The sequence below is a fragment of the Jejuia sp. G7-7 genome (assembly GCF_055808955.1).
Window position 1 is genome coordinate 346,030 of record NZ_JBVVSZ010000001.1, and the last position, 230,686, is coordinate 576,715.

A 230,686-nucleotide genomic window follows, 5' to 3' on the forward strand; every position below is an offset into this window, starting at 1 on the left:
CAATGTAATGTCAGCCATTTTTTTGTTTTTTAATTAGAACGTCTAAAATAAGAATATTTAAAATGTTAAAACGGGAATATTTAAAATCTTTAAGAAATAATTATGAAGTAATAATTTGGAATAGTTTTGAAATATTTTGTTATTTGAAAAAACTATGATTTTTATAGAAATGATAAGTTTTATCAATTTAAATATAATTTATAAAAATATGTATTTGAATTTTTATCCTATACAATTACTAACTTTAGATCATCTAAATAATCAATAACAAAAAACTATAAATACTATGCACAACTCAAACAGCAACGATATTGACAAATGCCCATTTATGAGTGGGGCTCAAAAACAACCGGCAGGTGGAGGTACAAATAACAGAGATTGGTGGCCAAATGAATTAAAGTTGAATATCTTACGTCAACATGGTAAAGGTTCAAATCCTTTTGATGAAGATTTTGATTATGCTGAAGCATTTAAAAGTATAGACTACCCAACTTTAAAGCAAGAAGTTATTGATTTGATGACTGATTCTCAAGATTGGTGGCCAGCAGATTATGGACATTATGGGCCTTTTATGATACGTATGGCGTGGCATAGTGCAGGTACATATCGTGTGGGAGATGGTAGGGGAGGTGCATCATCAGGGACGCAGCGTTTTGCGCCATTAAATAGTTGGCCAGATAACGGAAATTTAGATAAAGCGCGCCTATTATTGTGGCCTGTTAAAAAGAAATATGGTAAGAAATTATCTTGGGCAGATTTAATGATTTTAGCAGGAAACTGTGCTTTAGAATCTATGGGGTTTAAAACTTTTGGATTTGCTGGTGGACGCGAAGATGTTTGGGAACCAGAACAAGATGTATACTGGGGAAGCGAGACAGGTTGGTTAGATAACGATGAACGCTACGATACAAGCGATGGGGATTTAGAAGGGCATTTAGGTGCTGTACATATGGGATTAATTTATGTAAACCCTGAAGGACCAAATGGTGTTCCCGACCCAATGAAATCAGCACATGATATCAGAATTACCTTCGGAAGAATGGCTATGAATGATGAAGAAACTGTGGCTCTGGTTGCTGGTGGTCATACCTTTGGTAAAGCTCATGGTGCTGCAGATCCTGATAAGTATTTGGGACCTGAACCTCATGGTGCCTCTATTGAAGAAATGAGTACAGGCTGGAAAAACAACTATAATTCTGGTGTTCTAGATGATACAATTACTAGTGGATTAGAAGGTGCATGGACACCAAGCCCTACACGTTGGGATGACGAATATTTTGATGTATTATTGAATTATGATTGGGAATTAACAAAAAGCCCAGCTGGAGCACACCAATGGACGCCTAAAAACTCAGATGCTAAGCAAGCACCAGCTGCAGGTGGAAATGGTACTCAGGCATTAATGATGTCTACTGCGGATATGGCGTTGAAAACTGATCCTAAATATTTAGAGATTTCAAAACGTTTCAATAGAGATCACAAAGCTTTTGAAGATGCTTTTGCAAAGGCTTGGTACAAATTAACACATCGTGATATGGGGCCTGTAGACCGTTACTTAGGTCCAGAAGTACCACAAGAAGAATTAATTTGGCAAGACCCAATTCCTAAAGTAAATTATAAATTAAGTAATGATGATATTACGCTACTAAAAAAGATGGTTTTAGCATCTGGTTTAAGCGTATCTCAATTAGTAACAACTGCTTGGGCATCAGCATCTACTTATAGAGATTCAGATAAACGTGGTGGTGCAAATGGTGCACGTTTACGTTTAGAGCCACAACGCAGTTGGGAAGTAAATAATCCTTCAGAATTAAACAAAGTATTAAACGTTTTAGAAGGTGTTCAAAAGGATTTTAAAGGCGAAATATCTATGGCAGATTTAATTGTTTTAGCAGGTAATGCTGGAGTAGAAGAAGCTGCTAAAAATGCAGGTCATACTATTAAAGTGCCATTTTCTCAAGGTAGAGGAGATGCAACACAAGAGCAGACCGATTTAGAATCTTTCGGATATTTAGAACCACTTGCTGATGGATTTAGAAACTATATTAAAGACGAATTAAAAGTTGCTGCTGAAGATTTGCTAATAGATAAAGCAAATTTGATGAATTTATCTATTCCTGAAACCACAGCTTTAGTTGGAGGGTTAAGAGTATTAGGTGCAAATTATGATGGTTCTAGTCATGGTGTTTTTACTGAAAATGTAGGACACTTAACTAATGATTTCTTTACAAATCTTTTAGATTTTGCATACACATGGAGTGCAACCTCTTCAGATGATAGAATTTTTGAAGGTAGAGATAGAAGAACAGGTGTTGTAAAATTTACAGGAACGCGAGCAGATTTAATTTTTGGTTCTAATACAGAATTAAGAGCCATTGCTGAAGTTTATGGCGCCAATGATGGCGCAACAAAATTTGTAAGCGATTTTGTGTCTGCTTGGGCTAAAGTAATGGACGCAGATAGATTTGATTTAAAATAGTTTGATTAGTTAATAGTTTAAATTGGGATGAATACTTTATGAGTGTTTATCCCAATTTTATTTTTGTCATTCTGCATTTTATGCAGGATCTACTATATAATAATAGTATTATGAATGATATAGCACATTTTTTCGGAGCCATACAATCCGGAGATAAAGACCGAATAGAAACCTTATTAAAATTACATCCTGAATTAGTAAATGGAAAAGATCAAAGGGGTTTTACACCATTGATATTTGCTTCATATTTTGATAAAAAAGATGTTGTAGAAAAACTTTTAGAATATAATGCACCTGTTGATGCTACTGATGGTTCAGGAAACACAGCGCTTATAGGTGTTGCTTTTAAGGGTAATATAGATTTAGCAACACTTTTAATTAAAAAAGGAGCAGCTGTAAATGCAAAAAATAACCTTGGTATTACGCCACTTATTTTTGCAACAATGTACCAACAAACCAAAATGGTAGCGTTACTATTAAAGCATAAAGCAGATAAAACTTTAAAAGATAACGATGGTAAATTGGCTATAGATTATGCTAATGAAAAAGGGTTTGAGGAGATTATAGAATTATTGAAGTAAAACTTTAGTAATTCTATATATAATATTGATATTAAAATACTTATGATTATTTATGTTAGATGAAACAATAGCATATGCCACAGAAAAGCATCTTAAAGTGAACCATAAATATGGCTCTAAGGCTTATGCATATCATTTAAATATGGTTTACGAAGTTGCGCAGCAATTTATATATCTTATTCCTGAAGAAGATAGAGAAAATGTGTATTGTGGCTGTTGGGTACATGATATTATTGAAGATGCCAGAGAAACCTATAATGATGTAAAAGAAAACACAAATGCAACTATTGCAGAACTTGCTTATGCGCTAACAAATGAGAAAGGAAAAAACAGAAGCGAACGAGCAAATGATAAATACTACCGCGAAATGCACGATATACCAAACGCTGTATTTATAAAATTATGTGATAGAATAGCGAATATTAAACACTCAAAAAGTCAAGGCTCAACGATGTTTGAAAAGTATAAAAAAGAAAATGAAAATTTTATTAAGAAATTGTATCAACCCGAGTTGGTTGATATGATTGGGTATATTGATGAGTTGTTGGCTTGATTGTTATTTGTAAAGAAAAAGTAAGCTTAGTTTTTACCTGTTTTTACCACAGTATTTTTTTTGCACAAGTTATTTATTCATCAGTTGTCGATTTATTTCCCAATTCACTTCTGCATCGGATATTTCATAATTGCTAGAGTTGTCCTTTCCTCCAAGCCACAAAGGAATTTTATAAGCTACAACTTCATTAAATTTCAATTCGATATTTTTAGAGTTCCAGTTTTTAAATCCGTTTATGTCCAATGTTTCATCAGCATATTCAATCAAGTCAATATTAAAAAATTCAGAAATTGGTTGCTCGAACATAAAATCTTCTCCAGTTGCGATATCAAATAAATAAGTAAAATCTTTATTTATGTCTTTTGCGTACTGCCTTCCAACCCAGTCAAATCCAAAAACAATAATTTGATTTGTGTATTTAGGGAAGGTCTTACATATTATTTTAGTCCACTTTTTTGAGGTCAAAAAATTGTGAATTCTTAAAATCCCGTTTTCAAATGAAAATCCACCGAATTGTTGGAATAATTCATTAATTTAATTAATCGGCGTAGTCAATCCAACTGATTTTTGGTCAATCAATTTCTTTTGATTTTTGTACTATTTTTGAATGGTTAGAGGTTCATTTTCAATTAGTGCCAACTTATTATATGAGGATAAATATAGGATTTTATTCATGATTTTGTGTTGTTTTGGAATGATAAGAGATGTTTTTATTCCTCTTTTAATGATTTAGATAACAAAACAAGAATCTATTGTGAAAGAGTTTTTACTATATTGAATATTTTTACTTTTACTTACTAAAACGATGCAAAGTAAATGTCATAGCCGTAAGCAAGAAAAATGCACCTACTTGATGCGCAACACCCAACCAAACAGGTACTTGTAGTAAAATAGTAAACACACCTAATAAAAATTGAGCAGTTACAAGAATTAATAAAGCATTAATACCTATAATTTGGTAAGATGTTAGGACTAGTTCTCTACATTTATACCATATTAAAATCACAAAAAACACAACTATATACGCTAAAGTTCTGTGCACAAACTGTACACCGCTTTTACCTTCAATAAAGTTTTTATAAGTTGGATTTTGCTCTATTAAAACGGTTTCGTGCATAAATTTGCCTTCGCTCATCATGGGCCAATGGTTATGAATCCATCCTGCATCTAAACCTGCTACAAAAGCACCATATATAATTTGAAGTATGAGTACGCCTAATCCAAAACGGACTAGATTTCTAAAGCTTTTATCGATGTCTTTTTTATCAGGGAATATTAAATCCAATGCTACCCAAAACGTATATGCAAAAGTTATAAATGCGGTAGTTAAATGCGCTGCGAGACGATAATGACTTACATCTGGTCTGTCTACTAAACCACTTTTTACCATATACCAACCTAAAAAACCTTGAAAGCCACCCAGACAGAGTAGCACAATTGATTTTTTAATAGTAGCTTTTGTAAGCTGTTTTTTAAGAAGAAAATATAAAAATGGGACAAAAAACACAACTCCAATAAAACGACCTAAAACACGATGTAACCATTCCCAGAAATAAATATCTTTGAAATCTTGAAGCGAGAAATGAGTGTTAAGTTTTTGGTATTCTGGGTATTGTTTGTAAAGATTAAATGCTTCTTGCCATTCGGTGTCATTCATAGGAGGTATAGTTCCAGAAATCAACTTATAATTAGAAATTGATAGTCCAGAATGTGTTAAACGCGTAATACCGCCAACAACTACCATGATAAAAATTAATACACAGCCCGTTAATAGCCAGTATATTACTTTATTATTGTCTTTTCTTTTGTTTGACTTCTCCACAATTATTATAATTTTTCTACCGTCTACCGTCTACCGTCTACCGTCTACCGTCTACCGTCTACCGTCTACAATCAGTCCTAACTCTTTCCCTTTTTTCAGCATCAATTCAAATGCAGCTTCATGTTCATTCGGGATATCGCCTTCTAAAATAGCTTCTTTAATCGTCTCTTTTATAATACCAATTTCACGAGATGGTTTTAAATTGAAGGTTTTCATGATCTCCTCTCCAGAAACTGGTGGCTGAAAATTACGTACCTGATCTCTAGCTTCAACTTCAATAATTTTATCTCTAACTATTTTAAAATTGTTATGGTATTTATTGAACTTCTTAGGGTTTTTAGTTGTGATATCTGCTTCACAAAGTGTCATTAAATCGTCTACATAATCGCCAGCATCAAACACTAACCGTCTTACCGCAGAATCGGTAACCATATCTTGAGCCAAAACAATAGGGCGTGAGCTCATAAACACCATTTTCTGAACAAACTTCATTTTATCATTTAAAGGCATTTTTAACCTTTTAAACAAATGGTACACCATTTTTGAACCTTCAAATTCGTGTGCATGAAACGTCCAGCCTACTTTTTGCTAAATCGTTTTGTGGGTGCTTTTCCAATATCATGGAGTAGGGCAGCCCAACGTAACCAGAGGTTATTGGTGTTTTTGCAATATTATCAACAACTTCTAGAGTGTGATAAAAATTGTCTTTATGGCGTTGGCCTTCAACTTCATCAATTCCTTTTAGTGCTGTTAATTCTGGCATAATAAATTCCAGAAGCCCTGTTTTTTCAAGTAATAAAAAGCCAATGGATGGTATTTTACTTTCTAGAATTTTATGCAGTTCTACAACAATACGTTCGTTGGTAATAATTTTAATACGTTCAGCATTTCTAGTTATTGCATTTAAACTTTCTGCTTCAATAGTAAAGTTTAATTGTGTTGCAAATCTGATGGCGCGCATCATTCTTAATGGGTCGTCACTATATGTAATATCTGGATTTAGAGGTGTACGGATAATTTTATCTTCTAAATCTTGAATACCTCCAAAAGGATCTAATAAATCTCCAAAAGAATTTTTATTTAAACTAAGTGCTAAAGCATTAATTGTAAAATCTCTTCGGTTTTGATCATCTTGCAAACTCCCATTTTCTACAATTGGATTTCGGCTATCTTCTGCATAAGATTCCTTTCTTGCACCTACAAATTCAACTTCAATATCATTATACCTCAACATTGCAGTTCCGTAGGTTTTAAACACCTGTACTTTAGGTTTTGTAGGTAAGTTTTTTGCAACTTGCTTTGCCAAATCTATACCGCTACCAATGGCAACAACATCAATATCTTTAGCATTGCCTCGTTTTAAAAGAAAATCGCGTACAAAACCTCCAATTACATAACTATCGACTCCTAGTTGATGTGCAGATTTTGATATTACTTTGAATATATCGTTTTGAAGTGCTTTCTTATGATTCATATTAATCTGCCACGAATTCACGAATATTCTAATTAAAAATATTAGTGAATATGGCTATTTTATTTCTGCAAAACTTCAACAACTCCATTGCTACTTAGCTTAATAATGGATGCGGGTTTTGCGTGATTTTTTTCTTTTGCAAATTTACGACATAGTCCACACCTTTTAAAATGGCTGGAGCTATTTCTTCGAATGATTTTTTAGAAGAATTTTTAAAAATACTACCAGAAGAAATAGCAATAGCGCCATTTAATCTTCTGGAAAGCTGATAGCAGAATTCATCATCAGGAATTCTAATGGCTATTGTGTTATTTGTCCCCATTAAATTAGTGGCTAAGTTTTGAGGATTATCATAGATAATAGTAGTTGGTGTATCTGTAATTTCAATAATGCTTAAAGCTGCAAAAGGCACTTGTTTTACATACTTTTTTAGCATTCTATCATCGGCAATCAAACATGTAGCTTGTTTACTTTTATTGAGTTTAAATAGTTTTTCTACGGCTTCAGGATTAGTGGCGTCGCAACCGATACTCCAAAATGTATCTGTTGGAAAAAGAATTAATTTACCTTCTTTTAAAGTAGATGCTGCGTTTTTAATTTCAAGATGCATAATTAGGCAATGTTTAAAACCTCTTTATAAATTTTAATGGTTTTTTTAGCCATTTCGCTAGTTGTAAATTGTTGCATTAGTTTATCATAACTTTTAGTTATGAATTGTTGTTTTAGTTTTTCGGAATCGTTAAGATAGTGCACGTGTTCTGCTAAGGTTTTATCATCATGCATAGGTGCTAAAAGGCCGTTGGTATTATGCGCTATAACTTCTGGGATACCACCAACGTCTGTACTAATTACTGGTACTTTGTGGTACATGGATTCGTAAATAAATTGTGGAATACCTTCACTTTGTGAGGTCATTAAAGAAATGTCAAACTGAGAAATAAAATTTGATGCATTTGGTGTGTACCCCAAAAAAATCATATGTTGTTTCAAATTTAAAGAAGCAATACGTTCTAATAAAGCATCAGTACGTTCTGTAAAGGTCCCGATTTGAACGAATATAAAATCGCTTCTTTTTCTTCATTTATAATTCGGTTAGCAACATCAACCCAAGTATCTAAATGTTTAGCTCTTATGTGGTTTGCAATATTTCCTATAATAATTTTATTCTTCGGAATATGATACTTTTCTCTGAGTTTAAAAGGTGTTTTAGTGCTCTTGGTTTTTAAATTTGTGCCATGATAAATAGTAACAATTTTTTCTGTATCCTTAATTGCCTTTTCAGTAATTTTCTGAGTTTCTTTAGAAACACATAAAATTTTTTTAATTTTTGGGTAATTGTATTTGTAAAGTGTTTTCTTCCGTTGTTTTATAGGAAATGATGTTTTTTTACTGAATACAAAGGGTGGTAAGTTGTAAATTTTATCTGCGATTATCGCTAATTGAATAGCGCTAGGGTCGTGAATATGGATTAGGTCTATCTTTTCTTTTTTGCATACTCGTCCTAGTTTAAAAACATACCTTAAATCTATTTTTATACCAAGAGGTGCTGTAATATAATTAATATTGGTTTTGATTAGTCTTTGATGAAATGCAGCATCTTTAACACAAAAAATGGTGTTTTTAATCTCTGGATTTGTAAACGCCAATTCGCTACACAGATTCTCTATATGGTTTTCTCCACCACCCCAATTTGTAACAGCCGATAAATGTAAAATATGCATATTTTATTTAAGTTGAAGCCTTATTACTAAACACTCAAAAGTACAAGTTGCATGTTGATTACACAAATGCTTTTATTTAAGTACGATGTGTACTCTAGAGCTATCATACTCTAATTTATTTAAATATATTTGCATGAACGCTTTACATATTAAAGTCTAGAGCTAAATTAAGCAACCAAAATGCGTAACACCTTTGTAATACATCCTGATTTTAGCTCATTAAGACAGCAGATAGAAGATGTTATCTCAAATTTTGAGACTTATAATGAAGTTTTAGGAGCTGCAGAACGTAACGTGATAAAGAATGTATCAATTGCTGGTAAAACCTATACCATAAAATCTTTAGAATACCTAACATTGTAAATCAGGTAGCTTATAAGTTTTTTAGAAAATCTAAAGCGGAACGCTCTTATACCTATGCAAACGAGTTATTGAAATTTGGGATTAAAACTCCTGCACCTGTTGCTTACAATTATCTTGATACGCCATTTTTGTTTAAAAAGAGCTTTTATGTAAGTGAATTTATAGATTGTGATTTAACCTATCGAGAATTAACAACAGATTTTGATATCAAAGATCATGAAGCTATTCTTAGAGCATTTACAAGATTTACTTATAAATTGCATGAAAACGGTGTGCATTTTTTAGATCATTCTCCAGGAAACACCTTAATTAAAAGACTTAACGACGGATATGACTTTTATCTGGTAGATTTAAACCGAATGGAATTTGGTAAAATGAATTTTGAAACACGAATAAAAAATTTTTCAAAATTGACAATTCATAAAGCTATGATAGCGATTATGAGTAACGAATATGCTAAATGTTCTGGAGAAGATGAAGCAAAAGTTTTTGATTTAATGTGGCATTCTACAAAGGAATTTCAAGAGAAATTTTATAGAAAAATTAGAATAAAAAAGCGCATTTTCTTCTGGAAGAAAAAGTACAAAACTAGACCTTCAGAATCGCCGATATAACAGTAGTTTTAATTGAATAAAATAACTAGCTAAAAATTTACCAAGATTCATTAAATGGGAGAACAACTTTATTTTACAATAGTTCATAAATGGAAATATTTGATTGCCATCTTAAAATCAAAGTTCATAAATTCTCCAGTTTCTGATAAAGTTGAAAGCGTTGTTTATATAGCTAGAGAAAAGGATAAAGATTGGATTTTTGGTGCAAAAGTGAGACGATTATCTCGGTTTTCTTCTTTGAATGCAAGCACTCACTATCATAATAAATTAAGGGATTTGCCTGAGGCTGATGGGTATTTTTATATTTATCAAAATTATTTTTGCCGCTGTATTCGCAGTACGCCAAGCATCTTAAAAAAGAAGAATGTTGTAATGTTTACACATCCTAATTGGTCAAAAAATATTCTAAAACGCATGTGGTTTGGTGTTTAAATAAAGCGGATACTATTATTTGTTTAAATTCTGACGTAAAAACATATTTAATAGAATGTGGTGTAAAAGAAGCTTTATTAAAAGTGTTGCATATTGGTACATCTTCAACAACTTTTTATTCGCATGAACGAGGAGCAGGCGATGTTGGGTTTTGTTCAAATTTTGGAGAGAGAAAAATCCTGATTTAATTTTTGATCTTATAAAAAATATGCCAGATAGAGTTTTCCATATTATAGGACGAAACTGGGAAGATTATGCTAGATATGATGAACTGAAAGCATTACCAAATTTTATATATCATAATAATGTGCCTTATGAATCTTATCCTGATTTGTACAATAAATTGGATGTTTTTGTGTCTCCTTCACTCTTAGAAGGCGGCCCAGTTCCTATTCTAGAAGCTATGATGAGTAATTGTGTTCCTGTAGCTTCTAAGACAGGTTTTGCTCCAGATTTAATAAATCATGGAGAAAATGGGTTTTTATTTGATCTTGATGCAACTTTTAAGGATGTTGAGCCTTTGATAGAGAAAGCATTTTTAACAACCACAAATATTAGAGAAACTGTTATGCCATATACTTGGGAAAATTGCTCAAAAACTATAGATGGTTACTTTGTAGATTGACGTTGTAACTCCCATAATTTGGTATACTTCAAAAATGTAATATTAGCGGTTTGAGCACAAATTACAAATCCGTTAATGCCATCTAGAAATCCTAATCTTAAGAAATAGGCTTTAAAAAAGGCCCAAGCGGGATTAAATATGATTTTAATAAATGATGCTGTTTTTCCTTTTTCAAAATAGGCTTTGGCAGCAATAGTCGAGAAATATTCGGTTTTGTTGTTAAATTCAGAATAGCTTTGATACGTCCAATGTAAAATATCGCCTTTTAAATGTCCAGATTTAGCGTTTTTATCATTTAAAACAACATTATCATGTGGATTGATGCCTTTCCATTCGGCTTTTCTTCTATCAAATACTCTCAACTTTTTATTCGGGTACCAGTCGGAATGTTTTATCCATTGTCCGCAAAAATTGTTGAATCGATTACAGAAATACCCATCATATTTCCAATTAGATTTCAGATTCAAAATGGCATTTTGTAATACTTCAGAAAGGGCCTCATCTCCATCTAAAGATACAACGTGATTATAGGTTGCTTGGGTCAATGCAAAGTTTTTTTGTTCTATGTAACCTAAAAATTTTTGTTGAATAAACTTAACATTGTATTTATCACAGATAGTTTTAGTGCTATCGGTAGAAAAGGAATCTACAACAACTATTTCATCAACTACATTAACCAGAGACTTTAAACATTTTTCAATATTTTTTTCTTCATTAAAAGTTATAATAACTCCTGATAGTTTAATCATGCTAAGATTCAATAATTTTGGTAAAAATAGTTATTTTTGAAGCAATGCATAAAATTAAAGTTTCAGTAATTATTAGTACTTACAATAATCCCGCGTGGTTAGAAAAAGTGCTATGGAGTTATAACTGCCAAACCATTAAAAGTTTTGAAGTGGTTATTGCAGATGATGGTTCTGGCGAGGATACTAAGTTGTTAATTGAAAAAATGAAATGTCAAGTTGATTATCCTATTCAGCATATTTGGCATGAGGATAATGGATTTCAAAAAACAATAATTTTAAATAAAGCAACAGTTGCTAGTAAAGGAAACTATTTAGTATATACTGATGGCGATTGTATTGCCCGCAAGGATTTTCTACAAGTACATTTAAAAAATAGAGCTAAGGGGTATTTTTTATCTGGCGGTTATTTTAAACTGCCTATGTCTATTAGTGAACTTATTTCTGAAGAAGATATAAAAACCCAACGTTGTTTTGATATTGATTGGTTGAAATCCAAAGGATTAAAATCATCATTTAAAAACAATAAAATCACTTCAAGAGGTTTAAAAGAAAAACTGCTTAATATATTTACGCCAACAACAGCCACTTGGAATGGGCATAATGCTTCGGGCTATAAAGCTGATATTATTGCAGCAAATGGTTATGATGAACGTATGCAATATGGCGGAGAAGATAGAGAGTTAGGGGAGCGTTTATTTAACTCAGGTATTAAAGCAAAACAAATTAGATATTCTGCAATTTGTTTGCATTTAGATCATAAAAGAGGTTATGTGAAACCTGAGATGATTGAAAAAAACAAAAAAATACGCGAGGTTACTAAAATAGAGAAGGTTACTAGGACCCCTTACGGGATTACAAAATAGATTTTAAGAAGTCTTTTAATTTGGGAATAATCAATTCAGGAGTAAATTCATTATAGTATTTGGAATAGTCTTGCTTAGCCGATTTTAAATCTTTGACTTCATAAAGCTCAGGTTTTACGTCTTTTAGATGAATGGAATCATTTTTATGTCCGTCATCAAACATATTCCAAGCTTCCTTTAAAATCCAAGGAGAGAAAATAGCAAACGTTGGTTTATCAATAGCTTTTGCCATGTTAATAGCACCACCTTCATTCCCAATCAAAGCTGTACAATGTTTTGTAATGGCTATAAATTCTCTTAGACTTTTCCCGAAAATATTAAAATGGATTTGCGATTTGGTGGTTTCATTACAATATGCCATCAATTTTATAACTTCTTCTTTTTGGCTTGGGATATAATTGAAAAGTATGTTCCCTTTAGTTTGAGAAACAGTAGTATCAATTAATTTTGCCATATACTGTAATGGATAGGTTTTAGTTACATCACTTCCTAAAACACTTATCATAAATAATGGTTTGGAGAAATCTATTTTGAAATTTGTGAGTAATTGTTTTGCAGACTCGATTTCTTCTGATGTTAAATATATTTTAGGCTTAATTGGAGAAACATTAGTTTTACAAATCGGTTTTAAAAGATTTAATCTATTTTCAATAGCTAAACCTGCATTTGTTTTTGGGCTTTTACTTTCTTTAAATGTATGCGTATAAATAAATGAACTGTACCATTTATACTTCGAAATTTTGATTTTAGCTCCAGAAAATAATGTTATCAAATTGCTAGAATAATTTGAGTACACATCAATTACTATATTATATTTTTCTTTTCTAATGTGTTTTAAAAATGAATAAAATAATCTTTTGCTCTTTTCAATGTCTGGAGTAAAAAATTTAAACTCATCTATAAAAGGATTATGTTCCACAACAGGATAGGTGTGCGAATTAATCAAATAATGCAGTTTAGCATCAGGATATTCAGCACGTAATGCTTCAAACAGAATACTGCTTGTCAACACATCGCCTATCATTTTTTGTTGTATTACTAAAATCTTCATAAACCAATTCAAATTACAAACAAAAATTCCAAATTCCAATTTAAAAGGATTGGAATTTGGAATTAAATTTTCGGAATTTATAAATTCTGATTTTAAACCGCTACACTATGCTCTCTTAAAGCATCGTTAAGCGATGTCTTTTTATTTGTACTTTCTTTACGTTTACCAATAATTAAAGCACATGGTACGTTATAGCTTCCAGAAGGGAATTCTTTTGCATAACTACCAGGAATAACTACAGAGCGTGCAGGAACCACACCTTTATATTGCACAGGCTCATCTCCAGTTACATCTATAATTTTAGTACTCATAGTTAACACCACTCCTGCACCTAAAACAGCTTCAGTTTCTACTTTTACACCTTCAACCACGATACAACGTGATCCTATAAATGCATTATCTTCTATAATTACAGGAGCAGCTTGCAATGGCTCTAAAACACCACCTATACCAACTCCGCCTGATAAGTGTACGTTTTTACCAATTTGTGCACAACTACCAACTGTAGCCCAAGTATCTACCATTGTACCCTCATCTACATAAGCACCAATATTAACATAACTAGGCATTAATATAGTGCCTGCAGAAATATAAGCACCATGTCTAGCAACAGCATTTGGTACTACACGAATTCCTCTTTCAGCAAAATTACGTTTTAATGGAATTTTGTCATGATACTCAAAAATACCAGCTTCTAAAGTTTCCATTTTTTGAATTGGGAAATAAAGTACAACGGCTTTCTTAACCCATTCATTAACTTGCCATCCGCCTTCAATTGGTTCAGCTACTCGTAATTCCCCTTTATCTAATAGGTTAACTACGTTTCTAATAGCATCAGTTGTTTTACTCTCTTTTAAAAGCTCTCGGTTATCCCAAGCACTTTCTATAATTTGTTGTAAATCTGTCATCAGTAATATTATTTTGGGCAAATATACTACCTATAGCCTAAAATTTGCATGTATTTCATCTTTAAATATGTTGAAAATTTTGGTCGTTTTATGATGATTTTTTAAAATTCTAGACCTCTTTTTTCCTTTGAAAAAATATTTTTTATGGATGAAATGCAATTTTTGTGTTTTTCGTCGGTAAAATAGAGCATTTCCACTATTCATCGACCAATCTTTTCCGATTCTCTAGTAATCGAAAATTCCGTGTTGTACGACTAATTTATTGTAGTTGAGCTTGCTTATGGATATATATTTGAACCGTTGAAACAAATGAAACACCCAAGTCATGAAAACTAATTTTTACATCTTATTTATCTTATTACTGTCTTTTTCAGCAGTAAGCGCTCAGAGTGAAGTTAAGCAAGATAACGTTGAAAAAACAATTACTGTTTCTGAAACATTAGAAAACACAGTAATTATTGATACGGTAAAAATTAAAGAAGTTATTGCTCGTAGTAGTAGTGATATTAGAATTTTCTTAAACAGAGAAAGAAAAGTTGAAAACATCAAATTAGTATTTCCTAAAATCAACAGAAGAAAATTATCTTAAACTAGAATAGTATTCAAATTTAATAATAAGGTTAAACACGAAAGAGACTGTCTGAAAAGACAGTCTCTTTTTATTTAGAAAGAATTACTTTTGCACAAAAGAAATGTATGGCAAGAATTTTAGCAATTGATTACGGAATGAAAAGAACAGGAATAGCTGTAACAGATGAGTTACAAATTATAGCTTCTGGTCTTACTACAGTTGCTACAAATGAATTAATACCTTTTTTAAAAGAATATACCTCAAAGGAAACTATCGAGCTTTTTTTAGTTGGAGAGCCAAAGCAAATGGATAATACTGCTTCTGAAAGTGAAACACTTATAATTCCTTTTTTAAAGCTATTGTCAAAAGCATTTCCAAACATTCCCGTCACTAGAGTTGATGAACGCTTTACCTCAAAAATGGCATTTCAAACTATGATAGATAGCGGATTGAAAAAGAAACAACGTAAAAATAAAGCCTTAGTTGATGAAATTAGTGCTACATTAATTCTTCAAAGCTATTTATACTCAAAATAGATTTTTCAATTAATAGGTTAAATTTATAAAGGAAGAGTCGTATTTTTGCAAAAAACCATATTACCCTAACGATGATATTACCAATAGTAGCTTATGGAGACCCAGTTTTAAAAAAGTGGGAGCAGACATAACAAAAGATTATCCAAAATTAGACGAGCTTCTCGAAAATATGTTCGAGACCATGTATAATGCCATGGGTGTAGGTTTAGCTGCGCCACAAATAGGTTTGCCCATTCGATTATTTTTAGTAGATACTTCTCCTTTTTCTGAAGATGAAGATTTTACAGAAGAAGAAAAAAAGAACTTAAAGACTTTAAACGTGTATTTATTAATGCTGAAATTCTTGATGAAGAGGGAGATGAATGGGCATTTAATGAAGGCTGTTTAAGTATTCCCGATGTACGAGAAGATGTGTTTAGACAACCAAAAATCACTATTAAATATTTTGATGAAAATTTCAAAAAACATACTGAGACTTTTAATGGTTTAATTGCACGCGTAATCCAACATGAATATGATCACATTGAAGGCATTCTTTTTACTGAAAAATTGTCAAGTTTAAAAAAACGATTAATAAAAGGTAAGCTTTCTAATATTTCAAAAGGTAAAATTAGTGTAGATTATAGAATGCGTTTTCCAAACCAAAAAAAGGCGATAATTTTTGGATTGCTTTTTAATTATGTGATATTTGCGCCTCTCAAAAAACAATATTTTATATGGGCTTAGAAAAAGTTTTAGCTATTGCAGGAAAACCTGGACTTTATAAATTAGTAACTCAAACTCGTGGTGGTTTTGTTGCAGAATCTTTAATTGATAATAAAAGATTATCAGTTAGTTTGCAAAATAATGTGAGTGTTTTAAGTGAAATAGCTATTTATACTTTAACGGAAGAAGTGCCGTTATACAGGGTTTTAGGTAAAATTAGAGATAAAGAAAATGGAGTACCTTCTAGTGTTGGTCCTAAAGATGGTAAAGATAAACTAGAAGAATATTTCTTTGATGTATTGCCAGATTATGATGAAGATAGGGTGTATGCAAGTGATATTAAAAAGATTATTCAATGGTACAATTTATTACAAAAACATGATATGTTAAATTTACTTGATGAAGAAGAAACATCAAGTGATGAAGAAGAATAAATATTAAGCCTCCTATTTGGAGGTTTTTTTTATGGTTTTTATTGTAAGTTTTTGTTGTACTTCCCGACATTACTTTAATAAAAACATATACAATGAAGTCCCTTTGGTTTTTTGAAGATGTTAACCTGTTTAGGAAACTTTGTCCGCATAAATTCAAAGCTTATAAATCCAATCACAATTTTGATGCTTACAATAAGCAAGATTATATTTATTTTGAAGAAGATTCGGCAAACAAAGTCTATCTAATAGAAAAAGGAAAAGTAAAACTTGGTTATTATAACGAAGATGGAGAAGAGGTCGTAAAAGCGATTTTAACACGTGGAGAATTATTTGGAGAAACTGCTATTTTAGGAGAGTCTAAACGTGAGGAGTTCGCTCAATCTCTTGAAACTACTACAAGTATTTGTCCTATTGGTGTTGATACTATGCATGATTTAATGCGAGATAATCAAACTTTCAGTTTTAAAATCTATAAATTTTTGGGGTTACGATTAAAAAAGTTAGAACGCAGACTTCAATTATTACTATTTAAAGACACAAAAACGAGGTTACTTGAATTTCTTCATGAACTTTGTACAGATTATGGATACGACTGCGAAAAGACAGGTGATAAAATAATTCATCATCCTTACACTCAAAAAGATATTGCTTCTTTAATAGGTACTTCAAGACCAACATTAAACATTCTTTTAAATGAATTAAAAGAAGAAAATGTAATCCAATTTTCAAGAAAAGAAATAAGAATTTATAAAAAAACCGCTTAATGTTAGCTGGCTAACATTTCATGAATTTAATATCATATAATTTTGAATTATATAACAAATAAAAAATTATAATGATGATTAAAAAAATGTTTTTAGCCCTGGTGGCAATAGGTTTCTTTATTACTTCTTGTAGTAGTGACGATGATGGAGGATCAACTAATTCCAACTTAACATTGAGCTTACAAGGTTTAGAAGATTTAGGAAGTGATTATGTGTATGAGGGTTGGATTATAGTTGATGGTGCTCCAGTTTCAACCGGTACTTTTACAAATGTAAGTTCTGCACAAGCGTTTTCTATAAATTCAGATCAATTAAATAAGGCAACACGATTTGTCTTATCAATTGAGCCTACAAATGATCCTGATCCTGCTCCAGCAGACACAAAAGTTCTAGTTGGAGATTTTTCAGGTAATTCAGCAACTTTAAATTCTACTATTGTTGCTGATTTTTCATCAGCAGCTGGTACTTATATTTTGGCGACACCAACTGATGCTGATGCAACAAATGAGTTTAGTGGTGTTTGGTTTTTAGATAATTCTAGCGGAAGTGCTGTTGCAGGTTTGAATTTGCCTACGCTTTCACCAGGATGGCAATATGAAGGTTGGATAGTTTTTGATGGTACACCGGTATCTACAGGTACTTTTCTAGATCCAGCTATGGCAGATAATAATGCAGCAACTTCACCTTTTAAAGGAACAATGGGGAATGGCCCTGGGTATCCGGGAGAAGATTACGTTATGGGAACTGCAGCAGGGGTTAATTTTCCAACAGATTTAAGAGAAAAAACAGTAGTGGTTTCGGTAGAGCCTTGGCCAGATAATAGTGCAGCACCATTTGCTTTAAAGCCGTTGGCTCACATGATTCCTGCAAATGCAGCAGATCATACAGCTATTAATATGGGGGCTGGTCCAGTAGTTAGTTTATCTGGTACAGTAACAAGATAACTGAAAGATAAAAGTTAGTTTTTAGTTTAAATAAAAAAAGCATGATTTCAAATTTTGAAATCATGCTTTTTCATGAGTATAACTTCTAAAATAACTTTAGTACATTTCTTTAATTTTACTGAGTTTAGATTTCCAGAGTTTTAATTCTTCTCTGTGCTTATTAATATTTGAGTTTACTTCTTTCATTAAAGGGTTGTCATCATCAACATTAGTGAAAAATTGCAAATTGTTTTCTAGCTGATTAATTTGACTTTTAACTTCATCAATTTTTTTACGAATAAAAGAGCGTTCGTTATCTAAACTTCTATTATTGTCTTCATTTGTATTTAAAGTTTCAAGTTTAGTTTCAAACTTAATCATTTCAGCTTCTCCCTTATCAATTTTCAATTTAGAAAATAATTCATCTACAACTTTATTAAACTTACCTTCAATATAACGTTTGTCGTTTGGAACCCTGCCAATTTTTTCCACGTATTGGCATGTTCTTTAATAAGTGCTAAATCTTTATCCTTGTCTTTTGATAATTTAAGTGTTTTTAGTGTCTCTAAAAGCTCTTGCTTTTTATTAAAAGCTTCTAAAAACTCTTTGTTAGCTACATTTCTCTTAGAATGAATTCTATCAAAATAGTGGTTACAGGCTGATTTAAATTTTTTCCAAATTTTATCACTATCTCTTCTTGGGACATGCCCAATTTTTTTCCAATCACTTTGAATTTTTTTCATCAAAGGTGTAGTAACTTCAAAATCTTCACTCTCTTTATTATCTTCCGCGATTTGAACTAATTCTCTCTTTTTTGGAGATTTTGATATTGTTCTTTTTTTAAATCTTTGTAAAAAGCATTTTTACGTCTGTTAAAGTTTCTAACAGCTTCTTTAAATTTTGCCCAAGTGGCTTCATTTACTTTAATAGGTACTTTTCCAGCATTAAAAAAGTTATTACGTAGAGTTTCAATTTCTTTTATTTTCTTTTGCCAAGCGCCATGAGAGTTGCTAGTTTCATTAGTAATGGTTTCAATAGCAGCAATTATTTCTTCTTTTTCTCCAGATTTTTTCATAAACTTTATCAATCTCTTTGTAATAGAGTTGCTTTTTATCGTTTATAATTTTAGTAGCGGCCTTGAATCGCTCCCAAATTGTTTCGCGATGTTCTTTACCAACTGGACCTAGCTCTTCTTTCCATAATTTGTGCAATTCTTGTAATTCTCTAAAAGCTCTCATTGTATCATCATCCTGTGCTAATTCTTCAGCACGTTCAATAATCAATAGCTTTTTTTCAAGATTATGCTTAAAATCTAAATCGCGTAAATCTCTATTTAGGTGTAGAAAATCGTAAAATATTTCTACATGATGATGGTAACTATTCCACGCATTATTGTATTTATCCCTTGGTATTGGACCTGTATTACGCCAACGTTCTTGTAGCTCTTTAAAGTGTTTGTAGGTAGTATTTATATTTTCCTCAACATTAATCAAGCCTTTTAATTCTTCAATAATTTCGAGTTTTTGTTGTAAGTTTTGTTTAAGGTTCTGTTCTATGTTTTTATAATGGTCATTAAGTTTTCCTCTAAAATCTCTGTATGCATTTTTAAAACGTTTTTGAACAGGGGTAGAGTAGTAGAAATCGATTTCATTGCCACCATCGGCTATAAAGTCTGCCTTTTTTTCATCTATAAGCGCATTAAATTTCGTGTTGAATTCATTCTTAATACTATCTACATGACTTTTTATGGCCTGAACTTTTTCCTTTTGAACTAGTTTTTCAAGTTCAATAGCCAAGGCTTCTAGAGACATTTTCTCATACTCTTTAACCTCAATTTTATGACGATCTTTGTTGCCTTCATCTTCTGCGTCTTCTGCATTAGACTCGTCTATTTCATTGATGGCAGCATCTTCGTCTTCAGTAGAATTCTCAGTAACATCGTTGCTTTCTGAAGATTTTTCAGCAACAACTTCTTCTGATGGTTTAGTAGTTTCTGGATTGTTTTCAACTTCAGTGTTTGTGTTACTGTCCGTAGTTTCAATTTCCGAAGTCTCACTTTTTTCTTCTTTTCCGTCTGCTTTTTGCAGGTTATCTAGCTCTGACATTTTAACAAATGTTTAGGGTTCGTAATCTTTATGTCTTAAAGATACTAACAACTATAGGAATTACAAAAAAGGAAAGAGGTTTTAACTACTAATTTTTTATTTAATGATATTCCAAATTGACCATGCTTTTTCTGCTTGAAGTTTCAGCATATTTAAACCATTGATTATAATAGCTCCATTTTGTTTTCCTAGACTTAGAAATTTTGTTTCTTCTGGGTTGTAAATTAAGTCGAAAAGAATGTGTTTGTTTGTTATTGCATTATAGGGAATATCAGGACAATCCTGTATATTTGGATACGTCCCGAGAGGTGTGCAGTTTATAATGATTTGATGTTTTGAAATAATGTCCTCATTAAGGTCAGAATACATATATTTTACATGCTTAGATGCGGTTCTTGAAACATAATGGCACTTTATGTTTTTCTCCCTTAAAGTGTATAATACAGCTTTACTTGCGCCACCCGTCCCTAAAATCAATGCAGTTTTATGATGTTTTTTTAAAAAGGTTCTAATGATTTTTTGAATCCATAACAATCTGTGTTATATCCAACTAGCTTACCTTTTTTTGTAATTTTTATAGTGTTAACCGCACCAATCTCTTTTGCTTTTTTATTCAGTTTATCCAAATATGGTATTACATCTTCTTTATAGGGAATGGTAACGTTTAAGCCTTTTAAGCCTCTTGTGTTTTTTATTATTTCTGGAAATAAAGAAATATTTTCTATATCAAAATTATCATAGTTAACAGAGTTGATGTCTTCTCGCTTAAATTTATTTTTAAAATATTCTCTTGAAAAAGAGTATGAAATGTTTTTTCCTAAAAGTCCTAATTTATACATGTTTTCTTTGGTTTTGGCCATAAATTTCAAGTCCCACAACTATTGCAAAACCTAATAGAATAAACCCAATGGCGTAATATGTTTCAGAATGCAAGCTTGGTATGAATCGTTTATAGTTTTCTATAACTTTTTCCCCTCTCGAGTCTAATAGAAAATCACCATTATCCATTAGTTTATGAATTGTTTTTTTCCATGGCCATACAACTCCGAGAGAACCAATTATGAATCCAATAATTGCTGAGGTAGTAATACTTTTATAATATTTTAAGATATAGCTAAGTACATGAGAAAATGTGACTAATCCTGTAACTGAACCGAGTGTAAAAACACCAAGAACTTTAAGCATTCTAATTCGAACTTCATTTTTGACGAAACTAAAATCTCCTTGAATTAGTTCAGAAAAAGTATCATATAAAGCATTCACAGAATCGACTAAAAGCAATACATAATTTCCAAGTAAAATAAGGATGAATGAGCCTGAAAAACCAGGTAATGTCATCCCTGAAACACTTATGATACCACAAAAAAATACAAAAAGTAAATTATCATTTTCTTTTGCAGGATTCAAAAAACTGATACCTAAACCAACAATAATTCCAAGAATTAAAGTGATATAGGTTTTGCTATTCCAATCTTTAAAATCTTTATTGATATAATAAATTGAGCCAATTATCATTCCGAAGAAAACGCTCCAAACATAAAGTTCGTAGTGTAAAATAAGATAATCTAAAATTTTCGAAACACTAAAATAACTAATAATCATTCCCAGAAAAAGAAGACTGAGAAAACGACCATTTATATAATTAAAAAAGCTTTTAAACCTACCATTAATAAGAAGTTTAAACGCAGTACCATTTACTTTTTTAAGTGAATAGATAAATTCCTCATAAAATCCAGCAACAAAAGCCACCACGCCACCTGATACACCTGGAACTTTATTTGCAGCACCCATACCGAGTCCTTTTAAAACTAGAAAAATTTTGTCCTTAAAGGTTCTAGTACTTTCCATTATTGTTTTTTACTGCCTAATTTTTCAAGAATAAAAATAGTTAAAAACCCTAAAATCATTAAAATAATTGCTGTGACTAATAAATTATCACCCTGATATGAAAATGGGGATATGCTTTCTTCAAGAAATGGTACTTCGACACCATGTGAATCTGTACGATATGAAAGAACTTTTTTCCATGGCCATATTTTGTTTAAAGAACCAATTATAAAGCCTGTTAGTATGGCAAGCGTAAGATTATGATAATTTTTAAAAAGCCACTTCAGTAATTTTGAAAATGATAAAAGTCCAACTAGAGCTCCACATCCAACTATAGCAATTGTTTTTATATTTAAAGTATCTATAGCTTCTAAAATTGGTTTATAAGCGCCGAGTAGTACCAAAATAAATGCACCAGAAATACCAGGAAGAATCATGGCACATATGGCTAATGCACCTGCTAAAAATAAAAACCAACTTGAGTTTGATGAGCTAATTGAAGGAATAGTGGTAATATAATATGCTACTACAGCACCAACAATTAATCCTAAAATTATTTTTAAATCCCATGTTTTAATTTGTTTCCCAATAAAAAGAATACTTGCTAAAACTAGACCAAAAAAGAACGCCCAAATTAATATGGGATGATGCTCTAAAACCCATTTTAACCCCTTAGCTAGAGTTAAAACACTTATGGCGATTCCTGAAAATAAGGCTAGTAAAAAACTACCATTTAATTGTTTCCAAGCACTTATAAAACCATCACTTTTAAAGGTTTTAAAAAGTGAAAAATTTATATTATTTAAAGATGTAATTAACTCTTCGTAAATACCTGATATAAAAGCGATTGTTCCTCCTGAAACTCCAGGTACTACATCTGCTGCACCCATAGCAATTCCTTTAAGAGAAATAAAAAGATAATCAATAGGATTTCTTTTGCATAAATTGATTTTTTTAGAAAATCAAAGGTATACAATTTGAGTTAAATTAAGATGTAGTTTTTAATAGCGTCTTTACTTGATCACTATTTGCAAAATCTGGAAAAAGTTCATCGAGTATAAAGCTATAATCTCGATTGTTTCGAAGTCCGTTTTTTAGATAAAAAAGACCTTTTGCATTTTGATGTAATGTGAAATGAATGCCTGCTAGTCTATATTCAATTTCAGCATTTTCTGGAAAAAAATCTAAAGCTTGATTAAAGTTAAATAATGCTGCTTCTGTTTCACCTAATTTTATGAGTAAATCTCCTCTTGCAATCCAAGTATCCAATTCAAAATTACCTAGTTCTAAAGTTTTTTTATAGCCGCGTTCTGCTTCTTCTATATGATTTAAACGTTGATTTATTTGGGAGTATAATTTCCAATAATGAACATTTTCTGAGTCTATATTAATAGCTTTATTTATGTAATACAGCGCTTTTTGATAGTTATTGCTTTTTCTGTAAAACTTAGTAATAGCAATCCAGCCTTTATCCAATTGCGGGTCTTCTTCAACAGTTTTGTAATAATATTGAACCGCTAAATCTAAATTACCTAATTTTTCATAACAACGTCCAATTCTTAATAAAGCAAACGCAGTAGGGTCATCTAAGCTTAAAGTAAGGTTGTAATTTTCAATAGCTTGAGGATATTCTCCCAATTTTTCTAAAACTTTCCCGCGTTCAAGGTAAGCACCTACAAAAGTATCATCAGAAATGATGGCAAAATCAAAAGCTGCTAGTGCTTTTTTGTATAGTTTTAAAGTAACATATTGTATACCTAATTGATGCCATGCAATCTCACAATACGGGTTTTTATCTAAAAAGATATTTAAATAATCAATAGCTCCTTGATTTTGTTCTAAATAATCAAAACAATAAATAACATTATATAGTGCCGAATAGTCGTCAATGTCTTTTTCAAGACATTTCATGAAGTAGGTTTTGGCATTTTCAAATTCATCTAAAAACAAATATTCCATTCCAATTAAGGAGTAAATGTCTACCAGGTCATTAGTTAAATCTAAAGTTTGTTTTAAAACTTCAATTGCTTGTTTATGATTATCATTTTTGGATAAAATGTTTGCCTTTTGAATAAAAATTTCTTCATTATGAGGCTCAATAAAGTATAACTCATTTAAAAGTTTATCAGCTTTATCTAATTTATTTTCAAATACATGAATTTCAACTTTGAATAATCTTAAATTAGTGGAGGTTGGGTGTTGTGCTAAACCAAGTTTTATAGCTTTTTTTGCTAAAGCTATTTTTCCTTGGTTAAGGTAATGATGAATGATATTCTCAAATTCTTCAGAATCAAAAAACAAAACATGATTTGTTTTTAACATCGATTCAAATTTAGTAAGAGGTAAATTGTTGTTGTCGCTTTGACTAAACTCCATAGGCTCGTTTATGAGTGCTCTTCTACAATAATAAAAGTAATGTTCTCAAGTAATCTTTTGGAAAAGTAAGTTTGAATGTTTTTAACAAAGTAATCAACAACTAATCTTTTGTGTTGTAAAAATGAAGTATTATATATTGTAAATCAGATTGTTGAAAGTGTTATAAGATGTTTAATATAGATAAAATAATATTGCAACCTTTAGTGATTTCTTCATTAGAAATGGTTAATGGAGGAGTAATTCTTACCGCATTAGGTTCAAACAACAACCAAAAAAGGATTAAACCTTGGTCTTTACTTTGAAGAATTAAAGTATTTGCAATTTCTGGTGAAGGCATAATTAGAGCAAGCATTAGTCCTTTCCCTCTTATTTCTTTAATTAATGTATGTTTTAGTAATCTACGGATTAGTAATTCTTTTTCAAGAGCTTTTGCCATAAGGTTGCTTTCAATAACTTCACTTAAAGTAGCAAGTGCTGAAGCTGCAATAAGTGGATGTCCTCCAAATGTTGTAATATGACCTAATTTTGGATTGTCTTGTAATAAATCCATTAATTTACTTGAAGAAGTGAAAGCTCCAATTGGCATACCGCCACCTAAACCTTTGCCTGAAACTAAAATATCTGGGATGCAATCATAATTTTCAAAACCGAAAAGTTTTCCTGTTCTACCAATTCCTGGTTGAATTTCATCTAAAATTAATAAAGCTCCAACTTCGGTACAGCGTTTACGTACTTTTTTAAGTAATTTTTTTGAGGAGTGATAAAACCAGCACCACCTTGTATGGTTTCTAAAATAACACAAGCTGTTTTTTTGTGATAAAAGACAAATCGTTTTCATTATTAAATTCAATGAAGTTGATATTTGGTAATAATGGTCTAAAGGCTTGTTTGCGTTCTTCATAGCCCATAACGCTCATAGCGCCCATAGTATTGCCATGATAGGCGTTTTTTGCTGCAATAATTTCGCTACGTCCGGTTGCACGTTTAGCTAATTTTAATGCACCTTCAATAGCTTCAGTACCAGAATTTGTTAAATATGTTTTTTCTAAAGGCTTTGGTAAATATTTTGCTAAGAGTTTAGTGAGCTCAACTGCTGGTTTTTGAATATACTCACCATAAACCATGACATGTAAATATTTATCAAGTTGGTTTTTTATAGCATTGTTGATTTTGGGATGATTGTGTCCTAATGTAGTTGCAGAAACGCCCGCAACAAAATCCAAATATTGCTTATTGTTAGTATCGTAAATGTAAGAGCCATTAGCATGTGAAATTTCCATTGCTAGTGGAGTAGGGGTTGTTTGAGCTTGGTATTTTAGGAAGTCTGATATCAATTTGTTTTATCTAATTCTGCTGTCCAGAAATAAACCTCGTCATTTGGTTTAATTTTCCCAAGAATAGCTATTATATTACTGCCATCATTTTCTTTTTTGCACTCTAATACGTGCTTTGTCCATTTGTGAGTAAGAGAAATATTGAGAATTTTATAATTAGTTGAATTCCCTCCATGTTCTTTCAATTTAATTTGTACTGTTCCTTTTCCTTTTAGCCATATAGAAAAACGGAAATCACCTTCTTTTTCAAGTAAAACTTTTGCTAATTGCCCATTGTTAGAACCTTTTGTTTTTACTCGAGAAGCTGATAGTGTGTTATCTGGGGCTTTAGCAATATTTGATATAATTTTTGATTCATATTCAATCCAATCGAAAATTTCACTATAGTAATTAGCGTCATAAGTATTTAAAGCTTTCTTTTTATTCGTAGTCTTTGTCTTTTGTTGTTTGTTTTCTTCTAGAACTTTTCTAGTTGATTTTATTCTGCTAGTTAAATCTTTATCAAAAAAATCTTCTTGTGGCACATAATCCTCCAATCCTTTAATTATAGCTAATTCTAGAGGTGGATCATCTTTAAACAAATCTTCGACACTATTGGGTCGCTCTTCTTCTCGCCAGTCGAAACCTTTTAAAATTCGTTCGTTTTTTGGATATTTAGATTCGGGATAAATGTCACCGTCTACTTGATTTATTTTTCGAACTTCCTGAATGGCGTTATCTTCAATAAAAATGGTAATCAATCCAGATTTTGATTTATCAATACCTACCAATTCATTGTCTTCATTTCTAAAGTAATAAATAGACTGTGCGTTTTTAATAATATCTACCTGATTTAGTTGGTTTTTATCATCAAATAGACCAATTAACCGTTTTCCGTTTATTTGGTTAAAGCCATCACCAAGAGTGTCCTTACTGATTAAAAAAGCATGGTTAAATACAATGAGAGAATCCAATTTGTCTTTTTCAGTATCAGATTGTAAATGAATGGTGTCACCAGTCATTTGATTACCTAAATTCCACAAAATAGGCTTTCGGGCGGTTGTAAATGCTCCACTTGAACGGGCATCATTTATATTTATTAATTGTGTTAAACCACTTTCATGGTTCATATGAATAGAATCAGATTTTGCACTAATATCAGATTTATACAATTTCACATTCCTGAAAACTCGAGTAATTCTTTTTCTGGCTTACCTGTTACCATAAGTGTATCACCATGTATATAAATAGAATCTTTTTCTTGAACAGTTATGGCATAAGCGCGTTTAGTAATAAAAATAGAATCTTTAGCTTTAAAAACTTCAGCATAATGCCCTTTGACAACACTATTATTTAAAGTATCAGTTATTTTAATATTGTTTGTTGCAGAAGAGAAATTTCTATTTTGATCAAAATACAAACTATCACCAATTATTTCTTTGCCATCATAGTCAATTTTGGCATTTTTCATGGCGTATCCAATTTTTAATTCAGTATCATAAAAGCCTTTTTCACAATAGGTAACACTTTCTTCTGTAGTTATTGTTGATGGTCCGAATAAATATGCGTGCTTAGATTCATCATAAAAATCAAAGTAATCAGATTCTACTATGGCTTCTGGATTAGTGAGTATTACGTTTTCAACAAATCGATATTTCTTTTCACTCATTAGATAGCGTCCAACTTTGCTAGTTATTGTTCCTGAAGTATCAATTTTTACATTACCTCCACTTTTGTAAAATGCTTGCTGTTTTTCTCTATCAAAATACAATGTATCTGAAGTTATTTCAGAATCAGGGTTTGTTAAAACTACATCTCCACTTGCGAAAGCTAATTGAGTAATACCACTATATTCAACGTATTTTGAGGTCATATTTATAGTATCACCTTGAATCATTTTTACATTTCCGTAGGCTTCAATAATATTTTCAGTTCCATAATAATAGGCTTTATCGCACCACATGTCTGTACCTTCATGAAAAATGTGTACTTGTTCGGCATCATCACGTGTTAAAATTTTTGCTCCAGGGTAAGTTTCTTCATCAAAATTCAAAAAACCAGAATATTTAATTTCAATTTTTTGTTGCGCAAAAAATTGCTTGATGTAAAAGCTGCAATAAACAGAGCTATATAGAGTACGTTGTTTGTTTTCAAATTTGAAAATGTTTGTCGCAAAAATAACGATTAATATGATGTTTAAGTATAAGAACTTATTTTGACTTTAATTTTTAACCCTTTTTTAGGAAATGGAAAAAATGAGATATATCTTAAACCAAAAAAACGCTTCAAAATATTTTGAAGCGTTTTTTAGATTTAACTAATTTATTAAGAATTAAATCTTAGCAGATTTTACTGTTTTAATAATTCTACCTGCAATTTTGTATGGATCTCCATTAGAAGCAGGTCTTCTATCTTCTAACCAACCTTTCCAGCCTTTCTCAACTGCAATAATTGGAATACGAATAGATGCACCTTCTATCTGAAACTCCCCAAGAGAAGTCAGTAATAGCTGCAGTTTCGTGTAATCCTGTTAAACGTTGGTCGTTAAACTCACCGTAAACCTCAATATGTTCTTTAACCACAGGACGGAAAGCTTCACATATTTTCGCATAAACATCTTTATCACCACAAGTTCTTAATGTTGTGTTAGAGAAGTTGGCGTGCATACCAGAACCATTCCAATCCATATCTTTACCTAATGGTTTTGGGTGGTATTCAATGTAGTATCCGTACTTTTCAGTTAAACGGTCTAATAAATATCTAGCAATCCAAATTTCGTCACCAGCTTTTTTAGCGCCTTTTGCAAACAATTGGAATTCCCATTGTCCAGAAGCAACTTCTTGATTAATACCTTCAAAATTTAAGCCAGCATCTATACATAAATCTGCATGCTCTTCAACTAAATCTCTACCGTGTGTATTTTTTCCACCAACAGAACAGTAATACATACCTTGAGGTGCAGGATATCCACCTATAGGGAATCCTAATGGTAATTGAGTTTTAGTATCCATAATAAAATACTCTTGCTCAAAACCAAACCAGAAATCATTATCATCATCATCAATAGTCGCTCTACCATTTGATACATGCGGAGTTCCATCGGCATTTAAAACTTCAGTCATTACTAAATACCCGTTGATTCTATCAGGATCTGGATATATAGCTACAGGTTTTAATAAACAATCTGAAGATCCACCTTCAGCTTGTCTAGTTGATGATCCGTCAAAAGACCACATTCCTAATTCTTCTAATGTGCCTTTAAAGTTTTCATGTTCCTCTACTTTAGTTTTACTTCTCAAATTTTGAGTTGGGAAGTAACCATCTAACCAAAGGTATTCTAATTTGATTTTAGCCATAATTAATGATTTATTGATGTGTTATTTTTAATTTTCCAAACAAATATAAATTTTTATTGAGATACTTTGCGTTATTAGGGGTAGTTTTCATAAATCTCAATGTTATTTTTATTTATACCCTATTTTTTAAGGTATATTTTAAAAAAAGCATAGTTTTTTATGTAAATATTGAAATATTGTTAATGATAAAAATTATGATTTTAGGTCTTTCATTTATTCTTATCTATTATTTTTGTAATTTAATATTCAGATTTTTAAAACTCATTTTTAATGGCAATTTTAAGATTTCACGCACTAAAAAGAATCCATAAATTACAAATCGAATACCTTTATAGAACAAGGGAAGCGTTCCGAATTATTTGGAACTAATGTGTTTAATGAAAATACAATGCGACAGTATCTTACAAGAGATGCCTTTGTAGGTGTGCTAAGTGCGGTAAATGATGGTAATAAAATAAATAGAAATGTTGCCGATCAAGTAGCTTCTTCAATGAAAGACTGGGCTTTATCTAAAGGGGTAACACATTACACGCATTGGTTTCAGCCATTAACCGGTGTTACTGCCGAAAAGCATGATGCTTTTTTGAAACGTTAGAAAACGGTAATGCCATAGAAAAATTTGGCGGAACTCAATTAGTTCAGCAAGAGCCTGATGCTTCAAGTTTCCCTAGTGGAGGTATTAGAAATACGTTTGAAGCTCGAGGTTATACAGCTTGGGACCCAACATCTCCTGCATTTATTTATGAAACAACTTTGTGTATACCTACTATTTTTGTAGCATATACTGGCGAAGCGTTAGATTATAAAACACCTTTATTAAGAGCTTTACACGCTGTTGATAATGCAGCAACTGATGTGTGCAAATATTTTGATAAGAATGTAAAAAAGGTTACCTCTTCAATGGGTTGGGAGCAAGAATATTTTCTTCTTGACAAAAATTTAGTGGCATGTAGGCCAGATATAACATTAACTGGTAGGACTTTATTAGGACATTCTTCCGCAAAAGGACAACAGTTAGATGATCATTATTTTGGGTCAATTCCTAATCGCGCACTAAATTTTATGCGAGATTTAGAAAATCAATGCATGCTTTTAGGGATTCCTGCAAAAACACGCCATAATGAGGTAGCTCCAAATCAATTTGAATTGGCACCAATTTATGAAGAAGCAAATTTAGCTGTAGACCATAATTCACTCCTCATGGATGTTATGGGGCGTGTGGCATCCCGACATAATTTTAAAGTGTTATTACATGAAAAACCGTTTGCAAATATTAATGGTTCTGGAAAGCATAACAATTGGTCTTTATCAACCGATACCGGTGTAAACCTTTTGAAACCAGGAAAAACACCTATGAGTAATTTGCAATTCCTTACCTTTTTCATCAACACAATTAAAGCGGTTTATGAAAATGAAGAATTACTAAGAGCATCAATAGCATCAGCGAGTAACGATCATAGATTGGGTTCAACAGAAGCACCACCAGCAATTATGTCCGTGTTTATAGGAGAGCAATTAACTAAGGTGTTACAAGAGTTAGAAGGTGTTACTAAAGGTAAATTATCTCCCAAAGAAAAAACCGATTTAAAACTCAATGTAGTTGGTAAAATTCCAGATGTGTTATTAGATAATACCGATAGAAATAGAACCTCTCCATTTGCATTTACAGGTAATAAATTTGAATTTAGAGCAGTTGGTTCCACAGCAAATTGTGGAAACCCTATGACAGTTTTAAATACTATTGTAGCCAAACAATTAAAGGAGTTTAAAGCAGAAGTAGATGTTCTTGTAGATGGAAAAAATTTCAAAAAAGATGAAGCTGTTTTTAACGTTTTAAGAGAATATATTAAAGCATCAAAAGATATTTTATTCGAAGGAAATGGCTATGGCGAAGCATGGGAAAAAGAAGCAAAAAAACGAGGTTTAAGCAATAATAAAACTACACCAGAAGCATTAAAAGTGAAACTTCATAAGCGAACCATTGCCTTATTTGAAGAGATGAAAGTAATGAGCAAGATTGAAGTAGAGGCAAGGTATGAAGTCGAGATTGAAGCTTACATCAAATACATACAGATAGAAAGTAGAGTATTGGGCGACATTGCAAGAAACCATATTGTGCCTACTGCTGTTAAATACCAAAATATACTCATAGATAATGTAAAAGGCTTAAAAGAAATTTTTGATAAAGATTACAAGGCTTTGGCGAAAGAGCAAATGAACTTAATAAGAGCAATTTCCGGTCACATTGATGGTATAAACAGTAATGTCACAAAAATGATTGATGAACGTAAAAAAGCCAATAACCTATCCAATATTTCAGAAAAAGCAGAAGCTTATTGCCAAAAAGTAAAACCGTTTTTTGACGAGATTCGTTACCATTGCGATAAACTAGAATTGCTAGTGGATGATGAATTATGGCCATTAACAAAATATAGGGAATTACTATTTATTAGATAGAGAATTAATATCCAAAAGCGATATTGTTTATGAAAATCAAAACGCTAATACTAATAATAATCAACAGTCTTATTGTATTAGTGGTTGCTGTGTTATCTTTTTCTTTCTATCAGCAATTCTCAAAAGTTTTAAATGAACGTATTTTACTTCAATTAAATTCTATTAAAACGCTTAAACAAATTCAGGTTGAAAATTTAATTAAAAATGAATGGCATACGTTTTTAAATTCTGAAGTAGATTATCAAAATATTGATAGTACTACTTTTTTTGTTCCAGTTGATATAAAACATATTGAAGGAATTTATGATTTTACATCTTACCATATTAATAAAGAAACTTCTATAGGGTTTGTTTCTAATTCTGAAAAAGGAAATAAAATTAAGATACTTGATTACAATAAAATCAAAGAAATACTTCTCGAGCGAACAGGTATGGGAGAAAGCGGAGAATCTTATCTTGTTGGAGAAGATTATAGAATGCGTTCTCAGTCGAGATTTTTCCCTGATAAAATTCCTTACAGCATGATAGTTGAAACCGAGGGTGTAATCAACGCATTATCTGGAAAAAATGGAAGAGGGACGTTTGAGGATTATAGAGGTATTGATGTTTATAGTGTTTATAGTATTATTAATATTTCTAACCTCAAATTGGTAATTCTTTCAGAAATAGATGTAAGTGAAGTTACTATTCCTTTAAGAAACTTAAGATTTAGACTTCTGGGGTTAACTTTAGGTATTCTTTTTGTTGCTGTTATACTATCACTTTTTCTTACTAGAATTATCACAAACCCCATTAAAAACATGGGTAAAAGTCTGAAGGTTATGGCTGAAGGGAATTATGCTCAAGATAATCAGTATACTAAGAACTCAAGTGAAATAGCAGAAATGTTTGATGCCTTAGCAAATTTAAAAGCCTCTTTGCAAGGTGCTGTAAAGTTTTCTGAAGATATAGGAAAAATGAATCTGAATTCGAAATATACACCCAAGAGTACTCATGATATGCTTGGTAAAAGTTTAGTAATAATGAGAGATAAATTGGTGGAGTACAGAAATAATGAAGAAAACAATAGGATAATTGCTAAGCGCATGTTAGTAGATGGTCTGGAAAACGAACGGAGAAGGCTTTCTAGAGAATTGCATGATGGCGTTGGTCCATATTTAACATCCTTAAAACATTATATCGAGAATAGAGTTGAAAATGAAAATAAAAAAGCAGAAATGAAACGAATAGTAGATGATACTATTTCTGAAATCAGGTTGATGTCAAACGCATTAATGCCTTCTTCAATAGATGATTTTGGTGTTGGTATTACATTAACAAACTTTGTTGAAACTTTAAAAAAATCAACAGCCGTAACTATTCAATATGAAGATTTAACCAAACACGATCAAACTCAAATAACAAACCATCAAGGGATTAACATTTTTAGAATTTGCCAAGAGTTAATTAATAATTCATTGAAACACGCTAATGCAAAAAACATTAGAATTACACTTTCAGAATTCGATGAATTTATATCACTTTTTTATTTTGACGATGGTATTGGTTTTGATGAGAAAAATGTAAAGTTGGGTTCTGGAATTATTAATATTAAAGAACGTGTTGAAATTTGCAAAGGTAAAATTTTAATGAACTCCTCAACTGGAAATACTACTTTTGAAATTGAACTACCTGTAGAATTATGAATGAAATAAAATTAGTAATAGCTGACGATCATGAGCTTTTCCGAAAAGGATTAGCCGAGTTATTGAGAAAACATGAGGATATAATCATAGTTAAAAGTGTTGCGGATGGAAATGAGTTTATGGAGGTTATTAATAGCGATTTAGAGGTTGATATTGTACTATTGGATATCACTATGCCAAAAATGGATGGTTTTCAGGTTTTAAAAGAAATGAAAACTTTAAACTCTAGTATAAAACCTATTGTGATTTCTATGCACAACGATGGAAACTACATTGCTAAATGTGCTAAAAGCGGCGCTTATGGTTATTTGTTAAAAAATACAGATGAAGATGAATTAACCTTAGCAATACGAACCGTAAACAAAGGAAAGAAATATTTTAGTGCTGAAATTTCTGAAAAAATGATAAACTTTATGTCAACCCAAAGTGTTAGTGAACATATTTTATCAAATAAAGAAACAGAAGTGTTGGGATTAATTTCTGAAGGTTTAACTACAAAAGAAATTGCAGCTAAACTATTTGTAAGTTCTCGAACTATAGAAACCCATCGCGCAAATATTTTAAAAAAACTAGAGGTAAAAAACACCGCTGAACTTATTAAGAAATCAGCAAAACTAAATTTAATATAACTACTTTTTAAGTTTCCTTATCCGTATTTATACGGATGAAAAATGGGTAGATTCTTATACCTCTAAAACCCTAGTTTGGAGTGTAATTTTGTCATGAACCATAAAAACAATAGTCATGAAAAAAGTTGCATTAATTTTAGGATTTATTTTAATTTCTTTTGGAGTAACTGCTCAAGAGAAAAGTAATGTAAAGCGAAGTGATTTACAAGGGCCAGCATACAAAAACTACAAGCCTTGGAAACACAACACACAGCCTATTGCTTTTTATACAAACAATAAGAAAAAGGGACTTACAGGTCCTGCATATAAAAATTATAAACCGTGGAAAGACACCTCTAAAGGAGAAGCCATTTTAGTAAACACAAGCGGTAATGAAAGACAAAAGTTAAGAGGGCCAGCATACAAAAATTATAAGCCTTAGAATGATGATTCAAAAGAAGGTAATGTTGCTATAAATAAAAATAGTAATGAAAACCAAAAGTTAATAGGAGTCAACACGCAAGAATAAAGAGTATATGGATATGGTTCGATAGGCAACATGTACCAGAAGGATTGATATTGAAATAGATTAGGGTCGTGTTGCTTAATCTAACTAAATTAAAAAGCATTTGAAATTGTATTGATTTCAAATGCTTTTTTTAAATAAGTTATTTGAAAATTAGTACTATTACTATTGAATTTCTTAGTTAAAAACCCGTTGATAAAACACATTTCATAATTAATATTAAAGCTCTAAATCTTTAAAATATTCCTTTTCTTTGCATCATAATTCAACATTATGAGTCAAGAAGTTTCAAAACGATACGCGCAACGTGGTGTTTCAGCATCAAAAGAAGATGTTCACAATGCTATAAAAAATATAGATAAAGGATTATTCCCAAAGGCATTCTGTAAAATAGTACCAGATTATTTAACCAATGATGATGATTATTGTTTGATTATGCATGCTGATGGTGCTGGAACAAAATCGTCTTTAGCTTATATGTATTGGAAGGAAACAGGAGATCTTTCAGTTTGGAAAGGCATTGCTCAAGATGCGCTTATCATGAATATTGATGATTTATTGTGTGTTGGTGCAACAGATAATATCATGCTATCTTCAACCATAGGAAGGAACAAAAGTTTAATTCCTGGAGAAGTTTTGTCAGCAATTATTAACGGCACGGAAGAATTACTGGAAGATTTAAAATCGTTTGGTGTTACCATACATTCAACTGGTGGAGAAACTGCCGATGTTGGAGATTTAGTGCGTACCATAATTGTAGACTCTACAGTTACGGCAAGACTAAAACGTAGCGATGTGATTGATAATGCGAATATTAAGGCAGGAGATGTTATTGTTGGTTTAGAATCTTTTGGGCAAGCATCTTATGAAAGCGAATATAACGGCGGTATGGGAAGTAACGGATTGACATCTGCAAGACACGATGTGTTCCATAATTATTTAGCTAAAAAATACCCAGAGAGTTTTGATGCTTCAGTTCCAAGTGATTTAGTGTATTCCGGACAAAAGAAATTAACAGACGAAGTTCCTAATGCGCCAATAGATGCTGGTAAGTTGGTATTATCTCCAACACGTACTTATGCACCAATTATAAAATCTATTTTATCGAAATATCAAAGCGATACTATTCATGGTATGATTCATTGTTCGGGTGGTGCGCAAACTAAAATTCTTCATTTTATTGACAATTTGCATATTGTAAAAGATAATATGTTTCCAGTTCCGCCATTGTTTCAATTAATACAAGAGCAATCTAAAACAGACTGGAAGGAAATGTATCAAGTCTTTAATTGCGGGCATAGAATGGAATTATATGTATCTCCTGAAGTTGCAGATGATATCATTGCTATTTCAAAATCTTTCAATGTAGATGCGAAAATTGTAGGTCGTGTTGAAGCTTCAAATAAAAAGAAGCTTACAATAAAAAGTGAGTTTGGAGAGTTTACGTATTAGAAATATTATTTCAATTTACCTTTTGGAATGATTTTTGTGCAAAGTAAATTTTTCAAAAAACAACCTAACAAGCCATGAAAAAACTTCTTTTACTAGTTGTAGTATTAACAATTCAATTTAGTAATGCACAACCAGATTCTCTCTTTATTAAAGAAAAAGAAAGTCTACGATGGTCCAGTTTGGAAACAAACTCAAAAAGCTTCAGTAGATATTAGTCAGGTTAGTTTTACCAACTGGAATTCTGGAGGAACTAATTCTATTTCGGCGTTATTAGGTTATCAATATAATGCAAATTACAAAGATAAATTCTTCTTTTGGAATAATAGGGCTAGAGTTGGCTACGGTTTAAATAAACAAGATAGTAGAGAGCTTCGTAAAACGGATGATATTTTCGAAATCACTTCGAATTTGGGGTATCAACCTACTGATAATGCAAAATGGTTTTATTCAGCACGATTCAATTTTAGATCGCAATTAACCAACGGTTACAAATATCCAGATACAGATAATCCTATTTCAAGATTACTTGCTCCAGGTTACTTGTTTTTCGGTGGTGGTATGGAGTATGGGAAAAATATAGAAGAACTCTCATTTTATATTTCACCATTAACACTTAAAGCCACATTTGTTTTAGATCAGGATTTAGCAAATGCTGGCTCATTTGGAGTTGAGGCTGCTGTTTTTGATGCTGATGGTAACTTAATACGAGAAGGAAAAAATATACGTCGAGAGGTTGGAATTTTAATGACCAAAAGCTACACCATGGCGTTGGGTGAAAATATTAAAGCAACAAACCTTTTAAGTGTTTATACAGATTACATCAACAACTTTGGCAATGTTGATGTGGATTGGAGAATAAATTTCGATTTTAAAGTGAATAACTTCGTAAGAGCAACATTAGAGTCGCATTTAAAATATGATGATGATGTAAAAACTTTAGAACCAACCGCAGTAGAAGGAGAATTTGACGAAGCTGGCGCAAAAATACAATGGAAACAGTTTTTAGGCATTGGTTTCGCTGTAGATTTCTAAAACCCTCATTTATAGAATTTAGTGTTTTTTAGTTTGAATATTAATGTGCTAATGTATTTTATTTCTTAAATAAATTTGTTAACTTTTTAATGTTGATAATTTTTTAACCAATTTAAAATCAAATTATTAACAAATTTTTGTTGTAAACTTTTTGATTTTAATTATGTCTTAAATCAAATATTTTTTGTTGCTTTATACGCTCTAAGCAACTTAAGATTAAAATGAATACTAAGACACCTACAATGCCAAAATCTTTCACCCAAGACGAAGCTTTTGAAGCTTCACTAAAGTATTTTAATAATGACGATTTAGCAGCTCGCGTATGGATTAATAAATACGCGCTCAAAGATTCTCAAGGTCATATTTTCGAATTATCTCCTAACGATATGCATAAACGTATCGCAAAGGAAATTGCTAGGATAGAAAAAATATACAAACTCTTTAAGCGAAGAACAGGTATTCAACCTCATAAAAGATTTCAAATATATAGTACCTCAAGGAAGTCCAATGGCAGGAATTGGGAATCCTTATCAAATAGCGTCTTTATCTAACTGTTTTGTAATTGGAAATGATGGGGCATCTGATTCTTACGGTGGTATTATGAAAATTGATCAGGAGCAGGTGCAATTGATGAAACGTCGTGGAGGTGTAGGTCACGATTTGTCGCATATTCGTCCTAAAGGGTCTCAGGTTAAAAATTCAGCTTTAACTTCAACAGGTATCGTGCCATTTATGGAGCGGTATTCTAACTCAACTAGAGAGGTGGCGCAAGATGGAAGAAGAGGTGCATTGATGTTATCTATTTCTATCAATCATCCAGATGCTGAGGATTTTATAGATGCTAAATTAGAAGCTGGAAAAATTACAGGCGCAAATGTGTCTGTGCGACTAGACGATAATTTTATGAAATCGGTTAAAGCAGGCTCGGATTATGTTCAAAAATATCCAATATTTAGTGATACGCCTAAACTTACAAAAACTATAGATGCCAATGGCTTATGGAAAAAAATAGTCCACAACGCATGGAAATCTGCAGAACCTGGAATCTTGTTTTGGGATACTATTGCTAAAGAATCTGTGCCTGATTGTTATGCAGATTTGGGTTATAAAACGGTGTCTACAAATCCTTGTGGCGAAATTCCTTTGTGCCCCTATGATTCTTGTCGATTATTGGCGATAAACTTGTTTTCATATGTAGATGAGCCATTCACAAAAAAGGCAAGTTTTAATTTTGAATTATTCAAAGAGCATGTTGCTTATGCACAACGTATCATGGATGATATCATCGATTTAGAATTAGAGAAAATTGATGTCATTCTGAAGAAAATAGATGAAGATCCAGAGGAAGATGAAGTAAAAGCTGTGGAACGTAACTTATGGTTAAACATCAGAAAGAAAGCTCACGAGGGTCGTAGAACAGGTGTTGGTATTACTGCAGAAGGTGATATGCTTGCAGCTTTAGGTTTGCGTTATGGAAGTGAAGAAGGCAATGCTTTTTCTGTAGAATTGCATAAAACTATAGCAATTGAAGCTTATAGAAGTTCTGTGATTTTAGCAAAGGAACGTGGTGCATTTGCAATTTTTGATGCGGATAGAGAAAAAGACAATCCATTTATTTTACGATTGAAGGAAGCCGATAGCAAGTTGTATTACGAAATGTTAGAGTATGGGCGACGAAATATTGCATTGTTAACTATTGCACCAACAGGAACAACAAGCTTAATGACACAAACTACATCGGGAATTGAGCCAGTATTTTTACCAGTCTATAAACGCCGAAGAAAAGTAAACCCTAATGATAAAGATGTTCGTGTAGATTTTGTAGATGAAGTTGGAGATTCTTGGGAAGAATATGTGGTGTTTCATCATAAATTTAAACAATGGATGGAAGTAAATGGGATAGATACATCTAAAAACTTTTCACAAGAAGAATTAGATGGTTTAATTCAACAATCTCCTTATTACGGTGCTACTTCAAATGATGTAGATTGGTTGAGTAAAGTTAGCATGCAAGGTGCCATTCAAAAATGGGTAGATCATTCTATAAGCGTAACTATAAATTTACCAAATGATGTTAACGAAGATTTAGTTGGCGATTTATATATCAAAGTTTGGGAGGTTGGCTGTAAAGGTGTAACGGTGTATCGTGATGGTTCTCGTTCTGGGGTTTTAATTTCTAATGACGAAAAAAAGGAAGAGAAATCTGAAAATACAATACTGACTGTTTTTCCAAAAAACGCCCTCAAACTTTAGAAGCTGATGTAGTACGTTTTCAAAATAGTAAAGAAAAATGGATTGCGTTTATCGGGTTAGTAGATGGTAAACCTTATGAGATTTTCACAGGACTAGCAGATGATGAAGACGGTATCTTGCTACCACGTTGGGTAAATAGTGGCATTATTATTAAAAACAGAACTGAAGATGGTTCATCTCGATACGATTTTCAATATAAAAACACAAGAGGTTACAAAACTACTATTGAAGGCTTATCGCATAAATTTGATCCAGAATTTTGGAACTATGCAAAGTTAATTTCCAGTACTTTAAGACATGGTATGCCAATTGATAAAATTGTGGATTTAGTAAATAGTTTACAATTAGACTCTGCATCTATAAACACATGGAAAAACGGAATTGGAAGAGCTTTAAAACGTTACGTAGAAGATGGTACAGAAGCAAAAGGCCAAAAGTGTACTAATTGTGAATCTGTAAATTTAATCTACCAAGAAGGTTGTTTAACGTGTAGTGATTGTGGGTCATCTAAGTGTGGGTAAAACCAATATAAATCTAAAAATAAAGGAAGCTTTTGGGCTTCCTTTTTTATTTAAAGACTACCTATACTCAAATATCTATAATCTTCTAATTCTGATAGTTTATCAATTAGTTTAGTACACCCGTTTTTTAATAAATAAATGGAATCTGATATATCAACAATATGACGAAACATATGATCGGTAATTACAATAACCTTTCTTTGCTTTTCTTCTGAAATAATTGCTTTTATTTCTTCAATATGAAGTGGTGCTAAATGCGAAAAGGGTTCATCTAGAAAGATAATTTTTTTGTCACTCTTCAAAATAATATAAGTTTCAATTAAACGCCGTTCCCCTCCAGAAAGCCTGTTAAATCGTATGTATTTTGAAATTTGCAACCCCTCAAATCTATTCACGAAATCATCCCAATTCACTTTAAAATGATTGAAAGCAGATTTTAATTTCATCTGGCTAGGAATAAAATTGCTTTGAGGTAAAAGTGCTGCAGCATTTGTTTGGTATAAAGGTTTTAAAATCGGTTTTTTGTCAACTCTAACCAATTGGTATTTAGCTTTTAAATTTCCAAAGGCGATATTAAGTATACAGCTTTTTCCACAGCCATTACTGCCTAAAATCCCTGTAATTTTACCAGATTCAGCTTTTAAATACACACCACTAAGAATTCGTTTTTGTTTAAAATATAATTCAACATTATCGATTTCTAAAATCATATAAATTCTTTGAGAATTAGTAGAAATGGCAAACTCAAAAACACATCAATTAAAAAGAAAATTGCAAATAATTTAAACGTTGAAATGCCTAAATTTTTATAAAAAATCAATTTACGTTTCGCTTGTGTTTCATTTGTAAAATACCATAAAAAAGCGACAAGGAATAATTTTACTGCAAATAATGGTATCAAACTAAAACCTAAAAGCGATAGCATAACATTAACGCCAAAAGACCATGTGAAAAAAGGACGATAAAACAGAAAGATTGATGATAACTGTTGCATAGTATCTTAACTAACGCTTAAAGTTGTAGAATATTTTTTGTTTTCAATTATAAGGGCGACTTGGAACTGCTTAAAATTCATAAATTATCGTATTTTTGGTTTCCAATTGAAAAAAGGCAGATGTTAGATAAGTTACAAATAGTAAAGCAACGTTTTGATGAGGTAAGTGATTTAATTATCCAACCAGATATTATCACAGATCAAAAACGTTATGTGGCGCTAAATAGAGAATACAAAGATTTAAGATTGTTGATGGATAAACGAGAAGTTTATATTGAATTGACAAATAATTTAGCTGAAGCTGAAGAAATTATTGCAGATGGAAGTGATGCTGAAATGGTTGAAATGGCTAAAATGCAGTATGATGAAGCCAAAGAAGGTATTCCTAAATTGGAAGAGGAAATAAAAGTATTATTGATACCAAAAGACCCTGAAGATGCTAAAAATGCTGTTGTAGAATTACGTGCAGGAACTGGAGGTGACGAAGCAAGTATTTTTGCTGGTGATTTATTTAGAATGTACACCAAATACTGCGAAGGTAAAGGTTGGAAAGTAGATACGGTAGATTTTAGTGAAGGTACCAATGGTGGTTTTAAAGAAATTCAGTTTGAAGTTTCTGGCGAAGATGTTTATGGTACTTTAAAGTTTGAAGCAGGTGTGCATCGTGTACAACGTGTACCACAAACCGAAACTCAAGGTCGTGTACATACAAGTGCTGCAACCGTTATGGTGTTTCCAGAAGCTGAAGAGTTTGATGTAGAAATAAACCCTAAAGATGTTAGAATAGATTTTTTCTGTTCTTCTGGTCCTGGTGGGCAATCGGTAAATACAACTTATTCTGCAGTACGTTTAACGCATGAACCTACTGGTTTGGTAGCGCAATGTCAAGATCAAAAATCACAACATAAAAATAAAGAGAAAGCGTTTAAAGTATTGCGCTCACGTTTATACGATTTGGAATTGGCAAAAAAGAATGCCGAGGATGCTGAAAAACGTGGTAGCATGGTGTCATCAGGGGATAGAAGTGCAAAAATTAGAACCTATAATTATCCACAAGGACGTGTTACAGACCATAGAATAGGATTAACACTTTACGATTTATCAAATATTGTAAATGGCGATATTCAAAAAATAATTGATGAATTACAATTGGCTGACAATACAGAAAAGTTGAAGGCTAATGATGATGTGATTTAGGTTTAAGGTTGTCAGATTAAATCTATGAAGAAAAGTATTAGAAACATAGTTATTGGAACTTTAACATTGTTTTTTATATTAAAACTTTTAGGCGTAATTAATTATTTTCACGTGCCAAGTACATCTAACGAACCTAATTTAGGTTTAAATTCTTATTTTGTTGGAACAAATTTAATTCAGCCTAAAGCTATGGAATTTGGCTATTTTAAATTTTCTGATAGTTTAGATGGTTATACCGTAGTTAAACGTTTAATAGCTTTACCTGGAGATAAATTAGAATGTAGAAATGGCGAGTATTATGTGAATCATATCAATGTTGATAAGGATTTAGATTTAAGATTTTCTTATACGGTACATAAAGATTCATTTTATAAATATATAAATCCGAAGTTTGAAAATGATGAAGATTTTGATGTTTTTCCAATTTCTAATGATTCAGTTTTAACGTTTTTAGATAAGGATTTTATTACTGACTTCCCCATCGAATTAAAAAGACGTTTTAATAACGATTCCGATAAATTGGCAAGAAGTATTTTTATTAAGAACAAAAAATGGGACTTAAATAACTTTGGTCCAATAGTGATGCCGAAAGGAAAATATTTTTTTCGGGTGATAACAGAGATAATTCATATGATTCTCGATACAGAGGATTTGTAGATGAAGAAGATATAAAAGGAACTTTATTATTTAAATTTTAAATGACAACAGAAAAACTCATCTCAGAAATCAAAAAAACAATCCTTTTTATGTATTGGATTGGATGTGGATTTAAATAAAATCCCAAAGTATCTTTTAAAAGAGGAAGATCCCATTTTTGCTTTTAATAAAGCAATTATAGATGCGACACATCATTTATGTGTAGCGTACAAACCGAATACTGCTTTTTACGAAGCTTATGGAATAAAAGGTTGGCAATCTCTTGAAAAAACGATTAACTATATTAACCAAAACCATCCTGAAATTTTTACAATTGCCGATGCTAAGCGTGGGGATATCGGGAATACCAGCACGATGTACGCCAAGGCATTTTTTGAGGATTTAGCGTTCGATTCTGTAACCGTTGCACCATATATGGGTAAAGATTCGGTAGAGCCTTTTCTGGCTTTTGAAGATAAACATACGATTCTTTTAGCTTTAACTTCCAATCAAGGTGCGTTTGATTTTCAGACAAAAACTATTGAAGGTAAAGAGGTTTATAAACAAGTTTTGGAAACTTCGAAATCTTGGAAGAACTCCAAGAATTTAATGTATGTAGTAGGGGCGACCAAAGCTGAATTCCTTGCAGATATTAGGCAAATTATTCCAGATAGTTTCTTGTTGGTTCCAGGTGTTGGAGCACAGGGCGGGAACCTTCAAGATGTTTGCAAATATGGTATGACAGATACTATCGGACTTTTAATCAATTCCTCACGAGGTATTATTTATGCATCACAAGATGAAAACTTTGCTGAGGCAGCTGCTGAAAAAGCTAAGGAACTTCAAAATGAAATGACTGTTGAGTTAAGACGGTATTTTAAAAGCTAGGCAGTTTGTATAAAATATTTATAAATACAAAAGGGGCTCATTAAGAGCCCCTTTTACGGTTAATAAGAACTTATTAAAAGTGTTCATGTAAGTGATGATGTTCATCAATTAGTGGTCCACCTTCAATAATTTGTTGAGATGCTTGATGTGCAAATTTCTCAAAGTTTAAGTGGAATGAGTGTGCTAAATGAATAGCCTTACCAACATAAGCACCTTTTTGTAACCAAGTATTCATAGGGTCTAACAGCTCTGAAGGTACACCGGGACAGTATTTTGGCATATGTAATCCGAAAATAAAGTTTTGATCGTAATCTACATCATCTAAATCTCCGTTTAGAATTGCAGTAATCATTGCTCTTGTATATTTTAATTTTATACGAGAACCAACACCATAAGGTCCTGCACTCCATCCTGTATTAATCAACCATACGTTTACTCCAGCTTCTGTCATTTTTTTACTTAACATTTCGCCGTAAACTGTTGGGTGTAATGGCATAAATGGTTCTCCAAAACAAGCAGAGAAAGATGGTACAGGCTCAGTAATTCCAGCTTCTGTTCCAGCAACTTTTGCCGTATATCCAGAAATAAAGTGATATGCAGCTTGACCTGGGGTTAATTTAGATACTGGAGGTAAAACACCAAAAGCATCACAGGTCAAGAAGAAAATATTCTTTAGGATTGTTAGCGTAAAGTGTTTCTTGAATATTATCAATGTGATAAATTGGGTAACTTACACGCGTATTTTGTGTAATGCTACTGTCTTCAAAATCTACTTCGTTATTATCTTTAAAGACTACATTTTCAAGTAAAGCACCTGGTTTAATAGCTCGAAAAATGTCTGGTTCTTTTTCTTCGGTTAGGTCAATCACTTTTGCATAACATCCACCTTCAAAGTTGAAAATGGTGTTATCTTTTGTCCAACCATGCTCATCATCTCCAATCAATTTTCTATCTGGATCTGCAGAAAGTGTAGTTTTTCCAGTACCTGATAGTCCAAAGAAAATAGCAGTATCTCCTTTTTTACCTACGTTAGCAGAACAATGCATTGGTAAAACATCTTTTTCAACTGGTAAAATCATGTTTAAAGCAGAGAAAATTCCTTTTTTCATTTCACCTGTATAAGCTGAACCACCTACTAGTGCTATCTTATCGGTAAAGTTGATAATTGAAAAATTACCTTGACGGATTCCATAAGCTTTAGGGTCTGGACATACATACCCAGGCGCACAAAGAATTAGCCAATCTTCAGTAAAGTTTTCTAATTCTTTTTCACTTGGTCTTAAAAACATATTGTAAACAAACATGTTTGACCATGGGTATTCTGTTACTGTTCTAATATTTGTTTTAAACTCTGGTTCTGCACATACATAACCATCTCTAGCATAAATTTCTTTTCCAGAAAGGTATTCTAGTATTTCATTTTTAAGTTTATTAAAATTGTCTGGCGCAATAGGCTTATTAGTTTTCCCCCACCACACTCTTTTTGCAGTATAATCATCTTTAACTAAAAACCGGTCTTGAGGAGAACGCCCCGTAAATTTTCCTGTGTTAATGGCTAAAGTTCCATTTGCAGTTTCTTTACCCATTCCTTTATCAACCGTAATCTTTTGAAGTTCTTCAGGGATAAATTCCATTGTACAGTTACGTCTTTTAATCCGTACTGTCCTAAATCGTGATTTGTTTTCATTTTGATTTAATTTAAAGGTTCTTACTAATTATTTTAAAAAGGCCATATTATTGGCACTAGTATTAATGATATAATAAAAAACATAAGTAGTAATGGGGCCCCAACTTTTAGGTAATCCATAAATTTGTAGCCTCCAGCAGACATTACCATGGCGTTTGTTGTTGTGCCTACAGGTGTTAAAAACGCTGTTGATGCACTAATAGCTACCACTATCATAAATGGTTCTGGAGATAGGTTTAAAGAGCTTGCTGCAAGTATTGCAATTGGAGCCATTAAAACTGCTGTTGCTGAGTTGTTAATAACTTGGCTAAATGTAGTAGTGAGTAGAAAAACGCCTCCTAAAAGTACTACTGGATGTATTGAACCTAAGTATGTTACTAACGCATTTGCAACTAGTTGTGCTGTTCCTGTTTTTTGTAGCGCAATTCCCATGGGTATCATAGCGGCAATCATCACTACACTTGTCCAACTAATACCTTTGTAAGCTTTAGACATTGGTACACAACCAGTAAGTAACACAATTCCCCCACATATTAAAGCAGCGATAGAACCAGGTACAAGTTTAAATACTAATAATCCAATCATTAAAACCAAAGCACCTAGTGCAATGTATGATTTTGAATTTAGACTATCTATGTTCTTAGCCATTCCTTCTGGACTTCCACAAATTACAAGGTTCTCATGCTGTTCTTTTAAGCTTTCAATATTTTCCCATGAGCCACGAAGTAAGAATGAATCTCCAACTTTTACTTTTATTAACTTTTCTGTTAAAGGTGTGTTGTTTCTTGAAGCAGCTAACAATTGAATACCAAAACGTTGAAAATAATCGCCCAGTTTGTATTTTCTACCTACGAGCATTGAATTTGGATTCACAATAACTTCAGTCATACCAACTTCTTGATTTATTAGGTTGTGTCTTAATTCATCAGTTACAGGTTCTAGAGGTAAAAGCCCTAATCTGAATTTAATCATCAATCTATTGATATCTTCAGTACTACCTTTTACGGTAATAATATCGTGGTAACGTAATTCTGTTTTTCTATCAGGAAATTCAACAAATTGTTGAATGCCTTTTAAAGCGTTTGGATGTCTTCTTTTTAACCTAAGTATTGATATGTTGAATTCTTTCTCAAAATTCCATTCACTTATATGAGTGTTAATTAAAGGAGAAATAGAACGGATACGTAGTCTATAATAATCGCCATCAATTTTATAAGCTTCAATCCACTTATGGAAGGTAGTATCTATATCAACAGGCTTATTATTAGTTTTATTATTTGGTAATAATTTAAAGCCTACATATCTAAAATAAAGTAGAGCAACAATTAATAAAGGTAGCCCTATGAGTCCAAACTCAAAGAATGAGAACCCTTCATAACCAGCTTCTGCAAGGGCATTACTAGCAATAATATTTGGAGGAGTACCTGTTAAAGTTAATAAACCACCAGTATTGGAGCCAAAAGCTACAGGCATTAACATTTTAGAAGGTAATGTACCGATGCTCCATGCAGAAGAAATTGTTAATGGCATTAATGTAGCTACAGTTCCTGTATTACTAACAAAACCAGATAACACACCAGAACCTAATGAAACAATTACTAATAGTTTAGGAACACTTTTACCAGCCCATTCCACAAACTTTTTACCAGCTAAGGCAGTCCAGCCAGTTTGCGATAAACCTTCTCCTATAATAAAAAGAGCGGCAATCATAATTACTGTTGGGTTACTAAAACCACTTAATGTTTCTTTTGCATCAAGAATACCTGTTAAAAACAAACTAATCATTGATAGCAACGCAACGATATCTGGAGTGAATTTTCCCCAAACAAATAATGCTATTGTTATTACTAATATGGTAAGCATTAAATAGATCATAATTTCTAGTTATAAGAGTATTTTATTAGTTTTTCTCTTTAATTACTATGTAAAATTACTCAGCTATACCGTGAATAATTATGACGAATGTCATGCTTTACCAAGTCCTTTGATTTTTATAGGATTGATGTTTTTTTAATAGATGTGATGAGAAAAGAAAATACGAAAACGCTTTCGTACTAAAAGGTTGCTAAATAAAGTTGTAATTTTATATCGAAATTGAAGTGATTCGTAAAATTACATTTGAAAAAACAGATTATTTTTTATAAAATAAATACTTTAATTACGACAAATTTCTTTTGAAAACGAATTTAAAACTTAATACATGAAGTTAGATATACTTGCTATAGGCGCACACCCCGATGATGTAGAATTAGGCTGCGGAGCTACTTTAGCCAAAGAAATTGCAAATGGTAAAAAAGTAGGCATTATAGATTTAACCAAAGGCGAATTAGGTACCAGAGGTACTGCGGAAACACGAGCAACTGAATCTGCAAATGCCGCAAAACTATTAGGTGTTGAAACTAGGGTGAATATGGGCTTTGCTGATGGTTTTTTTATAAATGATAAAGAACATCAGATAGGATTAATAAAAATGATCAGAAAATTCCAACCAGATATGGTGTTGTGTAATGCTATTGACGATAGACATATAGACCATGGAAAGGGGAGTAGTTTAGTTAGTGATGCTTGTTTTTTAAGCGGATTAATTAAAATTGAAACAGAAGAAGATGGTAGTATTCAAAAACCATGGAGACCAAAACATATCTACCATTATATTCAATGGAAAAATTTAGAGCCAGATGTTGTTGTAGATGTGTCTGGTTTTATTGATGTGAAGATGAAAGCTGTTTTAGCTTATGAAACACAATTTTATAATGAAAAAAGTAAAGCTCCAGAAACGCCTATTTCTAGTAAAAACTTTACAGATAGTGTAATATACCGTGCTAGAGATTTAGGCCGCTTAATTGGTGCATCTCATGCCGAAGGTTTTACTGTAGAACGCTATGCTGCAGTTGATAGTTTGTTTGATTTGAAGTAGTTAGAAAAACTAAAAAAATATTAAAAAAAGTCTTTGTTATAAAGAATGAAATCAATTACATTTGCACACGCATTATAAAATGCATTACATGGTGGTTGTAGCTCAGTTGGTTAGAGCATCGGTTTGTGGTACCGAGGGTCGCCGGTTCGAATCCGGTCTTCCACCCAAAAGTAAAAAGCCTTTCAATTTATTGAAAGGCTTTTTTTGTGGCGTTTATTTAGCACTTTAATACTCAATAATTAATTAGAAATTGCCTTATTTATAAGTTACATATTTTTCATGTTTTTATCAAAATATGCTTATTTCATGCAAAATATAATGAGTAACTTAAAATTAGATTTTTTAATTTTAATAAAGTAAATTTATAGATGTACAAAGTTATAACTAACTAAACACCATAGATTTATTATGAAGTTTATTAAATCCCTCTTTTTAACCGTTTTTCTTTTTCATGCAATAAGTGTTGTTTCGCAAGAAAAAAATGTTCAAATTAAAATATTTAAGGAAAAGATTCCTACTTACGATATGGGACCCGATGATGCAAACTCGTATTTAAAAGATTTTAAAATTGAAGGTCTTTTTTATTTTAGAGACAAGAGATCAACATATCCATACTCATTTCAAAATGATTATAAACCAACTAAACAGGATATTGAATATGAAATAGTCCGTTTGGAAAATGAATACATTTATGTAGACATTATACCTCAATTACGAGGAAGAATACAAGGCGCTGTTGATAAACGCAACGGATGGGATTTTTTATACTATAATCATGCTATTAAGCCGGCTGAAATAGCGGTACGTTCTGCATGGTTATCTGGAGGTTTAGAATACAATCATCCAGGCGGTCATGGTTATACCCAGATGAATAAAATTACCTATGATATTAAAGAGCATTCAGATGGAAGTAAAAGGGTTATTATAGCTGAGGTTGAGCCTGTAAGAATGATGAAGTGGGAATATGAAATTATTTTACGTCCCGATGCTTTATTTGTTGAAACCAAAGGAAGATTTATTAGTACGGTTCCTTATACTGTTCCATTTGTATCTTCCAATAATGCAGCTATGCATGCTACAGACGAAATGGAGTTGATTTTCCCCCAAGAAACCTATGCTACAGGACATGGAGTTAGTCATTTAAAAAAATGGTCGAATTATTCAAATGAAGGAACAGATTGGAATTGGGTGAAAAATATTAAGCATGGGCTGTCTGCTTTTGCTGACGGCACAGGTTTGAATATGGATTACTGGGGTGTATATTCTCATGAAAAAGATATTGACGCAGGTACTGTTGTTGTTGCAGATCACCGACTAGCTCCTGGTAAGAAGTATTTTACTTGGGGAAAATCAGAAAGTGGAAAGCAATGGGATACCTTTCTAAGTGATAAAGACGGTGGTTATGTTGAGTTGCAACATCAAGCCTTTAATGAAAAAATGAACCATGGTTATGGTGTATTAGAACCTTTTGAAGTTAAAGAGTTTTCAATTTTTTGGTATCCGATTAAAAACACACCAGGTTTTACTAAAGCTACTAAAGAGATAGCTGTAAATTTTGAAAAAATAGACACTAAAAACTATAGATTAGATTTGTTACCAACCCTTAATTTTCCAAATTCTGTAGTTACCATTCTAAAAAATGGCAAGAAAATAAAACAGTTAAATTTCGATTTTAAAGTGGGAGAGGTTTATAATGAAAAATTGAATTTAGCTTCTACGGATGCAGATACTTTGGAAATAAAGATAGTTGACCATAAAAAGAAACCATTTTTTAAATATATAAATAAGATAAAGTCTGAAGAACCTGTTCATCATACCATTCCAAAAACTGGCAATAAAAACTTAACTATAGATCAACTTTATACCAAGGCAATTTCAAACTATTTTGATGCTTATGGTATTGATGCAGATGAATGTATTGAGGAAATTTTGTCCAGAGATCCAAACGAATCTCGTGCCTTAAGATTGAAAGGTACAATACAAGTTAAAAGGGGTGAATTTGAAAAAGCCACTAAAACACTTGAAAAATCATATGTAAGCGGACATTTCTATGGACGTTCTAGAGCTGATTTTCTTAATGGATACGCTTATTTACAATTAGGAAATTATGAAAAAGCACATTCATACTTTGCTAAAGCCTCTCGGTACAGAGAAGAAATAGATCAGTCCTTATTTTATTTAGCGCAGTTAGAGGTGTTAAATGGGAATTATTATGAGGCTCTTCGTAGGTTAGAAGAAGTACCTGTGTCTTATCTAACCCATCCCAATATTTATAATCTATCTGCATATGTTTCGCGAAAATTAGGTTATTCCAATAAGGCAAAAGCATACCTAGAAAAAGCATTTGAGAGGGATCCACTTAATTTTGTGGCTTACATCGAGAAAATTGAGCTCTATGGTAATACGGCAGAGGATATTGAAAAGATTAATTTCTTGTTTGATAGGAAAGATAAACTCTTTCTGGGGTCACAAAACTATATAGATACTGCTATATTTTATATGGATTTAAAAGATTATGATGAAGCTCTAAAAGTGCTAAAAATTGCAGAAAAGAATTACGCTTCACAAGAGTCTGTCTACCCTATGGTAAATTATTATCTGGGGTATTGTTTAATGAAAATAGGAGAGAAAAAAGAAGCTTTAAACTATTATCGGAAAGCATCAGAAACAAATTCTAATTATGTATTTCCATACCGAATTAAGTCTGCTGAAGTACTGAAGAATGTTATAACAAATAACGCTGATAATGATGTAGCATTAATGTATCTGGGTGATTTATTATATCACTTAAGGCGTCATAAAGAAGCCATTTTGTTATGGGAAAAAGCAAATAAGCTTAACCCAGATAATTTTAGAGTTAACCGAAACTTGGCAATAGGAAGGCATGTAGCAAAAATGGATGACTTAGATACTACTATTTTACTGATGGAGTCTTCGTTTGCTAAATCAAATAAAAGTCTAAGAACCTTTAGTGAATTGGAATATCTATATATTAAAAAGGGTAACACTAAAAAGCTAAAAGCGCATTATGATAATAACTTAGACATATTACACCGTAAAGGAAAATCGGCACTTAATGCAGCAGATTTTTACACGAAATCGGGGCGTTATATTGATGCTCAAAATGTATTAAAGAACACGTATTTTAGTGCGGCAGAGCGATTCTTGGGTACTCCATATCGTCATGTACGCTTTACAGAAGCAGTAGTTGGACAAGGTAAAAAATTACTTAATGAAGGAAAACTTAAGGAAGCTATTGTAGAGTTTAAGCGAGCTTATTTGTATCCAGAATATCTTCATGAAGCAAAAGTTAATCATCCTGTTACTTCACATATTGATTATTTTTTGGGTTTAGCGTATAAAATGGATAAACAGTCCTCAAAATCAAAAGAATATTTTAATAAGGCTGTAAATCAAGAAATGAATCCACTTTCTGGAGCTGTGGTGTTTAAGTCGAAAGCTTTAAGAGAATTAGGACGTAAAAATGAAGCTGATAAATTAATTGCTAATTTGATTGAGAAACTGCAAAATAAAATTGAGAACGAAGCAAAAGCGGAGCGTATAGAAAATCAAAGGGTGGGTAATAATAATGATGGTGTTGATGAATATGTATTGTCTTTAGCATATGATTATCTAAGCCATAAAGCTAAAGCTAAGTCATATATGGCTTTAGCTTTAAATAAAAATTATAATGTAACTTATAACGCTATGTTAGCTTCATCTCATATAAGTGCTAAAAAGCATACACTATAATAAAATTAAATTGTTGAGAATAGTCACTATTAAACATGTACTCAATTATAATTGAGTACATGTTTATATTTTAAAAGTAAATACTTAATAAAGATGTTTAGTCCACCTTAACTCGTTCATCCCTATTAGCCAATTCCCAAGCGGTATAAAAAACTAATCGTGCACGCGTTTCTAAAAATTCATAATTAATCTTATCTGGGGTATCACTTGGTTTATGATAATCGTCATGCACTCCGTTAAAATAGAAAATAACAGGAATATTATGCTTTGCAAAGTTATAATGATCTGAGCGGTAATAAAAACGATTAGGGTCGTCTTCTGCGTTAAATGTATAATCTAAATTGATGTTTACAGTAGCTTTGTTTATAGAATCTGAAACTGCATGTAACTCTTTACTTAATCTATCAGAACCTATTAAATACACATAGTTTGGTTGTCCTTCATGGGTTTTGTCTACACGTCCAATCATGTCAATATTTAAATTGGTTACGGTGTTTTTTAAAGGAAAAATAGGATCTTCATCTGCATAATATTTAGAACCAAACAGTCCAATTTCTTCACCTGTAACATGTAAAAACACTAATGTTCTTTTTGGTGTAAATCCGTCTTTTGCAGCTTTCTTAAATGCTTCAGCAATTTCTAAAATAGCTACAGTACCAGAACCATCATCATCAGCACCGTTATTAACTGCTCCATCTCCTGAAACACCAATGTGGTCCAAATGCGCAGAAATCACAATAACTTCCTCTGGTTTTTCGCTACCTTTTATATAAGCGATAACGTTTTCTGAGTCATTTTCAGCTCTGCCTTTAAAATAGTCTTTTGGTATTTCTTGAAAATAATCATTTTCAGCAATTGGCGATTCAATTTTATTATTTACATAATTTTCTTTAATAAAATTAATGGCTTTTTTTGTCCCGCTTCACCAGTTTTTCTACCTTCAAAATCATCAGAAGCATAGGTGTAAAGCATGTCCTTTAATTCTTCAGAAGTAATGGTTTTAGCATAATCATCAGGGTTTGCCGTTTTTTTAGATTTTTTGTTTTGAGAACTACTACATCCTAATAGTATGTAGGTAAAAGCTAATAGTACTAAATAAATTTTTTTCATGAGATGTGCTTTATTTTAAACTAGTTTAAAAATGCATTATTTTCATCTAAAACAATGCGGTGTTCTTGATTTGCAATTTGCCATGCAGTAGCAAAAATTAATTTTGCACGCTTCTCTAACAATTCATAATCTATTTTATCAGGTGTGTCAGAAGCTTTATGGTAGTCTTCATGTTCTCCATTAAAATAGAAAATCACAGGAATATCATGTTTTGCAAAATTATAGTGATCAGACCTAGAATAGTACTGATTTCTATCGTTTAAAGCATTGTATTTATAGTCTAATTCAATATCTACATATGTGTTCCTAACCTTTTCAGAAACATAATGTAACTCTTTGCTCAATCTGTCTGCACCAATAATGTAAATATAGTTCTTATTTTCAGCATGTCTTTCATCTATGCGTCCAATCATATCAATATTCAAATTAGTAACGGTATTTTCTAAAGGAAAAACAGGGTAGTTAACATAAAACTCTGATCCACGTTTACCAATTTCTTCAGCAGTAAAATGGGTAAACATAATACTGCGTTTAGGACCATGTCCATTTTTAGCGGCAGTTTTAAAAGCTTCGGCAATTTCTAATATAGCAACAGTACCAGAGCCATCATCATCAGCACCATAATGAATTTCTCCATCTTTTGTACCCAAATGATCTAAATGTGCAGAGATAATAACTACTTCTTCTGGGTGTTTAGAACCTTCTATATAAGCTAGTACATTTTCAGATGCTCCAACATCACTTGATAGATGAGATTTAGAAATTTTCTGAAAATAGTCAGTATCAGCTATGGGTGATTTAATATTATGAGAAATATAATAAGATTTTAAAAAATTTGCAGCTAATTTTTGTCCAGGTTCACCAACGCGTCTTCCTTGAAACTCTTCAGAAGCGAACTGATAAAGCATTGTTTTTAACTCATTGGATGTGATGGTTTTAGCATATGTTTTAACCAATGCGCTATCTACTATTTCAATATTGTTTTTTATATTTTCAATTCTTGTGCTATATTTTGGAGTAGCACAAGTTCCAACAAGTGTAAGTAGTGAGAGAATGCAAAAAATTTTCATGCGGTTTTGGTTATAAATCAAAAGCAACTCGCAATTAAAAGTTTTGTAGGGGTAAAAAACTCTATGCTCGTTTAAATTAAAAACGATGTAAAGATATAAAAAAACGTAAAAAAACTACTACTAATCTATAGTAATATCATCTAAATCAAGCTCCTCTAATTCTTCAATGGCTTCTTCTTTAGATTCGGCTTCTTTTTCAACTATTTCCTCGGTGTTTCCAACTTCTGTTTTATTAAAAATAGCTTTGTAAGTTGTAAGCCCTAAGGCTATAATAGTTAGAAAAAATGAAAACTGAATAATTTTTTTAACCTGTCCGGTTTTTTTAGATAAATAAAATGCAATTAATCCAAAAATTAAAGCTGCAATTGCAGGGAAAATAGCGAGGTTAGATACTGGTAAAACCGATAAAATAATAGCTAATATTGATGCAATTAAAGCAAGTACTGTAAATAGTTGTTTCATAATAGAATAGTATTTAGTTTTTTAAACCTGAAGCAGATTTTATTTTAAGTTCTCCATTACCAACAGGAATTTTAAATTTCCCGTAAACCATTATTTTATTAGCATCGGCAGTTAGCCACACCAAATTACCACTTTTGCCTTTTAAAGCATTAGATTCGCTACTGCTTACTGCAATTTTATAACAAGATTTGCTTCCTATAGCAGTACTAATTGTTTCTTTACCTAAATAAGTAATTTGCGCATTTACTTCTTTTCTATCAAATAGTATAGTGATATTTTTTCTGGTGCCCACTTGCATAGATTCAAAATCAAGTAATCTAATGCTATATAAAGTAGAAACAATATCCTTTGTACCTGAGTTTATTTTTACAGTTTTATTTTCAACCCAATTATTTTTCTTGGTTTGTACCGTTTTAACCGTTTTTGTTTTGTGGCTAAACGTATACTTCATGTTTTTAAAATATCCACCTTCGTTAATATCTCGTTTGTATAAGTAAGGTGTTAATGTTTTTGGATTCACATAACTTTCGTACAAGTCTCTTATTTCAAAAAAGTTATCCCATCTACTATATGTTAACGCTTTACACTTTAGGCGTAATAAAGTTGCTTTAGATGTTTTTACAGGGCTTGTTTCTAGTGTAACTTGGGCAATATCTGTAAGTATGCCCGACATGTTGTAAGATGCAGAGTATACTAACTTCTCATTAGTACCAACAGCAGTATTTTGAGCAGTTATTGTAAAACTAGCTAAAAAAAATAGAGCAATAAAAATACGCTTCATATAAGTTGTTTTTAGTGTTAATAACGAAAAGTAAATCATTTATTGTGCCGAAAATACAATCCATAAAAGTTTTATGCTAATTTATTATCAATATTAGTAGTATTGGTTTAACTGATTTATATCATAGTTTATAAAGTTTATAAAGCATATGTTTACTAGGTAATTAATTTTTTATCCTCATGAAAAATATAGTATTGCCTACAGATTTTTCAAAAAATTCTATAAATGCCATTTGTTATGCTGCAGAGTTTTTGAAAGATCAAAAATGTCAGTTTTATATCTTAAATGTTCAGAAAGCATCTTCATTTATTTCAGATGATATGATGACGGTAAATTCATCCACAACCATTTATAAAACATTAATGGCTGCTGCAAAAAAATCTATTATTAATATTATTTCAACCATCAAAGAAGAGTTTGATAATAGTAATCATGAATTTCATTCCATAGTAAATTATGATAATTTTATTCATGCCATTAACCAAGTTTGCGAAAATAATGCGGTAGATTTAATAATCATGGGTACAAAAGGCGCATCTGGCTTAGAAAAAGTACTTTTTGGTAGCAATACCGTTAGGGTCATGCAACGTTGTAACGTTCCGGTATTAGCAATCCCAGATGGGTGCAAGTTTAAAAATATAGAACACCTAGCATTTGCAACCACAAATTCAAAACAATTTAAACAACAAGAGTTAGAAATTTTAAATAAGATACTTACCTTAAATAATGCATCATTACAAATTCTACACCTTGCAGACCAAAACCATTTGGTGTATGATGCCTATGATAATGTAGATTTTCTAAACACCAATTTCGCAAACACAAAGCACGAGTATATTGATGCTCCAAGTGATGATATGTATAATGTGGTGCATAATTACATCGAAAACAATAATATTCACATGTTGGCTATATTAAATAAAAAACACAGCTTTCTAGAGCGGCTATTCAACACACATACCGTAGAACGGTTTGCCTTTAAAATTGATATTCCGTTGTTGGTCATGCAACAAAACACCTAAAAAGTATATGTAGATTTAATAAAATAAACGAAAACCCCTCAGTCATGAAAAATATCTTATACCTAAGCATTTTATCAGTTTTAGTATTTACAAGTTGTAATAATTCAAAAAACAAGGTTTCGTATGCAGTTCAAAGTAATGTTAAAATAACCGATACCATTCACCCTGGAAAAGCACTCATGGAAACTTATTGCAATACCTGTCATAATCCAACAGCAACAGAAGAAAACAGATTAGCACCACCCATGATAGCCATAAAAAAGCACTACATAACAGACACTACCACTAAAGCAGAATTTATAACCGATATGCAAAACTGGATTGCTAATCCTAATCCAGAAGATGTAAAAATGTATGGCGCAGTAAAGCGATTCGGAATTATGCAAAAAATGCCATACACAAAAGAAAGTGTCCAACAAATTGCCGATTATATCTACGATAACCAAATAGAAGCACCCGAGTGGTTTCAAGATCATTACAAGCAAAGCCGCAAGAATAGAAAATAAATTCTCTGCTCAAGATGTAACATTTCAAACTTATATGCGTCATATAAGTATCAATCAATAATCAATCATCATGAGAACAAACAATCAATTATTAGCCATTACACATTTAAGTCAGTTAATTACATTAGTAACTGGTTTTGGGAGTTTAATATTACCGTTGGTGCTATGGCTCACGCAAAAAGAGAAAGTATATCAAATGGATACCCACGGCAAAAACATCATAAACTTCCAGTTAAGTTTGATAGTGTATTGCATTATCTGCGTGCCGTTAATATTATTATTTGGTTTAGGGCTTTTAGGCTTTGTAGTATTAGGTATTATTTCAGTACTATTTCCTATTATAAATGCTATAAAAGCAAGCAATGGCGAAACACCAACATACCCATTTAGCATTAATTTTATAAATTAATAAGTATATGAGTAAAAAAATAGAAAAGTCTCAATTCATGCTTTGGGGACTCGTATTTGGAATGTTTCTAGGTATTATTTTAGGTACTGTAATTGGGTCTATTCAAAACAATGTTGCTACAGGAATAGCTATGGGAATACCCTTTGGGGCATCAGGCGGACTTATATTAGGTATTTTGTTACCATTATTTTTTAATGCTAAAGCTGATGCAAAAACCACAACAGAATAATAGTCATAACATTAAATTATCTCCTCTTAATTTTATTTAGTTAGTATATTTAGCAAGAGATAAACTAAACGCCCACTTTTTAGTGGGCGTTTTCTATGTTATACGGTTTTTTAGTTTAAATACTGCATGTTACTTAACGTTCCAGTCATTGTAACATCAGGTCCAGAATTGGTAGAAGCTGTAATATTAAAACTTACAGAAATTAAACTATACTCATCATCACCAGGATTTGTTCTGCTATCAGTAATAGTTATATTACCACTCTTGCCCAAATAGGTTTTTTGTGTTGCTTGGTCACGAATGGTAGCACTCGTTAAAAAATTATCTGCATCCATGTTACCAACTGTTTTAATGGTACCGTTACTAAAGCCTCCAGTTGCATTCAAAAAGAAACGAATAGTATTGCTGTTAGCATCAGTAATAGAAATTACAAGCGTGTTTGTACCAATGCCTTTTTCAGCATTATAAAATCCAAGTTTAGAACTATAGTTGGTAAACGAGTCGCCGTTTATTGTTGCGGTAAATTGCGCATTATCTGCGGGATTGTCGTTGTTTTCATCTTTGCTACAACCTAGTACTATAAGTGCGATGAAAAGCATACATACTTTTTTAAGATTTTTCATTTTAGATTAAATTTAAGTTAATTACCTAATCATCGCATGAACTATAAAATGTCATCATTGTAGCAAAAGAAAACCACCATTAAGCGTAAGTGTTTTTATTTTAAATATTTGGGCATTACCCCGAAAAGGGGTCAGGCTTTCCGTTATATCTTTTTAAAACGTCATAGTGAGTTCGAGAGGACGTAACTATCTGTCAAAATCTAGGTTAATACAAGTCTATAATTTCCCACTTTTAAAAAGGATGCCACTGCAATCCTTAACGCAATAATCACGTTGCCATTTAAAAGTTTAGTAACTAATACGCTCGCGTATGCCACCACTAGCACGATGGATAATCACATCAGCATTATAGCGTTTAGCAATAGTTTTGGCTTTATTTATAGCCGTACTTTGTTTGCGGTGTTTAGAGGTAATACGTTTGTTTCCCTCACGCCGTACCGCCCAACCATCTTCGTAAGGTACTACATGCTGGTGCCACGTTCTCGATTTTTTATTGGCGCTTTTAAAATAAGCGTCTATAAGGTCTTTTAAAACTTGAATCCAAGCCGTTGGTTTATTTGTTTTTGGCATGAATTACTAATTTAAAACTGAAATAATAGACTCATAAACTACAGGTGTTTTATTCCAAGAATATAACCCAGTATCTATCCATGAATTTGAATTAGCAATATGCTCTGGCATTATGCTAATCGCTTCATCATGCAGGTAAATTTTAACTATATTATTTTCAATAAAGGCAATGTAAATATTTTTGTCAATATATTTTTTTGACAACGTAAAACGCCCTTTTAATTGCACTTTTAGCATTTCATCACCATTAATATGAACAGCTATAAAATCAGCACCTTGCCAATCGTCATTTAAACGCATAGAATTAAAACCATAATCTGCTAGGACTGCTGCTACTTTATGAAAGTTATAGTTTTCTTTTTGCTTTGAGTTTAGGTCTTTATATTTAATAGTACTGTATCGTTTATCAAACTTCATCCATTATTTTTTAGTAAAACTTGGTTGACACTATCATATTTATAATTAACTATATCACCTGATAATATAAGCTGAATTACCTTATCTATTATTGGTAATGGAACAACAAACCATTCTCTCGGTGTTATCCTCCTACCTTTATCATCATTTATATCAATGTTTAAGCATACTTCTGCAAAAAAGCGATGTATTAAGTGTTCAAACTTTTGGGCCTCTAAATTGTATGTTTTATAAGATGCTATTATATCAACATCTGCCAACAAATAGGTAGGTTCTTTTGACGCATTTTTAATACGTTCTGGAACAGGAACAGTAGAGTAACCTATCTTATACAAATTATTTATTGATGTAATTTTTTGATTAGTTGACTTCGATTTTAATATATATATCCAACCTGTATCTAAATCCTCTTCATTAACAGAATTTACATTATCAAATAACTCTTTTGATGTTTCTGTTTCAGTTTTAGTAACTAAATGACCATTGTTTAGTAGTTGTTTTCCAAGAGACCTAAATAACATATTACTAATTGTGCCATTTTCAAAAATGATACGAGTACGTCCATCTTTACGCAATCTATCACCAGATGGTAAAGTAACATTGTCTGTTGCTATATTAGTTTCTTCAAGGTATAGAAGTACACCATCTAACACATAATAATTACCTTTTTTAAATTTTTTCAGCGTTTCTAAACCTTTTTAATGAAATTTTACGCTCTCTTAATTTGCGATGTATTTCTTTAAACATTGCTTCATAAGGCAAAAACTCCTTGTCTTTCATAGCTGTTCGTTGAGCTACAAAATCTGTTTCACCCCTTTCAGTTGAACTTGGAATATTCTTTAACTTAAAAATTGATAAGGTTTCTTCTGTATCTAATATTCCTAAATCATCATCCTTTAAAATATCTGCAACTGACTTTATCTCTTCTTTAGTATTTAATAGATTATGTGTATCGTATGGTTTTAGTATTTCTATTTTATTAGCATCTTGTCGCAATGCCTTTAATCTTAATAACAGCTTAAATTCACTAACATTTGTAGCTTCTGGTTCTCTATCATTCTTTTCAAAAAAAGCATTAATCTCTTGGAACGATTCAATCAACCGTTCATCTTCAGATTTTACATTAGAGTTTTTGGGTTTAGAATCTAAAATTCCAAACTCATCATCATTAAATATATCTTCTAATGTTTTCTTTTTACTCATTTGCTTGGGCTTTACGCTTTTGCTCTTTTAAAAATATGATTGCTTCTGCTAAACGTCTTTCTTGTGGGTCGAAAGATTGAATGCTTGGTTGTTCTCCTGTCTTTGCTATCCAGTTTTTTATTTTAGGCCACTAAAATAATGGCTTCTTCATCGGTCATTGTTATTCTTGTAGCATCAATAGTTTCTTGAATTGCTTTAAATACAGAGGCAGTAACCGATTTTGACAATATTTCAAATGCTTTTTGAAATGGATTTATAGTATCTATTAAATCGATATTAATATCATCAATATTTACAAAACTATCTGCCATACGAATAAAACGTTTATCCCCTTGTTCTTCAATAGTTCCATTTTTAATAACTGAATCTACAACTACGTGTTGACGAACAGCTTCAACTTCTTCATCAGTTAAATCTGGATAGGTTTCTTTTATGATTTTAGGAATCAATACTTTATTAATGACTTCTGGGTCTACATTACCAGGCATTGCTTTAAGCATCTGGTCATCTTGCATAATTTTTGCTTTGAGGTCATTAATATCACTTTCAATAATATCTTTTGCTCTTTGCGAACTTGGAAGTTTAAATCCTCTAATCTTTATCGTGTTATCATCATCTTCTGAATCCTCATCTTCTTCCTCTGGAAATTTAGGTTTAAACTTAAAATTAGGTGCTAATACTTGTTCCATTAATAGGGAAGCAGTAATAGCCTTTAACATATTATTTACAGATAGTTTTACTAAATCATCTTCTGCATCTGGTTGCGCAATCAAATTGGTAAATTGTGCGTGTGTCTTATTGTCACTATCTCTTGTTGCTCTACCTATAATTTGAATTATTTCTGTTAATGAACCTCTATAACCAACAGTTAGTGCGTGTTCACAATAAGGCCAATCAAAACCCTCTTTTGCCATACCTAATGCTATGATAATATCAATATCATCAACACCTGAAATATTACGCAAATACGCTTGTATTTTATCTCTTGCACTTGGAACGTCATATACCAAATCTGCAACTTTAATTATCTTATCAGATTTATCACTCTTTACATATAAAACACCAGTTTCAGGGTCTTGATAATCTAATTCACCTAAACTATCTATTATCCAAGCAACCTCATCATTTTTCCTTTTGTGGATTCACCTGAATTAACACTTGGAATATGAATAATCGTTTTTTTGTTTTCATCTAATATTTCATTAATTGCAGATGTATATCTACCCTGATAAAAATGATAACCGATACCCAAAGATTTTAAATAATCATATCCATTTAATTGCTGGTAATAATCATATTTAACTTTAATAAATTTTTCTTCATCTTCTGGCAATAAAATAGGCACAGAATCACCTCTAAAGAAAGAGCCTGTCATTGCTACTACGTGAGCAGTAGATTTAGACATTACACTACTTAAAACCAAGCCTAATTTATTATCGCCATCTACAGAAACGTGGTGAAATTCATCTATTGCTAATAAGCAGTCGTTTAATTGTTTTTCGTCTATAGCTTCAAATGCAAACCGTAAGGTTGCGTGCGTACAAATTAAAATTTGTTCATCTGTTTCTAAAAACTCTAAAAAGGCTTTTACTTTACTTTGGTCACCACCAGGTGTACAAAGATTATATTTAGGATTAGGAATCCAATCTGCAAAAAAACCAAACTTCTTTAATTCTGTTTTTGCAAACGAACTACCAATGGACCTTTCTGGAACTGCAACGATTACCTTTTTAATACCTTGATTTACTAACTTATCTAAACCAATAAACATTAAGGCACGAGATTTACCAGAAGCTGGTGGTGCTTTAATTAATAAGTATTGAGCTGTACGAGCCCCAAATGCTTTTTGTTGCATTTCTCGCATTCCTAACTCATTAGTGCTTTTGCTTTTTCCTGTTTGTTGGTATTTTACGTGTACTATATCTGGCATATATTAAGCTTTCTTTTTACGTGTTCTTTTAGGTTTTTCTAACAAGGTGTTTTTGTTTATCATCTTTTCATATTCTTTAAAAAGATATTCTAAACGCTCTGTATCGCTTTCAAATGGCTTTAAACGATAGCAACGCTCAATAGCCAAATCTAATTGATGATGTGCTTCTTTTAAGCCTTTAGGCATTTTATCTGGTGCGTACAATTGTGCTAAGGTTTTACCTGAATGCTTTTCTCTTTCTTCTAACACTTCAAAAACGTGTAGATTTATTTGCTCTTTTTGTTTTTGATTGATTTCTGGAAACGGAAAAGTATTATAGCATAATGTATTTGAATATTGCATATCCATTTTCAATCTACCTGCAACTGCTTTTATCCAAACGATATGCATTTTAGATGATAATAATCCAAATAACCAAGGTTCAGCATCATAAATTGCACGTGCTCCATTTGATATTACATAATCAGAATTTAGAAAGTCAACAGGTAAATATTCTCTTTTCTCAGAGCCAGTTTGAGGGATAATTATTGAGTTTGAGTCCTTAAAATTTGTTTCATCAAATTTATAAGGCGTTTTAGCTTTTTTCTGTGTTGCTACTTTTTTACTTTTTAAACGGAATTTTTTTAATTTCTCAAACCTTTCACTTAATAGTGGTATGGAATAAGCTAATTCTTTATCTGTATCATCGACCCAGATACAGTATCTACTGATATTATGCAGTAAATCTTTAGCACCTATGTATCTTTTAATAAACTTTTTAGCAATTGGATAATTTTTAATCAAATTGTTCTTCTCTTCTTCATTAAGTATTAAGTTGCCATCATCACCTGCTTTTAAACCTGAAATCATTTTAGGCAAATTAGAAAATGCCCTATTGGTACTTTTAATAATGATATTAGAGCTATTAGTCAAGTATGGACTAATATTAGTTGCTTTTATTTTATTCTTCTCAGTATATATATATTTCTGTCTATTATTACCTACTTCTCTTAAACAAACAATTATTACACTAACTTGAGCATTATCTTTTGCATTATTAGTCCATTTGAAAGATTGATAAGCAAAGTCTATTTCTACATTTCTATTAAATAAAAGAGTCCAAAGTAAATCAACTTGAATGCCTTGACAAATTGAGTTTGTAGTTACTAAAGCACATTTCGCTTTTTATGTTTTGGATATATCTTGCCCCTATGTAAAACCAACAAGATATATAATCCAATTTTTTAAAGCCATTTATACCTGCAAAAACAAAAGACATATCTTCTTTTTGAGAATCTGTCTGTTTATGATAGCCATCATATGGTGGATTACCTAAAATATATATTTCATCATTTTCGTTTTTAGGACAGGTATCTTCCCAATTTAAGCGTGTTGCATTACCTTGTGTAATATGACCTGCTTCTTTTAATGGTAGTATAGGTTTTGCTCTACCAAAGTCGTGTAGTTCACTTACAAACTCTTTATTCATTTGGTGTTCTGCCAACCATAGAGATAAAATAGCCATTTCGTGAGCAAAATCATCTAACTCTATACCATAGAATTGAGAGAGTTTAATTTCTGTAAACCATATTTCAAACTGTTTACTCTTAAAATTCATTTTTGATTGCGGTGCATCAGAAACTATTTTATGTCCATCTTTTATAAAATGTATTTTCGATTGGCTTCCATCAACAATGCTTTCTTGACCAACTCCATTTATTTCTTTTATGATTTCAATTTCTAATTTTCTTAATTCCTTATAAGCAATAATTAAAAAGTTACCGCTACCACAAGCAGGGTCAAATATTTTAATTTTTGAAATTCTAAATATTAATTGGCGTAGCTTTCTGTCATTCCCTTTAGATTTTTCAAACTCTTCGTATAATTCATTAAGAAACAAGGGTTCAATCACTTTCATAATATTTGGTACAGAGGTATAATGCATCCCTAAACCGCTTCGATACGCAGGATTTACAACTGCCTGTATCATAGAACCAAAAATATCTGGATTGATTTCGCTCCAATCTAAATCGCCACATTCAATAATTATTTTACGTGCTTCTTTAGTAAATCTTGGTGATACAATAGTATCTCTAAATAAACCACCATTTACATATGGAAACTCTCTAAAATGTGATGCTTCTTTACTATTGTCTTCTGTATTAAGGACCTTAAATAGTCTATCTAAAAATGTATGTGTATCACTACCATCTTTTTGAGTATGTTGCTCTAAAGTATCTGTAAACATCCCCTCAATAGGAAATATATCTGTGTCTTCCGCAAAAAAGCAAAAGAGTAAACGAGATAGAAAAATATTTAGGTTATGACCACCATCGTCATATATATTTGGATTCTCGGTAACCAAAATATCATAGAGCTTCGCCATTTTATATGACGCTTTTCTATCTGCATAATTCTCATTTTTTTGAGCGTACTTTTCTTGACCTGCCCAAGGTAAAAAGAAACCAAAGTGTTTATGTATTTCAAGAATAGGTGTGTCTAATGCTAATCCTGTTCTTGTATCTTTTGCTAATAATGTTTTGTAATCTGTTACTATTACAAATCGTGGATTGTGTTTTAGTGAATCTACATCTTTCGTTAATTCATCAATAGTATTTAATAGTGTTCCAGATTCAACCTCTTTAAAAAGCATTTTACTTTTATAAAGCACTTCACCCTCAACTTTAGATAAATTAAAATCCCCCTTTTTTAAACGTGTTATAGATGTCTTCGAAATACCGTATGCTTTCAGTAAATCAAATACAAACTCTTCTTTGTTGAAATTTTCAACTAAAGCTGTTACGTTCTTTTCTATTTGAGATGCGTTCATTAATTTTTTATATTAGTTTTGGTCAAATCATAAAAATATAAATCTTTTTTGTAGGAATTAGTAATATTTACAAGTTAATTTAGAAAACTTATTTAGTTAGATAAACTAAACCTAGATTTTAAGATAGTCTTTAGCAGATTTGCCCGCGTTAGGGATAGAAACGGCATCCTTTTTTAAGTGTGGGACTATAAACTTTATGGATAACTAGAATTTGACAGATTGCCACGTCGCTCACTCCTCGCAATGACACATAAAAAAGATATAGTGGATAGCCCGACCCCTTGTGGGTAACGCCCAAATTATTTAAGCGTTGCACCTTAGCGACTTTGCGAGACAAAAAAAGCAGCAACCTATTTGAGATTACTGCTTATATTATGAGATTTCTGCCTTCGCAGGAATTTAGTTATTCAACATTACTGGCATGACCAACATGGTGACTTGTTCGCCATCGTCTAAACCATCAACAGGTGTTAAAATACCTGCTCTATTGGGCATGCTCATTTCTAACTGTACGTTATCGGCGCTTAGGTTATTTAACATCTCGGTTAAAAAACGCGAGTTGAAACCAATTTGCATATCATCGCCTTGGTAATCGCAGGTTAAACGCTCTTCGGCTTTATTGCTGTAATCGATATCTTCTGCCGAAATGTTTAATTCTGCTCCTGCAATTTTTAAACGGATTTGGTGTGTGGTTTTGTTAGAGAAAATACTAACACGACGCACAGAGTTTAAAAACTGGTTACGGTCTATTACTAATTTATTTGGATTCTCTTTTGGGATAACGGCTTCGTAGTTTGGATATTTACCATCAATTAAACGACAAATTAATACCGAGTTTTCAAAGGTGAATTTGGCGTTGCTATCGTTGTACTCAATAGTCACATCATCTTCACTTGCTGCTAAAATCCCTTTTAAAAGATTTAAAGGTTTTTTAGGCATGATAAATTCTGCGACTTGGTTTGCGGTAACATCGGCACGGGTGTATTTAACCAATTTGTGTGCATCTGTAGCTACAAAGGTTAAACCCTCGGTAGAAAACTGAAAAAATACACCACTCATTACAGGGCGTAAATCATCATTTCCGGCAGCAAAAATGGTTTTGCTAATGGCTGTTGCTAAAACATCACCAGTAATAACGGTTTTGCTTGGATCTTCTAGTGCTACGGCTTTTGGGAATTCTGCGCCATCGGCATAAGCTAAAGCATATTTACCGTGGTTAGAGCTAATTTCTACGGTGTTGTTATCTTCTATAACAAAGGTTAAGGGTTGCTCTGGAAAGGTTTTTAAAGTATCTAATAATAAACGCGCAGGAATAGCAACGCTACCTTCGCTATCGCTCTCTACATCTAGCGTAGAAGCCATAGTGGTTTCTAAATCGCTTGCAGAAACGGTAAGCTTGCTGTTATCTAATTCAAATAAAAAATTATCTAAAATTGGTAAGGTGTTTGAACTATTGATAACACCACCTAAAACCTGTAATTGTTTTAATAAATAAGTACTTGATACTATAAATTTCATGTGCTGGATTATATTTTTTAGAGGTCACATGTAACATTTATTTCAAAATTCTAAAAACGAGAAAATGTCCTTAGTTATAAATGTTTCATCTAATACGCTTGGTTTAAATTGTAATTCTACTACATACAAATATATTCCAAAAGGTGGTTATTTGGAAACAAACTTATTAACAGTTATGAGGTGTATTTCTTCTTTCTGAGGTAGTTAAATACAAAACCAAAAGCTGCAAGTAAAGCTATTGGTAATCCAATGTTTAGGAGTTGCCACATGGTTTTTCTTTGGCAATTTTATCTTGATTTAAAAAGGCGACTTCAATTTCCTTGCTGCGAATGTTTATAAGTCCGTTATCATCTAAAAGATAATTTACTGCATTCAGCAAAAATTCTTTATTGCCGTATAGTTTTCCAGTCCATCTATCGAAACCTAATTCTTGTGGTTTGTTTCTAATAACATCGTTTTTAATCACATCGCCATCGGCAATTATAATTTGTTTTGTAGCGACACTTTTATTGGTTTCTTTTAAAACTTTAAATGGTTTTACACGATTGTTGAATGCTGAAGTAAATTCGCCTTCTAACAGAACAGCCAAGGTTTGTTTGCCTTTATTAAACGTTTTTGGATCAGCAGGTTTTGTAATGAGATTTAAACTGATTTCTCGTGGTGTTCCTTCAAGTTTAGATACAGGCGCACTTTCTAAAAGAATGGTTTTTTTAATTGAATTTTTAAGCGTGTCGATTGGGTTTGCAAAATCAAAACGAACTAAATTTAAATTATTGGTAATTGGGTGCTTGTATTCCGAAATTGCCAAAGGTGAATACGGCCAATTTAAATGCTGGTATTGCGAATCGCTGCCATCCCCAAGTGCCAATGTAATAGGGGCAGAGTAGGGTGTAGCCACCATAACAGGATTGATACGTACTCCATAATTAAAGAAATAATCGGTTAGGTTTAAATCTCTTGCAACGGCATAGTTTGTGCCTGTGGCGTTATATAGACTGTCTTTTTCCATGGCAACGGCATCTATCAACCATAAACTTTTACCGCCTTGCATGGTGTATTGGTCTAATACAAATTTTTCTTTTTCAGAAAAGGCTTCTGTGGGTTTTGCAGAAATAATTAAATCAAACTGACTTAAATCTTTTAAAGTTTTTTGCGCACTATTGGCAACACTATCTAATGTAAACGGTGCGATAAAATAATATTCGCCTAATTTTTTTGCAAAGTCTGCTATGTGTTTGTCTTCCAATTGCCGATTGCCTTTTAAAATGGCAATTTTTTTAGATTTTGGAGTGACTAATTTTTTTATGCCATCAGCAAACGCATATTCTAGGTGTTGTACTGAGTTGCTAACGAGTTCCTGCTGTGTGGCTCCAATTTTATTTTTAACTAATGGAATGATAACTGTTTGTCCGTTATAACTTGCTAAAGCCCATGGAAAAATAACTTCCTGAGTAGATTTGCCATTTTCCTGAACACTTAATTGCATAGGTTTTAAGCCACGTTGCGTTAGCACTTGTATGGTTTGCTGGCGAGAGGCTTCGTTCTCTAAGGGGTTTATAAATTCAAAAAGTATGTTGCTATTTACATTTGAAAATTCTTCAAGTAGTTGTCGTGTTTCTTGTTGTAGTCGTCTAAATTCCGAAGGGAAATCTTCGCCTTTTAAAAACACATCAATTACTACTGGCGATTCTGCAATTGTAGCAATTTGTTTTGCAGAATTACTTAGAGTGTAACGTTGGTCTTTTGTTACATCAATACGCTTAAATGCATAACTCGAAATTATATTTAAAAGTAATAGCCCAACGCAAAAGCCAGAAATTTTTGTGATGTCTTTTTTAGAGATGCTGTCTGTTTTAATACCTAGTTGGGTTAAAAGGATGAAAAACACAATTACACTTAAAAAGTAGATGATATCTCTAGTATCAATCACGCCACGACTCATGCTTTTATAGTGGTAGTTGATGCCGAATTGCTCTATAGTTGTACTTGAAGTAAATTCTGTAACTCCTTCAAAACCAATAAAAAACATAAAGCAAATAAAAACAGAAATTATAAACGCAACTATCTGGTTTTGAGATAAAGTAGAACAGAAAACTCCAATTGCTGTATAGGTACTTGCTAAAAAAATAAGTCCTAAATACGACCCAAATGTACTGCCTAAATCTAAATTTCCAACCGGATTTCCGAGTTGATAAACAGTATAAACATATAATAAAGTAGGGACGAGTGCAATCAAAATTAAAACTATTGCCCCAAAATATTTTCCTAAAACAATATTGAGATGAGAGATGGGTTTTGTTAATAATAATTCTAAAGTACCTTGCTTTTTTTCATCTGAAAAACTGCGCATTGTTACCGCAGAAATCAAAAATAATAATACCCAAGGCGCTAATAAAAAGAACGCAGATACATCTGCAAACCCAAAATCTAGAATATTAAATTCGCCTTTAAATACCCACAGGAATAATCCATTTAAAACTAAAAAAATAGCGACCACCAAATAGCCAATAGGCGACGCGAAAAATGAATTGATTTCTTTTTTAGGATAGGGAACATTTATTTCTTTTTAAAATAAGAATGTCTTGATGTGACAATGTGTTTTCAGTTTTTCCAGACCATATGCCTTCAAAGAAATGTTCAACTTCAAATCCGTTTTTTTCAATTAAATTGAATAAAAACGCTTTTTCAAAAGCGACATTGGCTTCTTTAACTTTCTCGTCCATTAAGGCATAATTGCCTTTATGGTATTTAAAATTCTTAACAGAATTTTGCATGAGTTGTTTTGAAAGGTCATCTAAAACAAAAAACGTTGCTAGGCATTTTTTCCAGATTTAAGGGTTCTGTTTATTTCGCCTAAATAATTATCAACATCTTCAGGCATCATATGTGTAAAAACTGATGTTAAGAATGCAAAATTGAATGTGTTATTTTGATATGGAAATTGAAAATTATCTGCAGTTTCACCAGTAGATGTATTGTATAAATCATTTTTAAGAGAAATATATTTAAACTTAAAATTTGGGAATTTAGAGCTGATATTTTTCGTGCACCAATCTACACCTTGTTTTACAATATCAAAGCCGTTATAGCTGCCTTTTTCAGAGAGGTAATTAGTAAACGGGATGGCCATACGCCCAATACCTGAACCAATATCTAGAATAGCATCATCTGGCTTAATTTCGCCATATAATTTAAAGTATTCAAAAAATTCTTCGCCTACCTCTTTAAAATCTCCCCCGCCAGTATAAATCATTCCCTTTGGCGGTGTGAATTCATTTTTACTAGAAAATAAATCTATTGGGTAGAATATTATTCTTCTTATTAAGTAGCGTTGCTTAACAGGGAGGTAATAATAAATTTTCCGAAGTAAATCTTTCATTAATTGTTGGTGTGTATTTTGTCAAGACTCCATGCCTCAGGTTTCTCATTAAATAATACTTTTGTTTTGCTCCAAACGGTTTTAAACAATTCAGAATGGCGGTAATTTTCTAAATCCGTTTCTGAATTCCAATAACTGTAAGTAAAGAAAATATTAGATTGCGTTTTATCACGATACAATTCTAAAAATTGGCAGCCTTCAAAACCTCTAATAAACGTTTTGTTGTTTTCAAAAATAGTCAAGAATTTATCAATATTACTTGCTTCAAAACTCATTTTTACAATTCGTACCAACATAAAAACTTATTCGTTTAAGTACATATCTTCGGTTTTTGGAATCACAGGAACAGCAACAAAGTCAATACCAATTGTATCCATAACTTTAAGCCCCATTAAGGTTGCGGCACTTCCATGAGTTTCAGAATCGCTTTTGTACATTGCTATTTCTAAAAAATCACCAGAATTAAAAACCACTAAGCCTTTGCCTTCATCATTTCGTCGTTCTTCAGGGATTTCAAAATTTACAATATCGCTATACTTTTTAAGGATTCTTTTAAATTTATAGTGTCGCGCTGTAATTTCAAATTTGCGCCCTTTTTGAATGGTTTCAAAAAACTGACGCTTTACATTGGTTACCACATTTCCGTAATTATCAATATAGATTACACGACCAATAATTTTGGTTTTATCCTCATTTACATAAGGCTTTAAATTCTTAATGGGTTTAATGGTGTTAATGGGTTTTCCAATAACTTCAAGCGTACCACCACGCGCAATATGGCAAGCAACTTTTACAAACACATCCAACACAGGAAAACTTGTCTGTATTTTATCGTGAATATTAATTTCAACAATTTTCTCTGGTGCAATCTCAGAACAAATCATACTCATAATACCATTATTGGCACAAATGAAAAAATGATCGTCTAATTTTATGGCAATATGTTTGTTTTCTGCATTAAGCTCGGCATCAATTCCAATAATATGAATAGTGCCTTTAGGGAAACTGTTGTATGCATTTTGAATGATGTAAGCAGCTTCAGGAATATTAAAGGGCGAAACACTATGTGAGATATCAACAATTCTCACATTAGGCAACTCACTATAAATCGCACCTTTTGTTGCGCCAGTAAAGTGGTCTTTTTCGCCAAAATCAGTTGTGAGAGTTATGATTGCCATGGGCAAAATTGTTGATATGTTTTTAATGTTATCTTATCCAAAATTGCGTATTTTTGGAATTAAGAATACTGTTTCACAAAGCTAATAAATCATTTCATCTGAAGAAACTTTATTCCTAGTAATGTTAAAACTAAATTATATTAAATAAACGCTTTTGAACGAAATTATTATAGAACTTGAAGAAATAACTCCAAAAGAATTTTTCGGAGCTCAAAATGCAAACATAGAACTTCTTAAAAGTACTTTCCAAAATTAAAAATTGTAGCACGCGGTAATAAAATTAAAGCCTTTGGTGATGAAGAGTTGCTAGAGGAATTTGATAGACGTATTTCCATGCTTTTAAAACACTTCGGAAAGTATAATAAACTTGATGAAAATGTTATAGAGCGTGTGTTAACAAGTCAAAGTAGTGACGATTACACTACATCAAAACAAAGTGGAGAAACCATTGTTCATGGTGTTGGTGGAAAACTCATTAAAGCCCAAACTGCAAATCAACGCAGATTGGTAGAGAGCATGCATAAAAACGATATGGTGTTTGCTATTGGTCCTGCTGGAACAGGTAAAACCTATACAGGTGTAGCTTTAGCGGTTCAAGCATTAAAAAATAAAGAGGTAAAGCGCATTATTTTAACACGTCCAGCGGTAGAAGCTGGAGAAAACTTAGGGTTTTTACCAGGTGATTTACAGGAAAAATTAGATCCGTACATGCAACCATTATACGATGCGTTACGTGACATGATTGCACCTGAAAAATTAGCAAGTTATATTGAAAAGGGTACCATACAAATTGCGCCATTGGCATTTATGCGTGGACGAACTTTAGACAATGCGTTTGTGATTTTAGACGAAGCGCAAAACACCACACACGCGCAAATGAAAATGTTTTTAACCCGTATGGGTAAACACGCAAAGTTTCTATTAACAGGCGATCCTGGGCAAATAGATTTACCACGTCGTACCATATCTGGTTTAAAAGAAGCCTTACTAATTTTAAAAAATACAGAAGGTGTAGGCATCATATTTTTAGACGATAAAGATGTGATACGCCATAAACTGGTTAAGAAAGTTATAGAAGCTTATAAAAGTATAGAGAATAGAGAATGATTTTTTAGGAGCTATTTCCCGCTTTCCGCTATATCTTTTTATGTGCTAAAAGTTTTCTATATCTCATTAAAGTATTAGCATAATTGTAAATTTTGAGTTATAATTGAACAATTAGAAAGCACATAAAAAGGATGCCGCATCAATCGGGGCTAAACATCTCCGCCAGCGTCATTGCGTAATACTTAAGTTAAGTGTGTTTTAATATAAGTACGATTTTAAACAATACAAGTAAATTAAATAAATAGATTTCAAACTTTGCGCCTTTGCGCCTTTGCGAGAAACAAAAAAATAAAATAAGTGGCAAAAGCAAACAATACAATAATTGACACCAATTTCAATTTCCCAGGGCAAAAAAGCCTTTATAAAGGAAAAGTTAGAGCCGTGTATAATATCAACGACGAAGAATTAGTGATGGTCGCAACTGATAGGCTATCCGCATTCGATGTTGTAATGCCAAAAGGAATTCCGTACAAAGGACAAATACTAAACCAAATAGCAACCAAAATGATGGCTGCAACTGAAGATTTAGTACCAAATTGGTTAACAGCAACTCCAGACCCTAATGTTGCCGTAGGGCATTTATGCGACCCATTTAAAGTAGAAATGGTAATTCGTGGGTATATGTCTGGTCACGCAGCACGAGAATATAAAGCTGGAAAGCGTATGCTTTGCGGTGTGCCAATGCCAGAAGGTATGAAAGAAAATGATGCATTTCCAGAACCTATAATTACACCAGCAACCAAAGCTGAAATGGGTGACCATGATGAAGATATTTCTCGTGAAGATATTTTAAAACGCGGTATTGTTTCAGAAGAAGATTATATTGTTTTAGAAGATTACACGCGCAAATTATTTCAACGCGGTTCAGAAATTGCAGCATCAAGAGGTTTGATTCTTGTTGATACAAAGTATGAATTTGGAAAAACAAAAGAGGGAAAGATCGTGTTGATTGACGAGATCCACACACCAGATTCCTCACGTTATTTTTATGCCGATGGGTATCAAGAACGACAAGATAGAGGAGAAGCTCAAAAGCAATTAAGTAAAGAATTTGTGCGCCAATGGTTGATTAGTAATAACTTTCAAGGTTTAGAAGGACAAACCGTGCCTTTTATGAGCGATGAATATATTGAAACTGTTTCTGAGCGTTATATTGAACTTTATGAAAACATTACAGGAGAAACCTTTGTTAAGGCAGATGTGAGTAATATACAGGAGCGTATTGAAAGGAATGTTTTAGAGTATTTAAGCTAAATTAGAAATTATAGGTTTGATACCGTTAAACAATATCAATCCAGTATTTTGGGGAATTTAATGTGATTTAAATTTATTTTTCTATCATATAATAATCCAGGATAAGGAATATAACACGTGTCATTAGTGCAATGTTTTTCATAGGATTCTTTTGAAACAGATTCTGTGATAAGCTTAAATTTATCATCATCATATCTATAAAGCCCAACTTTCTTTATAGCGTTTGTTTTACGCTCTAGATTTATATCATCAGGGTATTCATAATTTGTAACACTTCCTTTATGGGAATTAGCGACAATAATACCATCTTTTGAAGGAGAAATAAAAAAGCGATAATTCACATATAAGAGAGAATCGTTCCTAAACTCAGATTCAAAAGGAACTAGAAACATAGTACTATCTCTCTTAAAATGTATGATTTTCATAGTTCTAGTGAATTCTTCAGTACAAAACAACTCAGATTTAGTTAAAACTATACTTTTATTGCTATAAATTGTATCACTACTAATGATTTTATCCAACCATAACTTATCTAATTTAGTTAGTTTTTCGGTTGCAAAAATTCCTCTGTAGCACTTATGTGTGATACAAGATGATATTATCATTGCAACAAAAACAAAAACTATAAATCTATTTATTTTCCTCAATTGAATAATTGGTTCATAAAATAAATTTGAAAAGTAATCAATAAATATGAACTAATAATGATATGTAACATTACGCTCATTAATAGGTTGCTCATTTCTATAATTATTTACAGGCATATTATTTCTTAGTTTTATCACTTCTTCTACTGACAAAACAATAGGTTCTTTAAAAACAATCCAATTTACACCTTCACTACAAGGTGGCGTTGTTAGTGAACCTCCGTAGGAGTAATAATGTTTGTCTTCTAATAGTAAACTAGATAAATCTATTTTTTGGTGAATCTCTTTTACAAAGCCATTTTTAAGAGGTAAAAAGCTTTCAAAAAACTCAAATAATTGACTTTCTTCTCCTTCTTCACCTAGCAACCCAAGAACAGTTATGTTTCCAGATTTACTTACATGAACTAAATGCATTTCGATAGGATAAATAAGTCCGTTAATTTTATGTTCAGATGGTTCGTGAAAATGAATTTGTTTTAAATAGTATGTCTCATTTTTGTAATTAATAGAATCCCCAGCTTCAAAATCAAATTGAATAGAATGCCCGTTGTTTTCAACTTCTTTTAAAAGTGTGGTTGGTGTATACTGTATTTTTAAATCGCCTTTAAGTTTAACTGAATCAGCTCTTCTATGTATAATATTTATAGGGGATTGGTATTTGCCATTGCAATCTGAATTTTTTTCAATTTCTATCCAATGCTCTGGGAAGTTTCTCCAGAATAGCTCCAATGTGCATGAGATAGATGTGATTTGTGTTTTTCTTTATCGTAATGGATACATGATACTAAGACTAGTGTAATTAAAGCTAAAGAGAAAATTTTTTTAAGATTCATGTCTTTTTGAAGTTTTTAATATTGGGCAAAATTAGTTTTAATACTATTCTGAAAAGCTTACAAAAATCATGTTTTAGTTGTTTGTTTATAAGTTTGTGCTCTTATTTATTAGACATGTGCGAGTGGATAACTTTCCAGAGACCATTTGTTTTAGAATAGATAAAAGTCCAAGCAAATTCACCCTTCAAAATACGACCGTCAATAACTTTTGAGGTATAAAATCCAGAAGCTGTTAAAAGGGCTTTATTTTTAGATAGAATTGTAATTTTTTTATTTTTGATTTCTAGTTTTTGAGATTCTAAACCTTTGATGTTTTGTTTAAAAACAACCATTAAGTCTTCAAATGTTTTGAAATAAATTCCATTATCAATAAATCCAGTTTTTAATAAATCATCAATATTACTTTGAATACCATTAACATCAAGTTTTTCTCCAGCATTTATACTTTTATTGAAAGCTTTATAAACTTCAGTTTTATTTTTTGGTTGTGTTGTCGGATAAATTTTGTGAATGTGTAAATCCATAACATGAAAGGATAAATAGTACAGATGAAAATAGTCGGCTAAAATTATGTTTGAAAGTCATGATTAAAAATTTAATCATTAAAATAAGAAAATGTGCAAATCTATTACCTGACAAAAATCAGTTAGATCAAAATAAGAGTTATTTTTTTCGAGATTTACTAGCCTTAGCCAAAGGATTAAAAGCCAAACACAAATCTAACCAATAGGAAAGTTCATCTTCAGTATCAAAACCATCAGGAGTTACAAAAATATAACCTTTCATGGGACGACCCGTAAAATCCATTGGGAGGCATTCTGGTTTTTCAAGTTCCTTTAAATACACATCTTCTCCAATGCGTGCCATTAATAGACTATCACCATATTTTTTATCGATATGAATGCCACACAGCATTTTGTTATCTACTTTAAAACATAAACCACCCATCATTTTTAGTTCAGTAAAAAAGATGTGTTTTTCTTTTAATTGTTGCCTAATTCGGTCTGCTAAATAGTCGTCGTATGCCATAAGTATTTTATTTGTGAGCCTTTAGTTTCAAATATATCGAAAAATGATGTTATATTGGGTTTCCAACTAACACCAGATAAAAATGTCAAATCAAGCTAACGCCAAAGCATATTGGAAAGAAAATATAGGGTATGTTTTGTTACTTCTATTCATATGGTTTCTAGTTTCCTTTGGGGCTGGAATACTTTTTAAAGATGCTCTAAACACCATAAAAATAGGAGGGTTTAAACTAGGTTTCTGGTTTGCACAACAAGGCTCCATGTATGTATTTGTAATACTGATTTTTGTGTATGTGCGCTTGATGAATAAACTAGATAAAAAATATGGTTATGATGTTTAGTTTATTGATGGAGAGTATGGGTGTTCAAAATTGGACATATATTTTAGTTGGTGTAACGTTTACAATTTACATTGGTATTGCTATTTGGTCGAGAGCAGGTTCTACAAAAGAGTTTTACGTTGCAGGAGGAGGTGTTTCTCCTTTGGCAAATGGAATGGCTACTGCAGCAGATTGGATGAGTGCAGCATCGTTTATTTCAATGGCTGGTATTATTTCTTTTGATGGTTATGATGGTGCAGTTTATTTGATGGGATGGACAGGAGGTTACGTGCTTTTAGCTTTATTATTAGCTCCCTATTTAAGGAAATTTGGAAAGTTTACAGTACCCGATTTTATTGGAGATCGGTATTATTCTAATACAGCACGTTTTGTGGGTGTTATTTGTGCGCTTTTAGTATCGTTTACTTATGTAGCCGGACAAATGCGTGGAGTAGGTTTAGTGTTTTCTAGATTTTTAGAAGTTGATATCAACACAGGTGTTATCATTGGGATGCTGATTGTACTTTTTTACGCAGTATTAGGTGGTATGAAGGGCATCACCTATACACAAGTTGCTCAATATTGTGTATTGATTTTTGCCTTTATGGTGCCTGCAATTTTTATTTCGATTCAAATGACGGGAAACCCAATTCCTCAATTAGGTTTTGGCAGTCAATTATCTGATGGGTCTGGAATGTACTTATTAGACAAATTAGATGGATTGAGTACTGATTTAGGTTTTACTGAATATACCGAAGGTTCAAAATCTGCAATAGATATATTTGCAATCACCTTGGCTTTAATGGTAGGAACGGCAGGTTTGCCGCATGTAATAGTTCGGTTTTTTACGGTTAAGAAAGTAAGAGATGCTCGTAAATCTGCAGGTTTAGCATTGTTGCTTATTGTTATTTTGTATACAGCTGCTCCAGCAGTTTCTGTTTTTGCAAGAACTAATATGATTGATACTGTTTCTAACCAATCTTATGCAGATATGCCTGAATGGTTTAAGAAATGGGAAACCACAGGATTGATTGGCTTCTCTGATAAAAACTCTGATGGAAAAATTCAATACGTATCTGGAAGTGCATTTTTAAAAGATGAAGATGGAAAAGTAGATTTTAAACAGCCCAACCCTAAAACAAAAAATGAATTGTATGTTGATAAAGATATCATGGTTTTAGCTAATCCAGAGATTGCACAATTACCAAATTGGGTAATTGCTTTGGTTGCGGCAGGTGCTTTAGCAGCAGCGTTGTCAACTGCGGCGGGGTTATTATTAGTTATTTCATCTTCGGTATCTCACGATTTGATAAAGAAAATGATAAACCCAAAAATTTCTGAAAAAGGCGAATTGGTTGCTGCGCGTTTATCAGCAGTTGTAGCGGTTTGTGTAGCAGGATATTTTGGGATTAATCCGCCAGGGTTTGTTGCTGCTACTGTAGCATTGGCTTTTGGTTTGGCAGCTGCATCATTTTTTCCGGCCATAATACTGGGTATTTTTTATAAGCGCATGAACAAAGAAGGGGCTATAGCTGGTATGGTTATAGGAATTACCGCGATGTTATTGTATATGATAAAATATAAATTGGGTTGGTTTGACGATGTTATTCCTGATAAAAGTGAATGGTGGTTTGGAATTTCTCCTGAAGGTTTTGGTACTGTTGCCATGATTTTAAATTTTATTGTTTCTATAGTGATTATGAAATTTACGCCTGCGCCTCCTGATGATGTTCAAGATATTGTTGAAAATATTAGAATACCAAGTGGGGCTGGAGAGGCAACACATTAATTGAATATACAGACTTTAGGTAAGCACCGCGTTAGGGATTGCAGAGGAAAGCCCACAGCTTTTGTGCGCTAGTGCAAAAGCGAGGACTTGTAACGTAAAGCCCGACCCCTTTTTCGGGGTAACGCCCAAATGATTATTTAATAATATGTCAATAAAAACTACTTAAATTTATTATTTTAGACATTCGTTTCATCAATACATTAAAATGAGTAATTACCACATAAAACACTTAGAAGAATACTACCAAGTTTATAGAAAATCTGTAAGAAATCCAGAAGGTTTTTGGGAAGAAATTGCAGAAGAGCATTTTATGTGGCGCAAAAAATGGGATAAGGTTTTAAGTTGGGATTTTTCTAAACCTGAAGTAAAATGGTTTGAAGGGGCGCAATTAAATATAACGGAGAACTGCATAGATAGGCATTTGGCAACTCGAGGCGATAAAACGGCTATTTTATTTGAACCAAATAATCCGTCTGAGGATGCTGAGCATATTACTTATAATCAATTGCATGACCATGTTAATAGATTTGCGAATGTTTTAAAAGCGCAAGGCATTAAAAAAGGGGATAGGGTTTGTATTTATTTGCCGATGATTCCTGAATTGGCGGTTTCGGTTTTGGCATGTGCAAGAATTGGTGCTATACATTCTGTGGTGTTTGCAGGGTTTTCAGCAACAGCATTATCCACACGAATTAATGATAGCGATTGTAAAATGGTTATTACTAGTGATGGCTCTTACAGAGGAGCGAAAACAATAGATTTAAAAGGTATTGTTGATGAAGCTTTAGAAGATTGTGCAGGCGTAAATACTGTTTTAGTTGCTAAACGAATTGATACAGACATAACTATGAAAGCTGGTAGAGACCAATGGCTACAACCGCTTTTGGATGAAGCTTCAGCAAATTGTGAAGCAGAAATAATGAATGCAGAAGATCCGCTCTTCATTTTATATACATCTGGTTCTACTGGGAAGCCAAAAGGAATGGTGCATAGTACGGCAGGTTATATGGTGTATTCAGCATATACTTTTAAAAATATTTTTCAGTATACAGAAAATGATGTGTATTGGTGTACTGCTGATATTGGTTGGATTACAGGGCATAGTTATATTGTATATGGTCCGTTAGCAAACGGCGCAACAACAGTTATGTTTGAAGGTATACCAAGTTATCCCGATTTTGGACGCTTTTGGGAAATTGTAGAAAAGCATAAAGTGAATCAGTTTTATACAGCACCTACAGCTATTAGAGCATTAGCAAAACAAGGTACAGAACTAGTTGAAAAGTATGATTTGTCATCATTAAAAGTTTTAGGCTCTGTAGGTGAACCTATTAATGAAGAAGCGTGGCATTGGTACAATGATAATATTGGTAAAAAGAATAGCCCAATAGTAGATACATGGTGGCAAACTGAAACAGGTGGTATTATGATTTCTCCAATACCTTATGTTACTCCAACAAAACCAACTTACGCAACCTTACCGTTTATTGGTATTCAACCTGCGTTAATGGATGAAAATGGAAATGAATTAAAGGAAAATCAAGTTGATGGTAGATTGTGTATAAAATTCCCTTGGCCATCAATGGCGAGAACTATTTGGGGAAATCATCAACGGTATAAGGATACGTATTTTTCTGCTTTTGAAAACAAATATTTTACGGGTGATGGTGCGTTGCGTGATGAGGTTGGTTATTACAGAATCACAGGTAGGGTAGATGATGTTATTATTGTTTCTGGTCATAATTTAGGAACTGCACCTATTGAAGATGCTGTAAATGAACACCCAGCAGTTGCAGAAAGTGCTATTGTTGGTTTTCCACATGATGTTAAAGGAAATGCGCTTTACGGTTATGTTATTTTAAAAGATATAGGTGAAGATCGAGATCAAAACAATCTAAGAAAAGAAATCAACCAGATTATCACAGAGCATATTGGTCCTATTGCGAAACTGGATAAAATTCAATTTACAAGTGGCTTACCTAAAACACGTTCTGGAAAAATAATGCGACGTATTTTGCGTAAAATAGCGCACAAAGATACTAGTAACTTAGGGGATACAAGTACGTTGTTGAATCCAGAAGTTGTTCAAGATATTATGGATAATGTGTTATAGAAAATATTGTCTTTTAAACCATTTTAAAGTCTAAAAGAAGCTCGCCTTCAATTGAAGCTTGTAAATGATCGCCTTTAAAAATAGCCCCTGCTCCAGATGCAGGTGTTCCTGTGAAAAATAAATCTCCTGGATTTAATGTCATGAATTTTGAAACATAAGCTATAATTTCATTGAAATTATAAATCATCATACTTGTATTTCCTACTTGTTTTTGTTCTCCATTAATTTTTAAATCGAAATTGATATCATTCATGTCAGAAAAATCAGAAATAGGTTTGAATGCAGATATAGGAGAAGCACCATCAAATCCTTTTGCTAATGCCCAAGGACCTTTGGTTTCTCTACTTGCTGTAAGTACATCTTTTGCTGTATAATCAATACCTACTGCTATTTCAGAAATATAGGAAGACACTTCGCTTTCTGAAATGTTTTTTCCTGTTTTTCCTATTTTAGCAACCAATTCAACTTCATATACAATTTCATTGGTAATGTCTGGATATACAACGTCTTTATTGTTTGTTACAATAGATGTATCTGGTTTTGTAAATATTAATTGAGAACCAGTTTTAAGTGCTGCAATTTCCGATATATTATTAACGTAGTTTTTACCAATTCCTATTACTTTCATGTGTATGTATTAATTTAATTTGTGTTTGGTAAAAATAACAAATAAGAAAGTTTGTGCAATCAAATTTTCAGAATATAAAACTTATGATTTTACTGTCTTTAAGTTTCTTTTCATTATCAAGAACACCGATAATGAAAGGATACCAAATATTGAAAATCCAACGAATAATGGTAAAACAGAATCTAAAACAAAACTCCCTATATAATTTGCGATTGGTACCGCCATTACTGTGCTAATAAATCCGTTAATTGCTGCTCCAATTCCAGCAATATGCCCTAGAGGCTCCATGGCAATAGCTCTTAAATTTCCAAAAAGAAAACCAACCGCAAAAAATTGTAAACCAAAAAAAGTTAGAAGAATGTAAATACTTGGGTTATTTCCTGAACTGAATAAAATTATATAGAATACAGATATAAAAGTGTAGGCAATGGCGGCCAAATATGCAATGCGCCACATACCATATTTTACAACTATCATGCTGTTTAAATAAGTTGCAAGACCAACAGATACAGCTAAACTTGCAAAAATATAAGGAAATAGTTCAACTAAATTATATTGCTCTTGAAAAATTTGTTGAGATGTACTTAAATAGACCATAAAAGAGCCAGTAATAAATCCTGAAACAAGTGTGAAGGCAACCGCTTCTTTATGTTTAAAAAATTCTTTTGTACCATCAATAAATAAATGAGATGAAAATTTGATGCGTTTTTCAGTAGGAAGTGTTTCTTCTTGTCGTTTCCAAAACCAAATCATTATTACGATGCCAATAACTAGGTTGAAATAGAAAATAGCTTGCCAATTAAATACATTAATTATAAGTTGTCCAAGTGTTGGAGCAATAACAGGTACCAAAATAAAAAACATAACTACTATAGACATCACTTTTGCCATATAATTACCACTGTAAGAATCTCTAATCATTGATAAAGCAATGCTCCTAGGAGACGATAAACCAATGCCTTGAAGTACACGGGCAATTATCATTACTTCAAAATTTTTAGTGTTTACACAAATAACGCTTGCAATAATAAAAAGGCCGAATCCAAAATAAACAATAGGCTTCCTTCCAAAACTATCAGATAGTGGACCAAAAATTAGTTGTCCAAAACCTAATCCCAAAAATATCATTGTAATTAATTTTTGGTTATCACTTGTTTTAATAACTCCTATATATTCACCTATTTCTGGGAGGGCGGGTAATAAAGCATCAATGGATAAAGCAACAATAGACATTAATGAAGCCATAAGTGCTACAAACTCAAACTTAAAAGTATTTTTGTTTTCCATTGGGTAAAAGTACCTCAATTTCATATAGTATGATCTTATTTTTTATCTAAAAACAGAATGTTATTATCATGAAATTTTATATTTGTTTATATTTACTTACTTTTAAAAAATAACTAACCAACAGCCTTAATATAGATTTAGGTCAAAAAACTAGGTAATTCTGAAGCATATTTTTTCTCTCAAAATAGTAAGCATACTTCTAATTTTTCTTACCCATTCTTTAAATTGTTTAGGACAGGTTACTGATGGTTATTATCGTTTTTTAGATTCTGCTGATTTTCATATAGACACAAATTCTGATAAGACATTACTTTTTTTAGATAGTATTCCTAAGCCAATTGAAGATAATATAAAAGGAAGAATAGCTGAATATTATTCTATTAAAGCACTTATACATGATGATTATAAAGAGTATTCTAAGTATCATCAATCCACTATTTTGGCATTGAAATATGCCGAAATAGAAAATGAGTATTGTATCGCGGGACAGTCTTGTTTAGATTTATTTTCTAACATATATTATATCAATAAAGATTCATCTGCTTATAAATATCTCGACCAAGCTAAATTTTATTATGATAAATGCACCGATGATCCCAATGGTTTAATTCAAGTTGAGCAAACACTTGCTTATGCTAAATATTTGAATGGAGACACAAAAGAATGTAATGATTTGTTATTGCCAAGATTAAACGCATACAAAAACATTAAAGATGATGCATATTACTATATGTTTGCTAATTATATGATTGCTTGCAATTATACTAGTCTTGATAGTTTAGATGAGGCACATAAATACTATAACAATTTTAAAACATTACATAACAACCCTACTATTGTAAAGTATAATTATTCATCTTTCAAAGCTGGTTTAGATATGTGTTTAGCAGATGTTTATTTTGATAAAAAGCAAATGGACTCCACATTTTATTATTTAGAGGAATCATCTAAAATAACAGAATACATGGGTGAAGATGTATTAAAGGATTATTATAGTTTGTTTGCAGAAACACAAAAGTATGTTGGAAATATAGATGCATCAAAAACTTATATAGATTCTTTAATTTGGTTTGAAAATAAAATGTACAAGAGTACAGTTGATGCTAGTTTTCAAATAAATGACTCACTCTTAAAGGCTGAAATAGATTTAAAAAACGAAAGTGAAGAAAAAAAGGTTAACAGATATATTTGGATTACTTTAATTGGTGTTTTACTATTTTTAAGTACGTTATATTTTATTTATTACAGAAAACAAAAATTAAAGATTAAAGATTATAGTAAAAAAGCAGATCACGTAACGTATCTAAAATCTAATAATAAACAGTTAGTAGGAAAGGTTCATGGATTAGAAGAGTATATCAATAATCTAAAAAAAGAGGTAAAAAAGATTTCTACTACTGAGGGGTAAGTAATCAAAAGCTAAAAATAACAGAACTTTATAAAAACCTTCATATTAATTCTTCAACACTTTTAGAAAAAGGAGAAAATCATTTGGATTTAGTTAACGATTTAAATGTTAGTTTTTTTAAAAAAATAAGTAAACTATATCCACAATTAAATAAATCTGAAATTATTATTTGTTACTATTTGTTAATAGGTTTTAGTAACAAAGAAATTGCATTATTTTTAAATACTACTGTTAGATCTGTTGAAAGTAAAAGGTACAGGATTTCAAAGAAAATTAATTTTAATAAAAATGAAACCACTCTTCTAGGTTATCTTGAGATGGTTTTTAAAGACACACTTAATACTTAGCTTTAAAAAAAGGACTTTATTTTTGTTTGCGTAATGAATGCGTAGTGATTTATTGTTAAAAATACCCAACAGTTTATGATATTTGTGTATTGCTATTACCAATAAATTAATTACAAACAGTTATAATGTTGTTTAATAGGGTTGAGTTAAAATTCTAGGTTAATATACAAGGTTGGTTGGCTATTAATCCATTTTAATTCATATAAACAACATTCGACTGGGATTAATTTATAAGCCATTTAACTCAAAAGAGTATTATGGTTGCAATTTAAAAAGGAGTCCTTTTTTGGTCTCCTTTTTTGTTTTTTATAATATATCTTAGAGAGGAATGTTACCATGCTTTCGTTTAGGCACATCCACCTGTTTGTTTTCCAAAGTAGCAAATGCCTTAATTAATTTTCGTCTTGTGTTTTTAGGAAGGATAATTTCATCTACAAAACCACGTTTGGCTGCTCTATATGGATTGGCAAATTTTTTAGCATATTCAGCTTCTTTTTCGGCTAGTTTTTGTTCAGAATCTTCAGCATCTGCAATTTCTTTTTTAAATATAATTTCACTCGCCCCTTTTGCCCCCATAACAGCAATTTCTGCCCCTGGCCATGCATAGTTAAAATCTGCCCCAATATGTTTAGAGTTCATAACATCGTAAGCACCGCCATAAGCTTTTCTTGTAATAACTGTTACTCTTGGTACAGTAGCCTCACTAAAGGCATACAACAATTTAGCACCATGAACAATGATACCGTTCCATTCTTGATCTGTACCAGGTAAAAAACCAGGTACATCTACTAATACTAAAAGCGGAATATTAAAACAATCACAAAAACGAATAAATCGAGCTGCTTTTCTGGAACTGTTAACCCCTAAAACACCCGCGAATGCCATCGGTTGATTTGCGATGATACCAACACTTTTACCACCTAACCTCGCGAAACCTACAACAATGCTTTCAGCATAATCTTTATGAATTTCGTAAAAAGAATCGTCATCAATAATACCAGAGATTACTTGATGCATATCATACGGTTTATTGGGATTGTCTGGAACAATATCAGATAACACATCCCTTATTTCATCTTTTATTTTGAAATCAAATGGTTTTGGACTTTCAGTATTATTTTGAGGCAAATAGCTTAAAAGTTGTTTTACATCTTCTAAACAGGCAACATCATTAAGTGAAGTTTTGTGAGCTACCCCAGATTTTGAAGCGTGAGTATTAGCGCCACCCAATTCCTCACTTGTTACTTCTTCATTGGTTACCGTTTTAACCACATTTGGCCCTGTAACAAACATGTAACTCGAATTTTCAACCATTAATGTAAAATCTGTCATAGCGGGGGAGTATACAGCTCCACCTGCACAAGGTCCCATAATTGCAGAAATTTGTGGTATAACACCAGATGCTTGTACATTTCTATAAAATATATCGGCATACCCTCCTAGAGAGCGTACGCCTTCTTGAATTCTAGCGCCACCAGAATCATTAAGCCCAATGATTGGTGCTCCAACTTTTACCGCCATGTCCATGATTTTACAGATTTTTTCGGCATGCGTTTCAGAAAGCGAACCACCAAATACGGTAAAATCTTGAGCGTAAGCATAAATTAGTCTACCATCAATTGTACCATATCCAGTAACCACACCGTCTCCATAATAAACTTGGTTTTCCATTCCAAAATCTGTAGTTCTGTGTGTTACTAAAGCTCCAATTTCCTCAAAAGAACCTTCATCCATTAGATACTCAATGCGTTCTCTTGCAGTTAGCTTTTTATTGGCGTGTTGTTTATCAATGCGCTTTTGTCCGCCACCTAATTTGGCAAGCTCTAAACGTTCGTTTAAAATCTCTATTTTATTTTGTTTTGAATCCATAGATTAATGATTTGGTAAACGCAATTGTTCTTGGTCTTTTAAATAATGTTTCACAGCAATTAGAGCAGCTATTTTAGCTTCATTTTCTGTTTCTTTCTTTAATTTTTCTGGCGAATAATAGTTTTTTACAAAATGTGTGTCAAAATTTCCAGATTTAAAAGCATCGTGCTCGCATACATATTTTCCAAAAGGAAGTGTGGTTTCTACACCTTCAATCTTATAGTCGTTAATAGCTTGTTTCATGAGCATTATTGCTTCTTCTCGAGTATCCCCAAATGTTATTAACTTTGAAAGCATAGGGTCGTAATAAATTGGAATATCCATACCTTGTTCATAACCATTATCAACACGAATTCCTTTTCCAAAAGGAAGTTTATAAGTCTCTAAATTTCCAACACTTGGTAAAAAATCATTTAAAGGATCTTCAGCATATACTCTTAATTCTAAAGCATGCCCTTTAATTTTTAAATCTTCTTGTTTTATTTCGAGTTTTTCGCCTCTGGCTACTTGAATTTGTAGTTCCACCAAATCTACACCAGAAATTATTTCAGTTACGGGATGTTCTACCTGTAAACGTGTGTTCATTTCTAAAAAGTAGAAATTATGGTTTTCATCTAATAAAAATTCAACAGTTCCAGCGCCTAGATAATCGCAAGATTTGGCAACTTTTATAGCAGCTTCTCCCATTTTTGCTCTTAATTCTGGAGTTAAAACTGAAGAAGGTGCTTCTTCAACAACTTTTTGATGTCGTCTCTGAATACTACATTCACGTTCAAAAAAATGGAGTATATTTCCGTGGTTATCAGCCATGATTTGAATTTCAATGTGTCGTGGGGAGCTCACATATTTTTCAATAAATACTGAACCATCACCAAATGCAGAGGTTGCTTCACTTATGGCACGATGCATTTGAGACTCTAAATCTTTTTCCTTTTCAACAACCCTCATTCCTTTTCCACCCCCACCTGCTGAAGCTTTTATCAAAATAGGAAAACCAATTTTTTTTGCAATTTTTGTTGCTTTATTAACATCGGTTATGGCTTCGTCAATACCGGGAACCATAGCGATATCATAGGCTTTAACAGTTTCTTTAGCTGCTAGTTTACTCCCCATAACTTTTATGGCTTTAGATTTTGGGCCAATAAAAACAATGTTGTTTTGTTCGCATAACTCAGCAAAACCTGCATTTTCACTTAAAAAACCATACCCTGGATGAATCCCATCCACATTCAAATTTTTTGCTGCTTCAATAATTTTATCAGCCCTTAAATACGATTGATTTGATGGTGCTTCTCCAATTAAAACTGCTTCATCTGCAAACTGAACATGAGGTGCATTTCTATCAATAGTAGAATAGACTGCAACGGTTTTAATACCCATTTTTCGGGCTGTAGTCATTACACGAATGGCAATTTCTCCTCTGTTTGCTACAAGTATTTTCTTCATCGTTATTTGAATTCTATGATTAACTGATTTTTTTCAACTGCATCACCCTTTTTCGCATGGATAGATTTTATAATACCATCAATAGGGGAGGTAATGCTATTTTCCATTTTCATAGCTTCAAGGATTAGTAGTGTATCATCTTCTTTAACTTCTTGACCAACTTCGATATTTATTTCTAAAATAAGACCTGGCATTGGTGCTTTTATAGATTTTATTTCTTTTTTTGAACCTACAGAAAAACCCATTTTATTGATAAGTTGGTCTAATTCATTAGAAATATCAATAGTATAAACTGAATTATTAACAGAAATCTGGTAGTGTTTTTTACGAAAATTTGAAGAAATTATCTCAGCATGAAAGGATTTATTTTTATCTAATAAATGATATTCAGAATCTGATATTTTAAGAAGGTCAACATCTGAGATAGTGCTCAAATCAATATCAAATTCAAAATTGTTATTGACTTTTGCCTTTAAAAAATTCGCCATATTTATTGCTTTCTGTAAATATAAGCAAGATTTAGGTTATAAACTAAGCGTGTTTTTTTGACGTTTAGAATGTGCTGTTTTATATTGTGTTACCTGTTTGTATCCACAATTTTTTGATACACAAAATGATAATAATTTTTATTTGAAGCCACAAAATGGTTATTCTGTCCTATGTTTTTTAATAAGGTTTCAAATGTTTCGAACGTCACGAGTTTTAAAGCTTCAACTTCAGTTTCTTGAGGAATTAATTTTTTTAATGGTACTTTTAGTTCAGCTATAAATGTATTGTGAAATTCATTATCAACAATGCCATTGTCATAACTTTGAAAACATTCAAAAACCCCAATAGGTTTTAAATCATCTTCTTTTAATGTTATGCCTATTTCTTCAAACCCTTCTCTTATAACAGCTTGTTTTGGCGTTTCGCTTGCATCTATATGTCCAGCAACAGACACATCCCAAAGTAACGGACAAATAGTTTTTTTAGCAGACCGTTGTGCTAATAAAATCTCTTTTTCTTTTGTGAATAGCCATAAATGAGCTGTATTATGATAATATCCTTTTTGATGGACTACAGATTTTAGTTCTGTTTTTCCCATTGGTATATTATCTTTTGTAACTACATCAATGTATTCATCCATAACTAACACTTAATTATTATTAACACAAATCTAATAGAATTCTGTTAAAATTCTAAAACTAATACATTCGTTTTTTGATGGTTACTATTAAACCCAGCTAAAACAATTACATTTTAATTTTTTGCATTACCTTTGTACTCCAAATACGTTTGGATAGTAATATGAGTCAGAAAGTTTTACTTAACGCAAAAGAGGTAAACATCATTCTTCATCGATTGGCTTGTCAACTCATTGAAAAACATAACGATTTCTCAAATACGGTTTTAATAGGTCTACAGCCTCGAGGTATCTTTTTAGCTGATAGAATTGCAAAAATTCTTAAAGAAGATTACAAGGTTAAAAATATAAAATTAGGTTATTTGGACATTACATTTTACCGTGATGATTTTAGAAGAAGTGATAAACCTTTAGAAGCTAATTCAACAAAAATTGATTTTATTGTTGAAGATAAAAACATTGTGTTTATTGATGATGTGCTTTACAGCGGAAGAAGTATAAGAGCAGCATTAACAGCAATACAATCTTTTGGAAGACCAAATGAAATAGAATTACTGACTTTGATAGACAGGCGATTTAGCAGACATTTACCAATTCAACCTGATTATAGAGGGCGACAAGTAGATGTTATAAATAGCGAAAAAGTAAAAGTAAATTGGAAGGAACATGATACTGAAGATTCAGTTTACTTAATTGATAAATAAATAAAAAATGAGCGAATTAAGTGTAAATCACTTACTAGGAATAAAATATCTTAACGAGCAAGATATTCAACTTATTTTTGAAACTGCAGATCATTTTAAAGAAGTGATTAACAGACCTATTAAAAAAGTCCCTTCATTAAGAGATATAACCATTGCAAATTTATTTTTCGAAAACTCTACAAGAACAAAGCTCTCTTTTGAATTGGCTGAAAAACGATTATCTGCAGATGTAATTAATTTTTCATCAGCACAATCTTCAGTAAAAAAAGGAGAAACATTAATAGATACTGTAAATAATATTTTATCTATGAAAGTGGATATGGTAGTGATGCGTCATCCAAATCCAGGAGCAGGAGTATTCTTATCAAAACACGTAAAAGCAAGTATTATAAACGCTGGGGATGGTGCACACGAACATCCTACGCAAGCACTTTTAGACTCTTATTCTATAAGAGAACGGCTCGGAGAAGTAAAAGGTAAAAAAGTTGTGATTGTTGGCGATATTTTACACAGTCGTGTGGCACTTTCAAATATTTTTGCTCTACAGCTACAAGGTGCAGAAGTTATGGTTTGTGGACCAAAAACTTTGATTCCAAAATACATTAATAAATTAGGTGTTAAGGTTGAAACTAACCTAAGAAAAGCTTTAAATTGGTGTGATGTAGCAAACATGCTTCGTGTTCAGAATGAACGAATGGATATTAGTTATTTTCCGTCAACTAGAGAATACACACAACAGTTTGGTGTTAATAAAGATTTGTTGGATAGTTTAAATAAAGAGATTACTATAATGCATCCAGGGCCAATAAATAGAGGTGTAGAAATTACAAGTGATGTGGCAGATTCTAAACAAGCCATAATCTTAGACCAAGTGCAAAATGGTGTAGCCATCAGAATGGCTGTGATTTATTTATTAGCTTCGAAAATAAAACAGTAAGTCATGATTATTGATAAAAACGAAAATATTACTATTATAACCCAAGAAACTGTTACAGTTGTTGAATTGGTAAAAAAGCTTGAAGCCTTATATCCTAAATACAAAAACGACAATATAGTTATCATTTTAACTGCTTTGGATAAAATTGATCCTAGCGAAATAAATGAGTTTCTTCAAATTTCCAATATTCATAGAAAAGCAAAACATTCATTTGTTATTGTTTCTGCTAAAGTAGATTTGGATACAATTCCTGATGAATTGGTAGTTGTACCAACCCAACAAGAAGCTTTTGATATCATTGAAATGGAAGAAATGGAACGCGATTTAGGGTTTTAATATAATGAAACTAACTATTTTAGGCTGCTACAGCGCCACTCCAAGAACTTTAGGAAACACTACCTCTCAAGTATTAGAAATCAATAACCACATGTTTTTAATAGATTGTGGGGAAGGAACACAAGTACAATTGCGTAAGCATAAAGTGAAATTCAACCGAATAAAACGCATTTTTATTTCGCATTTACATGGCGATCATTTTTTGGTTTAGTTGGTTTAATTTCAACATTCAGATTATTAACGAGAAAAACTGATTTACATATTTATGGTCCAAAAGGTATTAAGGAATTAGTAACGCTACACATGAAACTTGCCGATTCTTGGACAAACTACAATTTATATTTCCATGAATTGACTTCAAAAGAATCAGAATTAATTTTTGAAGATGATGTAGTTGAGGTATATACAATACCCTTAGAACACCGTGTTTATACCAATGGTTATTTATTTAAGGAAAAGGTAGGTGATAGAAAGTTAGATATTGAAGCTGCTAAAAATGCCAAAATAAATGTAGCGTATTATCGAAAACTAAAACAAGGTTTTGATGTTGAGAATGAAGATGGTCAACTTATAAAAAATGAATCAGTAACATCTGCTGGAAACAAACCCAAGAGTTACGCATTTTGTAGTGATACGGTTTACAAAGAAGATATTTTACCTATTATAAAAAATGTTGATGTGCTATATCATGAATCCACTTTTTTAGAAAAAAATGCCGAATTAGCACCAAAAACTAAACACTCTACTGCAAAAGAAGCGGCAAGTATAGCAAAACAAGCCAATGCAGGTGCTTTAATTTTAGGCCATTACTCGTCTCGCTATCCTAATTTAGAGGATTTTAGAACCGAAGCAAAAACCGTTTTTGATAATGTAGAGTTAGCAGAAGATGGGAAATCTTTCGATTTTAATTAAACTCTTCTAAATTCTTAACCCAGCCAATAGCTTCACTTAGAGACAAACAACGTTTTATACTTTTTTGTGCAAATTGTTTTTCTAAGGATGCATTTACATAAGTTGAGTTGTTATAGGCCACAATGGCACTTGCAATCAATAAATCATATTTTTTTTCAGTTTTAATCCAGTTTTGTGGATCTACAGAATAATCATTTATTCTATTCGCTATAAAAGCTACTTTTGCATCAGAGCCATAAAAATTAAACAATTCATTTGCTAATTTTTCGGCCTTAACCCAGTCAAAATGAACACCTTCACGTAATTCTCCAATAAAAGTTGTCACACAAATAATAATTGCCAAAGGGAAGTTCTAATTTAAAGGGTTTTAATTTCTCAAAATAGGGGGACTTTTCAAATTTCATTTGGTTGGTAATGAATTTAAATTAAACAAAATTGAGAGATGTGTGAAGTTAAGAATTTTATTACGAACACCATGCGCTCTAAAGATTAAATTTATATTAAATTTGTAATATGGAAAAAGATTTAAGCAATTACAGAAGGTCTTATGATAAAGGAGAGTTATTATTAAAGGATGCTCCAGAAAACCCGTTAGAATTGTTTCAAAAGTGGCTTTTTGAGGTAGATAAGTTTTTTCCAGAGGATGAAAATAATGCTATGACAATTTCTACTATCGGATTAGATGGTTATCCAAAAAATAGAGTTGTACTCCTTAAAAAATTCACTTACGAAGGTTTTATTTTCTATACTAATTATAATAGTGAAAAGGGAAGAGCTATAGCAGAAAATCCTCATGTGTGTTTATCTTTTTTTGGCATGGCGCAGAACGACAAATCATTATAAAAGGTAAAGCAGAAAAGATCGCTCCAAATTTAAGTGATGGTTATTTTGAATCACGGCCTAAAGGAAGTCAGCTAGGCGCTTTAGTTTCGAATCAAAGTGAAGTTGTTAGTAATAGAGAAACACTTGAAGAAAAGCTAAAAAACCTAGAGATTGAATACGAAGGAAAAGAAGTTGAACGCCCCGAATATTGGGGAGGTTATATTGTTAAACCTGCAGAAATTGAGTTTTGGCAAGGGAGACCAAACAGACTTCATGATCGTATTCGATACCAATTACAAACCGATTATAATTGGGCAATTCATCGATTATCTCCATAAACTAACGATGAAATGTATTTTTTATAACAATTAAATTGTATTTCATCGATTAAAAACACAATTATTCGACGAAATACATGTATTTCGTCTATTTTAACATTTCATTAACGACTTAGGCAGAGTTAGGGAATTAGATTTACAGAACCAAATCTAAATTTACTTAACCATGAAGTTACTAACCAAGTTGTCGTTACTGGCATGTTTAGCCCTTTTTTCTTTTTCTTGCTCTACAGATTCTATGGATGATACAGCTGATGCTCTTGCAGCAGAAAGCCTTATTGTTCCTGCAACAAAAACAATTGAAGTTGAAATTCTTGAGTTGATTAACAATCATAGATTATCAGAAGGTTTAAATCCTTTAAATAGTATGACTGTAATTAAATCTACTGCATACAGCCACACAGATTATATGGCCGATAATCAAGCAGTATCTCACGAAAACTTTTTTGCAAGAAGCAATTACTTAAAAGCAAATGCAGGAGCCAAAAGAGTTTCTGAAAATGTAGCTTACGGATTTACTTCGGCAGCATCAGTTGTAAGAGCATGGATGAAAAGTGAAGGTCACAAAAAAAATATTGAAGGGGATTTTACAGATTTTGAAATCTCAGCAGAACAAGATGTAGATGGTAGATGGTACTATACTAACATTTTTATAAAAAAATAACTGTTTATGAACAGTAAAAACATAACCAATTAATTTACTGATTAATAGCCACAATTGAATGAATTTTTAATTTTTGAGTTAGTTAATTAATACGGTTATTTATATTGATAACTTAATTGTTATTGAATTTAGCTTTAGGTATAAATCCTTCCAGAAATGGGAGGATTTTTTTTGTTAATTTTTAGAATAAACTAAAATATTTTCGTCTCCGAGTTTTGATCCAAACCTCCCAGCATCAAAATCCAAATGAATCGCACCACATTCACAATTCCAATAGTCACTATGAGAAGCTGACATTTCACTCCCGCATTCAACACATTTATACGTTATATTCTCGCTTCTGCTCCAACCAATTCCATTGCCTGAAGCTTTCGAACCACGACCTAGAAATTTCATTCCAGTAATTTCTATATTAAACTTAGGCTGAATTATTTTACTCATATTAGTTTTTTTAAAATATATTAAAACTAGAATCTTTACATTATAAAAATTGATAGTTTGATAGATGTCATTCTGGGGGCAGTCGAAGATATTCGAATATTGATTCTAATGTATTTCGAGTGCGCTTAAAGCAACATTTTTTATTTTTGTTATGTACTTAACTTTGATATAACATTCAAGCTAAGATAAAAAATATAAAAACCATCAAAAGCATAACTCTTGATGGTTTTCTAATTTATAAACTAAGATTAAATTATTTCACTTTAAGTACTATAAAGTTAGTACGTCTGTTAAGCTTGTGTTGTGCTTCTGAGCAACGTGTTGCATCATCACAACCATTTACTAATTTCCGTTCTCCATAACCAATAAATTCAGTTATTCTAGAAGCGTCTATGCCTTTAGATATTAAATATTTAAAAGTAGCATTAGCTCTTTTTTGTGATAGCCATTCATTATATGCACTTGGACCTCTAGAATCGGTATGTGATTCAATTTTAATGGTCATACTAGGGTAGGTGTTCATCAATCCTATAATTCTTGATAATTCATCAGAATCTTGAGTTCTAATTCTAGCACTATCAAATCTAAAGTAGATTGGTCCCAATTCTGGAATTTCAATTGAATTGGTATTTGTATCAGCTATTAGGTTTGAATTATTATTTGTGCCTGTATCTGTTGTATCATCATCTGATGCTAATTTTGTTGGACTTACATTAAAGTCTACTGTTAAACTTTTAGCATCTTTAGATACACCTTTAGTGGTTAAAGCAACAGCATTTTCAGGATAACCATCCTTATTTACTTTAACTATGTAATCAGTTTCTCTATCAATATTAATTTCGTATTTACCATCTTCATCAGTTTCAATATAAACTATTTGTACATCTTCTTCATCGGATAATTTAACCAAAGCATTTGGGATAGGGGAGCCGTTTATAGAGTCTTTTACTGTTCCTTCCAGTTTTAGCCTAGGTATTCTATTAAACGCATAAATGTCATCATCTCCTTTACCTCCATCTCTATTTGATGCTATATATCCATTAATACCATCATTATTCATGAAAAATGAAAAATCATCTTTTTCAGAATTTACAGGAATTCCTAGATTCACAACGCTTTCAAGTACTTTATTTTCATCATATACTGTAGCGAAAATATCTAAAAGTCCAAGTCCTAAATGACCATCAGAAGAAAAGAATAAAATATCTTCTGTATTCATAAAAGGAAATAATTCATTGTTTTTAGTATTGATGATGTCTCCAGCATTTTGTGGTGCTCAAGAGTGCCATTTTTACTGATATCTACATAGTAAATATCTGATCCTCCATAACCACCAGGCATATCTGAAGCAAAATATAATTTTGTTTCATCACTATTTAAAGTAGGATGACCAACAGAATATTCTGAATTATTGAAAGGTAACGATTCTAAATTAGTCCACTTACCTTCAACTAAAGAAGCTCTGTAAATCATAAGGTTACTAATCCCTTCTTTATCTTTTCCTAATGCGTACTTACTAAAATTGTTTCTAGAAAAGTACATGGTTTTTCCATCTTTGGTAATAACTACCGGGCCATCATGGTACCTTGAATTGATATCTCCTTGTAATTTCGATTTATGATGAACTATAGTATCAGCATCTTTTTCAGTAACATATACGTCAAGAAAAGGTTGCTCGTTCCAAGCGTAAATATGTTTTTTTGACACACCTTTATCTGCAGATGAGGCAAAATAAACTTTGCCATTATGTTCAAACGCTCCAAAATCACTAAATTCAGAGTTGATTTTTACCTCCTTAAGGAAATATGTGTTTTCTGCGTTAAATACTGCTGTGATAAAATCTGGATCTCTTGAAAGTTTGTTTTTTTCAATAGTCCCTCCAGCATCTTTAAACTTTTTTAACCAAACACGAGATGTTTTATAGTCTTTCTTACCTCTTAAGGCTTGGGCGTATTTATAATAATATTCTATGGGTACACTTTCTTGTTGTACGGCTTTTTTATAATATACAGAAGCACTATCAGGGTTTCTCATGTAGGCATAACAATCTGCTACTTGTCTAGTAGCATAATCTGTGTTATAATCTTTAGAGATGAGCTTTTTGTAGGTTTTAGCAGCATCAACAAAGGCAAACTTATAAAACAAGCTATCTGCCTTTTTTGCATCCCTTGTTGCGCAAAAGCATTCAAGCTTGCTATCAGCACGAGAGAAATTAATAAGTAATTTTTTAGTTTCATGGGGTCTTGTTTTAATTAAAATACTAGAATATCTAGCAATTTAATAGTGATAACTCAAGGGGTTAATTTGAGTTTTTATTCCATTTTTACAACTATAAATTGAGTTCTACGATTTAATTGATGCTCTTCATCTTCACATTTAGCACCATCTTCACAACCATTTGTAAGTCGTCTTTCTCCAAAACCTTTATGTTCTGTAATACGACTTGGGTCTATACCTTTTGAAATTAAATAGTTATATGTTGAATTTGCACGGTCTATAGATAATCTATCATTGTAAGATAGAGTACCTCTAGAATCGGTATGAGATTCAATTCTTATAACCATTTCAGGATAATCTTCGTTCATTAATTTCACGATTTTATCCAATTCCTTTTTAGCATCTTGCCTAATATTATGTTTATTGAAATCAAAATAGATAGTATTTAATGATAAACTTGCCAATACTTCAACTTTCTGTACTGGGTTTAAAATTAAGTTGGCAACAATTACAGATTCAATACTTGAAATGTTTTTAGAAGAGAATTCTCTATAATCATCAATATATTTATCTTGATTTGCAACAATTTTGTAATCTTTATTTCTATCAATATTTATTTCATAAAAACCATCTTTATCGGTAAGCATATTTGCAATTTCATTACCATCAGCATCTATAAGTTTTATTTCAGAGTTTGAAATAGGCTTGGTGTTTATAGCATCTACTACCTGACCGCGAACATTTAGTAGAGGCTTACGATAATATTCATAAATATCATCACTACCACGACCACCTCTTCTGTTTGAAGAAAAGTAACCTGTTAGCCCATCTTGGTTCATTGTAAAACTGAAATCATCTTTTTCTGAATTTACAGGAATACCTAAATTCACAACATCCACAATTTCTCCATTTTCATCTGAAATTGTACCAAAAACATCCAGTAAACCTAGACCGAAATGTCCATCAGAAGAAAAGAATAAAATACCTTCGTTGTTCATAAAAGGTGTGCCTTCTGTATCTTTAGTGTTGACAACTTTACCCAAGTTTTGAGGTTCTCCTAGAGTACCATCAGGGTTTATGTCTACATAATAAATATCTGAACCTCCTTCACCACCAGGCATATCCGAAGAAAAATACAATTTATTGTTTTCTTTATTTAATGCAGGGTGCTGTACAGAGTAGTTAAGGTTACTAAATGGCAATTTTTCAACATTAGTCCATATGCTATCTTGTAAAGTGGCTTTGTAAATACTCATTTGGCTTACACCTTTTTTATCGGTTTCCTTACCAAATTTATTTGCTGCATTTCTTGAGAAATACATAGTTTTACCATCGTTAGTGATTGCCACAGGACCATCATGATAAATTGAGTTGATGTCTCCTTTTAGTTTAAATGAATGATCTACTTTTCTTCTACTACCTTTTTCAGTTACGTAAATATCAAGAAAAGGTTGTTCATTCCAGCCGTACAGACGTTTTACTGTTACACCTTCGTCTCTTGCTGAGGTAAAGTAAATTTTACCATCATGTTCTATAGCTCCAAAATCACTATATTTTGAATTGATACGTGTTCGTTTTAAAAAATATTGCTTTTTAGCACTAAATACATGCGCCATAAAATCTAAGTCTTTTTCAAAACTTTCAGTATTAGTAACACCTCCAGAATCTTTAAAGCGTTGTAACCATTCTCTAGACTCTTTATACTTTTTTATACCTCTTAAAGATTGAGCATAACTATAATAGTATTCAATAGGTACATTTTTTTGTTCTACAACTCTCTTATAGTAACGCGATGCCATTGCAGGATTTCTTATGTAAGCATAACAATCTGCAAGCTGTCTTGTAGCATAATCTTTATTATAATTATTTCTAATAAGATCTTTATAAACTTCAGCAGCTTTTACAAAAGAGAATTTATTAAATAGAGTATCTGCTCTTTTTTGTCTGCCTTGTTGGGCAAAAGCTTCAGAACCCATTATTATGATGAGACCAACTAATATGTAGTTTTTTAATTTCATAGTGAATTAATGCTGTTGGTTTTTAGAAATATCTTGGTGATTTTAGTTTAGAACTTAAGAATTTGAACTCATATATTAACAGTACTTCATGAGTTCCGCTTGTGTATCTTCTAATTTCTGAAATAGGTTTTTCATAAGAATATCCAACTCTTAATTGACGCGATACTTGAATATCCGCAAAGCCTCCAAAGGCTCCAGTAGATTCATTTATTCTATAGGATCCACCTAACCAGAATTTTTCGTTAAATAGAAAGTTTGCTGTTAAATCGAACGAAAGTGGCGCCCCATTAGTGGCTTTCATTAAAGCTGAAGGCTTAAATTTTATTGATTTACTTAAATCTAAAACCACACCAGTTGTTACGTAATAACTTAAACGTTCTAATGCTTCAAAACCATCATCTGTATTTCTATCAGTATTTAAAACTCTAGGGGCGGAAGCTCCAACATAGAATCTGTTTGTGTGATAGAATAAACCTAAACCAATATTTGGTGTCCATCTATCCATAACACCTCTAATAGAAGGATCAAAACTTTGAGACTGTCTAAAATCTGGATCTAAACTATAACTTGTAAACCCACCTTTTATACCAAAAGCTAATTTACCTGTTGTACCAGTAGGAATAGTATATGAGAAATCTGCATATAAATATGAAAAATTCTCAGGTCCTAAATCATCTTCAATAAAAGACAAACCTAAACCAATTCTATCATTCCTTAATGGGGTGTGAATAGACAAGGTTTGAGTGATAGGACCACCATCAAAACCAACCCATTGGCTTCTATGTAATCCAACAATGCTTAAAGCTTCTCTACTACCTGCATAAGCAGGATTTATAGAAATTGTGTTATACATGTACTGTGTAAATTGTGGTAATTGTTGTGCAACACCAACAGTACAACTGAATAACGCAAAAGCGATTATGTAACGTTTAATAAGTTTCATAGGTTAAAAGTTTATTATTTGGTTCCTATATAAATTGGGCCAGTAAAAGGAGCCAATCCACTATTTTCTAAGGTTATTATGTAATAGTAAGTTCCATTAGGTACTTTACCTGCAGATCCTACTGATGATTTATGAGAAGTACCTTCCCATGAACCTTGACCGTCTCCTAGAGTATAGGCACTAGATTCATAGATTAATGCACCCCAACGGTTGAATATTTTAACATTAGCGGTGAAACCACACAGTTCAATACCCATGATGTCAAAACTATCATTGAAACCGTCTCCATTAGGTGTTACAGCTTTAGAAATTACCACATCAGTATCACCACAAGGTAATACAATACAGTCTGCATTAATTGCCATACTTACTTCGGTAATATTAATACAACCACTATCTAATCCTGTATATCTAAATACATAGTCAATAGCTTCTGTACCAGGTTTAAAGTTATTTGTTAACTCTAGAGTAGTAGGGTTAAATAGGTTTCCGTTCAGTTCAGCCATATCGTCTCCAGAGACTAATTCCCAAATTCCTTCTTTGTTATCAGAAGTTAAGAAGTCATTTAAATCTATAATACCGTCATCAAAACATTTATCTGGTCCAGTAACTTGAGTGATTATTTCATCTAACATTACATTTAATGTTTGAGTATATACCTCTTCGTTATTACATGCATCTCTAACAGTCCATGTTCTTACAATTTGGTAATCATTAAACATTGTATCATCAAATCCATTAATTTCATTAAATACAACAGTTATGTTTGCATCACTTGAACAGTTGTCAGTAAATGCTACTGAAGGTGCATCTGGAATATCCGTACAACTAACAGCTAGTTCTCTTTCGAAATCAGTTGATGGTGTTGGAGCAGTAGTGTCAACCACATTAATATTTTGTGTGTATGCTACAAATAATCCACATTCATCAGTTGCCGTGTAAGTACGCTCAATTGTATAAGAACCCTCACAGGCACCAGGAGTAGTTACTTCTGTTACAACAACGTTTACATCACTACAATTATCAGAAGCAGTTACATTTTCTGCTGCTGGAATTGCATCACATTCAACGGTTACATCACTAGGTAGACGTCCGTTAAAAGTCGGCTGAGTAGTATCTTGAATAGTGAATGTCGCATCAGCAGTAATAGCGTTACCACATTCATCAGTTAATGTAAAGGTTACAGTTTCAGTACCGGTAGCTCCACAAAGATCGCTTAGTCCATTACTACTATTTGTTACAGTAGCATTACTACAAGTATCAGTTCCTGAGAATGATGTTAACCATGTTGCAAATGCACCATTAGGGTCTGCGGTACCATCACATTCAACAGTCATATCGACAGGTATATTTGTCCAAGTTGGAGGAGTAGTATCTATAATGCCGAAGGTTGCATCCTTTGTTATCATGTTACCACATTCGTCGGTAAGTGTAAATGTTACAGTTTCAGATGAAGTTGCACCGCAAATATTACTTAGTCCAGCACTATTATTAGTTACTGTAGCAGTTCCACAAGTATCAGTTCCCGAGAATGATGTTAACCAATTAGCAAAAGAGCCGCTAGGGTCAGTTGTTCCATCACATTCTACAGTCATATCAGTAGGTGTAACATCCCAAGTTGGATTTGTTTTATCTTCAATAGTGAAAGTTACATCTTTTGTGATATCGTTACCACATTCATCAGTTAATGTAAAGGTTACAGTTTCAGTACCGGTAGCTCCACAAAGGTCGCTTAGTCCAGTACTATTATTAGTTACTGTAGCCGTTCCACAAGTATCAGTTCCGAGAATGAAACTAACCAAGCAGCAAAAGCGCCATTAGGATCAGGAGTTCCATCACATTCTACAGTCATATCCATAGGTTCGTTAACCCAAGTTGGATCAATTGTATCTTGAATTGTGAATGTTGCATCCATAGTAATATCGTTACCACATTCATCAGTAAGTGTAAATGTTACAGTTTCTGTACCAGTAGCCACACAAGTCACTAAGTCCAGTACTATTAGTTGTTACAGTAGCATTACCACAAGCATCTGTTCCAGAGAACGATGTTAACCAAGTTGTAAATGCGCCATTAGGATCAGTAGTTCCATCACATTCTACAATCATATCAGTAGGTTCATTAACCCATGTTGGGTCTGTTGTATCTTGGATAGTGAATGTTGCATTTGCAGTAATAGCGTTACCACATTCATCCGTTAAAGTAAATGTTACCATTTCTGAACCGTTTGCACCACAAAGATCGCTAAGCGTATTACTATTATTTGTTACAATTGCAGTACCACATGTATCAGTTCCGCTAAATGAATTTAACCATGTAGTTAATGCTCCGTTCGCATCACTTGTGCCATCACACTCTACTGTTAAATCAGCAGGAGCATTAATCCAAGTAGGATCAGTAGTATCTTCAATAGTGAATGTTGCATTTGCAGTAATAGCGTTACCACATTCATCTGTAAGTGTAAATGTTACAGTTTCCGTACCAGTAGCCCCACAAAGGTCACTAAGTCCAGCACTATTAGTAGTTACTGTAGCTGTACCACAAGTATCCGTTCCAGAGAACGAAGCTAACCAAGCAGCAAACGCACCACTAGGATCCGCAGTACCATCACATTCAACTGTCATATCCGCAGGAGCATTAGTCCAAGTAGGATTCGTAGTATCTTGGATAGTGAAGGTAGCATCCGCAGTAATATCATTACCACATTCATCGGTAAGTGTAAATGTTACAGTTTCCACACCAGTAGCCCCACAAAGGTCGCTAAGTCCAGCACTATTAGTAGTTACTGTAGCTGTACCACAAGTATCCGTTCCAGAGAACGAAGCTAACCAAGCAGCAAATGCACCACTAGGATCTGCAGTACCATCACATTCTACCGTCATATCTGCAGGAGCGTTAGTCCAAGTAGGATTCGTAGTATCTTGGATAGTGAAGGTAGCATCCGCAGTAATATCATTACCACATTCATCGGTAAGTGTAAATGTTACAGTTTCCACACCAGTAGCTCCACAAAGGTCGCTAAGTCCTGTACTGTTATTAGTTACAGTTGCTGTGCTACAAGTATCCGTTCCAGAGAACGAAGCTAACCAAGCAGCAAACGCACCACTAGGATCCGCAGTACCATCACATTCAACTGTCATATCCGCAGGAGCGTTAGTCCAAGTAGGATTCGTAGTATCTTCAATAGTGAAAGTCGCAGTAGTAGTACTTGAGTTATTACAAGCATCAGTAGCAGTAAACGTTACTGTTACATCACCAGTAGCACCACATAGGTCAGAAAGAGCAGTAAAATCATTAGACCAAGTTACAGCACTACAGTCATCAGCGGCAATAGCATTACCATTATTAGTTAACCAAGTATTTAGGTCTGTAGCATTACCTGTGCCATCACATTGTACAGTTTCATTAGCTGCTTGTATAGAGATGTTAGGAGCAACAGTATCTTTAATTAAATAAGTAGCTGAAGTTGTTGATTTGTTACCACATTCATCAGTAGCAGTAAATGTAATAGTAGTAGCACCATTATCACACTTAACAGCATCATCAGATCCATAATCATTGGTCCATGTTATTGTACTACAACTATCAGTAGCGGTAGCACCTGCATTAGCATTTAACCAATCTGTTAATTGTGTTTGGGTGTTACCTACACCACATTCAATTTCTATGTTGGCAGTACTCGTATTGTCTATAACAGGATCAGTAGTATCTTCAATAGTGAATGTTGCATTTGCAGTAATAGCGTTACCACATTCATCTGTAAGTGTAAATGTTACAGTTTCCGTACCAGTAGCCCCACAAAGGTCACTAAGTCCAGCACTATTAGTAGTTACTGTAGCTGTACCACAAGTATCCGTTCCAGAGAACGAAGCTAACCAAGCAGCAAACGCACCACTAGGATCTGCAGTACCATCACATTCTACCGTCATATCTGCAGGAGCGTTAGTCCATGTAGGATTCGTAGTATCTTGGATAGTGAAGGTAGCATCCGCAGTAATATCATTACCACATTCATCGGTAAGTGTAAATGTTACAGTTTCCACACCAGTAGCCCCACAAAGGTCGCTAAGTCCAGCACTATTAGTAGTTACTGTAGCTGTACCACAAGTATCCGTTCCAGAGAACGAAGCTAACCAAGCAGCAAATGCACCACTAGGATCTGCAGTACCATCACATTCTACCGTCATATCTGCAGGAGCGTTAGTCCAAGTAGGATTCGTAGTATCTTGGATAGTGAAGGTAGCATCCGCAGTAATATCATTACCACATTCATCGGTAAGTGTAAATGTTACAGTTTCCACACCAGTAGCTCCACAAAGGTCGCTAAGTCCTGTACTGTTATTAGTTACAGTTGCTGTGCTACAAGTATCCGTTCCAGAGAACGAAGCTAACCAAGCAGCAAACGCACCACTAGGATCCGCAGTACCATCACATTCAACTGTCATATCCGCAGGAGCGTTAGTCCAAGTAGGATTCGTAGTATCTTCAATAGTGAAAGTCGCAGTAGTAGTACTTGAGTTATTACAAGCATCAGTAGCAGTAAACGTTACTGTTACATCACCAGTAGCACCACATAGGTCAGAAAGAGCAGTAAAATCATTAGACCAAGTTACAACACTACAGTCATCAGCGGCAATAGCATTACCATTATTAGTTAACCAAGTATTTAGGTCTGTAGCATTACCTGTGCCATCACATTGTACAGTTTCATTAGCTGCTTGTATAGAGATGTTAGGAGCAACAGTATCTTTAATTAAATAAGTAGCTGAAGTTGTTGATTTGTTACCACATTCATCAGTAGCAGTAAATGTAATAGTAGTAGCACCATTATCACACTTAACAGCATCATCAGATCCATAATCATTGGTCCATGTTATTGTACTACAACTATCAGTAGCGGTAGCACCTGCATTAGCATTTAACCAATCTGTTAATTGTGTTTGGGTGTTACCTACACCACATTCAATTTCTATGTTGGCTGTGTTTGTGTTATCTATGCTTGGATTTGTTTGATCAGACCCAGTATGTGTTATAGTAACTGTAAAGTCATTAGCAGCACATCCATCAGAGATGTTATAAGTACGTTCTAAAGACCATGCACAAGCATCACCAGATAAAGTTTGACTAACAAAAGTAGCATTTACTGTACCACAGTCATCAGTATAAGCCGCTTCAATAGCTGTAATATCAGTAGCTGTAGTAGCTATAGTATCAATTTCAGATTCACTAGCACAAGCATTAATACCAGTAGTTCCAGTCAGGAGTAGTACCAGTAGCTGCATCTTGATCAGACCCAGTATGTGTTATAGTCACAGTAAAGTCATTAGCCGGACAACCATCTGAGATGTTATAAGTACGTTCTAAAGACCAGCTACAAGCATCACCAGATAAAGTTTGACTCACAAAAGTAGCATTTACTGTACCACAGTCATCAGTATAAGCCGCTTCAATAGCAGCAATATCAGTAGCTGTAGTAGCTATAGTATCAATTTCGGTTTCACTAGCACAAGCATTAATACCAGTAGTTCCATCAGGAGTAGTACCAGTAGCTGCATCTTGATCAGACCCAGTATGTGTTATAGTAACTGTAAAGTCATTAGCAGCACATCCATCAGAGATATTATAAGTACGCTCTAAAGACCAGCTACAAGCATCACCAGATAAAGTTTGACTAACAAAAGTAGCATTTACTGTACCACAGTCATCAGTATAAGCCGCTTCAATAGCAGCAATATCAGTAGCTGTAGTAGCTATAGTATCAATTTCAGATTCACTAGCACAAGCATTAATACCAGTAGTTCCATCAGGAGTAGTACCAGTAGCTGCATCTTGATCAGACCCAGTATGTGTTATAGTAACTGTAAAGTCATTAGCAGCACATCCATCAGAGATGTTATAAGTACGTTCTAAAGACCATGCACAAGCATCACCAGATAAAGTTTGACTCACAAAAGTAGCATTTACTGTACCACAGTCATCAGTATAAGCCGCTTCAATAGCAGCAATATCAGTAGCTGTAGTAGCTATAGTATCAATTTCGGTTTCACTAGCACAAGCATTAATACCAGTAGTTCCATCAGGAGTAGTACCAGTAGCTGCATCTTGATCAGACCCAGTATGTGTTATAGTCACAGTAAAGTCATTAGCAGCACATCCATCAGAGATATTATAAGTACGCTCTAAAGACCATGCACAAGCATCACCAGATAAAGTTTGACTAACAAAAGTAGCATTTACTGTACCACAGTCATCAGTATAAGCCGCTTCAATAGCAGCAATATCAGTAGCTGTAGTAGCTATAGTATCAATTTCAGATTCACTAGCACAAGCATTAATACCAGTAGTTCCAGTCAGGAGTAGTACCAGTAGCTGCATCTTGATCAGACCCAGTATGTGTTATAGTCACAGTAAAGTCATTAGCCGGACAACCATCTGAGATGTTATAAGTACGTTCTAAAGACCAGCTACAAGCATCACCAGAAATGGCTTGACTCACAAAAGTAGCAGTTACTGTTCCACAGTCATCAGTATAAGCCGCTTCAATAGCAGCAATATCAGTAGCTGTAGTAGCTATAGTATCAATTTCGGTTTCACTAGCACAAGCATTAATACCAGTAGTTCCATCAGGAGTAGTACCAGTAGCTGCATCTTGATCAGACCCAGTATGTGTTATAGTAACTGTAAAGTCATTAGCAGCACATCCATCAGAGATGTTATAAGTACGCTCTAAAGACCAGCTACAAGCATCACCAGATAAAGTTTGACTAACAAAAGTAGCATTTACTGTACCACAGTCATCAGTATAAGCCGCTTCAATAGCAGCAATATCAGTAGCTGTAGTAGCTATAGTATCAATTTCGGTTTCACTAGCACAAGCATTAATACCAGTAGTTCCATCAGGAGTAGTACCAGTAGCTGCATCTTGATCAGACCCAGTATGTGTTATAGTCACAGTAAAGTCATTAGCAGCACATCCATCTGAGATATTATAAGTACGCTCTAAAGACCATGCTACAAGCATCACCAGATAAAGTTTGACTAACAAAAGTAGCATTTACTGTACCACAGTCATCAGTATAAGCCGCTTCAATAGCAGCAATATCAGTAGCTGTAGTAGCTATAGTATCAATTTCAGATTCACTAGCACAAGCATTAATACCAGTAGTTCCATCAGGAGTAGTACCAGTAGCTGCATCTTGATCAGACCCAGTATGTGTTATAGTCACAGTAAAGTCATTAGCCGGACAACCATCTGAGATGTTATAAGTACGCTCTAAAGACCAGCTACAAGCATCACCAGAAATGGCTTGACTCACAAAAGTAGCATTTACTGTACCACAGTCATCAGTATAAGCCGCTTCAATAGCAGCAATATCAGTAGCTGTAGTAGCTATAGTATCAATTTCGGTTTCACTAGCACAAGCATTAATACCAGTAGTTCCATCAGGAGTAGTACCAGTAGCTGCATCTTGATCAGACCCAGTATGTGTTATAGTAACTGTAAAGTCATTAGCAGCACATCCATCAGAGATGTTATAAGTACGCTCTAAAGACCAGCTACAAGCATCACCAGATAAAGTTTGACTAACAAAAGTAGCATTTACTGTACCACAGTCATCAGTATAAGCCGCTTCAATAGCAGCAATATCAGTAGCTGTAGTAGCTATAGTATCAATTTCAGATTCACTAGCACAAGCATTAATACCAGTAGTTCCATCAGGAGTAGTACCAGTAGCTGCATCTTGATCAGACCCAGTATGTGTTATAGTCACAGTAAAGTCATTAGCCGGACAACCATCTGAGATATTATAAGTACGCTCTAAAGACCAGCTACAAGCATCACCAGATAAAGTTTGACTAACAAAAGTAGCATTTACTGTACCACAGTCATCAGTATAAGCCGCTTCAATAGCAGCAATATCAGTAGCTGTAGTAGCTATAGTATCAATTTCAGATTCACTAGCACAAGCATTAATACCAGTAGTTCCATCAGGAGTAGTACCAGTAGCTGCATCTTGATCAGACCCAGTATGTGTTATAGTCACAGTAAAGTCATTAGCAGCACATCCATCAGAGATATTATAAGTACGCTCTAAAGACCATGCACAAGCATCACCAGATAAAGTTTGACTAACAAAAGTAGCATTTACTGTACCACAGTCATCAGTATAAGCCGCTTCAATAGCAGCAATATCAGTAGCTGTAGTAGCTATAGTATCAATTTCGGTTTCACTAGCACAAGCATTAATACCAGTAGTTCCATCAGGAGTAGTACCAGTAGCTGCATCTTGATCAGACCCAGTATGTGTTATAGTTTCTCCTTCTAATTTATTATTAGAGGCATCAACGATTTCATATGTATAAGTTAATGTCCAACCACAATTGTCACCGCTAAAATCTGTATTGGTTAAATTTATAGTTAAACTACCATTACAATTATCACTATAATTACTTACAATACTTGACCCATCGAATGGATAAGTAGTTTGGGCATCAGCACTACATAAGTTTACATTTACAACACCAGTCGGCGCAGTTCCTGTAGGGATTTCATTATCATTAGTTAATTCTATTGGATCTGTAGCAGAGGTTCTTATACAAGTCGTGCCTTTATTTCTAACAGTTAGGCTGTATAAACCTGCAGAAAGTCCAGTAAAATTAACCGAATCTTGATATGTAATACCATTTATTGAGTATTCATAATCAACACCATTTGTTACAGGAGGGTTAGGTGCTACATCAAGTGGACTGGTAACAGTAAGCGTGAAATTATCATCACCTAATCCACAATTTATTTCATAAGTTGGTTCAGGTGGCAAATTCACATACATTAGGGTTACATCTCCAGTATCACAAACAGTACTATTTGGTGCTGGTAAACATAATTCATAAGAAAATTTTACATCTCCTGTAAAACCAGGAGTTGGAATAAATTCATAAGTACCATCAAAGGTGCCATTAATATCTGTAATAACATTAAGAGTACCAGCAGCTGCAGGAGTTGGACCTGAAACTATAGTGTATCTTGAACCAGTTGGTTCATTATTTAGGATATTTAGATCACCATTATAAGTGGTGTCTAAACATTCAATAAGTTGTTGGTCTACAGCATATTTCTGAATTAAAAAGAATTTTCCATCACCATGATCATTTGTAGCTCCAACGAATTCAATTTTTGTAATGCTTGAGCCTGTAGGTGCTAACTCATTTAAATAAAACAAGGCAATACCTATGGTTTGCCCATTGTCATTACATCGTCCAGATTCCCAGTAATCAGAACCAGCGTTTGGTGGTCCAAAATTACAACCAGAATAATTTCCACTATTTCTAACAAAAGTATTACCTAAAAGTTGCTCTGGTCCGCCTCCTACAGGAAAACCATATACTTCGATATAAAAACAATTGTTTCCACCTCGTTCCGTAACCCCTAAAAGACCATCTTGATTTGAAGGAATTGCGGGAATATAGGAAAGTGTTTGTCTTTGAGACAATGGTAAACTATTAACGTTACCGAACTGGTTACAAATATCTCGGCCATTATTATCAGAAGTAAAGTAGTGATTAAGGTTTTTATCTTGAAAAGCTGATATAGCAAATGGATCCCAAACGGCTGGTACTGCAGATGTAGCAATCAATTCTACTCCATTTTCTCTAATCTTATTTGCTGCATGTCCAGTAGGCCCTACTTGATTCATTGTGTAACCAGATGGAACAACAAATGTGTTATAAATTGTTGTAACACCACCATTTACAACAGTAACCGATTCTATAGTCGCTGGGTCGTTATTTGTAGGTTGGATAAGTTCTTCCCACCTAAACGTTACACCAGTTTGTATAGAAGGTTCTTGTATTCCTATTTGTGCTATTGCTATACTAGGTGCACTAATAACTAAAGCTATCAATATAGTTTTAGTTATTTTTAAAACTGAAAGATAATTGTATTTATGTTTCATATTGTACATAATGAATTATGATGTGTATTATATTCTTTGTTTGCGCTAGCTACAAAAGTGCTTTTTCTTGAAGCCAAACAAGTAATGTGTTTCGATAAAATGACTATTCTTTCCATGACTATACTTAATCATTAACCATAATTGGTTATAATTTCAATTAATTAATCAGCTAAAATTATAGCAAAGACTCCTTAATAGCAATATTCTTAAGCTTTTGAGGGGAAAACTGAGAGGGATAGAGATGGCTATTTTAGCCAACATAGCGAATGAATTTTGATTTGGGGTCATTATTTTAGTGTTTATAGGTAAAACAAATAGACGTATAACTCATATGTTTTTCAAAAAATATGTTGAAGTGTTAATATAATCGACAAAAAGAAACTCGCTTTTATTTGAGCGATGTATTCTGTCATTTATCGATTGATATAATTATAAGTACTTCAAAACTTGATGGTTAGCATTAGTTTTTATCTATTTAGGTCATATTTAAATCAATTTAACTTAATTTTATGGAACAAATAAATTGAATTTAATCGATAAAAACAACATTTTACCGATAAAAATTACCTTTAATCGAAAAAAATGAAAAAATTAGTACTTGTTAGACATGCAAAATCATCTTGGGAATATGACGTCATCGACCATAAACGTCCATTAAAACCTAGAGGGATTACTGACGCAGCCTTAGTTGCTGACACACTTAAATTGAGAAAATTAAATATAGATTTAGTTTTGATAAGTGATGCTGAACGAACAAAACTAACAGCAAACATCATTTTACCTATGTTAAATATTGATGATAGCAGGATTCACTTTCAAGCATAAACTCTATGATTTTACTGGAACAGATTTAGTCAATGTTATTAAAGGATGTAATGATTCAGTCAATGAATTGATGATTTTTGGTCATAATCATGCCATTACAGCTTTTGTAAATACATTTGGCGATACTTATATAGATAATGTACCAACATCTGGTATAGTAATTATTGAATTTCCAGTAAAAAAATGGTCAGAGATTGGTGCTGGAAAAACTGTTTTTACTCTTTTTCCAAGAGATCTTAAATGACAATAGGTGTTTGAGGTATTTTTTTTAATGTTTTATACTATTGTTCCAATTTCTTTAAAATTTTAATTCAGTCTAAATTCATTTTCAGGCTAAATAGAATATATTTGTTTTTATAATTTAATTGCTTAAGAATGACAAAGACTGAATATGAAGAAAACCGTTATATCAATAGAGAAATTAGTTGGCTACAATTTAATGCTAGGGGTGTTACAAGAAGCATCAGATGTTGGTGTTCCTTTAATTGAACGGTTACGGTTTTTAGGTATTTTTTCTAATAACCTAGATGAGTTTTTTAAAGTTAGGTATGCTACTGTAAAGCGTATTGTTGAAGCTGGTAAGGGTGGTAAAAACCAGCTTGGAGGTATAAAAGCAAAAGAGTTGTTAGAAATAATTACACAAATAGTAATTAAACAACAAACCGAAAGCTTGCGAGTTTTAGATGATATTGACAAAACACTTATTGAAGAAAATATTTTAATAATTGATGAAACTGAAATCAATAATCTTCAAAAAGAGTTTATTAAGCAATATTATTTTTCAAAATGTAAGTACTGCATTGGTTACTATAATTTTAAATGATTTGGTGGTACTACCAAACCTTAAAGATAGTGCAGCTTATTTAGCCGTAAAAATGCAAATGAAAGATGGTAGTAAACAGTTTGCATTAATTGAAATACCAAAATCAGTCAATCGCTTTGTTGAACTTCCAAAAGAAAAAGGGGATAATAAAGATTATATTATCATGATTGATGATTTGTTAAGGTATTGCTTGAGTGATATCTTTAATATTTTTGATTATGAAACCATTTCTGCTCATATGATTAAAATTACAAGAGATGGTGAATTAGATTTTGATAGTGATTTAAGTAAAAGTTTTATGGAGAAAATTTCCGATAGCGTAAAGCATCGTGAAATTGGGGAACCTGTACGTTTTGTTTATGATAAAACTATAGATGATGATACCTTAGAATATTTAATGGAAAAAATGGGTATCGATAATACAGATAGCATTATTCCTGGTGGTAGATATCATAATAAAAGGGACTATATGGGGTTTCCTAGTTTAGGAAGAACCGATTTATTGTACGATAAAATTACTGCTTTACCTGTTAAAGGTTTAAGTCTTGAGAGTAGTATTTTTGATGCTATTGCTACAAAAGATTATTTGGTTCATGCTCCATATCATACATTTTCATATATCGTTAAGTTTTTAAGAGAAGCAGCATTAGATCCAAAAGTAAAAACAATTAAAATTACAATTTATAGGTTGGCTCAAATCTCACACGTAGCCAGTTCTCTAATAAATGCTGCTATTAATGGAAAAACTGTCACGGTTTCCATAGAACTTCGTGCAAGATTTGATGAAGAAGCTAATATCAGGTATGCAGAGCAAATGAAAAAGGAAGGTGTAAACCTGATTTTTGGAGTTCCAGGGCTTAAGGTTCACAGTAAAATGTGTGTTGTTGAACGGGAAGAAGGCAAAAAGTTAAAGCGCTATGGCTTTATTAGTACTGGGAATTTTAATGAATCTACAGCAAAAATTTATACCGATTATACTTTATTTACGACAAATCAACCTATATTAAAAGAAGTAAATAAAATTTTCAACTTCTTTGAAACTAATTATAGAGTTTATTCTTATAAACATCTTATTGTATCTCCGCACTATACTAAAAAAACAATTTTCATGCTTATAAATGAGCAAATTGAATTAAGTAGAAAAGGAGGACAAGGATACATACGTTTAAAAATGAATAGTTTATCTAGCTACGATATGGTAGATAAATTATACGAAGCAAGTAATGCTGGTGTGAAAATAGATATGATAGTAAGAGGTATTTGTAGTTTGATACCTGGAATTAAAGGCATGAGCGAGAATATAAGGGTAATAAGTGTTGTAGATAAATTTTTAGAACATTCAAGACTTTATATTTTTGGAACTGGTGATAATTTGAAAATGTATATTTCATCTGCCGATTGGATGACTAGAAATATTGAAAATAGAGTAGAGGTAAGTTGTCCGATTTATGATGATGCTATAAAACAAGAAATTATTGATACATTTAACATTTGTTGGAGTGATAATGTAAAAGCTAGATTATTAAATACAGAAAGTGAAAATGAATATCGAATAAATGGTAATACTAAAGTAAGATCTCAAATAGCTATGTATGATTATTATCTAGAAAAAGTTAAAGAATTAGTATGCTTTCAATTAAAAAATATGCCGCTATTGATATAGGTTCAAATGCAGTTAGGTTGCTGATATCAAATGTTATTGAAGAAAAAGGTAAGCCAGCAGTATTCAAAAAAATTCTTTGGTACGAGTCCCAATACGTTTAGGAGCTGATGTTTTTATTAAAGAAAGAATTTCAAAAGAAAACACACAAAGGCTAAAGGATACCATGTTGGCGTTTAAATTACTGATGAAATCTCATAAAGTTGTAAAATATAAAGCTTGCGCAACTTCTGCCATGCGTGAATCTAAAAACGGTAAAGAGGTTGTTAGTTCTATTTTAGAGCATTCAGGAATTAGTATTGATGTTATAAATGGAGAAGAGGAAGCAGCTATTATTGCAGCAACAGACTTAAATAAATTTATAGCTCCCAATAAAGTTTATCTCTATGTTGATGTTGGTGGCGGAAGTACTGAGTTTTCTGTAATTGATAACGGGAACAAAATAGTATCCCGTTCATTTAAAATCGGTACGGTTCGATTACTTAATGATATGGTCAAAAAGGAATCATGGTTAGAATTAGAACAATGGATTAAACAACACACTAGTCACTACGATAAAATTAATGTATTAGGTTCTGGGGGGAACATTAATAAAATTTTTAAAGTTTCTGGAAAATCTGTTGGTAAGCCATTGACATACTTTTATTTAACTACATATTATAACACACTTCAAAGTTATTCTTATGAGGAGAGAATAACTGAATTGGCATTAAATCAAGATAGAGCAGATGTAATTATTCCTGCCATGAGGATATATCTTTCTGCTATGAAATGGAGTAGTGCAAAACATATTTATGTGCCGAAGATAGGATTAGCTGATGGTATTATCAAAAGTGTATACTATAATACAGTTTCAAGTAATACGCAGTAAAATTCTGTAAATTTTAGTTTTTAAAAACACTATTTTTCAAATTTATAGTATATTAGCCCCAATATATTTGCTTAAAAATATAAACCCAAAACTATTAAAAATGAAAAAATTAGCAATCTTAGCTTTACTACTTAGTGTGTCTTATCAGGGATTTTCTCAAGCAGGAACTTTTGGTATCCGTGCAGGTTATAATATATCTAACATAGATTTTGAAATCTCTCCAAGAATTTCAAATAAACATAGAAATAGCTTTTATATTGGAGCTTACGGAGATTTTAGATTTTCGAATACTGTATCTATTGTACCAGAACTTCAATTTTCTCCAGAAGGAGGTAAAGATGAAAATTATCATTTAGATTTTATCCAAATGCCAGTTTTATTTAAGTTTAAGTTAAATGATAGATGGAAAGTAGGATTAGGACCTCAAGTAGCTTTAAAATCTCATAAAGTTGATGATGGTATGAGAAATTTTCACTATTCTGGTATTGCAGGAGTAGAGTTCAAGTTAAATCAAATGCTTTTTCTAGATGTAAGATATAGTTATGGAATTACAAATATTTTTGATGATGCATCTCCTTACGAAGCAATTAACACTAACATACAGCTAGGTGTAGGTTACCAATTCTAACCATGAATTGTTTCCTTGTTTCCTAGTTGAGACATAATTTTAGCCTCATAATCAAGAAGTTGTTGCCATTTGGTGTCAACTTCTTTTTTATTACCATACTTTCTGGCAAATCCTAAAAACATGGTATAGTGATTAGCTTCACTTACCATTAAATTTCTGTAAAAACTGGCAAGTTCTTTTTCTTGAAGTTCTTCAGATAAAAGTCTAAATCTTTCGCAACTTCTAGCTTCAATTAGTGCTGCGTACAATAAGCGGTGTATTAATTGTGTTGTTCTACTACCTCCTTTTGGAAAAAATTTGAGCAATTCAAGAACATAGTCATCGCGTCTATCTCTTCCTAAAACCCAACCGCGCTCAATAATTTTATCGTGTACCATTTTAAAATGGCTTATTTCTTCTTTTACTAAAGCCGTCATTTCCTGAACTAATTCTGTGTATTCAGGGAAACTCACAATTAACGAAATAGCAGTACTGGTTGCTTTTTGTTCACAAAATGCATGGTCTGTTAATATTTCTTCAATATTTTTTTCTACTATGTTTACCCAACGTGGATCTGTTGGTAGTTTAAGTCCTAACATAACTAAATGGTTTTGGTAGAAGCATTTAACTGCTCCAAACTATAATTTCCTTTGTCATCAATTTTTAACGTGAATAAAAAATTACTTTCTTTTTCATTAGGAAATAGATATCCAGTTGATAAATACACATAATTTTTTTCTAATGAAGTTAATGATTCATCAACTTCAACTCCAGTTATTAAAACATTATAGCTATTTGGTTTATTGATTTTTTTATGTTCGAAAAAGAAATTATTGTCAATTACTTTTTCGAAAATCAAGTGTCCGTCCTTTTCAACTTTCACTTCAGAAATCCAATTTCTATACATGTCTTTTTGGATAGTCACAGCATCTTTTTTATAGCTATGAACTACTGAGGTTTTCATGTCAGAATAGGTTTTGATTTTTACTTTAAAGCCATTGCTTAAAATGGTATCTGTTTGTATTTCAGAATATTCATCAGGAATATATTCAACCATTTCAATAGGTTCTACGGAACTTTGAAATTTTGTAATAGCTTCTTTTAATGCATCTCTTTTGGTAGTTCTTCTATCACAACTTGCAAAAACAATTAATCCTAAAAAGGCTAATAAAATAAGATGCTTCATATTTATATATCTAAATCAAATGTTTTGCGGAGCATTTCAATAGCACCGTTTTTTTCTTTTAACTTTTCAAATTTGTCGCGCGTGGTGTAGGCATATTTTTTACTTACTAGCTCGTTGACTGTTATAGATAAACTAATGTCATAATTACTAAGCGATTTCCTTAAGAAATTCATGAGATCGTATTGCTGTCGTTCTAATTCCACTTTATTTGTTTCGTTTGGAAACTCTAGATGAACAGTTGTACCTGTAACTTTAGGTGAATCAATAGCTAAAATTGAAGCTAAGTTATGTTTACCCCGTGCTTGAGTTTTTTCTGTGAAATCTTTCCAACACGCTATTAATTCCTTTTCAGTAAAATCTTCTTTTGGTAAATCTTCCTCTTCAATAACAACATCCATTTGACGTATTTGGTGCTCTTTTTTTGCGCGAATACTGCTCAGAGATAAACCAGAAGTCCGTTTTGTTTCTTGTTTTAAAGCTATTTTTGGAGGTTCTTTTACTTGGAATTTTTCAATAACTCCTGCATTTGCAGTTACAGGTTCTTTTTCTTGAACCTCGTTTTTGATCGAAATATCTGTTTTGATGCTATTATGATCTTCTGAAGGTCTAGAAATAGGAATAGGTGTAATCCCTATTTTATGAAAGTAAGATGCTGGAATTATAAAATGCTTAGACTTTTTTTCTCCATCAAAAGTGATAGAGGCAAGTTGCATAAGGCATAGTTCAACTAGTAAACGCTGATTTTTACTAGTTTTATACTTTAAATCGCAATCGTTAGCGAGATTAATACCTTGGAGCAGAAACTCCTGGGGTGCTTTTCTGGATTGCTCTAAATATTTTTGTTTGATTTGTTCACCTACTTCAAGCAACTCAATAGTGCTTTCAGTTTTACTCACTAGTAAATCTCTAAAATGAGAAGCTAAACCAGCAATAAAATGATGCCCATCAAAACCTTTAGAGAGTGTGTTGTTAAACTGAAGCAGTAATTCTGGGATTTTATTTTCTAGAATAAAATCTGTACTTGTAAAATAGGTTTCATAATCAAGAACATTTAAATTTTCTGTAACGGCTTGTCTTGTTAGGTTTTTACCAGAAAAACTTACCACACGATCAAAAATAGATAGTGCATCACGCATGGCACCATCTGCTTTTTGAGCAATAATATGTAGTGCATCATCTTCGGCAGTTACACCTTGTTCATCTGCGATGTATTTTAAATATGATTTAGCATCTTTAACCGTGATACGTTTGAAATCAAAAATTTGACAACGGGATAAAATTGTTGGTATAATTTTATGTTTTTCGGTAGTTGCTAAAATAAAAATACAATGTTTTGGTGGCTCTTCTAATGTTTTTAAAAAGGCATTAAAAGCAGCTTGAGATAGCATGTGCACCTCATCAATAATATAGACTTTGTATTTTCCAACTTGTGGAGGAATACGAACTTGATCGGTAAGACTTCTAATATCATCTACCGAATTGTTTGAAGCAGCATCGAGTTCAAAAACATTAAATGCAAAATCTTCATCTTCGGTTTCGGTACCATCACTATTAATCATTTTAGCCAAAATACGTGCGCAGGTTGTTTTACCAACCCCACGAGGACCTGTAAATAACAAGGCTTGGGCTAAATGATTGTTTTCAATAGCATTAAGCAACGTATTTGTAATGGCTTGCTGACCAACAACGTCCTTAAACGTTTGAGGTCTGTATTTTCTTGCCGATACTACAAAGTGTTCCATTGCTTTTGGTAAAGTAACAAAGTTAAAAATTCAGTTTTGAATTATGAATTTTGAAGCTATAATTTAATAGGAGTTATTAACAAAAATATAGTTTTGTGAAAACTGATTTTCTTGATATTATAAAAAAATATATAACTTCATTTACCGTCGGATATAAAAAATTAAACGATTTCATATCCGCGGAGCAGTAAACGAATCTTTCTAAAAAGACACTAACTTTTCATATAAAAATCTACTCTAGCAAACAAACCCGTGTTAGGGGTTGTAGAGGAAAGCCTATAGCCCGAACCCTTTTTGGGGTAACGCTCAAATAATTAATATTATTTAGATTATACAATTTAGGAATTGTAATTTTGCAAGCAAGTAAATCGCCTTATCGCCTAGGTGCTGAATTTACTTCAGTATCTGGGAGGAAAGTCCGAACACCGTAGTGCAACATAGTGGTTAATGGCCACCAACCGTGAGGTTAGGAAAAGTGCAACAGAAAGTATGTACAGGTAATGCTGTAGTGAAACCAGGTAAACTCTATGTGGTGCAATGTTATGTAAACTAGCGCTTGAAGGCGGCACGCTTGATTGCTGGAGGGTAAACAGCTAAAGTGTTTTGGTAACAAAACATGTAGATAAATGATAGGGGCTTTTTTTTAAGGGAAGAGTACAGAATTCGGCTTATAGATTTACTTAAATATAAATAAACCCTTCTCGAAAATTTTGAGAAGGGTTTACTGTTAAAAAATGATTGGTTGTGTATTTTTTACTCTGCTTTGGATGAATAGGATAAGTCTCTTCTTATTTCTCCTGTTACTTCTTCCATTTTAATTGCGTTTGCTAATACTTTTTGAAAGGTTTCGTAGCGTTCTGGGCCGAGTACTTTTTTATTGGCTTCTTCTTTCGTAGCAGAATCTATTGCATCTTTACTAGACATAGCTACCATATAATAGTTGTTCATAGTTCCGTATGCTGTTCTGTACATACGGTAGTAAGATTTAGAGTTTTTTGAAGCAAACATTTCTTTAACGGCTTTCATCCCCTCTCTTAATGCCTTACTATTTTCAGGTGTATAATATATAAAGTAGAAATCGCGATAGTCAAGCCCTTCTTGTGTTTGTGACATACCTTCTGGCATATAGGATAGTTTTTCGTCTAAAACAATTACATAACTTCCGTGTGAATCATAACATTTATCAAAACGGTCGAACATTGCTCCAAAATCATCACCCATGGTTTTTGCCATTTCAGCAAACGGACGTTTGTCTAGTTCAGCAAAATTTTCGATTGGAGATACATGTAAATATCTAAAATCGTCTAAGGTAACAGTTAGCCAACTTGCTTCTGGTTTATGTTTTACACAAGCTTCTTTGAATTCTTTTGCTACTTTTTCATAGTCCAACATTTTAGATGGCTTTACATTGTCTTGATGTACTTGAAACATTTGTTGGGCATGAGAAATGTTAGTGGTAAAGCATAAAAGGCTTATTAATACTAAGGCTGTTTTAATAGTTTTCATAATTTATGGTTTTGGTTAATTAATTTATTATTCTGTTGTTTTTGCTTCTGCAGCAGATTTTGCCGCCGCCAGGGCTGCAAATTCAGCATTCATCGTTGTGCCATCAAAATACACGTGCTCTTCTACTATTTTGCCATTAATGAATTTAACAGCTAAGTGAACGGGTATTACTAATTCTTTATTATTTGCTGCAATTTCACCTTGATGTGTTGCCCAATAGTAAACCCAGGTTTCATCCTTTTTGTCTAACACCATCTCAATATGCTCTTTATCATGGTTGAACCCATATGAAGCCATAACGCTAGTCATGCCTTTTAGCCCATTGGCTCTTTCTTCAACGCTAAGGGATTTATCAGAATTCACAAAAATTTTGGCAGTATCTGCAAAATGACTTTTCCATGTATTCCAATCTCCAGCTTCGTATGCTGTTATTCCAGATTTCAGGGTTTGTATTTCGGCAGAATCTGCAAAATAACGTTGTGGTTTGTTTTCGCAAGCATTGAATAGCATAACTACTAATCCAAGTAAAAAAGTTTTTTCATTTTATTTATGGCATTAAAGGTTAGTATTAACGTTAAACCATAGACAAAATCTAAAAAAGAAGAGTTCTTTTTTATTGAATGAGAGAAGTATGTATAGAGCCTGGGACTCTTAAGGAGAATTCTAAATTACTGAAAAAAAGTAATTACATATTAACTTATGTTAATTTTGTGTTTCAAAAAAACTAAAGACACAACCACCATAGTTTTTTTGATAGGAGAAATTTGGTTTTTTAGAGAGGTTGGTATGTTTAGAATGTTCTACAATTAAAACACCGTTTTCTGAGATTAATTCGTTTTGAAATACCAACTCAGAGATTTTGGTAAACTGATCGTCGGTAAAACTATATGGTGGATCAGCAAAGACGATATCTACTTTTAAATTCGTTTTTTCTAAGAATTTAAAAACATCACTTTTTATAGTATCAATAGGCATTTCGAACTTCTGCGCAGTTTGGTTGATGAATTTAATACAACCAAAATCTTGGTCTATACAAGTGATTTGTTCTGTTCCTCTAGATGCGAATTCGTAGCTAATATTTCCTGTGCCAGCAAATAAATCTAAAACTGAAATAGTATCAAAATAATAGGTGTTGTTTAAGATGTTGAACAAAGATTCTTTTGCCATATCTGTAGTGGGCCGCACGGGTAGATTTTTTGGCGCTACTATTTTTCTACTTTTAAACTGTCCTGAAATAATACGCATTAAAAACTTTGTATTAATGTATAGTGTGAATGATTGGTTTTTGGTGCTTGAGTGTATTTGTAGGTGTCATTTCTGTTACCAAAATTGATGTTTCGGATGTATTTGTATGCTATGTTGTATAACTCGTCATTTTCTGAAATAGCTCCAATTAACTCTAAATTTAAAGTTTCTGGGTCTAAATTTAATTGTTCGGCAGTAAATAATATATAGTAAATAAAGTCTTTTTCGTTGTTGTATTCAAAAGTATTGTACAATGTTAGTTTTCCATCGCTTGTGATTATAATTTCAAAATGTTTATCTGCAACATTTACATACATCTTATGATCCTTATTATTATTATTATTAAGTATATTTTCTAATAATAATGTTGAGAAGTGCTTAAATGTAAATTCTCCAAACTTTTCATAAATAAAGTTATTGATATTTACATATGGCACATAAACATTTATACTATCGTTATTACTAATTTCATCATGACTTATAAAATCTGACTTTAATATTTTTGAATTGAATTTTAAATAATCAGCTAAATACTCTTTATTGAAAAGTGCTTTTGGAACTAGTGTAGAGAGTTCATTTTCGTGAATAATCAAAACCTCATCAAAATTAGTTTGTAACTCTTTTTCAGTAGTAAATAAATGTTTTAAATGGTCTAAAGCCTCAAAAGGATTTACTTTCTTATTGAATTTATAATCTTTAAGCGTGGTGATGGTATTTGTATCTAATTTTAGAATACAAAAAGAAAGTCCACTCAAACTAATTTGAATGGACAGTTTATGATTAGAAAGTATTTTTAAATTTTTATTAGTTGTCGCCATATACTTTAGGCCAGTTTCCAGTAGTTTTTACTTCATCCATAGAACCTACTTTAAGTGCATCTCCGTTTACACCTTCAACTGAAACAACTTGATTTTCTTGCATTACCAAATCTTTTGGTTGATCGTGTAAAATCACATCTTTTTTAACAGAAGCTTCAAATACAGGGATTCTTAAGTCATTTTGTTCAACAAAACCAGATTTCAATTCAAATTTAGCACCTTCTTTACCAACTGGAACATTCATGATACTTTTATAACGATCAGAATTTTTGAAAAGTGAATCTTTTACTGGAGTATAACCTAATGTATCTACAACAACAATATCTTTAAAAGTCTCAACACCACCGTATCTTTTAGTAAGTTCTTCATCAACTACACTCGAATCTTTACGTTGTGTTAATGTAAATTGAGCTGTATCAATAAATTTTATTAGGTTATCGAAATTACCAGCAAATTTTCCAGTAACTGATCTGTGTGCCAATTGAGCATCTCTAATATCTTCTAAACTTTTAATAACCTCAGCATATCTTTTATCTTTTTCTTCATTAAAAAGAATAGGGTTATAAATAGACATAAATGTTTTATAACCTAAGAAGGCAATTAAAAGCCAAAGGGCAATAATCAAAATAGATTTAAATTTTGAAGGTATAAATTTATCAATTAGCTTTACTAGAGCGATTGTAAGTAAAATTACACCAACTATTACGAGAATAAATGTCAACATAGTCTATTATTTAATTTTTTAGTTTGTTAATGGTCTTTCGCAAATCTACAATTTTTTTTAATGGTTAAAACGTATCTTAATAAAAATCATTTTTATATTTGAATAATTTCTAACCTCTTTTGCTATTTTAATGACATCAGCTGAATTTTATTCACTTATTAAAAAACACTTTCCATTTCAGCCAACGTTAAAGCAAGATATAGTTTTACAACAACTTTCGCAATTTATTTTTGATAAAACACCAAATAGCTTGTACCTATTAAAAGGCTACGCTGGTACTGGTAAAACCTCTATTGTAAGTACTGTAGTTAATAATTTGTGGAAAGCAAAACAAAGTGCTGTTTTGTTGGCGCCAACTGGTAGGGCAGCAAAAGTTATTTCTAATTATTCAAAAAACGAAGCGTTTACAATTCATAAAAAAATATATTTTCCAAAGAAAAGTACAAGTGGTGGTGTAAAATTTGTACTGCAGCCTAATAAGCATAAAAACACCATTTTTATAGTAGATGAAGCTTCAATGATTCCAGATACTCCTGGAGATTCTAAGTTATTTGAAAACGGCTCTCTTTTAGATGATTTGATGCAGTATGTGTATTCTGGTCATCGTTGTAAATTATTGCTTATTGGAGATACTGCGCAATTACCACCTGTGAAATTGGATTTAAGTCCGGCTTTAGACGAAAATAAATTAGCCTTAAATTATAATAAGGAAGTCACTAAAATGGAGTTAGACGAAGTGGTGCGTCAAGAAGAAGGTTCGGGTATTTTAACAAATGCTACAATACTTAGAGAAACACTTTCAAGTCAGTTTTTCGACACATTTAAGTTTAATTTAAATGAATTTAAAGATATTGTTAGATTAATAGATGGTTATGAAATTATGGACGCCATTAATGATGCGTACAGTAATTTAGGTAACGAGGAAACCGCTTTTATAGTGCGCAGTAATAAGCGTGCCAACATGTACAATCAGCAAATTAGAAGCAGGATTTTATTTAATGAAAATGAACTGAGTGCTGGTGATTACCTCATGGTAGTAAAGAATAATTACTTTTGGATTAAACCAACTACAGAAGCTGGTTTTATTGCAAATGGTGATATTATTGAAATACTAGAAATTTTTAGTATTGTAGAATTATACGGTTTTCGCTTCGCGGAAGTAAAAATTCGTATGGTAGATTATCCAAAAATGCGTCCGTTTGAAACCGTATTGTTACTCGACACAATTGATGCAGAAACCCCGTCATTATCATACGATGATTCAAACAGGCTTTATCAAGAGGTTATGAAAGATTTTGAAAACGAAACCAGTAAATATAAGAAGTTTTTAAAAGTAAAAAACAATAAGCATTTTAATGCCTTACAAGTAAAGTTTTCATATGCCATTACATGTCATAAATCTCAAGGTGGACAATGGCATACTGTTTTTGTAGAACAACCGTATTTGCCCAATGGTATAGATGTTGATTATTTACGTTGGTTATATACAGCGGTTACAAGAGCTAAAGAAAAATTGTATCTTATAGGTTTTAAAGATGATTTTTTTGAGGAAGAATGATGAGATTAGTCACAGTTAATAATTGCAGTATGCAATTGGTTTTGCTATATAAGAATTTAAGTTTATGACACCAGAAACATTAATTAGTATTTGTTTAGGTATAGGTTTGTCAGCATCCGTTGGCTTTCGGGTATTCTTACCTTTATTCGCTTTAAGTTTAGCATCTTATTTTAATGTATGGCAACTTAACGAATCTTGGGAATGGGTTGGGAGTGTACCAGCTTTAATTACTCTTGGAGTTGCAACAATTATAGAAGTTTGTGCTTATTTTATACCATATGTTGATAACCTTTTAGATAGTATCGCAGTACCCCTAGCTGCTCTTGCAGGTACGGCAGTTATGCTTTCTACAGTTGCAGATTTAAGTCCAGTTATTACTTGGGCTTTAGCAATTATCGCTGGTGGAGGCACCGCCGCAGCCATAGCAGGAACTTCAGGTACAACACGATTAGCATCAACTGCAACAACAGGAGGATTTGCAAATCCAGTTGTTTCAACAATAGAGACTGGAACATCAGCGGTTATGTCAGTTATTTCTATTTTTGTACCTATTGTTGCTATAATTTTGGTTATCATTATCCTATTAATCATATTCAAAATATTTATCCGATTCAAACGAAAGAAAGAGACTGTAGTATAAATGTTTGGTTATTTTTGAATAAGAATAAAACCAATTAAATGAAAATAATTTCAATGATTCCTGCGCGTTACGCCGCATCTCGATTTCCAGGCAAACTCATGCAAGATTTAGGTGGTAAAACAGTAATACTTCGCACCTATGAAGCTACTGTTGCTACAAATTTGTTTGATGATGTTATTGTTGTTACTGATAGTGACATCATTTATCAGGAAATTGATAGTAACGGTGGTAAAGTGATGATGAGTAAAAAAATCACGATTGCGGTAGTGATAGAATAGCAGAAGCTGTTGAAAATTTAGATATCGATGTCGTAATTAATGTTCAAGGCGATGAACCTTTTACAGATGAAGACTCGTTAAGAAAATTGATTGATGTTTTTAAAAATGATACTAACAAGCAGGTTGATTTAGCATCATTAATGGTGCATATAACTGATGAAGATGATATTAATAACCCAAACACAGTTAAAGTTGTTCTAGATCAATCAGATTTTGCACTATATTTCTCTCGTAGCCCAATTCCTTATCCGAGAGATAAAAATGTTGGTGTTAAATATTATAAACATAAAGGGGTATATGCCTTTAGAAAACAAGCTATTTTAGATTTTTACCGATTACCTATGCAAACCTTAGAGGCTTCTGAAAAGTTAGAACAATTAAGATACTTAGAATACGGAAAGCGCATAAAAATGGTAGAAACCAATGTTGAAGGTGTTGAAATTGATACTCCCGAAGATTTAGAACGAGCTAAGAAACTATGGAAATAGATTTTAGCAAGATAAAAGTAATTGGCTTTGATGCCGATGATACACTTTGGGTAAACGAAACTTATTTTCGTGAAGCAGAGAAGGAGTTCTCCAAATTATTATCTGAGTTTGAAACTCCAAATAAAATAGATCAAGAACTCTTTAAAAAAGAAATAGGTAATTTACCATTGTATGGCTACGGTGTTAAGGCGTTTACATTATCAATGGTAGAATGTGCTTTGGAGCTATCTAACAATACTATTTCAAATCAAAATATTGAAAAAATCCTTAATATTGGGAAACAAATGCTTAACAAACCAGTTGAATTATTGGATGGTGTTGAAGATGTTTTAGAGCGATTGTCTAAAAAATACAGACTAATTTTAGCTACTAAAGGTGATTTGTTAGACCAAGAAAGAAAATTAGAAAAATCTGGTTTAACCTCATGTTTTCATCATATTGAGGTGTTGAGTGACAAGCAAGAAATTAATTACTCTAAACTTTTAAATCATCTTGATATTGAACCAAAAGAATTTTTAATGATAGGGAACTCTTTAAAATCAGATGTTTTGCCATTAGTAAATATAGGAGCAAATGCAATTCATGTACCATTTCATACCACTTGGGCACATGAAATGGTCACAGAAAAAGAGACAAATGGAAAACAATATAAAACAATTAACACCTTAAGAGAGCTTTTGAAATTAATAGGTTAATAAAAAAAGCATAATATTTATAAAGTTTAAAGTCAATTTAAATACGTAAATTTAAAATAATACTATTTTTACGTTTTGTAAAAGAAAATATGTTGCATGAGTTATAAAAACTTTCCAATGGTGCCAAGAGTTGTTTTTGGTAGAGGTAGTTTCAATCAGTTAGAAGAATTGTTAGCACCCAATCGCCTAAACAGAAATGCACCATTTGTTTTTTTGGTGGATGATGTTTTTAAGACAGAATTAACTTTAACTTCAAGAATACCAAAATCTTATGATGATAGACTAATTTATGTGTCTGCTGATAAAGAGCCCAAAACATCACAAGTTGATGAGTTGGTTGAAGATATTATTTTAACTTCAAAAGAACAACCCTCAGGAATTATTGGTATTGGAGGAGGCTCTATTTTAGATTTAGCTAAAGCAGTTGCCATTATGTTGAACAACGAAGGTAGCGCAGAAGATTATCAAGGATGGGATTTAGTAAAAAATAAAGGGGTATATCATGTAGGTATACCAACAATTTCTGGGACTGGGGCAGAAGTTTCAAGAACTACTGTTTTAACAGGTCCAAAGCGAAAGTTAGGAATAAATTCAGATTTTACACCTTTTGACCAAGTAGTTTTAGACCCAGAACTTGTTAATGGTGTTCCAAAACAACAATGGTTCTACACAGGTATGGATTGCTTTATCCATAGTGTTGAATCTTTAAATGGTACCTATTTAAATGCCTTTAGCGAAAGCTATGGCGAAATGGCATATGGAATTTGTAAGGATATATACTTAGATAGTAAATTGTCTAAAAAAGATGCTCAAGATAAATTAATGATGGCTTCATGGCATGGTGGTATGAGTATTGCTTACTCTCAGGTAGGAGTAGCACATGCACTTAGTTATGGTTTGTCTTACTTGTTAGGTACAAAGCACGGTATTGGTAATTGCATTGTATTTAACCATCTAGAAGAGTTTTATCCTAAGGATGTTGCATTGTTCAAAAAAATGATGACTAAGCATAATATTGAATTGCCAAAAGGAATATGTGCAGATTTAAGCGATAAAGATTTTGATATCATGATAGCTGTTGCACTTAGTTTAGAACCACTTTGGGAAAATGCAGTTGGTAGCAATTGGAAAAAAACAATCACTCCCAAAAAGCTTAAAGAATTGTATCAAAAAATGTAATATGCGACAAAGGCTGGCAAAGTTTATATATTTTAAATTACTAGGTTGGCAGGTTGAAGGAGATTACAAAATTCTACAAAATGATATTAAAAAAGCAGTACTAATAGCTGCTCCTCATACCAGTTGGCACGACTTCTATATAGGTGTATTGGTACGTGCTGTTCTTGGTATTAAAGCAAATTTTGTTGGTAAAAAAGAATTATTCATTTTTCCTTTTGGGTATTTTTTTAGAGCCTTAGGTGGAAGGCCTATAAACAGGCAAAATAATGAGAACAAGGTTCAAGCTATTGCTAAACTATTTCAACAAAATGATGTTTTTAGAATGACTTTAGCACCCGAAGGAACCAGAAAAAAGGTTGACAAGTGGCGCACAGGTTTTTATTATATAGCAAAAGAAGCGAATGTGCCTATTGTAATGTTTACCTTAGATTTCGGAAATAAAAGGAATACTTTTTCTAAACCATTTTATACTACTGGTAATGTTGAAGCAGATTTCAAGTACATGCGCGAGTTTTTTAAAGGTGTAAAAGGAAAAATACCTGAATATTCCTAATGTGATTTTTTGCTTGTGGCATGAAATTTGATTTTTAATAAGTAATGGTTGATGAAACATAAAGTAAACAATTATTTGTCCCTAAAAAGAAACATACACCTTATAAAAATAAAGCTACTCCATTTTATTGAAGTAGCTTTTTTATTTTGAGTTTATCTAAAGTCTATTTCAACTCTTTTAGTCCGTTATCAATTAGTGTTCTTAAATGTTCTTTATGAGCTCTAGAAGCTATGTTTCCTGAAGGTGCAGCCATAGTTCTAATACGTTTTAAATTATATAGAGCCATAGATTTTGCATTGTGCGTATATTTAGAATTGATTTTTCCAGTAAGCATGTTTAATAACATACGAGTGTATCCAAGTTGTAAGTTTTGCCTAAAAGAATTTACACTTCCGTATATGTCTGCTTTAAAAATAGCATTATTTAAATCTGTCATCATGGTTGATAATTTATAGTCATTTCCATAAAGCTCAGAATCTGTAATTCTTTGTAATGTATTGTAGTGTAATAAATGACTCAGAACTCTAGATTGAATAGCTAATATCTGACTGTGAATTTTTGGGTCTTCTGGTGCTCTGAAAAAATCATAACCTCTGCGTTGACTTGCCAAATAATTAATAAGATTATCAGGTATATCAAAAGCATTTGGCGCAAAAACATAATTTTTTAAGGTGTTCATAGCACGTTTTTGATCTTCTAAGCTTACAGGTGTGTATGGTTTAGTAGCTCCTTCTTGTCCAGCCATAGCTCTATCAACATATACACCACCAATAAATCGTGACGTTACATTAGCGGCACTTCCTTTTAAACTAGTTAAAGTCCCATAGGCTTGTTTAAGTTCTTGATAAGACTCACCTTTTTTAGTAAACTTAAATTTTAAGTCTCCCATCATATTATCAATTAATTCAAAACGATCAATAGAATATTGAATTTGGTCGTTTGACAAATCTCCAACCATAACTCTTGGGTCAATTGCTTTTCCAGGAGAACGCATATCGTCAGCATCATTGCCAAATATTAATTCAGGTTTGGTAGATTGCTTTAATAAGCCATCTTTCTCAGCTTCAAATTTAAATGGTGTGTATCCAAATTGAATAGCCCATTCATCATAAGGACCTACGGTAACATCGTAGTATTGACCTTGTTTACTTCTATCTTTTGTAAGGTTTATTGCTGCATAATCCATCACAGATCCTGTAAGACATTTACCTTCAATAAAATCAGCATCTGCCAATTGTTCAGGAGAAAATAACTGACTAGCTTTCATATTATGATTTAATCCTAAAGTATGTCCAACCTCATGCATAATCAAGGCCGTCATGGCTTCCTTTTTCATGCGTTCCATTTCAAGATCAGAATTACTACTTGCTTTTAAAACAGCATTTCCAAATAATATATTTTTATGCATTTCATTTCCTAACGAACAATATGCATGATTATTAGTTTTATTATCAAAATCATTCATGTAATTACTAGAGGTTGTTGTACTGAATAGTTTATCATAAAACACTCTATTGGTAAAATGTACATACTCTAACATAATATCTGCACCTAAAATTTCTCCAGTTTTTGGGTTTACAAAACTTGGCCCGTAACCACCAAAAGGAGGTTGCGGAGATGATGTCCATCTTAAAACATTATATCTAATATCTCCAGCATCCCAATCGGCATCATCAGGTTGTTGTTTTACAACTATTGCGTTTTTGAATCCTGCTTTTTCAAATGCTTTATTCCATTCTAAAACTGCGTTTTTAATGGTTTCTCTCCAAGCAATAGGTGTAGTGTTTTCCATCCACCAAGTAATAGGCGTTATGGGTTCAGAAATAGCCTGTTCGGGGTTTTTCTTTACTAAGTTCCAGCGATGTACTAAATCTTTATATTGAATAACATCAGTTGAAGTTTGGTCATCAACCTGTGTTGTAAAATAGCCAACTCTTGGATCGTCATATCTAACTTCATAATCATTATCTGGCATCTGAATTAAAGAATGATTTACTTTGATGCTTACATTTCTACTGTCCGCCACAGCATTGGATCCACGACTTAAAGTTGAAGGTTTAGAGTACACATATTCTGCAGTAATATTAACATTATCAGGATAATTTTTAACTGAGTTCAGCTTAGTTTTATTTTTATCTAAATTCCCTAAAGTAAAAGCTGTAGGAGACATTCCAGGATATCTTGAGGGTTTTAGTTGACCAAAAGTTTCTTTGAGGAATAAATCGTCGGCTTTAATCAAGTACAAGCCTTTTTTACTATCAGAAGCTTCAATTTTTAAACTTGCAATATTTCCGTTTGATATGTTAGCATTTTTAGCTTTTGAAATGGCATTGTCAGGATCAAAATAAAACGAAGTATTTTGTTTAATAAATTCAATCTTATTGAAATGCTTATTGATTTTAAATACTTGAGAAGATCCATAAGATCCTCTGTTCAATCTGCCAGCATCCATTACACCATCAGCTATTTGCGCAAAATGAATAAATTCTTTATCCAAATCATTTTCAGAGATAAGCATTTTTAGTGAACCAGTAATTGTATCTTGATACAATGTAAAAAGCCCTTTTATTTCTTTGCTAGATTTTACAAGTGAAGCTATAGTTTTTTTCTTTGGTGCTTTTTTTGCTGGTGCAGCAGCTTCAGTTTTACTCTTCTTTTTTTTGTCTTTTCTTTTGTTTTGAGCGTCTAATTGATTTGGTAAAAGGAATAATGCCATTAAAACAACTGTAATTGTTTTCAATAGCTTAAAGTTTCTAGTCTTCATGATTTTAGTGATTGATAAATATTTATTTAAAATTAGTCGCCATAAATTTACAATTCTATCTTGATATAATTATAAAAAGGAATGTTAAATAAGATTAAATAGAGTATTTGTTACGTATATGAGTTAATGAGTTTTGATGTGAAACTTAAATAAGGCAAATAAGTTTCATATCAAAATAAAGTTGTGTTTGGGAGATGTATAGTTAAAGAAATTTATTTATTTCTTGCTTAGAACAAGTAATACGTTTTAAGGCAACCATTTTCTAATACTTATTTTTTCAGAATTTGGGAAATCACTCGGAATTTCTTGTAACACATTGCCAGTAGCAGCCCATTCTGCACCGCGTTGAAACGTTGTAATAAACCCTACACATTCCATAGAATAATCCATATGCCCTAAAGTGGTATGAAACACACGCCCTTTTTGATAATTAATTGTCATTAACATAGGTTCGTGTCTTCCAGTACGTTTTTTGTCATCTTTTTTATCTGAATAAGAAGTAGCAAGAATAGTCATGTTTTCGGCAGGACCTCTCAGTTTTTCGTATAATTCATCTTTTGCATGCAACCACTCCTTTGGTAAACCTTTCATTATTGGGTGTTCAGGAGCTCTTGTTGTTAAAACAAATTCACTTTGCTTTCCGTGTTGGCCACAGTTACCTTTTGAGGGGTCGCGTTCAACTTTATTTTCAGTATTGTAAAAAACGTAAGGACCAGTTTGAGCACTTCTGCCACCCCAGCCACCAAGACCAATCATTTTATTAAATTCATCCCAATCACCCCAAGAGTTGTCTGCGGCATGAATTACCACAAGCCCGCCGCCATTAGCCATGTATTTTTCAAAATCTGCTTTAGTATCATCTGGTAAATTAGAGGCTTTCCAACCTAGGTTAGATACAACTAAATCGTAGTTGTTAAAGTTTGGTTTAAAATTAGGGTCAAACTTTGGTTCTTTAACAGGTGTTGTTTTTATTGGAGATGGTAACGGAAACTTTTCAATAAGATTTTCGCCCTTCCAAGTGTATACTTTTCGAGTAACATCAACTTTAAAAAGTCCAGTTTTCTCTAAATAGTCTTTAAGCATCAACGTGCTCTTTGGCCAAATGGCATGGTTGTTTTCACCATCCATTATTAAAACTTTTAGTTTGGTTTTTGTACTTTGATTTGAAGCGCTAGTATGAGATTTACAACTAATAGTTAAGCTCATGCAAATCAATAATAGAAATAAATGTATTTTCATGTAGAACCTTTATTCTTGTATTGCTAATGCCCAATTTATAGCACTCGATTTATCAGCTGTTGGGAAATTTTCAGGAATAGGTTGCGTAACATTGCCAGTAGCAGCCCATTCAGCACCTCTTTGAAGAGTTGTTATAAAACCAATACATTCCATAGAATAATCCATATGCCCTAAAGCAGAATGAAACACACGTCCTTTTCCATAATCAACGGCAATCAACATAGGCTCATGTCTTCCCGTACCTTTAACATCTTTTTTCCATGGTGGCGCATTATGCAAAGTATCAGAGTAAGCAGTTGCTAAAATTGTCATGTTTTCTCCAGGACCTCTCATGCGGTCGTAAAGTTCATCTTTGGTATGTAACCATTTTTTTGGCAAGCCTTTCATAATAGGATGTTCTTGTGCTCTGGTTTGAATTTGAAATTCATATTGTTTACCGTGAGACGCACAAATACCTTCAGAAGGGTCTCGTTCTATTTCTCCATTTTCATTGTAAAACACATAAGGTCCAGTTTTAGCGTCTCTACCACCCCAAGCACCAAGACCAATCATTTTGTTGTATTCATTCCAGTCTCCCCAAGCATTATTTGCAGCATGAACAAGTACTAAACCACCTCCGTTTTTTATATAACTTTCAAAATTTTGTTTTGTGGCTTCTGGCCATTCAGAAGATTTCCACCCCAAATTATTAACCACCACATCATAATTTTTAAAATCTGGATTAAAATCTGGGTCAAATTTTGTAGAATCTACAGGTGTTCTAGTTACACCATCGCTTAAAGGATAAAGCGTTAGCAATTCGTTAATATCATCAACACCTTTTACTTTATTATAATGTGGGCCTATCCAAGTGTATTTTTTTCGTGCAATTTCAACGTCAAATAATCCTGTTTGCTCTAGATAATCTTTCATCATGAACGTGCTTTTTGGCCAAATTCCATGATTGTTTTCACCATCAAGAATTAAGACTTTGAGCTTTTCTTTAGTTTCAGATGATTTTGATTTACAACTAGATATTATTGTTATTCCTAAAAAAAGTACAAAAAAGTAACGAAGCTTCATAATATGAGTTTATTTCTGTGAAGATATTAAAAATGAATTTCAGTCATAATAAAAATTATTCTAAAGAGAAATTCATTACGAAAACTTTAAGGACAAGTTAAACTTTACCCAAAATTTTATCCATTATCCAACTGGTGTGAGTTGCAGTTTTTCCTGAAGACGGATGTTTGGAATTATTTAAAATTAATTCATCCCGCATATTATTTACATGATACAGTTGAACGTGTTTTGGGTTCTCAATAAAAAGTTCTTTTTCTTCTGAATTTGTTTTTAAATGAATGGGGTTTTCTAAAAATATAGAAAATCGAATCTGCCCCTTGCTACCAATAATGGTAACATCATCTATACGATCATTGCTTCCAAAGTTCCAAGTTCCAGAGCCTGTTATATTATTTTTATGAATCCAAGATGCTGTAATTGCATCATAAGCATCATAAAGATTTTGTTGATTTTTACATATGCCTTGGGCATTTTCAAAATCTCCTAAAAAGAAAGCAAATAAGTCTAAACCGTGACTTGCCAAATCGTCAAAATAGCCACCAGGTGCAATTTTGTAATCTGTTCTCCAATTATATGTTTTTGCTAAATCTTTATCGCTTGGAGGTTTGCAAAATGTCCAGTTAATATGTCTTACTTCTCCAATTTTACCCTCATCAACCCAAGATTTTACTTTTAAAAACCGAGGTAAAGATCTTCGGTAGTAGGCAACAAACAGAGGAATGTTTTTAGCTTCAAAAGCATTTAAAATAGCTAAACTATCTTCATAATTTGGAGTTATAGGTTTTTCAATACAACAAAGTTTACCAGCCTTAGCAACTTTTATAGCATACTCTTTATGGCTATTTGGGGGAGTAGCAATGTAAATAGCATCAACATTTTTATCATTAATTAACGCATCTGCATCATTGTAAAATGTTTGGATGTTATGTCTATTAGCATAATCTTTGGCTTTATCTAAATTACGTCGCATTACTGCTACAATTTCAAAACCATCTGTTTGTTGATATGCGGGGCCACTTTTTATTTCTGTTACATCTCCACAACCAATAATACCCCACTTTATAGTTTTATTCATTTTTTTCATTAATTCTCAATCAAATATAAACCACTTTCATATCTTTTAAAAAGAAAAAGCACCCAAAAAAGGTGCTTTTCTATAATATTATAAAATTTATTTAAATTAAAATTGGTAACGGATACCTAAAGCGATATCAAAATCTAAATCATTTCTAAAATCTCCAAATCCTAATTCAGGTCTGGCATCTAGAGATAATTGTAATGGAATATCAAAATTATATTCTATACCAATATCCCCTGCTGCAAAAAAGAAGGTTTCATCATCTGCCAAGCTATCAAAGCTATAAGAGCCAAGGCCGCCACCAACACCAGCGTACCAGTTGAAATTACCTTCAAGTACCCATACCCATTGGTATAAACCAGCTAGTTTAAAACCATCATAACCTCTACCGGATCTAATGCCTAAATCTGCCTCTAGACGATTGTTATCACCCAATGCACGTTGATAAGATATTTCAGCCCCAAAACCATCACTATCTCCTAAACGCAAACCAATTGCATTTTTAGAAATGTCTTGAGCATTTGAGGTAAAAGAAAAGCCAACTATGGCAATTGCTAATAAAAATAATTTTTTCATAAGTTTTTAAATTTTAGTTTCAATTAATATACGGTCTATTTGTTTAAAAAGACCATGTTTATTATTCTGGATAACTTTGCAAAAATAAAGCCAAAAATGTATTTATATTTAACTTTTAAATGAATTTGATGTAAATGCAAACAAATAAGCATCTAAGTATCTTAAAGTCAGTGCTATCAGGAGAATTGTTTTATGATGATTTAATGAAATCATTATATGCCACAGATGCATCAGTCTATAGAATTCTGCCAAAAGCGGTAGCATATCCAAAAAATAGTGAAGATTTAGAAGAATTAATCAAATATGCAAAGGCTCATAAAACTTCATTAATTCCTAGAACTGCTGGAACTTCTTTAGCAGGTCAATGTGTGGGTGAAGGTATTGTTGTTGATGTTTCAAAATATTTTACGAAAATTCTAAGTTTTAATCAGAACCAAAAAACTGTAACTGTTCAACCAGGAGTAGTTAGGGATGAATTGAATAATTACTTAAAACCGTTTGGTTTGTTTTTTGGGCCAAATACATCAACATCAAACCGTTGTATGATAGGAGGGATGGTTGGTAATAACTCTTCAGGAACAACTTCAATTCAGTACGGCGTTACACGAGATAAGGTTTTAGAATTAAAAACGGTTTTAAGTGATGGAAGTGAAGCTGTTTTTAAAAGTATGTCTTCAGAAGAATTTTTAAAAAAAACAAAGTTAGATACTTTAGAGGGTGAAATTTATAAATCTATTTATGAAGAATTAAAGCCTAAAGAAGTTCAAAATGAAATCACAGCAAATTTTCCCAAACCAGAAATTCATAGAAGAAATACGGGGTATGCTATTGACGAGTTGATTAAAGCTGATATTCTTTCAGACAGTTCAGAAAAATTCAACATGTGTAAATTGTTATCTGGTAGCGAGGGCACGTTGGCGTTTACAACACAAATTACGTTGCTATTAGACGATTTACCACCAGAACATAGTATGATGGTAGCAGCGCACTTTAATAGTGTTGAAAACTGTTTAAAAGCGGTTGTTCCAGTTATGAAACATAATTTGTACACCTGCGAAATGATGGATAAAACTATTCTAGATTGTACAAAACGCAATAAAACCCAAGAAGAAAACAGACAGTTTTTGGTTGAAGACCCTATGGCTATCTTAATGTGTGAAATAAAATCTAAAACACTTGAAGATGCCAAAGCGCAAACTGACGCGTTAATCAAAACGTTACAAAATTCAAGTTTAAGTTATGCAACACCTGTACTAGCAGGGAAAGATATTGATAAAGCAAATAATCTAAGAAGTGCAGGTTTAGGCTTGTTAGGAAATATGATAGGCGATAAAAAAGCAGTTGCTTGTATTGAAGATACGGCTGTGGTTTTGAATGATTTGGCAGATTATATCTCAGAATTCACGCAGTTAATGACATCTTACAATCAAAATGCGGTGTATTATGCGCATGCAGGTGCTGGGGAAATTCATTTGCGACCTATTTTAGATTTAAAGCAAAAACAGGATGTGGTTTTATTTAGAGAAATCACAACTGATGTAGCGCATTTAGTAAAGAAATACAACGGTTCTTTTAGTGGAGAACATGGTGATGGTATTGTGCGAGCCGAATTTATTCCGTTAATGATTGGAGATAAAAATTATCAATTATTAAGAAGAATAAAAAATACTTTTGATCCTAATAATATTTTCAATCCAGGTAAAATTGTAGATGCCTTGCCAATGGATAAATCATTACGTTATGAAACAGATAGGATAGAACCTGAGATTGAAACCCTATTAGATTTTTCAAAATCAGAAGGTATATTACGAGAAACAGAAAAGTGTAATGGATCTGGAGATTGTAGAAAATTACCAGAATTTGGAGGTACTATGTGTCCAAGTTATCGTGCTACTAGAAATGAGAAAGATACAACACGAGCAAGAGCAAATGCATTACGTGAGTTTTTGACTCAATCAGATAAAAAAAATAAATTCAACCATTCAGAATTAAAAGAAGTTTTCGATTTGTGTTTGAGTTGTAAAGCATGTGCTAGCGAATGCCCAAGTAGTGTAGATGTGGCGAGCTTAAAAGCCGAATTTCAATACCAATATCAGAAAGAAAATGGCGTGTCTATGCGTACTAAATTATTTGCTAATAATAACAAATTAAATATTATTGGCAGTAAATTTACGGTATTAGCAAACTTTGTGTTTTCTAACCGATTAACATCTTCAATTTTAAAAAAATCATTCGGTATAGCCAAAGAAAGAAATTTGCCTTTAATTTCAAATAAAAGTTTAAATAAATACATTCAAATAAAACATAATCAGTTGGTTAAAGTTAATTTTTTAAAAGAGATATATTTGTTTAATGATGAGTTCTTAAATTTTTTAGACACCAAAATCGGTATTGATACTTTAGAGCTTTTAAAAGCCCTAAATTATAAAATAATAGTACTGAACTCTTCTGAATCTGGTCGTGCATTTTTATCAAAGGGATTACTAGAACAAGCAAAAAAATTAGCTAATAAAAATGTTTCAATATTCAAAAATAAAATTTCAAAAGAGACACCATTAATAGGCATAGAACCTTCTGCTATTTTAACTTTTAAAGACGAATATCTAAAATTAGCAGATGATAAAACTGCCGCAGAAAAAATAGCAAAACACACCTATTTAATTGAAGAATTTATCCAAAGTGAAATTGAATTAGGCAACATAAAACCAGAACAATTTACTTTAGAATCAAAAAGCATTAAGTTTCACGGGCATTGCCATCAAAAAGCGATGCGTAATCAGCTTTCAAGTTTTTCGGTTTTAAATCTTCCAAAGAATTATAAAGTTACCATAATTCCGAGTGGTTGTTGTGGTATGGCAGGGAGTTTTGGTTACGAAAAAGAACATTACCAAGTCAGTATGCAAATAGGAGAGCAAACCTTGTTTCCTGCAGTACGAAAAGCTTCAATAGAAACAATTATTGCTGCAAACGGAACAAGTTGTAGACATCAAATAAAAGATGGAACAGGTAGAGTGGCAAAGCATCCTATTACAATTTTAAAAGAGGCACTTTTATAGTTCGCAGTCTAAATTATTTTTTAAACTGTTTCGGTCAGTTTTTATATGAATATAAAAACCTTCATCTTTTCTTAAATATTTAACCCCAAAAATTCTTTGGCCTTTGCGAGAAAAACTTTAAACCTCTTTTTCGAATTAAAAAAAATTATTTATCATAAAAACCTTATGTTAGATTTCATTCAAAATTAGCGTAATTCAAGACGATAGTTTATTTTAGCAAAAAATTAAAAAAATGGCTGGAAACTCCTTCGGAAAACTATTCAATTTAACAACTTACGGCGAATCTCACGGACCTGCATTAGGTGGTGTTATAGATGGTTGTCCGTCTGGTATAAAATTAGATTTAGACGAAATTCAAAATGAATTAAACCGAAGAAAACCAGGACAATCTGCAATTGTTACACAACGTAAAGAACCAGATGCCGTAAAGTTTTATTCAGGCATTTTTGAAGGTGTAACAACCGGGACTTCAATAGGTTTCGTAATAGAAAATACCAACCAAAAATCTCACGATTATTCGCATATAAAAGATAGTTACCGCCCAAGTCATGCCGATTATACCTATGATAAAAAATACGGCATAAGAGATTACCGAGGTGGTGGGCGTAGTTCTGCACGCGAAACCGCATGTCGGGTAGTAGCAGGTGCTGTAGCAAAACAAATGCTTAAAAATATAGAAATTTATGCTTACGTTTCTGGTGTTGGTAACATGAAACTAAACAAGCCGTATACTGAATTAGACCTCACAAAAATTGAATCTAATATTGTGCGCTGCCCTGATCAAGACATGGCAGCAAATATGGAAACCTATATTAAAGAAGTACGTAGTAAAGGCGATACCGTAGGAGGAATTGTAAGCTGTGTTATCAAAAATGTGCCAGTAGGTTTAGGCGAGCCAGTTTTCGATAAATTACATGCCGAATTAGGTAAAGCCATGCTATCCATAAACGCCGTTAAAGGTTTTGAGTACGGTAGTGGATTCCACGGCAGTACCATGTATGGAAGCGACCATAACGATTCCTTTAATAATGATGGTTCTACAAAAACCAACTATTCTGGTGGTATTCAAGGTGGTATTAGCAACGGAATGGACATTTATTTTAATGTATCATTTAAACCCGTAGCAACCCTTATCCAGAAATACGAAACCATCGATAAAAATGGCAATACTGTAGAAATGCAGGGTAAAGGGCGTCACGACCCATGCGTTGTGCCTCGCGCCGTACCTATCGTAGAAGCCATGGCAGCATTGGTAATTGCCGATTTCTATTTAATTAATAAAATATATTCTTAATTTTTTAGGAGCTATTTCCCGCTTTCCGCTATATCTTTTTAAAACGTTATGGCGAGGAGTGAGTGACGTGGCAATCTGTTAAATTCTAGTTCCAAACTAAAGTTCTAGTCAGTTTTAGGTTTTAAAAAGGATGCCGCTGCAATCGGGGCTAAACTATCTGCTAAAGCCTTTCTTTTAGATTAACTTTTTGTATTTCAGCACATATTTTTTATAAGAAAGATTAATTATCTTTACGGATAACAGTAACAAAATAGTTGCTATATTCTGATTTATTTGCGGGATATGAGTAATAAAAGTTACTATATAACAAGTTGGTAGTAATTAGAGGAACGAAATGCAAACATTCAGAATTAAAGGAAAAAGATTAAAGAATTGGAAGACATTCCACTCTGAATTTAAGAAAGAAATGAACTTTCCAGATTATTATGGAGACAATATGAATGCATGGATTGACTGTGTAGACGAACTGACTGACGAACCAACTATTTTACAAATTGACAACGGAAAATACCTGAAAGAGAATGCACCCCAATTATTGAACGCAATTTTGGAATGTGGAGCTTTTGTTAATTATAGAAAAATAGAAGTTGGAGAAAAACCGAATTTGATAATTTCAACTAATAGTTAATTGAGAAAATCTGGATACAAATATCAAATTGAGCAGAAACTCGACAAGAAAAATTGGGAAATAGTACTAATTGATGAAAGCGGAGAATGGTGGGATGATGAACATTGGAAAGTTCAATTCAAATTCGACCAAAATATTTTCTTTTATCTATGTTTTATTGTTGACCCTCAATTTGAGGGACAAAGAAAAAAAGGACAAGGAATTTATGAAATCAAGGCATCAACTGAATTCCCTGAAAATTGGAATGATGATTCGAGTGAATTTGCTTCTATAAGTATGACAAAAAGAAAGTTTGAAATAAAACTAAAGGAATTTGTTGAAGATTTAGAAAAATATAAAAAAGAAAAAACTACTACCAAAAACGTACAAAATTAATTATAAATTTGTCTAATGTTTGGGGTGCAGTCTATTTTCTATTCGGTTTGTATTTGCTAAATTAGTTACTTAAACCACGCAACTAATCCTATACAAAACCAAAAGGAAACAAGAAACCAAATGAATAAAACATATAGGAAAGGAGCCATTGGAGCTTTAACTGACGAATACGAAAAAGCTCTAAACGAATTAAAAGACTTACTCTTGCAGATTCCTGACGCTGAATTTCAAAAAACATATAATAAAAAAACTGACGTTGACTTTCAATCAGTAAAGAATATAGTTTTACATATTATTAATTCAGGATATGTTTATGCGAATCATATTAGAAATAGGTTTGGGAATAATTATGTTGTTCCAAAAATAGAAATTAAAAAAACTGAAGAAGGAATATCTGAACTTGAAATAATGTTTGAATATACTGTTGAAACTTTTGAAGACAAATGGCATTTGACCTATGATGAATTAATGAAAACTATAATAAAAACTTCTTGGACAACTTACGATTTAGAAGCTATTACTGAACACGCAATCGTTCATGTTTTAAGACATAGACTTCAAATTGAAAAAATGATTGCAAAATACAGAATAATATAGTACTTATGAGAATAAAAACTACTGTCAATATGCATATATAACAAATAAAATATGCACTATTTCTACAAGAAAACAAGAATTTCATGAACCAAATTAAAACTTTAAAAATAGGTTTCATTTTAATTTTACTCATCTTAACATCCTGTAAAGAAAACAAAGCCCAAACTTCAGAAACTAATTATTGCAATCAAATGAATAGAGATACTAGTGTAACATTAACTAAGGAGCTAGAAGATATAGCTGATACCATGCAAACTAAAACTGGAGTTTATGTTTTAGAAGATGGTAGTAACGCGATGATAGCTAGAGCATGGTTAAGTGAGTATGCTGAAAAAACAATCGATATTCAGTACTTTATTTTTTCAACAGATAATGTAGGGCTTATTGCTTGCGATTATCTGGTTCGTGCAGCAGACCGCGGTGTTAAAGTACGAATAATTGTAGATGATATTATGGTAGATGCTGATGTGGAAGATATTTTAACCTTTAATTCTCACAAAAATATTGAAGTTAAAATTTATAATCCAGGTGTTAATTTAGGCAAGAATATTATTCAAAAAATTGGAAAGTTTGCTACAGATTTCCGGGATGCTAACCAGCGCATGCACAATAAAACCTTTATAGTTGATGATAAAGTGGTAATTACTGGTGGCAGAAATATAGCCAATGAGTATTTTGATTATAGCCATGAATATAATTTTAGAGATAGAGATATTTTACTTTTAGGTAAAACATCAAAAACTGTAAAAAAATCGTTTAATGATTTTTGGAATAGTGATTTAAGTAAAACCGTAGTTGAGGTTGTTGGAGAAGATCCTGAGAGGTTATATCCAGAAAACAGATTTAAGAAATTGCATGAATATGCCTGTAATCCAGATAATTTTTGGCCTGAAGTAAGGGAGCGAATTAAAAATTTACCAGAGGTGTTTAATGAAATTAAAGCTTCTGGCGAGTTAGTTTGGTTAGATAATGTGGATTTTATTTCAGATAACCCTGGGAAAAACGATGGCGATAATTTTTTATTAGGCGGAGGTATTTCAACAAGTGCTTTGATTGATTTGGTAAAGAACGCAAAATCGTCTATCGATATACAAACTCCTTATTTAATAACTACAAAAGATAGTAGAACATTATTTGAAGATGCCGTAAATCGTGGTGTAAACATCAGAATTCTTACCAATAGTTTAGCGTCTACTGATAACATAGAAGCTTTTAGTGGTTATCAAAAAAATAGAGAAGAACTATTGGAAACTGGAGTTCGTATATTCGAGTTTAGGCCAGATGCCGAAGAACGTACTAAAATAATGACTGGCGAATTACAAGAAACACTAGAGCATAAACCAATTTTTGGTTTGCATGCGAAAACCATGGTAATTGATGGGAAAACAACTGTTATAGGTACATTTAATCTAGACCCTAGAAGCGCAAATTTAAATACTGAATGCTTTGTTGTGGTAAACTCTCGTAAAGTCTCAAAAGGTGTTTTAAAGGGTTTGAATATAGAATTTAGCCCAGGGAATTCATGGGAAACTACTCTGGAGTATAATCCAGATTCTGAGGTAAGTAATTACAAGCGATTAAAAACATGGACGCGCAAAATTATTCCAAAGAACATTTTATAATGTGCTGTTTTTTGAGACTAACTTGTAGAGTTATTTTTGAAAATAATTCTATGATTTTTATATTTTTTTGAAGATGCGTTCAAGATAAATTCAATTTGCGTGTTAATACATAAAATAGCTATCTTGTTCAGAGTTAAAAACTAAGATTTAAAAATTTTAAAACGTAACAATTCCTCTATTTTTGGGAGGTTAGGATAGCCATTATTTATGAAAAAACTAGCATTACATTGGAAGATTATTATTGGAATGATTCTAGGAATCATTTTTGGTTTTATTATGAATACAGTTGATGGTGGGAAAGGTTTTGTAACCAACTGGATTGCACCTTTTGGAACCATATTTATCAATCTTTTAAAATTAATTGCAGTACCATTAATCTTGGCATCCTTAATAAAAGGGATTTCAGATTTAAAAGATATTTCTAAAATAAAAGAGATGGGGCTCCGCACTATTGGTATTTATATTTCTACAACTTTAGTAGCTATAGTAATTGGTTTAAGTATTGTAAACATAGTTAAACCAGGAAACGGAATGCCGCAAGATACCATAGAAAAAATTAAGTTGAAATATGAAAATGATGCTGGAATTACCGATAAATTAGTGAAAGCCTCTGCACAAAAAGAAGCTGGTCCATTACAAGCATTAGTAGATATTTTTCCGAGTAATATTTTTAAATCGTTTGCAGAAGCTTCTATGCTTCAAGTGATATTTTTTGCCATTTTTGTTGGCATTTGTTTATTGTTAATTGGAGATAAAAAGGCAAAACCATTAGTGAAATTCTTTGATTCATTAAACGAAGTTGTCATGAAAATGGTAGATTTAATAATGCTTTTCGCACCTTATGCTGTTTTTGCTTTATTAGCAAATGTTATTATTGCTTTTGATGATGTTGAAATTTTAATTAAGCTACTCTACTACGCATTTTGTGTTGTTGGTGGATTAATTTTAATGATTGGTTTCTATTTAATTTTGGTAAGCGTGTATACCAAAAAATCGCCCATGTGGTTTTTGAAGCAAATAAGTCCTGCGCAGCTATTAGCATTTTCTACAAGTAGTAGTGCTGCAACACTTCCAGTAACTATGGAACGTGTTGAGGAGCATTTGGGTGTAGATAAAGAAGTTTCTGGTTTTGTATTGCCTGTTGGAGCAACAGTAAATATGGATGGCACGAGTTTATATCAAGGTATTGCTGCAGTATTTATTATGCAGGTTATTTGGCCTGAAGGTTTAACTTTTACCAATCAATTGGTTATTGTGCTTACAGCTTTATTGGCTTCAATAGGAAGTGCTGCTGTACCAAGTGCGGGTATGGTAATGCTGGTAATTGTATTAGAATCTATTGGTTTTCCTGCTGAATTATTACCTATTGGGTTGGCACTTATATTTGCGGTAGATAGACCTTTAGATATGTGCAGAACCGTTGTAAATGTAACAGGAGACGCTACGGTTTCTATGATTGTTGCCAAATCTTTAGATAAGCTTCATGACCCAAAACCGAAAGAGTGGGATGATAACTATGATGCTGTGAAATAGAAAATGAAATTTATCAACTGTATATGTATTCTGCTTTTTTTAGCTTTTGTACATGTAGTAAAATGAATCCTGCTAATTTTTGGGAAGAGTTTGATACTGACAATATTGTTTCTTTGGAAGGAGATTTTCAAGGAAGATATGGTTACAAAATAGTTCATTTTAAAAGAGAAAAGGGTAGTTATGAAATTTCAAACATTCTATCTTTTGCTAAGCAGAATGGATGGAATATTTATAAAGAAAAAATATACAGAAGAAGGTTTAGTATCTTGGGAAGATAATGGCAAACTTTTATTTAAGCCTACTATAACAGGTTTTAAGTCTACTGAAATTAAGGATGAATTTGTTAAAGTATTTCCTAGGTATATTGATGCCAATTTTACTGTTTATGAATTTGATACAGATGGTATGGTCTTGGTAAATTCTGATACTAATGCGGCATCACAAAGGGTTGGTTTTATAGTGTTAAGTGATGATAAAAGAGTAATGACTGTTTATCATTTATGGGGAGAAACAAAAAGACATGAAATAGATGATAGTGATGGTCTTGGGGGACAAGTGCGTTAGGGATTGCAGAGAAACATTTATGTTCATGAATTCAATAATAAAAGAATAGAGATGCATGAATAAAAGCCCACACCCCGACGAAGGAGGTGCGAGGACTTGCAACTGAAAGCCCGACCCTTGGGTAATGCCCAAATAATTAAGAGTTATAAAAATATTTTAAAATGAGTTCAACAATAAACTTAACATCTTCTACAGTTTCTGTAGAATGGCTTCATGAACATTTAGAAGCTGATAATCTTGTAGTGTTAGATGGCACCATTGCAAAAGCGTTTGATGCAATGTCTCAACAAATTCCTAATGCACGATTTTTTGATATTAAGCAGAAGTTTAGTGATACATCAAATGAATTTCCAAGTGCTTTCCCTTCTAAAGTTCAATTTCAAAAAGAAGCTAGGAAATTAGGAATTAACCAGCATAGTGCAATTGTTGTTTATGATGATAAAGGAATTTATTCTAGCGCTAGAGTTTGGTATTTATTTAAGGCTTTTGGGTTTGAAAATGTTGCAGTTTTGGATGGTGGATTTCCTGAATGGTTAAAAGCTGGATATATTACCGAATACATGAAGCCTTATGATGGGGACGAAGGTAATTTTATAGCAAACTTGCAACCAAATTTCATGAAATTTTTTGAGGATATTGAGAATGCATCAACAAATGAAACCCATAAAATAATTGATGCGCGTTCTTCATCGCGTTTTAATTGTAATGTGCCAGAACCCAGAGAGGGTTTACGAAGAGGTGCTATTCCAAATTCGGTTAATTTGCCTTATACTGATTTGCTTGAGGGTGGCGTATTAAAGTCTAAAAAAGATTTAGCTAAGGCGTTTTATATGGTAGCTGAAAAGGATGAAGATATTATTTTTTCATGTGGCTCCGGTATTACAGCTTGTGTTTTGGCATTGGGAGCAGAACTATCGGGTTACAAAAATGTTTCGGTTTATGATGGTTCATGGACAGAGTATGGCGCATTAACTTCAGGAGATACAACAAAACCTAATACATGGACAAGGGATGAATTGTTGGCTTACATTTTAATTTATGTGTCTCATTTAGATTTGAATGCTTCTTGGAAAGAAAATGAATATATTTTAAGTCGTGTTGATAAAGATACATACACTCGTATTTTGGAACAATTTAAAAAGGATAGTGATTATGAGTGCATACAAAAGATAATTGAAGGTGTTAAAACTCATGATTATTACCGTAATGATTTAGCTGATTTATTTGCTGATATTAAGCTTATGGCTTTTGCTGATGGAGAATACGACAACATGGAGCAAGTTGCTTATACGGAATTAAAAAAGGTATTGAAGGGTGTGTAATTTTGGTGTTTCTAAAAAAATCATCATTCTATTTTTACATTAATTTAAAAAGAAATAGGGTATTGATTGAATTAAAATATCATAAAAAAACCACTTTGCTTTCACAAAATGGTTTATTGTTATAATACAATTTTTCTTTTTCTATTATTTGTCAATTGAGCCCATAACACGTCCCATAAAACTATTTAAAGCTTCTTTTTTAGGTGTTCCCGATTTTGTCATTTTATACACTTCAACGGCACCGTACATGTTCGATATTAATTCGCCTATAACATCTAATTCTTCATCTTTTAGAGAAGGTACTTCTGTTAAGGCTTCTAAAGTTTCAATAGTTTCAACAACAAAATCTTCGTCGTTGTCTTCAATAAACTGCGTTAAATGTTTAATTACTGGTAACTTCATTTACTAAATCTTTTAAAACGTCAAATTTATTGGTCTGCACTTGGTTTACAAATGCTCCGTTTTTAAAAGTAGCAAAAGTTGGTAAATTATCAACTGTTGCTAACTTTCTGCTTTCTGGAAACTTTTCAGCATCAGCGATAATAAAAGTAACATCTTCTAACTCTGAAGCTAACTTTTTTACTTTCGGTTTCATGATACGGCAGTTACCACACCAAGTTGCAGAATATTGTACAACAACTGTGTCGTTATCTGAAACTAAGCTTTGTAAATTATCTTGATCTAATTCTTTTACCATAATGTTTGAATTTTTCAATATTAAAATTCCAAATTCCAAAGTTTCGCAATGCCGCTTTTTGGAATTTGGATTTTATAATTTGGTATTTCTACTTTTAGTTAGCATGAGCTGCTAAATACTCAGCAGTAGCTTTTGAATTCGCATCCATTGCTTGTTTACCTTCTTCCCAGTTTGCTGGACAAACTTCGCCTTTTTCTTGAACATGAGTTAAAGCATCTACTAAGCGTAAATACTCTTGCACATTTCTACCCAAAGGCATGTTGTTAATGCTTTCGTGTTGTACGACACCATCTTCATCAATAATGTAAGTAGCTCTGTAAGTTACGTTATCGCCTTCAACTTGAACAGTTCCTGTTTCTTCGTCGTAAGTTTCGTTAGTGATATCTAAAATCCCTAAAATGCTAGATAAGTTTCTGTTGCTATCAGCAAGAATTGGATACGTAACACCTTCAATACCACCGTTATCTTTTGCAGTACTTAACCATGCAAAATGTACTTCAGGAGTATCACAAGAAGCACCAATTACAATGGTGTTTCTTTTTTCAAACTCGCCTAAAGCTGCTTGAAATGCATGTAATTCTGTTGGACACACAAAAGTGAAATCTTTTGGGTACCAAAACAATACTACTTTTTTCTTGTTGTTAACTGCTTCTTCAAGAACGTTTACTTTAAAAGTATCGCCCATATCATTCATTGCGTCAACGTTTAAATCTGGAAATTTTTTTCCTACTAATGCCATTTTATTTAAAATTTTATAATTAAGATTCGTTTTTCAGTTGGCAAAAATAGCTACCAACTAAAGAAAAATAAACCTCATAAAATTTTAAATACTTATTGATTAATAGTATTTATTTATGCTCATTGAGAATGAGAGAGTTAACTCTGTTTTGAAGTGATTTGTCTAATTTTAATTGAAAATGCAGCGAATAATAAGGTGGTAAACGGACTTAACCAATTAAAAATGGCGTAGAATAAATATTCGCCAACACCAACACCTAAGACACTAGATTGATAAGCACCACATCCATTCCAAGGGATTAGTACAGAAGTTACTGTTCCTGAGTCTTCAAGCGTTCTACTCAAGTTTTCTGGGGCTAAACCTTTATCGTCAAAAGCTTTTTTAAACATTTTTCCTGGAATTACAATAGCCAAATATTGATCTGAAGCAATTACATTTAAACCAAAACAACTTATTACTGTACTTGCAAATAAACCAAAAACAGAAGATGCTATAGAGAGTAGTGCCTTTGTTATTCTTGCTAGGGCACCTATGCCATCCATAAATCCTCCAAAAACCATAGCGCAGATAATAAGGTAGATTGTCCAAAGCATACCATTCATTCCTCCAGACGAAAATAATTCGTTTAGTTTATCATTATCTGTAGCAATTTGTGTATCTGTTAAAATAGCAGTTGTGATTGAGTTAAGTTTTGAATTTGTTAAACTTAAAAGTACTTCTGGTTGAAAAATAAAAGCAAAAGCAATAGCGAAGATAATACCAGAGATCAACGCTATCAGAGGTTTGGTTTTTAATAATATGAGTAAAATTACTGCTAGCGGAACTAAAAATAACCAAGGCGTAATGTTAAATGTAGATTTAATGGAACTTAATAAATTAGTAATGTCTACACTTCCAGAGGTTTCGCTTGTAACGCTTAATATTGTAAAGACAACTAGTGTTATTAAAATTGTGGGTACGGTTGTAATGGTCATATAGCGTATGTGTGTAAACAAATCTGTGCCAGCAATTGCTGGCGCAAGGTTTGTTGTATCACTTAGAGGCGACATTTTATCTCCAAAATATGCTCCAGAGATCACAGCCCCAGCAATCATTCCTGTGTTTATTCCTAAAGCACTACCAATACCAATTAGCGCAATGCCAACGGTTGCAGATGTTGTCCAAGAGCTTCCAGTAGCTATAGAAATAATAGAGCAAATGATAACGCATGTTGGTAAAAAAATATTTGGACTTAATACCTGTAAACCATAATAAATCATGGCAGGAATAACACCACTAACTAGCCAAGTACCTGCTAATGCACCAACTAAAAGTAAAATAAGTATAGGTGTAAAAACACTTTTTAAGTTTTCCCATATTTCAGAAAGCATAATGTTATAGGGCACTTTATTAAAAAAACCTACAACTGCTGCTACACCAGCTCCAATAATTAAGATAATTTGATTTGTATAGGTGCCAAACCATTCTTGATCTTCAACAAAAAATATATTATAAGCCAATAATCCCATTAATACCACTACAGGAATCATAGCTTCGATAAAATTAAGTTCTTTGTTTTCAATTATATTTTGATTATCTGCTTTAAACTCAGAGATATTATCGTCGTCTTTCATTTAGATTTTTTTGTTACGTAATGTTACGATTTTAAGAATAGGTATGCAAATGGAAATACTTGTGTACTTTAGCGTTTCATTTTTATATAGAATGGATTCATTAACTCAAATTGTATTAGGTGCTGCTTGCGGAGAAGCTGTTCTTGGTAAGAAAATAGGAAATAAGGCTTTACTCTTTGGTGCTATTGGTGGTACTATTCCAGATTTAGACGTTTTAGTAGGAGGCTGGCTCTATGGTAATGAAATTGATGCAATGTTATTCCACAGAGGGTTTATGCATTCTATTTTGTTTACTGTTTTTGGGGCTTTTGTCTTTGGCTGGCTCTTCTTTAAGTTATATGAAAAGTATAAAGAAAGTAGAACTTTAAATAGTATTTTTTCTTTTTTCGGAAAATTTTTGTTGAGTAAATTTATTTATAAATTATTCTTTAAATATAAGAACGAAGCGGTAACAACTCAAAAAGATTGGATTTCATTATTCTTTTGGTCATTGTTTACGCATCCAATTCTAGATTGTTTTACACCTTATGGCACACAATTATTTGCGCCTTTTAGTAATTATCGGGTAGCATTCAACAATATCGCCGTAGCAGATCCATTATATACACTCCCTTTTCTAATATGCATCATTGTTTTAATGTTTTTCAGAAGAACTTCAGTAAAAAGAAGACTTTGGTTAAAACTAGGCATCGGTATCAGTTCTGTATACATGATATTTACTCTAGGAAATAAATTATATATCGATTCTGTTTTTAGAAAATCTTTAATTGATAGTAAAATTAGTGCAACACGATTTAGCACCCAACCTGCCATTCTAAATAATATTTTGTGGTATGCCATTGCAGAAACTCAAACTTCTTATTACGTCGCAGATTATTCATTATTTGACACTAAGAATAGATTTCTAAACTTTAGAGAAGTTGTCAAACAACGTGATTTAGCACCCGCCGATTATAAAGATATTAAAGATTTAGCGTGGTTCAGTAATGGGTATTACAGCATTTATAAACTCGAAAATAATAACTACCAATACAACGATTTACGTTATCCGCTTTTAGATGAAAATAACCCAAACACCTCAGTATTTAGTTTATTGCTTTATAAAGATGCTGAGAGGTTAAACATGAAACCTTTCGAGCCTAAATTTGAAAGCCTAGGGGAGTTATTTAAATCATTATGGGAACGTATTAAGGGAATTTAGTTTAGAAGTAATAATTATTTGGGCGCAACCAAAAGGGTCGGGCTTTCCGCTTCTATCCCTTGCGCACTTATCAGCAAGTTTTTTGTAAACCCTCAGTTATGTGTTACTTTGTTAGGGTTTTAACAAAGTAGTATTTAAAAACTACAAAACGCCAATTTCTAACATGCACGCTCGCATCATTTTATAAGTACGTTCAATATCGGCATCCAATCCAATAGAAAATCGAATTAAGCCATCAGTTAAACCCATTTCTTTTTGTTCATCTTCAGGTATTTCAGAAGATGTAGATGAGCCTGGAGCCGAAAATAATGTTTTATAAAACCCTAAGCTCACAGCTAAATAGCCTAAGTTTTTATGTTGCATCAATTCCATAAGTTGGTTTGCTTTATCTAATGAGCCAACATCAATGGTTAGCATACCACCAAAACCATATTCTGTATTTATCATTTTTTTAAATAATTGATGAGACGGATGTGATTGTAATCCAGGGTATACTGTTTTTAAACCATCAGCTTCAAATTTTTCAGCTAAAAACAAACCATTTTTGCTATGCTGTTGCATTCTAATATGAAGTGTTCTTAAGTTTTTTAAAATTGAAGATGCACGTAAACTATCCATTGTTGAACCTAGAAGCATACAAGTACCATCGTTAACATTTCTTAATTCATCAATAAAATTTTGAGTACCACAAACTACGCCACCAACCGTATCGCTGGAGCCATTTATAAATTTAGTAAGACTATGGATTACAACATCTGCTCCTAAAACTATTGGAGATATTGATAAAGGCGAAAACGTATTGTCAACTACTAGTTTTATATTATGCTTTTTAGCAATTGCAGCTAAGCCTTCTATATCTGCAACTTCCAAAAGCGGATTACTCACAGATTCACAGTAAATAACTTTTGTTTGCTCTGTAATGGCATTTTCAACACGTTCTAATTTAGTAATATCAATAAAAGATGTTTCTATTTTAAACTTGGGTGCAAAGTTTTTAAAGAAAGCATAAGTGCCTCCATAAATGGTTCTACTTGAAATTATATGATCGTTCGCATTGCATAATTGTAACATTACTGAGGTAATAGCACCCATACCGGAAGCAGTAACATTGGCAGTTTCAGTATGCTCCATTGCTGCAAGTGCTTCTCCTAAGTATAAATTTGAAGGGGAAGAATGGCGTGTGTATAAATAGCAACCATCTGCATTACCTTCAAAAGTATCAAACATAGTTTTTGCTGATAAAAAAGTATACGTAGATGAATCTGAGATTGAAGGATTAACACCTCCAAACTCACCAAAATATTGTAAATCTTGTATGTTATTTGCTGGTTTAAAACTCATAATATTTGCTTTTTAATTATACTAATTTCGATGTAATTAGATTTAAAAACAAGTGTTATAAGTATCTTTAGAATTTAAATCTAAATTAAATCACTATTTTAGATTATTATTCTATATTTTAATTTTTTAATTCATTTAAAAGAAAAATTTTCAAATATGATTTTTGACGAAACAGATAGAAAGCTTTTAGTACACCTTCAAGAAGATAGTAAACAAACAAATAAAGCGCTTTCTAACAAATTAGGACTTTCAGTTACTGCGGTTTATGAGCGTATAAAAAAGTTGGAAAAAGCAGGTTTTATAAATGGGTATACTGCTATTATTAACAAAGAAAGCATCAATAGAAATTTCGTGGTGTTTTGTCATGTTAAATTATTACAGCATAGTCAGGATTTTGTGGTAAGCTTTGAAAAGGAGGTTAATAGTTTAAATGAAGTACTAGAATGTTATCATATTAGTGGAGATTACGACTATCTATTAAAAGTAATAGTAAAAGACATAGCAGCGTTTAGAGAGTTTATGGTAAAAAAGTTGACTACAATAAACCATATTGGGAGTACACACAGTATGTTTGTAATTAGCGAAGTAAAACAAACCAATGTAATCAGTTTTTAATGAGATCACTTAACTACAAGTATTTAGAACTACTTATCATTTTTATAGTAATACCAGTAAGTTTCGTATTCGATTATTCGCCGTTATTAAAACTTGGTATCGGACTGGTGGGCTTTATGTATATCATTTACGTTTTATTAAAAGTAGAAGATGAAAAGTTTAAAATTACTCCAAATTTAAATTGGAAATTATTTTGGAAAACATCAGTTATAAAGCAAATTATAATAGCAATAATTACAACAGTTCTTGTTTGGACAACCGATAGAGAAGCCTTCTTTAGCGTTATGCTAAACAAACCTTTTCAATGGATCTTATTCTTGTTTGTGTATACCTTTCTTTCTGTATACCCTCAAGAGTTGCTCTATCGTACTTTTTTCTTTAAACGATACGGTAATATTTTTAAATCTGTGCCTATATTGGTTTTTGTTAACGCTGCTTTATTTTCATTAGCACATCTGTTCTTTAAGCAAACTTTAGTTTTAATAATTGCTTTTGTAGGCGGTATTTTATTTGCGATTACTTATCAAAAAACTAAATCTACGCTTTTGGTTTCAATAGAACATGCTATGTATGGATGTTGGTTGTTCACAGTAGGTATGGGAGAAATGTTAGGTTTCCCTGTTTAAAAACATTTATAAATCTTACATAATTAAATCTTTTTACTATTTTAGAGCAGCTATTATTAACCAAACCTTATTAAATTATGAAAAAATTAGGGCCTATTATCTTAGGATTTATTATTGGAGCAGTACTAACTTATTATTTTTGTCCACGGCCAACTGGAAACAATATGCACAGTATGGATGTAGATTTTAAAGTTCCAAAAGATACCATTTCAGTTGCTGAAGCAACAAACTTATTCAAAAACTGGAAGCAAAATAATATTACCGAAATAGATTCCACAATAGAAGTAGTAGGTTCTAGAAAAAACTACCAATGTAGCTTGGTCTTTAGATGTTATTAAAAACTATTTGGCTTTTGCTGAAAATAGAATAGATTCTTTGGGTTATAAAATGACAGGTATTAAAGTATTCATGGGAAATTATGGTAAAAATGCCGATCCTAAGTTAAAGAATAGAAATACCCTGTTTATTGTGCCTACAGTAGGTAATGAGTTGTCTAAGGCTAGTATATTAAACCTTCCATTACTTCAAGGTGACGATACACCACCATTGAATCATGGAAAAGGTGGTGGCGGTGGTTACCCTCAATAATTTTTTGTGATTAATTTTTTCTTTGAATATTACAATTCTCTAACAACTATATTAGAGTTTTCTGCGGCTATTACAGGTGTGTTTTGTTACAAAAAGTATAAAAACACACCTGTTAAGTATTTTATATATTTTTTAATTTTTATTGCTATTGCAGAGTTATTGTGTTCTTATACTGCATATGTTAGACCCAAACAGTTTTTAAGTTTCTTGATTGGTACAAAAATTGAAAAAAATCATTGGTGGAGTAATATATATTGGGTTATTGGAGCGATTATGTTTTTTTCATTTTATTATTACAAAATCTTAAAAACAAAGTTGTTTAAAAATATCATAAAGATAGCTAGATATTGCTTTTTAGTTTTTTCAATTTCATTTATAATCTTTAATTGGGAGACTTTTTTTTATCAATTTTTCGTTGTTCTAGATTTGGCTGGTGCTCTCATAATATTTTTGTGTACAGTTTTATACTTCTTTGAAATTTTACTTAGCGAAAAGATACTAGTTTTTTATAGATCTATTAATTTTTACATTAGTGCTACTATTTTTATTTGGTGGTTAATTATTACCCCTATGACGTTTTATGACGTCTACTTTACTTATGAAATAGAAAAAGGATTTATTGATAGAGAGTTTTTGGTCTTGAGACGGCAAGTGTTCTTATTTGCTAATATATTTATGTATTTAACTTATACCTTTGCTTTAATATGGTGCAATCCGCAGAACGATTAACAAGTACAGCTTCAGAACGCTATTTATTGGTGTATATGATATTAGTTTTAATTATCATAACATCATTGGTAGTTGTGTTTTTTGTTGTATTTCAAAAACGAAAAAACAAATTACTCTTAGATAAAATTAAGCAGCAAAGGGCTTTTGAAGCTGAAATGCTTCAAGTACAGACTGAAGCACAAGAACAAACTCTTAAAAATATAGGATGGGAATTACATGATAATGTTGGGCAATTGTTATCTTTTGCGAGCATGCAATTAAGTATTTTGAAAATGCAAGTAACTGATGATGTTAAGGATAAATTTAAAGATACTACTGAAGCTTTGAGTAATGGTCTAAAAGAAGTGCGCGCACTTTCTAAAACATTAAATAACGATGTGATTTTGAATATTGGTTTTGAAAAATCTATCACTAATGAGTTAGACAGATTAAAACGAATGAAATTCACTTCTGCTGAATTGAAAATTACTGGGGATAAAGTATCTTTTAAAGATAGAAAGCACGAAATTATTGTATTTAGAATTTTACAAGAGTTTTTATCAAATTCTGTAAAGTATTCAGAAGCTAAAAATTTAAATATTACTTTAAATTACCAACCCCAAAAAATCATAATTTCTGCAAAGGATGATGGTAAAGGTTTTGATATTAATACCGTTGAAAAAGGTTCTGGTTTAATAAATATGAAGAATAGGGCAGAACTTATTGGTGCAAACCTAGAATTGAAATCTCAACCAAAAGAGGGTGTTTTGTTAGAAATTGAGTATCCCTTAACTTGATCCTTTACCCAAGGAATTTGAACACTTTTCTTAAAAAATTTAGTTTCCCTTTATAAGGGGGGTAACGAAATGGCGGATCAATCCAAGTGCCACGTTTCATAATAGATTTTTCATGCGAAAAGGTATTAAATCCATATTTACCATGATGGTTACCAATACCACTTGCTCCAACACCTCCAAAAGGTAAATTTTGATTTCCAAAGTGCACTAATAAATCATTAACAACACCACCGCCAAAACTGAATTTTTTCAACATATTTTTAACAAATTTTGAGTCTTTTGAAAATATATAAAACGAAAGTGGTTTTTCAAAACGCCATATTATGGATTCAATATCATCTTTGGTTTCATAAGTTAGAATTGGTAAAATAGGACCGAAAATTTCTTCACTCATTATTGGGCTATTCAAACTTGGATTTTCAATTAAAGTAGGGGCAATATAATTTTCAGATTCATCTATCTCTCCTCCAAAAACGATGGTTTCATTTTGTATTAACGATTGAAGTCTTTCTAAATTTTGCTTATTAATAATTCTTGGGAAATCAGCTGATTTTCCTGGGTTTTCGCCATATCTTCTAACTATTTCAGACTTTAAGCTATTAATGAGTTTATCCTTAATACTTGACTTTACTATTACATAATCTGCTGCAATGCAGGTTTGTCCGCCATTAAAAAACTTACCCCAAACTAATCTTCGTGCTACCAATTTTAAATCCACGGTTTCATCAATGATACATGGTGATTTTCCTCCCAATTCTAAAGTTACAGGAGTTAAATATTTGGCTGCGGCTTTGGCAACAATTCTACCCACTTTTGTACTACCCGTAAAGAAAATATAATCCCATTTTTGAGCTAATAATTCTGTTGAAGTTTCAACACCACCTTCAATTGAAACAGCAAGATTTTCAGGGAATACGTTTTTTATAATTTTTGTAATTAACCCGGAAACATTCTGCGTTAATTCGCTTGGTTTTAAAACTACTGTATTTCCAGCAGCAATGGACATGATTAATGGTTCTAAAGCTAGTAAAAAAGGGTAGTTCCAAGGTGCAATAATAAGAGTAGTGCCGTAAGGTTCTTTATGAATATAATCTTTAGAGGGAAAGGTTAATAATGAAGATGAAACGCGTTTAGGTTTACTCCATTTTTTTAGGTTTTTAATAGCTAAATTTAATTCTGAAATAACTAATCCAAATTCGCTAATATAAGATTCAAATTCAGACTTTTTGAAGTCCTCATTTAGGGCATCTAAAATAACTTGTTCATTGTTGAGAATTTCAGTTTTTAAGGATTTTAAAAGCGATAATCTATAAGATATATTCTTTGTTTTTTGAGTTTTAAAAAATGCTTTTTGCGATGAGACTAGTTCGGGAATATCTACCAAAATCTTTTCTTCTAAAGATATAAAAAAATTAAAGACACGCGTTCCAAATGTTATCATTTGGTAAGGGCGCACCAATTGAAACAGTATCTTTTTTTACAGGATGAATAAACTCAATATGTCTGGCGTGTAGACTGATGCTTGCATCTTTGTTACTTCTGTCAAAACCATATTTTAAATCGCCTTTAATAGGGCAACCAATACTTGATAATTGTACACGAATTTGATGATGCCTGCCGGTTTCTAAATTAACTTCAAGTAAAAAATAGTTGTCTAATTCTTTTATGATTTTGTAATGAAGAATGGCTTTTTTACTTTCTGATACTTCTTTGGAATATGCTCTTGATTTATTGTTTTTAGTATTCTTTTTTAACCAATGAATAAGTGTGTCTTCCTTTTTTGGAGGTTCATTCTTTACAATAGCCCAATATGTTTTTTTAATATCTTTTGAAAGAAATAATTTGTTTAATCTAGGAAGTGCTTTACTTGTTTTTGCAAAAATAACAAGACCTGTCGTTGGTCTATCTAACCGATGTACGGTGCCAAGATAAACGTTTCCTGGTTTGTTGTATTTGTCTCTAATGTATTCTTTTACAACATCGCTAAGTGGTTTGTCTCCAGTTTTATCACCTTGAACAATATCTCCTGCACGTTTGTTTGCGATGATGATATGATTGTCTTCAAATAAGACTTGAAGATTGTTTTTATTTGAAAGTATTTTTTGTGCCACGATTTGAATTTTTTTATCGCGCAAAGGCGCTAAGACGCAAAGTTTTAAAAGTGATGAGTTGGAATGCCTACTGAGACTGTGACTGAAAATTTAATATTGTTCACTTTCATTAGGGAAATCATGAGACTTTACATCATCTACATAAGATGAAATGGCTTTTGTCATTTCTTCGTATAAATGTAAATACCTTCTTAAAAATCTTGGATTAAATTCATGCGTCATACCAAGCATATCATGTAAAACTAAAACTTGGCCATCAACATGTGGACCTGCTCCAATTCCAATAATAGGAATACTTACACTTTCAGCAACTTGTTTAGCTAATTCAGCTGGAATTTTCTCTAAAACTATAGCAAAACAACCTAAACGCTCTAACATTTTTGCATCTTCTAATAATTGTTTTGCTTCTTGTTCTTCTTTAGCACGAACAGTATATGTTCCAAATTTATATATAGATTGAGGAGTTAATCCTAAATGCCCCATCACAGGAATGCCTGCATTTAATATACGCTTAATAGATTCTTTAATTTCTTTACCTCCTTCTAATTTAACAGAATGTCCACCACTTTCTTTCATGATTCTAATAGCAGAGCGCAAAGCTTCTTTAGGGTCACTTTGGTAACTTCCAAAAGGTAAATCTACAACTACTAAGCTACGATGTGCAGCACGTATTACAGAAGATGCATGATATATCATTTGATCTAATGTAATAGGAAGTGTTGTTTCATGTCCTGCCATAACATTACTTGCAGAATCTCCAACAAGAATGACATCTATTCCTGCGCCATCAACAATTTTTGCCATGGTGTAATCGTAAGCGGTTAGCATTGATATTTTTTCGCCATTGGCTTTCATATCTACTAATGTTTTTACTGTAATGCGTTTGTATTCTTTTTTGGCTGTGGACATGTATTACTTATTTTGATGTTGGATGTAAAAGTAATAAATAAAAGATATTCCAATGAGTGTAAAGTTGATAGTCTGCAAATTGAAACAAAAAAATATCATTGCTGGAGTTACTAGCAAGTACGCAAGGGATTGTAGTGAAAATCCTTGTTTATGAGGCACGAGTAAAAATATTGTAACGTAAAGTCCGGCCCTTTAGGTTGAGCTCAAAAAACCTACTTCCTTTTATTTCGTTTATTATAATTTTTATCGCCCCGAGTCTTAGGCTTTTTGTACTTGGCAGCAATTTTAAATTTATAGCTGCCGCCTAAATTTTCTTTAGAGTTCTTTTCAGATTTTTCGTGGAATGCTGGTCCAGGAGCATCTTCCTCTCTGCGTTTTTTAGGGTTATTACGTTCTTTAATCTGCGGGCGTTCTTCGGGAATAAGTTCGGTGGAAATCTCGACAAGTTCAGGAATTTCTAGAACAGGAATTTCCATTTTCATGAGAGCTTCAATATTTTCGATGCACTCTTGTTCTTTTTCGGTGGTAAACACAAGGGCTTCGCCTTTACGTTCCGCACGACCCGTTCTACCTATGCGGTGCATGTAGTTTTCGGGATAATCAGGTGTGTCAAAATTAATAACATGGGACACGTTATCGATGTCTAAACCACGCGCCATAACATCTGTGGCAACTAGAATACGGTTCTCTCCGTTTCTAAATTGCTCGATACTTCGCAGTCTGTAATTTTGTGTTTTATTGGAGTGTATCACACAGAGTTCTTCTTTAAAAAATTCGTCTAATTGCTCGAACAATCTATCAGCCATTCTCTTATAGGCCACAAAAATGAGTACTTTATTAAAATGTTCGGTATTGTGTAGCAAGTGCACCAATAGATTTACTTTGGTGTAAAAATTGGGTACTTTATAGAGTTGTTGCGAAATATTTTCGAGTGGTGTTCCAGAAATGGCAATAGAGACACGTTCTGGACTTTTAAAGAAATCGTTAATTAATGCGCTTACATCTTTCGTCATGGTTGCCGAAAACATAATGTTTTGCCTGCGTTCTGGCAACAAGTCGAAAATGTTTATCAGTTGGTGTCTAAACCCTAAATCCAGCATCACATCTACTTCATCAATCACTAATTTTTGGATGGATTTTAATTGCAATACACGACTCAATGCCAAATCGTACAAGCGTCCTGGAGTTGCTACCAAAATATCCAATCCCTCGGTAATTGCTCTTTTTTGGGTATTGATATTGGTACCGCCATATACGCCTAAAACCCGATTGTTGATATATTTAGATAATTTTTCAATTTCATCTACCACCTGAACTACCAATTCTCGCGTGGGCACTAAAACCAAAACTCTAGGGTTTTCCTGCTTAGAATACTTTAATTGTTTAAGAATTGGCAACATATAGGCAAAGGTTTTACCTGTACCTGTTTGTGCAATACCCACAACATCTTTGCCGGAAGCCACAACATTAAAGGCTTGGGCTTGAATAGGCGTAGGTGTGGTAAAACCTAAATCGTCTAAAGCATTAAAAAGAGGTGTGTTTATATTTAAATCTTGGAACGTCACGATGAGCTATTTTGCGGCAAAGTTAAGCTTATTCTTGAGGTTAGACTAAATGGTTGTTGTGAATTTCTATAATATAAGTGGCTTGAAACGATTTGTTGGGCGCTAAACTCAAAATGCCTTCTTTATCTTTAAGGTTTTGATTGGTGGTTTCGCTATCGGCAATTCCCAACCAAGGTTCAATACAAACGTAGTCGCCGTTGGGTTTTGCCCAAATACCTAAATAGTTGAAATCTTGATAGCTTACCGATAAAATTTCACCTTTGTGTTTACTTTTTAAAGCGACTTTTCTTGATTTTAAATCCTTGAATATGAGTGCGTCTTTATTAAATAAGTCGTGCCTTAACTTTAAGATATTCGAGTTGTTGAATACAGGTTTGGTTCGTGAAGAAACGAGTCCGCTTTCTAGGTTTAAAAGATGGGTTACCGAGTTTTCGGGATATTCAAATTCTAGAATATAATCCTCATAAGCTTCATTTTTATAGACAGGGCACTTAAAAGCGGGATGTCCACCAACCGAGAAGTACATAGTTTTATTATCAATATTTTTAATGTTATGTAACACTTCAATAGTATTGTCTTTTAGAACGTATGTGATAGAAAACTTAAACTTAAAGGGATAGATTTTTAGTGAATCTTCTGAATGTTCTATGCCTAAAGTTAAACTGTTTTGGGTTTGGTTTAATAATTTTAAATCCTTGTTATTTCTAATCATTCCGTGTTTTGGAAGGCTATATTTTTTGCCTTCAAAAACATAAGTATTTTCTTTTAATGCACCAATTATTGGGAATAGGTTAGGCGCGTAACTTCCCCAAACATCAGGATTAGCATCCCAAATAAACTGAATATTGCTTTTTACAGAAGAAATTCCGCAGAGTTCAGCGCCCGTTTTTTTGACTTGTATTTTGAGTTTATCGTTTTTTAATGTGTACATGCAAATTATATTTAAAGTAATATACAAAAATCTTAGTTTTTTAAGTATTCTCAGTAACTTTGCACAATAATATTTTCTATTGAGAACCACGCAAATTCATAATCTTAAAAACGTCGAAACTTTTAAAAATCAATTACTGATTTGGGCGCAACAATTTGATGATGTGGTTTGGTTAGATTCTAATAACTACGAACAACACTATTCGAACTACGATGCAGTTTTAGCTGTAGATGCTTTTACAGGTATTCAAACAGATTATCTACAAGGTTTTGAAAAACTTAAGGAATACCAAACTAACACTAACGATTGGATTTTCGGTTATCTTACCTACGATTTAAAAAATGATGTAGAAGTTCTAAAATCTAAAAATCAAGACGGTTTAGAATTCCCAGAACTGTATTTTTTTCAACCTAAAAAGCTGTTTTTATTAAAAGGAAATCAAGTTGAAATTCAATATTTAAATTGTGTTGATGATGAGTTTGAAGATGATTTAAAAGCCATTCGTCATTGCGAGGAAGCACGGCGTGGTAATCTATGTAGTAACATTAAAATAAAACTCCGCATCCATAAAGACGAATACTTCAAAAAAGTAAATAGGGTACTTGCTCATATTCATCGAGGCGATATTTACGAAGCTAATTTTTGTCAAGAATTTTATGCGGAAGATACCTGTATCAATCCATTGGAAACCTATCAAAATTTGAATAGAATTTCAAAGCCACCATTCGCTTCATTTGTAAAATTATACGATAAATATGCATTATGCGCATCGCCAGAACGCTATTTAAAAAAAGAAGGCGATACCATTATTTCGCAACCTATTAAAGGCACCGCAAAACGTTCAACCAATAACCGAGAAGACCATCAACTAAAAACAGATTTAGAAAACGATGAAAAGGAGCGCAGCGAAAACATAATGATTGTAGATTTGGTGCGCAACGATTTATCAAAAACTGCTTTAAAAGGTACTGTTGCCGTAAAAGAACTGTGTAAAATTTACACCTTCGATCAAGTTCATCAAATGATTTCTACAGTTATCTCAAAAGTCGATAAAACAACGCATCCCGTAGATATTATAAAAAGCACATTTCCTATGGGTAGCATGACGGGAGCTCCAAAAATCTCAGCAATGCAAATTATAGAGGATTTAGAGGAAACCAAACGTGGCGTGTATTCTGGAGCTATTGGCTATTTTTCTCCAGAAGGCGATTTTGATTTTAATGTAGTTATCCGTAGCATTTTATACAACGAAAGTAAGAACTATGTATCTTATTCTGTTGGTGGCGCAATTACGGCGAAAAGTGATCCTTTAAAGGAATATGAAGAGTGTTTGGTCAAGGCTAAGGCGATGAGAACAGTACTTGAAAGTTAAATAATAATGAATTGAAACTATGAAAAAAGTAATTTATGCTCTTATATTGGGTTTTCTAGTATTGGGTTGCAAAAACGAGGTAAAAGTTCCAGACACGTTTGATTATGGTTCTGTAATAAACGGATATTATAATAACACCTTTTTTAGATTTAAATTGCCAATAAATCCAGATTGGTATGTTTTAAATGAAGCAGAAAATAGAGAAGTCTATAATTTAGGCAATGAAGTTGCGGCTGGTGAGGATACGGCATTGAAAAACAGACTTAAAAAAGCTTCAGAAGTTAATTTAGCGAAATTAATTACCGTTTTTAAGCAACAACCTGGGACTAATATAGATTTTAATCCTTCCATTATTGTTAATGCTGAAAACCTCATAACTGCACCTCAAATTAAAACTAATGAACAATATTTAGAGGTTGCGAAGTCTGCCTTAAATCGAACAGCTATGGAAATCACTTATCTTGAAGAGAAGGATAATGTAAAGTTGGGAACAAAATATTTTAGTTTTCTAAAAATGCAAAATGTTATTAATGGCATAGAAATAACCCAGGATTATTACGTAATTATAAATAATGGTTTTGCACTATCTTTTATTTTATCATACACAAACGAAGACGACAGAGCGTTAATCTATAACATGGTCAATAAGCTAAAAATTTAAAATTATTAAAAAATTTAAACTGCATATCTCTGAAAACCTCTCTTTCCTAAAAGAAAGCAAACTCCTCATTGCTATTTCAGGAGGTATAGACAGCGTAGTTTTAACCCATTTATGTCATCAATTAGACTTAAATATCTCTCTAGCACATTGTAATTTCAATTTAAGAGGAAAAGAAAGTGATGCCGATGAAGAATTTGTTATTGAATTAGCAGGAGATTTAGATTTAGAGGTTTTTATACAGCGTTTTGATACAGAGTTATATGCAAAGGACAAAAAACGTTCCATCCAAATGGCTGCAAGAGAACTGCGTTACTCTTGGTTTGAAGAACTATCAAAACAATTACAATTCGATTACATATTAACTGCGCATCATGCTGATGATAACCTAGAAACTTTTCTAATCAATTTTACAAGAGGCACAGGACTTGAAGGCTTAACAGGAATTCCAGAAATAAACGAAAAATTTGTACGTCCGTTATTACCTTTTTCAAGTGAAAATATTGAAGCTTATGCTAAAGTTGCTGCTATCAAATGGAGAGATGATAGCAGTAATAAATCAGTTAAATACTTGCGTAATAAATTGCGTCATGAAGTGATTCCTATTCTAAAAGAAATCAATCCAAGTTTATTACAAAGTTTTCAAACCACAATAGAAAACTTAAATGATACCGCTGATATTGTTGATGAAAGTCTCAATGCCGTCTTAAAACGAGCTATTGAAACTATGGATGAAAACCACATAGCTTTTAAAGTTTCAGAATTTAAAAAAGTAAACAACCCAAAAGCGTATTTGTTTGAAGCGCTAAAAGATTTCGGGTTTACAGAATGGAATGATATTGTAGATTTATTAGATGCTGAAACTGGAAAACAAGTATTTTCAAATACCCACCGATTGATAAAAAACCGTGAGCATTTATTATTAAGCCAAATAAAGCAAACCGAAAGTCAAGATATTTTAATTGCCTCAGGAGATGGTAAAAAAGAAACACCATTTGGTATATTGTTTTTTGATGAAGCCGATGCTGTTTTTGGCAAACGAGCGGATACTATTTTTGTTGATAAAGATGTTTTGGAATTTCCGTTAACAATAAGAAAATATGTTGCAGGCGATGTGTTTTATCCTTTAGGGATGGTGGGTAAAAGAAAGTAAGCAAATATTTCAAGGATGAAAGATTATCGCTTTTAGATAAAGAAAATACTTGGTTGTTATGTTCGGGCAATGCTATTGTTTGGATCATAAATAGGCGAGCAGATAACAGGTTTAGAGTTACTGAAAACACAAAACAAATTCTAAAAATAACATTAAAATGATTCTTTCGTTAGGAGAGATGTCCGTTGGACAGAGAGGATGAAACTACAAGGGCTAATAGTAGATATACATAACAAACGCATTTATAAAGGCGAAATCACTTTTGAAAATGGTAAAATCAAATCCATTCAAGAGAAAGATCATAACGTAAATCATTATATACTTCCTGGTTTTATCGATGCGCATATTCACATAGAAAGTTCCATGCTCGTGCCAAGTGAGTTTGCAAGAATTGCAGTTACACACGGTACCGTTTCTACAGTTTCAGATCCACATGAAATAGCAAATGTATTAGGGGTAAAAGGTGTAGAGTTCATGATTGATAACGGAAAGCAAACGCCATTTAAATTCAACTTTGGCGCACCATCTTGTGTACCTGCTACTAATTTTGAATCTGCTGGAGCTATCATAGATTCTGAAGATATTAAATCACTTCTTGAAAATCCGGATATCAAATATCTAGCGGAAATGATGAATTATCCTGGAGTACTTTTTGATGATGAAGAAGTACTAAAAAAAATAGCTTGGACAAAACATTACAACAAACCTGTCGACGGACACGCGCCAGGAGTTAGAGGCGCAGACATAACAAAATATATAAATGCAGGAATTACAACCGACCATGAATGTTTTACTTATGAAGAAGCTTTAGAAAAACTCCAAAAAGGCATGAAAATCTTAATTAGAGAAGGAAGTGCCGCCAAAAATTTTGAGGCTTTAATTGATTTGCTTCCAGAACATTTTGAGAATATGATGTTTTGTAGTGATGATAAACATCCAGACGATTTAATAGTTGGCCATATTAATCAGTTATGTGCTAGAGCCGTTGCAAAAGGGATTGATGTTTTTAAAGTATTGCAGGCAGCTTGTATCAATCCTGTAAAACACTATAATCTTGATGTTGGTTTACTAGAAGTTGGAGATGATGCTGATTTTATTGTATTAGATGATTTAAAAGATTTCAAAACTTCCCAAACATTCGTTAAAGGAGAATTGGTTTATGATAACGGTCAATCATTAATTCAATCTGTTCCGTTTGAAATTATTAATAATTTCAATTGCGAAAAGAAAAACATTTCAGATTTTAGATTTGAATCTTCATCAAATCAAATAAGGGTAATTGAAGCTTTAGAAGGACAGTTAGTAACCAATGAAATTATTGAAGATGCTTTGATCCAAAACGAAAATTTAGTTTCAAATACTGAAAAAGATATTCTAAAAATAACGGTAATAAATCGTTATCAAAATCAAAAGCCAGCCATAGCATTTATCAAAAATTTTGGTTTAAAAGAAGGTGCTATTGCATCTTCAGTTGGTCACGATTCTCATAATATTATAGCAGTAGGCGTTTCAGATGAAGCCATCTGTAAAGTGGTCAATTTAATCATTGAAAATAAAGGTGGTATTTGTGCAATTTCAAATTCAGAAGAAAAAATAGTGTCACTTCCTGTTGCTGGAATTATGAGTGATAAAGATGGAGAAACAATAGGAAAACAATATGCCGAATTAGATAAAATGGCAAAAACATTAGGGAGCAAATTATACGCCCCATACATGACCTTATCGTTTATGGCATTGTTGGTGATTCCTTCTCTAAAACTAAGTGATAAAGGGCTTTTTGATGGGTCTAAATTTAAATTCAAAAATCTAGAAGTTCAGTAGCATATGCCAGTAATTGAGTCGAAGTACAAACCACCATTTTACTTTAAAAACGGATTTATTTCAACAGTATATTCAGGATTAGTAAGACGCGTTTCACTTGAGCAAGAAAGAGAACGCATTACCTTATCAGACGGAGATTTTTTAGATTTAGATTGGAGTTTTTCAAAAGAAAAAAGTGATAGACTTATCATTCTTCTACACGGACTTGAAGGTAACGGGCAACGTCCATACATGACTGGAACAGCAAAACTATTTAATGAAAACGGAATTGATGTGGTTTGTGTAAACTTTAGAGGGTGTAGCGGCGAAGATAATTTGAAATATTATAGCTATCATTCTGGAGCCACAGAAGATTTAGTAGCAGTAATTGAACACGCTATTTCTAACAAAAATTATTCTGAAATTTATTTAAAAGGTATCAGTCTAGGGGCTAATATTATCCTTAAATATCTTGGAGAACGAGATAATGTGCCTATTCAAGTTAAATCTGCAATTGCGGTTTCTGTGCCATGTTATTTAACGGGTTCTGCAAAAGCATTACATACATTTAAAAACAAACTGTATCACGATAGGTTTTTAAGATATTTAGTAAATAGATTAAAAAATAAGCATCAGCGTTTTCCAGAATTATTAAGTATGGAAACACTTAATTCCATTAAAACGTTAACAGATTTTGATAATGTGTATACTGCAAAAGCCCACGGTTTTGAGGATGCATTAGATTATTACACGAAATGCAGTAGTTTGCAATTTCTTCATAATATAAAAACACCAACATTAATTATTAATGCTTTGAATGATTCGTTTTTATCTCCAGAATGTTTTCCAGTTAAGGAATCAAAAAGCAATTCGAATTTATATTTAGAAATGCCAAACTATGGAGGGCACGCAGGTTTTATTGATAAAAATAATGTGTATTATAACGAGAAACGAGCTTTAGAATTTGTGAATAATAATCATTAGTTTTTAAGGCTCTCAGGAAACCCTTCAATAGCAATATTCCATAATTCAGGAAGTACAAAATACACAAACAATGTTAGTAGTATTATCGAAATAATATTCATAACAATTCCTTTACTTACCATATCTGGAATCCGTAAATAACCAGAGCCAAAAACTACCGCATTTGGAGGCGTAGCAACAGGAAGCATAAACGCACAAGATGCAGCAACTGCAGCACCAACCATTAAAATAAACGGATGAATATCTATAGTTAAAGCCATAGGTGCGAGTACTGGTAAAAGCATCGCCGTAGTAGCTAAATTTGATGTTATTTCTGTAAGGAAATTAACCGCTGCAATTAACAATAAAATTAAAATAATGGTACTAACTCCGGCAAGTGTTGTCATTTGACTTCCAATCCATAGCGCTAATCCGCTAGACTCAAAACCTTTTGCTAAAGCCATACCACCACCAAATAATAGAATGATTCCCCACGGAAGGTTTTTAGTGTCATTCCAAGAAATTATTTTTTTGTGTTTCGTTTTAGAAGGAATTAAAAATAATACCAAAGCAAACAAAATGGCAATAATAGTATCATCAATTTGAGGCAATATTCTTTTCAATAGAAACGAACGTGTAATCCAACAAAAAGCAGTAGCTGCAAAAACTATAGCTACTGTTTTTTCCTCATAAGTCATTTTACCAAGAGATTTTAATAAACGTTTTATTTCTTCTTTTCCACCAGGAAATTCTTTCTGTTTAAAAGAAAAAGCGAATTTGGTTAAATACTTCCAACAGATAAAAAGTAGAATAATAGAAATAGGAAATCCGAAGATGAACCATTGTGAAAATGTAATTTCATAACCATAAGTTTCTGAAACTACACCAGCTAAAACTAAATTTGGTGGTGTACCGATTAATGTAGCAATACCTCCAATAGAGGCACTATATGCTATGGCAAGCATTAGTGCTTTTCCAAAGATTAAATTTTCGTCTTCATCTGTTTTGGGATTGTCTTTTAGTTGTTTGATAATAGCAATACCAATAGGAAGCATCATTACAGAAGTAGCTGTATTAGAAATCCACATCGATAAAAATGCTGTGGCTATCATAAAACCAAGAATGATTTTTTGAACATTCGAACCAATAATATTAATAATGTTAAGTGCAATTCGTTTATGCAAATTCCATTTTTCAATGGCTATGGCAATAATGAATCCCCCTAAATAAAGAAAAACAAATTTATGTCCGAACGATGCTGTTGTTGAACCAATATCTAAACTTCCTGAAAGAGGAAATAAGACAATAGGTAATAAGGCTGTAGCGGCAATAGGAATAGCTTCAGTAATCCACCAAACAGCAATCCAAACCGTTGATGCTAAAACACCGTTGGCTTCATCTGTTAAGCTTTCGGGAGCAAAAAATAATCGAATTAAAATATAGAGTAGTGGACCTAGAAATAACCCTATTCGTTTTGAATTCGTCATATGTATTATTTGAAATAGTTCATCCCTTAAAAATAGTTTTTATTTCAGAAAAAGTAAAAATCAAAGCAAGATTATATTTCAATCTTATTTAAAAAGGTAAAATCTGTTAACTTTAAGGTAGTTTTAATTTGGTTGGACGAGTGTTAAATTAATAAGTTGCAATACGTTTAATTACATTTTTTAATATCTTACTAAAAAAATTAATAATATGCCGACTTTCAATTTAAAAATTAATAACAAAACCCATACTGTTGAGGCAGATATGGACACACCTTTATTGTGGGTGTTACGAGATAAAATCAACCTAGTAGGCACCAAGTTTGGCTGTGGTATTGGGCAATGCGGCGCATGTACAGTTCATGTAGATGGTAGTGCTATGAGGAGTTGTTTGCTAAAGGTGTCTCAGGCAGAGGATATGAATATAACCACTATTGAAGGGCTTTCTGAAAAGGGAGATCATCCCGTTCAAGAAGCATGGAAGGAAATTGATGTACCACAATGTGGCTACTGTCAGGCAGGACAAATTATGACTGCTTCTGCGTTTTTGAACGAGAATCCTAATCCTTCTTCATCTGAAATAAGAAACGCTATGCATGGTAATATTTGTCGTTGTGCTTCATATAATAGTATTGAAGAAGCGGTTAAAGTTGCATCAAAAAAATAAGTTAATCAACCTATAAATATATAAAACAATGAAACCTTCAGAACAAATTAGATTTAGTAGAAGATCATTCCTAAAAACATCAGCTTTAGCTAGTGGAGGCTTATTAATAGGTTTTAATTTATTCAATGCCTGTAAGTCAGATACTGAAATGCCTATTGATTTAAGCAAATTAAATTATAACGATTTCAATGCATTTATTAAAATTTCTCCCGAAGGTAAGGTTACAATCTTTTCGCCGAACCCTGAAATTGGACAAGGTGTAAAAACATCTATGCCAATGATTATTGCGGAGGAGTTAGATGTGTCTTGGGATGATGTTTATGTTGTACAAGCCCCATTAGATACAAAAAATTACACACGGCAAATTGCAGGTGGAAGCCAGTCGATTCGTCATGGATGGACTGCGTTACGGGAAACAGGAGCCACAGCAAAACAAATGTTAGTGAATGCTGCTGCTGCAAGATGGGGTGTTGATGCATCTGAATGTAAAGTGAAAGACGGTATTATCACAAATGGAAAAGGAGAAACTTTAGGATATGGTGATGTGGTTTTAGAAGCCGCTGCTCTTGAAGTTCCCGAAGATGTTGTATTGAAAGAGGCAAAAGATTTTAAAATCATTGGAAACAAAGGAAAAGGTAATGTTGATATTGATAAAATTACAACAGGAAAACCTTTATTTGGATTAGATTATAAAGAAGAAGGCATGCTATATGCTTCGGTTTTAAGACCGCCAGCATTTGGACAATTATTGGAATCTTATGACGATTCTGCTGCAAAATCGTTACCAGGAGTAGTTGATGTAATTACCATTGGCGAAAAAGTACGCTCTCTTTTTGATGCAGGCAAAAAAGCTGGACTACCCAACTAAGTACTAGCGATAAAGTGGTTGTTATTGCCAAAACAACTTGGGATGCTATGAAAGGCAAAAAAGCCATAAAAGCTGTATGGAAAAACGATTCTACTTTAGAAAGTACTGAGTTTCATGACCAAAAATTATTAGCATTACTTAATGGTAATAAATTTAAAGAAAGACGGTCTGATGGAAATATTAAAAAAGCATTTAAGCAAGCTGATAAAGTCTTAGAACGTATTTATGAAGCACCATTTTTGCCTCATAATTGCTTAGAACCTATGAATTTTTTCGCAAATGTAACACCTGAAAAAGTACATTTGGTTGGGCCTGTACAAACACCAGAAGATGCTGCTAAAGTAGTTGCAGATCTTTTAGGAAGAGAACTTGATGATGTTCATATAGAAATGACAAGAATGGGTGGTGGATTTGGAAGACGCTTATATGGTGACTTTGTATATGAAGCTGCTGAAATTTCAAATGCAATTCAAAAACCAGTTAAAATGGTATCTTCTAGAGAAGATGATATGACAACTGGAATTTACCGTCCTGCTTCAAAATATAAAATTTCGGCATCAATTAAAGATGGTAAATTAACAGGATATCATTTAAAAGAGGCAGCTGTTAATATTAACATGTATGGTTTAATTCCTAATTTCTTTCCAGCAGGAGCCATTGAAAATTATCAAGTAGATACCGTAAACTATCAAAGTAATATTACTACAGGAGCTTGGAGAGCTCCATACACTAACTTTTTGGCAAGTGCAGAGCAAAGTTTCTTTGATGAATTAGCTGAAGAATTAGGCGTTGATCGTGTGCAACTGCATATGGATTTATTAGAAAATGTAAAAAATAATCCAAAGCCTAATATAGAATACAATCCAGAGCGTTTACAAGGTGTTTTGAAGTTGGCAGTAGAAAAGTCCAATTGGGGGAATACTAAAGAAGGTGTTTATCAAGGTCTTTCAGTCTATTATTGCCACAATACCCACGTTGCCGAAGTTGCAGATATAACCATGGAAAATGGTGTACCGTCCGTTAAAAAAGTAACCTGCGCTGTGGATTGTGGTATTGTAGTGAATAAACTAGGAGCTTTAAACCAAATTAAAGGTGGTGTAATTGATGGTATTGGTCATGCATTATATTCCGATTTCGGATTTAATAATGGCGTGCCACAATCCAATAATTTCAATAGTTATCAATTAATTCGTATGGGACAAACACCAAAAGTAGATGTTCATTTTGTCGAAAATGGTATGGATCCTACAGGTTTAGGTGAGCCAACGTTGCCCCCAGTTGGAGCAGCAGTAGCAAACGCAATTTATAAGGCTACAGGAAAGCGTTTGACAAAACAGCCTTACATGAACAATCTAAATGTAGCATCTAAAGTTTTAGGATAATTAAAAGTAGCATTTAAAAGAGCCTTTGTTACGGAGGCTCTTTTGTGATTAATAATTTCAATGACACACGAGTTTAAGAATATTGTTGAAGCAGCTTTAGCAGCAAGGGATAAAAATATGTCTTCTGTAATTGCTTCTGTTGTGGCACTAGATGGTTCATCTTACCGAAGGCCAGGAGTAAGAATGTTAATTCTCGAAAATGATAAAATGATAGGTGCCGTAAGCGGAGGTTGTGTTGAAAAAGAAATTTTACTACAATCGCAAACTGTTTTTAAAACAGGGAAATCTAAAATAATGGCTTATGATGGTAGATATCGTTTAGGTTGTGAAGGTATTTTATATATATTATTAGAACCTTTTTGTCCAAATGAAAGCTTTATAAATTCATTTTTCAAGTGTTTAGCAGAAAGAAAGTCTTTTGAATTACTATCATTTTTTGATAAATCAGAGGGAGCTCTAGACGATATTGGTTCTTATTTAAAAATAGGAAAAGATACATTTCCAATGTCAGGAAATCTCCTAAAACCTAAGCCTGATTCACTTTCCGTTTTTAAACAACATATGCCGCCATGTTTTAAATTAATTGTTATTGGGGCAGAACATGATGCGGTACAATTATGTAAGTATGCTGCATTTACGGGTTGGGAAGTTACAATTATAGCAGGTTTAAAAGAATCAAAATCTATTCAGGATTTTCCTGGAGCTCATACATTTTATGCTACTACCGCAGAGGCTATGGATGTGAGATTAATTGATAATCAAACAGCAATTGTATTAATGACGCACAATTTTGCAAACGATTTAAGATTTTTGGTTGCTTTAAAAACTACAAACCCTAATTATATTGGTCTATTAGGTCCTACAAAACGAAGAGATGATGTATTGTCTCAGTTTATCGAATATTGTCCAGAAATTGAGGACGACTTTTTAGAAAAAATCTACGGGCCTGCTGGTTTAAATATAGGCTCTGAGACTCCTCAGGAGATAGCAATATCAATAGTTTCAGAAATATTGGCTATAACTAGAAAAGAAAATCCAACATCCTTAAGTCAGAAATCAGGAAGTATTCATTCAAAACGCTAATTTTTTTGTCTCAGCCTTCAAATATTGCATTAGTTATTTTAGCAGCAGGTGCTTCAACAAGAATGGGAAGTCCAAAACAATTATTAAAATGGAATACTACTTCATTAATTCAACATGCTTTAAAAATTACACAAGAAACAAAAGCATCTAAAGTTTTTGTAGTTTTGGGCGCAAATTCTGAGATTATCAAAAAAGATATAAATGATACCAACGCTTCTATTATTTTGAATCCAGAGTGGGAGTTAGGTTTAGGGAAATCCATTGCATGTGCAGCTTCTTTCATATTAAATTTAAAAGAAAATTTTGATGGTATTTTGATTACGCTTGCAGATCAACCATTTGTAACTACCTCATTTTTAAATAGAATGATGGATGAGTTTAGTATTGACAAAAATCAAATTATTGCGACATCTTACCATGTTAGAAAAAATGGTGTTCCTGCTTTATTTGACAAGATTTATTTAAAAGATTTATCAGAATTGTATACAGATTTTGGAGCGAAAACAATTTTGAAAAAACACAAAAAAATCGTGGAATCACTTACTCCAGATTTTAATAATCTAGATGTAGATACTAAAGAAGATTACGATTACTTAGTCAGTAAGAACTTTAAAAACTAAACAAAAAAGTTAATTTTCCTCGTCTCAACATACTATTTATGATGATTTAGTTTATAAAATCGTCAAGATTGAATAAACTCCTCCATTAAAATAAAAGTAATTTTGCCACCTTTAATCCAATATTTGTTATCTTAGAAGTATGGGTAAATCTCCAATTGATAAAGCACTAATACCAGAAAAGTTTGAGAACTTAAAAACAAAAACACCACCTACAAATACAGCAGGTATAGGAGGTTTGAAAGCTGCTACATCTCACGCTATTAAGTACATTAAGCCTAGTAATATTTTTAAGATTTCTACCAAGATGAATCAAAAAGGAGGTTTTGATTGTCCAGGTTGTGCATGGCCAGATCCAGATGATGAGCGGTCTTCACTAGGAGAATATTGTGAAAACGGACTTAAAGCGATGTCTGAAGAAATGCAAAACAAACTCATTTGGCGTGATTTTTTTGCAGAGAACTCTGTTGATGAATTGTCTAACTTATCAGATTTTGAAATTGGTAAATCGGGGCGAATAGCAGAACCTATGTATTTACCCAAAGGAGGAACTCATTATCAACCTATAAATTGGGAAGATGCTTTTAAAAAAGTTGGAGAACATTTAAACGCTTTAGATCATCCAGATGAAGCAGCCTTTTATACTTCAGGAAGAACCACCAACGAAGCAGCTTTTTTGTACCAATTATTTGTTAGAGAATTTGGTACTGCAAATTTGCCTGATTGTTCTAATATGTGTCATGAAGCAAGCGGAAGCGCGTTATCTGAAACATTAGGTATTGGAAAAGGTTCGGTAACTTTAGACGATTTATACAAAGCAGAATTGGTAATGGTAGTAGGGCAAAACCCAGCAACTAATCATCCCAGAATGTTATCTGCATTAGAAAAGACAAAAAAGAATGGTGGTAAAATAGTAGCCATTAATCCGTTGCCAGAAGCAGGGTTAATGAAGTTTACAGATCCCCAAAGTCCAATTAAAATGCTAACAGGAGGCACCAAATTATCAGATGTTTTTGTACCCGTTACTATAAATGGAGATGTTGCTTTTTTCAAAGCACTATTGCTAAAATTATTGGAAAAAGAAGAACAAGACGGTAACGTATTTGACAAAGAATTCATAGCAGAATATACCAGCGGATTAGATGAATTTATTTCAGATTTAAAAACCTATGATTTTGAAGACTGTCTTAAAGCATCAGGCGTTTCAAGGGAAATTTTCAACCAGACTTTTGATTTAGTCTTGAACAAGAAAAAAATCATCATTTGTTGGGCGATGGGTTTAACGCAACATGAAAATGCAGTAGATAATATTAGAGAGATTGTCAACTTATTATTATTAAAAGGTAGTATAGGAAAAGAAGGCGCAGGCACCTGTCCAGTTCGTGGACATTCAAACGTACAAGGCGATAGAACGGTTGGTATTTGGGAAGCAGCTCCTCAGGCATTTTTAGATAAAATTGAAGAAAAATATGGTTTTAAACCTACAGTTAAACATGGATATTCTGTAATTGAAGCTATAAAAGCCATGTATGAAAATAAGGTTAAGGTGTTTTTTGGAATGGGAGGGAATTTTATTTCTGCAGTTCCAGATACTGTTTATTCTGCTCAGGCAATGGCGAATTGTAATTTAACGGTACATGTGAGTACAAAACTAAACCGTTCGCATTTGGTAACAGGAAAAGAAGCTTTAATTTTTCCATGTTTAGGACGTGCAGAAAAAGACTATCAAAAAACTGGTGTACAAACACAAAGTGTAGAAAACTCTATGGGCGTAGTGTCTTCAACAAAAGGTGTTTTAGAACCTTGTTCTGATGCCCTTTTAAGTGAAGTTGCCGTAGTTTGTGGTATTGCAAATGCTACTCTAAAAGAACGCTCTAAAATTAATTGGTTAAAGTATAAAGATGATTATAGTTTAGTGAGAGATGATATTGCTGAGGTTATTTCAGGCTTTACAGATTATAATAAAAAACTAAAACAACCCTCAGGATTTTATTTGCCAAACGGTGCAAGAGAACGAAAATTTAAAACGAAAACAGGAAAAGCAAATTTTACTTCCAATAAACTTCCAGAATGGGAATTAAAAGATGATGAATTAATCATGATGACTATTAGAAGTCATGATCAATTCAATACCACAATCTATGGTTTAGATGATAGATATCGAGGTGTTTTTAATGAACGGCGTATCATTTTTATGAATCGTGATGATATGAAACTACGTAGTTTAAATGAACATCAAGTAGTTAGTCTTAAATCTGAATATAATGGAGTTAATCGGGAAGCTAATAATTTTAAAGTAGTAGGTTATGATATCCCTAAAAACTGTTGTGCTACCTATTTTCCTGAAACTAATGTATTAGTACCATTGGATAGTTTTGCGCATACAGCAAAGACCCCTGCATCAAAGAGTGTACGAATTACTATTGAAAAAGTTTAAGATTTCAACAAAAACTAATCCTTAATTTTCTTAATAATCAATTATTGTTATTTCAATTTGAGAAATTGATAATAATAGCCTTTCTACGTAAATTTCTACTTAAATCAAATCATAAAATAAGTATAAATACTTAGTTTTGTTTTTAAATACGTAATTATGAAGCACATTATTGTTGTTGGAAACGGCATGGTTGGTTATAAATTTTGTGAAAAATTTGTAGAAAAAGCTGAAAGCAAAGATTTTAAAATCACAGTATTTGGTGAAGAGCCAAGACCAGCTTATGATAGAGTTCACTTGAGTGAGTTTTTTGAGAATCAAGATGCGAAAGCCCTAGAAATGGCTCCAGCAGAATGGTATGTTGAAAACGGTATTGATTTGGTTACCAATGAACGTGTGGCTGATATTAATAGAACAGCAAAAACAATTACAACTGCAAAAGACCGTGAGTTTTCTTATGATTATTTGGTGTTAGCAACAGGATCTTCGCCTTTTGTACCACCAATTAAAGGTGTTGAAAAAGAGGGCGTATTTGTATATAGAACTATTGAAGATTTAGAAGGCATGTTAGCTTACGCTGCTAAACTTAGAGAAGAAAAACCAAATGCAAGAGGTGCTGTTTTAGGTGGTGGCTTGTTAGGTTTAGAAGCTGGTAAGGCGGTTATGGATATGGGCTTAGAACCATATATTGTGGAGTTTGCATCTAAGTTAATGCCAAGGCAATTAGACTCTAGAAGTTCTCAGGTTTTAAAATTAAAATTAGAATCTATTGGTTTAAATATTCACTTGAGTAAGGCAACCAATCAGATTTTAGGTGATAAGTTCATCACAGGAATGGAGTTTGGAGAGGATGATATTTTGGATGTAGATATGCTTGTTATTTCAGCAGGTATTCGTCCAAGAGATGAACTAGGACGTGCTTGTGGTTTAGAAGTTGGTGTTCGTGGAGGTATTGTGGTTGACAACACCATGAAAACTTCAGATGAAAATATTTATGCTATTGGTGAAATTGCCTTATACAATCAAATGATATATGGCTTAGTTGCTCCTGGTTATGATATGGCTGCAGTAGCTGTTGAACAGATTATAGGACATACAGATACGGTTATGCCAGCAGATATAGACATGTCTACCAAATTAAAATTAATTGGTGTAGACGTGGCTAGTTTTGGAGAGCCATTTATGCCTGCTGCAAAAGGACATTCCATCATTTTTGAAAATAAAACACAGCATTTATATAAAAGAATAAATGTGAGTCTTGATGGTAAATCCTTACTAGGAGGTATTTTAGTTGGTGATGCAGCAGATTATAATATGTTACATCAAGTGTATTTAAATGGCATGGCTATTCCTGAAGATCCATCACAATTAATATTGCCAGCAAGTGAAGGCGGTGCTTCTTTTGGAAGTGTATTAGATTTACCAGATGATGCGCAAGTATGTTCTTGTGAGAGTGTTTCTAAAGGTGATATTTGCTGTTCAATTACTGAAGGAGATTGTACAAGTTTAGGTGATGTGGTTACAAAAACCAAAGCGACTTCAGGTTGTGGAGGTTGTAAACCTATGGTAACTGATTTGGTAAACGAAACTCTGAAATCGTTAGGAAAAGAGGTTAAAGAAACCATATGTGCGCACTTTAATTTTAGCAGACAAGAGCTTTACGATTTAATAAAAATTAATAAAGTACCCAACTACCAAGAAGCATTAAATTTATTTGGAGAAGGGCATGGTTGTGAAACTTGTAAGCCATTATTAGCGTCGATATTTGCAACGATAACAATGGAAACGGCAAATAGGCAACCAACAATTCAAGATACAAACGACAGATTTTTAGCAAACATTCAACGTAACGGAACGTATTCTGTGGTGCCAAGAGTTGCTGGTGGCGAGATTACCCCACAACAATTAATTGTGATTGGAGAAGTTGCTAAAAAATACGATTTATATACTAAAATTACAGGTGGACAACGTATTGATTTATTCGGTGCGCAGATTCATGAATTACCAATGATTTGGAAAGAGCTGATTGATGCTGGTTTTGAAAGTGGTCATGCCTATGGGAAATCACTACGTACCGTAAAAAGTTGCGTTGGTTCTACATGGTGTAGATACGGTATGCACGAGAGTGTAACCTTTGCCATAAATATTGAAAATAGGTACAGAGGCTTACGTTCTCCGCACAAATTAAAAGGTGGTGTTTCAGGATGTATTAGAGAATGTGCTGAAGCTAGAGGTAAAGATTTTGGATTAATTGCCGTTGAAGGCGGCTGGAACTTATACGTTTGTGGAAACGGAGGAGCTACGCCAAAGCATGCGGTATTGCTTGCAGAACAGCTGGATGACAAGACGGTTATTAAGTACTTAGACAGATTCCTGATGTACTACATCCGTACCGCAGGGCCTTTGGTTAGAACTGCTCCTTGGTTAGATAAATTAGAAGGTGGTATTGAATATTTAAAACAAGTTGTTATTGAAGATTCTTTAGGTATTGCTGATGATTTAGAACAAGAAATGCAAGGTCTGGTTAATAGGTATAACTGTGAGTGGAAAGAGGTTATTGAAAACCCAGAAATGATGAAGCGTTTCAAGCATTTTGTAAATTCAGATGATACAGATGATAACTTAGAGTTTGTGCCAATGAGGGGGCAGAAGATGCCGAAGCAATGGGTTTAGGAAAGGTTGATTTGTTGAGTCGTTTAAAGGTTATAGTAATTAAACAAAAGATAATTCTCAACTTCTCGATACAATTTCGATGGAAAAATGAAAATCACTAGAAGTGACGTGAAAAATAAAATATAGAATTATGGAAAATATATTGGAGCAGTACAAATCGGTTACAGAAAAGGAGACGAAAACTTGGTTTAAAGTTGGTGTAACTACTGATTTTCCAGAGAATAGCGGCGCGTGTATCAAATATAAAACTAAGCAAGTTGCGGTGTATAATTTTACGCGAACTGGAAAGTGGTATGCAACTCAGAATTTGTGTCCGCATAAAATGGAAATGGTACTTTCGTTAGGAATGATAGGTGATAAGGATGATATTCCGAAGGTGGCGTGCCCGATGCATAAAAAAATTCTCGTTGGAAGATGGTAGTAATTTAGCTGGCGAAGATTTGAAAATTGCCACTTATCCTGTTAAAATTGAGGACGGAAATGTGTATATTGGCTTTTCGGATTAATGAACAGACCAAAACACGAATTTTATGAAGCCTACCAGATTTGAAACAGCAATTGCTCTAATTGATAAAGCGAATTCTGAGGACGTAAACACATACGAAGTTGCTGATATTAAGTATCCTAAGGAGTTACTTTACTCACAGCGAATGACTAGAAAATTGTTGCAATTTAAACCTGATGCATCCAAAGCATTACAAATTGCAGCGCGTGCACAACATATATGCAGATGGAAAATTGCACGAGATGAATATCCAATGGACCGTGTTGGTTATTTAAAATGGCGTGAAACATTGAAAAAAATGCATGCTGATTTAACTTCAGATATTTTAAAACAAGTAGGGTATGATGACCAGTTTGATGATAGAATTAGAAAAATCATTCTTAAAAAACTGATTAAGAAAAATGAGGAATCTCAAGCCTTAGAAGATACCATTTGCTTAGTGTTTTTAGATTATTATTTTGAAGAGTTTGCTGCAAAACATCCTGATGAAAAGGTCATTGATATTCTCCAAAAAACATGGGTTAAGATGAGTGACGAAGGACAACAAGAAGCTCTGAAACTTAACTTCTCAGAAAAGTCATTAGCTCTAGTAAAACAAGCTATTGCTTAAAAATCTTCGTGAGATATGACAAAAAACGGCAACTCATTAGACCAAAGGACTTTTGATAAATTACGCCGTTTATACATCATAGGATTTAGCACAATTGCACTTTCGGTAATTGTAAGTCAGATTTTAATTCGTACACATCTTAGCGGTCAAGAAAGTGATTCTAGAGTTATTAATGTTGCTGGCCGTCAACGTATGTTGAGTCAGAAACTGACTAAAGATATTGTATCGCTTTCTGCGGAAACCAACCCAAAAAATCGTATCCTTTTAAAGGATAATATTAAGGAAACCTTGCACATTTGGGAGTTGTCTCATCATGCTTTGCAAAACGGAAACGATAGTTTAAGGCTTCCTAACACCAATAGTAAAAAGGTGTCTGATAAGTTTCAGGTTTTAAATCCTGTTTTTGATACTATAAGTAAAGCTTCAAAATCTATTATTGATAAGATTGAAAACAAACCACCTTTAGTTTTAGAGTTTTACGCATCGGATATTGAAAAAGTGAAAGCTAATGAAGGGTCTTTTTTAATGATGATGGATGATATTGTAAATCAATATGATTTGGAAGCGGAAGAAAAAGTGGCTTGGTTGCGTAATCTAGAAATGTGGCTAACAGCATTAACCTTGTTGATTCTGTTAGGCGAATTTTTATTTATTTTTTGGCCTGCGGCGAAATCGGTAAAATCTGTGTTAGTTGAGTTATTGTCTGCTGAAAAACATGCTAAAAAAATGGCGTTTGATGCAGATGAATTAAGTGTAGCCAAAGAAAAATCAATTAAAGAACTCCGTGCTTTAAGTCGTGCTATGGATGATACATTACTCTTTGCGCGTATACTTCCAAACGGAAGTGTTGTTCACATGGGGAATAAGTTTTCACGACTTTTTAGCTTTTCAAAATTTAACGATGCCACTTTGTTTTGGACAGTTTTATCTACTGAAGAACAGGAGCAATTGGCAATTGAAGACATTATTAATAAACACAAGAAAACAGGTTGGCAAGGCGAAGTTAAAGCGACTACTAAAACTGGCGAAAGCATTTGGTTAGAAATGGCTGTTATACCTTACAGTCCGACGGATGAAAAATCAGAACTGCTAATTATTGCATCGGAAATCACAAAACGGAAAATAGCACAGTTAGAAATTGAGCGCTTGACTGAAAAGAGTTTTGAGGAAAAAATGAGTCAGCAGAAAATCATTTCTAGCAAAATTATTGAAAACCAAGAGAAGGAGCAAAATCGTATTGCAAAAGATGTACATGATGGGATAGGGCAGATGCTTACAGGTTTAAAATATAATTTAGAAAGTATCGATACCAGTAATGTTGAAAAAGCAAGTGCTAAAATTGAACATTTAAAAGAGCTTACGACCAACATTATAAAAGGGGTACGTACAGCCACTTTTAATCTAACACCTCCAGAATTAACTGACCATGGAATTGTGCCAGCTTTAAGTAAATTAACTTTAGAATTAGCTAAACTTACTGGTAAAGAAATTGTGTTGTTTAATAAAACCGATTTCAATCAACGACTAGATTCATTGGCAGAAATTAATGTGTATCGTATTGTTCAAGAAGCTGTTAATAATGCCATAAAATATGCAGAATCTACACATATTATTGTGTCCTTATCGCATAGCAAAAATATATTGAGTATCGTTATTGATGATAATGGTAAAGGGTTTAATCCAGACAAAGTAAAACGTGTAAAAACAGGCGATGGTGGTATGGGTATGACCTTTATGCAAGAGCGAATCAAGTATATTGAAGGACGTTTATTTTTAACTTCGGAAGTGGGTAAAGGCACTCGGGTTACTTTGAATATTCCTTTGGAAGATAATTAAACTCAAACTTAAACCTTAAATATTAGGTTGAGCGTAGTCGAAACCAATTAAATAAAATAATCAAACCATGAAAAGTAAGCTAATAAGTTCCGGTTCTACATTTGAAGAAAAAATTGGTTATTCCAGAGCTGTTGTACATGGCGATTGGATTTTCGTTTCAGGAACTACAGGTTATAATTATGAAACCATGACCATTAGTGATGATGTTGTAGAACAAACCGAACAATGTTTTTTTAACATAAAACAAACGCTAGAACAAGCTGATGCAAATCTTTCAGATATTGTTCGCGTGACTTATATTTTACCAAATGTTGTTGATTTTGAGCAATGTTGGCCTGTGCTAAAAAAATACTTAGGAAACATTAAACCCGCTGCAACCATGTTTTCTGCTGGACTTGCAGATGATAAAATGAAGATTGAAATTCAGGTTACTGCACTAAAAAGTTAAAAATACGTAGTATTACGTAATTTTATTACTTTTGTACTTATAATTTGTTATTTATGGATATAATCAATGTTGTACTTGCAGACGATCATGTTTTAGTTAGAGATGGTATTAAAGCCCTTTTAGAAGACCAATCAGGAATTGTTGTAATAGATGAAGCCTCAAACGGAAAAGAAGCTTTAGAAGTGATAACTAGAAACAAACCCCATGTATTGATTGTGGACATTAGAATGCCAGAAATGAATGGTATTGAAGTGGTTGGAGAGATGAGTAAGTCGCATAAAGATGTGAGAACATTGGTATTATCTATGCACGATTCCGAGGAATACGTAGTACAAGCTATTCAAGCTGGTGCTGATGGCTATTTATTAAAAGGAGCAAGTAAAGAGGAATTTTTAAAAGCGGTAACTAAAGTAGCTTCTGGAGGTAAATATTTTACAGGAGATGTATCAGCAATTATCATGAATAATTTTGTGAATGGCAACACCAATTCAGCAGCTACAGCAAAAGCAACACCAAAAGAAGACCCTTTTAAATTAACCAAACGCGAAAAGCAAATTTTAGGTTTGGTATTAGAGCTTAAAAATAACAAAGATATTGCTGATGAACTTCAAATCAGCAAGCGAACCGCAGAAGTACACCGTTTTAACCTCATGAAAAAATTAGAGGTTAAAAACTTAATGGAATTGAGCCATAAGGCTAATGAGTTTGGTTTGGTATGAAATTATTGTATTTATATCATAATGAATCTGGCTTCCACTTTTGATTAATCATATTTTTTAGCAAATCAAAATAATTCCATTCAATTCCTCTTGCAGCTAAGGAACTAAGACTATCTTGATTTTTTCTATGAGAGCGAGAAGGTCCAGTCATATTAGGTTTAAGGTTTATATCAAATAAGTAATATTTACCATTTTTATCTGCTCTACAATCTATTCGAATAGGTGCTTTGACATTAAGTAAACTTGCAGATTTACTACAATATTTGTATAATTTTTTTATTTCAGAACTATCCTGTTCATCTTCTTTTAATAACCTACTATTTTCTATTACAGCTACAATTCCATTATATGGTGCAATACCATTTTTATGGTTAAACCGCATAATTGCTGGTAAACACCAAGGTTCATTGAAAGCTTTTGTTTCATTTTGTATCTCATAATAACCTGCAGGCATAACGGTTATGGTTAATTCATTGCCATCTAAATAGTCTTCTATATATACTTGGTTTCCAAATTTGTCGCTAGAAAATAAAATATCAAGTTCTTTTGCTAAATCATTTTGATTTTGAATGAGCCCAACACCTTGACTTCCTCTCCCTCGTATTGGTTTTAGTACTAATGGGTAGTTTAAGCTACTATAATCTTGATTTAAATTATTTTTTTAAAATTCGTCCATGCGGTATAGGTATATCATTTTTTTTAAGAAACTGGTTTGTTTCCCATTTGTCATCATAAATATCTACGGTATCAGGTATTTGACCGATAACTTCAATGTCTGTATTAAAATAATTAATAATAGGGTGTTTTGAATATAAAACAGTATTCAACCAAAATACTTGAGCTCCTTTATCTATCGCATATTGAATGCCTTCCTTTGTGTCTGGAAAAACCCAGTCTAAGTCATTCTCTGTTTTAGGTTCAAGAGCAGGAGTTACTACTGGAATTCTGTTTTTTATTAACTCATTAGCAATGTCTGCGCCACTATCAGAATATCCTCCTGGTTTTAAAGGTTTTTGAATTTCATTTTTTTTGGGAGGTATTTGAGATTGATATAGTATTGCAATTTTTTTCAAACGATTTATTTGATTGAGATTTTATATAAATATATCATTAAAATCTGATAAATTTCACATAACATTTTACCAAATCCACAAATTCCTCATTCCTAAATTATCAACATCATAATTTTTTACCATTACGTAATTTTTAACAATTAAAATTAAGTATAAATACGTAGTTTTGTACGTATAAAAATACTTAATTATGAATTCTACAACTCAAACTAAGTCCACCACATTAAAATTATTCAATCTTAAGAACGTATCGATACGTACATTTTGGATAACAGCCATATCATTTTTCTTATGCTTTTTTGCATGGTTTGGTATTGTACCGTTTATGCCAGATGTGGTTAAAGATTTGGGGTTAACTCCAGATCAAAAATGGAACTCTATTATTTTGGCAGTTTCAGGAACGGTGTTTGCCCGTTTGCTTATTGGTAAATTATGCGATAAATATGGCCCAAGATTGTGCTACACTTGGTTATTGATGTTAGGCGCTATTCCAGTTGTTTTATGCGGATTGGTACAAACGCCAACACAGTTTTTAGTATGTAGATTATTCATTGGTTTTATTGGGGCTTCTTTCGTTATTACACAAGTGCATACCTCTTTAATGTTTGCTCCTAATATTGTAGGAACTGCAAACGCAACTTCTGCTGGATGGGGAAACCTTGGTGGTGGTGCTAACCGTTTGGGGATGCCATTAATTGCTGCTGCTGTTGTAGCATTTGGTGTTGCCGAAGGCGAAGCTTGGAGATACTCTATGGTTATTGCAGGTGTGGTTTGTTTCTTAATGGGTATTGTGTATTACTTCTTTACGCAAGATACACCAGAAGGAAATTTTAAGGATTTGAAAGCTTCAGGTATCAAAATAGAAAAAAAGAAAGATCAAGTAGGTTTTGGAACTGTTTTAAAAGATTATAGAACATGGATTTTATTTGTAGTTTATGCAGCATGTTTCGGAATAGAATTAACCGTTTATGGTACCATGGATGATTACCTGCAAAACACCTTTCAGTTAGAAAGAGTCACGGCTGGTAATATTGTATTGTCATTTGCATTAATGAATATTTTTGCAAGAACATTAGGAGGTTTTTTTGGCGATAAATTTGGAAAATTAAAAGGCTTAAGAGGTCGTGTGTTATTCTTAGCGGGTATTCTAGCAGTGCAAGGTTGTATGTTAATGACGTTTTCAACAACTACAAGTATTGTTGTAGGAATCATGTTCTTAATCTTATTTAGTTTATCAGTTCAAATGGCAGAAGGCGCAACGTTTTCTGTTGTACCATTTATCAATAAAAAAGCAATTGGTTCTGTTTCAGGTATAGTGGGCGCAGGCGGGAATGTAGGCGCATTTTTAGCAGCAATGTTATTAAAATCACAATCAGCAGTTGCCGAAAAAGCTGCTATAGCAGCAAATCAAGGTTTAGGAGAAGAGGCTATAAGTGCAGCACAATCTGCGGCATCAGCTTCAGCGGTTTCTAGTGGTTATTTCATCATTGGTACTGTGGTTCTTGTAACGGCTCTTGTTTCGTTAGCAATTCGTTTTTCAACAGAAGATGAAAAAGTGGCAAAAGCAGATTCAATTGTAAATCCTGAGGATTTGATTCCTATTAAAGTAAAAAGCTAAATGAGAATAAATTGATTATTTGACGGACTAGTTTTTATCAAATATGAAATAAAATCAACCTTTTTTATGGTATTCAGAATAATGAAGTTGGTATTTGTTTTCTGAAATTAAATAATGTTATTTAGTATAAAATGTTAGTCTGAATGATGAAAAACGAAATAAAAACAACGTGTTCCTACTGCGGTGTAGGTTGTGGTATTATTGTTAAAAAAGATGCTAACAATACTGTTTTTGTCGAAGGCGATAAAGATCATTCAGTCAACAAAGGGATGCTATGTTCCAAGGGCATGAATTTGCATTACGTAGCAAATGATACTTCCGATAGAATTTTATACCCAGAAATGCGTTGGAGTAGATCGCATCCTCGTGAGCGCGTGAGTTGGGATGATGCTTTAGATAGAGCAGCGAGCGTTTTTAAATCCATCATCAAAAAACATGGACCTGATAGCGTTGGGTTTTACGTATCTGGACAAAGTTTAACTGAAGAATATTACATTGCCAATAAACTAACTAAAGGTTTTTTAGGCACAAACAATATTGATACCAACTCCCGATTATGTATGAGTTCTGCGGTGGTTGGTTATAAAAAAACCTTTGGGGAAGATAGTGTGCCGATTTCGTATGCCGATATTGAATTGGCAGACACCTTTTTAATCACGGGAGCAAACCCTGCTTGGTGCCATCCTATTTTATTTAGACGCTTAGAAAAACATAAAGAGGACAATCCAGATGTTAAAATCATCGTGGTAGACCCTAGAAAAACAGATACCGCTAATTTTGCAGATTTACATTTACAACTCCTTCCAGGAACGGATGTCATTCTTTACAATGCTATTGGTCGCTGTTTATACAAACGTGGATTAATCGATGAGAAATTTATAAAAAACCATACGCAAGGATTTCAAGATTATAAAGATTTAATTTTTAAAACATCTTTAAAGCAAGCTTCAAAATTATGTGGTGTTCCTGAAAAGGACATTCAAAAGGCAGCAGATATGATAGGGCTTTCAAAAGGTTTTATCAGTATGTGGGCTATGGGCTTAAATCAAAGTGTAGTAGGTACCGATAAAAATGTATCCTTATTAAACTTATCTTTAATTACAGGGCAAGTTGGAAAACCAGGTGCTGGTCCGTTTTCATTAACAGGACAGCCTAATGCGATGGGCGGACGAGAAGTAGGAGGTATGGCGAATCTTTTGGCGGTTCATAAAGATTTAATGAATGAAGAACACCGCAGAGAAGTAGCACAATTTTGGGGTGTTGATAAAATAAATCCAAAACCCGGACTCACAGCAACCGAAATGTTTGATGCATTAGAAAGCGGTAAAATGAAAGCGGTTTGGATTGCATGTACAAACCCATTGGTAAGCTTACCCAATTTGAATCGTATTGAAAAAGCCATGAAAAACGCAAAATTTGTCGTGGTTCAAGAGATCTCTCATAAATCGGATACGGTCGCTTTCGCGGATTTAGTATTGCCAGCAGCTGCATGGTTAGAAAAGGAAGGCACCATGACGAATTCTGAGCGTCGAATTTCATATTTACCTAAAGAAATAGAAGCTCCAGGAGAAGCCAGACCAGATGTTGAGATTTTTTGTGATTTCGCACAGCGTATGGGCTTTAGAGGATTCAACTTTAATAATGCTAGCGAAATTTACGATGAGTATGCATCTATGACTAAAGGGACAAATATTGATGTATCCTATTTAAATTACGATAGATTAAAAAACGAAGGCACCTTTCAATGGCCAGTTCCTGAACATAGGCATCAAGGAACGCCTCGCCTTTTTGAAGATAAAAAATTCTATACACCATCACAGAAAGCACAGTTTAATTTACCAAGTACTATTGAAAATACTTCGGTTCAGCCTAATGAAACCTATCCTTTAATTTTAACAACAGGACGTGTTCGAGACCAATGGCACACCATGACGAAAACAGGAAAAGTATCTAGATTAAAAACGCATTACCCAACACCTGTTTTAGAAATACATCCTGTAGATGCGTATTTGAATAAAATAAAAGATGGTACTATTACTGAAATTACAAGTGAGAATGGTGTAGTTCGAGTGCGTGCAAAAATTACTGAGAACATTAAAAAGGGTGTGGTGTTTTTACCAATGCATTGGGGCAAACAATTACAAAGTAATTTAAACCGTGCTAATAATTTAACGAACACACACGTTGATCCAACATCAAAAGAACCCGATTTTAAGTTCACACGGGTTTCAGTTTCAAAATATAAAAAGACAGCTGAAAAAATTATAATCGCTGGGGCAGGAGCTGCAGCATTCCGATTTGTTCAAAATTATAGAGAACAGAATGAAACAGACGAAATTCATGTATTTTCAAAAGAACCAAATTTGTTCTACAATCGCGTATTGTTACCAGAATATGTTACTGAAGAATTATCATGGGAGCAACTTCTAAAAATTAAAGAAAAAGAACTTAAAAAGCTAAATGTTCATTTACACCCTGAAACTTTTATCACAAAAATTGATAAAGATCAAAAAGTAGTAACAGATAGTAATGAAGCTACACATAACTTCGATAAATTGATATTGGCAACTGGTAGTCGCGCCTTTATCCCAAAGGATGTGCAAATAGATTTACCAGGGCGTTTTACGATGCGTAATAAAAGTGATGCCGATAGTTTTAAAGCCTATTTAGAGGCTACAGGATTACCTCCAGAAGAGCAGCATGTGGTTATTGTTGGTGGTGGATTACTTGGTTTGGAGTTAGCAGCAGCCATGAAACATAAAAATGCAAAAATTACAATTGTACAACGTGGATCGCGTTTGATGGAGCGTCAGTTAGATAAAGTGTCTAGTAAATTATTGGCTTTAGATGTTCAAGAACGTGGTATCCAAATTTATTTTGATAATGAAGTAAGTACGGTGTTTGATGATGAAGATACAGGCGAATTAAATATCACACTAAAAAGTGGAAAATCGATAACAGCAAATGCTATTGTATATGCTATTGGTACAATTCCAAATGTAGAAATTGCTAGAGAAAATGGTATAAAATGTATAAGGGGTGTGAAAGTAAATCAACATTTACAATCGTCTCATCCTGATATTTTTGCTATTGGAGAAATTGCAGAATTTAACAATCAGCTATTCGGTATTACGTCTGCTGCAGAAGAGCAAGCCAATATTTTGGCAAACTTTATTGCTGGAGATGTGAGTTGTTCATACAATGGTTCTGTACTCATGAATATTCTAAAATTCAATGATTTGAATTTATGTAGCATTGGAAATATTAGTGTCCCCGAAAATGATGATAGCTATGAGGAAATTATTTTTACAGATATTAAAAAGCGCTATTATAAAAAATGTATTGTAAAAGATGATTTGTTGGTAGGTGCAGTTTTAATGGGCGATAAGAATGAATTTGCCGAATTTAAAACCATGATTGATAGTAAAATTGAAATGGCTGAAAAGCGTGATAAATTACTTCGAGGGTCTTCAAATGATGTGCCCGTTATAGGTAAGTTAGTGTGCTCTTGTAGTCAAGTTGGCTCAGGAAATATAGAAGAAGCTATTTCAAAAGGATGCACAGATTTTACGACGCTTTGTGATAAAACAGGAGCAGGTTTAGGTTGTGGAAGTTGTAAAACTGAAGTTAGAGAGATACTTCAAAACTCAAAAGTATTAGCATAATGGAAGAACCGTATAGATTAATGATAAACGGTGGTGTATTATCGCCAGGAGAGTTGAAATATATTTGTGAAGCTGCAGAAAGTTTAGGACTTGATGCTATTTCTTTTGGGTCTAGACAAGATATTATTTTTCCAGAGGAAATTGATAAAAGTAAGTTTAGTCAGTTTGATAAAATTCAATTTGTAAAGCCTAAACGAGATGGTGTTGAAAATATAGCATCCTCCTATGTGTCTACCGAAATATTGCCAAGTACCTCATGGTTAACAAGTGATCGTTATTTGTATATTTTAGAGCAGTTTAAGCACACACCAAAACTACGTATTAATGTTACAGACCCTATGCAACGTTTGGTGCCTTTGTTCACAGGAAATGTGAATTTTATAGCCTCTGAGCATGAAGATTATTGGTATTTATACCTGAGATTACCCGATTGGAAAAAAACAGAAATGTATCCCGCTTTAATTTATAGTTGGGATATGGATAAGATAGAATTAGCCATTGAAAATATTTTAATTGAAGAACCAGAAACTATAGATATGGTTTTCGATTTAGTAAGCGATGCTACCGACACAAATAACCGTACTGTAGACAAACCTTTAGAGGTGCCATTTTACCCATTTCCATATTACGAAGGGATGAATCGTATTGGTCAAGACCGTTATTGGTTGGGGTTATATTGGCGAAATAACAGGTATGATATCCCGTTTTTAAAAGCCATGTGCGATTTATGTTCTGAAAATAAAATTGGTAAAATTTCCATCACGCCTTGGAAGTCTTTTATTGTAAAAGGAATTCCCTTAAAGGCTAAACTACAATGGGAAAAGTTCTTAGGAAAGTTTGGGATTAACGTGCGTCATTCCATGTTGGAAATGAATTGGCATTTACCTGTAAACGACAAAGAAGCTTTAAATCTTAAAAAATATTTGGTTACTAATTTCGATCAAAATGATATTAGTACTTATGGATTAACCTTCGGAATTACGAGTTATGACAGCGATACCTATAATTTCACATCTATCGTAATAGAAAAAAATAGGCCACCAGAAATTAAAGGCGATTTTACAATCCGAGACACGTACAATTTGTTATATGCTAAAAATTTCGACCCCAATACTAGAAACTACATTATGCATGTTCAAGATGTTGATAAGCTAGAATTACCAGGTTTGTTAATGGAATTAAGCCAGCTTTATTTTGAGCAATTAGGAACAGAAAAAGAAGATGAAAATATTCAAACATCAAATAATGAAACCTTTGAAGAAGAAGTGCATCAATGTTCAGAATGTATGACAGTTTATAACGAAACTTATGGCGATATTACTCAAAATATTCCAGCAAACACTTCTTTTGAAGACTTACCAGAGGATTACGAATGTTCACTATGTGAAGCACCTAAGAGTAGTTTTGAGAAGAAGATGTTAGTTAAATCTATATAAAGTAAAAAACCATTCGTCGACACTTATCCGTCATTCAGCTACACTAAATATCAAACTACCGAAATATAATTCATATTCCTTTTACTTCAATTAATTTAACACTTTAAAATTGGAGAAAGTTATGAGAAACTTAAATATATTACTTATCGAAGATGATATGATTGAAGTAATGAAATTAAATAGAACAATTTCAAAACTACAATTAGGACATAATATTGTGGAAGCCAACAATGGAGAAGAAGCCTTAAAAATTTTAGAAAAAAAAGACGAATTACCTGACATTATTTTATTAGATTTGAATATGCCTAAAATTAATGGCATAGAGTTTTTAAGTATTCTAAAACGGGATGACGTTTTAAAGTACATACCTACTATTATCTTAACAACTTCTAATAATCAAAAAGATTTATTAGAATGTTATAAAATTGGTATTGCAGGTTATGTTTTAAAACCTCTTAAGTATGAAGATTATGTTTTCAAAATTGAAAAATTGTTGGCATATTGGAGTATTAATGAATTAAAAAAAGGTGTAATGAAAGGTATTGTTTTTACTGAGTTTTTAGATTTAGTTGAAGATAAATTTGGATTAGAAGTTCTTGATAAAATTATAACTCAGTCAGATTTGGAATCTGGTGGTGTTTACACTTCTGTCGGAACTTATAAGTTTTCTGAAATGTTACAATTATTGCAGCATTTAAGTGAACATACGGGTATTTCAATTGATGATTTATTATTAGTATATGCTGAACATTTTTTTAGTGTTTTAGAAGAAAGTTACCCAGGGCTCTTAGCTACTTATAATGATCCTATTGAAATGATATCTTCAATAGAAAATCATATACATGTAGAAGTTAGAAAAATATATCCTGATGCTGAATTGCCAACGTTTGAGGTTGTTGAAAGAACTGAGAACTCATTAATAATTATTTACAAATCAAGTAGAGCGATGCATCATTTTGGTTTGGGACTAATGAATAAGACTTTTGAGCATTTTAATTCAACAGCTACTATTGTTTTGGAAAAAATAAAAGAAGATGGCACAGAAGTAAAGTTTTTAATTAATAAAAACTAATGAGTCAAGATAAAATTGACATGTTACAGCGTGCACTTGCGCGTGAAAAAGCTGCCAGAAAACAGGCAGAAAAAATTCTTGAAAATAAATCTGCCGAATTATATGACGCAAAGCAAAAACTAGAAAAGTCTTATTCAGAGTTAGAAACTTTACTCAATAAAACAGATTCTCAGTTGCAAGGTGTTTTCGAAAATATAGTTGACGCCTATGTTATTATAGATTTAACAGGCAATGTTTTAAAAATGAATGATGCTGCGGTGGGCCTATTAGGTTTTGAAGACTCAAATCAAGATTTTAATCTTATTGAGATGGTTCATCCAAATGAATTAGAGCGTGTTGCTGAATCTTTTCAATACCTTTTTAATAATGGTACGCTTACTGATTTTAATGTAATTATTATTACAAGAAAGAAAGAAGAAAAATTGGTGCATATAAATGCCAGTATAATTTATGACAATGGTTCTCCAGTTGCAGCACAAGGTATAGTTAGGGATGTAACTGAATTAAAAACTCTTGAAATTCAAAAAGAAAAACTATTAAAAAAGCTAGAAAAGAGTAATGACGAACTTCAAGAATACGCTCATATTGTATCACACGATTTAAAATCTCCATTACGAAGTATTGATGCTTTAGTAAATTGGATAAAAGATGATAATAAAGATAAGTTGGATGAAGTTAGTCTTCAAAATTTTAAACTTATTGAAACGACATTAGAAAAAATGGAACAACTTATTTCTGATGTTTTAAGTTATTCTAGTGTTGGTACAAATGAAAGCGAAAAAGTAAATGTAAATTTAGATGAGGTTATTACTGATTTAATTGAAATCATGTATAAGCCAGATCATGTAACAGTAGAGGTGTTAAACAAACTACCAACATTAAAAGGAGATAAAACGAAGTTGCAGCAATTGTTTCAAAATCTTATTAGTAACGCTATTAAATTTATAGATAAAGAAAAAGGCTTTGTTAAAATTAATGTTGAAAACCTTCAAACCCATTATCAATTTTCCATAGCAGATAATGGTATGGGCATTGAAAAAAAGTTTCATGATAAAATCTTTAAAATATTTCATTCACTCAATAAAAGTAAAGATTCAACAGGTATAGGATTGTCAATAGTTAAAAAAATTATTGATTTGCATGAAGGCGAAATTTGGTTAGAAAGTGAACCAGGAAAAGGAACAACATTCTTTTTTACATTAAAAAAATAATTTATGAAAACGGTTCAATTAAAAAAAATAGAGCAGGTAGTTGGGAATATTTAAGTGATAATATTAGACTTATAAAACCTCTAGTTTTAGTTTTAGGTAACAGATATTTACTAGAAAATGATACAATGTATAAAGAAGTAAAACAGTTGTATCCAGATGGTCATATTGTATTTGGCTCAACAAGTGGAGACATTACTTCAGAATCTGTTGATGATGAAAGTATTTTAATAACAGCCATTGAGTTCGAAAAAAGCTCATTTTTAATAAAAAATAGTAATGTTTTAAATTCAAATTTGGATAGTTTTAAAACTGGAAAAGATCTTATAAATCAGTTTCCAGAAGAAGGGCTAAAATATGTTTTTGTGCTATCAGAAGGTAGTTTTATTAATGGTAGTGAGTTAACTAAAGGTATGAACTCTGCTATAGATGAAAATCTTCTAATAACTGGAGGACTTTGTGGAGATGCAGCACGTTTTGAAAAAACATTAGCATCATATAATGAAAACCCAAAAACAGGAGAAATTATAGCTATTGGTTTTTACGGAGAATCATTAGAAGTCTCTTTTTCAATACATGGTGGTTGGACTCCTTTTGGTCCAGAACGTATTGTTACTAAATCTAAATCTAATGTATTGTTTGAATTAGATAACAAGCCTGCGTTAGATTTATATAAAAAATATTTAGGAGATAAATCAGCAGAATTGCCTGCAGCTGCATTATTATATCCTTTAAATGTAAAGTCAACTGAAGAAAAGCAAGCATTTGTTAGAACGATTTTAAATATAAATGAAGATGATAATACCATGATTCTTGCGGGTGATATCCCCGAGAATTCTAAAGTGCAACTTATGATGACTAATGTGGATAACATTGCCAATGCATCTGAACGTGCTGCAAGACAAGCATTAGAGTTAAGAACTAACAAGCCTCAATTGGCTTTATTGGTAAGTTGTATTGGCAGAAAGTTGGTTTTAGATCAGCGAGTAGAGGAGGAAATTGAAGAAGTTGTTGCTGTTGTTGGTAGCGAAACAACTATGTGTGGTTTTTATTCTTATGGAGAAATTGCTCCTTTTCATGGTGAAAGTAACTGTCAATTGCATAATCAAACTATGACTATAACGCTAATAAGCGAATAATGAATTCATTACTTAAACGTCAAATTCGAAAATATCTATCAGAAGAACAAGCCTCATCTGAAGATTTAGAGCAGTTTCTAGATGCAGTAAATAGATCTTTCACAAATTTTGATGAGCAATATGTAATGCAACAACGTGCTATGACTATAAGTTCAGAAGAGTTATTTGTTGCTAATGAACAATTGAAATTAGAAGCTATAGCTCAAAAAGAAGTTATTGATAAGTTAAAACACGTTATAGAAACTCTGAAATTTTATGAACTTCCTGAAAAACAAAAGCTAGAAAATACAGATTTAGATGGATTGAAGTTGGTAGAATTTATTGATAATCAAACCAAAGAAATAGTTGAAATAAATAAGCAGAGAGAAAAGCTTTTGAACGAATTAGCTTATCAAAATCAAGAATTAAGTGATTATGCTCATATGGTATCACATGACTTAAAATCACCTTTAAGAAACATTGATACATTGACTACCTGGTTAAAACAAGACTATGAGGTTGTTTTTGATGAAAAAGGGAAAGAAAGTTTGAATCTTATTAGAAATAATGTAGAAAAAATGGATACACTTATAAGTGGTATTTTAAATTATTCTACCATTAATAAAAACAAAACAGAATTTTATGATGTAAATGTCGATAAATTAGTTGATAATATTATATCTACAATGCTGACACCACAACATATTACAATAAAAAAAGCCCATAAACTACCAGTTGTTAATGGCGATAAATTTAGGTTACAGCAGTTATTTCAAAACCTTATAGATAATGCAATAAAATATAATGATAAGGCTAAAGGACTTATTGAAATAGGCGTAGAGGATGATAATGCATTTTGGAGATTTTTTGTAAAAGACAACGGCAAAGGTATTGATGATGCCTATTTTGATAAGATATTTAAAACGTTTCAAAAACTTGAGAATAACCCAGAATCTTCGGGGATTGGGTTGTCTATTGTAAAAAAAATCATAACACTTTATGGTGGTGAAATTTGGGTGGAATCTGAATTAAATAAAGGGACAACATTCTATTTCACTTTAAAAAAATAATTATGGAGCAACCTAATTTATCTTATATAAATCAATTATCAGGAGGCGATAAAACCTTTGAGGAAAAACTAATATCTATTATAAAATTAGAATTCCCTGAAGAGAAAGCAATCTATTATAAGAATATTGAAAGTGATAACTTTAAAGAGGCTGCAGAAAATGTCCACAAACTTAAACATAAAATTAGTATTTTAGGGCTTGAAAAGAGTTATGAAGTTGCTGTTGACTTTGAAAATAATTTATTAGAAAAAAGTACAGCAGGTAAAGAAGAATTTGACAATATTATGCAAATGATTACAAACTTTCTAACTACCCTATAAAGTAATTTTATGAATTGTATTATTATTGATGATGAGGCTACAGCTAGAGCAATTATAGCTCAACTTTGTACAAATATTCCTAGCTTAAATATATTAGAAGATTTTCCTAATGCGATGCAAGCGATAAAGTATTTGAATCAAAATGATGTAGATCTTATATTTTTAGATATTCATATGCCTGATTTCACAGGTTTTGATTTTATTCAAACATTAAAAAATCCTCCTAAAATAATTTTAACTACTTCAGACCCTCAATTTGCAATAGAAGCTTTCGAGTATGACTGCATCGTTGACTATTTAGTAAAACCGATAGCATTACCTCGTTTTGAAAAAGCCATTCAAAAAGCTGAATCGATTTCAAATAAAACTCAAGAAACAACTGCCGCTGCTTCAAGTCAAATTGAAGCAAGCTCTGGAAACGATTTATACGTTAATATAGATAGACGCCTCATTAAAATAGATATACCTAGTATTTATTTAGTAGAAGCCAAAGGCGATTATATTCAGGTAAAAACAGAAGACAAGAATTATACAGTACATTCTACTTTAAAAAAAATTGAAGATAAATTGCCTAATGATTTATTTTTAAAAATACATCGTTCTTATATCATCAATGTTCAAAAGATTATTGATATTGAGGATAATAGTGTGCTTATCAAGAAAGATGTTATTCCGGTAAGTCGTTCTAATAGACCAGAATTGATGAAACGATTAAACTTACTATAATCGTTTAACTTGTTAATATTTCCATTCGTCTACACTTAATTTTCATCTATCGAAAATTACATTTTAAGGTGCCTTAGTCATATATTTTTGTGCTATAAATAAATTATATCATGAAAAGATTATTACTATTATTACTCGTTATTGTATCACAAGTTAATGCTCAAGTAGGAGTTGGTTCAGAAGATGTTCCGTTTAACTGTGATTACAATGCATACTTATTTCAATACAATGATGTGTATGCTATCGATTTAGCCTCAGGAAATTCATATACAGTTGCAACTGATGTTACAGAAGGCAATATAAATGCAACAGCATACAATCCTGCTGATGGTTTTATTTGGGGGTCTTTAAGTACACCAGCAAAATCAATTGTTCGTATTGGGAAAAACTTTAAAACCACAACGTTTTATATAGATGAGTTACCAACTAGTGGTCGTTATGTAGGCGATGTTAGTGCTGAAGGTATTTACTATTTAAAAGGTGGTGGAACAACATATTATGCTGTAGATTTAAACCCAGATTCTGATAACTACGGAAAATATATTAAAACGTTAAACCTATCTAAGAATATTAGTATTCACGATTGGGCATTTAATGCTGTAGATAAAAAATTGTATGCAGTTGAAAAGAAAACCAATATTCTATATAGAATAGAAGCCGAAACTGGAGCTATGGAAAGTTTGGGAGAAGTGCCGATTCTTTCAGGTTTAAATTACACTTATGGTGCGGTTTATTTTGATGCTTCTGGTCGTTTTTATATATCGGCAAACCAAACAGGAACTATATATGTTATTCAAAGTGTTCAAGAGTTAAATGGATCAAACTCTATGGAATCTAATTTATTTGCTTTTGGACCGTCTAGTGCGCAAAATGATGGTGCACGTTGTCCTACAGCTCCAGTACCGCAAGAAATTTGTGATAATGGTATTGATGATGATGGCGACGGATTAATAGATTGTGAAGATCCTTCATGTTCTGGTTATGCAGGGTGTCCAGTAATTGAGTTATCTACTTCTTCAAGTGCAAACCAGGGTGGTTTAGAAAGTAATAACAGACTCTCTCAACAAATCAGCAAACGTAATTTTAATAGAGCAAAGAGCAATTATAAATTTGACAAAACAGCTGCTAAACGTTTTTCAAAAACATCTAAATATGGTAAAACTAAAGCTGGAAAAGGTAACGGATTTCAATTATCAGATTTTATTCCATTAGATGTTATCAATGAAGAAGATGTTATAGAATCGTCTCCAAAAGATTTAATAAACATTACAAACGCAACCGATATCTATTCAGTTGATTATATGCGAAATAACGATGCCGTAGCTTCTATTTTATTATTAAAAACAGATAAAGGCGTTTACGAGCATACCAAATACATTTGCGATAGATTATTAGGAGCGCAATTAATTTCGGTATCTACAATTGAAATTAAAGAACAACAATTTATTAAATCATTAATCAGAACTATTGATGGCTCTTTAGAGTTTGTTTTAAGTCTGTCAGCAAAATCAATAAACAATGGTGCTAATTTCGGAATTGAAAGCCATTGGAATTTAGATAAATACGAGAATAATGTTGGCTTTTATAATTTCCAAATCTGGTCAAATTCTTTAGACGATTTATTACGTCTTGGAGAAGAAGTAGTAAGATTATTAGATGTTCAAAAACCAGTTACTAGTTATAACAACTCAACACCACCAACAGTTTTTGTTAGAAAAGGAACATACCGTAACGGAAAACTAGATTTACAAATTGTAAATACTAATAGGAGTGAAGCTATTGTTTTTGATGGCGGATTAAGAGGAACAGAAACAGAAACCGTAGACTATGTATCATCTATTATTGAATTAAACGGCGATTACATTTCTAATGTTCAAGTAGAAGCTGGAAACCTTTTTGATATAGGTTTTAGAATTGGAGACGGTATACAAACTCCAGATGATTTGTTTATGTCTGATGGTCCTTGGGGATACGATGATGCTGCACCAACTACAACCGTTACAAACTATACTGTAGAAACAAACGAAACTCAGTTTGATGACAATGAATATGCTGTAGAACGTAACATTAATTTAGAAGCAACAACTAGCGAATACATTGCGGCTTACAGAGCGTTAACACCAAAGTTTAACCCCATAGATTTATCTGAGTATAATAGCTTTAAATTACAAGCTAAAGGTACAGGAACACTTATTGTAAGATTAGTAAAAGAAAGTGTTACCAACTGGGAAACACAATACAAAGCAAGTATAGATTTAACAGAAGAGTTAACAGATTATAGTTTACCATTTTCTGAATTTAAATCAAGCAACGGTACACCATTAGAAGTAAACGATATAACCTCTATAGTGTTTACCATGTTAGCCGAAAATGGTACAGAAGTTACTAAATCCATGACATTAGAGCAATTGCGTTTCTCAACAAGCAGCACATTATCTGTGGCTAGCTTAACAGAAACTAAAGCTTTAGATGCTGTGGCCATACCAAACCCAATGCGCTCTCAAACAACCATACACTTTACAGCACAAAACTCAGAACATGTAGAGTTGTTAGTTTACAACCAAGTAGGGCGCTTAGTAAAACAAATACCATTTTCTGCAGTATCTGGTAAAAATGAAATAAAACTAGTACGCGGAAACCTAAGTTCTGGTATCTATTTCTGTAAAATTAGAAGTAACCAAACCAATTATAAAACCACAAAACTACTCATGGATTAATAGCAAATTATTCTAGGTGGTAAGGCAAAAGACGTAAGTTTTTTGCCTTTTTTTGTTTAAATTGTAGTATATTTCACCTACAAAGGCTAGCAAATGATTGATACTAATGTAAAAGAGTTTTTTTTAGATCTATTTTATCACGATATAGAGGACTTAGAATTAGACAAATCAAATAAGATTAACGTCTTTACATTAAAAGTGAAAAATAATGCATTTGCTTATGACGAACTGGTAAAGCTATTATCAAATCAACTCTATCATTTTGCATTATCTAGAACCGAAGTTCAAAAACTAATTGATGCTAAGGAATATGCGACACTAGTTTCAAAGGCACAAGATAAACTTAGGCGATATTCATCAAATGAAGGAGAGCTAGGTGAAATTTTACTTTATTGTTTATTAGAATCACATTTGAACGCTCCTAAAATTTTAACAAAACTAGAAATTAAAACAGCAAAAAATGATTATGTAAAAGGAGCAGATGGAGTTCACTTATTAAAAATAACAGAAAAAGATTATCAATTAATATTTGGTGAATCAAAGCTTAATTCAAGTTTGCAGGCTGGAATATATGAGGCTTTTAACTCATTATCTAAGCTTTTAAGTGAAAATAAAATTGAGTTTGAAATTGGTTTAGTCAATAGTCAATTAATCAAGGAAACAGCTAATCCTGACCTATATGAATTTCTTAAAAAGGTAATAATTCCAAATGCTCGTGAGAATGATATAAATACAGATCATTCTTTTGGAATATTTTTGGGTTATGATGTTGAGATAAGTGAAGAAGAAAATAACAAATCGAATAGTGAATTTAGAACTCATATCAGGCAAAAAATAAAGCAAGAAATAGAAAGCATAGTAAGTTCAATAAATTTCCAAATAAACAAGTCAGAATTTACTGGTTACAATTTTCATATGTATGTTATCCCTTTTTCAAATTTAGCAGAGAAAAGAAAAGAAATCATTAAAAAGTTAACTTAAAACTATGACAATAATTGAAAAGTTAACTAAAGATGTTTTGAACGATGAATACTTCAAATACATACTCAATAAATGTTCATTAATATCAGCAGAATACAACTTAAAGGTTAAATTCTCTAAAAATATTTTAACTAACAAAGAACTTACAGATGCTTTAAGATTCTCTGATATCCTTTCCAATTCAAAAAATTCAGAAGCACGAAATAAAGCATATCAGATAATAACATACTTGAATCATGAATATAAAAATGATGAAATTTACAGAACTGTTTCCAAAGCTGTCTATTCAAAATTGGGAAATTTTCCAGCTATTAACTATTTAATTAATTATAACGAGAACGTTGCAACATTGCCTTTTTTTAGAAATATAGAAGTTGAAGCAAAAAAATCATTCAAAAAGTTCCTGATTCAAAAATTTCGTATTTACAGATTCACAGTTTGAATTGTACTCACAATTAAGCAATACACTTGAATATAGTTTTTCTGGTCCAACATCAATGGGGAAATCATTTATTATTAAAGCTTTTATAAAAAAAGTGATGAGAAATAGTCCTCCTGAAAACTTAGTGATACTTGTTCCTACAAGAGCCTTGATAAATCAATTTACACTTGACTTAAAAGATGAGATAAGAGAACTTTCGGAACAATATAAATATCGAATTCTGACAAATTCAAACGTTAATGATTTCATAGGAGATGAACCTCATAACTACATTTTAATATTAACACCTGAAAGACTTATCAGTTATGTATCTCAAGAAAATAATCCACCAATTGGATTTATCTTTGTAGATGAAGCTCACAAATTAGCTAATGAAAAAGATTCAAGAAGCGTAACAACTTATACAGCAATAGAAAAGACAATTAAAAAATATGGGAATATAAAACTATATTTTTCCTCTCCAAATGTGTCAAACCCAGAAATATTTCTAAAATTATTTGACAGAAACAAACCAAATAGCACATTTAGAACAAATGAGTCTCCTGTTTCTCAAAACTTATTCTTTATAGATTTATTAAGTCAAAATATTGAATTAATTCAAGCAGATAGCGTTGTAAATATTGAAAACAAAAATTTATTTCAAGTTGCAAATTCTACTACTGAACTTATTCAGCACTTAGGTTTAAATAAAAATAATTTAATTTACTGCAACAGTAAATCTAAAACTATTTTTGAAGCGAATGAATTTTCAAAAACAGTAAAAGAAGCCGAATTGAGTGAAACTTTGAAAAAAGCAATAAAGCAGATTAAAGAATATATACATCCGCAATACTATTTAGCAAATTTATTGGAACATAAAGTTGCTTTCCATTATGGAAAACTTCCTCAACTAATTAGAAATCTTGTAGAAGACTTATATAGAAATGAAGAAGTTAGAAATGTATTCTGCACTTCAACACTTTTGGAAGGGGTAAATATGCCAACTCAAAATATTTTCATATTAAATGGTCAAAATGGACGTAAACCTTTATCTCAAATAGATTTTTGGAATTTATCTGGAAGAGCTGGTCGTTTATCAAGAGAGCTGTATGGTAATATTTTTGTGTTCAGCATGAAGATTGGGTTTGGAAAAACAAGGAATTACTTAACAAAACTGAAATCATTTTAGAGCCTACCGTTTTAACTAAAATAGATAAAAACTTACGTAAAATAGAAAAAATATTAAAAGACCAAACAATATCAGGTTCACAAGAAGAACAAGCAATCTTAAGATATATAGCCAATATAATAAGTGTAGATACACTTGAAATTCAATCCAACTATAAAAGCCCATTAATTGAGAAGCTAATAGAGAAAAAGAAAGATAAAATCATTGAATTGGCTAAAGCTAAAGTCAAGGATTATGAAATTCCATCCTATATTCTCAATTCAAATCAATCAATTAGTTTAGATATTCAAAATAAAATATTTAAGTTTTTACAAAAATCACATAAAGATGGAAAAAACATAAAACTTCCAAGTCATCAAATTAATTATGAAATATGTCTAAACACTCTGAAAGAATTATATGTTTTATATGAATGGAATAAGGCAGATAAAAAACTCAATAAAGAAGCAAGTCTAAAGTATTATGCCTTATTGATGAATCAATGGATTAATGGATTCGGACTAAATCAAATAATTAAAATGTCAATACAACATTATGAAACTAGTAATAGTTTAATTCATTTGGGTTACATTGATAATAAGCCTAACTATGTTAATTATAAAAAAGGTAATACTGAACATATCAATGCTCTAATAGAAAAAATAATAGATGACATAGAATATGTCCTTAGATTTTTATTTGAAAAATATTTTAATCATTATTATCAGGTTACTGCTAATATTTTAGGAGAAGATTCTGCTGGAGAAAATTGGGCTTCTTTACTTGAATACGGTACACAAAACAGAATTGCAATTGCGCTTCAGAATATTGGTCTTTCAAGACATACAGCATTAGCAATTTACCGAAAATGCAGACATGCACTTAATGTAGAAGATGGGAAATTAAAAGGGGTAAATAAAAGTTTGATTTTATTGGAGTTTAAAAGAGGAACACTTGAACATGACGAAATAATTAGAATACTTTAGGTAAAACCATTAATATTCAAAATGATAATAAAATTTACTCTCTAAAAACAGGAGTATCAAATAAATACCACTTAAACCTAACTCCAATTTCATTAAAAGTAAAGCCAGCAGCCGTAGCAGAGGCAATATTACTTCGGGTACCATACAAGTTTAATAAAGCACGTTCAGTAAATTTATACCCTAATTTTCCTTGTACACGGTAGGTGCTTTGGCTGGTATCGTCTTCAATATATTGTAAACCTGTGGCAGCAGTTAACTCATAAAACCACGCCTTAGGTTTTGTAACTGCTTCATCTTTAATAATATTTACAAATACTTCGGCAGCATTAAATTGTTCTGGGCTAAAATAAATAGTAGGTACTTGGTTTTTAAACGTAATGTATTGGTAATTTAAACCCGCTTTTAAAGCAGGTTTGGCTAGTATGTTGTAGTATAGCGAGGTAAACAATAAGTTTCTAGCATTATCATCGTTTTGCCACGTGTAAAAATATTGTGTAAACCAACCTAAATTAAAGTTGGTGCTTAGGTTATAATTGGCGTACAGGTTATTCATCACAATTTCCCGATCTAATAATTCGGCATTAAAACTTTGTATTTCACTTTTATAGCCAATATCTAAAACTTGCAGTTTAAAGGGTTTTATGTTTAAGGCTAAATCGGTTACCAATTGCGTGTAATTGCTTGTGTTTGCTTTTGCAGAGGTTACACCCGCAGTTCCTTTAAACGTAATATTTGGTAACAGTTGGTAGGCTAAACCTAAAGAAAAATCGTTTGATGTGGCATCAAAATTAGTGACTTTATTGGTTGTTGTTCTATAGCCATAATGCGCCAACCACTTAAATTTGGTTGAAGTTGGGAATTCTATATTCGTTTGTACCGCGAAGGCTTTGTTATCACCATTGTCGAAAGAGTAGGAGGCTTTGGTTTCCCAAAACGGTGTAAAACTTGTGTTTAGGGTTTTAATAAAATTGGTGGCATCTTTTTGCTTGTCGTAAAATTTTAAGGTGTTTTCTGCCGATTGGTAGGCGTCATCATATTTACCTAAAGCTTTTAAGGCATTTGCTTTTCCTAAATTACCATCAAAAGAACTGCTATCATTTTCTAAAATACGATTGTAATCTGCCACACTTTTCTTAAAATCACTTTTATAAATATTTAAGGTAGCACGTAAGGCTAAAATCCAATTTTCGTTGGGTTGCGCTTCATATAATTCATCTATTAAAACTTGAGCATCTTTATATTGTTTATTCCAAATAAGCGCTTGAATGTAACGCTCTTTGGTTTGTTGTATAAGTGTTGCATCATTTAAGTTTGAAATCGTATTGTAAGCTTCCTCACTAATATTTAAAGCTTCTTTTTCTTTGCCTTTTAAATGTTTTACTAAGGCTAATCCGTTTAGTGCTACTGTCTTGTTTTCTGGCGTATTGGCTATGGTGTTGTATGTGGTTTCAGCGTTATCAAATTCGCCAGCAATTAAATAGAGGTTGGCAAGATTTAAAAGTGTGTCTTTATCATCTTTAAAAAGATCTAAATTTTCTTTTAGTAAACGTTCTGCTTCCTCGTAGTTCTGAGCTTGTTGATTTTGATACGCATAGCCCAAATAAATATACTTTTTTGAGGTTAACGCATTTGGGTTTCCTGGTAATACTTCCAAAGCTTTATTTACATAAATTAAGGCGTCATCATATATTTTAAGGTTAGATAGGGTATTGGCATAGCCTAAAAGCGCAGGGAAACTTTTATCATCTTCTTTAATTAAATTTTCATAAAACGCTTTAGCATCGGTATAGTTTTTATCCCAAAGTAAAGACTCTGCATAGTTTAATTTAATTTCAAAGTCGTTGGGATATAATTTTAGTAAATCGGTAAAAATAGTAACAGCCTTTTCTGATGCGCCTTGTAAACCCACAGCACGCCCATAACATAGTTTTGCTGTTTTATTATCGGGATAGTCTTTTAAAATAGTTTCAAAAAAGGATTCTGCTTCTTGGTATTTACCAGTTTCTAAATAGGTAAAACCTTCTTGCATGTTTTGTGCATAGGTTAATACAGAGATAAATAAGACAATTAAAAGTAATAACTTTTTTAAGGGCATATTGTTGAATTTATTACAAGTGCAATTTAGTCAATAGTATTGAATCATTAAGCCACAGTAGCTGTTTACTAAACTAAACAAAAAGCCCATTGGTCTTTAAAAATTTAATTATTATCTGTAATGTATTGCTATTTGCCCAAGTTGCCCAACAATTTGAACCGAGTCTTTCATAGATAATTTAGATCCATCTGCATGAATCCATCGTTTAAGGGGTTGTTCGCAGATATACGAAATCGCTTTTTCTTTTCCGTAATGTTTACGCATCCTCATAAATATTTCTACATCAAAAATCCAACGCGTAATAAACTTATCTTTAAACATATGTTTAGCAATATCTTTATCCATGATTTTTGCACCGCATTGTGTATCATTAAATGACATTCCTAAAATAGTTCTAATAATAAGGTTTATAGTTTTGCTGATTATGGCACGGGCGGACTCTTTAGCAATATTGGCACCCATTCTAGTCATTCTAGAGCCACTCACAATTTTAAAGTCTGAAGTTTCAATGGTTTTTACTAAATCATCAAAATCTCTAAAATCTGTAGATAAATCGGCGTCTAAATAGCCTAAATAATCCAATTGAGGATCTTCAGCTAAGTGTAAAATGCCTTGCCTTACAGCTTCAGCTTTTCCACCGTTTTTTTCACAATCATAAACACTAATGTTAGTTTCTCTTCCTTTTCGTAAGTTGTTTAATACATCTAATGTATTATCCTTACTGCCATCATTTACAAAGCATAAATGGTAGCCTAAGTTACTGTCAATAAAATCTAGAAATTCTTTACTTGATAGTCTTTCCTCTTCGTTATAACAAGGTATAACAACCCCAACGCAACGCTTTTGAAGCATTTGGTCTTTTTTATTATTACTTTGTGACTTTATTGTTTTTAATCCGAAAATTTTATTAATTCTAACCGTTACTTCATTTAGAGAAACAGGTTTTTTCATATAATCATCAATACCTAAATCAAAACCATCAATAATAGTATCTTCATTGGTGTTTCCTGAAAGTACTAAAATTTTGGTATCAGACTTTTTTTCAATTCTAATCGTTTTTACAACCTCTAGACCAGACATACCATCCATATTAATATCTACAATCACTATGTCTGGTTTATATGAATCAAACATTTTTATTCCTTCTTCACCAGAGTTAGCACATTTAATATCAAATCCTAAATCGGTTAAGTGTTTTTCTAATGATAACAATATTAATTGTTGATCATCTATAGCTAGAATTTTAATCATGATTATTGGTTTTTTTTGGTTGTTTCTTTATTTAAAATATAGGTTTTAAATAGATATTATGTGGTAAATATAATATATTTATGAAAGAAATGTAGTATAAATATTATTTATTTATCGATAAAATGTTATATTTGTTCGATATTATGTTAATTTTTATACGATTTTACAGTAGTTAAAAGGATGTTGAATTTGATGAATTAGGTTGCGTAAGAATGCTGGTTGCTTAATAGTTATATAAATACAATAATGTTAAAAAGCTATAAATAAACAAAACCAAGTGCTGTTCTATTTAATTTATGATTCATGAAATTTGGTGATAAAAAGATAGCTGTTGTATTAAGCTTAGTGTTGCCATTAATGGCAAGCTTAAAAAGATATCAAATTTTGCAAAAAGTATTTAAGAAGATTAGTTGCTAGTAGCAATTATAGCCTTTTAATCATTAAACAACCTAATTGATTCATTCGTCTAAAGCAAGATGCAACTGAACGAAATTTAAAAACCCTCCATAGATTATTAAGAGATATTTGTATCAGAATCAAAAAATATATTAATAATAAAATAAACATTATGGCACTTACAATCAAAGAAAACAATGGAGCATTTTTATTAGAAGGCATTATTAATACTACAACGGTTAAACAGTTTAAAAACCATTTAGAGTTTCTAATTCTTTACACAAATGGACTTACAATTAATATTGATGGTGTAAGTTATATTGATGCTAACGGTATGAAAGCATTAAGAGATTTATATACTACAGCGATTATAAGTAATAAAGACTTTGTTATTGTTGGTAATGGAAGCAAAGAGATATTTCAAGATTTTGAAACTAATATTGCAGCCTAAAAAGATAAAATTTCAAATCTAAAAAACTGAAGTACATGCAACTTATAGCTACTTTAAAATCTAAAAAAATTACGCCAGAGCAATTATTTATGTTAAGTGTTCTTGTTGTAAACGGTGGGAATTATTTATACAATTTAGTTCTTGGGAGACTATTAGGACCAGCGCAATTTGCAGATGCGGCAGTACTTATTACATTTTTATTAGTATTGAGTTTTGCAGCTATGACGTTTCAGTTAGTTACCGCAAAATTCTCTGTACTTTTTGAAAACGAAGTGTTTAAAAGTTTCATTTCTAAAGTTTATAAAAATGCACTTTTGGTTGGCGTTTTAATGGGAATACTCATTATAATGTTTGCAAACCAATTGCAAAACCTATTTAATACATCATCATCAAATATGTTTATTGTTTTTGGTTGTGGTGTACCGCTATATTTTTTAATGAGTGTAAATAGAGGTGTTTATCAAGGTAAAAAAGCTTTTAAAGCATTATCTATAACGTATCAAGGCGAAATGTTAAGCAGATTGGTAATTACCCTTGGACTTATTTTAATTTTCGATATCCAATCGTCAGTTGTTATTGCGGTTGGTATTCTAGCATCATTTGTATTTGGGTTGATTCCTTTTAAATTCCCAAGTATCATTCCAAGAAAAGCATTGGTATTAAGTAAAACACATTCAAAAGAAATAAAAAGTTTCTTTATAATAACTGCATTTTATGAGCTCACACAAATCATAATAAATAATAGTGATATTCTTTTAGTAAAGCATTATTTCGAGTCTTACGAGGCTGGTTTATATGCGTCTTTAGCCTTAATTGGTCGCATTGTTTACTTCATTGCTTGGATGTTTGTTATGTTGTTGCTGCCAACTGTAGTTCAACTTAAAAAAGATGGTAAAGAAACAGCACCAACACTTTTTAAGTATGTGGGTTATATAGCAGCTATTTCAATAAGTATTATTGTGGTTTGTTTAAGTTTTCCAGAAACGATTATCACGCTGCTTTTTGGAGATAGTTACATAGCCATGGCGCCTTTGTTGTGGAAATATGCTGTTGCTACCTCAATGTTTGCTATCTCTAATATTTTTGCATATTACTACTTGTCTTTAGATAAATATGTTCCCGTAGTAATTTCAGGGCTATTTGGAATGCTTCAAATGGGATTAGTTATTTTTTATCATGATAGCTTAGAACAAGTGGTGCACATGCAAATTATAGCTATGTTATTATTATTGTGCATTCAATTATCCTTTTTTAAATACAATCAATTAAAATCTAAAACAGCTTAATCTAAAGAGAATTACCATTCGTCTACACTAAAGGTCATCCGGTCTACAAGTGACTGATTTTAGATGAATAAAACCCCAAATTTGTAGAATAATTAATAAATAACATTAAAAACGAAACTTATGAAATTAGCAATCGTAACAGCATATCCACCAAGTAAAGTAACTTTAAATGAATATGCATACCATTTGGTAAAACACTTTAGACAAAAAGAAGATGTTACAGAATTGGTATTATTAACAGATACTACTGAAGGTAAAAAAGATGTTGAATTTACAGAGGCAGGTTGTAAAATAACGATAAAAGAGTGTTGGACATTTAATAGCTATGCAAACATTTTAAATGTAACTAAAGCTATAAACCAAGTTAAACCAGATGCTGTTTTATTTAATTTACAGTTTATGAAATTTGGAGATAAAAAAGTGGCTGCTGCCTTAGGTTTAATGTTGCCATTAGTTTGTAAGCTAAAAAAGATTCCAAATATTGTGTTATTACATAATATTCTTGAAGAAGTTGATTTGGGAAGTGCAGGGTTTACAAGTAATAAATTGATGCAAAAAATTTACGGATTTATAGGTTCAAGTTTAACGCGATTAATTCTTCAAGCAGATACTGTTGCTGTTACGATGCAAAAGTATGTTGATATTTTGGAAGAAAAATATAATGCAACAAACGTAAAGTTAATTCCGCATGGTACGTTTGAAATTCCTGAAGAACCAGATTATAAAGTTTCAACTTCTCCTATGCAAATTATGACTTTTGGAAAGTTTGGAACGTATAAAAAAGTTGAGGGTATGATTGAGGCCGTTGAAAAAGTAAGACAATCTACAGGATTAAATTTAGAAGTTGTAATTGCTGGAACCGATAATCCAAACGTACCAGGTTATTTAGCTAAAGTACAGGAAGATTACAAGCATGTGCCACAATTGCGTTTTACTGGTTATGTAGAAGAACATGAAGTTCCAACTTTATTTAATGAAAGTGCTGTAGTTGTATTTCCATATACATCAACAACAGGAAGCTCAGGCGTACTTCACCAAGCTGGAAGTTATGGTAAAGCGGTAGTAATGCCAGATTTAGGAGATTTAGCGTTGTTAGTACAAGATGAAGGGTATAGAGGGGAGTTTTTCGAGCCAACATCAGTAGAAAGTTTAGCGACTGCTATTGAAAACATAGTGACAAACGAAACTTATAGAACGGCATTAGGTAAAGCCAATTATAAAGCGGCTACGGCACACCCGATGTCAAAAATTGCAGATATGTATTTAGAGTCCTTTGAAACTATTATTTCAAAGAAAACAAAATCTAGTGTAGCAGTTGTGTAAAACTATTTTTTGGAAATATATTTAAAAGCGGGCTTAGTCTCTCCATTTTGGTCAATAAATCCAAAATGTTCTTGGGCCTGTTTTCGCCAAGGGAGTCGTCCAACGACTTCTTTTGGTATTTCAGTAAAGTCGTAAAGTGTCCAAGACATAAAATTGATATCGTTTTCACTAAAAATACCTTGTGCTTTTTTATGATAGTCACTTTGATCGTCTTCATTATTCCCAAAAGGATTCCAAAATCCTTTGTAAGACGACAGCCCGAATTCTGTAATAGCTATAGTTTTATTAGTAACTTCAGATTTTAAATGCTTGTATGTAGCTTCTAAATCATCTAAATCTTCGTAATAATGAAAACTAATAAAGTCTAGTTTATCTTTTAGAATTGTAGCACTTTCTGCATTAGACCAACCAATGGTTACGGGATGTTTTGGGTCTGTAGATTTTACTAAATCAATCATGTTATCAAGCCATGCGATTACTAAATCTTTATGTCTTGATTCAAAATCTAAATTAGGTTCGTTTTTAATATCCCAAGCCAAAAGAGCGGAATGATCTTTTAATGCAGATACTATTGTTTCAGCGTGATGTTGATTCAACGTCCAATTTAAAACTGTGTAGTCGCCATAAAAATCAAATAATGTGGCTACTACTTTTAACTTTTCAGCTTCAGCTAAATTTAAAACAGTTTTTAGTTTCGTTAGTTTTTCAGGTTTCACATTGGCTTTTCCAAAATCTTCATAAGGAATAAATATTCTGATACTGTTTAAGCCTGCTTCTTTTATGATTTTAAAATCTTTAGTAATAATAGCAGCATCAAACTTATCGCCATACATGTCCCAGGGAGAAGCTTGAGGATAATAGTTAATACCTTTTACTTTTGAAACTTCAGTACTGGCATGAGCAAATTTATTTTTATAATCTTTGCTTTTTTCCTTTATCATGTGTCGGATACGCCAAAAGCCATCTTCTAAAAGAAAAATAAGTTTATAAGTAGACTGCTCTTTGGTTTCTAGTTGGAGCGTGTCATTTTCAAAAACACGTTTAAATTCAATAACATTTTTATCTGTAACAACAGCTAATTGGCCATCTTCACTAAAAAAATCAAGCGAAAGATGATGCTCTAAAGTAGTGCCCTCAATAGCAATATGATTTAATTTATTTTGAGCTACAAAGGCAGTTATGTTTTTTCTAGCATTTTCAGTATAATAATCTTCAATACCTGCTAGTGTATTCGTTTTATAGGCCACATGTTTTACATACCAAGCATCTAAATAATCATTTTGAAGTGCATTTAGAGTTTGTGCATCCATAGGTCTGCCTTCATTATTTAAAGGCGCCCATTCCAGTTTTGGTAAGTATTGGTCTATCTTTTTAATTTCGGTATGCAGCATAGTACTTCGGTCGGCTCCCGTGTTTAAATAGCTGTATAAACTGCCAATGCCAAATAGTACCAAAGCAATAATAGCGATGTAAGACAGCACTAAAACACTACGCAATATGTTTTTATTTATACCTGTCATAGCTTTACATTCGGATATGTTTTCTGTACACCAGCGGTTTCAATTTTAAGCGTATAGTTTTCACTAGGGAAGTTGTTGGTATCTAATTTGAATGTGGCATAGCCTTCAAAAGAACTTTTAGTAAGTGTATTTAATTTTATCTCATTTTGAAAAACTGAAAGCGATACTTCTAAGCCATCAGGCACCATTTGATTCATGAAACTTTTTAAAGGCCCTATAGTTACCGTTCTATAATCTTCTGAAAATAGCACGTTAAAATCTGAGATGATCGTTTTGTATGCTAACTCAATGGGTTTACTTTCTGCCATACCTTCTACAAAGGCTTTAACTGTCCATTGGTCTTCATGATCTGGATGAATCATTTTTGCAACAGCAATCCCTTTTATAGTTGTGCTAGAAGTTTTTAAAATATGGTTTGAACGGTTTGTGATAAAAAAATCAATATAAGTGCCATCACTCACTAAATTCCCGAATTGATCTTTAATTATTGACGTAGAAAATGTGGTAATTTGATTGCCATCTGCATAGTCATGATTTCTACTATGCGAAATATTAAAATCTGTTGGTATAGCGGGAAGTACATTAACCGTATATTCTTTTGAATTGAATCCCAAACATTCTGAAGACACTAAAATTCGACCTGTTTTGGTTTCTGAATAGATGTTTTTATAAGCAATTCTGTTTTTCATAAGAACGACCTCTTCATTTTGATTGTCTAAAAACTGATGTTTAACGGTAACCTTGGTGCTATCAGCTAAAGGGTTATCTAAATAATCTGTGGGGATAACAACAAGCATGGAGTAATCTGTTCCGCCAGCTTGAATACTTGGTGGTCCTAAATATGTTTCTAGAGCTACTGCCTTTTGTTTGGATATAATTGTAAATGCCCCAGAAAGCGAATTATTTGCTAACAATTTCCAATTAACAACTCCTGTTTTATTACTTATAGATTGTGGGATTTGATAATTTAGAATTCCTGAATCTTTTTCGGGCTTAATTATAGTAGAGCCATAACTGTTACTTACATACAAACTTGGTGTCTCGTTATCAGTATTAGAAAACTTTAAGCTAATAGATTGACCAGCTTCAAATTGAGTGGTTTTAGTAATCAATTCTATAGCTCCATTGTTTGCATAGGAAGGCATTGATAGTAAAACCATCCATCCATAAAAAAGTAAATATGTATATTTCAATGTCATTAATTAGGGTTTCCTATATAGGTGTTTATTTCAATTTTAATAAAACTATAGTTTTTATTTTCTATGGGTTGCAAAACGGTGTGTGTTTGATTTTCAATTCTGTTTGGAACAACTTTGTTAGAAATAGATACATTAGGTAACCCGTTTACAAAACAGTTTTTCATATCCTCGTTTATAACCTGAATCGTGTCATTTTTAAGAATGGGATAATCAAACGATTGTTGACGCTGCTGCCTGATACCTTCTGCAATAAATTGATGATCTACCCAAAGCATATTTTTATGTTGATCATAATACGTAAATAACAATTGCGGAATGGTAACTTCTGCTAATCCAGAATTAAACAGTTTACCAGTAATCTGTTCTTCAGAAATATCTAAATCACTTATTGAGGTTCCTTTGTATAAATCTGATCCTGAAACATTTCCTGCTACTTGTAAGTTGAATTTTGTGGGTTGTTCTTCAAATTCAACAGGTGTAAATTCATCTGGATTAAAAGTTTTTGGAATAGAATCTTGTGTTCTTGACCATGCAATGCCTTCAAAATTAATTTTAAAAGAACTTACTTCTTTAGGCATCAGTTTATGCTTTACGTGATATTTAGCATTATAAGTTGCTAGTTGTTTATTGTCATCATTATATAAGGTACCTTTTAATACTACATCGGCAGGAACATTATCTATATTTTGAACTTCTCCAATTAGTGCATAACTACCATTATGTTTCACCAGTTTTGCTGATAAGATTTCTAAAACAGGTTGTTTTAAAACATCTTCGTGGTGGGTTTGTTCTGTAGTAATGCGTCGTCGTCCTTGGTTAAAATATTTGGTAACATTATCTGAGTATAACTGGTCTGGTGGTAAATCTAAATCAATATCCTCTGGGTTTACATACCATTTCCCTTTCAGTTTTACTAAAGTTTTATAATCGGTTTTATTAATTTTTTCTAAAGGTGTAATCCACTTAGTATTCACTTTTACAGTTGCTAAACTATCGGTTTTTGAAGTTACTATAGTTTCAATAGCATCTAGTTTAGCATAAGAACTCAATAATCCATCAGTAACCGAAATCTCTAACATATACTGTGCAATAGGTAAATTACTTTCTGGGTTTATAAGACTGTGAGCTGTTTCAAATTCTTTAAAATCTAATGCGTCATAATACGCTAGCAATGCATTTTCTGGAGAATGATGCGCATCATTTTTAATGTAGAATAGGTGTACACCATAAAATACTATAATTGCTAGAATAATAGACCAAACATGGGTAATTCTAAGCAATCCTCTTGAGAACTTAGTATAATTATTCTGAAATTTTAAAAATTCAGGAATAGCTTTTGCTTTAGTCTTTAACGTATTTATCCAAAGCATTTGAATGTTTAATATAAATGCAATAAGAACTGTTAAAAAAGGCATAATGCCCCAAAGTATTTTCAGCCATTTTGCAACATCTTCTTTAGGTAAAATAGAGGATACAGGAGGTACATTTAATTTTTCCCAAACTTGAATTCCGTTTTCTAGTTGACGAAGTCGTTGCCAACCACAGAAATATAAAATTGGGTCGTAAAATTTATCATTAGAGAATATATATTTGAAATTATATTTTTCAGGTGTGGTTAAAAATTGCTGTAATGAACCAATACCTTCAACACCTTTAAATTTTGAGTTCTCTAAACGCTCAATAGGTCGGGTGGTTAATTCTGGTAAGCGTCTTGCAGAATGGTAATTACCATCAACACTCATGGCGTTGGTTTGTGCAGATAACCAAGCCATTTGGTCTCCAAAACCTAAAGTCATATACCGCCAATTATCATGCTGATCTTGATTCAGGAAATTAATAATAGGCAACATTTTTATTTGCTGAGGTTGAGAGGGTCTAAAATAACTGAGACTCATTGTAAAAATGGTCATGAATAAAAAGAGACCTGCAAGTATGCCTCCAATTAATCGGTGGTAAATAGCACCAAATTTATCTTGAATTAGTTGTTTTAAATCGCCTTCAACAAATCGATATACAAACTCCCCAAAAAGTGGTAAAGACATGATAGATGCCCAAAGTGTAAAACGGTCTAGAGTAAGAATGTTAAAAGCTGTTTCTCCTAAAAATAACCGTGGAATAACCGTGGTGCCTCCAGTTCCTAAAACGGTAAGAATTGTTATTGAGAGTCCAAAAAACAAGTAACGCCTACTGTAATATCTATAGAATATGTATGGCAATAAAATGAGTAAAATACCCCATGGAATTAAAAAGAACACCAAGCCAGATGATGTAATCTCTAAAAAATTGTCTCTAGATCCATGTGGAATGGGAACTTGAGTTATTGGATTGTTCTTAGAATTTATCCAATAAGGAAGAATACAACCAACTATAATAACTAAGGATAGCATTCCAAAACTTATAATACGTTTAAAAAGTTTAAAAAAGCTATTAATAAATACCTTGAATGTAATGGCTTTAACCGAATCCACTTGTTCTCTTGATACATCCATAATAACCATACCTATTAATGGGAAAATGAAGAATATCATTCCAAATATTGGCGTAACATGATGAGAAGTAACCGTAACAGATATTAGAGAAAGTGATGTAAATAGGTATTTATAACGCCCTGTTTTTAGCCATAAATAGATTTCGGGTAACGCATGCATTAAAACAGAAATTCCAATAATACTTGGCAATTGACCAAATATATGCAAGGTTTCTACAAAAGACGATGAGAAAACAGCCAAAATGGAAGCATACCCAGCAACAGTTCTATTTGATGTTATAAGTAGCGAAAAACGATAAACACCAGTAATAAAAAGCACAATGCTTATTAAGGCTACAGTAAACATACCAAACTTCAGTCCGCCTATTAATGAAAGTGCTGCAATAGACTGATGTACTAAAGGCGGGTAACTCATTACAGTAAAACCCGTGTACCATTTATAATTCCAAGGCTCAAACCAGCTATTGGCATAATGATCAGCAAAAAACAAATGGATTAAAGCATCGTAGGTAGTCTCTAAGGTAAAGAAAATAGAAGTGCCATGAAATGCTATTCCTATTAGTAAGGCAACTATTAAGTATTTATTTGAGGTTTCTTTCATTAATTTTTTGAACGGTAATCGCTACATGGTAAAGATAAATAATTTAATTACTGCTTGTAATTTTATTTATCTACACAAATCTACCATTCATCTACACATACCTATACCTTAAGCTAAATATTAATTTTTAAAGTCACTTCAAATGTAAATTTGTCCTGTAATTAAAAACAAAAACACCTTAAAATGAAAATATTAGCCATAGACGATCAACAATTAGTTTTATTGCCTTTACAAAAAAATTAGAAGACTTAGGTTATAAAGTTAAGACAAGTACTGATGCTAATGAAAGTATAGGTATATACGATAGATTTAAACCAGATTTAGTAGTTGTAGATATTAACATGCCAGATATGTCTGGTATAGAATTTATCAAGTATATAAGAATAAATAAAAGTTCATCCACTCCTATAATAGTCTTATCAGGTAACAATAGTAGTGATATTATTGCTGAAGCCTTCAAATTTGGAATTAATGATTACATAAAAAAACCAATGGATTTAAATAATATCTGCGAACGTATTAAAAGATTAAATATTTTTTTCCAAACATATTAATTAAACATTTTAAAAACTGAAATCATGAAAATATTAGCCATAGACGATCAACAATTAGTTTTATTACCATTACAAAAAAGGTTAGAGGAATTAGGTTATGATGTAAAAATCGAAACAGATTCTAATGAAGGTATTTCTCTTTACAATTCATTTAATCCAGATTTAGTAATTGTAGATATAAATATGCCAGGTGTTTCTGGTTTAGATATTGTAAAGTATATCAGAAATTCTAAAAATGCAGACACACCAATAATGGTTTTATCTGGTAACACTCAAGATGATATTATTACAACTGGTTTTGAATTAGGTATTAATGATTATATGAAAAAGCCATTAAGCCTAAATGAAATTTGTGCACGTGTTAAGCGATTAATTGGAGCTCCAGAAACTCAAAACGCTAATGCTAAAACGAATGTTATGATTCAAGAACGTTGTGTTGGTGTTGTAATTCCATGTTATAACGAAGAGGAACGTTTATTAAGTACAGAATTTACAGATTATATAGATAAGAACTCTGGTTACCATTTATGTTTTGTAAACGATGGAAGTAAAGACAGAACTTTAGAAGTTTTAAAAGAACTACAAAAAGGGAGAGAAGACTTTATAACAGTTTATGATTGTGATAAAAATGGAGGTAAAGCAGAAGCTGTTCGTTTAGGAATGTTGCACATGGCTAAAAAAGAAGATTTAGATTATATAGGATTTTTAGATGCCGATTTATCTACAGATTTAGCAGATTTTGACGACTTAGTTAAAACAATTGAGCATTCAGAATTTAAAATTGTAAGTGGTTCTCGAATTGCAAGAATGGGAGCAAATATTACTAAAGAGTCAGCTAGAAAAATCATCAGTTTAACTATTAATTTCATAATAAGAAAGATTTTAAAAATGGATTTTAAAGACACGCAATGTGGTGCTAAAATTTTCCATAAAGATGTTATTAACATTGCGTTTAGTGAAAAATTTGTTACACAATGGATATTTGATGTTGAAATTTTTAAGAGAATGAGCCAGCATTTTGGATTAGATAAAGCAAAATCTATGCTATGTGAGCAGCCATTAAAAAGATGGATTCATGCTGATGGTTCTAAGCTTTCAATGAAAGACTCTGTTAAAATAGTTGGGCAGTTAGGACAAATTGTTTGGGTATATAGAGGAAAAAAGCAAACTCTAAAACTATTGTAGCTAATGCATTAAAAGTAGCTTAATACAATAATTAATAAGAAATGAAAATAGGAGTCATTATAATATTTCATAATAATGAAAATGATATTGATACTGAGTTTTTTATTGAATATCTAAATCAAGTAAATAACTTAGAGCTATGTTTAGTAAATAATGCCAGTAGAGATAATACTTTTCAATTACTCAAAGAAATAAAAGCATATTGTTCAACAACCGTTTCTTTAGTAGATATAAAGAAGTTTAAATCAGATATTTCTGCAGTAAGATCAGGTGCTAGATTTATGTTTAATCAATTTGATTTGAATCACATAGGGTATATAAATACCAATGAAATTAGTAATAAGCCATATACACTTAGTGGTTTAATTAAGGCAATGAGTAAAAACCAGAATATTATTTTAGAATATAATATTAGTGTAATAGAAAAAAGGAAATAAAACAAACTTTGTTTCAAAGTGTATTTTCAATAATCGAGTACTTAGAAAAATTAAAAATTAATAATCAGCTTGTTAATTATAAATTAAATTAACAATAACATATATAGTTATGAAAGTATATCCAATAAAATTCAACCCAATTTTAAAAGAAAAAATTTGGGGAGGAAATAAATTAAAAACTGTTTTAAATAAAGAAACTCATAAAGATGATGTTGGAGAAAGTTGGGAAATCTCAGATGTAGAAGGCAATGTTTCAGTTGTTAAAAATGGTGTTTATAAAGGAAGTAGTTTAAAAGAATTGATTAAAACACATAAGTCAGATTTTTTAGGGACTCATAATTTCGAAAATTTTGGTTATAATTTCCCTTTACTTATTAAGTTTCTAGATGCTAAAACAGATTTATCTGTTCAGGTGCATCCTGATAATGAAATGGCAAAAAAATATCATGATTCATTTGGTAAAACAGAAATGTGGTACATTATGGATAGCGATAAAAATGCTGATATTGTTTTAGGTTTAAAAGATGAAACTACTAACCCAGAGGTTTTAAATCATATTACTTCTGAAAATGTTGATGAAATTTTTAACAGAGAACAAGTTGCCAAAGGCGATAGTTTTTTTATACCTGCAGGAAAAATTCATGCTATTGGCGCAGGTGTTCTAGCAGCAGAGATCCAGCAAACATCTGATATTACATATCGCGTTTACGATTGGGATAGAAAAGATGCTAATGGACAAAAAAGAGAACTACATACCAAACTAGCAGAACAAGCTACGAAACAATTTGATTCAAACGGAAAATCTGATTATACAATAGAAAAAGACAGTTGTTCTAATTTAGCTAATTGCGAATACTTTACAACTAATATTTTAAATTTTACTAAACGTCAAGAAAAAAACTATAGTAATTTAGACTCATTTATTATTTATATGTGTGTTGAAGGTAAAGTAGACGTAGAAACTGGGGAACATATAGAAACTTTAAAAACTGGCGAAACTATTATTTTGCCTGCGAATACAGATCAAGTAGTATTTAATACTAGTAATGCTAAATTATTAGAAGTATATATAAATTAATGATGATACAATACAAGAGCTTAATTAGTTTTACCCTCCAATAGTAATCATACTTCGATTATTAGAATGTAATTTAGGCTCTTGTAATTTTTCCAAAGTATCCATACCACCACGAACTTTAAATTTGGCTTGTACTGCTTTTTGAATAATTGGCTCAACGGATTCTCCTGCTCTAAGTGTAGTCAATAAATCAGATTCTCCAGAAGAAAACAAACAGTTTTTAAGTTGCCCATTAGCTGTTAAACGCAATCTATTACATGAATCACAAAACGGATTTGTGACCGAACTGATAATAGCAAAACTACCTTTGTAACCTTTTATTTTGTAATTTTTTGCGGTATCGTTTGGAGCATCTTGTAAACGCTCTACTTTATCTTCCGCGAAAGCGTTATTTACATAAGTCATCACTTCAGCATAAGATACCATTTTACTCATATCCCATTTATTACCATCAAAAGGCATAAATTCAATAAAGCGAACTGAGATTGGTAAATCTTTAGTGAATTTAATAAAGTCTATAATTTCATTATCATTAAAACCTTTCATTAATACAGCATTCACTTTAACCGTAAATCCTTCTTTGACTAGTAATAAAATATTGTCGTAAACTTTTTGAAATTCATGACGTCGTGTAATATGTTTAAATTTTGAAGCATCCAATGAGTCTAAACTCACATTAATTTTATTGACATCATTAGCTTTAAGTACATCAATAAACTTATCAATAATCACAGCGTTTGAAGTAATAGATAATTCAACAGGAAGCGTTGCTAATTTTTCTAAAATTACAGGAATATCTTTTCTAATTAAAGGTTCTCCACCAGTTAATCGGATTTTGGTAACACCATGATCTACAAAAGTTTTAGCGATTTCATAAATTTCCTCATAGGTCATTAAATGACTCTTAGGAGACAGTTTTACACCTTCTTCGGGCATGCAATAGGTGCAACGTAAATTACAACGCTCTATTAAGGAAATCCTTAAATAGGCATGATCTCTACCATGTGAATCTTGTAATATGTTTTTATTGTCGCTCATATCTTCGCTCTGTTTAATTGTTGAATCGTTGAAATGTGTAATCGCTTAAACAATTTAACAATTCCACGAATAAACATTTTAGTCATGTCTAGCACCTTTTAAAATTCTAAAACTATGTAATACTGCCGGAAATATAGCGTCCATAGATTCCTTTGCTCCATTCGTTGAACCTGGTAAGGCCAAAACTAAAGTATCTCCAATGGTTCCAGCAACACTTCTGGAAAGCATCGCAAAAGGCATACGTTCTTGTCCATAACTTCTAATGGCTTCTTCAATACCAGGAATACGTCTATCTAACAGAGGCAGTAAAGCTTCTGGAGTAACATCTCTTCCTGATAACCCTGTGCCACCAGTATAAATGACCATATCGATGCCTTGTTCCTGATAAGTTCTTGCTTTTTGCTGAATATCTTCAGTTTCATCAGGTATTATAACATATTCAGAGATTTTTACATCGCAATTTTCAAGTTTGTTAATTATGGCTTTTCCGGCTTTATCTTCTTTATGACCAGCAGAAATAGTATCGCTACACACCACAACGGCTGCGTTTAAGTCTTTTCTGAAGGTGTCTTTGAAATCAGATTTTCCACCTTTCTTCTTCAAAAGTTTAATAGCGTGTATTTCAATGCCTTTATCAATAGGTTTGAGCATATCATACATATTTAAAGCTACAACACTAGCACCATGCATCGCTTCAACTTCAACCCCTGTTTTGTAAATGGTTTTTACTGTGAACAATACGGTAATTTCTAAACCATCAACTTTATATTCAATCCCTGTAAATTCAATAGGTAAGGGGTGGCAATCTGGCAAAATATCTGGCGTGCGTTTTACACCTAATAACCCTGCCGCTTTACTCATAGCGAATACATTGCCTTTAGGAACGGTATCGTTTTCAATGGCAGTAATCGTTTCTTGTTTACTGACCTTTACGACTGCTTGGGCTACGGCAGTTCTTAGTGTGGTGTTCTTATTTGTAATGTCTACCATATTATGTTGATGTGTTGAATTGTTTATTTGTTTAATTGTGATTTGCGCAATGCATTGAGCTTATTGGAAATTTTTTCAATTTCTGTTCTTAAGCTTATATATTCATTTTTGTTTACAAAGTGTAATTCTCTAGCAATAATAATTTGATTTAGTACTTCCATTAATGAGCTAAATGCCATAGTTGAAAAATGAGCTTTGTCTTTATTTGTATTTCTTGAAGTACCTTCTGCTAAATTCGAAGCTACAGAAATTGAAGCTCGTCTTAACTGATTAGTTAACCCAAATTTTTCTTCACTAGGAAATTCTTTAGTTATCAGATATATCTGTTTAACTAATTCTTTGGAATCAACCCAAACATTCAATTTTTCAAATGAAAACGTATATGCCATGTTTTACTTTTTTACAATTAAACGATTTAACAAATCAACAATTAAACATTTAGGAGTTTACTTTCCATTGGTGACTTTCATCCTCAAAAATCTCTTTTCCAAAAACAGGAACATCTGCTTTTATAGCTTCAACAATATATTCTAAAGCTTCAAATACTACTTTTCTTCTAGGGAAGACACAAACACAAAAAGACAAATTTCCCCTGCTTTTACGGTACCTAAACTGTGGTAAATATGCATACATGTTAAATCAAATTTTTCAAAAGCTGATTCTCGTATCTCATGGAATTTTTGATTTGCCATATCTTCATAAGCTGTATATTCAATAGCGGAAACTGTTTTACCATCAATCTCATCTGCACGAACTTGCCCCAAGAAAATATTATGGGCACCGATACTTGTTTTTGTTTGATGTTTATAAATAGAATTCCCTATAAACTCTGAAGTTATCGCTCCTTCTTTGAAAACGCTTTTCATTGGTTTTTTATCTTTCATAATTATATTTTTTCATTTCCGCGAAGGCGGAAATCTTCTGTATTCACCTTACTGTGTTCTTTTAAATAATTGTTTATTTCTGAAGTACCTTGCGGTATACTAAAACAATTATTAATATTTAATCCTTGCAATACTTTTACAGCATGTTTACTGCGCATTCCCGATTTACAAAAAAGAGCTTTCTTTTTTGATAAATCAATTTTATGTAAACTAGTTTCTAATTCACTTAAAGGAATGAAGGTAACGTTTAAATGGTCTACTTTGGGTTGTTCGTGTATCTCTCTAACATCAATAAACTGAACGTTTTTTTCTGAAATCACCTCGGATATTGAAACTTCTATGACTTCGATTTCACAGCCTATATTGATTTGTTTGTTCTCAAAGCTATCTTGCTCATCTAAAACAGATTGAATACTAGTTTCGTTTCTGTTTATTTTTAAAGTTGACGTTTGGGATGTCAAAGCATTATAGCAAAGCAATTTCCCTGAAAGTACATTACCAATACCTAAAATGATTTTTAAAACTTCGTTGGCTTGCATACTACCAATTATTCCAGGAAGCACTCCTAAAACACCAATATCAGAGCAATTAGGAATAGTATCTTTTTGTGGTGGGTTAGGGAATAGGCATCGGTAACTTGGTCCATTTTTATAATTGAAAACCGAAACTTGACCTTCAAACTTATAAATGGCTCCAAAAACTAGTGGTTTGTTGGCGATGATACAAGCGTCATTTACCAAATACCGTGTTTCAAAATTATCAGAACCATCAACAATAATATCATATTGATGAAATAAAGCTATCGCATTTTGATAGGTGAGTGGTTCTGGGTAAGCAGTAATCAAAATATCATTATTTAAATCTTGTAAGCGTTCTTTAGCTGCAATGGCTTTATTTTTTCCTAAAGACGAAGTTCCAAAGAGCACTTGACGTTGTAAATTGGATAATTCAATAACATCAAAATCTATAACACCAATAGTTCCAACACCAGCAGCGGTAAGGTATTGCAACACAGGGCATCCTAAACCACCAGCACCAATAACCAAAACTTTGGCATTAGAAATTTTATCCTGACCTTCTTGTCCAATTTCTGATAAAATGATATGTCTGTTGTATCTACTCATAATAATCAACCACCAGCAAAAGGTGGTAATAACGCAATTTCTGCTCCTGTTAGTTCAGTTTCTAAACTTACTAATTCTTGATTCTGCGCTATTTGAAAATCTTTATCATTTAAAGTGTCATATTTAGAATGTAACACATTTAAAAGCGCTGATATATTACCTTCAGAAACTTCTAATTGTTCCTCTTCTTTTTGAGTCACTTCTGCTATTTGACCAAAATATTTAATCGTTATAAGCATCTTCAATTTGTTTTAATTCTTCTTTTGTATTCACGTTTAATGTTGCATTTTGAAAGGATTCATCTAAAACAACATTTTTATAGTTACAGGCTTTTATGGCAATTCTCAATCTTCTTTCATCTTGTTTTAAAAAGTTTTTGAACCTGTCTTTTACACATCGTTTGTATAATGCAATTAAAGGCATTGTTTTGCCATTACTTTCAGCTTGTATGATTTCTGATTGATTGTCAATAGCGTTAATCAATTTTTGTAATACTTCTGAAGTTATCAATGGAATGTCACAGCTTAAAACTAAATTAAGCTCAGTTTTAGAGGCTTCTAGTCCAGAATAAATCCCTGAAACAGGTCCTGCATCTTTAATATCATCAGTAATACGTTGTAATCCAAAAAAATCATAATCTGGGTTATCAGAAACGATTATAATTTCTGAAACTAAAGGCTTTAAAGCATCCATGCTATATTGTACAAAAAGTTTGTTGTTCAACATTAAAAAACCCTTGTCCGTTCCCATTCTTGAGCTTTTTCCTCCAGCCAAAATGATACCTGTTATGTTTGTTTTGTTTATCATTTTATGTAAACATAAGTTTAGCACAAGCTATAATTAGTACAAAGGCTAAAATATATCTCAATTTCTGATTGTTGATTTTTTTACTGCCATAATAACCACCTAAAACACCACCAATAAGTGCAATAGCAACTAATAGAAACGATTCTTTTTCTAAAGTAACACCAACGCTAAATTGTCCTAGTAATGCCGAAGCAGAATTCACCCATATAAAAAGCGCTGAAACAGCTGCTGCTTCCTTCATTTTCCCCCAATGAAATAATAGAATGAGTGGTGTTAATATGATGCCACCTCCAATTCCTATGAGTCCAGAGAAGAACCCTATAACAGCACCAACAATTAATCCTTGCCAAAGTTTTATGTCTTTAATTTTATCACTTTCTTTCCCAAAAACATTCAACATTTTTAGGATGGCAAATATTAATAAGATTGCTAGTATTTTTTTATATAAAGATGCATCAATATCAAATCGACCACCAATTAAAGAGAATGGGATTGAAGTTATTGCAAATGCTAAAAATAATTTTTTATTAAAAAAACCTTCTTTATAGTAGTAGTAAAACGAAATGCCTGCTACAAAAATATTAAGTAGTAGGGCAGTAGGCTTCATACTTTCTGGTGCAAATGAAAATAACGCCATAAGCGCTAAATAGCCGCTAGCACCACCATGACCCACACTAGAGTATAAAAACGATACTATTGGCAGTATGAGTAAAAAGATATATATGTTTTCGGTTTGAAGCATTTATATCCTTTCAATTTTTTTAGTTCATTATCCAAAAAATTCCAACAATTTTTATTAATCTCATCAAAGACTTTAACTAAAGATTTCCCGTATTCTGTTAATTCAGCACCACCACCGCCTTTACCTCCAATACTATTTATAGTAACAGGTTTTTTTGCCGATTTGTTTACAGAATCCAATAGTTGCCACGCTTTCTTATAAGATATATTCAACGATTTTGCAGCTTTAGAAAGTGAACCTGTTTCTTGAATGGCTTTTAATAAATGTACACGACCTTCTCCTAAAAGCACATTGTTTTCAGATTCAATCCAAATTCTACTTTTTATCTTATATCCCATAGTTATATTTTAATTTGGTAATAAAATAACTTCAATAGTATCACTAGGTTCAATAGTGTTCACATCTTCAGGTGCAAAAACCAAAGCGTTAGACAATGCAAATGTTTGTAACATGGATGAATTCTGTCCATCTAAAATTTCAACTTGACCATCTTTGTATATGCCTTTTAAAAATTGGGGTCTGTCGCCTTTCTTTTGGAAACTATTTATGGTTTTAGCTTTTGCTCTTGGTAATTCAGTTACATTACGATTCATTAGTTGTTGCAATGCTATATACACATATATATAAAAACAAGATAGAGCAGCAGCAGGATTTCCTGGTAAAGCAAATATTTGAGTATCTACTTTTTTACCATAAAACAATGGTTTACCTGGTTTCTGCTTCACTCTATAAAACAGTTCTTCAACTTGTAATTCTTTTAAAGCTTTTCCAACAAAATCATAATCACCAACAGAGATTCCTCCAGTAATTAAAACCAAATCATTGTTGCTAATAGCTGAGTTAAGAGTTTCAACTGTTTTATTATAATCATCTTCAACTTTATAAAGCGTCACATCATAATACTTCAAATTATAAAGTGCACTCAAAAGCATTTTAGAATTACTTTCGTAAATTTTTCCATAGGTTAAATCTTTACCAGCCTCAACCAATTCATTACCTGTGGTAACAATTGCAATATTTGGTTTTTTAAATACAGAAACTTCAGTAATGCCTAAAGAAATTAAATACCCAATAGCAGCGGGAGTTAGTTTAGTACCTTTTTTTAAAGCAATGTCACCAGTTTTAACCTGTTCCCCTAAAGGACGTATATTATGTTGTAAAGGGATTTGTTGCTCAATAGTAATAGTATTATCATTAACGATAACTTTCTCCTGCATCATCACAGCATTTGCTGAATCTGGAACAGGAGCGCCTGTAAATATTCTAATAGATTCTCCTTTTTTTAACTTGGGTTGATAACCATCTCCAGCTTTTACTTCTCCAATTAACTTATAAGATAAACTATCATGCAAATTTAAAGCATACCCATCCATTGCAGATTGTCTAAAAGGAGGCATATTAATAGAAGAGAGGATATCTTTAAATATCTCATAACCACCAGCTTTTTCAACCTTTTTAATAGTAGATTCTAATAAAGGCTTGCCGTTTGCTTTTACAATAGAAATGGCTTCAGAAATAGAAATCATAAATTATTTTCGTTATGTCTCAGCAAATATAACGATTTGATTTTGTTATTTTTTTGCTCTGCTATAAATTTTAAAATTTATGAAAATCACACATTTTTTATACCGCAATAATCCGAATATCAAATTTCAACTTCTAAATTTTACTAAACTGCTAAAAATTATTAATAATTATAAAAACTAAGTAGTATTACTTACTTTTGATTAAAATAACTAGAATTATGCCTGTGGCTGTTCCAAATACATATTCTAAACACAAATCTACAACAGATATGTCCTGTGCATCTTGTCTTAATGAGAGATGTATTATTAGGAATAATTTACAAGTACTTTTGGATACTGAATTTGTAGATCAAAAAAGCACGCTTCGATGTAAAAAAGGACAGCAATTTATTATGGAAGGCGCTCCTGTTAATGGTCTTTTTTTATAAAAAGCGGTACAGTAAAAGTCTTTAGGACAGGTATTAATGGACGCGAGCAAATTGTTCGTTTTGCTAAAGAAGGCGAAATTATTGGGCATCGTGGTTTTGGTACAGAAGAGTATTATTCTATAGGTGCTATAGCATTGCAAGATTCTATGTTATGTTATTTTTCAAAAGAAAACCTACAAAAGGAATTACTTAATAATTCACAGTTTTCATACGATATGATGCTGTTTTATGCCAATGAATTAAACCGAAGTGAAAACAAGGTAAAATCTATTTCACAAATGACGGTTCGCGAACGTGTTATAGATTCCTTATTATATCTACACCGAAAGTTTGGAGACCTTAAAGGCTTTATCGACCTGACTTTAAGTAGGCGCGAATATGCCGATTATGCAGGTACCACAGAAGAGCAAGTTATTCGTGTGTTTTCAGCACTCAAAAAGGAAAATCTAATAACGGCTCAAGGAAAAAAATAGGTATTAATAACGTGCAACTCCTTAAACAAGAAATAAACGATCATAACTACTTCTTAGATAGTTAATTGTGTTTTGTTTATGTAGATTTTAGCCTAATATAATTCGAAGGTAAAATCCCGTATGCATCTTGAAAACATTTAGAAAAATAAGTTGGACTACTAAATCCCGTTTGATAAGCTATTTCAGAAATATTTAGCGCTTCTTTATCTAATAATTCAATAGCCATATTCAATCTATAATGTTTTAAAAAACTATTTGGAGAAACACCTACTGTAGCCATAATAGTTCTATATAATTTCGATTTACTATACCCTAGGTTTTTTTGAAAATCTCTAACGTTTATATTTGAATTTGACCATACGCTTTCAGTATATTCAAATAATTGTAATAGAAACATCTCTTTTTGAGAGTTAATATCATTGAATATGCTGCTGGAGTCTATTGTAATTTGTCGATTTTCACTTTCATACAAATCCTTAACTTCACTTGTAATTGTGATTTTATCATTTGAAATATATGATAAATAATTAGCTTTCTTTATGGTATCTTCAAAGATACTTTCTTTATTAGTTACAGGTATTCCGGCACTAATGCCAATTTGAAATTGCAAATCAGGTGTAATTACGCAGTTATAAATTTCTTCAATTTCAAGAGCGCTTTTAATAGCATTTGTAACTGATTCAAAAGACATTAAATACGTATTTGCTTTTTCTTTTACAATACGCCCTTTATGCTTACTAGTTATATTGGTAATAGATTTATTGTATCCACGAATAGCAGCATTTAAAGTTTCGTAGCCTTCCTTCCTTAATTTTTTCTTTTTTACAGTAACCACCATTAATGTTCTAAATGCAGGATCATTTATGATATTAAGTTTTGTGTTTTGCGATTTTTTTGGGTCTTTAATTCTGCCTAAAAAAGACTCTACTATAGTGTCATTTACTTCAATAATTCGTTGCGGAACTGCGCCATGTGCTTTTTGATGTAAATCTATAATGGCTTGTTCATTTGGAGCTTCAATTAAGCAAAAGGCGGTTTGTCTTAGTTCATCACACCAATAAGTTAATCCGCGACAATTATATTTATGCTCAATTTTTAAATCTGCCTGATGCATCTCTGCAACATGAGCTGCGGTAACCCCTTCAGGCAAATCATGAAAGTCCATATATATTGGCATAATCTCTTTTTTGTAAGATACTAATTTAAATAAACAAGAAACCATTATAATTTTGATAGCATCTTGTTTATTAAGTTTTAAATTATAATTCAGCTGTTACTGGGCTAATTATTGTTGCAACTTCACTTATTGAATTTGCAGGGAAATTGCCTTTTTTGGCATGTTCTTCAATTAATTCTTTGTTCTCTGCTTTGTAAACACAATACACTTTATCACCAGTAACATAACTGTGTTGCCATTCAATTATTGATCCCATTTCTTTTAAAACTGAACACGATGTTTCAGAGATTCCTTTTAGTTGTTCTGCTGTTAAGTCTCCAGCTCCTGGGATTATACGTTCAATTACATAAGTTTTCATTGTGGTATTGGTTTTAATTATGGATTGGTTTTCTTTTTGTTGTGCTTGTGTATAATTAAGAGCAAAAACAAATAGGACTAAAATTAATTTGATTGTTTTCATAATAAATGATTTAAATTATTAATACCTCAAAACTAAAACAGTTTATAATCAATCAATTATGCTTTTAGTCCAAAAAATCACAATTTTGGTTCAATACAATTTTTTTATACTGGGAATTAAATCATACGGTGTTTAATAGAATGAACTTTATTGATTCTTAAACTATTCATTTCAGCTAAACTTTTTTATAATAATTGGCATGATTCAAATTATAACTCATTTTACGTATTAATTTAATGAGTAATAAGTATTCCTGTGAAGTTACTTAAGTAATTCTAAAAATCATATTTACAATGGATTAAAAAGAATACCTGCTAAAAAGCAGGTTTTTTTATGGATTAAAAAGAGGTTTAAACATGGAAGTTTCCATGATTAAAAATTAAAACTACGTATATATTTGCATCATATAAGTATAATTACTTAGTTTAATTTTAAAACTCATATATAAAAATGAAGACTCTATTAAAAAGAACAACTTGGATTTTACCCGTAGCTGTATTACTATTTGCTTGCGGTGGTAAAGACAAAAAGAAAGAAGTAGCCGAAGTTGCGGTTGCAGAAACATCTAAAACTAAAACCTTAGACATTGAAAAACCACAATTAACTTTTGGTTTTATCAAATTAACAGATATGGCACCTTTAGCCATTGCAAAAGAAAAAGGCTTTTTTGAAGATGAAGGTTTATTTGTTTCTGTTGAAGCACAATCAAACTGGAAAAACGTATTAGACCGTGTCATTGATGGTCAATTAGATGGTTCACACATGTTAGCGGGTCAACCTATTGCTGCAGGAGCAGGTTTTGGTCGTCAAGCAGATTTAGTAACACCATTCTCTATGGATTTAAATGGTAATGGTATTACAGTATCAAACGATGTGTGGTCTAAAATGAAACCAAACGTACCAAAAGGTGCTGATGGTAAACCTATCCACCCAATTAAAGCAGAAGCATTAAAACCAGTAATTACTGAATATAAAAATGCTGGTAAAGCTTTTAAAATGGGTATGGTATTCCCAGTTTCTACTCATAACTATGAAATAAGATATTGGTTAGCTGCAGCAGGCATCCACCCAGGAATGTACACAGCAGATAACGTGCAAGGACAAATTGATGCAGAGGTTTTATTATCTGTAACGCCTCCGCCACAAATGCCAGCAACGCTTGAAGCAGGTACTATTTACGGGTACTGTGTTGGTGAGCCTTGGAATCAGCAAGCCGTATTTAAAGGTATTGGTGTCCCAGTTACTACCAACTATGATATCTGGAAAAATAACCCAGAAAAAGTATTTGTAATGACAAAGAAATTTGTTGAAGATTATCCAAATACTGCCGTTGCTGTTACTAAAGCATTAATTAGAGCAGGGAAGTGGCTAGATGAACCAAGTAACAGAGCAGAGGCTGTAAAAATATTAGCTATGTCACAGTATGTTGGTGCTCCAGAAGCTGTATTAGCAAACTCTATGACGGGTACGTTTGAATTTGAAAAAGGAGATAAAAGAGACATGCCAGATTTCAATGTGTTCTATAAGTATAACGCAACTTATCCTTTCTATTCTGATGGTATTTGGTTTTTAACGCAAATGAGACGTTGGGGTCAAATTCCTGAAGCTAAACCAGCAGATTGGTATGCAAATACTATTAAAGATATCTACAGACCAGATATCTGGACAAAAGCTGCAAAATTATTAGTTGAGGAAGGTAATATTCCAGCTGGAGATATTCCAACAACAGATGGTTACAAACCTGCAACTGCTGATTTTATTGATGGAACAACGTACGATGCTAAAGATCCGATTGCATATATAAACAGTTTTAAAATTGGTAATAAGGATAAGGCTGTACAGTAATATTATTTGTCATTCCGATGAAGTATGAGGAGGAATCTCATTACTTATGAGATTTCTCGTCACTCGTACCTCGCTCTGTCGAAATGACGAACAATTAACTATAGTTTTTTAACACTAAACGAGATAACGATGAAGCAAAGTATAACATTAGGAAAAGTAACCAAATTTATGGGACTAGGCTTTTTAAGCACTTTTAAAGACCTATTTACAGGGAAGCTAGAAAAGGAAGATTTTAAAAACTTTCTGCGTAAGGTAGTCGTGCCAATTGCTTCCATTTTATTATTTATTGGCTTATGGCATATGGGCTCTCAGAGTTTGTATAATATAGAAGCCGAATTTAAAATTGAAAAAGCATTAAATGATCAAGGACCTGCAGCAGCAGAAGCATTACGCGCTTGTATTGCATCTGGAGATTCTAGTTGCCAACCAAATACGTTGCCATCGCCAAGTCAGGTTTGGGGCTCTTTTGAGTCGTTATTAAGAGACCATGCTTTAATTAGTGCGGATAAAGCAGCTTTTATTGAAAAGACTGCTGCTTTAAATGAAAAACGTTTAGCGGAAGGTAAAGATGCGATTACTTATACTGGAAGACCATCGTTTGTTGATCAGATTTTTAGAAGTTTAAAAACGGTTTTTGCTGGATTTTTATTGGCATTATTTATTGCGGTGCCTTTAGGGATTTTTATAGGATTGAGTCCGACGTTAAAGAGTTCGTTCAATTGGTTTATTCAGATTTTTAAACCGGTATCGCCAGTAGTTTGGTACTTATTGGTGTTTATGATTGTGAAAACATTGTTGATAGATTCTAGCGAAGATAGCTCGTTTACCATCTCTTTTATTAGTGTGGGATTATGTTCTATGTGGGCAACTTTAGTGAATACTGCTATGGGTGTTTCTAGTGTAGATAAAGATTATATAAATGTTGCCAAGGTTTTAAAACTTGGAAATTTTCAAAAGATATTTAAAGTGGTATTACCATCGTCTTTACCATTAATTTTTACGGGTTTAAAAATCACATTATCTGTAGCGTGGATGGTTTTAATTGCGATTGAACTTTTAGCACAGAGTCCTGGTTTAGGATTGTTTGTTTGGGAGGAATTCCAGAATGGCGCAAACGACTCTAATGCGAAAATTATTGTTGCCATGTTTGTTATTGGTATCATTGGTTTCTTGTTAGATAGATTGATGTTAACGATTCAGAACTGGGTAAGTTTTGATAAGACGGATGCGATATAATAAATATGTGGATTTGTTTAAATGTTTAATCGTGTATTCGAATAAACACATCAACAAATAAACAGTTAAACAAAAAAGAAGATGGCATACTTAGAATTAAATAATATTTATAAAACGTACGGACAAGGCGGGAATGAAACCGAGGTGTTGTCGAACATTAATTTGCAGATTGAAGAGGGCGAGTTTGTGGCGATTGTTGGGTTTACGGGGAGTGGAAAAACGACTTTAGTGAACTTGATTAATGGTTTACTTGAACCGACTTCGGGCGAAGTGTTGTTTAAAGGCGAACCTGTGCAGGGGACGAGCCATGAACGTGGTGTGATTTTTCAGAATTACTCGTTGTTGCCTTGGTTAACCGTGGGGCAAAATGTTTATATGGCGGTGAAGGAGGCGTTTCCGAAGAAGAGTAAAAAGGAACTTAACGCTATTGTTGCCGAGTATGTGGAAATGGTAAGTTTGACGCCTGCTATTAATAAACGCCCGAAGGAATTATCGGGTGGGATGCGCCAACGTGTGGCTGTTGCTCGTGCTTTAGCCATGAAACCTGAAATGATTATTATGGACGAGCCACTTGGAGCTTTGGATGCTTTAACACGTGGTAATCTGCAAGATGAAATTTTGAACATTTGGGGAAAAGAGAAACGTACGGCATTATTGATTACTAATGATGTGGATGAGGGAATTTATATGGCAGATCGTATTATCCCGTTGCGTCCAGGACCAAATGCAACTCTGGGTCCTGAATTTAAAATTGATATTGAGCGCCCGCGTGATAAAACTGAAATGAACGATAATGAGAATTTTAAGGAAACACGAAATGCGATTATCGAATATTTGATGGATATAGGAAATGAGCGAAAATCTCAGGCTAAAGAAGAATATGTGCTTCCGGAATTGACTCCGAAAGATTTTGTTAACCGATTTAAATAAGCATCAAGATGAGCACTATAATTGAAAATAAAACAAAAATTATTACTGAAGCGAGTGGTTTCCCATCTAGAGATGTGATGCTGGATTTAAAGGATTTAAAGAAAGTATACCCAACACCAAAAGGTGATTATGTGGTACTTGAGGATTTGAATCTTCAAATACGTAAAGAGGAATTTGTGACTATTATTGGGCATTCGGGTTGTGGTAAAACAACCATGCTCTCTATGATTGCGGGATTGAATCCGATTTCGGGAGGTAATATTTCGGTTCTTGGAAAACATATAAAAGGCCCAGGACCAGATAGAGGTGTGATTTTTCAAGCGCCTAGTTTAATGCCTTGGATGACGGCATTACAAAACGTAATGTTGGGTGTAAATCAAGTATTCCCAGATGCTACAAAAGGACAACGTAACGACATTGCTAAATACTATTTACAAAAAGTAGGTTTAGAGGATGCTTTTAATAAGCGTGCTTCGGAATTATCTCAAGGGATGCAACAGCGTGTTGGTATTGCTAGAGCCTTTGCTATAAAACCAAAGGTATTATTGTTGGATGAGCCTTTCGGGATGTTAGATTCTTTAACACGAGGCGAACTTCAAGATATTTTAATAGAAATCTGGAATAAAGAAAAAATTACAGCGGTAATGATTACTCACGATGTGGATGAGGCTATATTTTTAGCGGATCGTGTGGTGATGATGACTAGCGGCCCTCGAGCTAAAATTGGTGATGTTCTTGATATAGATTTTGAAAGACCAAGAACTCGTAAAGCGGTTTTAGAACACGACGATTACTACAAATACAGAAAACATTTAATTGACTTTTTAGAGCACTAATTAATAAAGAAGATATAAATGTCTTATTAGGTTATGAAATATGAGAAATGTCATAATCTCAGGATAACCACAACCATATATTTGCATTACAAAATCATAAAATTACAATTAAAAATAATAAAATAACTAATAGTAAATCAAACTTAAAAACAAGTAAAGAATGAAAAAACAATATGTATTAATAGGCTTGATGGCATTGATGATTCAATTTGCACAAGCGCAGTTTACTCTAGAAGGCGAATTTAGACCACGATCAGAATACTTTGGAAACGGTGGTAATTTTACAGGAGGATCTTTTCCTGCACAAACAGCAACAGATGCTGATGAAGGTTTTATAAGAACAACGGTAAGAGCAGCTTTAAAAGCTAAATATAAAGCAGAAACGTATACTGTGTTTACGAGCTTCCAAGAAGTATTTGCTTTTGGTGATAGACCGCAAATTGCTACTGCTGGAAACGGGAATTTTAGAGTTCAAGAAGCTTGGGCTGATTTAAAATTAGGTGAGTTTTCAAGTTTAAAATTAGGGCGTCAACCGTTATCTTATGATGATCAAAGAATCCTTGGTGGACTAGGATGGGCGCAACAAGCAAGAACACATGATGCGGCAGTTTATAAATACAAGAAAAATAAATTTAGCTTAGATTTAGGTGGTGCTTTAAACACTACTACAGATGAAATCTACAATACAGCTAACTTGTTTTCTTACAGAGATATGGTATTTGCAAGAGCAAATAGTAAAGGCGAGAAATTCAATATTTCTTTCTTAGCGTTAGTTAATACCTTTCAAAATGGAGGCGATAACAATCCAGTAACGCCACCTACTACAGATAGAAAAGCAACGTTGCTTACAACAGGTGTGCACGCAGGTTACAAAGTAGGTAGTTTAGCATTAACTGCAAATGTATTTCTTCAAGAAGGAGAAAGAGTAGGAGGAGTAGATGTTAAAGGAGCGCTTTTAGCTAGTATACTTGCTAAGTACAAAGTTTCTGATAAATTAACTTTAGGAGCTGGTTATGAGTCTATTTCTGGTAGAAAAGATGATTCGGCTGCGTTTTTCCCATTATATGGAACTAACCACGCTTTTAATGGTTTAATTGATAGATTTTATGTTGGTAACCATGCTAATGCTGGAGGGTTAAATGATTTACAATTATCTCTTGCTACTAAAATCTCTGGTTTAGCGGTTAGTTTAACAGGTCATATCTTTAGTGAAGTTGAAGATGTTGATGGTTTTGATGGTAAAGAATTAGGCACAGAAATAGATTTAGTTATCGCTAAAAAATTCAAAGAATTTAAGTTAGTTGGTGGGTATTCTCACTTCTTTGAGCCAAGTGAAATCGCAGATATTCCAGGAGTAAAAAGTACTCAAAATTGGGCTTGGGCGATGTTAATTATTCAGCCTAAGTTTTTGAATACAGCTACTAAATAATATTAAACTTTTTTAATAAGTGAATTGGAAATAATTTTCATAA

Annotated in this window: 200 protein-coding genes, 1 tRNA gene, 1 other RNA gene and 25 pseudogenes (1 of these 227 cut by a window edge); 118 read left to right on the plus strand and 109 right to left on the minus strand. The window is 32.3% G+C overall.

Annotated elements, in window-relative coordinates:
* Window positions 1-18 (minus strand): annotated as a pseudogene (gene tpx / locus AC0L5U_RS01745) (thiol peroxidase); it reaches 490 nt to the left of the window's first position.
* 268 nt (window positions 19-286) lie between these two features.
* Between tpx and katG the strand changes: the two are divergent.
* From katG to AC0L5U_RS01760, 3 genes are all read left to right on the plus strand, one after another.
* Window positions 287-2,479 carry a catalase/peroxidase HPI gene (katG, locus tag AC0L5U_RS01750; RefSeq protein ID WP_473414390.1) on the plus strand — a complete coding sequence of 731 codons (2,193 nt, stop codon included), beginning with the start codon at window positions 287-289 and terminating at the stop codon, window positions 2,477-2,479.
* A gap of 110 nt (window positions 2,480-2,589) precedes the next feature.
* A complete protein-coding gene (locus AC0L5U_RS01755; protein ID WP_473414391.1) occupies window positions 2,590-3,060 on the plus strand; it encodes an ankyrin repeat domain-containing protein in 471 nt (156 codons plus the stop codon).
* Between the two features lie 52 nt (window positions 3,061-3,112).
* The gene (locus tag AC0L5U_RS01760) at window positions 3,113-3,613 is read left to right on the plus strand and encodes an HD domain-containing protein (protein WP_473414392.1); all 501 of its coding nucleotides are present in this window, start codon (window positions 3,113-3,115) and stop codon (window positions 3,611-3,613) included.
* A gap of 69 nt (window positions 3,614-3,682) precedes the next feature.
* Here the strand turns inward: AC0L5U_RS01760 and AC0L5U_RS01765 are convergent, their stop codons facing one another.
* The 6 genes and pseudogenes from AC0L5U_RS01765 to AC0L5U_RS01790 form a co-directional block, all read right to left on the minus strand.
* Entirely contained in the window at window positions 3,683-4,078 is a 396-nt protein-coding gene (locus tag AC0L5U_RS01765) for a hypothetical protein (RefSeq protein WP_473414393.1), read from the minus strand.
* 325 nt (window positions 4,079-4,403) lie between these two features.
* A complete protein-coding gene (locus tag AC0L5U_RS01770; RefSeq protein WP_473414394.1) occupies window positions 4,404-5,435 on the minus strand; it encodes a COX15/CtaA family protein in 1,032 nt (343 codons plus the stop codon).
* Between the two features lie 51 nt (window positions 5,436-5,486).
* A pseudogene (locus AC0L5U_RS01775) lies at window positions 5,487-6,909 on the minus strand (CCA tRNA nucleotidyltransferase).
* A gap of 94 nt (window positions 6,910-7,003) precedes the next feature.
* Entirely contained in the window at window positions 7,004-7,519 is a 516-nt protein-coding gene (locus AC0L5U_RS01780) for an L-threonylcarbamoyladenylate synthase (RefSeq protein WP_473414395.1), read from the minus strand.
* A 2-nt stretch (window positions 7,520-7,521) separates the two neighbouring features.
* Window positions 7,522-7,968, minus strand: coding sequence for a glycosyltransferase (locus AC0L5U_RS01785; protein WP_473416141.1), 447 nt, complete (start codon window positions 7,966-7,968; stop codon window positions 7,522-7,524).
* Window positions 7,920-8,630: a glycosyltransferase gene (locus tag AC0L5U_RS01790; protein ID WP_473414396.1), complete on the minus strand. Its 711-nt coding sequence runs from the start codon at window positions 8,628-8,630 to the stop codon at window positions 7,920-7,922. Before AC0L5U_RS01790 ends, AC0L5U_RS01785 begins: the two co-directional genes overlap by 49 nt.
* 180 nt (window positions 8,631-8,810) lie before the next feature.
* On the opposite strand from AC0L5U_RS01790, the gene AC0L5U_RS01795 reads away from it, so the two are divergent.
* Genes AC0L5U_RS01795 through AC0L5U_RS01815 form a run of 5 tightly spaced genes read left to right on the plus strand, consistent with a single transcriptional unit; the run spans window position 8,811 to window position 10,664 of the window.
* Entirely contained in the window at window positions 8,811-8,993 is a 183-nt protein-coding gene (locus tag AC0L5U_RS01795; RefSeq protein ID WP_473414397.1) for a hypothetical protein, read from the plus strand.
* Window positions 8,987-9,607: a lipopolysaccharide kinase InaA family protein gene (locus AC0L5U_RS01800; RefSeq protein WP_473416142.1), complete on the plus strand. Its 621-nt coding sequence runs from the start codon at window positions 8,987-8,989 to the stop codon at window positions 9,605-9,607. Before AC0L5U_RS01795 ends, AC0L5U_RS01800 begins: the two co-directional genes overlap by 7 nt.
* A gap of 54 nt (window positions 9,608-9,661) precedes the next feature.
* Window positions 9,662-10,039, plus strand: coding sequence for a hypothetical protein (locus AC0L5U_RS01805; protein ID WP_473414398.1), 378 nt, complete (start codon window positions 9,662-9,664; stop codon window positions 10,037-10,039).
* Window positions 10,024-10,227, plus strand: a complete 204-nt coding sequence (locus tag AC0L5U_RS01810; RefSeq protein ID WP_473414399.1) for a hypothetical protein — start codon at window positions 10,024-10,026, stop codon at window positions 10,225-10,227. The genes AC0L5U_RS01805 and AC0L5U_RS01810 overlap by 16 nt, the downstream gene beginning before the upstream one ends.
* Window positions 10,191-10,664, plus strand: coding sequence for a glycosyltransferase (locus AC0L5U_RS01815; RefSeq protein ID WP_473414400.1), 474 nt, complete (start codon window positions 10,191-10,193; stop codon window positions 10,662-10,664). The genes AC0L5U_RS01810 and AC0L5U_RS01815 overlap by 37 nt, the downstream gene beginning before the upstream one ends.
* On the opposite strand, the gene AC0L5U_RS01820 is transcribed toward AC0L5U_RS01815, so the two are convergent.
* Window positions 10,649-11,413 (minus strand): glycosyltransferase family 2 protein, encoded by a 765-nt coding sequence (locus AC0L5U_RS01820; RefSeq protein ID WP_473414401.1) that lies wholly within the window; start codon window positions 11,411-11,413, stop codon window positions 10,649-10,651. The two genes, AC0L5U_RS01815 and AC0L5U_RS01820, sit on opposite strands and share 16 nt — an antisense overlap.
* A 44-nt stretch (window positions 11,414-11,457) precedes the next feature.
* Here AC0L5U_RS01820 and AC0L5U_RS01825 point away from each other — a divergent pair, with 44 nt between their 5' ends.
* Window positions 11,458-12,276: a glycosyltransferase family 2 protein gene (locus tag AC0L5U_RS01825; protein WP_473416143.1), complete on the plus strand. Its 819-nt coding sequence runs from the start codon at window positions 11,458-11,460 to the stop codon at window positions 12,274-12,276.
* Here the strand turns inward: AC0L5U_RS01825 and AC0L5U_RS01830 are convergent.
* Complete coding sequence (locus AC0L5U_RS01830; protein ID WP_473414402.1) at window positions 12,266-13,327, minus strand: glycosyltransferase family 9 protein; 1,062 nt, start codon at window positions 13,325-13,327, stop codon at window positions 12,266-12,268. The genes AC0L5U_RS01825 and AC0L5U_RS01830 overlap by 11 nt on opposite strands.
* Before the next feature lie 92 nt (window positions 13,328-13,419).
* On the minus strand, window positions 13,420-14,235 hold the full coding sequence (locus AC0L5U_RS01835; RefSeq protein WP_473414403.1) for a 2,3,4,5-tetrahydropyridine-2,6-dicarboxylate N-succinyltransferase: 816 nt from the start codon (window positions 14,233-14,235) through the stop codon (window positions 13,420-13,422).
* A gap of 325 nt (window positions 14,236-14,560) precedes the next feature.
* Here AC0L5U_RS01835 and AC0L5U_RS01840 point away from each other — a divergent pair, with 325 nt between their 5' ends.
* The 6 genes and pseudogenes from AC0L5U_RS01840 to AC0L5U_RS01865 all read left to right on the plus strand — a co-directional run bounded on the left by AC0L5U_RS01840 (window position 14,561) and on the right by AC0L5U_RS01865 (window position 18,189).
* Window positions 14,561-14,824, plus strand: coding sequence for a hypothetical protein (locus AC0L5U_RS01840; protein ID WP_473414404.1), 264 nt, complete (start codon window positions 14,561-14,563; stop codon window positions 14,822-14,824).
* Window positions 14,825-14,931: 107 nt separating this feature from the next.
* Entirely contained in the window at window positions 14,932-15,342 is a 411-nt protein-coding gene (gene ruvX, locus AC0L5U_RS01845; RefSeq protein WP_473414405.1) for a Holliday junction resolvase RuvX, read from the plus strand.
* A gap of 71 nt (window positions 15,343-15,413) precedes the next feature.
* Window positions 15,414-15,993, plus strand: a pseudogene (def, locus tag AC0L5U_RS01850) (peptide deformylase); the annotation flags it as partial.
* Window positions 15,994-16,058: 65 nt separating this feature from the next.
* Window positions 16,059-16,481: a DUF5606 family protein gene (locus AC0L5U_RS01855; RefSeq protein WP_473414406.1), complete on the plus strand. Its 423-nt coding sequence runs from the start codon at window positions 16,059-16,061 to the stop codon at window positions 16,479-16,481.
* A gap of 92 nt (window positions 16,482-16,573) precedes the next feature.
* Entirely contained in the window at window positions 16,574-17,245 is a 672-nt protein-coding gene (locus tag AC0L5U_RS01860; protein WP_473414407.1) for a Crp/Fnr family transcriptional regulator, read from the plus strand.
* An 86-nt stretch (window positions 17,246-17,331) separates the two neighbouring features.
* The gene (locus AC0L5U_RS01865; RefSeq protein ID WP_473414408.1) at window positions 17,332-18,189 is read left to right on the plus strand and encodes an anti-sigma factor; all 858 of its coding nucleotides are present in this window, start codon (window positions 17,332-17,334) and stop codon (window positions 18,187-18,189) included.
* Between the two features lie 96 nt (window positions 18,190-18,285).
* On the opposite strand, the gene AC0L5U_RS01870 is transcribed toward AC0L5U_RS01865, so the two are convergent.
* From AC0L5U_RS01870 to AC0L5U_RS01930, 13 genes and pseudogenes are all read right to left on the minus strand, one after another.
* Window positions 18,286-18,660 (minus strand): hypothetical protein, encoded by a 375-nt coding sequence (locus AC0L5U_RS01870; RefSeq protein WP_473414409.1) that lies wholly within the window; start codon window positions 18,658-18,660, stop codon window positions 18,286-18,288.
* Window positions 18,594-18,911, minus strand: coding sequence for a DUF349 domain-containing protein (locus AC0L5U_RS01875; RefSeq protein WP_473414410.1), 318 nt, complete (start codon window positions 18,909-18,911; stop codon window positions 18,594-18,596). Before AC0L5U_RS01875 ends, AC0L5U_RS01870 begins: the two co-directional genes overlap by 67 nt.
* Window positions 18,912-18,920: 9 nt before the next feature.
* Window positions 18,921-18,998, minus strand: a pseudogene (locus AC0L5U_RS01880) (hypothetical protein); the annotation flags it as partial.
* Window positions 18,968-19,243: a DUF349 domain-containing protein gene (locus AC0L5U_RS01885; protein ID WP_473414411.1), complete on the minus strand. Its 276-nt coding sequence runs from the start codon at window positions 19,241-19,243 to the stop codon at window positions 18,968-18,970. The gene AC0L5U_RS01885 and the pseudogene AC0L5U_RS01880, both read right to left, overlap by 31 nt.
* On the minus strand, window positions 19,200-20,273 hold the full coding sequence (locus AC0L5U_RS01890) for a DUF349 domain-containing protein (protein WP_473414412.1): 1,074 nt from the start codon (window positions 20,271-20,273) through the stop codon (window positions 19,200-19,202). The genes AC0L5U_RS01885 and AC0L5U_RS01890 overlap by 44 nt, the downstream gene beginning before the upstream one ends.
* 96 nt (window positions 20,274-20,369) lie before the next feature.
* Window positions 20,370-21,112, minus strand: a pseudogene (locus AC0L5U_RS01895) (shikimate dehydrogenase family protein).
* Window positions 21,105-22,121 carry a DUF368 domain-containing protein gene (locus AC0L5U_RS01900; protein ID WP_473414413.1) on the minus strand — a complete coding sequence of 339 codons (1,017 nt, stop codon included), beginning with the start codon at window positions 22,119-22,121 and terminating at the stop codon, window positions 21,105-21,107. The pseudogene AC0L5U_RS01895 and the gene AC0L5U_RS01900 overlap by 8 nt, the downstream one beginning before the upstream one ends.
* A complete protein-coding gene (locus tag AC0L5U_RS01905) occupies window positions 22,121-23,050 on the minus strand; it encodes a polyprenyl-phosphate transporter (RefSeq protein ID WP_473416145.1) in 930 nt (309 codons plus the stop codon). Before AC0L5U_RS01905 ends, AC0L5U_RS01900 begins: the two co-directional genes overlap by 1 nt.
* A 37-nt stretch (window positions 23,051-23,087) precedes the next feature.
* On the minus strand, window positions 23,088-24,476 hold the full coding sequence (locus AC0L5U_RS01910; protein WP_473414414.1) for a tetratricopeptide repeat protein: 1,389 nt from the start codon (window positions 24,474-24,476) through the stop codon (window positions 23,088-23,090).
* 160 nt (window positions 24,477-24,636) lie between these two features.
* Window positions 24,637-25,810 (minus strand): annotated as a pseudogene (locus tag AC0L5U_RS01915) (aspartate aminotransferase family protein).
* The gene (locus tag AC0L5U_RS01920; protein ID WP_473414415.1) at window positions 25,807-26,961 is read right to left on the minus strand and encodes a hypothetical protein; all 1,155 of its coding nucleotides are present in this window, start codon (window positions 26,959-26,961) and stop codon (window positions 25,807-25,809) included. The pseudogene AC0L5U_RS01915 and the gene AC0L5U_RS01920 overlap by 4 nt, the downstream one beginning before the upstream one ends.
* Window positions 26,962-26,963: 2 nt before the next feature.
* On the minus strand, window positions 26,964-27,842 hold the full coding sequence (locus tag AC0L5U_RS01925; RefSeq protein WP_473414416.1) for an OstA-like protein: 879 nt from the start codon (window positions 27,840-27,842) through the stop codon (window positions 26,964-26,966).
* 279 nt (window positions 27,843-28,121) lie between these two features.
* A pseudogene (locus AC0L5U_RS01930) lies at window positions 28,122-29,145 on the minus strand (glutamine synthetase beta-grasp domain-containing protein).
* A 270-nt stretch (window positions 29,146-29,415) separates the two neighbouring features.
* Here AC0L5U_RS01930 and AC0L5U_RS01935 point away from each other — a divergent pair.
* The 7 genes and pseudogenes from AC0L5U_RS01935 to AC0L5U_RS01965 all read left to right on the plus strand — a co-directional run bounded on the left by AC0L5U_RS01935 (window position 29,416) and on the right by AC0L5U_RS01965 (window position 39,679).
* A pseudogene (locus tag AC0L5U_RS01935) lies at window positions 29,416-31,602 on the plus strand (glutamine synthetase III family protein).
* Between the two features lie 29 nt (window positions 31,603-31,631).
* Window positions 31,632-33,287 (plus strand): sensor histidine kinase, encoded by a 1,656-nt coding sequence (locus tag AC0L5U_RS01940; protein WP_473414417.1) that lies wholly within the window; start codon window positions 31,632-31,634, stop codon window positions 33,285-33,287.
* Window positions 33,284-33,916: a response regulator gene (locus AC0L5U_RS01945; RefSeq protein ID WP_473414418.1), complete on the plus strand. Its 633-nt coding sequence runs from the start codon at window positions 33,284-33,286 to the stop codon at window positions 33,914-33,916. Before AC0L5U_RS01940 ends, AC0L5U_RS01945 begins: the two co-directional genes overlap by 4 nt.
* A gap of 115 nt (window positions 33,917-34,031) precedes the next feature.
* Complete coding sequence (locus tag AC0L5U_RS01950; protein ID WP_473414419.1) at window positions 34,032-34,337, plus strand: hypothetical protein; 306 nt, start codon at window positions 34,032-34,034, stop codon at window positions 34,335-34,337.
* Window positions 34,338-34,694: 357 nt separating this feature from the next.
* Entirely contained in the window at window positions 34,695-35,873 is a 1,179-nt protein-coding gene (locus tag AC0L5U_RS01955; protein ID WP_473414420.1) for an AIR synthase related protein, read from the plus strand.
* Between the two features lie 123 nt (window positions 35,874-35,996).
* Window positions 35,997-36,905, plus strand: coding sequence for a DUF3078 domain-containing protein (locus AC0L5U_RS01960; RefSeq protein WP_473414421.1), 909 nt, complete (start codon window positions 35,997-35,999; stop codon window positions 36,903-36,905).
* A gap of 221 nt (window positions 36,906-37,126) precedes the next feature.
* Window positions 37,127-39,679 (plus strand): annotated as a pseudogene (locus AC0L5U_RS01965) (adenosylcobalamin-dependent ribonucleoside-diphosphate reductase).
* A 50-nt stretch (window positions 39,680-39,729) separates the two neighbouring features.
* On the opposite strand, the gene AC0L5U_RS01970 reads toward AC0L5U_RS01965, so the two are convergent.
* A complete protein-coding gene (locus AC0L5U_RS01970) occupies window positions 39,730-40,389 on the minus strand; it encodes an ATP-binding cassette domain-containing protein (protein WP_473414422.1) in 660 nt (219 codons plus the stop codon).
* Window positions 40,390-40,793: 404 nt separating this feature from the next.
* Between AC0L5U_RS01970 and prfA the strand changes: the two genes are divergently transcribed.
* The 4 genes and pseudogenes from prfA (at window position 40,794) to pyrF (ending at window position 43,394) form a co-directional block, all read left to right on the plus strand.
* A complete protein-coding gene (gene prfA / locus AC0L5U_RS01975) occupies window positions 40,794-41,870 on the plus strand; it encodes a peptide chain release factor 1 (RefSeq protein WP_473414423.1) in 1,077 nt (358 codons plus the stop codon).
* Window positions 41,871-41,894: 24 nt separating this feature from the next.
* Window positions 41,895-42,188 (plus strand): annotated as a pseudogene (locus AC0L5U_RS01980) (S26 family signal peptidase); the annotation flags it as partial.
* A gap of 278 nt (window positions 42,189-42,466) precedes the next feature.
* On the plus strand, window positions 42,467-42,568 hold the full coding sequence (locus AC0L5U_RS01985; RefSeq protein ID WP_473416146.1) for a S26 family signal peptidase: 102 nt from the start codon (window positions 42,467-42,469) through the stop codon (window positions 42,566-42,568).
* Window positions 42,569-43,394, plus strand: a pseudogene (gene pyrF, locus AC0L5U_RS01990) (orotidine-5'-phosphate decarboxylase).
* Between the two features lie 73 nt (window positions 43,395-43,467).
* Here the strand turns inward: pyrF and pckA are convergent.
* Window positions 43,468-45,081: pseudogene (pckA, locus tag AC0L5U_RS01995) on the minus strand (phosphoenolpyruvate carboxykinase (ATP)).
* Window positions 45,082-45,114: 33 nt separating this feature from the next.
* A complete protein-coding gene (locus tag AC0L5U_RS02000) occupies window positions 45,115-46,944 on the minus strand; it encodes an SLC13 family permease (protein ID WP_473414424.1) in 1,830 nt (609 codons plus the stop codon).
* A 337-nt stretch (window positions 46,945-47,281) separates the two neighbouring features.
* Between AC0L5U_RS02000 and bshB1 the strand changes: the two genes are divergently transcribed.
* The 3 genes from bshB1 (at window position 47,282) to AC0L5U_RS02015 (ending at window position 51,751) form a co-directional block, all read left to right on the plus strand.
* On the plus strand, window positions 47,282-47,998 hold the full coding sequence (gene bshB1 / locus AC0L5U_RS02005; RefSeq protein ID WP_473414425.1) for a bacillithiol biosynthesis deacetylase BshB1: 717 nt from the start codon (window positions 47,282-47,284) through the stop codon (window positions 47,996-47,998).
* Window positions 47,999-48,088: 90 nt separating this feature from the next.
* A tRNA-His gene (locus tag AC0L5U_RS02010) sits at window positions 48,089-48,164 on the plus strand.
* Between the two features lie 242 nt (window positions 48,165-48,406).
* Complete coding sequence (locus AC0L5U_RS02015) at window positions 48,407-51,751, plus strand: DUF5107 domain-containing protein (RefSeq protein ID WP_473414426.1); 3,345 nt, start codon at window positions 48,407-48,409, stop codon at window positions 51,749-51,751.
* A 97-nt stretch (window positions 51,752-51,848) separates the two neighbouring features.
* Here AC0L5U_RS02015 and AC0L5U_RS02020 read toward each other — a convergent pair.
* The 4 genes and pseudogenes from AC0L5U_RS02020 to AC0L5U_RS02035 all read right to left on the minus strand — a co-directional run bounded on the left by AC0L5U_RS02020 (window position 51,849) and on the right by AC0L5U_RS02035 (window position 55,174).
* Window positions 51,849-52,861: pseudogene (locus AC0L5U_RS02020) on the minus strand (M28 family metallopeptidase).
* A 20-nt stretch (window positions 52,862-52,881) separates the two neighbouring features.
* Complete coding sequence (locus tag AC0L5U_RS02025; protein ID WP_473414427.1) at window positions 52,882-53,931, minus strand: M28 family peptidase; 1,050 nt, start codon at window positions 53,929-53,931, stop codon at window positions 52,882-52,884.
* A 120-nt stretch (window positions 53,932-54,051) separates the two neighbouring features.
* Window positions 54,052-54,393: an FUSC family protein gene (locus tag AC0L5U_RS02030; RefSeq protein ID WP_473414428.1), complete on the minus strand. Its 342-nt coding sequence runs from the start codon at window positions 54,391-54,393 to the stop codon at window positions 54,052-54,054.
* 13 nt (window positions 54,394-54,406) lie between these two features.
* Entirely contained in the window at window positions 54,407-55,174 is a 768-nt protein-coding gene (locus tag AC0L5U_RS02035) for a DUF3108 domain-containing protein (RefSeq protein ID WP_473414429.1), read from the minus strand.
* Window positions 55,175-55,353: 179 nt separating this feature from the next.
* Between AC0L5U_RS02035 and AC0L5U_RS02040 the strand changes: the two genes are divergently transcribed.
* From AC0L5U_RS02040 to AC0L5U_RS02055, 4 genes are all read left to right on the plus strand, one after another.
* Window positions 55,354-56,196, plus strand: a complete 843-nt coding sequence (locus AC0L5U_RS02040; protein WP_473414430.1) for a universal stress protein — start codon at window positions 55,354-55,356, stop codon at window positions 56,194-56,196.
* Window positions 56,197-56,240: 44 nt separating this feature from the next.
* Window positions 56,241-56,702 (plus strand): hypothetical protein, encoded by a 462-nt coding sequence (locus tag AC0L5U_RS02045; protein ID WP_473414431.1) that lies wholly within the window; start codon window positions 56,241-56,243, stop codon window positions 56,700-56,702.
* A gap of 70 nt (window positions 56,703-56,772) precedes the next feature.
* The gene (locus tag AC0L5U_RS02050; protein ID WP_473414432.1) at window positions 56,773-57,111 is read left to right on the plus strand and encodes a DUF4870 domain-containing protein; all 339 of its coding nucleotides are present in this window, start codon (window positions 56,773-56,775) and stop codon (window positions 57,109-57,111) included.
* Between the two features lie 7 nt (window positions 57,112-57,118).
* Window positions 57,119-57,340, plus strand: a complete 222-nt coding sequence (locus tag AC0L5U_RS02055) for a hypothetical protein (RefSeq protein ID WP_473414433.1) — start codon at window positions 57,119-57,121, stop codon at window positions 57,338-57,340.
* Between the two features lie 110 nt (window positions 57,341-57,450).
* Here AC0L5U_RS02055 and AC0L5U_RS02060 read toward each other — a convergent pair whose 3' ends face one another.
* The 14 genes and pseudogenes from AC0L5U_RS02060 to AC0L5U_RS02125 all read right to left on the minus strand — a co-directional run bounded on the left by AC0L5U_RS02060 (window position 57,451) and on the right by AC0L5U_RS02125 (window position 70,967).
* Complete coding sequence (locus AC0L5U_RS02060; RefSeq protein WP_473414434.1) at window positions 57,451-57,963, minus strand: hypothetical protein; 513 nt, start codon at window positions 57,961-57,963, stop codon at window positions 57,451-57,453.
* 288 nt (window positions 57,964-58,251) lie between these two features.
* Window positions 58,252-58,533: a DUF2188 domain-containing protein gene (locus AC0L5U_RS02065; protein ID WP_473414435.1), complete on the minus strand. Its 282-nt coding sequence runs from the start codon at window positions 58,531-58,533 to the stop codon at window positions 58,252-58,254.
* Window positions 58,534-58,539: 6 nt separating this feature from the next.
* The gene (locus AC0L5U_RS02070) at window positions 58,540-58,950 is read right to left on the minus strand and encodes a hypothetical protein (RefSeq protein ID WP_473414436.1); all 411 of its coding nucleotides are present in this window, start codon (window positions 58,948-58,950) and stop codon (window positions 58,540-58,542) included.
* A complete protein-coding gene (locus AC0L5U_RS02075) occupies window positions 58,947-59,603 on the minus strand; it encodes a GIY-YIG nuclease family protein (protein WP_473414437.1) in 657 nt (218 codons plus the stop codon). Before AC0L5U_RS02075 ends, AC0L5U_RS02070 begins: the two co-directional genes overlap by 4 nt.
* Before the next feature lie 16 nt (window positions 59,604-59,619).
* Window positions 59,620-60,153, minus strand: a complete 534-nt coding sequence (locus AC0L5U_RS02080) for a hypothetical protein (RefSeq protein ID WP_473414438.1) — start codon at window positions 60,151-60,153, stop codon at window positions 59,620-59,622.
* Between the two features lie 122 nt (window positions 60,154-60,275).
* Window positions 60,276-61,163, minus strand: coding sequence for a hypothetical protein (locus AC0L5U_RS02085; protein WP_473414439.1), 888 nt, complete (start codon window positions 61,161-61,163; stop codon window positions 60,276-60,278).
* A gap of 95 nt (window positions 61,164-61,258) precedes the next feature.
* Window positions 61,259-62,083: a DEAD/DEAH box helicase gene (locus tag AC0L5U_RS02090; RefSeq protein ID WP_473414440.1), complete on the minus strand. Its 825-nt coding sequence runs from the start codon at window positions 62,081-62,083 to the stop codon at window positions 61,259-61,261.
* Window positions 62,084-62,086: 3 nt separating this feature from the next.
* Window positions 62,087-64,892, minus strand: a pseudogene (locus tag AC0L5U_RS02095) (class I SAM-dependent DNA methyltransferase).
* Window positions 64,893-65,291: 399 nt separating this feature from the next.
* The gene (dnaN, locus tag AC0L5U_RS02100; RefSeq protein ID WP_473414441.1) at window positions 65,292-66,410 is read right to left on the minus strand and encodes a DNA polymerase III subunit beta; all 1,119 of its coding nucleotides are present in this window, start codon (window positions 66,408-66,410) and stop codon (window positions 65,292-65,294) included.
* 253 nt (window positions 66,411-66,663) lie between these two features.
* Window positions 66,664-68,907 (minus strand): gliding motility-associated ABC transporter substrate-binding protein GldG, encoded by a 2,244-nt coding sequence (gldG, locus tag AC0L5U_RS02105; protein WP_473414442.1) that lies wholly within the window; start codon window positions 68,905-68,907, stop codon window positions 66,664-66,666.
* A 43-nt stretch (window positions 68,908-68,950) separates the two neighbouring features.
* Complete coding sequence (locus AC0L5U_RS02110; protein WP_473414443.1) at window positions 68,951-69,184, minus strand: hypothetical protein; 234 nt, start codon at window positions 69,182-69,184, stop codon at window positions 68,951-68,953.
* Window positions 69,185-69,222: 38 nt separating this feature from the next.
* Window positions 69,223-69,789, minus strand: coding sequence for a class I SAM-dependent methyltransferase (locus AC0L5U_RS02115; protein ID WP_473414444.1), 567 nt, complete (start codon window positions 69,787-69,789; stop codon window positions 69,223-69,225).
* Complete coding sequence (locus tag AC0L5U_RS02120) at window positions 69,789-70,085, minus strand: putative quinol monooxygenase (RefSeq protein WP_473414445.1); 297 nt, start codon at window positions 70,083-70,085, stop codon at window positions 69,789-69,791. The genes AC0L5U_RS02115 and AC0L5U_RS02120 overlap by 1 nt, the downstream gene beginning before the upstream one ends.
* A gap of 6 nt (window positions 70,086-70,091) precedes the next feature.
* Window positions 70,092-70,967, minus strand: coding sequence for an SAM hydrolase/SAM-dependent halogenase family protein (locus AC0L5U_RS02125; RefSeq protein ID WP_473414446.1), 876 nt, complete (start codon window positions 70,965-70,967; stop codon window positions 70,092-70,094).
* Window positions 70,968-71,121: 154 nt separating this feature from the next.
* On the opposite strand from AC0L5U_RS02125, the pseudogene AC0L5U_RS02130 reads away from it, so the two are divergent.
* Window positions 71,122-72,074: pseudogene (locus AC0L5U_RS02130) on the plus strand (PhoH family protein).
* A gap of 297 nt (window positions 72,075-72,371) precedes the next feature.
* Window positions 72,372-73,328: a phosphoribosylaminoimidazolesuccinocarboxamide synthase gene (locus tag AC0L5U_RS02135; RefSeq protein ID WP_473414447.1), complete on the plus strand. Its 957-nt coding sequence runs from the start codon at window positions 72,372-72,374 to the stop codon at window positions 73,326-73,328.
* 35 nt (window positions 73,329-73,363) lie between these two features.
* Here AC0L5U_RS02135 and AC0L5U_RS02140 read toward each other — a convergent pair whose 3' ends face one another.
* The 4 genes from AC0L5U_RS02140 to AC0L5U_RS02155 form a co-directional block, all read right to left on the minus strand.
* On the minus strand, window positions 73,364-73,975 hold the full coding sequence (locus AC0L5U_RS02140) for a hypothetical protein (protein WP_473414448.1): 612 nt from the start codon (window positions 73,973-73,975) through the stop codon (window positions 73,364-73,366).
* 51 nt (window positions 73,976-74,026) lie between these two features.
* The gene (locus AC0L5U_RS02145) at window positions 74,027-74,704 is read right to left on the minus strand and encodes a carbonic anhydrase (RefSeq protein ID WP_473414449.1); all 678 of its coding nucleotides are present in this window, start codon (window positions 74,702-74,704) and stop codon (window positions 74,027-74,029) included.
* A gap of 205 nt (window positions 74,705-74,909) precedes the next feature.
* Complete coding sequence (locus tag AC0L5U_RS02150; RefSeq protein ID WP_473414450.1) at window positions 74,910-75,332, minus strand: nuclear transport factor 2 family protein; 423 nt, start codon at window positions 75,330-75,332, stop codon at window positions 74,910-74,912.
* 139 nt (window positions 75,333-75,471) lie between these two features.
* On the minus strand, window positions 75,472-75,837 hold the full coding sequence (locus tag AC0L5U_RS02155; protein WP_473414451.1) for a TfoX/Sxy family protein: 366 nt from the start codon (window positions 75,835-75,837) through the stop codon (window positions 75,472-75,474).
* Window positions 75,838-75,919: 82 nt separating this feature from the next.
* On the opposite strand from AC0L5U_RS02155, the gene AC0L5U_RS02160 reads away from it, so the two are divergent.
* The 3 genes from AC0L5U_RS02160 (at window position 75,920) to acs (ending at window position 80,058) form a co-directional block, all read left to right on the plus strand.
* Window positions 75,920-76,177 carry a DUF4212 domain-containing protein gene (locus tag AC0L5U_RS02160; protein ID WP_473414452.1) on the plus strand — a complete coding sequence of 86 codons (258 nt, stop codon included), beginning with the start codon at window positions 75,920-75,922 and terminating at the stop codon, window positions 76,175-76,177.
* 16 nt (window positions 76,178-76,193) lie between these two features.
* Complete coding sequence (locus tag AC0L5U_RS02165) at window positions 76,194-77,945, plus strand: sodium:solute symporter family protein (RefSeq protein WP_473416148.1); 1,752 nt, start codon at window positions 76,194-76,196, stop codon at window positions 77,943-77,945.
* 205 nt (window positions 77,946-78,150) lie between these two features.
* On the plus strand, window positions 78,151-80,058 hold the full coding sequence (gene acs, locus AC0L5U_RS02170; protein WP_473414453.1) for an acetate--CoA ligase: 1,908 nt from the start codon (window positions 78,151-78,153) through the stop codon (window positions 80,056-80,058).
* 13 nt (window positions 80,059-80,071) lie between these two features.
* Here the strand turns inward: acs and AC0L5U_RS02175 are convergent, their stop codons facing one another.
* Window positions 80,072-80,686 carry a fumarylacetoacetate hydrolase family protein gene (locus AC0L5U_RS02175; protein ID WP_473414454.1) on the minus strand — a complete coding sequence of 205 codons (615 nt, stop codon included), beginning with the start codon at window positions 80,684-80,686 and terminating at the stop codon, window positions 80,072-80,074.
* Window positions 80,687-80,767: 81 nt separating this feature from the next.
* Window positions 80,768-81,973 carry a multidrug effflux MFS transporter gene (locus AC0L5U_RS02180; RefSeq protein ID WP_473414455.1) on the minus strand — a complete coding sequence of 402 codons (1,206 nt, stop codon included), beginning with the start codon at window positions 81,971-81,973 and terminating at the stop codon, window positions 80,768-80,770.
* A 439-nt stretch (window positions 81,974-82,412) separates the two neighbouring features.
* On the opposite strand from AC0L5U_RS02180, the gene AC0L5U_RS02185 reads away from it, so the two are divergent.
* Complete coding sequence (locus AC0L5U_RS02185) at window positions 82,413-83,381, plus strand: hypothetical protein (RefSeq protein WP_473414456.1); 969 nt, start codon at window positions 82,413-82,415, stop codon at window positions 83,379-83,381.
* Window positions 83,382-84,046: 665 nt separating this feature from the next.
* On the opposite strand, the gene AC0L5U_RS02190 is transcribed toward AC0L5U_RS02185, so the two are convergent.
* From AC0L5U_RS02190 to AC0L5U_RS02205, 4 genes are all read right to left on the minus strand, one after another.
* The gene (locus tag AC0L5U_RS02190) at window positions 84,047-85,597 is read right to left on the minus strand and encodes an acyl-CoA carboxylase subunit beta (protein WP_473414457.1); all 1,551 of its coding nucleotides are present in this window, start codon (window positions 85,595-85,597) and stop codon (window positions 84,047-84,049) included.
* A 3-nt stretch (window positions 85,598-85,600) separates the two neighbouring features.
* Window positions 85,601-87,043, minus strand: coding sequence for an acetyl-CoA carboxylase biotin carboxylase subunit (gene accC, locus AC0L5U_RS02195; protein WP_473414458.1), 1,443 nt, complete (start codon window positions 87,041-87,043; stop codon window positions 85,601-85,603).
* Window positions 87,044-87,045: 2 nt separating this feature from the next.
* The gene (locus AC0L5U_RS02200) at window positions 87,046-87,531 is read right to left on the minus strand and encodes an acyl-CoA carboxylase biotin carboxyl carrier protein subunit (protein WP_473414459.1); all 486 of its coding nucleotides are present in this window, start codon (window positions 87,529-87,531) and stop codon (window positions 87,046-87,048) included.
* A gap of 89 nt (window positions 87,532-87,620) precedes the next feature.
* The gene (locus AC0L5U_RS02205; RefSeq protein WP_473414460.1) at window positions 87,621-88,172 is read right to left on the minus strand and encodes an NUDIX hydrolase; all 552 of its coding nucleotides are present in this window, start codon (window positions 88,170-88,172) and stop codon (window positions 87,621-87,623) included.
* A gap of 161 nt (window positions 88,173-88,333) precedes the next feature.
* Here AC0L5U_RS02205 and pyrR point away from each other — a divergent pair, with 161 nt between their 5' ends.
* The 4 genes and pseudogenes from pyrR (at window position 88,334) to AC0L5U_RS02225 (ending at window position 91,058) form a co-directional block, all read left to right on the plus strand.
* Window positions 88,334-88,873 (plus strand): bifunctional pyr operon transcriptional regulator/uracil phosphoribosyltransferase PyrR, encoded by a 540-nt coding sequence (gene pyrR, locus AC0L5U_RS02210; protein WP_473414461.1) that lies wholly within the window; start codon window positions 88,334-88,336, stop codon window positions 88,871-88,873.
* Between the two features lie 7 nt (window positions 88,874-88,880).
* Window positions 88,881-89,810 carry an aspartate carbamoyltransferase catalytic subunit gene (locus tag AC0L5U_RS02215; protein WP_473414462.1) on the plus strand — a complete coding sequence of 310 codons (930 nt, stop codon included), beginning with the start codon at window positions 88,881-88,883 and terminating at the stop codon, window positions 89,808-89,810.
* Between the two features lie 3 nt (window positions 89,811-89,813).
* Window positions 89,814-90,146: a ribonuclease Z gene (locus tag AC0L5U_RS02220; RefSeq protein WP_473414463.1), complete on the plus strand. Its 333-nt coding sequence runs from the start codon at window positions 89,814-89,816 to the stop codon at window positions 90,144-90,146.
* Window positions 90,147-90,150: 4 nt separating this feature from the next.
* Window positions 90,151-91,058: pseudogene (locus AC0L5U_RS02225) on the plus strand (ribonuclease Z).
* Here the strand turns inward: AC0L5U_RS02225 and AC0L5U_RS02230 are convergent.
* The gene (locus tag AC0L5U_RS02230; RefSeq protein ID WP_473414464.1) at window positions 91,051-91,401 is read right to left on the minus strand and encodes a hypothetical protein; all 351 of its coding nucleotides are present in this window, start codon (window positions 91,399-91,401) and stop codon (window positions 91,051-91,053) included. The pseudogene AC0L5U_RS02225 and the gene AC0L5U_RS02230 sit on opposite strands and share 8 nt — an antisense overlap.
* A 170-nt stretch (window positions 91,402-91,571) precedes the next feature.
* Here AC0L5U_RS02230 and pdxH point away from each other — a divergent pair.
* Together pdxH and AC0L5U_RS02240 are read left to right on the plus strand one after the other, a co-directional pair.
* Window positions 91,572-92,218, plus strand: a pseudogene (gene pdxH / locus AC0L5U_RS02235) (pyridoxamine 5'-phosphate oxidase).
* Window positions 92,219-92,384: 166 nt separating this feature from the next.
* Window positions 92,385-92,882, plus strand: coding sequence for a CAP domain-containing protein (locus AC0L5U_RS02240; RefSeq protein WP_473414465.1), 498 nt, complete (start codon window positions 92,385-92,387; stop codon window positions 92,880-92,882).
* Between the two features lie 174 nt (window positions 92,883-93,056).
* Here AC0L5U_RS02240 and AC0L5U_RS02245 read toward each other — a convergent pair whose 3' ends face one another.
* The 11 genes from AC0L5U_RS02245 to AC0L5U_RS02295 all read right to left on the minus strand — a co-directional run bounded on the left by AC0L5U_RS02245 (window position 93,057) and on the right by AC0L5U_RS02295 (window position 108,454).
* Window positions 93,057-93,278, minus strand: a complete 222-nt coding sequence (locus AC0L5U_RS02245; RefSeq protein WP_473414466.1) for a hypothetical protein — start codon at window positions 93,276-93,278, stop codon at window positions 93,057-93,059.
* A 298-nt stretch (window positions 93,279-93,576) separates the two neighbouring features.
* On the minus strand, window positions 93,577-94,542 hold the full coding sequence (locus AC0L5U_RS02250) for an OmpA family protein (protein ID WP_473414467.1): 966 nt from the start codon (window positions 94,540-94,542) through the stop codon (window positions 93,577-93,579).
* The gene (locus AC0L5U_RS02255; protein WP_473414468.1) at window positions 94,539-95,468 is read right to left on the minus strand and encodes a hypothetical protein; all 930 of its coding nucleotides are present in this window, start codon (window positions 95,466-95,468) and stop codon (window positions 94,539-94,541) included. The genes AC0L5U_RS02250 and AC0L5U_RS02255 overlap by 4 nt, the downstream gene beginning before the upstream one ends.
* Before the next feature lie 167 nt (window positions 95,469-95,635).
* On the minus strand, window positions 95,636-97,558 hold the full coding sequence (locus AC0L5U_RS02260; protein ID WP_473414469.1) for an OmpA family protein: 1,923 nt from the start codon (window positions 97,556-97,558) through the stop codon (window positions 95,636-95,638).
* Window positions 97,559-97,580: 22 nt separating this feature from the next.
* Window positions 97,581-98,501, minus strand: coding sequence for a PorP/SprF family type IX secretion system membrane protein (locus AC0L5U_RS02265; RefSeq protein WP_473414470.1), 921 nt, complete (start codon window positions 98,499-98,501; stop codon window positions 97,581-97,583).
* Between the two features lie 14 nt (window positions 98,502-98,515).
* Window positions 98,516-100,303: a gliding motility-associated C-terminal domain-containing protein gene (locus AC0L5U_RS02270; protein ID WP_473414471.1), complete on the minus strand. Its 1,788-nt coding sequence runs from the start codon at window positions 100,301-100,303 to the stop codon at window positions 98,516-98,518.
* On the minus strand, window positions 100,255-100,479 hold the full coding sequence (locus AC0L5U_RS02275; RefSeq protein WP_473414472.1) for a hypothetical protein: 225 nt from the start codon (window positions 100,477-100,479) through the stop codon (window positions 100,255-100,257). The genes AC0L5U_RS02270 and AC0L5U_RS02275 overlap by 49 nt, the downstream gene beginning before the upstream one ends.
* On the minus strand, window positions 100,439-103,783 hold the full coding sequence (locus AC0L5U_RS02280; protein WP_473414473.1) for a hypothetical protein: 3,345 nt from the start codon (window positions 103,781-103,783) through the stop codon (window positions 100,439-100,441). Before AC0L5U_RS02280 ends, AC0L5U_RS02275 begins: the two co-directional genes overlap by 41 nt.
* The gene (locus tag AC0L5U_RS02285) at window positions 103,740-104,876 is read right to left on the minus strand and encodes a hypothetical protein (RefSeq protein ID WP_473414474.1); all 1,137 of its coding nucleotides are present in this window, start codon (window positions 104,874-104,876) and stop codon (window positions 103,740-103,742) included. The genes AC0L5U_RS02280 and AC0L5U_RS02285 overlap by 44 nt, the downstream gene beginning before the upstream one ends.
* Window positions 104,833-105,525, minus strand: a complete 693-nt coding sequence (locus AC0L5U_RS02290; RefSeq protein WP_473414475.1) for a hypothetical protein — start codon at window positions 105,523-105,525, stop codon at window positions 104,833-104,835. The genes AC0L5U_RS02285 and AC0L5U_RS02290 overlap by 44 nt, the downstream gene beginning before the upstream one ends.
* The gene (locus AC0L5U_RS02295; RefSeq protein WP_473414476.1) at window positions 105,488-108,454 is read right to left on the minus strand and encodes a hypothetical protein; all 2,967 of its coding nucleotides are present in this window, start codon (window positions 108,452-108,454) and stop codon (window positions 105,488-105,490) included. The genes AC0L5U_RS02290 and AC0L5U_RS02295 overlap by 38 nt, the downstream gene beginning before the upstream one ends.
* Window positions 108,455-109,036: 582 nt before the next feature.
* Here AC0L5U_RS02295 and AC0L5U_RS02300 point away from each other — a divergent pair.
* From AC0L5U_RS02300 to AC0L5U_RS02320, 5 genes and pseudogenes are all read left to right on the plus strand, one after another.
* Window positions 109,037-109,279 (plus strand): SixA phosphatase family protein, encoded by a 243-nt coding sequence (locus AC0L5U_RS02300; protein ID WP_473414477.1) that lies wholly within the window; start codon window positions 109,037-109,039, stop codon window positions 109,277-109,279.
* Window positions 109,251-109,523 carry a hypothetical protein gene (locus AC0L5U_RS02305; RefSeq protein ID WP_473414478.1) on the plus strand — a complete coding sequence of 91 codons (273 nt, stop codon included), beginning with the start codon at window positions 109,251-109,253 and terminating at the stop codon, window positions 109,521-109,523. Before AC0L5U_RS02300 ends, AC0L5U_RS02305 begins: the two co-directional genes overlap by 29 nt.
* Before the next feature lie 131 nt (window positions 109,524-109,654).
* Window positions 109,655-111,765 (plus strand): annotated as a pseudogene (gene ppk1 / locus AC0L5U_RS02310) (polyphosphate kinase 1).
* A pseudogene (locus tag AC0L5U_RS02315) lies at window positions 111,729-112,633 on the plus strand (Ppx/GppA phosphatase family protein). Before ppk1 ends, AC0L5U_RS02315 begins: the two co-directional pseudogenes overlap by 37 nt.
* Before the next feature lie 100 nt (window positions 112,634-112,733).
* Complete coding sequence (locus AC0L5U_RS02320) at window positions 112,734-113,261, plus strand: porin family protein (RefSeq protein WP_473414479.1); 528 nt, start codon at window positions 112,734-112,736, stop codon at window positions 113,259-113,261.
* Here AC0L5U_RS02320 and AC0L5U_RS02325 read toward each other — a convergent pair.
* The 3 genes from AC0L5U_RS02325 to AC0L5U_RS02335 are packed head-to-tail and all read right to left on the minus strand — an operon-like array spanning window position 113,258 to window position 116,168.
* Window positions 113,258-113,839 (minus strand): MiaE family protein, encoded by a 582-nt coding sequence (locus tag AC0L5U_RS02325; protein WP_473414480.1) that lies wholly within the window; start codon window positions 113,837-113,839, stop codon window positions 113,258-113,260. The two genes, AC0L5U_RS02320 and AC0L5U_RS02325, sit on opposite strands and share 4 nt — an antisense overlap.
* A 2-nt stretch (window positions 113,840-113,841) precedes the next feature.
* Window positions 113,842-114,426, minus strand: a complete 585-nt coding sequence (locus AC0L5U_RS02330) for a hypothetical protein (protein WP_473414481.1) — start codon at window positions 114,424-114,426, stop codon at window positions 113,842-113,844.
* Between the two features lie 2 nt (window positions 114,427-114,428).
* A complete protein-coding gene (locus AC0L5U_RS02335) occupies window positions 114,429-116,168 on the minus strand; it encodes a DNA polymerase III subunit gamma/tau (protein WP_473414482.1) in 1,740 nt (579 codons plus the stop codon).
* 360 nt (window positions 116,169-116,528) lie between these two features.
* Here AC0L5U_RS02335 and rnpB point away from each other — a divergent pair.
* Window positions 116,529-116,855, plus strand: an RNA gene (gene rnpB, locus AC0L5U_RS02340) — RNase P RNA component class A.
* Window positions 116,856-116,921: 66 nt separating this feature from the next.
* On the opposite strand, the gene AC0L5U_RS02345 is transcribed toward rnpB, so the two are convergent.
* The 5 genes from AC0L5U_RS02345 to AC0L5U_RS02365 all read right to left on the minus strand — a co-directional run bounded on the left by AC0L5U_RS02345 (window position 116,922) and on the right by AC0L5U_RS02365 (window position 120,461).
* The gene (locus AC0L5U_RS02345) at window positions 116,922-117,674 is read right to left on the minus strand and encodes a hypothetical protein (RefSeq protein WP_473414483.1); all 753 of its coding nucleotides are present in this window, start codon (window positions 117,672-117,674) and stop codon (window positions 116,922-116,924) included.
* 27 nt (window positions 117,675-117,701) lie between these two features.
* Window positions 117,702-118,184 carry a hypothetical protein gene (locus AC0L5U_RS02350; RefSeq protein WP_473414484.1) on the minus strand — a complete coding sequence of 161 codons (483 nt, stop codon included), beginning with the start codon at window positions 118,182-118,184 and terminating at the stop codon, window positions 117,702-117,704.
* Window positions 118,185-118,376: 192 nt separating this feature from the next.
* Window positions 118,377-118,919 carry a 16S rRNA (guanine(966)-N(2))-methyltransferase RsmD gene (rsmD, locus tag AC0L5U_RS02355; protein WP_473414485.1) on the minus strand — a complete coding sequence of 181 codons (543 nt, stop codon included), beginning with the start codon at window positions 118,917-118,919 and terminating at the stop codon, window positions 118,377-118,379.
* Window positions 118,919-119,737 carry a DUF3822 family protein gene (locus AC0L5U_RS02360; RefSeq protein WP_473414486.1) on the minus strand — a complete coding sequence of 273 codons (819 nt, stop codon included), beginning with the start codon at window positions 119,735-119,737 and terminating at the stop codon, window positions 118,919-118,921. Before AC0L5U_RS02360 ends, rsmD begins: the two co-directional genes overlap by 1 nt.
* Complete coding sequence (locus tag AC0L5U_RS02365) at window positions 119,724-120,461, minus strand: hypothetical protein (RefSeq protein WP_473414487.1); 738 nt, start codon at window positions 120,459-120,461, stop codon at window positions 119,724-119,726. Before AC0L5U_RS02365 ends, AC0L5U_RS02360 begins: the two co-directional genes overlap by 14 nt.
* A gap of 130 nt (window positions 120,462-120,591) precedes the next feature.
* Here AC0L5U_RS02365 and AC0L5U_RS02370 point away from each other — a divergent pair, with 130 nt between their 5' ends.
* The 6 genes and pseudogenes from AC0L5U_RS02370 (at window position 120,592) to AC0L5U_RS02395 (ending at window position 125,852) form a co-directional block, all read left to right on the plus strand.
* A complete protein-coding gene (locus AC0L5U_RS02370; protein WP_473414488.1) occupies window positions 120,592-122,019 on the plus strand; it encodes an ATP-dependent DNA helicase in 1,428 nt (475 codons plus the stop codon).
* A gap of 64 nt (window positions 122,020-122,083) precedes the next feature.
* Window positions 122,084-122,659 carry a DUF4126 domain-containing protein gene (locus AC0L5U_RS02375; RefSeq protein WP_473414489.1) on the plus strand — a complete coding sequence of 192 codons (576 nt, stop codon included), beginning with the start codon at window positions 122,084-122,086 and terminating at the stop codon, window positions 122,657-122,659.
* A 38-nt stretch (window positions 122,660-122,697) separates the two neighbouring features.
* Window positions 122,698-123,425: pseudogene (gene kdsB / locus AC0L5U_RS02380) on the plus strand (3-deoxy-manno-octulosonate cytidylyltransferase).
* Entirely contained in the window at window positions 123,416-124,120 is a 705-nt protein-coding gene (locus AC0L5U_RS02385; protein WP_473414490.1) for an HAD family hydrolase, read from the plus strand. The pseudogene kdsB and the gene AC0L5U_RS02385 overlap by 10 nt, the downstream one beginning before the upstream one ends.
* A gap of 96 nt (window positions 124,121-124,216) precedes the next feature.
* Complete coding sequence (locus AC0L5U_RS02390) at window positions 124,217-125,299, plus strand: iron-containing alcohol dehydrogenase family protein (RefSeq protein WP_473414491.1); 1,083 nt, start codon at window positions 124,217-124,219, stop codon at window positions 125,297-125,299.
* A 1-nt stretch (window position 125,300) separates the two neighbouring features.
* The gene (locus AC0L5U_RS02395; RefSeq protein WP_473414492.1) at window positions 125,301-125,852 is read left to right on the plus strand and encodes a 1-acyl-sn-glycerol-3-phosphate acyltransferase; all 552 of its coding nucleotides are present in this window, start codon (window positions 125,301-125,303) and stop codon (window positions 125,850-125,852) included.
* Between the two features lie 163 nt (window positions 125,853-126,015).
* Here AC0L5U_RS02395 and AC0L5U_RS02400 read toward each other — a convergent pair whose 3' ends face one another.
* The 5 genes from AC0L5U_RS02400 to AC0L5U_RS02420 all read right to left on the minus strand — a co-directional run bounded on the left by AC0L5U_RS02400 (window position 126,016) and on the right by AC0L5U_RS02420 (window position 132,571).
* Window positions 126,016-128,616 carry a zinc-dependent metalloprotease gene (locus tag AC0L5U_RS02400; RefSeq protein WP_473414493.1) on the minus strand — a complete coding sequence of 867 codons (2,601 nt, stop codon included), beginning with the start codon at window positions 128,614-128,616 and terminating at the stop codon, window positions 126,016-126,018.
* Window positions 128,617-128,862: 246 nt separating this feature from the next.
* Window positions 128,863-129,744, minus strand: coding sequence for a ThuA domain-containing protein (locus AC0L5U_RS02405; protein ID WP_473414494.1), 882 nt, complete (start codon window positions 129,742-129,744; stop codon window positions 128,863-128,865).
* A 120-nt stretch (window positions 129,745-129,864) separates the two neighbouring features.
* A complete protein-coding gene (locus tag AC0L5U_RS02410; protein ID WP_473414495.1) occupies window positions 129,865-130,917 on the minus strand; it encodes a ThuA domain-containing protein in 1,053 nt (350 codons plus the stop codon).
* Window positions 130,918-131,014: 97 nt separating this feature from the next.
* Window positions 131,015-131,992, minus strand: coding sequence for a Gfo/Idh/MocA family protein (locus tag AC0L5U_RS02415; RefSeq protein WP_473414496.1), 978 nt, complete (start codon window positions 131,990-131,992; stop codon window positions 131,015-131,017).
* Window positions 131,993-132,097: 105 nt separating this feature from the next.
* Window positions 132,098-132,571 (minus strand): hypothetical protein, encoded by a 474-nt coding sequence (locus tag AC0L5U_RS02420; RefSeq protein ID WP_473414497.1) that lies wholly within the window; start codon window positions 132,569-132,571, stop codon window positions 132,098-132,100.
* Between the two features lie 134 nt (window positions 132,572-132,705).
* Between AC0L5U_RS02420 and AC0L5U_RS02425 the strand changes: the two genes are divergently transcribed.
* The 9 genes from AC0L5U_RS02425 (at window position 132,706) to AC0L5U_RS02465 (ending at window position 143,562) form a co-directional block, all read left to right on the plus strand.
* Window positions 132,706-135,627 carry an FAD-binding and (Fe-S)-binding domain-containing protein gene (locus tag AC0L5U_RS02425; protein WP_473414498.1) on the plus strand — a complete coding sequence of 974 codons (2,922 nt, stop codon included), beginning with the start codon at window positions 132,706-132,708 and terminating at the stop codon, window positions 135,625-135,627.
* A 232-nt stretch (window positions 135,628-135,859) separates the two neighbouring features.
* On the plus strand, window positions 135,860-136,921 hold the full coding sequence (gene aroC / locus AC0L5U_RS02430; RefSeq protein ID WP_473414499.1) for a chorismate synthase: 1,062 nt from the start codon (window positions 135,860-135,862) through the stop codon (window positions 136,919-136,921).
* A 334-nt stretch (window positions 136,922-137,255) separates the two neighbouring features.
* Window positions 137,256-137,549 (plus strand): barstar family protein, encoded by a 294-nt coding sequence (locus tag AC0L5U_RS02435; protein WP_473414500.1) that lies wholly within the window; start codon window positions 137,256-137,258, stop codon window positions 137,547-137,549.
* Window positions 137,550-137,924 (plus strand): hypothetical protein, encoded by a 375-nt coding sequence (locus AC0L5U_RS02440; RefSeq protein ID WP_473414501.1) that lies wholly within the window; start codon window positions 137,550-137,552, stop codon window positions 137,922-137,924.
* A 120-nt stretch (window positions 137,925-138,044) separates the two neighbouring features.
* Window positions 138,045-138,521: a DinB family protein gene (locus AC0L5U_RS02445; protein WP_473414502.1), complete on the plus strand. Its 477-nt coding sequence runs from the start codon at window positions 138,045-138,047 to the stop codon at window positions 138,519-138,521.
* An 83-nt stretch (window positions 138,522-138,604) separates the two neighbouring features.
* Complete coding sequence (locus AC0L5U_RS02450; protein ID WP_473414503.1) at window positions 138,605-140,143, plus strand: phospholipase D family protein; 1,539 nt, start codon at window positions 138,605-138,607, stop codon at window positions 140,141-140,143.
* 207 nt (window positions 140,144-140,350) lie between these two features.
* Window positions 140,351-141,676, plus strand: coding sequence for a dicarboxylate/amino acid:cation symporter (locus AC0L5U_RS02455; protein WP_473414504.1), 1,326 nt, complete (start codon window positions 140,351-140,353; stop codon window positions 141,674-141,676).
* A 216-nt stretch (window positions 141,677-141,892) separates the two neighbouring features.
* Window positions 141,893-142,240, plus strand: a complete 348-nt coding sequence (locus AC0L5U_RS02460; protein ID WP_473414505.1) for a hypothetical protein — start codon at window positions 141,893-141,895, stop codon at window positions 142,238-142,240.
* Window positions 142,241-142,401: 161 nt separating this feature from the next.
* Entirely contained in the window at window positions 142,402-143,562 is a 1,161-nt protein-coding gene (locus AC0L5U_RS02465) for a sulfurtransferase (protein WP_473414506.1), read from the plus strand.
* A 144-nt stretch (window positions 143,563-143,706) separates the two neighbouring features.
* Here the strand turns inward: AC0L5U_RS02465 and AC0L5U_RS02470 are convergent, their stop codons facing one another.
* The 4 genes from AC0L5U_RS02470 to nhaC form a co-directional block, all read right to left on the minus strand.
* Window positions 143,707-143,964, minus strand: coding sequence for a DUF6952 family protein (locus AC0L5U_RS02470; protein WP_473414507.1), 258 nt, complete (start codon window positions 143,962-143,964; stop codon window positions 143,707-143,709).
* Window positions 143,945-144,259, minus strand: a complete 315-nt coding sequence (locus AC0L5U_RS02475; protein ID WP_109352947.1) for a thioredoxin family protein — start codon at window positions 144,257-144,259, stop codon at window positions 143,945-143,947. Before AC0L5U_RS02475 ends, AC0L5U_RS02470 begins: the two co-directional genes overlap by 20 nt.
* 94 nt (window positions 144,260-144,353) lie before the next feature.
* Window positions 144,354-144,998 (minus strand): peroxiredoxin, encoded by a 645-nt coding sequence (locus tag AC0L5U_RS02480; protein ID WP_473414508.1) that lies wholly within the window; start codon window positions 144,996-144,998, stop codon window positions 144,354-144,356.
* A gap of 137 nt (window positions 144,999-145,135) precedes the next feature.
* A complete protein-coding gene (gene nhaC, locus AC0L5U_RS02485) occupies window positions 145,136-146,611 on the minus strand; it encodes a Na+/H+ antiporter NhaC (protein ID WP_473414509.1) in 1,476 nt (491 codons plus the stop codon).
* Window positions 146,612-146,702: 91 nt separating this feature from the next.
* Here nhaC and AC0L5U_RS02490 point away from each other — a divergent pair, with 91 nt between their 5' ends.
* Entirely contained in the window at window positions 146,703-147,812 is a 1,110-nt protein-coding gene (locus tag AC0L5U_RS02490; RefSeq protein ID WP_473416150.1) for a metal-dependent hydrolase, read from the plus strand.
* A gap of 141 nt (window positions 147,813-147,953) precedes the next feature.
* Here AC0L5U_RS02490 and AC0L5U_RS02495 read toward each other — a convergent pair whose 3' ends face one another.
* A complete protein-coding gene (locus AC0L5U_RS02495; protein ID WP_473414510.1) occupies window positions 147,954-149,153 on the minus strand; it encodes an aminotransferase class I/II-fold pyridoxal phosphate-dependent enzyme in 1,200 nt (399 codons plus the stop codon).
* 156 nt (window positions 149,154-149,309) lie between these two features.
* Between AC0L5U_RS02495 and AC0L5U_RS02500 the strand changes: the two genes are divergently transcribed.
* From AC0L5U_RS02500 to AC0L5U_RS02520, 5 genes are all read left to right on the plus strand, one after another.
* Complete coding sequence (locus AC0L5U_RS02500; RefSeq protein ID WP_473414511.1) at window positions 149,310-149,768, plus strand: Lrp/AsnC family transcriptional regulator; 459 nt, start codon at window positions 149,310-149,312, stop codon at window positions 149,766-149,768.
* On the plus strand, window positions 149,768-150,394 hold the full coding sequence (locus AC0L5U_RS02505) for a CPBP family intramembrane glutamic endopeptidase (RefSeq protein WP_473414512.1): 627 nt from the start codon (window positions 149,768-149,770) through the stop codon (window positions 150,392-150,394). Before AC0L5U_RS02500 ends, AC0L5U_RS02505 begins: the two co-directional genes overlap by 1 nt.
* A gap of 77 nt (window positions 150,395-150,471) precedes the next feature.
* The gene (locus AC0L5U_RS02510; RefSeq protein WP_473414513.1) at window positions 150,472-150,732 is read left to right on the plus strand and encodes a hypothetical protein; all 261 of its coding nucleotides are present in this window, start codon (window positions 150,472-150,474) and stop codon (window positions 150,730-150,732) included.
* A 7-nt stretch (window positions 150,733-150,739) separates the two neighbouring features.
* Window positions 150,740-150,982 carry a hypothetical protein gene (locus AC0L5U_RS02515; RefSeq protein ID WP_473414514.1) on the plus strand — a complete coding sequence of 81 codons (243 nt, stop codon included), beginning with the start codon at window positions 150,740-150,742 and terminating at the stop codon, window positions 150,980-150,982.
* Between the two features lie 704 nt (window positions 150,983-151,686).
* A complete protein-coding gene (locus AC0L5U_RS02520; protein ID WP_473414515.1) occupies window positions 151,687-152,487 on the plus strand; it encodes a sensor histidine kinase in 801 nt (266 codons plus the stop codon).
* A gap of 4 nt (window positions 152,488-152,491) precedes the next feature.
* On the opposite strand, the gene AC0L5U_RS02525 is transcribed toward AC0L5U_RS02520, so the two are convergent.
* The 5 genes from AC0L5U_RS02525 to AC0L5U_RS02545 form a co-directional block, all read right to left on the minus strand.
* Window positions 152,492-153,928: an aldehyde dehydrogenase gene (locus AC0L5U_RS02525; RefSeq protein WP_473414516.1), complete on the minus strand. Its 1,437-nt coding sequence runs from the start codon at window positions 153,926-153,928 to the stop codon at window positions 152,492-152,494.
* Window positions 153,900-154,598, minus strand: coding sequence for an RluA family pseudouridine synthase (locus AC0L5U_RS02530; protein WP_473414517.1), 699 nt, complete (start codon window positions 154,596-154,598; stop codon window positions 153,900-153,902). Before AC0L5U_RS02530 ends, AC0L5U_RS02525 begins: the two co-directional genes overlap by 29 nt.
* A gap of 90 nt (window positions 154,599-154,688) precedes the next feature.
* On the minus strand, window positions 154,689-155,507 hold the full coding sequence (gene panB / locus AC0L5U_RS02535) for a 3-methyl-2-oxobutanoate hydroxymethyltransferase (RefSeq protein ID WP_473414518.1): 819 nt from the start codon (window positions 155,505-155,507) through the stop codon (window positions 154,689-154,691).
* Window positions 155,508-155,719: 212 nt separating this feature from the next.
* On the minus strand, window positions 155,720-157,072 hold the full coding sequence (locus AC0L5U_RS02540) for a DEAD/DEAH box helicase (protein ID WP_473414519.1): 1,353 nt from the start codon (window positions 157,070-157,072) through the stop codon (window positions 155,720-155,722).
* Between the two features lie 40 nt (window positions 157,073-157,112).
* The gene (locus AC0L5U_RS02545; protein WP_473414520.1) at window positions 157,113-158,003 is read right to left on the minus strand and encodes an aldose 1-epimerase family protein; all 891 of its coding nucleotides are present in this window, start codon (window positions 158,001-158,003) and stop codon (window positions 157,113-157,115) included.
* A 79-nt stretch (window positions 158,004-158,082) separates the two neighbouring features.
* Between AC0L5U_RS02545 and AC0L5U_RS02550 the strand changes: the two genes are divergently transcribed.
* The 5 genes from AC0L5U_RS02550 (at window position 158,083) to AC0L5U_RS02570 (ending at window position 163,970) form a co-directional block, all read left to right on the plus strand.
* Window positions 158,083-159,375 (plus strand): anthranilate synthase component I family protein, encoded by a 1,293-nt coding sequence (locus tag AC0L5U_RS02550; protein ID WP_473414521.1) that lies wholly within the window; start codon window positions 158,083-158,085, stop codon window positions 159,373-159,375.
* A 19-nt stretch (window positions 159,376-159,394) separates the two neighbouring features.
* Window positions 159,395-160,036 (plus strand): hypothetical protein, encoded by a 642-nt coding sequence (locus AC0L5U_RS02555; protein WP_473414522.1) that lies wholly within the window; start codon window positions 159,395-159,397, stop codon window positions 160,034-160,036.
* Between the two features lie 85 nt (window positions 160,037-160,121).
* Window positions 160,122-161,186, plus strand: a complete 1,065-nt coding sequence (tilS, locus tag AC0L5U_RS02560; protein ID WP_473416151.1) for a tRNA lysidine(34) synthetase TilS — start codon at window positions 160,122-160,124, stop codon at window positions 161,184-161,186.
* 198 nt (window positions 161,187-161,384) lie between these two features.
* Window positions 161,385-163,007, plus strand: a complete 1,623-nt coding sequence (gene ade, locus AC0L5U_RS02565) for an adenine deaminase (protein WP_473414523.1) — start codon at window positions 161,385-161,387, stop codon at window positions 163,005-163,007.
* A 3-nt stretch (window positions 163,008-163,010) separates the two neighbouring features.
* Window positions 163,011-163,970, plus strand: a complete 960-nt coding sequence (locus tag AC0L5U_RS02570; RefSeq protein ID WP_473414524.1) for a YheT family hydrolase — start codon at window positions 163,011-163,013, stop codon at window positions 163,968-163,970.
* On the opposite strand, the gene AC0L5U_RS02575 is transcribed toward AC0L5U_RS02570, so the two are convergent.
* Complete coding sequence (locus tag AC0L5U_RS02575; RefSeq protein WP_473414525.1) at window positions 163,967-165,436, minus strand: SLC13 family permease; 1,470 nt, start codon at window positions 165,434-165,436, stop codon at window positions 163,967-163,969. The two genes, AC0L5U_RS02570 and AC0L5U_RS02575, sit on opposite strands and share 4 nt — an antisense overlap.
* A 208-nt stretch (window positions 165,437-165,644) precedes the next feature.
* Between AC0L5U_RS02575 and AC0L5U_RS02580 the strand changes: the two genes are divergently transcribed.
* The 11 genes and pseudogenes from AC0L5U_RS02580 (at window position 165,645) to AC0L5U_RS02630 (ending at window position 179,275) form a co-directional block, all read left to right on the plus strand.
* Window positions 165,645-166,100, plus strand: coding sequence for a (2Fe-2S)-binding protein (locus tag AC0L5U_RS02580; protein WP_473414526.1), 456 nt, complete (start codon window positions 165,645-165,647; stop codon window positions 166,098-166,100).
* A 28-nt stretch (window positions 166,101-166,128) separates the two neighbouring features.
* Window positions 166,129-168,350, plus strand: a pseudogene (locus tag AC0L5U_RS02585) (xanthine dehydrogenase family protein molybdopterin-binding subunit).
* Between the two features lie 60 nt (window positions 168,351-168,410).
* On the plus strand, window positions 168,411-169,433 hold the full coding sequence (locus AC0L5U_RS02590) for an XdhC family protein (RefSeq protein ID WP_473414527.1): 1,023 nt from the start codon (window positions 168,411-168,413) through the stop codon (window positions 169,431-169,433).
* A gap of 5 nt (window positions 169,434-169,438) precedes the next feature.
* Window positions 169,439-170,053 carry a nucleotidyltransferase family protein gene (locus tag AC0L5U_RS02595; protein WP_473414528.1) on the plus strand — a complete coding sequence of 205 codons (615 nt, stop codon included), beginning with the start codon at window positions 169,439-169,441 and terminating at the stop codon, window positions 170,051-170,053.
* Between the two features lie 139 nt (window positions 170,054-170,192).
* On the plus strand, window positions 170,193-172,487 hold the full coding sequence (locus AC0L5U_RS02600) for an FdhF/YdeP family oxidoreductase (protein ID WP_473414529.1): 2,295 nt from the start codon (window positions 170,193-170,195) through the stop codon (window positions 172,485-172,487).
* A 156-nt stretch (window positions 172,488-172,643) separates the two neighbouring features.
* Window positions 172,644-175,157 carry a nitrite reductase large subunit NirB gene (nirB, locus tag AC0L5U_RS02605; RefSeq protein ID WP_473414530.1) on the plus strand — a complete coding sequence of 838 codons (2,514 nt, stop codon included), beginning with the start codon at window positions 172,644-172,646 and terminating at the stop codon, window positions 175,155-175,157.
* Window positions 175,158-175,287: 130 nt separating this feature from the next.
* A pseudogene (gene nirD, locus AC0L5U_RS02610) lies at window positions 175,288-175,663 on the plus strand (nitrite reductase small subunit NirD).
* Window positions 175,664-175,687: 24 nt separating this feature from the next.
* Complete coding sequence (locus AC0L5U_RS02615; protein WP_473414531.1) at window positions 175,688-176,272, plus strand: DUF4202 domain-containing protein; 585 nt, start codon at window positions 175,688-175,690, stop codon at window positions 176,270-176,272.
* A 15-nt stretch (window positions 176,273-176,287) separates the two neighbouring features.
* On the plus strand, window positions 176,288-178,108 hold the full coding sequence (locus tag AC0L5U_RS02620; protein ID WP_473414532.1) for a sensor histidine kinase: 1,821 nt from the start codon (window positions 176,288-176,290) through the stop codon (window positions 178,106-178,108).
* A gap of 67 nt (window positions 178,109-178,175) precedes the next feature.
* Window positions 178,176-178,556 carry a RidA family protein gene (locus AC0L5U_RS02625; RefSeq protein WP_473414533.1) on the plus strand — a complete coding sequence of 127 codons (381 nt, stop codon included), beginning with the start codon at window positions 178,176-178,178 and terminating at the stop codon, window positions 178,554-178,556.
* Window positions 178,557-178,609: 53 nt separating this feature from the next.
* Window positions 178,610-179,275, plus strand: coding sequence for a response regulator (locus AC0L5U_RS02630; RefSeq protein ID WP_473414534.1), 666 nt, complete (start codon window positions 178,610-178,612; stop codon window positions 179,273-179,275).
* A 16-nt stretch (window positions 179,276-179,291) separates the two neighbouring features.
* Here AC0L5U_RS02630 and AC0L5U_RS02635 read toward each other — a convergent pair whose 3' ends face one another.
* Together AC0L5U_RS02635 and AC0L5U_RS02640 are read right to left on the minus strand one after the other, a co-directional pair.
* A complete protein-coding gene (locus AC0L5U_RS02635) occupies window positions 179,292-179,879 on the minus strand; it encodes a hypothetical protein (protein ID WP_473416152.1) in 588 nt (195 codons plus the stop codon).
* A 49-nt stretch (window positions 179,880-179,928) separates the two neighbouring features.
* Entirely contained in the window at window positions 179,929-180,348 is a 420-nt protein-coding gene (locus AC0L5U_RS02640; protein ID WP_473414535.1) for a hypothetical protein, read from the minus strand.
* A gap of 190 nt (window positions 180,349-180,538) precedes the next feature.
* Here AC0L5U_RS02640 and AC0L5U_RS02645 point away from each other — a divergent pair, with 190 nt between their 5' ends.
* From AC0L5U_RS02645 to AC0L5U_RS02715, 15 genes and pseudogenes are all read left to right on the plus strand, one after another.
* On the plus strand, window positions 180,539-181,966 hold the full coding sequence (locus AC0L5U_RS02645; RefSeq protein WP_473414536.1) for an MFS transporter: 1,428 nt from the start codon (window positions 180,539-180,541) through the stop codon (window positions 181,964-181,966).
* A gap of 143 nt (window positions 181,967-182,109) precedes the next feature.
* Window positions 182,110-185,631, plus strand: coding sequence for a molybdopterin-dependent oxidoreductase (locus AC0L5U_RS02650; RefSeq protein WP_473414537.1), 3,522 nt, complete (start codon window positions 182,110-182,112; stop codon window positions 185,629-185,631).
* The gene (locus AC0L5U_RS02655) at window positions 185,631-187,067 is read left to right on the plus strand and encodes a rubredoxin (protein ID WP_473414538.1); all 1,437 of its coding nucleotides are present in this window, start codon (window positions 185,631-185,633) and stop codon (window positions 187,065-187,067) included. Before AC0L5U_RS02650 ends, AC0L5U_RS02655 begins: the two co-directional genes overlap by 1 nt.
* Before the next feature lie 121 nt (window positions 187,068-187,188).
* A pseudogene (locus AC0L5U_RS02660) lies at window positions 187,189-187,590 on the plus strand (response regulator); the annotation flags it as partial.
* Window positions 187,591-187,599: 9 nt separating this feature from the next.
* Window positions 187,600-188,139, plus strand: a complete 540-nt coding sequence (locus AC0L5U_RS02665) for a heme NO-binding domain-containing protein (RefSeq protein WP_473416153.1) — start codon at window positions 187,600-187,602, stop codon at window positions 188,137-188,139.
* Entirely contained in the window at window positions 188,139-189,350 is a 1,212-nt protein-coding gene (locus tag AC0L5U_RS02670) for a sensor histidine kinase (RefSeq protein ID WP_473414539.1), read from the plus strand. The genes AC0L5U_RS02665 and AC0L5U_RS02670 overlap by 1 nt, the downstream gene beginning before the upstream one ends.
* A 125-nt stretch (window positions 189,351-189,475) precedes the next feature.
* Window positions 189,476-190,486: an FIST signal transduction protein gene (locus AC0L5U_RS02675; protein ID WP_473414540.1), complete on the plus strand. Its 1,011-nt coding sequence runs from the start codon at window positions 189,476-189,478 to the stop codon at window positions 190,484-190,486.
* Window positions 190,486-191,535, plus strand: coding sequence for a sensor histidine kinase (locus AC0L5U_RS02680; RefSeq protein WP_473414541.1), 1,050 nt, complete (start codon window positions 190,486-190,488; stop codon window positions 191,533-191,535). Before AC0L5U_RS02675 ends, AC0L5U_RS02680 begins: the two co-directional genes overlap by 1 nt.
* Window positions 191,536-191,537: 2 nt before the next feature.
* Window positions 191,538-191,855 (plus strand): Hpt domain-containing protein, encoded by a 318-nt coding sequence (locus AC0L5U_RS02685; RefSeq protein ID WP_473414542.1) that lies wholly within the window; start codon window positions 191,538-191,540, stop codon window positions 191,853-191,855.
* Window positions 191,856-191,864: 9 nt separating this feature from the next.
* A complete protein-coding gene (locus tag AC0L5U_RS02690) occupies window positions 191,865-192,581 on the plus strand; it encodes a LytR/AlgR family response regulator transcription factor (RefSeq protein WP_473414543.1) in 717 nt (238 codons plus the stop codon).
* Window positions 192,582-192,691: 110 nt separating this feature from the next.
* Window positions 192,692-195,298 carry a DUF6923 family protein gene (locus AC0L5U_RS02695; protein ID WP_473414544.1) on the plus strand — a complete coding sequence of 869 codons (2,607 nt, stop codon included), beginning with the start codon at window positions 192,692-192,694 and terminating at the stop codon, window positions 195,296-195,298.
* Window positions 195,299-195,391: 93 nt separating this feature from the next.
* Complete coding sequence (locus tag AC0L5U_RS02700; RefSeq protein ID WP_473414545.1) at window positions 195,392-196,279, plus strand: HamA C-terminal domain-containing protein; 888 nt, start codon at window positions 195,392-195,394, stop codon at window positions 196,277-196,279.
* A 4-nt stretch (window positions 196,280-196,283) separates the two neighbouring features.
* Window positions 196,284-196,721 (plus strand): hypothetical protein, encoded by a 438-nt coding sequence (locus AC0L5U_RS02705; RefSeq protein WP_473414546.1) that lies wholly within the window; start codon window positions 196,284-196,286, stop codon window positions 196,719-196,721.
* 1 nt (window position 196,722) lies between these two features.
* The gene (locus AC0L5U_RS02710) at window positions 196,723-197,889 is read left to right on the plus strand and encodes a DEAD/DEAH box helicase (protein ID WP_473414547.1); all 1,167 of its coding nucleotides are present in this window, start codon (window positions 196,723-196,725) and stop codon (window positions 197,887-197,889) included.
* Between the two features lie 209 nt (window positions 197,890-198,098).
* Window positions 198,099-198,854 (plus strand): hypothetical protein, encoded by a 756-nt coding sequence (locus tag AC0L5U_RS02715; RefSeq protein ID WP_473414548.1) that lies wholly within the window; start codon window positions 198,099-198,101, stop codon window positions 198,852-198,854.
* Between the two features lie 34 nt (window positions 198,855-198,888).
* Here the strand turns inward: AC0L5U_RS02715 and AC0L5U_RS02720 are convergent, their stop codons facing one another.
* Complete coding sequence (locus tag AC0L5U_RS02720) at window positions 198,889-200,949, minus strand: tetratricopeptide repeat protein (RefSeq protein WP_473414549.1); 2,061 nt, start codon at window positions 200,947-200,949, stop codon at window positions 198,889-198,891.
* A gap of 111 nt (window positions 200,950-201,060) precedes the next feature.
* A complete protein-coding gene (locus tag AC0L5U_RS02725) occupies window positions 201,061-202,197 on the minus strand; it encodes a response regulator (RefSeq protein WP_473416154.1) in 1,137 nt (378 codons plus the stop codon).
* A 571-nt stretch (window positions 202,198-202,768) separates the two neighbouring features.
* On the opposite strand from AC0L5U_RS02725, the gene AC0L5U_RS02730 reads away from it, so the two are divergent.
* From AC0L5U_RS02730 to AC0L5U_RS02740, 3 genes are all read left to right on the plus strand, one after another.
* The gene (locus tag AC0L5U_RS02730) at window positions 202,769-203,047 is read left to right on the plus strand and encodes an STAS domain-containing protein (protein WP_473414550.1); all 279 of its coding nucleotides are present in this window, start codon (window positions 202,769-202,771) and stop codon (window positions 203,045-203,047) included.
* A 35-nt stretch (window positions 203,048-203,082) separates the two neighbouring features.
* Window positions 203,083-204,333 carry an oligosaccharide flippase family protein gene (locus AC0L5U_RS02735; protein ID WP_473414551.1) on the plus strand — a complete coding sequence of 417 codons (1,251 nt, stop codon included), beginning with the start codon at window positions 203,083-203,085 and terminating at the stop codon, window positions 204,331-204,333.
* A 120-nt stretch (window positions 204,334-204,453) separates the two neighbouring features.
* Complete coding sequence (locus AC0L5U_RS02740) at window positions 204,454-205,656, plus strand: glycosyltransferase (protein ID WP_473414552.1); 1,203 nt, start codon at window positions 204,454-204,456, stop codon at window positions 205,654-205,656.
* A 2-nt stretch (window positions 205,657-205,658) separates the two neighbouring features.
* Here AC0L5U_RS02740 and AC0L5U_RS02745 read toward each other — a convergent pair whose 3' ends face one another.
* Genes AC0L5U_RS02745 through AC0L5U_RS02755 form a run of 3 tightly spaced genes read right to left on the minus strand, consistent with a single transcriptional unit; the run spans window position 205,659 to window position 211,464 of the window.
* Window positions 205,659-207,176: a glycoside hydrolase family 2 TIM barrel-domain containing protein gene (locus AC0L5U_RS02745; RefSeq protein WP_473414553.1), complete on the minus strand. Its 1,518-nt coding sequence runs from the start codon at window positions 207,174-207,176 to the stop codon at window positions 205,659-205,661.
* Entirely contained in the window at window positions 207,173-208,375 is a 1,203-nt protein-coding gene (locus tag AC0L5U_RS02750; RefSeq protein WP_473414554.1) for a hypothetical protein, read from the minus strand. Before AC0L5U_RS02750 ends, AC0L5U_RS02745 begins: the two co-directional genes overlap by 4 nt.
* On the minus strand, window positions 208,375-211,464 hold the full coding sequence (locus AC0L5U_RS02755) for a hypothetical protein (protein ID WP_473414555.1): 3,090 nt from the start codon (window positions 211,462-211,464) through the stop codon (window positions 208,375-208,377). The genes AC0L5U_RS02750 and AC0L5U_RS02755 overlap by 1 nt, the downstream gene beginning before the upstream one ends.
* Before the next feature lie 221 nt (window positions 211,465-211,685).
* On the opposite strand from AC0L5U_RS02755, the gene AC0L5U_RS02760 reads away from it, so the two are divergent.
* The 4 genes from AC0L5U_RS02760 to AC0L5U_RS02775 all read left to right on the plus strand — a co-directional run bounded on the left by AC0L5U_RS02760 (window position 211,686) and on the right by AC0L5U_RS02775 (window position 214,718).
* The gene (locus tag AC0L5U_RS02760; protein ID WP_473416155.1) at window positions 211,686-212,018 is read left to right on the plus strand and encodes a response regulator; all 333 of its coding nucleotides are present in this window, start codon (window positions 211,686-211,688) and stop codon (window positions 212,016-212,018) included.
* 24 nt (window positions 212,019-212,042) lie between these two features.
* Window positions 212,043-213,203: a response regulator gene (locus AC0L5U_RS02765; RefSeq protein ID WP_473414556.1), complete on the plus strand. Its 1,161-nt coding sequence runs from the start codon at window positions 212,043-212,045 to the stop codon at window positions 213,201-213,203.
* Window positions 213,204-213,244: 41 nt separating this feature from the next.
* Window positions 213,245-213,640, plus strand: a complete 396-nt coding sequence (locus tag AC0L5U_RS02770; RefSeq protein ID WP_473414557.1) for a glycosyltransferase — start codon at window positions 213,245-213,247, stop codon at window positions 213,638-213,640.
* A 109-nt stretch (window positions 213,641-213,749) separates the two neighbouring features.
* A complete protein-coding gene (locus AC0L5U_RS02775) occupies window positions 213,750-214,718 on the plus strand; it encodes a type I phosphomannose isomerase catalytic subunit (protein WP_473414558.1) in 969 nt (322 codons plus the stop codon).
* Window positions 214,719-214,748: 30 nt separating this feature from the next.
* On the opposite strand, the gene moaA is transcribed toward AC0L5U_RS02775, so the two are convergent.
* From moaA to AC0L5U_RS02825, 10 genes and pseudogenes are all read right to left on the minus strand, one after another.
* The gene (gene moaA / locus AC0L5U_RS02780; RefSeq protein ID WP_473414559.1) at window positions 214,749-215,756 is read right to left on the minus strand and encodes a GTP 3',8-cyclase MoaA; all 1,008 of its coding nucleotides are present in this window, start codon (window positions 215,754-215,756) and stop codon (window positions 214,749-214,751) included.
* 78 nt (window positions 215,757-215,834) lie between these two features.
* A complete protein-coding gene (gene moaCB, locus AC0L5U_RS02785; protein ID WP_473416156.1) occupies window positions 215,835-216,773 on the minus strand; it encodes a bifunctional molybdenum cofactor biosynthesis protein MoaC/MoaB in 939 nt (312 codons plus the stop codon).
* The gene (locus AC0L5U_RS02790) at window positions 216,770-217,135 is read right to left on the minus strand and encodes a four helix bundle protein (protein WP_473414560.1); all 366 of its coding nucleotides are present in this window, start codon (window positions 217,133-217,135) and stop codon (window positions 216,770-216,772) included. The genes moaCB and AC0L5U_RS02790 overlap by 4 nt, the downstream gene beginning before the upstream one ends.
* A gap of 49 nt (window positions 217,136-217,184) precedes the next feature.
* Window positions 217,185-217,612: pseudogene (locus AC0L5U_RS02795) on the minus strand (molybdenum cofactor biosynthesis protein MoaE).
* A gap of 20 nt (window positions 217,613-217,632) precedes the next feature.
* Window positions 217,633-218,754 carry a molybdopterin-synthase adenylyltransferase MoeB gene (moeB, locus tag AC0L5U_RS02800; RefSeq protein WP_473414561.1) on the minus strand — a complete coding sequence of 374 codons (1,122 nt, stop codon included), beginning with the start codon at window positions 218,752-218,754 and terminating at the stop codon, window positions 217,633-217,635.
* 5 nt (window positions 218,755-218,759) lie between these two features.
* Window positions 218,760-218,993, minus strand: coding sequence for a MoaD/ThiS family protein (locus AC0L5U_RS02805; protein ID WP_473414562.1), 234 nt, complete (start codon window positions 218,991-218,993; stop codon window positions 218,760-218,762).
* A complete protein-coding gene (gene mobA, locus AC0L5U_RS02810) occupies window positions 218,977-219,561 on the minus strand; it encodes a molybdenum cofactor guanylyltransferase (RefSeq protein WP_473414563.1) in 585 nt (194 codons plus the stop codon). Before mobA ends, AC0L5U_RS02805 begins: the two co-directional genes overlap by 17 nt.
* A 1-nt stretch (window position 219,562) precedes the next feature.
* Window positions 219,563-220,303, minus strand: coding sequence for a sulfite exporter TauE/SafE family protein (locus tag AC0L5U_RS02815; protein ID WP_473414564.1), 741 nt, complete (start codon window positions 220,301-220,303; stop codon window positions 219,563-219,565).
* Complete coding sequence (locus tag AC0L5U_RS02820) at window positions 220,255-220,641, minus strand: winged helix-turn-helix domain-containing protein (protein ID WP_473414565.1); 387 nt, start codon at window positions 220,639-220,641, stop codon at window positions 220,255-220,257. The genes AC0L5U_RS02815 and AC0L5U_RS02820 overlap by 49 nt, the downstream gene beginning before the upstream one ends.
* A gap of 9 nt (window positions 220,642-220,650) precedes the next feature.
* Window positions 220,651-221,829, minus strand: coding sequence for a molybdopterin molybdotransferase MoeA (locus tag AC0L5U_RS02825; RefSeq protein ID WP_473414566.1), 1,179 nt, complete (start codon window positions 221,827-221,829; stop codon window positions 220,651-220,653).
* 197 nt (window positions 221,830-222,026) lie between these two features.
* Here AC0L5U_RS02825 and AC0L5U_RS02830 point away from each other — a divergent pair, with 197 nt between their 5' ends.
* From AC0L5U_RS02830 to AC0L5U_RS02840, 3 genes and pseudogenes are all read left to right on the plus strand, one after another.
* Window positions 222,027-222,257 carry a hypothetical protein gene (locus AC0L5U_RS02830; protein ID WP_473414567.1) on the plus strand — a complete coding sequence of 77 codons (231 nt, stop codon included), beginning with the start codon at window positions 222,027-222,029 and terminating at the stop codon, window positions 222,255-222,257.
* A 50-nt stretch (window positions 222,258-222,307) separates the two neighbouring features.
* Window positions 222,308-222,388 (plus strand): annotated as a pseudogene (locus AC0L5U_RS02835) (Crp/Fnr family transcriptional regulator); the annotation flags it as partial.
* 15 nt (window positions 222,389-222,403) lie between these two features.
* Complete coding sequence (locus tag AC0L5U_RS02840) at window positions 222,404-222,730, plus strand: Crp/Fnr family transcriptional regulator (RefSeq protein WP_473414568.1); 327 nt, start codon at window positions 222,404-222,406, stop codon at window positions 222,728-222,730.
* A 76-nt stretch (window positions 222,731-222,806) separates the two neighbouring features.
* Here AC0L5U_RS02840 and AC0L5U_RS02845 read toward each other — a convergent pair whose 3' ends face one another.
* Together AC0L5U_RS02845 and AC0L5U_RS02850 are read right to left on the minus strand one after the other, a co-directional pair.
* On the minus strand, window positions 222,807-223,907 hold the full coding sequence (locus tag AC0L5U_RS02845; RefSeq protein WP_473414569.1) for a nickel-binding protein: 1,101 nt from the start codon (window positions 223,905-223,907) through the stop codon (window positions 222,807-222,809).
* A gap of 82 nt (window positions 223,908-223,989) precedes the next feature.
* Window positions 223,990-224,367, minus strand: coding sequence for a DUF4242 domain-containing protein (locus AC0L5U_RS02850; protein WP_473414570.1), 378 nt, complete (start codon window positions 224,365-224,367; stop codon window positions 223,990-223,992).
* A 450-nt stretch (window positions 224,368-224,817) separates the two neighbouring features.
* Between AC0L5U_RS02850 and AC0L5U_RS02855 the strand changes: the two genes are divergently transcribed.
* The 5 genes from AC0L5U_RS02855 (at window position 224,818) to AC0L5U_RS02875 (ending at window position 230,643) form a co-directional block, all read left to right on the plus strand.
* Window positions 224,818-226,212 carry a CmpA/NrtA family ABC transporter substrate-binding protein gene (locus AC0L5U_RS02855; RefSeq protein ID WP_473414571.1) on the plus strand — a complete coding sequence of 465 codons (1,395 nt, stop codon included), beginning with the start codon at window positions 224,818-224,820 and terminating at the stop codon, window positions 226,210-226,212.
* A 129-nt stretch (window positions 226,213-226,341) separates the two neighbouring features.
* Window positions 226,342-227,448 carry an ABC transporter permease gene (locus AC0L5U_RS02860; protein WP_473414572.1) on the plus strand — a complete coding sequence of 369 codons (1,107 nt, stop codon included), beginning with the start codon at window positions 226,342-226,344 and terminating at the stop codon, window positions 227,446-227,448.
* Window positions 227,449-227,529: 81 nt separating this feature from the next.
* The gene (locus AC0L5U_RS02865) at window positions 227,530-228,378 is read left to right on the plus strand and encodes an ABC transporter ATP-binding protein (protein WP_473414573.1); all 849 of its coding nucleotides are present in this window, start codon (window positions 227,530-227,532) and stop codon (window positions 228,376-228,378) included.
* Between the two features lie 8 nt (window positions 228,379-228,386).
* Window positions 228,387-229,214: an ABC transporter ATP-binding protein gene (locus AC0L5U_RS02870; protein ID WP_109353325.1), complete on the plus strand. Its 828-nt coding sequence runs from the start codon at window positions 228,387-228,389 to the stop codon at window positions 229,212-229,214.
* A gap of 160 nt (window positions 229,215-229,374) precedes the next feature.
* Window positions 229,375-230,643 (plus strand): alginate export family protein, encoded by a 1,269-nt coding sequence (locus AC0L5U_RS02875; RefSeq protein WP_473414574.1) that lies wholly within the window; start codon window positions 229,375-229,377, stop codon window positions 230,641-230,643.
* The last annotated feature ends 43 nt before the right edge of the window (window positions 230,644-230,686 follow it).

Bases quoted from the DNA above. Each gene is read 5' to 3' on its own strand.
- AC0L5U_RS02420 (WP_473414497.1), bottom strand. From the start codon at position 132,571: ATGAAAAAATTATTTTTATTAGCAATTGCCATAGTTGGCTTTTCTTTT.
- AC0L5U_RS02690 (WP_473414543.1), top strand. From the start codon at position 191,865: ATGAATTGTATTATTATTGATGATGAGGCTACAGCTAGAGCAATTATA.
- AC0L5U_RS02750 (WP_473414554.1), bottom strand. From the start codon at position 208,375: ATGACATTGAAATATACATATTTACTTTTTTATGGATGGATGGTTTTA.
- AC0L5U_RS02525 (WP_473414516.1), bottom strand. From the start codon at position 153,928: ATGATAACATTTGGAACGCGTGTCTTTAATTTTTTTATATCTTTAGAA.
- AC0L5U_RS02740 (WP_473414552.1), top strand. From the start codon at position 204,454: ATGAAATTAGCAATCGTAACAGCATATCCACCAAGTAAAGTAACTTTA.
- rsmD (WP_473414485.1), bottom strand. From the start codon at position 118,919: ATGCGTATTATTTCAGGACAGTTTAAAAGTAGAAAAATAGTAGCGCCA.
- AC0L5U_RS02625 (WP_473414533.1), top strand. From the start codon at position 178,176: ATGAAAAGTAAGCTAATAAGTTCCGGTTCTACATTTGAAGAAAAAATT.
- AC0L5U_RS02175 (WP_473414454.1), bottom strand. From the start codon at position 80,686: ATGAAAGTAATAGGAATTGGTAAAAACTACGTTAATAATATATCGGAA.
- AC0L5U_RS01900 (WP_473414413.1), bottom strand. From the start codon at position 22,121: ATGGAAAGTACTAGAACCTTTAAGGACAAAATTTTTCTAGTTTTAAAA.
- AC0L5U_RS02165 (WP_473416148.1), top strand. From the start codon at position 76,194: ATGGGTGTTCAAAATTGGACATATATTTTAGTTGGTGTAACGTTTACA.
- AC0L5U_RS02850 (WP_473414570.1), bottom strand. From the start codon at position 224,367: ATGAAAACAATCAAATTAATTTTAGTCCTATTTGTTTTTGCTCTTAAT.
- AC0L5U_RS01780 (WP_473414395.1), bottom strand. From the start codon at position 7,519: ATGCATCTTGAAATTAAAAACGCAGCATCTACTTTAAAAGAAGGTAAA.
- AC0L5U_RS02070 (WP_473414436.1), bottom strand. From the start codon at position 58,950: ATGAAGTTTGATAAACGATACAGTACTATTAAATATAAAGACCTAAAC.
- AC0L5U_RS02160 (WP_473414452.1), top strand. From the start codon at position 75,920: ATGTCAAATCAAGCTAACGCCAAAGCATATTGGAAAGAAAATATAGGG.
- AC0L5U_RS02360 (WP_473414486.1), bottom strand. From the start codon at position 119,737: ATGGCGACAACTAATAAAAATTTAAAAATACTTTCTAATCATAAACTG.
- AC0L5U_RS01760 (WP_473414392.1), top strand. From the start codon at position 3,113: ATGTTAGATGAAACAATAGCATATGCCACAGAAAAGCATCTTAAAGTG.
- AC0L5U_RS02250 (WP_473414467.1), bottom strand. From the start codon at position 94,542: ATGAATACAGAAGATATTTTATTCTTTTCTTCTGATGGTCATTTAGGA.
- AC0L5U_RS02265 (WP_473414470.1), bottom strand. From the start codon at position 98,501: ATGAAACTTATTAAACGTTACATAATCGCTTTTGCGTTATTCAGTTGT.
- AC0L5U_RS02670 (WP_473414539.1), top strand. From the start codon at position 188,139: ATGAGTCAAGATAAAATTGACATGTTACAGCGTGCACTTGCGCGTGAA.
- AC0L5U_RS02040 (WP_473414430.1), top strand. From the start codon at position 55,354: ATGAAAAATATAGTATTGCCTACAGATTTTTCAAAAAATTCTATAAAT.
- AC0L5U_RS02570 (WP_473414524.1), top strand. From the start codon at position 163,011: ATGCCAGTAATTGAGTCGAAGTACAAACCACCATTTTACTTTAAAAAC.
- AC0L5U_RS02080 (WP_473414438.1), bottom strand. From the start codon at position 60,153: ATGAGTAAAAAGAAAACATTAGAAGATATATTTAATGATGATGAGTTT.
- AC0L5U_RS02030 (WP_473414428.1), bottom strand. From the start codon at position 54,393: ATGAAACAACTATTTACAGTACTTGCTTTAATTGCATCAATATTAGCT.
- AC0L5U_RS02285 (WP_473414474.1), bottom strand. From the start codon at position 104,876: ATGCAGCTACTGGTACTACTCCTGACTGGAACTACTGGTATTAATGCT.
- AC0L5U_RS01820 (WP_473414401.1), bottom strand. From the start codon at position 11,413: ATGATTAAACTATCAGGAGTTATTATAACTTTTAATGAAGAAAAAAAT.
- AC0L5U_RS01790 (WP_473414396.1), bottom strand. From the start codon at position 8,630: ATGCATATTTTACATTTATCGGCTGTTACAAATTGGGGTGGTGGAGAA.
- AC0L5U_RS02545 (WP_473414520.1), bottom strand. From the start codon at position 158,003: ATGTACACATTAAAAAACGATAAACTCAAAATACAAGTCAAAAAAACG.
- AC0L5U_RS01825 (WP_473416143.1), top strand. From the start codon at position 11,458: ATGCATAAAATTAAAGTTTCAGTAATTATTAGTACTTACAATAATCCC.
- AC0L5U_RS02390 (WP_473414491.1), top strand. From the start codon at position 124,217: ATGAGTTATAAAAACTTTCCAATGGTGCCAAGAGTTGTTTTTGGTAGA.
- AC0L5U_RS02345 (WP_473414483.1), bottom strand. From the start codon at position 117,674: ATGAAAACTATTAAAACAGCCTTAGTATTAATAAGCCTTTTATGCTTT.
- AC0L5U_RS02755 (WP_473414555.1), bottom strand. From the start codon at position 211,464: ATGAAAGAAACCTCAAATAAATACTTAATAGTTGCCTTACTAATAGGA.
- AC0L5U_RS02410 (WP_473414495.1), bottom strand. From the start codon at position 130,917: ATGAAGCTTCGTTACTTTTTTGTACTTTTTTTAGGAATAACAATAATA.
- AC0L5U_RS02615 (WP_473414531.1), top strand. From the start codon at position 175,688: ATGAAGCCTACCAGATTTGAAACAGCAATTGCTCTAATTGATAAAGCG.
- AC0L5U_RS02770 (WP_473414557.1), top strand. From the start codon at position 213,245: ATGAAAATAGGAGTCATTATAATATTTCATAATAATGAAAATGATATT.
- AC0L5U_RS02505 (WP_473414512.1), top strand. From the start codon at position 149,768: ATGAGATCACTTAACTACAAGTATTTAGAACTACTTATCATTTTTATA.
- AC0L5U_RS01940 (WP_473414417.1), top strand. From the start codon at position 31,632: ATGAAAATCAAAACGCTAATACTAATAATAATCAACAGTCTTATTGTA.
- AC0L5U_RS02730 (WP_473414550.1), top strand. From the start codon at position 202,769: ATGGCACTTACAATCAAAGAAAACAATGGAGCATTTTTATTAGAAGGC.
- AC0L5U_RS02620 (WP_473414532.1), top strand. From the start codon at position 176,288: ATGACAAAAAACGGCAACTCATTAGACCAAAGGACTTTTGATAAATTA.
- AC0L5U_RS02475 (WP_109352947.1), bottom strand. From the start codon at position 144,259: ATGGTAAAAGAATTAGATCAAGATAATTTACAAAGCTTAGTTTCAGAT.
- AC0L5U_RS02480 (WP_473414508.1), bottom strand. From the start codon at position 144,998: ATGGCATTAGTAGGAAAAAAATTTCCAGATTTAAACGTTGACGCAATG.
- AC0L5U_RS02065 (WP_473414435.1), bottom strand. From the start codon at position 58,533: ATGCCAAAAACAAATAAACCAACGGCTTGGATTCAAGTTTTAAAAGAC.
- AC0L5U_RS02385 (WP_473414490.1), top strand. From the start codon at position 123,416: ATGGAAATAGATTTTAGCAAGATAAAAGTAATTGGCTTTGATGCCGAT.
- AC0L5U_RS02115 (WP_473414444.1), bottom strand. From the start codon at position 69,789: ATGAAAGATTTACTTCGGAAAATTTATTATTACCTCCCTGTTAAGCAA.
- AC0L5U_RS01955 (WP_473414420.1), top strand. From the start codon at position 34,695: ATGAGTCAAGAAGTTTCAAAACGATACGCGCAACGTGGTGTTTCAGCA.
- AC0L5U_RS02090 (WP_473414440.1), bottom strand. From the start codon at position 62,083: ATGCCAGATATAGTACACGTAAAATACCAACAAACAGGAAAAAGCAAA.
- AC0L5U_RS02370 (WP_473414488.1), top strand. From the start codon at position 120,592: ATGACATCAGCTGAATTTTATTCACTTATTAAAAAACACTTTCCATTT.
- AC0L5U_RS02400 (WP_473414493.1), bottom strand. From the start codon at position 128,616: ATGAAGACTAGAAACTTTAAGCTATTGAAAACAATTACAGTTGTTTTA.
- AC0L5U_RS01945 (WP_473414418.1), top strand. From the start codon at position 33,284: ATGAATGAAATAAAATTAGTAATAGCTGACGATCATGAGCTTTTCCGA.
- nhaC (WP_473414509.1), bottom strand. From the start codon at position 146,611: ATGAAAGACGACGATAATATCTCTGAGTTTAAAGCAGATAATCAAAAT.
- AC0L5U_RS02025 (WP_473414427.1), bottom strand. From the start codon at position 53,931: ATGAAAATTTTTTGCATTCTCTCACTACTTACACTTGTTGGAACTTGT.
- AC0L5U_RS02675 (WP_473414540.1), top strand. From the start codon at position 189,476: ATGTATAAAGAAGTAAAACAGTTGTATCCAGATGGTCATATTGTATTT.
- AC0L5U_RS02510 (WP_473414513.1), top strand. From the start codon at position 150,472: ATGAAAAAATTAGGGCCTATTATCTTAGGATTTATTATTGGAGCAGTA.
- AC0L5U_RS02680 (WP_473414541.1), top strand. From the start codon at position 190,486: ATGAATTCATTACTTAAACGTCAAATTCGAAAATATCTATCAGAAGAA.
- pyrR (WP_473414461.1), top strand. From the start codon at position 88,334: ATGAGTCAGAAAGTTTTACTTAACGCAAAAGAGGTAAACATCATTCTT.
- AC0L5U_RS01855 (WP_473414406.1), top strand. From the start codon at position 16,059: ATGGGCTTAGAAAAAGTTTTAGCTATTGCAGGAAAACCTGGACTTTAT.
- AC0L5U_RS02500 (WP_473414511.1), top strand. From the start codon at position 149,310: ATGATTTTTGACGAAACAGATAGAAAGCTTTTAGTACACCTTCAAGAA.
- AC0L5U_RS02150 (WP_473414450.1), bottom strand. From the start codon at position 75,332: ATGGATTTACACATTCACAAAATTTATCCGACAACACAACCAAAAAAT.
- mobA (WP_473414563.1), bottom strand. From the start codon at position 219,561: ATGATAAACAAAACAAACATAACAGGTATCATTTTGGCTGGAGGAAAA.
- AC0L5U_RS02060 (WP_473414434.1), bottom strand. From the start codon at position 57,963: ATGAAAAATCTTAAAAAAGTATGTATGCTTTTCATCGCACTTATAGTA.
- dnaN (WP_473414441.1), bottom strand. From the start codon at position 66,410: ATGAAATTTATAGTATCAAGTACTTATTTATTAAAACAATTACAGGTT.
- bshB1 (WP_473414425.1), top strand. From the start codon at position 47,282: ATGAAGTTAGATATACTTGCTATAGGCGCACACCCCGATGATGTAGAA.
- AC0L5U_RS01890 (WP_473414412.1), bottom strand. From the start codon at position 20,273: ATGTCAGAGCTAGATAACCTGCAAAAAGCAGACGGAAAAGAAGAAAAA.
- AC0L5U_RS02685 (WP_473414542.1), top strand. From the start codon at position 191,538: ATGGAGCAACCTAATTTATCTTATATAAATCAATTATCAGGAGGCGAT.
- AC0L5U_RS02035 (WP_473414429.1), bottom strand. From the start codon at position 55,174: ATGAAGCGTATTTTTATTGCTCTATTTTTTTTAGCTAGTTTTACAATA.
- AC0L5U_RS02435 (WP_473414500.1), top strand. From the start codon at position 137,256: ATGCAAACATTCAGAATTAAAGGAAAAAGATTAAAGAATTGGAAGACA.
- AC0L5U_RS02805 (WP_473414562.1), bottom strand. From the start codon at position 218,993: ATGCTTATAACGATTAAATATTTTGGTCAAATAGCAGAAGTGACTCAA.
- AC0L5U_RS02050 (WP_473414432.1), top strand. From the start codon at position 56,773: ATGAGAACAAACAATCAATTATTAGCCATTACACATTTAAGTCAGTTA.
- AC0L5U_RS02045 (WP_473414431.1), top strand. From the start codon at position 56,241: ATGAAAAATATCTTATACCTAAGCATTTTATCAGTTTTAGTATTTACA.
- AC0L5U_RS02665 (WP_473416153.1), top strand. From the start codon at position 187,600: ATGAAAGGTATTGTTTTTACTGAGTTTTTAGATTTAGTTGAAGATAAA.
- AC0L5U_RS02600 (WP_473414529.1), top strand. From the start codon at position 170,193: ATGGGTAAATCTCCAATTGATAAAGCACTAATACCAGAAAAGTTTGAG.
- AC0L5U_RS02375 (WP_473414489.1), top strand. From the start codon at position 122,084: ATGACACCAGAAACATTAATTAGTATTTGTTTAGGTATAGGTTTGTCA.
- AC0L5U_RS02700 (WP_473414545.1), top strand. From the start codon at position 195,392: ATGATTGATACTAATGTAAAAGAGTTTTTTTTAGATCTATTTTATCAC.
- AC0L5U_RS02845 (WP_473414569.1), bottom strand. From the start codon at position 223,907: ATGCCAATATATATGGACTTTCATGATTTGCCTGAAGGGGTTACCGCA.
- AC0L5U_RS02015 (WP_473414426.1), top strand. From the start codon at position 48,407: ATGAAGTTTATTAAATCCCTCTTTTTAACCGTTTTTCTTTTTCATGCA.
- AC0L5U_RS02575 (WP_473414525.1), bottom strand. From the start codon at position 165,436: ATGACGAATTCAAAACGAATAGGGTTATTTCTAGGTCCACTACTCTAT.
- AC0L5U_RS02590 (WP_473414527.1), top strand. From the start codon at position 168,411: ATGACACACGAGTTTAAGAATATTGTTGAAGCAGCTTTAGCAGCAAGG.
- AC0L5U_RS02190 (WP_473414457.1), bottom strand. From the start codon at position 85,597: ATGGATTCAAAACAAAATAAAATAGAGATTTTAAACGAACGTTTAGAG.
- AC0L5U_RS01830 (WP_473414402.1), bottom strand. From the start codon at position 13,327: ATGAAGATTTTAGTAATACAACAAAAAATGATAGGCGATGTGTTGACA.
- moaA (WP_473414559.1), bottom strand. From the start codon at position 215,756: ATGAGCGACAATAAAAACATATTACAAGATTCACATGGTAGAGATCAT.
- AC0L5U_RS02865 (WP_473414573.1), top strand. From the start codon at position 227,530: ATGGCATACTTAGAATTAAATAATATTTATAAAACGTACGGACAAGGC.
- AC0L5U_RS02875 (WP_473414574.1), top strand. From the start codon at position 229,375: ATGAAAAAACAATATGTATTAATAGGCTTGATGGCATTGATGATTCAA.
- AC0L5U_RS02840 (WP_473414568.1), top strand. From the start codon at position 222,404: ATGTTATGTTATTTTTCAAAAGAAAACCTACAAAAGGAATTACTTAAT.
- AC0L5U_RS02395 (WP_473414492.1), top strand. From the start codon at position 125,301: ATGCGACAAAGGCTGGCAAAGTTTATATATTTTAAATTACTAGGTTGG.
- accC (WP_473414458.1), bottom strand. From the start codon at position 87,043: ATGAAGAAAATACTTGTAGCAAACAGAGGAGAAATTGCCATTCGTGTA.
- AC0L5U_RS02320 (WP_473414479.1), top strand. From the start codon at position 112,734: ATGAAAAAATTAGCAATCTTAGCTTTACTACTTAGTGTGTCTTATCAG.
- AC0L5U_RS02240 (WP_473414465.1), top strand. From the start codon at position 92,385: ATGAAGTTACTAACCAAGTTGTCGTTACTGGCATGTTTAGCCCTTTTT.
- AC0L5U_RS02775 (WP_473414558.1), top strand. From the start codon at position 213,750: ATGAAAGTATATCCAATAAAATTCAACCCAATTTTAAAAGAAAAAATT.
- AC0L5U_RS02415 (WP_473414496.1), bottom strand. From the start codon at position 131,992: ATGAATAAAACTATAAAGTGGGGTATTATTGGTTGTGGAGATGTAACA.
- AC0L5U_RS01755 (WP_473414391.1), top strand. From the start codon at position 2,590: ATGAATGATATAGCACATTTTTTCGGAGCCATACAATCCGGAGATAAA.
- AC0L5U_RS01840 (WP_473414404.1), top strand. From the start codon at position 14,561: ATGAAAACTAATTTTTACATCTTATTTATCTTATTACTGTCTTTTTCA.
- AC0L5U_RS01860 (WP_473414407.1), top strand. From the start codon at position 16,574: ATGAAGTCCCTTTGGTTTTTTGAAGATGTTAACCTGTTTAGGAAACTT.
- AC0L5U_RS02215 (WP_473414462.1), top strand. From the start codon at position 88,881: ATGAGCGAATTAAGTGTAAATCACTTACTAGGAATAAAATATCTTAAC.
- AC0L5U_RS02870 (WP_109353325.1), top strand. From the start codon at position 228,387: ATGAGCACTATAATTGAAAATAAAACAAAAATTATTACTGAAGCGAGT.
- AC0L5U_RS02705 (WP_473414546.1), top strand. From the start codon at position 196,284: ATGACAATAATTGAAAAGTTAACTAAAGATGTTTTGAACGATGAATAC.
- AC0L5U_RS02450 (WP_473414503.1), top strand. From the start codon at position 138,605: ATGAACCAAATTAAAACTTTAAAAATAGGTTTCATTTTAATTTTACTC.
- AC0L5U_RS02300 (WP_473414477.1), top strand. From the start codon at position 109,037: ATGAAAAAATTAGTACTTGTTAGACATGCAAAATCATCTTGGGAATAT.
- AC0L5U_RS02495 (WP_473414510.1), bottom strand. From the start codon at position 149,153: ATGAGTTTTAAACCAGCAAATAACATACAAGATTTACAATATTTTGGT.
- AC0L5U_RS02520 (WP_473414515.1), top strand. From the start codon at position 151,687: ATGGTGCAATCCGCAGAACGATTAACAAGTACAGCTTCAGAACGCTAT.
- AC0L5U_RS02445 (WP_473414502.1), top strand. From the start codon at position 138,045: ATGAATAAAACATATAGGAAAGGAGCCATTGGAGCTTTAACTGACGAA.
- AC0L5U_RS02465 (WP_473414506.1), top strand. From the start codon at position 142,402: ATGAGTTCAACAATAAACTTAACATCTTCTACAGTTTCTGTAGAATGG.
- AC0L5U_RS01970 (WP_473414422.1), bottom strand. From the start codon at position 40,389: ATGATTTTAGAAATCGATAATGTTGAATTATATTTTAAACAAAAACGA.
- nirB (WP_473414530.1), top strand. From the start codon at position 172,644: ATGAAGCACATTATTGTTGTTGGAAACGGCATGGTTGGTTATAAATTT.
- aroC (WP_473414499.1), top strand. From the start codon at position 135,860: ATGGCTGGAAACTCCTTCGGAAAACTATTCAATTTAACAACTTACGGC.
- AC0L5U_RS02790 (WP_473414560.1), bottom strand. From the start codon at position 217,135: ATGGCATATACGTTTTCATTTGAAAAATTGAATGTTTGGGTTGATTCC.
- AC0L5U_RS01960 (WP_473414421.1), top strand. From the start codon at position 35,997: ATGCACAACCAGATTCTCTCTTTATTAAAGAAAAAGAAAGTCTACGAT.
- acs (WP_473414453.1), top strand. From the start codon at position 78,151: ATGAGTAATTACCACATAAAACACTTAGAAGAATACTACCAAGTTTAT.
- AC0L5U_RS02330 (WP_473414481.1), bottom strand. From the start codon at position 114,426: ATGAAGCATCTTATTTTATTAGCCTTTTTAGGATTAATTGTTTTTGCA.
- AC0L5U_RS02815 (WP_473414564.1), bottom strand. From the start codon at position 220,303: ATGCTTCAAACCGAAAACATATATATCTTTTTACTCATACTGCCAATA.
- AC0L5U_RS02820 (WP_473414565.1), bottom strand. From the start codon at position 220,641: ATGGGATATAAGATAAAAAGTAGAATTTGGATTGAATCTGAAAACAAT.
- AC0L5U_RS02125 (WP_473414446.1), bottom strand. From the start codon at position 70,967: ATGGCAATCATAACTCTCACAACTGATTTTGGCGAAAAAGACCACTTT.
- AC0L5U_RS02580 (WP_473414526.1), top strand. From the start codon at position 165,645: ATGCCGACTTTCAATTTAAAAATTAATAACAAAACCCATACTGTTGAG.
- AC0L5U_RS02350 (WP_473414484.1), bottom strand. From the start codon at position 118,184: ATGCTATTCAATGCTTGCGAAAACAAACCACAACGTTATTTTGCAGAT.
- AC0L5U_RS02630 (WP_473414534.1), top strand. From the start codon at position 178,610: ATGGATATAATCAATGTTGTACTTGCAGACGATCATGTTTTAGTTAGA.
- AC0L5U_RS01910 (WP_473414414.1), bottom strand. From the start codon at position 24,476: ATGGAGTTTAGTCAAAGCGACAACAACAATTTACCTCTTACTAAATTT.
- AC0L5U_RS02220 (WP_473414463.1), top strand. From the start codon at position 89,814: ATGATTATTGATAAAAACGAAAATATTACTATTATAACCCAAGAAACT.
- AC0L5U_RS02110 (WP_473414443.1), bottom strand. From the start codon at position 69,184: ATGCAAAATTCTGTTAAGAATTTTAAATACCATAAAGGCAATTATGCC.
- AC0L5U_RS02245 (WP_473414466.1), bottom strand. From the start codon at position 93,278: ATGAAATTTCTAGGTCGTGGTTCGAAAGCTTCAGGCAATGGAATTGGT.
- AC0L5U_RS02720 (WP_473414549.1), bottom strand. From the start codon at position 200,949: ATGCCCTTAAAAAAGTTATTACTTTTAATTGTCTTATTTATCTCTGTA.
- AC0L5U_RS02295 (WP_473414476.1), bottom strand. From the start codon at position 108,454: ATGAAACATAAATACAATTATCTTTCAGTTTTAAAAATAACTAAAACT.
- katG (WP_473414390.1), top strand. From the start codon at position 287: ATGCACAACTCAAACAGCAACGATATTGACAAATGCCCATTTATGAGT.
- AC0L5U_RS02555 (WP_473414522.1), top strand. From the start codon at position 159,395: ATGAAAAAAGTAATTTATGCTCTTATATTGGGTTTTCTAGTATTGGGT.
- AC0L5U_RS02765 (WP_473414556.1), top strand. From the start codon at position 212,043: ATGAAAATATTAGCCATAGACGATCAACAATTAGTTTTATTACCATTA.
- AC0L5U_RS02860 (WP_473414572.1), top strand. From the start codon at position 226,342: ATGAAGCAAAGTATAACATTAGGAAAAGTAACCAAATTTATGGGACTA.
- AC0L5U_RS01835 (WP_473414403.1), bottom strand. From the start codon at position 14,235: ATGACAGATTTACAACAAATTATAGAAAGTGCTTGGGATAACCGAGAG.
- AC0L5U_RS02180 (WP_473414455.1), bottom strand. From the start codon at position 81,973: ATGGAAAACAAAAATACTTTTAAGTTTGAGTTTGTAGCACTTATGGCT.
- AC0L5U_RS01805 (WP_473414398.1), top strand. From the start codon at position 9,662: ATGGGAGAACAACTTTATTTTACAATAGTTCATAAATGGAAATATTTG.
- prfA (WP_473414423.1), top strand. From the start codon at position 40,794: ATGTTAGATAAGTTACAAATAGTAAAGCAACGTTTTGATGAGGTAAGT.
- AC0L5U_RS01950 (WP_473414419.1), top strand. From the start codon at position 34,032: ATGAAAAAAGTTGCATTAATTTTAGGATTTATTTTAATTTCTTTTGGA.
- AC0L5U_RS01875 (WP_473414410.1), bottom strand. From the start codon at position 18,911: ATGAAAAAAATTCAAAGTGATTGGAAAAAAATTGGGCATGTCCCAAGA.
- AC0L5U_RS02405 (WP_473414494.1), bottom strand. From the start codon at position 129,744: ATGGATGGTGAAAACAACCATGCCATTTGGCCAAAGAGCACGTTGATG.
- AC0L5U_RS02655 (WP_473414538.1), top strand. From the start codon at position 185,631: ATGGAAGAACCGTATAGATTAATGATAAACGGTGGTGTATTATCGCCA.
- AC0L5U_RS02650 (WP_473414537.1), top strand. From the start codon at position 182,110: ATGATGAAAAACGAAATAAAAACAACGTGTTCCTACTGCGGTGTAGGT.
- AC0L5U_RS02280 (WP_473414473.1), bottom strand. From the start codon at position 103,783: ATGCAGCTACTGGTACTACTCCTGACTGGAACTACTGGTATTAATGCT.
- AC0L5U_RS02825 (WP_473414566.1), bottom strand. From the start codon at position 221,829: ATGATTTCTATTTCTGAAGCCATTTCTATTGTAAAAGCAAACGGCAAG.
- AC0L5U_RS02460 (WP_473414505.1), top strand. From the start codon at position 141,893: ATGGATGGAATATTTATAAAGAAAAAATATACAGAAGAAGGTTTAGTA.
- AC0L5U_RS02645 (WP_473414536.1), top strand. From the start codon at position 180,539: ATGAATTCTACAACTCAAACTAAGTCCACCACATTAAAATTATTCAAT.
- AC0L5U_RS02325 (WP_473414480.1), bottom strand. From the start codon at position 113,839: ATGTTAGGACTTAAACTACCAACAGATCCACGTTGGGTAAACATAGTA.
- AC0L5U_RS01865 (WP_473414408.1), top strand. From the start codon at position 17,332: ATGTTTTTAGCCCTGGTGGCAATAGGTTTCTTTATTACTTCTTGTAGT.
- AC0L5U_RS02365 (WP_473414487.1), bottom strand. From the start codon at position 120,461: ATGTTGACATTTATTCTCGTAATAGTTGGTGTAATTTTACTTACAATC.
- moeB (WP_473414561.1), bottom strand. From the start codon at position 218,754: ATGAGTAGATACAACAGACATATCATTTTATCAGAAATTGGACAAGAA.
- AC0L5U_RS02855 (WP_473414571.1), top strand. From the start codon at position 224,818: ATGAAGACTCTATTAAAAAGAACAACTTGGATTTTACCCGTAGCTGTA.
- AC0L5U_RS01885 (WP_473414411.1), bottom strand. From the start codon at position 19,243: ATGAAAAAATCTGGAGAAAAAGAAGAAATAATTGCTGCTATTGAAACC.
- AC0L5U_RS02490 (WP_473416150.1), top strand. From the start codon at position 146,703: ATGGATTCATTAACTCAAATTGTATTAGGTGCTGCTTGCGGAGAAGCT.
- AC0L5U_RS02260 (WP_473414469.1), bottom strand. From the start codon at position 97,558: ATGAAATTAAAAAACTACATATTAGTTGGTCTCATCATAATAATGGGT.
- AC0L5U_RS02305 (WP_473414478.1), top strand. From the start codon at position 109,251: ATGATAGCAGGATTCACTTTCAAGCATAAACTCTATGATTTTACTGGA.
- AC0L5U_RS02000 (WP_473414424.1), bottom strand. From the start codon at position 46,944: ATGCTTACCATATTAGTAATAACAATAGCATTATTTGTTTGGGGAAAA.
- AC0L5U_RS01795 (WP_473414397.1), top strand. From the start codon at position 8,811: ATGCGTAACACCTTTGTAATACATCCTGATTTTAGCTCATTAAGACAG.
- AC0L5U_RS02120 (WP_473414445.1), bottom strand. From the start codon at position 70,085: ATGTTGGTACGAATTGTAAAAATGAGTTTTGAAGCAAGTAATATTGAT.
- AC0L5U_RS02200 (WP_473414459.1), bottom strand. From the start codon at position 87,531: ATGGCGAATTTTTTAAAGGCAAAAGTCAATAACAATTTTGAATTTGAT.
- AC0L5U_RS02425 (WP_473414498.1), top strand. From the start codon at position 132,706: ATGCAAACAAATAAGCATCTAAGTATCTTAAAGTCAGTGCTATCAGGA.
- AC0L5U_RS02155 (WP_473414451.1), bottom strand. From the start codon at position 75,837: ATGGCATACGACGACTATTTAGCAGACCGAATTAGGCAACAATTAAAA.
- AC0L5U_RS02055 (WP_473414433.1), top strand. From the start codon at position 57,119: ATGAGTAAAAAAATAGAAAAGTCTCAATTCATGCTTTGGGGACTCGTA.
- panB (WP_473414518.1), bottom strand. From the start codon at position 155,507: ATGTCCACAGCCAAAAAAGAATACAAACGCATTACAGTAAAAACATTA.
- AC0L5U_RS02205 (WP_473414460.1), bottom strand. From the start codon at position 88,172: ATGGATGAATACATTGATGTAGTTACAAAAGATAATATACCAATGGGA.
- ruvX (WP_473414405.1), top strand. From the start codon at position 14,932: ATGGCAAGAATTTTAGCAATTGATTACGGAATGAAAAGAACAGGAATA.
- AC0L5U_RS02695 (WP_473414544.1), top strand. From the start codon at position 192,692: ATGAAAAGATTATTACTATTATTACTCGTTATTGTATCACAAGTTAAT.
- ade (WP_473414523.1), top strand. From the start codon at position 161,385: ATGAAACTACAAGGGCTAATAGTAGATATACATAACAAACGCATTTAT.
- AC0L5U_RS02470 (WP_473414507.1), bottom strand. From the start codon at position 143,964: ATGAAGTTACCAGTAATTAAACATTTAACGCAGTTTATTGAAGACAAC.
- AC0L5U_RS02745 (WP_473414553.1), bottom strand. From the start codon at position 207,176: ATGACAGGTATAAATAAAAACATATTGCGTAGTGTTTTAGTGCTGTCT.
- AC0L5U_RS02335 (WP_473414482.1), bottom strand. From the start codon at position 116,168: ATGGAACACTTTGTAGTATCGGCAAGAAAATACAGACCTCAAACGTTT.
- AC0L5U_RS02735 (WP_473414551.1), top strand. From the start codon at position 203,083: ATGCAACTTATAGCTACTTTAAAATCTAAAAAAATTACGCCAGAGCAA.
- AC0L5U_RS02455 (WP_473414504.1), top strand. From the start codon at position 140,351: ATGAAAAAACTAGCATTACATTGGAAGATTATTATTGGAATGATTCTA.